Source organism: Nostoc sp. DSM 114161, from assembly GCF_052692665.1.
In genome coordinates, this window is the sequence record NZ_CP195141.1 from 4,675,915 (window position 1) to 4,906,600 (window position 230,686).

A 230,686-nucleotide genomic window follows, 5' to 3' on the forward strand; every position below is an offset into this window, starting at 1 on the left:
TACCAGATCATCGGTGAGAGGTTAAAGTAATGGCACATTTGTCAAGAGGGTGCAGCAAAAGGAGACAAATCCAGCGATTGAGGCTGGCTTTCACAGCGTTTTACCTGTCCCTTTCCTTATTCCGAACTCAGGTTATGTTAATAATACATCTTTAAAAGTCCGTTGGGAGTACGGTGTCCTCCAACAATTCACAATCATACCTTGAGCATTCAATATTCAATATTTAGATGCGTTCGCGCTGTTCTGCTTTTTGGGAGAAGGCTTGCTGGCGTTGTGCTAACACCATTTCTGCTTCTGAAAACGCAACTGCTTTGTAAATTAACTAAGTATTTTTGTATACAAATATGGTAACTGCCAATTACTACTTTTGTAGTATCAATTTATTGGAAACCTAAGACTCTTGAAAGAATATAAGTAATTTTTTTTTAACTATAACTCTAAGCAATAGAAGAGTTAGAACAAATCAATTTGTCCCAACTTTGATAATTAAAACACATATAGCAAGCACAAGAGGCAATGGTCATGAGTACGGTCATGAACCAACGGGTCATAGTTGAAAAGACTTTAACCATTAACAAACCAGTAGAGGAACTTTATCGCTTTTGGCGTAACTTTGATAACTTGCCACGCTTCATCAAGCATCTCAAACAGGTGAGGGTATACGACGAGAAGCGAGAGTCCTCCGGACACGCTACGCGAACGCACTGGATTAGCAAAGGATTCTTAAATGGAAGCGTTGAGTGGGATGTAGTCATTACCGAAGACCGAGAAAACGAATTGATTGCCTGGACTTCGGTTGAAGGCGCAGCAATTGAAACCTCTGGTCGCGTCCACTTCAAGCCAGCACCTGGGAATCGTGGCACTGAGGTAAAAACAGTCCGAGAATTTACCCCGCCTGGGGGTGCGATTGGGGCTGCGTTGGCGTTCGCGGAGCGTCTCGTAGAGAAGCCCGTCATAGACATCGCTAAATTATTTGGCGAAGACCCAGAACTGGAAATTAAAGAAGATTTACGCCGCTTCAAAATGCTGATGGAAGCAGGCGAGATTGCCACAATAGAAGGTCAACCGCGAGGTTAATAAATATTGCTATGAAAGCTGTTTGTTGGTACGGCACTAACGATGTGCGGGTGGAAACAGTGCCAGACCCAAAAATAATTAACCCCCGCGATGCCATCCTCAAAGTTACATCAGCAACCATCTGCGGTTCTGACTTGCATATCTACAATGGCTACATCCCGACGATGGAACCGGGTGACATTATTGGTCACGAGTTTATGGGAGAAATCGTTGATATTGGCAATGAAGTCAAGAAATTGAAAAAAGGCGATCGCGTCGTTGTCTCTTCGATGATCGGTTGCGGTCAATGCTGGTATTGCCAACAGCAGATGTGGTCGTTGTGCGATAACTCCAATCCCAAAGCTTCGATACAGGAGAAAGTATACGGTTATAACACGTCAGGTATCTATGGCTACTCCCATGCTTTTGGGGGCTATTCAGGTGCTTTTGCTGACTATGTGCGCCTACCCTTTGCTGATTATGGGGCAATCAAAGTTCCCAAAGATATTCCTGACGAAAAACTGCTACCGATTTCTGACGCTTTTCCCACGGGCTACATGGGAGCAGATTTATGTAATATTCAGCCCGGAGATATTGTCGCAGTTTGGGGTTGTGGCCCGGTTGGACAATTTGCCATGCGTAGCGCCTATTTGTTAGGTGCAGAACGTGTCATTGGCATCGACCGAGTTCCTGAACGGCTGCAATTAGCTAAAGACTTTGCCAAAGCGGATATTGTTAACTACGAAGAAGTTGATGTCAGCGAAGCCCTCAAAGAAATGACCGGAGGACGTGGCCCCGATGCTTGTATTGATGCAGTTGGGTTGGAAGCACACGGCACAGGTCTAGAAGGAGTATACGACCAAGCCAAGCAGGCGATACGCCTGGAAACCGATCGCCCCCAAGTGCTGCGACAAATGATGCTCGCTGGTCGCAAAGGTGGCACTCTATCAATCATGGGGGTTTATGCTGGCTTTGTGGACAAGCTACCTATGGGTGCTGCTATGAACAAAGCCATGACCTTCAGAATGGGACAGATGTTCGGTCAGAAGTATATGCCTATCTTGCTGGATCGCGTATTGAAGGGCGAAGTCGATCCATCTGCTGTGTTCACGCATCACTTACCCCTAACAGAAGCCAAGCATGGCTTCGAGCTGTTCAACCAAAGAAAAGACCACTGCATAAAAGTTAGGTTACAGCCTTGAGTTGGGGACTGAGAGGAGCAGAGGAGACAAGGAAAATAACTACTGACAACTGACCACTGACAACTGACCACTAACTACCGACAAAGGACTAATGGCTATGAAAGCAGTTTGCTGGAACGGTGCCAACGATGTACGGGTGGAAACAGTACCAGATCCAAAAATCATTAATCCGCGTGATGCTGTTATTAAAATCACGACAACAGCAATTTGCGGTTCTGATTTACACCTTTATAACGGCTACGTCCCCACAATGGAAAAGGGCGATATCCTGGGTCATGAAATGATGGGGGAAGTCGTTGAAATAGGCAGTGCCGTCAAAAATTTAAATATAGGCGATCGCGTGGTTGTACCATTCCCTATCGGCTGTGGTAACTGCTGGTACTGTCAACATGACTTCTGGTCATTGTGCGATAACTCTAACCCAAACGCTTGGTTAGCAGAAAAATTCATGGGTTATTCACCCTCTGGTATTTTTGGCTACTCTCATATGCTAGGTGGCTATGCTGGTGGTCAAGCTGAATATGCCCGCGTTCCCTTTGCCGATACTAATTTGTTTAAGATTCCTGATGGACTAACAGACGAACAAGTAGTGTTTCTAACAGACATCTTCCCCACCGGATATATGGCGGCAGATAACTGTAATATTCAGCCCGGTGATATTGTCGCAGTCTGGGGGTGTGGCCCAGTCGCACAATTCACAATAAGAAGTGCTTATCTACTTGGTGCTGAACGAGTCATCGCTATCGATCGAATTCCCGAACGCCTACAGATGGCTAAAGATCAAGGCAAGGCAGAAATCCTTAACTATGAGGAAGTAAATGTTGGTGAAGCCCTCAAAGAAATGACAGGTGGACGCGGCCCAGATGCTTGCATTGATGCTGTGGGGTTGGAAGCACACGGCACGGGTCTAGAAGGAGTATACGACGAAGTAAAGCAAGCAGTCCGTTTGGAAACAGACCGCCCCCATGTGCTGCGGCAAGTGATGATTGACTGTCGCAAAGGCGGTCACGTGTCAATTCCTGGTGTTTATGTCGGCGTTGTAGACAAAATACCTATGGGTGCTGCCATGAACAAAGCCTTAGTATTCAAAATGGGACAAACGCACGTTCATAAGTACTTAAACACGTTACTCGATCACATTCAAAATGGCAGGATCGATCCATCTTTCGTGATCACCCATCGTCTACCGTTAGATGAAGCACCCCGGGGTTACGAAATTTTCAAACACAAGAAGGAAAACTGTATCAAAGTTGTACTCAAACCATAAGGCAGGAGAAAAGACACGGAGAGTGGGAGACGCAAAGATGCAAAGAAAGAACTCTCCATGTCCCTCTATCCCCGCACGCAACTTCTCTCCGTGTCGTTCTAATCGATGATATCTCTATCGGATGATGGGCAATGAACGAATATCCCCAGGCACTCTCACTCTTGGTGTCCGTAATAATTTCCTGCTGTAAAAAAGTTAAAGGAGGTACATAGCCAAAACGTTGACCTCGGACTTCAATAATCGTCAAAGTGAGATTAGAAAAAGCACGTAATAATCGTTCAGCAGTGGGTCTATCAGTTTGTTTTTTAGGGTTCTCAGGATATAGCCCAGTAAGAGTTTTGCTCTGTGTGATAAGTTGTCGTCGGACAACAAACTCTATTATTGTTAGCAGTCGCAGCGCCAAACTCAATAAATGAATTAGCCCAGTCAGTTGGTCATCACGTTGCACAAACATTGGGGCAATCGAAAGTGACGCACCCTTGAGACGATGGAAGCCATGCTCGGCAATCCATTCGTCTCGATAAGTCAGTACGGCTTGTTCGATAGATAACCCTTTTTTATCACTCTCGACAAAGTATAATTAGGAGCGATCGCCAGTTTCCAAAAGTAAGAAAATCCCGCCGCGAATTTCTTAGTTTTATTTATCACAGCCGAGACCGATCGATGATTTTTCAAGCCAGTGTTGTGCATCTCTATTGTGTGGTTGAGGCTCAATAAAATGCTTAACGTAACTTTCTACATGAATACTACTTAAATGCTACATTCTGTTGTTTTAACTTTACAGTTTTCTTTAAACTATAAATTACCTATCATATACACTCATACTCATTCTTGGCTATATTCCATATAAATGTAATGCGGTAAATGCTTCCTTATGCTTTTGCCAACTTTCTTCATGAGTTGCCGACGATAAAAGCTCATCCTTGTCTTGTTCGCTAATTGGATATATATTTGACCCGATTAAGTACTTTGCTGCCCCAGAAAATCAAGACTTAGGAGTAGTCAAAGCCCTGCCAAAGCCAGTCTCCAAGCTTGATTTATCGCCTTTTCCTGCACCCTCGCAGACATTTGTGCAATTACCTTAACCTCTCACTGATGCCCCTGCCTTCTCTAGTTGATCCCACTGTTGTGCAACGCCAAATTTTTCACCTTCTCTGTCGTTTAACTGCATAACCGTAAGGCACAGGCCAATTAGGTTCTTCATCCAAGCTACAACGGGCATAAATCGACCAGTATGGATTGCGGAGTAATTCTCGACCGATGAGAACCAAATCTGCACACCCACGAGTAATTATTTGGTCGGCATACTCAGCCTCATTTATCAGCCCCACAGCTCCTGTCATGATCCCAGCCTCTTCTCGGATTTTGGCAGCAAAAGGGACTTGATAGCCTTTCTCCACAGGAATTCTGGCATGGGGTACTAAACCTCCTGTTGAAACATCGATCAAATCAACGCCTAGAGTCTTTAGTTCACGGGACAATATGATTGATTGCTGGAGATCCCAACCTCCTTCTACCCAGTCGGTAGCGGAGATGCGTACAAAAAGCGGCATCCCGTTGGGCAAAACATTTCTTACTCGCCTTACTACCTCCAGTAATAAACGCATTCGGTTCTCCAACGAACCGCCGTAACGATCTGTTCGGCGATTACTGAGTGGTGAAAGAAAAGAATGCAATAAGTATCCATGTGCTGCGTGGATTTCAATCATTTGAAAACCTACTTGCAGGGCACGCTGCGCTGCTGCAACGAACGCGAAGATCGCTTCTTGAATACCACGCTCATCGAGGGATATCGGTACAGGAGCGTTCTCTTGAAAAGGAATTGGGCTAGGTGCGACAGGCTGCCAACCTCCTTGTTCAGGTGTCAGTGGCGTACCGCCCAACCAAGGAACATTGCAACTTGCTTTCCTTCCAGCATGGGCTAATTGAATCCCTGTAACAGATCCCTGTTGGCGAAGGAAGCGCACAATGCGAGTTAGTGGCTCGATTTGCTTGTCGTCCCAAAGCCCAAGGTCACCAAGTGTAATCCGTCCTTGGGGTGTTACGGCTGTCGCTTCAACCATAATCAGACCAGTTCCTCCCACAGCCCGACTCCCTAAGTGGACGAAGTGCCAATCGTTAGCAAATCCATTCTCTGCTGAGTATTGACACATTGGTGACATCGCCACGCGACTTGGCAAGGTGATATCTCGAATTATTAGTGGAGTAAACAAATCCACTTCGGGTATTTCCGAGTCGTGCAGACTCCTTGATTGACAGCCTTGATAACCTGGGGTTTTTAATTCGGTCTGGGCTGGAGATGATGACAAAGTTGTTATGTTCTGTGTTGTCATGATTTGACTTTTCGGTGCTTTATGAACTCACACTTAACGTTTGACTTTCAACTTTTTTTGGCAGACTGATAGGTGGAAACTGGTATTTATGAATCTTGACGATCGTGTTCTCAAAGGAGTCTCTGCTGATTTGCGATCGCCTACGGCGGGGCGTAGCCCATCGCATCTTTGTGAGCATATTCTCCCAAAATTCCCGCTTGTCGTGAATCAAGCTCACTGAACGCAGCAAAGCGACCATATAAAATTAAAACATCACCGGGACGGACATAGGTAGAACCTTGCGGTGCGCCGATGTATGACCCAGCCTACATTAGAGTGGCATGTAGGCTCCCACCCAGTTCCATAACATAGACATTGTTTGCTGAACTTGAACACTAACGCTAGTTGGTAAATCTAAGGAAAATCTGAGGAGATGCTGGGAGGCAGAAGGTAGGAGTTAGTCCAGGGGAAACGCATCTTATTTCCTAATAAAAACTAAAGAAGATTCAAAAATGACATAGATAATTGTCAGTAGACCGAAAAGTTTGGCGATGCCTGCGGCGGGCGTAGCCATCGCTAAAAAATAGTAGTTTATGATACCGTTTTTTCAGGAATGTACAACAGCCGATTTCGAGATGTTGTTCTGCTGCTAGAGGTGATGAAAAAAATGGGGCTGCCGGAAATTTAGTTCGGCGAAGGCTTCTATAATTGCGATTTGAGACATGGGAGAGATGCATTAATGAGTAAACTTGAAAACCAATACCAACTCTTCGAGTACAGTATAGGAAGATATCACGTCTCATTAGGATTATGCCAACCGCCGTCGGGGGGAATCATACGATCCGCCAAAGGAGGTCCCCAGCTATGGGGTGCGTATTCGTAAACAGGGGTTGCTCGATCTAGGATAGGAGCGACAATTTGCCACTGTGCTTCCACCTCATCCTGGCGAGCAAACAACATGGAGTCGCCTTTCATAGCATCTTCAAAAAGCCGCTCGTAGGGATTCATCTCATTGCCATGCTCGACTTGAGCGACTAGTCCGACTTCGCTACCCACCATTCCGTCGCCTGGGGTTTTAGAGCGAATGCCGATCGCAGTCAGCACATTTGGACTAAGACGAAAGTAGAAATAATTTGCTAATCCAAAGGCACGCTCGCCAAAAACATCCTGCGGCGGACGCTTGAGCCTGACCACAACTTCAGTAGTTGTACTCGGTAAACATTTGCCTGCACGAATGTAAATCGGAACGCTAGCCCAGCGCCAAGTATCAATGTTGAGCTTAACCGCCGCGAAGGTTTCGACCTTGGAATCAGGAGCTACACCAGATTCCTGGCGATAGCCCTTGTACTGCCCGCACACTACATTTGAGGGATCGATTGGATCTATGGATTTGAGCAATCGCGCTCTTTCATCTCGGATGGCTTCATGCTGCTCGTTGATAGGCGGATCCATCATTAAACACGCCGTCACCTGAAGTAGATGATTTTGCACCACATCCCGAATAGCGCCTGTCTCTTCATAAAACTGTCCCCGTCCATCGATGCCAAATTTTTCAGCCATCGTGATTTGGATGCTGGCAATACTGACGCGATGCCAAATCGGTTCGAGTAATGAATTGGCGAAGCGAGTGTAGAGAAGGTTTTGGACTGGTTCTTTTCCCAAGTAATGGTCAATCCGAAAAATATGACTTTCGGGAAAGATAGAGTGCAGAATGCAGTTCAGTATTCTAGCCGATTCTAGATCGCGTCCAAAGGGTTTTTCTACCATAACGCGACCATTCTTTACACAACTTGATTGACCTAACCCTTCGACAACCGTCGCAAACAAACTGGGAGGAATGGCTAAGTAATACAGAGGAGCTTCAGCTATTTGGAGTACCTGGCATAATTTATCATAGGTGGCGCGATCGCTATAATCACCAAAAATATAGTAAAGTAATGAACACAGTTTCTGGAAAGCTGCCTCATCAACGCTGGCCTGTTCCTCCAGGCTCTTACGCACATAAGATTGTAATTGTTCGATGCTCCAATCTCGCCTACCCACTCCAATAATTGGAATGTCAAAATGACCGCGCTGAATCATCGCCTGTAAGGCAGGAAAGATTTTTTTGTAGGCTAAATCACTTGTGATCCCAAAAAATACCAGGGCATCGGAGAGTAAAGCTGCCATGATTAACCTCCATATCGACGCGGAGAGGGGAAGCAGGGGGGCAGGGGAGCAGAGGGGCAGGGGAGCAGAGGGGAAGAAAGCTGATTAAAATCCCTGCGTCATTGTTCCAGATGCCCACCGAACTCGTAGCGCAACGCAGAGATGAGTTTATTGGCAAAGTCTGATTGACCGCGAGAGCTAAATCGTGTGTAGAGGGCTGTACTAAGGACGGGAGTTGGAACTCCTTCTTCAATGGCTGCCATTAGTGTCCATCGACCTTCTCCAGAGTCAGATACGCGCCCCTCGAAGTTGGCTAAGTTGGGGTCTTTGAGAAGGGCGATCGCGATTAAATCAAGTAACCAAGAACTAATCACGCTCCCCCTGCGCCACACCTCTGCTATATCTGCGAGATTAAAGTCGTATTGGTAGAATTCCGGATTTCGCAAGGGAGCCGTTTCTGCATCGACTTGATGCAATTGTTTCCCAATATTAGCATGGTGAAGAATGTTCAACCCTTCGGCATAAGCTGCCATGATGCCGTATTCAATGCCGTTGTGAACCATTTTGACAAAGTGCCCTGCACCGTGAGAGCCACAATGCAAATAGCCCTGTTCAGCTGTTCCCCCCATTAACTCACGACCAGGGGTGCGCGGTGCAGCTGATACACCAGGAGCCAGCGCTGCAAAGATGGGGTCAAGATATTTCACCACCGCCAATGCACCACCAATCATGAGACAGTAGCCGCGTTCTGCCCCCCAAATGCCACCGCTAGTTCCACAATCAATGTATTCAATTCCTTTGACTTTTAATTGATCTGCACGACGAATGTCATCAATGTAGTAAGAATTGCCACCATCAATGATAATGTCGTCAGCGTCTAGAAACGGCATGAGAGTCTGTAGGGTAGCATCCACTGTCGCGGCGGGTAGCATCAGCCAGATGGTGCGGGGTGGCGTGAGTGCTTCGATGAGTTCAACGAATGATGTTACACCACGGGCGATCGCTCCTTCCTGAACCAGCACCTCTGCTTTTTGTGGCTGACGAGTGTAGCCAATGACGGTATGTCCAGCCTGGGTTAGACGGTGTGCCATGTTAGCTCCCATTCGTCCTAGTCCTATCATTCCCAGTTCCATAACGTGCCCTGTATGCAAGTGAGAAAAATTGGGAGTATCCATCCCGCAATAGCGCCAGTAGCGCAGACGGCTGTTAGAATTGAAAAAACTTCAGTTCGGCTAAACTCTATTAGCAACAAATGTTCGACGGACTGGTCTAATGCCATATCCAGGGTAAAAATGCCAATCCAGGATAGAGCGATCGCTATTGCCCAGCCCAATAATCCGCTTGATATCGATGCTCCAGTTAGAATCCATGCAGAACCGAATGTGAGAGATAACAATCCCGCCCAGACGGGAAAGCCAGTGAGTATGCAGCCACGGACTGCGGCAATTGCCAAAATTAACATCGGTATTGCAATCGTCGAGAAATGGCGATCGAGCCAGAGAGTCCATCCCAATCCTCCATATCCCAGCATTAGTACCGTCAGCCAAACTAGACTATAGAGAAAATGTTTCCAATAAAATTCTTTTGATTCTGGTCGGTTATAGTCTTGTTCAAATGTAGTTACAATTTTGTTAACCATAGGTCTTATACCTCTCTACAAAGACGAATCAGTTAACCAAGCCTGAATCTAGGATTTGTCCAATTTTTTCCATTTCCTTAGAGGTTGTTTGAAAAGTGGTTGGGTGTGATTTTAGGCACTTATCGATCCTCCCTAACCCACGCCAGTCGCTCATGGGGGAAACCCCCAAGACCGCGCTGGCTCCCCTTAAAAAGGGGGGAACAAGAATCAAAGTCCCTCTTTTTAAGAGAGATTTAGGGAGATCTAAAACGTTTTGCTACCGACAAAAGGACTTTTCAAACATCCTCTTATCTTCTTAACGAATCTGCCCTAACGTTAGTTGGCAAATCTAAGGAAAATCTGAGCAGATACTGATACTAAATTGCGTTTAGAAACAATTATCTCTGCTTTCACAAAAGCATTGCTCTTTAAACATCCTCATTTTTTGCTTAGATTATCTCGCTACAATTCCCAGGTAACAGCAAGGGATCGAGAAAATACTGCTGAAAAAAACGATTCATACAGATACAAAGTTCATACCACTTTCACCCTTACGGGTGACGCTCGCAAGCTCGCTAACGCTGCGCTAACGCCAGTCGCTTCAAGTCGGGGAACCCGCCCAACGCGCTGGCTCACCATATAGACTATCAGCTAATAATAAGTTGAATTTAAAACCCATCAACTGTAGCTTTCTTATTAGCATTGCTCCGATTTGAGGCTTAGTAAGATATTTATCTCCCAGCTTTAATTTTTCCCGTGGTTTGTACACTTCAAACAGTAGAGGGAATGTCATCCCACAGAACACACCATAGGCTGTGACTGCTACTACTCCATTCTCTACTTTGCCTAAATTGCCTATATATTGCCGCTTCACATAATCTGTAGTATTACCTTTCTTTTTATCTCCCCGAAGTTCTGATCGGAGGAAGCCTCCGCTCAGACTTCTCTCTGTTTCATCAATAATTAAAATGATTGGTCTACCTTTGATTACTTGTAGAATCAGATCTAATCTCATGGCTCTTAACTCTTTTACTTCCCAAGATGGTGTAGTTAAAAAATGATGTAGCCCTTGATAGTTATCTAATCCAACAATTTTCGCTATTTCTGGCAGGCTTTTCCGTTTTAATTCCGAAATACACCCTATATGCAGATACTTAAACGCTTCAAAGTTTCTAACATCTGAAAACAGCTTTTTATACCAAAGACAATATTCATCCACAAATTTGACAGTTTGTTTCGGTGGACGAGGCTCTACCATGCTCTGTGTCTTCGTTCTGGGCTTTGTACATCTTTATACTACCGCAATAGTGACACAACAGAGTTAAGCTAACTGGCTCAATGCGGCAAAGCGATTTCAAGAAGCCGCCCTTCATGCGTCTACAAGTCTCACCAGACAAAGTTTAATGGAAGATGCCGCTAAATGGTCGGCAACTGGTCTTGAAAACCAGGGTATAGGCAACTGTAGGGGTACCCTCCGGGAAGCAAGCTACGATTCTTCCACCTTTCACCTGAAGCCGAAAAGCGAGGCGCTGTGCGGATGCTAAATGTCGATCAACTTTCGTTTGGATCAACTTTTAGCATCAGCACAAGTATGAAGAGCAACAGTTTGACAATCCAATGACTGATAGCAACTCCCAAAATGATGCAGATCAGCCCGATGACTACTACTAAAACGCGCCACGCATCGTCAGAGATAGTTTTCAAGCCCCGGCAAGAGATGACTACACCAATCGTAACTAGAGCCAAGCTTATTATTGTCTCTCGCATCATCTCTTCCAGTTCTCGATAACTGAAGGCATAGAGACAATACCATTGGATGGATTGCAGAATGACCTCAGGCAGGAAGTGATACTAATTTATAATTCGTAACGACGCTCTCTACGAGACGCTAAAAGCGAACGCGGACTCGCTACCGCTACGAAGACAGTAATTCGTAATTAAGACATATCGAAAAAGGTTTGATAAAGGCTGTTTACTCATAGTCTTTAAGGATGGGAGACTTTCCTTTAACTTGAGGTAGGAGCCAGCCAGAGGGCTAAGTTTCGCACATAGGCTTTAATATGTTCAAGGGCTTGTGGGTTTTGCTTCATCCCATCTCCAGGGGGTTCGGTTACAAAGTTAGGTGCGCCCATATCAACATCCCAATTGTAGTCGGCGAAATGGTGGAAGCTTGATTCAGCGATCGCACGTCCTAAAATATTTCCTTGTTCATCCTGGGTACTTTCAAAAGCAACTACTAAGTTGAAGTCCCGACCGGAGACTGAGCTTGTACCCAAGGCAATTACTCGTGCATTCTTCTCGTTTGCAGGCACACCTACGGCTCCTTCATGGGGATGAGCCGGAAAGAATTCAATCTCCTCAGAAGGTGATGTAGGATTCTTGAGTAAGTCATGAATAGGTTCTATGGGAGTAATTTTCTCGTAGTCACCATTTAACCCAGAATGGAAGTTGGGCCAGGAAATATACTTAGTGTAGATATCATCAGGGTAGTGGTGCGAGGGATCGGGATCGGGATTCTTACTGTGAAAGTAATGGGCTGCGCCGACACCACCAAGATTGCAAACCGAACAACCTACATCCTGATGGTCACGGCTGACCAATAAACCGCCGCCGCGCTGACGGAAGGCACTGATGCTCTGACACTCCTTTGGAGTTATGCCATCCCCTACATCCACAGCAAACAGCCACAGTTCATCAAAATCTGAATTATCCAGCGTACTTAAAACTGGATCGTTTTTTTCAGCAGTATTTTCTCGATCCCTTGCTGTTACCTGGTACAGGGGTTCCCCAGTGTCACTTTTCAACGAAGCTAAATAGTCCTTTAGCAAAGAAAATCGCCCAATATACCAATCCTCTTCATTGGTGGGAATTGTTGTCTGTAAGAGAATTTGAATCGGTTTAGTCATGATCTCACTCCCTAGGGTTCCTCTTGCAGCATGAGCTAATTACTAGATCAATGTGGGAATTGTAGCGAGATAATCTAAGCAAAAAATGAGGACATTTAAAGAGCAATGCTTTTGTGAAAGCAGAGAGTCGAACTGAAGTTTTCTCAATTTTAGCAGCCGTTTGTATGACTGGTGCCATTGGGGGATGGATACTCCCGATTCTTATTAAAACTTAAACACAGGAATGGTTGACTATTCCATTAAGCACTTCAACAAAGGCTTAGAATAACTACTCGAAATCAACAAACGTACTTGGCTACAACGCGAACGTTTATTAGCAAAATCATCACAAATCATCTGATTTTACAGAAAATCTCGCTCATACAGAGTGGGATTTATTTTTTTGATTAATGCTGACGCAGCTAAAAGCGAAACACTCATCAAGGAAACAAATATGGCTGCTAATAAATCTACTAAAGCTCAAGCTGCTACAGTCGATGATTCAACAATGGAGCAATTCAAGATTGAATCATTCAACGTGCGTAAATACAACACAATTTTCTATTCAATTCGTGACCTTTACGGACACGAATCACAACGGCAACTGGGGTCTGACAATTTCGATTGGAAAGCTTTTAAGCTTCAGTTTGAAATCTGTTTTGGTCGTCCTGAAGATTGTCGTTACACCACAGAACAATTATTGAATTTCGCCAAATACAAATTCAACATGAGTTTGGAAAACTTGTTAGCTTATAACCGTAAATCATGGTAACTCCGTAAAAGACGAGAACAACAATATGCAGACATGAAGCAAATTAACTTTGTAATTCAACACATTCCAGAAATTACCAATTCTCGTGTTGATTGCTGCCAAATCCTACAGCAACAACCATACTAAAATCTCAAAGAATCAGTTAGAAAGTACTGTTATTATGCAGCACTTCATTCTAGCTGATTCTTTTTTTACTTCATTGATTTTTGTCTGAACCTATCAAACATTCTCGTTTACAGCAATAAAGGTACTAGGCCGCTCACAAGGCGTAAAGTTATACTTACGTTTGACTTCTTCACCTGCATTATTTGTATTACCTTCAACAGATTTAGTTAGCTGTACAACCTCAGAGCGTATATAACCAGTTAACTTATCAAACTGAATAATCATGTGCTGGTGGAAAGCCCAAACATCCGCCATCCGATTGCCCATACCAGAAGATATTTCATCAGGTATAAAAATATTACCGTACCAGGATACTTTAATCCCCTCTTTCTGGAAGTAAGCATCTATTTCAGGACGAATGTAATCCGCAGTTCCTCCGCAAAATACCAGTTCTTCAATATCCTCATCCATATTTGAGCGCAACCACCTAGCGATCGCACACCAGTATTCGTCTCTAACAAGTAATAAAGCTTTGGACATCGACTCTCCATCAAGTTGAATCTCATCACCTTTACGCTTGCGTGAGAGTTTTTGCATCACCTGGGGGTCACAACTGGCTCCAGCTTCTATCAGTACCTCAATAATATTGGAATTATCAGGGCTTAGTCCCGATGTTTTGGAACAATACCTTTGCCAAAAAAAGAGTATGAAGAGGGAGGGCTGATGTAGTAGAGTTATGGTCTTCCAAAACGACAACTCAAAAGCTATATACAGCCCATGTTCGACATACTAGCATTGTTGCAATGCCTACTACCACAGATAAAAGTGACAACGATGCGACAAATGAGTCAAATCATCATGGCGATGCTAGCCATGAGCGGTCGAGTCACGATGTTAGGAATATCAAGGTGGGGAGGCATCGGTGGTAGCTATCGGACAGTGCTGAGATTTTTTCATACAGTCATCCCGTGGGCAACGGTGTTTTGGGTATTTTTTCGACGGGAGACGCTGATTTTGTTAGATATTTTTAGTCTCAGCGTTTTTTTATGACTTTTTTCTCGACTCTCAATCAATCTTAGCGTAGGCGTAGCCCGCCGCAGGCATCGCTATATCCCTACCCTGTTTATCAGATTCCTATCTAGCAAGCTTTTTGCCTTTTTTCAACCGTCGAACTCACGTTAACTGAAGAATGGTCAGTAGTGGAAGTAACAGATGCTCAAACCATGACCCTCCGCCAAACCGATGGCAACCAAATGCAAGTTCGACTGTGTGGCATTGATGCGTCACAGTTAGGGAATAAAGCTAAGGAGAAATTGCGATTCCTTGTTGCAACTAACGATAGCCAAGTGATGGTCATTCCGGCGGGAAAGATGAACAGGGGCGTACTATTGCAGAGGTGATGGTTTACGGTCAAGGTGAGGCTGAGATTAGTTTTCAGGAAGAACTACTCAAAAGCGGCTTGGCTAGAACGCAGCAAGCTGGGGTGGAATGCCCGAATCAAATAGCTTTTGAAAATGCCCAGAGGTTGGCGATCGCATCAAAGGCAGGAATATGGGGGCAAATTAAGTGACATTTTTTCTAAGTGTGTTATGGGAGGTCTGCCGCGGTATCCGTATCTCGGCAGTCCCCTCGCGGGGTAATGGTGTGTGGAAACCTTGTTTCCTCCAGAGAATCGGAATATATTCTGCTGTTCAATCAATCAACTGCTACAACAGCAAGCTTTTTTGGCATTAATTTCACCTTATTTAATATTGATTATTCACTTTATTGCAATCGATTGCTCAGATGAAGATTATATTCTACTTCCTTTTTTAAGCCAGTTCCTCAGTAATAATCCGCCGCACAATTTCCGTAACTGCTGCGGCTAAATTAGTATCTCTATCACCAGAGGATGCTGGAGTAGGACAGCGTAATGCTAGAGCAAATGTTCTCAGTTTAGATGGAGTTGTCCGGCGATCGACAAACTTTACAAAAGCAGCATAAGTCATAGAACTATCACCCCAACCAACTTTAGAAATAATTACTGGTTCGCTAATTACATTCACTATCCCCAATGTTTCTAAAGCTACATCTACATAACGAGCAGTATCATTGCCCATTGCCCTAACTACACTTTCTAGGCTTGTCCATTGTGCTGATGGTAGTTTAGCAGTGCTTGGTAAATGTAAATGCCACCCTAGCATCGAGATTAAACGTACTAGGTCGTAAGCAGATATAGAATTATTACCAGTCTTGCCTGTAGAAGTTGACTTTAAAACAGGTTTTCCTGTAGTGGTATCTTGAATATTTGGGTTTGTGATTAATGAAGGGTCTCTATATGCACCACAAAATTTTATATTATTATTGCCTGTTTGGTCTTTAATCCATGACTCTAAATCTTCTCGTTTAGTAAAGCGTTTGAATAAACCACCAATAGCATTTGAACTAGCGAATTTATTTCGATAAGATACCATATCTTCAACTAAATTATTAAAGCGGTATCTTGGAGATTCGATAATACAGTTATCTACATCTGTTGTTAGAGACTGACTATTAATTTGACAAATAGCATTTAAAACTCCAATGAATTTAGTTGTACTCAAAAACTCTTGAGGTTCTAATGCTTTTTTTCCTAGCCAATGAGTTTTTATAAAACTGGTACTATCTTGAAAGCTTCCAACACAAACACAGGCGTGGCTAATATTACTAGAAAGAAAATTAAGTCCGGAAATATCTATATTTGGAACATCTCCTAGATTAGGATAATCGCTGAAAGAAATAGTAGCACCTGTACTGAGAATAAAACTATCCCCATAGGAAATAATAGAAATTCCATTAGGTTTAGATTCTAAATAAGTGGGATAGCTATTAATATAAGCCTTGACAGGCGAACTATTTGTGGTTCTTGTTAAAAAAGCAACTGTTACTCCAGGATCAAATAAAATTAATGTATCATCTTGAATGTTTTTAAGCTTTGACAAAATAAATGAATTATCTTTTGCTTGGTCTAAAACAAAGTTTACCTGTAATGTCTCGACTAGTTTTTTGGCGATATCTTGATTAATACCTACACTTTCTGAAGGTAAAGATATAATTCCTACAGTACTACAGAAATCTAGTAAACCTTTCCAGGTATAGCTATTAAGTCCTCCTAAATCACCATCAATCCATTGACCGCCAGGATAAAAGCCTAAATTACTGAGTTTAATTTGAATTTCTCTTACTAAACCTTTATCTACTTTAAGTTCGCTACGTGTGAATAATAAATTATTGTTAATAACTTCTTGAAGATTAGTCATAATTTTCCTTATCTGAGTGGGCCGTTTAGATTGAGGAACCAAATTTAATACCAATAATCCTTGATTTGGTTGGGTTCAGTGCAGCGAAACCCAACCTCTCAAGATTTTTGTTTTTTAGCTGAATAACAGATCGCTAAACTAGTATTTACTTAAACTGATTTTAAATAACTAGCAAATACGAAACCATCAATAACTCCATCGCCTTCTAGATCAACTTCAATCCATTCTCCTTGTCTTTTACCAACAGATACTCGACGACCTAAAGCAAGAAGATCGATAACATCAAAATTTGTCCCTGGTCCAGAACGGACTTTAAGTCCAGAGCGAGCATTAACTTCATACTGTTTAGGGATGACGCTAGGAATTACATTATTACTTTTTGTAAGTTGAAGGTATTCCCAAATGTATTCACCATAATACTTTTCTCCATCAAAATATCCCTGTTTAAAGCCACGATCCAAATCAGCACGACCTCTGTTATAGGCAATGGCAACATATACCATTTCTCTATCAGTTAAGCTAGATTTATTACTACCATAAGTTCTGACAAGTTTTTTATTTAACTCGTCAATACATACCTTTAAACACTCATCAAATTCGTACCAGCGTTTCTCTAGGAAAAAATTGGAATTCTCTAAAAAAAATTGAATATCATATTGAAAAATACCAAATCCATGACAAAATTTTTCAGGTTTTTTTGCTGCCTTCTTGAAATCGTTATTATATGGAGCGATTGATTCGAGAGCTTCACGAGCAATTTGAAACATCTCATCACCTTTTGGCTTCGACAAAAGTTCGCTTTTGTCTTTTGGAAATGCTGTTCTTCCAGAAACAGTATCACCAACGCAAAGTTCTAGTGTTTTTGCAACGGTTTCTTTTTTATAAATATTTCTCCAAAGATAACCCGTCTCTTGAAGGGCAATAGAAGTTATTAACTCGATGCTAAATGGTGTATCATCAATAGCAGCTTGAATATCCTGTTGGAATTGCTGTTTAAACCAACTAATATCGTCTTGAATTGACATAATTATTGACCCTAGAAAACTTTATTTGCTGTACTAATCATCTTGATTTATTAACATAAATATGGAAGAAGCGATTTTCTTGCTTAGATTCCATACTTAGTTGCTAAGGTAGTTAATTCCGTAGCAGTAAGAATTTTGGCAACCTCAAAATGCATTCCATCTTTACGAGTGTTAAAGTGACCTCCCCAATAAAAACCATAGTCATGGGCTGTTGGTACTAAAAGACGAACAGAACCTTTCTGACTAATAAAAGCGGGTGTATGTCCTAACGGATTAAAACCGGCATTGATATCAAATGCAGAGCCAAAAGCGTGATTGCTGAGTTTACGAAAGTCTTTAATCAACGGAGCGCCTCGGATCAGACGGGGGACAAAACTACCGTCGAAGATTAAGATAAATTTGATTAAATCCTGAGCTTTCCACGCTTTCCATAAACCTTGTAGCTGTGCAGATGCCTTACTATGAAACTCCATTCTCCCACTTGAAACAAGTGGTTTTAATTCTGGGATATCAACAGTAATGATATTATCTTTGATCCAATTACCCAAGATTTTAATGTGTTCGCGATTCCCTGGAATCGAATCAATTTCAAAGTCAAATGTTCCAAACACTGATTGGCGATCGCCTGTACTAACCAGAGGACTAAAGGTAGGTTTTGCTGGAAAGTCAGACTCAAATTCAATGGCATCTAGCCCTTCTAAAAGAGCTTTACCATAGGTTTGACCCCCTACAACTCCATCATCTTTAAGACCTTGAGAACGCTGGTAAGCTTTTGTGGCATCTTCAGTATCTTGACCAAAAATACTATCAGCTTGATTGAGCAAACCTTTACCGATCAAAAAGTTCTGCCAAAGAAAAACGGCATCACCTTTATTACCTCGTTTTAGAACTGGAAGTGCCATTTGCTAAACTCTCTCCAAGAATTAGATTGATGGAATATAAAAGCTTTTTTTCTTACTTTTGTAAGAACTAAATCATTAATTTTGCGTAGGTTTCTGGTCCAACTACACCATCTGGCGACAGTGAATTATCTCTCTGAAATTTCTCAACTGCTGATTTTGTTAGTGACCCAAAGTTACCATCTGTTTTACCAACCCCATATCCTTTATCTTTTAGTTTTTGCTGAATTTCTTGGACATCATCACCTATGTTGCCAGATTGGAGATAAACGAAATTGGCATAGTTTTTGTCTTTCAAGGAGGTCGCTAAAGCTTGATTATCGGCATTCAAACCTTCAAAAAAGAATAGTACCTCGCCACGAATACCGGAATGACGGTTATGGCGAATAGATTGCCACAAGGTATCAGGAGTAATTTGATAATCGCTAGAACGAATTAAAACGCCTGGTGATATTTTAGATAGATTTTTTTGTCCAAATCGATTCACAAGATCGTCAACTAATCCTTTATATTTATCTTTATCACTTCGATATAGCTGAGGATGGATTAAATCGACAATCCCACGATTTATCCAAGTAGGTACATCTTGTAAATATTCATTAAAACCAAAAGGATAAGGACTAGGAGACACAGAAACAATCAGATTTGGATTAATATTTTTGACTTCTCGATATAACCTTGCCAAAAAGTCACTCAAAATATTTGCCCGCCATTCAAGCCAAGAAGAAGTTTTGAAGTCTAGGGGCGGATCTTCTCCAAACTGATTGTGATACAATTTTTTGGTTTTCTGGTCATAGCCTCCTTCTGAAGGCATGGCTGGTAAGCGATCGTCTCCTTGCACTCCAGCTATCTGATAATTTCTTGCTACCTCTAAAAAAAGACCTAATACAAAATCTTGAACCTCTAGATCGAGAGAATTCATCCACACAAAATCATTTTTGGTGAGGAGTCGATCGTCTTTGTCCTTACCTGCCCATTCAGGTTTTTTGTTGATGATATGTCCGCCATCTTGTTTATAGGAAGCTATAAAACCATACTCAAACCAAGGAATTACATCTAGTTCTAATCGTGTAGCTTCTTCAATCACTTCAGCCAGAATATCTCGCCCTGTAAAAGGAGGGAAAATTTCTATTCCAAAGTTTTTGTTTAAAACAACGCTGGGATAAAGAGTATAGCCATTATTCCAAACCACTGGAAAGACTGTATTAAATCCAGCCTCTGCTAAAAGTTGCATAGCTTTTTTTATGTTGTCTTTTGATTCCAAGACATCACTAGCAGCAGTGGTTAACCAAACACCACGAATTTTTTTGATCATTTTTATCCTACTTTTGCTACTTCATCCCAAACTTCAGATTTAACATTTTTAGTTGCAGTATAAAAATGCAGACTAGCGACTCCTTGTTTTTGCGCCTCTAGTGCATACTCCTTGATTTGTACTGCGGTGGAAAATTCTAGTTCTCCTGCCATTGGTACAATCTTGTCTCTAGACGCACCTGTTACTTCCCATTCATCAAGGGATTGACGATAATTCTTTTCTGGGTCGCCACCATTAATCAGCCCACCAGCAGATTTCCAGTAAGCTTGAGGGAGAAAGACGTTGGAGTATTTAAAGAAAGAATTCCAAGGTAATTTATCAAAAACTTTCTTGGCACGAAAGTGTGAGGTTGTGCCAAAAGGTTTACCAGTAGATGCAGCAGCGATCGCTTTACAGAAATCTTCTGCTATTAACTCTAGATTCTTTTGATTCCAATCGTAGTGGCGGCCTGGTTCTCCTTCAGGATCTACATAATAGCCATCTAAACCTTTATTTAATAAATCAACGACGTTTTGAGCTTCTTTCAAAGCACGTACTCGTTCAGCAGATGGCCATCGCCAGCCATAGACTTTAATTCCTTTTGCATGAAAAGCAGGAATTGCTCGCTCTAAATCGTTATCCGTGCGAATTGCTACGGCTGTAGCTTTAACAAAAATCGCTCTGTCTACAAACCAATTCAATGCATCATAATTGACAACCCACAAAACTTTTTCTTGTAGCTGTAATATCGCAGATAGATAAGATTTACTCACAAATCCTTGTAAAGTACTTCCATTTAAAACAGTTTGTACTCGCCACCATTTTTCACTATCTGGCTCACTTCCTATTCGGGTAACAATTTGCCCTTGGGGAAGAACAGCAATAATATTATCAGGAGCAACTTCACCAAATGAACGTAAATTTAATCCTGATGGGATAACTCTAAAATTACTCATTACTAAACCTCGGCATTTTTATATTGTTGGTTTGGAATCTTACGGAGCTAAAATATCTACGTGGGCATGGTCGTTATGTCCTGATACTGCTTGACACAAGCCTGCTGCGATCAAAGTCATATCGTTAAAAAATATCCGGCGAATTTTATGCTTTGATTGTTTACGGAAAGCCTCTAGCATTGCTCTCATTGCAGCGCGATCGTACTCGCTATCTTGATAGGTAATTCCTCCTGATGTGCCATCTTTACGGGGTAATCTGATATCGCAACACATCCCAACTTGATGACTTGCATGGGGCGGAAACTTGCCTCCGCTAATTTTACTAATATCATTAGTAGCAATTAAAGCTGCATCCGGATGGGTTTTTAAATATTGGTCTTTGTAAATCAATGCCGCAGCTTGGACAGTTTCAACTATCCAATTTGTCCCAAAATCTCCATTATCTCCTTGCAAGTCATCATTATTTAAAAATCCTTCTAGAATTGAGCCAGAAGCCATTTCTTGCCATCTAGGAGCAGTGGATTTTTCTAAAGCTTTACGAGTTTTACCATTAACATCTATTCTGCCATCAACATTTCCACCAACATCTAATGTATCTTTTTCGTTAATAATGGCTTGGAAAAGTTTAATAGCTTGAATTGTGTCGGTATCAATAATAGAATTGCGGGATACTTGAAATCCTAAATCTGCCAATCTATTTTTAATTGCTAGTACGTCTGCTGGATTATTTACCCCACCTGCACCTACACTTCCGGTTAAAGTAATAGTAATAGCTGCTGGAGGTGGTGGAGTTATTTTAGGGGTGGTAATATCAATAAGTTTTTTGGCAAAACTAGCAGTGATGTTAGTAGAATTCACTCCAGCGATATTTTGGAATTTCTGAATTGCTGCTTCTGTATTCGTAGATAGTACGCCAAGAGTGACACTACTGAGATCGATAAAACCAATCTTGGCTAAATGTTCTTGGATATCTTGAACTAAGAGCGTATCAGCCACTAATGCAGATATGGAGATTGATAGTGCATTATCTCGAATTTCTTGAAGATTAGTCATTTTAAAACACTTCTAAAAACTTACAAAAATACGTCGATCGTTTATCACAGCCAAGATAATCTTTAAAGACCTAAGGAAAAATATCTTCCCCATCGAGTCTATATATATTAAGGCTGTACTTTTACAACACATTCAAGTGATTGTGGTGGGGGAGCAGTCACATTATTTGATTGTTTCCCTCTCCACGTTAATGGATAGAACTTATCTTCTATTAAAGGAAAAGGTTCATTTAGAACCACTGGAGCCTCGAAATCATCGTTAACAAGAATCAATTCAACATTGGTAGGAACTTTTTCATAAATGTAATAGCCACGCGGTATAAATTGCAGCCTTTTATCAGAAGTTACTTGAAAAACTGCTTGTTGACTTTCATCTGTAATAAGAGTTCCATTACTGTCACAGATACGTCGCAGTTGAAATTCTGTATCTGATGTTGTTTCTAATAACGCTAAATTTTTAGCCAGAATTTCAGTTGCTTTATACCATTGTCCACCTTTATCGGAGCTATCAATACTAATGGAATTACCAACTTTTTTATTACCCAAAAGCCGAGATAAATCAACAGAAATGAGTCCGGCAACATTGACATTTAAACCATTGTTTTCTTCAAGGATATTTGCCCCGGCTGATAGAGTAAATGCAGAAGCTCGTACACTTGGGCCAACATAAAGAGAAACAGGTGCATCACCAGCGATACCCACACCAAAGGCAACACCGGAGGAGATATTGTTTTGAGGATTAAATTCTTTGTTAATACCAACTAATCCGCCAATCCGATCTTTTCCAAAATCAATTAAGGCTCCAGTAATGATACTACTATCTTCTGTCCCACCTAGAAAACTGCTAGTAACTTCTTTCGTGATATCACCTAGATTTCCGATGATGGGAAAAACCGTATTCAAAATATTAGCTGCATTTTGTTTGGCTAATTCGTTAACAAATTTTTGATTTTGATTGTCTAAAATGACAGCAATATTATTTTGACCATCATCATTTTTCACTAAATACATTACTTCATCAACCAGTCCTGCTAATTGAGGACTTTTTTTCAAAAATGCTTCAACTGTTACTTTTAAGTTAACTTTTTGTTGGGTTTCACTGATTGTTTCAGCTTTATCGATATTTTCTTTAGGAATTTTATTCCTAGCGATCGCCACCTCAAAAGGTTCAGTGATAGCTTTAATATTATAGCGATAATATACAACTCGGTCTTGACAATTATTCCCTGGTTTCACTTCAAATTCATACACATCAATCTTCCAGTTAACTTTCTCATCAATCTCGCGAGTATCGCTAACTTGGTCGATTGTAAAATAGAATTTAACCCCTCGACTATCATTCAACAAGGTTTTGATTAAGTTATAATCTCGCAGCAGACTAAAATATTCAGTAGCACGAATAGATGGCCCAACAAATTGTCTCCAACCATCACCTTTGGAATTCCATATTCTTTCATAATATTCTTGGTTCGCAGGAGTTGGTAATGCTTTTTCTAGTATGGAACATCCATTAGAGTTTTTAGATGATTTAGCTGATTTTAGAGATTGTAGCCATTTTTCAGGATCTCCTAACTGATTATTAGGAATTACAATAATCGCTTTTCTAGCATCATAGCTAGCTTGTAGTCTTCTAAAACTAGGCTCATCACTAATCGGTAAAAATTGCCATTCTAATTGCACCTTGGTTTTGGCAACATTATTAACAAATTTAAGAATGTCCTCCATTAAAGACAAGCGAATCGCTCTTGCAGTCTTGTTCAAGTCAAGGGAACTATTATCTGGTTGAGCGGTACTCTCTGAAGAAGTTTCTGCTAGATTACTTTGAGCTAGTAAAGGTAAAGTGGGAGAAAACAACATCATCCCGACAACGCCGACAACTGACCACGAAAAAAAGCTATGCAATTTCATCTCTGAACTCTTTACACCACAAATTGATGTGTTATTTTATTAAATCAGCCGGATAAACTATGGCATTATTACCTTGACTACCAACCAGCATTCCTAATATTTTTTCAGTTTTACTATGTAAAACTCTTGCTCCGTGAACGCTATCAATATCTATTAATCTCTGCTCAAATTTCACCTCATAAGCCTCAACTTGAAAACTTGGTTGAATAAAAGGTAATTGTGTCGGAGCAGGATTCTGTACTTCGCCTATTATTCGCACGCCATTTACACTAAAAACTACTTTATCGCCTTTTTTGACTTGATTACGTTCAATTGGATCGAAGTCTTCTAGAGTCGGAGAAAGATTCAAATGAGGAGCGGGTGTAATTTTTACAATCGGATTGACAGGTAGAACTGAAGGTACAGAATATTCAGAGATGATTCCAATTTTCATATTTCCAGTTCCTCTGACCTCAACTCCTTTAAATTGTCCTGGTGTACTAGATTGAATAAACGTTGCTCCAGCGGCTGTTTGTTCAAAAACACAAATATCAATTGGTGCAAGTAAGTAATCATCTTTCTTACCAAACAGCAGTCGTTCGGCACTCTGTTTAAACTGTGCAGTTTTAGTTCGATAAATTCCCATTGGAGATACCTGACTAATTCAAAAAGTTTTTTTGACTTCAGTAATAATACTTTGTCCTAGAAATTACGCAAATAAGTGTTTATTAAAACATGTTTTATAGTAAAACTTACTGTAAAAATCCAAAAATAAAATATACAGCTAATAGTCTCAGTAAATAACCACAAGGGCGTAAACTTTTAAGGTTCATAGTTAATGTTCCTGTAATTTTTTGGGGATTAATTTTAGGCGTTGCTCCCTTTGCAGGGTGATTTTGCTGCTTTTGTAGGATGGCGCAAAAAGCCCATCTTTTATATTTCTAAGCACGCAGAATGCCCACAAGAATCATGCCTTGATTCAGCAACGCCGATTTTTACTGTACGTCAATGTTTACTGTTTGTATGTGAGAAAAAGTGAGAAGTTTCAAACAATACGCTTGGGTTAGGGAATTCCAAAAAATCACGCCCTTAGCAATGAAAATTCCCCAATCTGCCCCTGTTCAAAATCCACGCTTTCTCGGTACACGGCGATCGCCTAAAACAGCAGATTGTCCTAAAGTCCAGTGGTTATCTTCAATTACAATCTGTCCAAACTCAGCATCGTAGTAACTGCTTGTGGGTTTCATAATCTTCAGGCACTACCTTTATTTATCAAAATCATCATTTGGTCATATATCGAATAGCACTAAGAAAAGCTGAAACACTTGTGGTTTAAGCAGTTTGCAATTGTTGGCGTAATTCATGCCGGGTTTTTGTCATTAACCCTCTTCTAAGAAACCAGATTTTCTGAGGGCTGAGGAATAAGCTCAAAACCAAAAGCCTGGGCTCTTTTGTGGAGATTATTAACCATACGCTCACGATAACGCTGCTCATAATAATCCATACCAGGATCGGTGTAATCTCCTCCAGATGTCCAAAGTTTGTAAAAAAGCCGCGCAATCTTATGAGCAGTAGCAGTGATAGCTTTAGGAGAGCCAAGGCGAGAACGTAAACGACGGTAAAAAGCACCCAAAGCCGAATTACTTTTTCCAGCAGTTTGTGCTGCCATACGGAAAGCGTTGGCAGCGCGGTTGACTACTGGGCGAGTTTGAGAACTTTTAATCTTGCCACCAGTAATGCGACTGCCAGCGACATTGCACCAAGCCAGGAGGTAAAGTGCTTAACTGTAGGGAATCGACTGGGGTCTAAACCAACCTCACAAAGAATGATTTGCACAGTGAGTACACCAAGACCATCAACACGAGTAAAATCTACTCCACTCATGCGGTAAAGGTGAGTACGCAAATCAAAGTTAGGTTCATTACCTAATCTGCGAGCGCGTATAGGTCAGCAGTATAGCAACCGAAACGCCGAACGCATTCGTTAGCAGTTCCTGACGGTACACACACCCAATGATGTTGGGCACCAATATCAATACCCGCCGCATTTGGATGAATCGGATTAAGTTTAGATGCCTTGGCTACAGATTGACGATTTGGAACTGAAGACTTCTGTTTTTTCTTCATTTTAGTTCCCCTAGTCTCAAGCAGTATCAAAGTTGAAAGTCTGCCTTGACCCAGGTTGACGGAATTATACAGTCTTCTAAACGGGATAACGTGTACACGCTTCACCAATGTCATCGCCGTCACAACCCAGAACCACGCTTTTGTACGGGCGAAGATGCACCATTGAGGGAACGGTCTTAACTGTCAAGACACAATGCGAGTATAAACTTTTTCCCTACTTTTTATTCCGTTTCTTTCATCCATCGCGGACATATCGTCCATCAACCGCTTTTGTCACTCTCCGGATAGCCAATCTCTGAAAGCTTTATCAGTCAATCAATACAGGCTTTCCTATTAGAAAAAAATAGGTCTTGTATTTGTTATTAGGAAATAATGGAGCGTAGGCGTAGCCCGTCGTAGACATCGCTTGGTAGATAAAAGCTCTAGAATTCACAAATGACAAATATTTTCGGAGAGTGACACAAGAGGGTTAAAGTAGACATCGCTTTTTATTTAAGCGAACGCGCAGAGCGTCTTGTAGAAAGGAAGCAATAACCCAATTACTTCATCTCAAGGAGATCCAAAAAATAAAATGTCCAGCCCTATCAAATATATTTTCTGTAAAACCTAACGACTGTGGGCGTTCCCACCTGGTGGGAACGCTTTCTCTGGGCATTTTATTACTGGTAGGTGCCTCACCGTACCCGTACACCCAATTTTGTATCCCAGTGGAGGGGTTTATCTGCTTTTGGCAGGGGAGACTCTGGGATTTGACCTACTGAAACGCCATATTTCCAGTTTGGCGGACAGATAGCAATGTAACGTGCATAACCTCCTAAACCACCTTTGAATTTGGGATACCCGATAGAGAGCAACGCACCTATTTCTGGTACCCGGTCTAGATTTGCAACACCCTCTGCTTGGGTATATCCGTTTTTCAACAGCCAAGCTTCTCCTTCCAGCGTTGGGGTGCTATCTGTATCAAGGGGTTCGTGTCCGTGGAAAAGAATTTGGCGCTCAAGGTGCAGAAACTTTAAAGCTTCTAGCTTCACCCCAGGAAACTTTGTTCTTGTAGCTAGTTCGGGGTTTGGCCAAGATGAAGACCAGTCAGAGCGAACAAACACTACTGAGCCTTGTGGAATCCTGCCATGTTTGCGCTCCCAATCCTGAATATCTTTGACACTCAGATGATAATTGGGGTCTTTGGCAACTTTATCTTGGATTGGAATTATTACTAGAGGACGAACAGCAAAGGTTGCTGGCAACTCATCGATAGCTGCATACTCAGGGTTCCAGTGAGCAGGTGGATCTAATTGGGTTCCTAGCTGATCGGTAGATAAATCGTAATGAGTTGCTTCAAACCCATCCTTTTGATAAGTGTATGGTTCACCAGTTTTCGGGTTGATGGCAGGCGCAAACTTTGATGAACCAAAACCAGACCATACAGGAATTGCTGGAGCGATCGTATGAGTTAAGTCAACATATTTAGCTTTTTTGAGCGACTGCTCATAAACTTGCCACAGACGAGGCTCACGTCTGGGCTGTACCGCGTTTACAGACACCCAGCCAACACCAAACACAACTATTAAACAAACAATTCCCCAGAAAGTTTTTTGAAATGGTTGACACAAAAATCTATATAGTTTCTGCTTGAGATGTGTTTGGTAGAACTGCGGCAGTATTGTCATTTGTTCTTTGTTATTGCTTTGAAGACTGTAAAGGATCTAATTGTTTTACCACAATTTATTATTTAAAATCCTGTAGCTGTTGGTATTTCGTCTGGGAACAAGGCTGCTATCTCATAAGGCTACTATTTTAACAGTCATTCCTTTTTTATTTCCCCAACCTTTAAATCTAACCAAATACGTATATTCAAAGACTATGAAAACCACCGACACATTCGCCCAACCTGGTTGGGGCAGCCATCGCTGTTCTAATTCAAGCGAGAAAAAGACGAGCGTAAGCCCCTACCCAATTCAAGCAAGGGGAAAACCCAGCAGCGTAGGCGCAGCCCCTTAAAGTAGACATCGCATACAAAAAAGCCCAGTCATCATAACTGGGCTTTTACTATCTCAATCAATTATTGGAGGATTCGTAGTTGCATTACAACCAATTAGGCAGTAGGTTGTTCGAGATTAACCTTGACAACTTTGCTCTTTTCTTGCTCGGACTTGGGCAGTGTCAAATTCAAGATGCCATCTTTATAATCTGCGGTGACATTGGTATTTTGAATTCGAGCAGATAGAGAAATTACACGTTGGAATTTACCATAGCGAAATTCACTTCTTGTAGTGCCATTGTTTTCAGTTGTAGTTTCAGACTTGCGCTCACCGCTAACGTAAACGGCATTTTCAGTGACTTGAATATCTAGGTCTTTAGCGTCGATTCCTGGCAATTCTAGCTTCAAGTGCAGAGCATCATCAGTTTCGTGCAATTCAGCAGCCGGAACTTTGATAAAATCTCTGTCAAGCCGTGCAGATGGTACTCTAGTATCTCCAAGTAAGCCGTTGATGTGACTTAAGTGAGCGTTCAATTCTTGCCAAGGGTTGTAACGAACTAGTGCCATAACTCTTACTCTCTTTAAATAGTTCCTACTTAATAGTTTTTGCACTTCGTTTTGTGCTTATGTATTCATAATAAGTATGGTTATAAGTCCTATAAATTCGGTTGTTCTCACCAAATAATTGATGATTGCCGCACTAAATTAGGCAGTAAAAAATATTACGGTTTACTCTAATTTTTCAGTTCGGTAAACCCGAATAAAGACTATTGATACTAATAATAATTAACTAACTATCCCTCTCCTAAAAAAACAGAATGTTTTCTTAGGAGAGGGATAATCTGCTTTTGAAGAGGATAGTGCAGTTAGGGGTTACTTACTTCTCAAAACAACAACACCCAAGTTCTACTAGCTTAGTTATTTCCTCACATTCATCATTCGTCTAGGAGTGTACTGATTAAAATCTACTGACCAATCAGTTACAGCGTCCTCTGTTTACCACTAGGAGGAAATATCAGCGTTCGAGTTGGGTGTTGCTGTTAGTTGACGAGACAGATTGAGATACAACAGCTTTTTTACCTCTTAACTAAATTGAACAACAGGCTGTCAAATCTGCCAGGGAAGCTATCGGGCTTCAATTAATAAGTTAACACCAATAAATAGAAGGGGATTCTATTTGACAATAAACTTTACTTTTCCATAACTAACTAAATGGTTGCCCCCAATTCTCCTTATTAAATGGGCTGCACCATTTCAAAATTAAACTCAACTCCAACTCCTACGGTGAGCGTAGGTCAGTGGGTGCATCCCACCAAAAAGCAATATTGGTGGCTGTCTGCAAACTATATTTGTAGTGCAGGTCTTGGTAGCTAGCGATATAGTCTTTGCAGCCGTCAATCCCTTTCCACCGCTTGTTACAGCGGCAAAGTTCTGAGGGAAACTAAGAGATTGCACCCCAAGCACCACCAATTCTGTTAAAATCGCGTCTGCCAGTACCTACATTTTGAGGCAGTGCCATGTGTGCAAAGAGATTCGGGCAATCTCAACCCACAAAAATCGATAAATTTGTTGAATCTGCGGTGCGTTACTGCCACCAACGCAGTCCAGAAGCCCTAGACAGCATCGCGTAATAATCTACCTGTGAACCTCAACAAACAACTAGTGACAGGTATTGTGGCAGCGTTCCAGAAAGATCATTGATACCTTGAGTTGGTTTTGCGGTTACATAGCATCAGAAATCAACCGCACTGAGGACAACCAAAAGCCCCATCATCCCATCACGAAACTTAGCAAAACTCTGATTACATTGGGGATGGAACCATTTACTGAGCGGTTTAAGCGAAAAACAGGTGGTTCTACTCTAGTTCTCCCCGATTTGTTTGTATTCATGAAATTATCTCAACTTCAACTTACTAAAGAATTACCAGTTTTTGCCCAAACCTACGCTTGATTTGGCAAGGGTAAATTTTCCCACACGAATCTCGCTATCAATACAGCAAAGGAGTTAGAATGCCAACTGTAAAATTGAGCTTCAAAGAGTACAATCCTGTTATAGTAAACGATGCTCTAACACTAAAACAGTACTGGCATAACCACCTAGTACAGGAATGTCCACAGCAAAGTGCTACTACCAGAGACAGTATTGTTCGTTGGCTGTTAGCAAAAGATTTAAAACGGTTGGAATTACTTCAACCAAAAGAAATTGAGGTTGCCAAGCAAGCAATGGAGTATCGCTGGAAAATTTTACATCAACGCTACTTAGGCATTAGTCCAGAAGGTGCTTATCGCAACTTAATCACACGACTGGGCAGTTTAGTTTCTGCTCACAGCCAGATTCAAACTTGGGTAGTTTCCAGCCGCGCTCGCCAAAGTAGTTTTATAGATGTGTTACAACACCTCATCCAAGAACTACTGCAAAACGATACTTATATGCAACAGCAAATGGCTTGCATTGCCCAATTAACTAACGATAAACAACTGCAAAATACATTACTGTTTGCTTCTATAGAAGAGTATGCTTTGCGCTCAGTACGTAATCAACCTTTGCTAGTATATTGTTTCGTCAGTTACCTACGTAGGAATCGGTGTGGTGGCTCAACCCAAGTTTTCGGCAATAAATTACCTAGTGGAGTTAGTTTGGCTATAAATCCTCACTAATGGCAGATTCTTGAGGATGCCAGTTAGTTTGCCCTTCTCTGGTTCTATCGGGAGTAGTTGATTTCTTTGTTGGCTGGCGATCGGGCTATCGCTCTGGATTGAAATTCTGCTATATGGGCACTTGCGTTCATCACCGATATTTTACGACAAGCGGCGATTGCATTTACGCACTCATCACACTACGAGTATCCAGGTTTTCAATACTTGTATGCAGTTAGAAAATCATGATATTCGAGCAATTCACTATTGAAGTGTTGCTGCAACTCCCATTTTATGCCTGCTTATGCCAAAAAGCGTCTTTACTCGCTTTTTAGTAGCGATCGCTCTTTGTGGCATGATTTCTTACTCCTTCTAGTTGAGTTATTACGCTTTCTGCTTTGTGGGATCAACTAATTTATACGTTAATACGTTTGTTTATCTTTTTGATTTTTCATGGGAATTTCTATTCGCATATCCGTTTTACTCCAAATATATCCTCAAATTAACTAACAGAAGGCAACTGGCAATTATGTTGGTTTTGAAGAAAATTTCTGTAAGACGTATCTGTATATAGACTGCCTACCTGGGAACGAGTAATTTTCTGCTGGCAAAGCATTCGGTATAAGTTATTTACAGTTTTGAGCAAGTAAATGTGGTCGGCATCTACAGAATAGAAGTCAGATTTACGTTCTGCCAGCACTGCTCGATTACTTCTTCGTCCAGCCAGAAAGTTATACTGCCTCGAAGCTTTTGTGCTGCATCATAGGCGTTCCAATTCTTAACTTTGTACTGGGCTTTCGTCTTCATCTTGTGCTAAGTGCGGCGAGAGCCTCTATTTCGGTTTTTGCTCTGATCTCGGCTCTATGCCACCTAGACATTGACTCTCAATTTCGCCATGTTCCGCCAAAAGTGTCCTAGACTCTCCGTGCCGCCGAATAGTGTGGTGAAGATGGTCGAGTCGGCAAGCAAAATATCGCCGCCACGGTAACCGTTCGGCGGTACCCAAATGCACGTATTGAATTCCCGATTTCCCTCCGCTGTGAACGGATGCGGTCGGGAAAGATCGATTGGCTGCGTCGCCAGAACATGAATGGACTTCGTGTCCTCTGTCGTCAGCGCGTAGTGGGGCAGATGCAGATGGAAGTTGAACGTGGTCACTCCATTGAGCAAACCCAGTTTGTCGAGATCCTTGTTAACGATCGGGGGTGCGATCTGGTTGCTTCCTTGTATGACGGCAGGCCGGAGTCCAAACTGATTAAGTACGGGCACTTCGAGTTCTTTCATCAGCGATCGCGTGTACTGACCGAAGCGTTGCTGGCGCGGCACGAGTTCGTCGCCGTGATGCTTATACTCCATCTGGCGCTGCTGCATGTCGTTCGTGAAACCCACGTCATGGTGCGGCGCAAGGAGCAGGCATGTACCTTCTCGGTTCAGCCACTCCCGGATCGCGTCGATTTCTCCCTTTTCGGCCTCTTGCTCGGATAGGAGATGATCCAGACCGAACACCATCAATGTATCCGTGTCTGCCAGAATTCTTTCATCAATCAGGAGTTTGTACCTTCAAGGGGCGACAATTGCCCCTAAACCAAGCCAGATAAAGGTTTGAGAGGCACAGACCCCTTGAAAAATGTGGGTAATTATTGAGAATGAACTGTACAGTTATTAAGCAGCTACCTGTAGTGTACAGTTTAATGGTAAAAAAGAACGGTCTTGTAATTTGATTAAGACCGTCATAATAATGCTGGCATCATTCTACCAAAACTTCTTAGAAAAATACCTGAAATATTGCACAGTTAATCACCCTGAAGATGTTGGTGTCGTTTAATTTTTTTAATCGCTTTGGCTATGACCAGTGCTTGGTTACATGGACAAAGAACTAAATTTCAATCCCAAGAATCTTATATTTGCCGCACTAAAGAAAAAAATTGAAGTCAAAAACGTCACAGCAATTTCTGGATAGGTTTATATGGTCAAAATTGGATAGTAGCTTGGCATGAGTGTCAAACATGGGTTGAGGAACTGGTCGGTTCCATTCGCAATAAGCAGGCATTTTATCAGCGAGGTTTAAGGGCTATGAAGCTTATACAGCAAGCACTTTAACTCGCTTGTCGCCCCTTGAAGTGAAGAGGATAAATTCTGTGCCTTCTTGTATTCAACTGAATCTTTTTCCCAGAACCACACACTTAATACGTCTGCCAAGTGTTATTTTCACTTTCTTTATAGTTTAATTGTTGAGGGAGATTCCTTGTACTCTACAGTTTCGGTTGAAATTTCCCCAAAATACCCATAATGGTGATTTAGGCATCCAAAAAATACCAGATAATTAAACTATACGGCACAGCTAAGGCAGGTTTACTTTGATAACCGAAAAATACGAAGATGTGCTTCGGTTCTGGTTTCCAAGCCAACCAAGCCCCGATCGAGCAACGATGGTTCGTCGTTGGGAATGGTGGTTTCGCGGTGGGGCGAATGTTGAAGTAATCGGGCATTTTTCACCACTGCTAGAACAAGCCATACGAGGTGAACTAGATGCTTGGTCTGGTCAGCCGCGATCGCGGCTAGCACTAATTCTCGTCCTCGACCAATTCTCGCGCTCAATATATGCGGGCACGGCACAAGCATTCGCGCAGGACTTGAAAGCTTGTAAGCTGACGCTTGAAGGCATCAGTGTGGGACACTATGAAGCTCTTAAAACACCTTGGGAGAAGACGTTCTTCTTCCTGCCGTTAGGGCATTCTGAGGATCTTACTAACTTGGAACTAGCAGTTAAACTTGCGGACGACCTTGTGCAGGAGGCATCACAAGAGCATCGTGCATTACTAGAGTTCTCCGCAGCGCAAGCACGTCGGCATCGAGATATACTTACCCAATTCGGTCGCCATCCTCATCGTAATGAAGCTCTAGAACGTCAATCAACCCCTGAAGAACTTGAGTACCTCGCAAGTGGTCAGCTTGTACACACGCGATCGATGCCGTCTCACCTATCGCAATTTCTCTGTGAGACTTGAGCGATTTAATTTCGTTCGAGTCATCAATAAGTCTTTTATGATTTTTACGTAATAAACGCAAAATATCTTGTATAAAAAAACACTTGACTAATATCGTGTCCGGTTAAAGACTTATCATTTAGACGGCAGGGGAACAGGGAGCTTTCTAGCAGGGGGAAAGAGGGTTTCCTGGTTTTTGCACAGATGTGGAAATTATAACTAATTAGGCGGACATGATATAAAACAGCACAAACTTTTGTGAACCTATCCCACTAATAAAACTCTTTGAATCCAAATATGAATAGAGGCAAGATCAAGAAATGCATCAAAATATACTTTTCGACGTTCCCAGCGAACAACTAAACAACGATATTTACGTTGATACCAAGCAAAACAACGTTCTTGCTGGTATCTCGTGACAGATATCTTGATGGGTCTACCAATATGTTTTCTTAGTTTTCCAAACCCTTTTTGGTATTTGGGGTCGAATCCCGCGTTTGCGTAAACTCGCACGTTGTTGTTTCGAGTCAAACGAGTCTTTGAGTTCCACTCGTTCCACTCTTGCGCCTCTGTTCCCCTGCCTCTATTTTTTAGAGTTCTGTAATTGACTTCGTAAATCTGCCCATTTAACTCCTGCTAGACTGGGCAAAACAACATGAGCAGCTCCAACTCGTTCAACTGGGCCAATACCTACTGCCCACATCCCAGCAGCTAGAGCCGCTTCAACACCTGCTGCTGCATCTTCTACAACTACGGATTGCGCTGGTTCGATTCCTAGCTCCTTAGCTGCATAGAGAAACAAATCGGGTGCTGGTTTGGGTTGCTGTACGCTATAACCGTCAGCGATCGCATCTATCTTATCGGCAATACCCAACCGTTGGATGACTGTGCGGGCATTTTTACTCCCTGAGCCAATGGCTATTTTAATCCCGGCTTGCCGCAGCTCGTCTAAAAATGCGATCGCTCCTGGTAACAAATCCTTAGTGGTCATATTTTTCAGCAATTGGATATAGTAGCGGTTCTTGCGCTCCATCATTTCCTGGATTTGTTCTTCCGAATACGGTCTATGCCCAATAATCAGCATTAGCGAAGCACGACGGGATACACCCCGCAGCGCTTCATTAGCTACCCGATTAAACGGTATACCCTCTTCATCCGCTAGCTTCTGCCAAGCTAGATAATGAAGTTCTGCTGTATCTGTCAGTACACCATCTAAATCGAAGATGAATCCTTGGATGTTGGGATTGGGCATGGGGCATGGAGCATTGGGCATTGGGGATGGAGGATTGGTTATTTCCGTTGTCCCCTTGTCTCCTTGTCTTCCGAAGTTTGGAGCAAACGAAGCCTCCGCTCCAACTTCTCTGCTTGTCTCCTCGCCCCCATGCCCCATGCTCAATCCTTGATGTAAATCAAAGTCGTACCATGATCCTTGCCAGTGCAATTTAAACTTTAGGCGTGTCCAGTTAGCGGGCAAATGTGGTTTGGCTACGGGACGATTTTCATTCAATTGGATACCGCCAAAGCCAAAAATTACAGCTTGCCAAACGCCGCCAGCAGTGGCACCGTGAATTCCATCGCTGGTGTTTCCTCGGTTATCTTCCAGATCTACCATTGCTGCTTGCATAAACAGTTTGTAAGCTTCGGTGGAGATATGCAAATCTGAAGCTAAGATGGCGTGAACTGCGGGGCCGAGGGAGGAACCATAAGTGATGTCAGTGCGGGGTGCGTAGTAATCCCAGTTTGTCTGCAATGCTTTTTCGCTGTAGGGAAAATCTGCCGATCCTCGCATTAAATAAAGCAGCATTAAGACATCTGGCTGTTTGAGTACTTGATATTTGTTAGTTTTCTCGATACCCAAGATGGCTTGCATGGAGCGATCGCGTCCTTCGTAATCTGCTAAGTTAATATCTTCTAATTGAAAAAATCCCTCGAACTGCTCAATTAATTCTGTTGATGGGTCGTAAAACAACAAGATTTTGGCGATGATGTCTTGCCAGTGATTTCGCTGTTCGCAAGTCAGTTGCAGTTTCTTTTCTAATTCCCTGGCTCGTTGTGGATATTTCTGAGCCAACCAATCATAAACTTCGATCGCTTTTTCCAAATGCCATTGCGCCATCCGGTTTGTAAAAATATTGTTGTCAACGAATTCATGGTATTCATCCGTGCCGATGACTCCCCGAATTTCATACTTTTGACGTTCAAGATTGAATTCTACCCGGCTACCCCAAAAGATAGCGGCATCCAGAATTATCTCTGCACCGTATTTTTGCATCCATTCATTATCCCCAGTGGCTTGCCAGTAGTTCCAAACAGCGTAGGGGATATCTGCGTTGATATGAATTTCGCGATCGCGACACCAAATTCGCACGTCTTCACTATAAAAATCAGTCGGAAGCGACCAACGTGGTGTTACTTCATCTCCGGTGGCGGCACTTTCCCAAGAAAACATTGCTCCTTTATAGCCGTAATGAGTCGCTTTGCGTCTCGCTCCTGGTAAAGTGTGCCAGCGATAACTCAGTAAATTACGGGCGAGTGCTGGTTGGGTAAACAGAAAAAAGGGCAGCATAAAAATTTCTGTATCCCAAAAAATATGGCCGCGATAGCCAAATCCTGAAAGAGTTTTAGCAGGAATGCTTACTTTCTCATCATGCCGTGGGCTAGCAATCAGCAACTGAAACAGATTGTAACGAACAGCAAAAGCCGCTGTGCTATCCCCTTCAATCACGATATCGCTTTGTTGCCAAACTTCATCCCACGCCTGTTCGCTAGTTTTGAGTAATGTTGCGTAGTCTGGCAAGTACGCAAGTTTTTCTCGAGCTGCTGCAACGGGTGTTTCAACCTCCCGCGAAGTAAAAACTGTCACAAGTTTTTCTACCGTTATGGTTTGTTGCGCTTTAGCTAAGAAGGTCATGCTGAGGGTGGGATAACCAGGTGCGGTACTGACTTGCAACGGTGCTTGTGCCCCTGATAACGTCATCTTAGCTGCCATACCCAGTTCGATTTGGGAGTTGCGGGTGCGGCGTTGCAACCAAATTCCTTCATCAGTCTTGCCTTGGTCTAATCCTTCCCAGTGATTAAAACCCTGATTTTCTGTATAGCCGTTAATGCTTCCTTGAACTTCAATTAACCCATCGAAATCTACTGGTGTTAGCTGACAGCGCTGCACTAATATGTGCTGGTCTGCAAAACTGACAAAGCGTTCAAAGTAGATGTCTATGGTTTTCCCACTGGGAGAACGCCAACGCAAAGAACGGCATAGAAGTCCCTGACGCAGGTTAAGCTTTCGCTCATACTGCAATATCTCACCTTGGTCGAGACGAAAGCGATCGCCATTGACAATCGCTACCAAAGGTAACCAGTCAGGGCAATTAACTAGTTCAGTGTACATCACCGGCACATCGTCATAAACACCGTGGATAAAGGTAGCCGGTAATGCATGAGGATAACCTTCCTCAAAACTGCCCCTTGTTCCCAGGTATCCATTGCCGATTGTAAAGACAGTTTCTTTGGAGTGCAATTGGTCAGGGTCAAACTGGGTTTCGGTTAATATCCAGTCTGTGTAGATAAAATGGCGAGAATGACCTTTTGTTTCCATTGTGTGTTATTGAGGAGTGGGGGATGTGGTTCGACTCCGCTCACCAAACGGGGATGAGGGAGATAAACGAGTTAGGACTTACGCAAAAACTCTCTGAAACTCTTATTTCTTTGTGTCCTTCTCTGACGAGACGCTGCGCGAATGCGTTCTTTGCGGTTCGTTTTTCATAATTTTGCCTAAGTCCTGTGAGTATTAAAGGTGGATGAATCCAGTTCTGAGGTGGATGAATCCAGTTCCGAGGTGGATGAATCTAGTTCCGAAGTGGATGAATCCAGTTCCGAGGTGGATAAATGAGTCTTTGAACCTAATGCTTCAAGTTTTAACTCACCCTCATCTCCCTCATCTTTCCATTTCCCCACTCCCTCACCCGCCCATATGTTTTTCTAAAATCTTTTCGGCTCTAGGTTTATAGATAAGGTGAAATAAAGTTTCCATATAACGATCTCTGGCTTCATTATTTTCGGGAGCAATAAAGTTCCAAAAACTAAATATTTTCGTCAGCAGTAATAATTGATTAGTATGTGAGTGCCAGTTGTATCTGTTATGAATTCGCTGAGTCATCCATTCTGAAACTTCCTGCCAGTGTTGAGGATGAGTATCACATTCTTCAAGGAACTCTAGAATTTTATTTGCTGTTCCTTCTAAATCTGTTGGATTAATATTAAATCCATCTTCTTGATTTTCAATAATTTCTAAAGAAGCGCCAAATTGTGTTGCAAAAGTTGGTAAGCCAGAAATCATGGCTTCCAAAATACACCTCCCGAAGGATTCAAAGCGGGCAAATTGGACATAAATTCCCTGACAATCTGCTATTACTCGATAAGCTTCACCGAGGTTACGGCTGGGGAGACGCATCCCTAACCAACGAATTTTGCCTTGGAGATGATATTCATTAATAATGTCGTGGAGTTTTTGGATTTCTCCTGCCTCTTCTGGGTTTATGGCTTCATGTGGATACAGTTTACTAGCTAACAGAATCAGGTTGCAATGCTCTTGCAACGCCTGACTTTTACCGAAGCATTCAACCAAACCAGTAAGATTTTTAATTGGGGTGAAAGTAGCAATAGCAAAAATTGGTCGCTTGTGAAGATTATCTAGGCGACCAAATATTTGGGGGTCTTCGCTACTAAAGAGTAGTTCGCGCACTTGCTTAGAAAGTTCAGGATCTCGGTCTGATTTTTGGCTGTAGGGAAAGAAGATGTTTTCATTTACTCCCGGCGGTACAAAATTGAACTTAGGACTAAACAAATCAATTCCATCAACTACATGATACAGTTGTGGCATAGTAAACCACTTATATGACTCATACTGACCTATCGTGTCGGGTGTACCGACAATTTCTTGATAAGAGGATGTGATGATGAAGTCAGCTGCATTCATGCTAATTAAATCGGCAGTAAATTGTGCCGAGAAGTGATATTTATCTTCTAAGTCTTGCCAATATAAATTACTAAATAGATGTTTAGGTTTTTCTAGTGAATGAGCAATATTACATTGGGTAACTTTGAGACTATGGGATAAGAGAAAAGCCACTAAATTACCGTCGCTGTAGTTGCCAACTATCAGATTAGGTTTACCCTGAAATTCGGCTAGCAGTTCTCTTTGAGCATCGGCAGCAAATGTTTCTAAATACGGCCAAATATCAAATTTAGAAATCCAATTATTGGTAATTTCTGGATTGAATTCACCAAAAGGAACCCGCAATATCCAAGCGTTTTGGGTACCTTCAACTTTTTCTAGACGTAGGTTACAAAATGTTCCTTCACAGTTAGGAATTAGCCTGGTGAGAATAATTACATGGGGTTTAATTCCCAAAAATTCGAGGCCAGCGAGTTTGATTTCTTCACGAAGTTTGTTTTCTAAACTGCGGGCTTGTTCGAGAACATAAATAACTTGGCCGAGTGTTTCATCTCTTCCCAAGACATCTTCTTGTGCAACCCAGCCATGTATAGAAATCAGGACTACGCGAAATACGGCGGGGACGCGGGCGACAAATGTTTCTAAAATCGCGGGTTCTGGAGAGTAGATCAGTCGCTCAAAAAGTTCTAAGGTTTCGCGGACTCGGGCCGCAGTGTTACCCCAACCGGGTTCAAAGCCGAGTTGTTGGAAGCGAGAGCGAAATTTTTCGTAGGGTTCCTCAGGAGGTTGCTGACTCAGGAATTTGAGGGCTAACTTTATTTGTTTAGCTAACTGTATACCTGAGGGAATGCGATCGCCAATTAGCAGCTCAATTCCTTCGTAATTAATTTTGTGTAAAGCTAGATACAAAAGTTCTAGCCAATGTTGAGGTTCGGTCAACAATTGACTGGACAGGTAACGGTTGAGAAAGGCTAAACCTTGACCGATATTTCTCGGGTCGTCGATTCTGGGAGAACCTTCATAAAAAGGATGGAGGTCGATTTCCAAAATGCGATCTTGGTGGCGGTTTACCAAGCGATCGCTCACATCTAGCAACGCTTGGGGTGTCATCTGCTCAAAGCTAGTAAAGTCAGCTTTACATTGCCAAACTTCCTGGCTAGCAATCCTGGGTCGAACAACAAACCAACTATACTCGTCCTCCATAATTATTTCATGGGTATAGTGTATGAGTTTCCCCAAAGAAGAAGAGTGATAAAAGTAAGCTGGCTTTTGGGATTGCTGACAGTAATCTGCAAAAGTTTGCAAAATTTGATTCCTCAGGAAGTAACGCTTACCTGAGGTATTCAAAACATCTATCAACTGACGTAGAACAGTTTTTTCATCACTATTCCAGACAGCTTCAAATAATTCATACATGACAAATTCCAGAGTTTAACTAATCCAGAACCTCATTCTTTTCTCCCCAACAACTCTACTTTTCAATGACGAGTATTCTGTCAATGCACATTCTGACTTTGAGTTTAAATAAATGCGAAAACTCTTGCTTCTAGCTGTGGTATGAAATGATGAAGGCTGTTAAAACAAGTCGCAAGTCAGTTTTGTGACGGGGATTTAGCGCAAAGTCACGACTCGGAGGTTTGGGACCATCTGACGGCAGTTCCTTTAAGCGGGGGAACCCCGCCAACGGACTGCCTCAACTTTGTAAGACAGACCCCGACACAAAACTTGCCGATTATAGAACCCTTGGACAAAAAAGCGCCGAATTTGTTAACAAGAAGGGAACAGGAAAGAATGACCTGTTTCCTGTTCCCTTCTAAATAAAATCAGGGGGTTTAAGTCCCCCACCAATGTTCCTGCCCCCCTTTCAAGGGCAGGTTTTTCTCAATTCAGTCCTCAGATCTCAATTTTTGCCTTCAAAATTTTCTTTGCGTCCCCGTGTCCCCTTTTGCGTTTAAAATTCCTAAAACGATTCCGAATATTGTCTATCAAAGTCTACTCCCAGAACTAAATATTTTAGATTCTGGATTTTAAACAAAAGCTGTAGCAAAAGTATCCATCTCAAGATGAGTGATGCACTGCATAGTGATATTGAGCTTAATAAATCTTAGTTAAAGAGGAAGTCGAACTGTAAATGTACTGCCCAGTCCTGGCTGACTTTGAACGTGAATGCTGCCTTTGTGCGCTTGGGCGATGGCTCTTGCGATGGCTAATCCCAGTCCGGAACCGCCAGAAGTACGAGAGCGGTCGCGATCGACTCGGTAGAAGCGATCGAATATTCGCTTTTGATGTTCAACAGCAATGCCAATTCCTGTATCTTGAATTTTAATAATGGCGTAAAACTCACTATCTGACAAAAAAACCGTGACTTTTCCCCCGCTAGGTGTTGCTTGAATTGCATTGATAATTAAATTAGAAATTAAGCGATAAAGCTGTTCTTCATTTCCCATCGCATACAATTTTTCTGAAATTTGCACCTGCTGAGAGAGATTTACCTGATGCTCTACTGCCAAAAATGCTAATTCCTCAATTAAATCGCTAATTAAATCATTCAAACAACAAGGTTGATATTCTCCCGTTAATTCTTTTTGGTCTATCCTTGTTAACAGCAACAAATCTCCTACTAATTGCGATAAACGACGATTTTGGCGTTTAAGAACATCTAAAATTCCACTGCTTGATTTTGGTTCTTGCTGTAACTTAATAGCAGCTTCAATGGTAGAATACATTGCTGCTAAAGGTGTGCGAAACTCATGGGCAGCATCAGCAGTAAATTGTTGCATCTGTTGATAGGAAAGATACACAGGTTGCATTGCCCTTCCGGCTAACCACCAACTAGACAAAGCAACGAAAATCATTGAAATTGGCAATCCTAAAACCAAAGTTAATCTTAAAAAAGTAATATGTTGGTCTAAATCATTTAGACTTCGCGCTACTTGAAGATAACCTGAAAGCTGATTTTGAGTATATAAAGGTAAAGTAATTTGACGGTATCGAGTGCCAGAATAATCTGTGATAACTTGCCAACGTTGTGATGGTAAAGTAGTTTTTAACTTATCAGCTTGTATACCAGTAATTGCAAATATTTTTCCGGAATTATCCAATAAACGTATATAGTAATTAACTGGATTAGCTACCTCTACTAGAGGTTGTTTGATAGTAGCTTTATGCAAACACTTTGTTGAAGTTATACATAATTCTAAGGAAAGTTCCTTAGCAAGTTGCTGTAAATGTCCGGGTTGTTGCCAAGCGGGTTCAATACTCTTATAGAGTGCATTTGCTACTGATTGTAATCCCTGGTCAATAGTTTCATTGTAAGCATGGGCAACCACACTATAAACTCCTAAACCAGATAGTCCTAAAATACTACCCATGACGAGGGTATACCAAGCTGCTAACCGCAACTGAGTCTGGTGGAAAATAGGATTGCGTTCCATATTGCTAAAACCGGCTTAAAATATTACTGTCGAGTTAGCAAAAATCAGCAGCCTGAATTTTGAGGCGATAGCCGACACCATAAATAGTTTCAATTAAAGATTCGCTATCTTCTTCTCCTAATTTACGTCTTAATAAGCGAATTTGTGCGGCTACTACATTGCTCACCGGTTCTGCACCAATTTCCCAAAGCTGATTAATAATTTGGTCGCGGCTGAGAATTTGGTTAGGATGCCGCATGAAATATTCCAACAATTGGAATTCTTTGACAGTTAAAGCGAACACTTGCTTTTCACCATCACAATACTGACGAGTCAGTTCATGAGTGCTGTAATTGAGCATTAGACAACCTACTTGTAAGCGTCGAGCTTGGAGTTGGGGTGTAAGTGTTGTTCCTGTGTAGGAGGCTCGGCGTTGTAAGGCCCGCAATCTGGCCAGCAGTTCTGCCATATCAAAGGGTTTCACTAAATAATCATCTGCACCACTATCTAAACCAATAATCTTTTCTTCCATTCGGTCTTTAGCCGTTAGCATTAACACAGGTAGAGTTAAGTGGCGATCGCGCAACCATTTACACAACTCTACCCCCGAAATTCCTGGTAGCATCCAATCAAAAATCGCTAAGGTGTACTCAGTCCAGCCTGTTTCTAGATATTGCCATGCTTGAGTACCATCTAAAAACCAATCAACTATATATGCCTCATGACTCAGGACTTGTTTGATTGCTGCACCTAAATCCGCTTCATCCTCAACTAATATCAGCCGCATACTCAACCCAGTGCTAAAAGCCTTCTTTAATTACGTTTTCACCAAAAAATGATATAATTATGAAATTTTTATTCTACCTAAGATAGAAATGCTGATGTCTGCGTAGTTTATCGAGCCAGACAAAAATGAAATTTAAATGAAATTTTTTTGTTTCTGGAGATATGAATACTGGTTATCTCAATAGTAGGAAGCAACAATTATACCAATTCACGAAAAATATGATACAAATGCAAACCCTGAAACATCTGCTAAGTCTCACTTTCTTAATTTTTAATTGGTATTACAGGTGCATCTGTAATTTTTAAGCCAGTTTACTCAAAATAAAAGCCCCAAGAAATCCAAAGACGACTATTAACCCGGCAAAATCATGTGCTTGCTCAAAAGCTTCTGGAATCATTGTGTCTGTAATCATTGCTAAAATAGCGCCTGCGGCTAAAGCAGTAGTGGCAGCGATAACTTCTTGTGAGAAGTGACTGAACAAGGCATAGCCTAAAAGTCCTGTTATACCAGAGATAATGGCGATACCTCCCCAGACACCGAAGATGTAAGCAGTTGAACGTCCTGCTTTTTTCATCCCAGCAGCACTAGAAAGTCCTTCCGGAACGTTAGAGAGAAAAACAGCTGCCACAGTTACCCAACTCACAACTCCTCCACCAATCATGCTGACACCAATGACGATAGATTCGGGAATACCATCGAGTAATGCACCAACAGCGTAGACGCGAAGCGGCTTGTCGTTAGACATCGCCATTCCACTGCCACTATTTTCTTCCTCCGATGGTTGCTGTTCGCCAGAACGCTTGCGATGGTTTGCACCTTGATGCCACAAAAACCAGTTTGCAGCTGTATATACAACTGCACCACCGACAAATCCAATTGCTGTTGAGTCAAATCCACCGCGCTTATAAGCTTCATCCATCAGTTCAAATGCGAGTGCTGAAATTAATACCCCAGCACCAAAAGCCATAACTGCGGCAATGACCCGTTGCGGAATCTTAGCGTAGTAACCCACCGCAGAACCCAGTAGCAACGCTGAACCACCAACCAAACCCCAGAAACCTGCTTTTAACCAAAGTGGAAACATCATTAATTCGTAATGAAAATTCTTGGCTAATACCAAACAAACCTATTTTGAATTTTGACCCTTCGGCTACGCTCAGGGTAAAATTTTGAATTTTGAATTGATATCGCCTTGGGGTTTTGACAGTGCTTGTAATTCTTCCCAACTGTAGTGAGAAGGTAATTCAATTGGTTTGTCATTAGCTCCTAATCCCAATCCAATTGTTGGCTCAAGTTCCTCAATAAATTCCTCTGCGTACTCTATTAACTTATTACCTGCAACTCCACCCGTAATTGCCCCTGCAACTCCACCAATGGCAGCACCTACCTTACCACCAATTGAGCGACCTAAGGCGGCTCCAGCAATTCCACCTGCTGCTGCTCCCAATCCCGTTGTAATTGGATGAGGATTTGGGGCGGTTTGATTTTCATTTTCTGGGTTAGAAGTAGAATGTTCTTCATTCATAATTTAGACTCTCCTGGAAACTATTAAATTCTTGAGTGTTTACATAATATTTAGCTTGAAACTACTTATGGCTAAGATACCCCAGAAGCCACAGAGCAAAGCGTTCTAGTCCAATCAATAGGGCAGTAATACCTACAGCCAGACCGAACAAAACTAGGTTATTTTCATTGCCAGCTTTTAGTGCAAAGCTTAAGGATGTGGCAACGGCTGGAGGATGCATTACATCTAAGAGAATCATCAACACAATTGTGACGATCATTGCAGTTCCTCCAGACGCATAACCCGAACCCATCAGCATATAAGTTATAAAACCGATCGCAGCTGCCATCATTTGGGAGATGGTTAAAGTTCGCACGGTATTTGTACCATGCTGGGGATCGAGATAAATCAGAAAGGCGCTGGATGCCAAGGAAGCAAACAACAAACGCTGGCGGGTTACTACCTCCACTAAAGCAAACATAGTTAATATGACTACTGTCGGGGCAGTAGCTAATGCCAATTCACCCTTCCAATTCAGGCGCTTGCGGAGCGATCGATTCGCACCTTCCAGAGGCTTTAAGCTGGAACGGTGGGATTTCATCGCATACTCCTGTCAAGCTCCGGCTCTGGTAAACGGCGTTGTTCTCCCTGCTGAATCTCCCGTTCTAAGAAATAATTTAGCAAGGTTCGCAGCAAAACGATCGCTCCCAAATTCAAAATATCCTGACGAGTTGGTGCTACTGCTGTCCGCAAAATATCGCTGGCGACAGTGAATTCTAACCCCAATGCTAGAACTCGTCCCAATTGCAGACGTACTCCTTCTGTGGCATCAAAATGTTGTTTGGAGCGAGAGAACAATAAGCGCAAATAGGCAGCAATACCTCGAATCACTGCTCCACCAATCACAACTGCTGCGGCAATTTCTGTTCCTGCTGCCAAATAACCGACAATCACTTTGAGCCATGTCTCTAAAGGAGTTGTTTCCCTAGCTTCCCCCCTGGTTTGTACGTTCAAACTCAACAGCAGAACTAACCCTAAAATTAGTGCTAGGGGCAATAACAAACTAATCAATGAATCCCGTGATGAGTCTCTTTTCATGTTTACTTTATTCTTTGAGCTATGCTCTCAGCAACGCGCAAAGCATTGGCCATAATTGTTAATGTTGGGTTAACACCAGAATTTGAAGGAAAGAAACTACTATCTACAACATAAAGATTATCGACATCATGGGTACGGCAATTGAGATCGAGGACTGAGGTTTTGGGATCTGTGCCAAATCGACAACTACCGCATTGATGGGCTACTGCTTGTTCTGGTATGTGAGTCCGGGGATAAATGCTAAATGGTAGAACGTGTTTAGCAGAATGGGGAATTGATTTGAGTACAGATGTCCAACGATGGATTAGGCGATCGCTTGCTTCGATATTATTAGGGGTATAGTCAATATGAATCTTGTCACCCACCACACGAATTCGATTATTCGGGTCTGGTAAATCTTCTGTTTGCAACCACCAACCTACTGACCTTTGGGCTAACAAATGTCGCTCATAATGAGGAATTAGTTTCACAAATGGAGCCATTAATGGCGGTGCTTCTGCGGGAATCATATCAGCTAGAACATTACCCGTATTCTGTACCATGCCCATCGGATAAGGAAAATCTGGCTCTCCCCAATAAAAATCGTTGACGGCAATGGTTTTTTGAAATTTAGCGTGATTTACTTCTAGATGTATGGAAACAATCGCTGTCTCCGACTGCTTCATGAAATTCCGCCCTACTTGGTCGGAACTGTTTGCCAATCCATTGGGATGTTTATCGTTAGCAGAGCGTAAAAGTAAAGCAGCTGAATTGACAGAACCACAGGCTACCACCACAATATCGCCTGTAAACCAATGCTTTTCGCCGGCTATTTCTGTTTCTAACCTTGTAACTTCTCGTCCCGACTCGCTCGTATGCAGCCGCAACACCTTGGCATTAGTCAAGAGAGTAACATTGACATACTTTTCACGCGTGGGACGAATAGCGTTGACATCAGCATCGGCTTTTGCGTGAACTAGGCAGGGGTATCCATCAAAAGTATCGCAGCGAATACAAGGGCTATTTGTGCGTAGGCGTAGCCCATCGTAGATATCGCTCTCATTCAGCTTTAATCCTATAGGTAAATGGAATGGGTAATATCCCAGTTCCCGGATACCATCAACAAGCGATTGCATATCCGGTTCATGACTCACAGGCGGATAAGGATATGGCTGACTACGAGGCGGTTCCGTGGGGTCTTCTCCTTCTTTGCCATGCACGTCATACAACTTTTCTGCTTGGGTATAATACGGCTCAAAGTCTTGATATTTCAAAGGCCATTCTGGGGAAATCCCGTCTTTATGAATTACCTTTTCAAAGTCTCGCTCCCGTAATCTTACTAAGGCTGCACCGTAAAGTTTAGTATTGCCACCAACCCAGTAACCTGTCTGCGGTTTAAAGGCTTTACCATCCTTGTCATACCATTCTTCATCGGTATGATAACGATGCTTTTGATAAACTTCCTGTGGATTCCAGTTTTCTTTCTCCCTCGGTAAAAAGTCGCCTCTTTCTAAAAGTAAAATCTTCTTACCTGTAGGTGCAAGGCGGTGAGTTAGTGTACCTCCACCTGCTCCCGTGCCGATAATAATAATGTCGTAATGCTCTGTAATGCTCGTCACGTCGCTTCGCTCCGAATTAAAAATTAAAAATTAAAAATTAGAATCCCCATAAATTTAGCGGCTTGTACTATCAAGGAATAATTGGTCATAAGTTTATATTTATTACGACTAAAAAAGTATTACCCTGCCGTTTTATGTAAAGTAATTTGGCAATAGTTCATATTATTGGTAATTCTTCTTTTGTAAAATCTGCATAACTCTAGAGGTAGATTCATTCAATAAGACTAGAACTTTGGTGTTTATATTGCTTCCATCTTGGGTATTAATATTTTTTACAACCAAAGATAGGGAAAAATTTCATTTTAATTTCATTTTTTATCTATATAGTTTCAACTAGATACTTAATAATTTTAGCGATCGATTAATAAATACTTGTTAATGTAAATAAGTTTTTAGCAGAATTTATATCTAAAATTTGAGGTAAATATAAAATAATAAAATAATAATTAGCCTTAGAAAAATAACCAGTTATTTAGATAAAAGGTTACTGTGCTTTATATCAAATTTGTATTAAATTGAACGTGTTATTTATTATCGGCTACTAAGTTAAATAACAGGAGATTCTTATGGCTAAAGCCATAGAGATTTATGACGATCGCCTACTTGCTATCCTATCTCCAGATGCTTCACTGCAAAAGCTGGCTAACGGCGCAGTTCACAGTGAAGGCCCTGTTTATATCCAAGAAGATGATAGCGTTGTGTGGAGTGATGCTCATGGCAATCGTCTGCTGCGGTGGAGTCCTACTGATAACGTGAGCATCTTACGTGACCCATCTGATTATCAAAGTGGGAATTACCGCGACTTGGAGGGTCGTATTGTTGCCTGTTCCTCTGGTCTGCGTGCCATCATCCGCTGCGAACACAATGGCGAATGGAAGGTATTAGTCGATCGCTACCAAGGTAAACGCCTCAACAGTCCTAATGATTTAGTAGTTAAAAGGGACGGTACAATCTGGTTTACTGACCCGCCTTATGGAATTACTGAACCAAATCAAGGATACGGCGGCGAACAAGAACAACCTGGAAGTTATGTATATCGCTTCGACCCAGCAACAGGTCAGATTTATCCTGTAGTAACAGATATGGTACGCCCTAATGGACTAGCTTTCAGCCCAGATGAAAATTTGCTGTATGTTTCAGATACAGCTGCATTTAATATTCCAGGCGGGCCGCATCATATTCGTGTATACGAGATTGTAGATGGTCGATGGGCAAAGAACGGGCGGGTATTTGCAGTCATCGAACCAGGACAACCTGATGGATTTCGGGTTGATGAATATGGCAATCTTTTTATCAGTTCGGAAGATAGCGTACAGGTATACGCTGCTGATGGAACTCAGTTAGGGAAAATTTTTGTACCGGAAGTATGTGCCAATTTGACTTTCGGTGGTAAAAAACGCGATTCCCTGACGGGAACACTTCGCGATCGCTTATTTATCACAGCTGGCAAATCTTTATACTCTATCAACTTGAATACTCGTGGTGTACAGCTATGATTTACCAATTTGTGCTGGGTATAGCCATTGCTGTGTGGGTGCTACCAAAGGTAACGGTTTCTGTATTAGCTGTAGTTAATTATCCATTCCTGGGGCCGCATTTGGTAAGTTCTCTTGTTTATGCCTATCCTGGCGGACTCGCAGGATTAGCACTGCTACTGCTGAGAGTTAGCGTTGGTGGATTGTTTTTGATTCACGGCTACCCCAAGGTACTGCATATTCGGCGTTGGGCTGAGTCTATTAATACACCCGTGTTTCTTTGCATTATCTCTGCATGGACGATGTTGGGTGGTGGATTGTTCTTAATCATTGGCTTATTTACACTTTTGGCAACCTTGCCAATTCTGGCTTCTATGTTGTTTGCCATCTTGTTACATCTGATTCAAGGTCTGCCCTTTGTCGCCACAGATCCATACTTAATTCCTGAAGACGAGTATAAAGGCCCTCTAGGAAAAGGCGAACCGCCAAGTTGGGAAAAAGCCTTGATGTACTGCGTGATGCTGATTGCGATCGCAGTTTTAGGCCCCGGTGCTTATTCACTAGATGCAGCGATTTTTGGACGATAAAAAAATTCACAATCAAAAGATGGCACATAATCATAGCCACGGACTGTACGAAGATCAAACTGGCAACTACAACCGTGCTTTTGCAAAAAGTCTAAATATAATTCTCTTCTATAGATAAATTTTGTAAATTTATCTATTAAAAAACTCAATTTCAAAATTGTTTACTGCCCTTGGATGAACTCAATATTTGAATTACAGCGAACGGTGCGATCGTGCTGTTTCTGGAACTATTATCTGATTTTTTTTGATTAATTTATTCTTTGCAAGTCCCATAGACATTTCATAATGATTTCATCTATGTGTGAATGATTGTTATGGGCTGGAATTTAAGGAATTTGATAGGGACAACAATAATTTCACACACATCATTCTGCAATTAGCAGTACAGCGTGTCCATCAGGATCTTTTACTAAGCAAGCTTGGCGATAAGTAAATGAGCTATCCGCAAGCTCTATAATCTGTGGTGATACAAACTCAACGCCATTACGTCGTAGCTTAGCTACTAACTGCTCAAGATTATTTACAACAAGCTGAATTTGCACCGTTGCAATATCGCAACTTTTCCAATCGTTTGGGATGGGACGACCTTTCCCAGGTACAAGATAATCTAGCAATTCAATTCCGACACCGCCTTGAACTGGCCGCAGTGCTGTAATTTTGACTTCGGCTCCTGGTAAGTTATCTAAGCGAGTTTGAGTAGCACGCCAGTTGAGGCTACGGCTATCAACTTGCATTCCCAAAAGGTCGCGGTAAAAGTATAGACTTTGTTCAGTATTAGAAATAGCGATCGCACTATGATCGATTCCTAAAAATAAGCGATCCTGGCTTTGATGCCATTTATCTTGTCCTTTATCAGGGGGAAACCAAATTAACTCTAAATCATGTCCATCAGGGTCTTTAAATTTAAAAGCGCGGACACCAGCAGACGCTTCATTTCCAGATGGTATTGTTTGCGGTGCAGTAGATATCGGTTGAATGGGAAATGCACGCAGATGAGCATAAGCTTTATCCATATCACTCACCACAATCGCCAAATGTTGAAACCATAGGTCATTACTTTGGGAATCGCTGGGAATGGGTTGAGAGTGAATATTAAGATATTCTATCAATTCGATTATTTCATCACCTAAGCGCAAGGTGACAATGCGAATTTCTGCACCAGGAACACTTTCTAACTGGCTGTATTCTTCACCTGCAACTGTGATATCGGAAACTAATTTAAAACCAAGTGCTTGTGTATAGAAATCCAAAGAGCGATGTCTACGACGGGCTACGCCAACGCAGCTTATTACCGTTAAATCAATAGCCCTAATTCTTTGTACCTGTACATCAGTTTGACCAAGCATATTCATCGCCTCCGTAGTTACAATTAATGTTTTATTAAAATGCAGAGGTACGCGGAGTTTTACCATAAGCATTTCGCTACAAATTAATGAAATGCTGTCTTAAGTTTCTTTGTAAGGATTCAGGAGTCAGAATAGTTAAAGAAATAGAATCAAATTGATGGATAAATATCCAAATCATACTAAATTTATTACCCATTCTGGCTTCTGACTCTTGGGTGCTGAATTATTACGTTTCTTTTAGTCTTTTTTATGCTCATCACCTAACATTTTTAATAGTTTTCTTGTTACTAAAACACCAACAACTCCAGCACCAACTACTTCCACCGCCTGTACCACTTTTTTACCTACATCGCGAGGGTCGAGATGGTGATGAAATATCTCTTCATCCAGCCATTCTGTAGTGGCTTTAAAGTCATGAATTGGGGTTGGTAATAGTGTTAAATAAGTGCCTTGACGAATTAAGTGCGCGGGTTCACCTGCAACTTCAAAAATATTGAATAAGTTGGCAGCAGCATCATTTAATCCCAACTTCAATAGAGTTCCCCGGATATTAACCTTAGCGGATTTGAGGTCTTCTCCGAGAGCAATTGCTTTCAAATTTCGAGCTATGTTTGCCCCTTGTTGATAAGCTACTTGTGCTGTAGGTGGTAGTGAATTATCTTGAACTACTGCACAATCACCACCTGCAAAAACTTCGGGAAAATCAAGCAATTGCATCGTGGGAGTAACTAGGGGATGGTTGTGACGATCTCGATGTTCTTTGGGTATCGGTAACTCTTGAATGAGAGGATGGTTAGAAGTACCAGCAGTCCAGATTGTGGTGTGTGTCGCCAGTGTCTTAATTTGATCATTGCTTTTATATTCAATTGCATGGGGACGTACAGCAGTTGCTTCTGCTTCTGTAAGAATTTCTATTGCTATGCTGCGTTTTTGTAATTCTTTTTCAGCAATTGAACGCAACGGATCGTTAATATCGCCATCGAGAATTTTTTGACCGTGATTGAGAAGAACCACCTTAATTTCACTAGAATTACCACCTAAAGCATCATACCAATGTGGGAGAAAATCTGCTAAAGTTGCTGCCATTTCCACACCAGAAGCACCACCACCCACTACAACTACTGTTAATAGTTTGCGGCGTTGTTCTATATCATCTGTTTGGACAGCTTTTTGTAAGCAGTTACGTAAATGCTTGTCAAGTGCGATCGCATCTGCTTGTGTCCAAAAAGGAAAGGCATTCTCTTTAGCACCTGCAACATGATGATAACCAGTAACGCTCCCTAAAGCTAATACTAAGTTGCTGTAGTTATAGGAGGTACCCGAAGCTAATTTGACTTCCCGTTGATGTAAGTCAATTGCTTGTACAGTATCTTGAACAAAGACGATACCACTACCTTTGAGTAATTCCGAATAACGCGGTACTACTTGAACAGTATCCATCTCGCCATCAAAATATTCATAAAGCAATGGTTTAAAGCAAAATCGCTCGTTTTTATCAATCAATATTACAGAGCGAGGATAATGTTCGTGAGCTAAATGTAAAGCTGTAAATAGTCCGGTAAAACCACCACCGACAATTATAGTTTGATAAACTGGGTTGTTCATAAGGGAGAGATGGGGTGATGAGGGAAAATAAACTAAGGGCTATGGACTAATGACTAATGACCAATTAGCTATACAAATAAGAAAAAAGCAATAAGAATAGCACTAATAGCAATAGCAAATATTAGAGCGTATTCAAACCTACGAGTTTTAACTTTAAAAATTGCTCTCCACAAAAGTATTCTTAACTGTTACCTACTAAATCAAAAAATAAATACTATCGTTAGGGTGATTAAGACTAAAGATTTATTAATTCTTGTTAATAAATTTTTAGTGAATTTTAAAAGATAAAGATTTTCATGTAATCAAGATTCCATTTACTTAGGAAACAAGTGCTGCTTTTATGTTTTAAAGATTTCATACAATTATGAAAATTAAATGAAAATTTTCTCGGTCTTTGGAAAGAACTGTTTATTCCTCCACTAGCTGGAGGCGATCGGCATTGCAAACTTATAAATTAATGCCAGAATCAAAACAATACCTATCAATAACTTAAACAAGTACTCCTGTAATTTTTGTTACTGTATAGCAATAGTTGAGGTAAAAAATATACTTAATATTGAATTCTATATAAATAGCGATCGAAAAAAGTAATAGAAAGCATATTTCTTGAGCCTTAGTGACAATAAAACCCTAGATTTTAAGAAATGAAGGAAACATTATGAGCTATTCTCCTTACCTGCTCAAAGGTCAAAAAGCACTTGTAACTGGTGCTAGTTCTGGCATTGGTGAAGCTATAGCTCGTTATTTGGCTTTCTCAGGTGCAGCTGTCGCTATTAACTATCATTCGGAAGCTGAAGAAGCGCAAAAAATAGTCGATGATATTAAAGCAAATAATGGTGAAGCTTTTGCCATTCAAGCCAATGTGAGTAAAGAAGACGAAGTTAAAGCAATGTTTAGCCAGACACTTCAGCACTTCGGAACCATTGATATTTTAGTCAACAACGCAGGTCTGCAAAAAGATTCACCTTTTGTAGATATGACCCTCGACCAATGGAATACAGTTATTGGAGTCAACCTCACAGGACAATTTTTGTGTGCTAGAGAAGCTGCAAAAGAATTTCTCAACAGAGGAGTGCAACCGCAGATTTCATCTGCCGCAGGTAAGATTATCTGCATCAGTTCAGTGCATCAGGTGATTCCTTGGGCGGGTCATGTTAATTATGCTGCTAGTAAAGGCGGTATTCATATGATGATGCAGAGTATTGCCCAAGAACTAGCCCCCCATAAAATTCGTGTTAATAGTATTGCCCCTGGTGCAATCAAAACCCCTATTAATAAATCAGCTTGGGATACTCCACAAGCTGAAGCAAAGTTACTACAACTGATTCCAGCAAAACGTATTGGTGATGTAGAAGACATTGCCAAAGCCGCAGTTTGGTTAGCTTCTGATGACTCTGATTATGTCAACGGTACAACTTTGTTTGTAGATGGTGGCATGACTTTGTATCCAGGTTTTACAGAGAATGGCTAAAAACTAGGAAATAGTATACTTGCTCCTTGCTCCCTCTGCTCCCTTATCTCCCCACTCCCTCATGGCATCAGATTCATCTAAGAAAACAATATTTGCAGCGATGGGTGCTAATCTAGCGATCGCTATCACTAAATTTATCGCTGCTTACATTACCAATAGTTCAGCGATGATATCTGAGGGCATTCATTCATTTGTAGATACTATCGATCAATTATTACTGCTGCTAGGACTGCGGATGAGTCAAAAGCCAGCAGATGATAGCCATCCCTTTGGTTACGGGCAAGAACTTTACTTTTGGACTTTAATTGTCGCTATCTTTATTTTTGCCATTGGTGGAGGAATGTCTATTTATGAAGGAATCACTCATCTAATTAACCCTAGTCCCTTAGAAGACCCGATATGGAATTATATTGTGCTAGGCGTAGCAATTATATTTGAGTGTTTTTCTTGGACTGTAGCTTTAAAGGAATTTTTACCAACTAAAGGCAATCAAGGCTTTTGGGAAGCAATTAAAAACAGTAAAGATCCTACAATATTTACAGTCTTATTTGAAGATTCTGCGGCAATTTTAGGTTTGCTTGTAGCTTTATTAGGAGTTTTTTTAGGACATTTATTTAACAATGTTTATTTTGATGGTATAGCCTCAATTATTATTGGTGTTATTTTAGCTATAGTAGCAGTGTTACTAGCAACAGAAAGTAAAGGATTATTAGTTGGTGAAAGTGCCAATCCTCAAACTATAGCCAATATCCGTTCTTTATCCAAAACAGAACCGGGAGTCCAAGAGGTTATACGCGTACTTACAATGCAACTTGCTCCACAGGAAGTATTACTGAACTTAGAAATTCAATTTTCCAAAAAACTCACAGGTGAAGAAATAGCATCAACAGTCGATAATTTAGAAGCTAAAATCCGCCAAAAACATCCTGAAATTAAACAAATATTTATCGAAGCTAAATCCTTAGCTGCCACTCGCAAATCTTCTCGAACTGCTTAAGCAACTCTCATATTACTATCTGCAATTGTGCATAGCTACATAAACCATTCTATTAAAAAATCGTGATTCCCTAAAAAGTAGATTATGAATACGTCAAAACCGAAGTCGTAGTCATTACCAGAGCCTCCGCCGGCATAGGAAGAGCCACTGTCCGAGCATTTGCCAAGCGAGGGGCGCACATTGGACTAATCGCCCGTAGCCGGTAGCCGCAATGGACTACAGAGTGCGCGTCAAGAAATTGAGGAAGCTGGTGGGAAAGCCTTGGTATTACCAACTAATGTTTCCGATCCAAAGCAAACAGAATCTCACAATCACCAAAAAGCTACCCAAAGCTAAACCATGAAAATTCTTACTTTCCGACAGGCTTTTGGCTCACCCGGCATTGAGCCGCGATGGACTCATGCAAATAAAGATGGAGTAGGAACAGCTTACTCTACCTCTAGTCAAGTTTGGTTTACTATCTGGAATGGTGTTGTGACCGAAATCTACCATCCGACAGTAGACAGACCTCAAATTCGGGATTTGCAATACCTTATTTCTGATGGCAAAAGCTTTTTTCATGAAGAGAAACGCCATCTGCGATCGCAAGTGGAACCTCTGTGGACTCATGGTTTAGGATATCGCATTACTAATTCCGATCCCCAAGGACGTTATGCCACGATCAAGGAAGTGATTGCCGATCCGCATTTATCCTGTATTTTACAACACACAAAAATCACAGGAGAGCGCGAGTTTATTGACCAACTCCATTTATATGCTTTGTGTGCGCCGCATCTAGAAGTTGGCGGTAGAGATAATAATGGCTACACATTAGAAGTAGCTGGACATCATGTTCTTGTAGCAGAAAAAGCAGGAACTTGGCTGGCAATAGGCGCAACAATCCCGTTTACTCGTCTTTCCTGTGGCTATGTTGGTCAAAGTGATGGCTGGACAGATTTAGCAGACGATTTCCAAATGGACTGGGAGTTTGATAGTGCGGTAAATGGTAACTTAGCTTTGATTGGAAAACTCAATCTAGCCCAAAGTCAAGAGTTTACTTTAGGGTTAGCATTTGGTACATCTGTGCACAATGCAATTTCTACCCTGTTTCAGTCGCTTAATCTGCCTTTTGAACAGCAGAAGCAGCAATATAACGAACAGTGGAAGCGGTCGCGCAACCATATTAAATCATTAGAAAATGTTTCTTGCGATCGAGGGAAGTTGTATCACAGTAGCGTTAGTTTGTTATTAGCACATGAAGACAAAACTTATCCTGGTGCTTTAATTGCATCTATGGCTATCCCTTGGGGTGAAGCTAAGGACGACCAAGACCAAGGAGGATATCACCTTGTCTGGACGCGGGATTTAGTAAGCAGTGTAACAGGTTTGGTAGCGGCCGGGGAAACAGATACAGCAGTGCGATCGCTCATTTATCTCGCCACCAGTCAGCAAGAAGACGGCGGATTTGCTCAAAACTTCTGGGTTGATGGCAAACCTTACTGGCAAGGTATTCAACTAGATGAAGTCGCATTTCCGATTCTTCTAGCATGGCTGTTACACCAAGAAAAAGTACCACTGAACTTTGATATTTATCCAATGGTTCTCAGGGCTGCGGGTTATTTAATTCGTCATGGCCCTGTTACCCAACAAGAACGCTGGGAAGAAAACAGTGGTTATTCACCTTCCACATTCGCTTGTAACATTGCTGGCTTAATTTGTGCTGCCCAATTTGCCCGCGAACATGGCGATGAAGCAACAGCAACATTTATAGAAGAATACGCCGATTTTTTAGAATCACACATTGAAGATTGGACAGTAACTACCGAAGGAACCCTAGTTCCTGGCATCAAACGACACTATATCCGTATTACTCCTACAGATATCAATAATCCTCAACCAAACGAAAATCCCAACCAAGGAACTATTTTTATCAGCAATCATCCCCCTGGCGAATCAGCAGAATTTCCAGCAAAGGAAATTGTTGATGGCGGATTTTTACAATTAGTACGTTACGGAATTCGTAAACCTGATGACCCAATTATTGTTGATTCTGTCAAAGTAATTGATGCAATCTTGAAAGTAAATACACCTGTTGGCCCTTGTTGGCATCGTTACAATCATGACGGTTACGGTCAGCAAAAAGATGGAAGTCCCTACATGGGTTGGGGTAAGGGACGTGCTTGGCCTTTATTAACAGGGGAACGAGGACATTATGAATTAGTTATTGGCGGTAATGTTAAAACATATATCAAAGCAATGGAAGGATTTGCTTCAGACACTTGTTTATTACCGGAACAGGTTTGGGATGAAGCAGATAAATCTGATGTCCATATGTTTTTAGGAAAAGCTACAGGTTCAGCCATGCCTTTGATGTGGGCGCACGCAGAGTATATTAAGCTGCTGCGATCAACTCAGGATGGGCAAGTATTTGATTTTATTCCAGAAGTGGCAAATCGATATTTAGGCGAAAGAAAGCAATGTAAATCATTAGAAATTTGGAAATTTAATCGGCAAATAAACAAGGTTCAAAGAGGTTATACACTGCGAATTCAAGCTTTAATATCTTTTCAATTGCACTGGTCAGACGATAATTGGCAAACTGTCAAAGATACACCTTCTATTTCCACAAAATTAGGAGTTAATTTTGTCGATATTCCTGTTGTTAATCAACAAGCAATCAGTTTTACATTCTTTTGGATTGATAGTAGTAAATGGGAAGAAACTAATTACTCAGTTACAGTTTCATAGTTTGTGATTCCAAAATCGTCACATCAATTAACATCAGAATATAACTGCACAATTAAACAGAACAATTTTCTATGCAGAATAACTCATCACACAAGCCAACAATTGAATACTGGCACGTCTGGACTGACCGCGACGGTGTAAGCCACCAGTCCCGTTGCCAAATTCAAGACTTCATCCAAAAAGGCATAGCTCCGGATACCTCACCCCAGTGGCTTTCTCAATTGAAGCAATCTGGTGCTACCATTACTTTTACTGTGCTACCTGTGGAATGGATTGGAAACTGGCACGAGAACCCAAAACCCCAGTGGATCGTCCCTATATCAGGATGCTGGTTTGTAGAGACTATGGATGGTCAACGAGTAAAGATGGGGCCTGGTGAAATTTCCTTTGGAGGAGACCAGGGAACGAAAGAAGACGCACAAGGCCATAAAGGCCATTTGTCTGGAACAGTAGGTGATGAGCCAGCTGTTTTGATGATGGTGCAATTTGACGAGAAACCAAATATGGAATAGCTCTAAATACCATTGTCCAACGCTTGCCTAATCTGCGGTTAGATACAGATCGGATTGAATGGTATGAAAACCCTTCCTTGAGGGGGATGAAATCAATGCCTGTTGCTTTCAATTTTTAAAATACTCCCGTAGCGAGTGCAGTTTCTTTGTAGCTTCAACACTTGTTTCCCTTGCATTGATTCCACGCAGTCGAACTTGCAATTGATTGCCGTTAGTTTGAGGAACAAAGTGAACGAGTTTGAAAACACGCCCTAGAAACAGTCTTGATGGAATGTTATCTTAAACTGCCATCAATAGCGATCGCACTTAACTGTTACTTGGACAGTACACGATGTTTAACACACAAAGCGATCGCATCCGTCGAAACCAAAATTATTGATTCAGCTTTGTTATGGAGAGAGCGATCGCCAGAAATCATACTAGTCTAGTCTAAACAAGGGCGATCGCTTTTTGTTCGTGATAGTATGCCAGCAGGTAATCCTTGCCATGTCTAGTAATAGTTCTTCAGTTGTCTTACAACAAGCCGCTAAGAGCGTCTACGCTCTGCTCCTACTGGGTTATTCAGGTACTTCAGCAGCAGTTACTGTGACAGTCTCAAACTCATCGCTTATTGATATGATGCGGCTGCCCTGATGCTATGGGCATCTGAGAAATTAATTAATAATTTCTCCTTTGTTGTTGGCCAACTTTTCACGCCATTTTTGAAGTTCCTCAGGTGTTTGTCTCACCCAATCTGTTACCTCGCCAACGATTTTTAATGGTGCTTGGGAGCGATATGAGCGTGTCGGATTGCCCGGAAATTTTTTGTCTGTAACATTCGGGTCATTTTCAAACCCCCCTGTCGGTTCAACGATATAAACACGTTCGCGTCCATCGCCTTTTGCTAATGCAGCAGCTAGTCCCGCTCCACTAACAAGGGCTGTAAAATAAATGTGATTCATTTTGAGTTCAGATTTATAATTAGAATTATTCCCTGCTGTCAGCAAATCGCTAACCTGCAAATCTGCTTTCGTCCCATGATAAAAAGGGCCTTTGTCAGAAGGTTTATCCTTAAACGAAGTTGCTAATTCATAATTCTTTTTTGCCTTGTCAGGGTCGCTTAAGTCCTCATAGCATTTGGCAATGTTTGAATATAGAGAAGGGAAAGCACTCTTAACAGTGTCGTTATTGATTTTTAATGCGAACTGCAAAGCCGTTTCGAGCCATTTTAATTTGCCGGAAACATTTTTTTGATGTCGGGCTACATAATGAGCTGAAATAAATTTTTCAAAGTCGTATGTCGCTTCGTTCCAAGCTTGAAGAAATAGTTTACTTGCTTCTTCAGGTTTGCCTTTTTCTTCCATACCCATACCTTGAAGACAAAGTTTAACAACATTGTTGTTTGGGTTGAATTCCATAATTATTTTGTCTCCTAATTATCGTGATATCTATTTAGTTGCCTGTCTCTAGGCCGTTAAAGTCTATAGCAACTATCGATCTGCGAACTAAACCAAGGTGCTTCGGTTAAAAAGCGGAAAGTCTGAGCGGAGGCTTCCTCCGATGGCTACGCCAATGCCAAAGGCGAACGGAACTTTCCTTTGAGAGTGGTGTAATCGGTGGTAAGTCACCTCTACAGCGTTATCCACCATTTGAAAGAGGTTTTTTATGAGCGCTTTCACCCAATAACCCCCTTAAATAGTGTCTAAACTCTGTTTTTTAAGCTTTATGAGTAAAGACATCATCAAACGGTTGACACCATTTTTCAAAGCATGGCGGCATGGCTGGGGTGGTTGTTTCTTTCATAAGGTTCGTTCAACATGAAAGCTATGCTAATTAAGCATTATACTTTTTTTTATCTGAATTTTTGTTTAAGTCCCGTTAGGCATATGTTAAGGATTAACTAAAAATGGATAATAAACGTATTTATCTTAAAAATATTAAAATACAGCAAGATATTATATTAGGAGAAATTTTTCATTTAGCCTCAAATTTTGATAATAACTCATTTCACCTAAAAGAATTACATCAAACTTTAATTACAAAAGCAGCAATAATTGAACAAATATGTACTAAACAGCAAGCAACGCCAGCAAATCTGACTGAGCGATCGCGGAAAATATACTCATGGATAAAATTTTTAACAGATGAAGCATATCTAAAACTTCACTTAAAAAATACTTGCTATCTGTTGAAAACAGCTACACATATTCTAAGTAGAAGCGGTCAAGAAACACTACAACTAACGATCGCAATAACTAATTTATCTGGGCTATATCAGAGTAAAAAATCTGCTAACGCAGCTAGTATCATAATTAGTGAAGGATTTATAAATGCGCCAAATGCAGTGTTGCAAGCGTTAGTAGAATCTGCTCTTCTTGGTAAAAGCCAAAATAATACACGAATCATTAGAGCATTTGCCAGTACACAAGAATACAGTAATGTTTTGTTAGAGCTTGATTTGATTGCTGAGGTTCTGGCAGAAAATCCGCAAGGTAAGTTTTATAATCTTGATGAGTTATTTAATAAAGTTAATCATGAATATTTTGCCGCCAGCCTTGCTAAACCGCGTCTAGCATGGAGTCGCATTAACACTTACCGTAAATTAGGACACTATGAATCAGCTAGAGATAGGGTAGTCATAAGCTTGACTCTTGATGATGCTAAAGTACCTGAGTTTGTAGTTGAATTTGTGTTGTATCACGAATTGTTACATAAATACCACGGCACGGAGTGGATTGAGGGAAGAAGAATGGTTCATACTAAAGAGTTTCGTGCCAGTGAAAGCCAGTTTAAGTTTTACAACGAAGTATCGAGATGGTTAAAAAAGTCAGCATCTCAGTTGTAGGCGATCGCTGGGAAATTTAGCTGAATGTAATAGAGTAATACAATTTGATTAAGCATGAAGTGAAATCCAACAGATAAATAAAAGACCTCTTGCAAAAGTCCTTCTTTGCGTTCTCTCTCTGCGCCTCTGTCTTGAAAAGTTCAGATCGCCGGAAGCCGGCGCTCCGACTTTTCGCTGCGCCTCTGCGTGAGATAAAAAATTATTTATGCAAGAGGTCTAGCCTTGGATATAAGCTATTGTCTGCTACGTTCGTGCATTTCTTGTTGGCGCATAGGCATAGCGTCTATTTGCTCAAAAATTGCTGTTGCTTCGACTGGTGTAGTATCTTGGCGCTTAACACCACCATCTTTGCCCACCAAAATGACGCGAAAATTTTCTTTATCAATTCCAAAGCGATTTCGCAAATTGGCAGCAGAAGACTCATCTATTGGTAGTCCGTTGGCATAGCTTTTATCTGTTGCCAAAACCCGAACAAGAACTAAATCCCTATCTGTAAAACCGTTTTGGTGCCAATCAAATAACTTCATTTGTTGCTGATATTTATTGTTATCAACAGACGGTGCAAAGACTAATAATACGCGATTTTGCCATTTTTGAGAACTGAGATTAAATGAAAACATTTTGATGTCTTGATTGGTTGAACCTTGGACAGTGCCAGCAATGTTAACTGGCAGTAGCATAAAGGATGCTAATAAGGTAAGTACTATTAATAGTGAGTTATTCACTTGAGGAAATGTTAGGAATTTCATCATCTCGTCGATATTGACCGATTAGCTATGAATGTTTGTTCGCTAATAGTTGATAACAGTAATGGCGGGCGGAGGCAAAGATAAGCAAGAGAACCGAGTAAGGGAACAAAGACTACTGCTAAAAATACCTGGGCATTAGGGAAACGGCGACGAGCCATATCATCACCAACAACAGTAGGAAATAAAACATAAAATAGGCAAAATGCCAAGCTCATACCATTGATAAAGCGATCGCTTTGGAACTGCTGCACGTAATCTCCCCAATCACCGAAGGCAATGCCATAGACAAGCAAGACAATTGTACTTAGAGTCAAGACAATACCATAAAAGCGAGAATCTAACAGATCCAAAAAAGCATCCTTTTGTCCAGAAAATTGTTGATTTGGTTCGCGCAAAGCCAAATACGGCAAAAGCCCAAGTACGCCCGAACCGACTGATGCGATGGCAAAAGGCCAAAAACGGATTGATTGCATCCTGCCATCAATGAACAATAAACTACTGTAAATTAATAGCCAAATACCCACTAGAGAAAATAAAGAAAGGATAATTGGATTAATACTAGTCCAGTGAAGAGTAAATATATTTTTCAACAGCGTTAGCGTTTTATCTAAGTGAAAGGGCGGTGCTAACAATAAAATATAAGCGATAAATCCAGCCCACAGTAACCACAATACAAGTTTAAAATTCATAATCTTCATTTGGTTGCATAAAATTATTTGCCAGACTCAATTAATTGAGTATGTTAGTGTCTGTCAATTGATGTTATAAGGTAATACGGTTCAGTTGAAGATTTTTTGTAGTAGAGACGTTGCATTGCAACGTCTCTACATTGTTCGCAGGATAAAGATTTTAGTTTTATTTGAACCGTATTGTGCTATGAAGGTTGAGCAGTCAGGATTTAACTATCAATTAATTAAATCCTGGCTGCATTGTAAATTATGAATTCTCTGCTCGTTGTCGCTCAATGGGTAGAGCTTCTAAAGTTGAAAAAGGTAATAAGTAGAAGGCGGGGGGTAGGAGGCAGCACTTCGACTACGCTCAGTGACCAGGGGCAGGGGGCAGAAGGGAAAAGCCAGTCTCGATCGGGGTTTTAACTTTTGTATTTTATATTTAATTATCTCTACCTACTTATACCTGTTTAAGTACAATTTATTACTATCATATGCCATAGCGATCGCTCTATTACCAATGCTGAATACCCTTTGTTCGCAAGGGCTGTAACTCTCATTTTTACTTTCGTTTCCATACCTAAGTGTGATTTACTGAGAATTAACCCTATAACTAGGACTAAGATTTAAGGGTGGCAACTAGTCAGTAAGATTTAAATTGATACCAATTATTTGGAAATAATGATGAACCCCAAGACTTATAAAAAATTGGTTGTCAAGCAGTTGAGCCGAGATTTTAGAGCCGCTGTCGATATTGTTGAAGCTGATTTTCCTATACCTGCTCCCAATGAAGTTGTCGTGCGTAATCTGTATGCTGGAGTAAATGCTTCAGATGTCAATATTGCTGCCGGGGTATATTTTTTAAATACACTACCATTCGATGTAGGAGTTGAAGCTGCATCTGTTGTGGTTGCTCTTGGCAAAAATGTACAGCATCTCCACATAGGCGACCATGTTATTACTTTTCAAATAGGAGGTGGATACCGCGAGTATTTTGCGGTTGATGCTACTCAAGTTATTCCTATTAAAGAAGCGACAAGAGAAATACTGACTGTTGTGGCTAGTGGTATGGCTGCTGCAATTGGTTTAGAAGTTGTTGGGGAAATCAAAAGCAGCGATGTGGTATTGGTAACAGCCGCAGCAGGTGGCACAGGTAGTTATGCTGTCCAACTCGCCTTGCTTGCAGGCGCTCATGTGATTGGAACGTGCCGATCGCAATTCAAAGTTGAATTTCTCAAGCAGCTTGGCTGTCATCGAGCGATCGATTACTCCCAAGAAAATCTTGATGAAGTTCTCAAAAAAGAATATCCCCAAGGCATTGACTTAGTTTATGAATGCGTTGGCAGTGAGTTGTTTGATATATGTGTTGATAACCTGGCACGGCGCGGCAGACTAGTTATCGCTGGATATATTTCTGAATACTTATCGCCAGAACTAGAGTTGGTAAACCGTCCGAGAATATACAACAAATTACTATGGAAATCAGCCTCACTACGCGCGTTTCTCTTTATTGACTATTTAGAATATCTACAAGAGAAACAGTCTCGACTTATGGAATTAGTATCAACAGGCAAGATTAAACCTGCTGTCGATCCAACAGAATTCAGAGGAATAGAATCTATTGTTGATGCTGTGGAATATTTATATAGCGGTCAAAATTGCGGTAAAGTGATTGTTCGTTTTTAACAAAAATAATCAGATTGTTAGGCAAATACAGCAGATTTCAACTTCGTGAAGTACAGAAATACCCCACCCGCGAAGAGAGCGCACCCTCCCCTTACTAACTACGGTGTACACACAAGTTTTCTAAAGTTGCGCCGCAGCCTTTTCATCCCCCTAACCCCCCTTAAAAAGGGCTACGGTGTACACACAAGTCGTATCACCCCCCTTAATCCCCCTTATCAAGGGGGGAAACCGGAAAATCTAGTTCCCTCCCCTTGTTAAGGGGAGGGTTAGGGTGGGGTAATTCGAGGACTGGTAGTGATTCGATAACTTATGTGTACACCGTAGCTTAAAAAGGGTGGGGAAAAACCTCTTAAAGTCCCCCTTTTTAAGGGGGATTTAGGGGGATCTGCGACAATTCAGATTTTCTAAACAGATGTGTTTACACCGTAGCCCCTTACTAAAAGGAGGGTTGGGGAGGGGTGTACCTCATTTAGTCGCAAAACGCCGAAATTATTTGTAATTTGTTTAACGATTTGCGCTAGCAAAGGTATTACATTGTTGAGTATCACCAGTCTGAATACCTTGCTTAAACCAGCGAACCCGTTGAGCTGAACTACCGTGTGTAAAAGATTCTGGTACGGCATAACCTCTAGCTTGTTCTTGTAAGCGGTCGTCTCCAATACTGCTAGCAGCGTTCAATGCTTCTTCAATATCCCCTCTTTCTAGAATTTGACGCGAACGTTGTGCGTGATGCGCCCAAACTCCTGCAAAACAGTCTGCTTGTAATTCTAATGCCACAGAAAGCTGATTTGCTTGGGTCTGACTAGTTTGATTTTGTAATACTCTAACTTTGTCTGAAATTCCTAGTAAATTTTGGACGTGATGCCCAACTTCATGAGCAATTACATATGCTTGAGCAAAATCTCCGGGTGCTTGGTATCGAGTTTTCAAATCACGATAAAAACTTAAATCAATATATACTTTCTCATCTTGCGGGCAATAAAATGGCCCAACTACCGAACGCGTAAATCCACAAGCAGACTGCACAGCATTTGAATAAAGAACTAACTTCGGTTCTACATAAGTTCGTCCGTTTTGCCGAAACAGATCGCTCCATGTATCTTCTGTGTCAGCCAGCACTACAGATACAAAATCCGCCATTTGGTCTTGAGGATTAGAGCCTCTTGATTGCGGTGAATTAGTCACAGGTCTATCATTTGATGTAGGATTTTGTTCCCAAATCACGCTGGGATCGCCACCCAAAAGGAAAACTACTAGTGATATGAGTGCTGCTCCAATACCTCCGCCTACGAGAGGAGCAGAAACATTCGTCCCGCGCCGATCTTCAACATTTGTACTCCTGCGACCTAATTGCCAACGCATAATTTCTGCTTCCCAAATCGTTCGATAAAGATAGTTGCAATCAGATTGGATTAAATCCAAACCAAGGGCTTTAAGTATGCAAGAAAATGTTACCAATCTCAGCTATGAATTTCGTCTACCTACAGGCAAAGCGGCTATCAAGCAGAGTAAACCTTTAGGAAGATTATGAAGATACAATTCCCGATCGCTAAACAAAAAAGTTTTTTCTCAAGAGCGATCGCTTCAATTAAAAATGAAAAATTAAAAAAGCATACCAGCCACTGAATTTATTTATGCTGATAAATAAATTTATCACAATGTTAATTTTTTACGATCGATTATTAATTTTTAATTCACTATTCGCGTAGGGTCTTGGCACTAGGTTGAGGTACTACCCGACAAGACTCCAACTGTCTTAAACCAATACCAAGGCAAAATAAAGTTGTAAGCCCAGAGATAATGCATTTTCAATTTTTAATTTGTATTGGATTGTTTATCTTAAGGTATAATCAATGTCCTTCTTTGGAAACTCAGATTAAAGATTAACTAGCCGAAAAGACTAGTTTATTTAGTAGCATCATCCATCTTGAGTGAGATAGCTAGGTTTTTTATAGCAGCCTAAAATGCTTTTGATATATGAGATTTTTACTTATGAGTTTTTATTAACTTTGATAAAGAAGAAAAATGAATAAGTTTTTTGTTAACTCTTACAAACACAAGGATTGCTGTAACTGTGAAGTTTTATATTTTAAATATGTGTTTACCTCAAAACAGTACCCCAGCACTTACAGAAACAGAGGTTTTGATTACAGAGGCACTGGCTAGTCGTCCAACAAGACAGCCAGATTTAGCAGCTGAAAACAAAGCTTTTCATACTCTTTCTCAAAAACTCTGCGAGCGGCCGCGATCGCTACTCAAAACCCTGGTGCAGCTTGCACTCGATTTATGCCAAGCCGATACAGCCGGAGTCAGCTTACTGCAAACAGCGCCTAATGGCGAGTCAACATTTCGCTGGGTAGCGATCGCAGGTACATTGGAGTCTTTAGAACAAACCACCACTCCAGGTAATTTTAGTCCCTGTGGCACAACACTTGCCTCTAGACAGGCACAACTTTATACCTACCCAGAACGCTATTTTTCTTATTTACATCATCCACAGTTTCCAATAGCCGAAGGATTATTGATACCTCTGTGTGTAAATAATCAACCATTAGGCACTCTTTGGATTTTGTCGCATCGAGAAACGCGCCACTTTGATGCTGAAGATTATCGGCTGATGAACAGTTTGGCGGGTTTTTGTATCTCTGGTCTGCAAAATATCAATAGTTTGCTTCAAAAGCTAAATAATCCCGTACCTCATGAGCCAATCGCTGAGGCAAACCTCGATTTTACTCAAACTCAGTTCGAGGCACTAGCGGCGAACTTACCAGGTATAATCTATCGCTACTTCCCTAGCATGGATCGACCCTATCGATTTACTTTTATCAGTTCTGGGAGTAGCGATTTATTAGAAATGGAGCCGCAAACAATTATTGAAGATGGCAATTCTTTAATTAAATTAATTCATCCAGAAGATGTAGCTTCGTTTCAAATTTCAGTTACTTATGCGATCAAAAATTTTCTCCCTTGGCGGTGGGAAGGTCGGATTATTACGCCATCAGGTAAACTCAAATGGATTGGGGGCACTTCCCGCGCGGTGGAAACGACACAGGGAAATGTATGGGATGGGATACTAATTGACATCAGCGATCGCAAACTAGTAGAAGGAGCGTTGCACGAAAGCCAAGAATTCAATCGGCAGATTCTTGACAGTAGCGACGATTGCATCAAAGTATTAGATTTGTCAGGGCGGCTCTTATACATGAGTCCGGGAGGTCAGGCCTTATTAGGCATTCATGACATAAGTTTGTTCCTCAACCGTTCGTGGAGTGATTTCTGGGTTGGATCTGACCAAGAAGCGGCGTTGAGGGCGATGGATAGCGCCAAAGCAGGCAAAGTAGCCACTTTTCAAGGCTATTGTCCAACTCAAACAGGCGAGCCAAAATGGTGGGATAGCAAAGTTAGCCCAATTAAGGGAGCCGATGGGCAAATTGAACGTTTATTATGCATCTCCCGTGATATCACAGCTGGCAAGCAAGCCGAACTTGAGCGAGAACATCTGCTTGCCTCTGAACGACACTATGCCAAGCAATTGCAGGGATTGACAACAGCAGCACTGGCAATTAATTCTGCTCTTTCAGTGGAACAAGTTCTGCAAGTAATTACCCAACAGGCAGCATTGATTATTGGCGCTCACCAGTCTGTGACTAGCATAACCATTAACCAAAACTGGGCACAGGCAATTAACACCGTTTACATGTCTGATAAGTACGCTGCTTGGCGAGACTACGATGCAAAACCAGATGGCTCTGGAATTTACGCTTATGTCTGTCACCTCAATCGCCCAATGCGGATGACACAAGCTCAACTTGAAGCTCACGAAAGTTGCCGGGGTTTTGGCAAAGAGGCGAAGAATCACCCCCCGATGCGTGGTTGGCTGGCAGCACCCTTAGTTGGACGAGACGGAGACAACATTGGATTGATTCAGCTTTCAGACAAATATGAAGGTGAGTTTAACCAAGCTGATGAAGCCATACTCGTGCAGTTGGCGCAAATGGCGTCAGTCGCCGTTGAAAATGCGCGGTTGTACGAAGCACAGCAGCAAGCGCGAGAACAAGCCCAAGCTGCCAACCGAGTTAAAGATGAGTTTTTGGCGGTGCTGTCTCACGAGTTACGCTCGCCCCTAAATCCAATTTTGGGTTGGTCTAGTTTGCTTTTAAAACACAAGCTCTCGGAAGCGAAGATTGCTCAGGCGCTAGCAACCATCCAACGCAATGCCCAGTTGCAATCAGAACTGATTGAAGATTTGTTAGATGTCTCCCGAATTCTCCAAGGCAAACTCAGCCTTAATAACAGTCAAGTAGACCTGAAATTTATAATTAGGGGGGCAATTGAAACAGTACGGCTAGCAGCACAAGCCAAGTCCATCGCCCTCGAAGCAGTGCTGGAATCAAACGTAAGTCAGGTTCTGGGCGATCCAACTCGCTTACAGCAAGTAATTTGGAATCTGCTGTCCAACGCTGTCAAGTTCACACCCCAAGGCGGACAAGTTAACATTCATTTACAGCAGCTTGAGACTGTTGTTCAAATTACCGTCAGCGATACAGGTAAAGGTATTGCTGCTGATTTTCTTCCTTACATCTTTGACTACTTCCGCCAAGCCGATAGCACCACTACAAGAAAGTTTGGTGGACTAGGATTAGGTTTGGCGATCGCACGTCATTTAGTAGAACTGCATGGTGGGACAATTGAGGCAGAAAGTCCTGGTGTTGACCAAGGGGCAACCTTTACAGTCCGCCTACCACTAATATCTACAGCGCCAACAACAAATTGTGACAGCAAACAGCTTGATTCATCTATTGATTTGAGCGGTATTAAAATTTTAGTAGTGGATGATGATACCGACACGCGAGAATACACTGCGTTTGTACTAGAGCAGTATGGAGCCAGTGTAACTGCCGCTTGTTCAGCAAAAGAAGCATTCACCGTACTTAAACAGTCTAAATTTGATATTTTACTAAGTGATATTGGTATGCCCGATATTGATGGCTACATGTTGATACAGGAAGTTAGTACTTTGTTACCACAAGGCCAAAAGCTAAGAGCGATCGCTCTGACTGCTTATGCCGGTCAAATGAATCAGCAACAGGCACTAAAAGCAGGCTTCGATCGCCACATCTCCAAGCCAATCGAGCCAATAGCCTTAGTAAAAGCAATCTCTAGTTTAGTTGGTAAATAGACCCGCGCTGTAGGGGCTTTAGCAGTGCTCATTAGTGTCTACTTAACGTAAAACCCTGATAGAAAGGCGATCGGCGAGTTCTACTCATTTACCATCAAGATCCGCGTTACCCCACCCCGATTTTGTCTAAAGCCAAAATCGCCCCTCCCCTTGCTAAGGGGAGGGGTTGGGGGTGGGGTAAAACGATTGTGGGGCAACAGTTTGAGCTTAAGTTGACACGTATGAGCAGTGCTGTGCCCCTACGACAGATGTGGTTTTTTAAACATCCATATTTAATATTTTCTGTCAATGCGTAAGTCTTAATATAAATCAAGTTTATTTAACAGCAAACTCTCTGCGAATAGGTTTAGCATTATTTGTTTCTGGGGCAACAATTAACTCGTAGTTTCCGAGTGGAAAACCTCGATCGCCTGTGCTAATTGAATATGTAAAATAACCAACTTTACTGTTTAACTCCTGTACATCGCTGGCAATTTCTTTTTTGTTGTTAGTTACTTTACTCTGATTCCCCGAATTGTTTTTTTGGTTATCTGCTAGTAAATAATTCCAGGTAAATCTCAGTCCCACATCTTTGGCGGCAGAATCTACATCTACTTTAGTAGCAATTGTTTTGATTCCTGAAGGAAATACAGAGGAATCATTTTTGCAACCGCTATCTTTTTCCTTATTGCAAAGGATAATTTTAGCAACTTTTGTATTTGCTTGTTTTAGCGTTCCAGAATTACGGCGATCGGCTTCTGTCTGAGATTGCCAAACAGAAAATGCTTGTTTTTTAATCAAATTACCTATTGTGACTTTGACTTCGTAAGCTCCTACTGGCAAAGTTTTGGGAGCCAGTTCAAGCTGGGCATTACCATTTTGCAGTTTCAAATTAGTTTGAGTTTTGCTTACTACTTCTTCTTTTTTAGGTTCGGAAAAGTATTTTAGTTCAACTTCCACAGCACTATTTTCGGTAATATTTTTAGGAGTTGCTGTGAGATATAATTTCGAGGTATTTTCTACAAAGTGAGTGAGGTTTTTTGAACAAACTCCCTGTTGCAAGGACGTACAGAGACTGAAGTTATTCAATGTTTTTAGGTGAGGGCTACCCAAATTGAAACCAATGAAAAAGAGAATAAAAAACACAACAAATCTAATGACTGGTGAGTTTAACCCCGATGGTAGCTTTGCAGCGATCGCAGTTTGAAGCGGTGGTACTAGTATCAGGGCAGCGATCGCAATTATAATCGCCGGTAAAATTTGATTACTCAGTAACATACTCAGACACATCAAGGCCGCAAACCCTATAAGCAACCATTGAAGCAGTGTTAGAACTATTTTCATCAGCATATTTAAATTAAAATTTCAGCCTTTGTAGACAAAAAAGGAACCCTGTTTACAGATGAAAACGTACACATTGCGATTTCTGCGATGAAATCTTGTAATTAGCAGCCTAAGGCTGATTCATGGCGATGGCGTTTTCAGCACAAGGTCTAGTTTTAAGTTTTCCCTCAGCATTGGTTTTTCTAACAACTTGCCCGTAAGATCCAAAAGTAGCGATCGCTGTAGCTGGTATTGGCTAAACAATCCCTTGACCGATATCAAGCGCAAGCGAAGCAGCTAGAGGGGTAGTTGAGTTTTTAACAACGTGATATTATTACCTCGCAATTGCCTTCAAAATTGCGTAGCTTGCTTCCCGCCTTGCGGGTATTGCGAATCATTCGGTCAAATCTGGTTAAGAGTGCGGTATTGTTCCCAACTGAGTTTAAAAATATAAGGAGTGCAACTATGCCAACAATTCATTTGATAGATGGGGAAAAGGGAGGGGTAGGTAAGTCTATAGTCGCTAGAACAATGATTCAGTATTGTCTAGATAAGAATATGCCCTTTATACCAGTAGAAACAGATAGGTCAAATCCAGATGTAGCTGGGGTCTATAAGGGAATATGTCAGTATGCGGTTTTTACAGAAGATGAGAGACAAGCTGACAAGGCGGACAAAATCTTTGAAATCGCAATGAATAAGACAGTGATTGCTAATCTAGCGGCACAATCTCATAGGGCAGTCAAAGAATGGATTGAAAAGAATCAGTTAATTGAACTGGGAGAATCACAAGGAGTATATTTTTGTAAGTGGTTTGTATCAACAGGAGGGTATGACAGCTTAAATCTATTTAAGCAATCTCTAAATAGTTATGGTGGCAAAATTCCTCATGTATTAGTAAGAAATTTAGGCTTATGTGATGACTGGGAACACGTAAATTCTGATGTGACAATACAAGAGATAGTAAAAAAATATAATGTTAAGGCTATTGATTTTCCGAAACTTGCATATAAAGAAAGAAATATTATAGACCAGCACAGATTAACATTTGCGGATGCAAGACAGTATAAAGAATTTGGGATCATCAGCAAACAAAGAGTGGTGAATTTTCTCAAGCTTGCCTATGCTGCTTTTGAAACTGTTGGTATATGGTATGAAGAAGTTAAATAAGAAGGCAGGGGGCACGAGGTAGAAGGCAGGGGGCAGGGGGCAGGGGGTAGAAGTTAGAAACAGTCCTGGTTGTACCTCACTTACTTGCAATCTGGTGTAAAAACGAAACTATGGCCGGTAATTGCGGACTCACGTTAGGTAAATATGCTCCTCTCCACAGAGGACACCAGTTTGCGATCGAGACGGCCTTAGCAGAGATGGATGAAGTGTTAGCGATAATTTATGATTGTCCAGAAGTGACTGCCATTCCTTTAACAGTTAGGGCTAACTGGCTGCGAAAACTTTATCCCGCAATTGAGGTGATTGAGGCGTGGGATGGGCCAACAGAAATTGGTGATACGCCTGAGATTAAGAAAAAGCACGAAGAATATATCCTTAAAAAATTAGAATCAAAAAAAATTACACATTTTTACTCTAGTGAATTTTATGGCGAACACGTAAGCCAAGCATTGGGAGCAGTTAATCGACTTGTAGATAGCGATCGCAAAACTTTCTCTGTCTCAGGAACGCAAGTAAGACAAAACCCTTATGCTTTTCGGGATTATTTACATCCTGATGTTTACCGCGATCTAATTACTAATGTTGTTTTTCTAGGCGCTCCCTCGACTGGTAAAACAACTATTGCATCGCAATTAGCAAAAGAATACAAAACTGTATGGATGCCAGAATATGGACGTGAATATTGGGAACAACATCAAATAGAAAGACGGCTTTCGCTCTCTCAACTTGTCGAGATTGCCAAAGGGCATTTAGAACGTGAAGAAACTTTACTGTTGCAAGCAAACCAATACTTGTTTACAGATACTAACGCCCTAACAACCTATCAATTTTCTTTGTACTATCACAAAACCGTTGCTTTGGAGTTAACGCAACTAGCAAATCAAGCTGTATCGCGATATGATTTAGTATTCCTTTGTGATACAGATATACCCTATGATAATACTTGGGATCGCTCTGGAGAAGGAAATCGGAGTATATTTCAAAAGCAAATTAAAAACGATTTAATTCTGAGAAAAATTCCTTTTTTTACTCTGCAAGGAAACTTAAATATACGCATTAATTTTGTCAAAAACGTATTATCTAACTATCAAAAATATCATAATTTATTAGATTTATTTCTAAAAATATAGCAGTTACCAGCTAGCCTATTTCAAAACAAAGACTTTTCACCTAGTCCCCAGTCCCTTGTTGTAATATGCTTGAGTTTTGGAGCGTTAATAATATTGCCTTAAAAGTTGTGGGTTATCCCATGAGTTATGTTGAACTTTTGGGAACTATTTTTTATTTATGGTCAGTATGGCTAATTTCTAAAAAGAAAATTCTGACTTGGCCTATTGGGATAGTAAGCGTATTACTGTACATGGTACTTTTCTATCAAATCCGCTTGTATTCGGATGCGATCGAGCAAGTTTATTATTTAGGCGTTAGTATTTATGGCTGGTGGCGATGGAGTACGCCAGAATCAGCTAATGGCAAAATTTTAAATGTTAGGTATAGCTCTCCACGCAAAATCGTTTTGAGTGCTTCAATAACAATAGCCATTTCCTTTGCAATGGGAGCATTTATGAGTCAAATTCATACGATACTTCCAACACTATTTCCAGATAAAGCTTCTTTTCCCTACTTGGATGCACTCACAACAATTATGAGTTTTACTGCAATGTGGTTGATGGCACAAAAGCGTATTGAAAGTTGGTATTACTGGATAGTAGTTGATATTATTGGCATTTGGTTATATTACGTTAAAGAAGTTAAATTTATTGCTTTACTTTACGTAATTTTGCTTTTGATGGCAATCAACGGCTCAATATCTTGGCTTAAAACAACGTCCGCCTCCGTTGGAAGGTTGCCTTAACTAAAAAAGAGATTAGATCTAGCTTGAAAATAGGGAGTAGGGAATGGGTAGAGACGCGATTAATCGCGTCTCTCTTCAGAAAAATAAACTTATTACCTATTCCTCCTTCCCTATTCCCTTTAAAGCCAATATCATTTACGTTCTTCCATACCAAAGGTGTGTCGAAAAAGTGATTTCATCAGACCAGGAGATATGTTATAAATTGTTTGCCAAAGTTTTGTCGTACCTACAAGAACTTCAGAACGGCGATCGCTAACTGCACTCCAAATTGATTTGGCTACATCTTCCGGCTTTTCCAATACAGGAGTCTGAACAGCTTTGCTTACCAATTCCGAACGCGCATCAGCTGTTTCCTCATCTTGACCGCGAAAAATTGCCCGTTCCATGAGTTGAGTCCTAATGAAACTAGGATAAATACCGCTAACATGAATACCTTTAGGTGATAACTCTGCGTGTAGCGATTTTGTTAACCCAGTTATGGCATATTTGCTAGTTGTATAAGGAATTTGGTAAGGAATTGCTTCTATTCCGCCGATAGAACTAACATTGACAATTGTTCCTTTGCCACGCTCTAAAAAATGGGGCAGAATAGCGTGAATAGTATGGATATAACCCCACAAATTAGTATCAATTATTTGATGCCAATCATCTAAGCTAAAATCTTCAACAGGCCCTAAACCAAATATGCCTGCATTGTTAATTAATACATCTATATAATCGAAGCGATCTATTGCCTTTTGCATCAGATGATTTACTTGTAAAGGATCTCTCACATCAACAGAAATGCTGAGCGCTTCTTGTCCCATTTCGCGTATTTCGGCAGCGGTAGCTTCCAAGCGATCGAGTTGGCGAGCTGCCAACACAATATTATAATTGTGACGCGCAAATAATAATGCTGTCGCTTTGCCAATCCCTTGAGATGCGCCTGTGATTATTACTGTATTAGTCATAATGATTAGTTGACGGTTGACTGTGGAGCTTGAATTTTTAGCTAGTTACTGTTTTTTCTTAATTTCCTGAAGTAACTCTTCATCAGAGTAATTTTCTTCCCATTTGTCTTTTAGCTTTAGCCGTACAGACTGTGCGCCACCACTGGGAGTGCAAACAACCCAATAGGTATTTGGTTCGTCTTTGACTTGAGCTGCATTTTTAGCTTCTGCACTATCAGAAACGCCTGAAAATGCTTGAACGCAAGTCCATGTAATGCCATCTGAATCTTTAATTTCTCTTTCCATGTCTGTTTTAAAAAAGGGAGTGTGGAATAGTATTGTAGGGTGTGTTATCGCGCCAGCGTAACGCACCGCAAATTTTTTGTGGATAAGGGTTTTACTGAGTTTTATGTACGCAAACAGGATTCATCGAACTCACGTTATTCTATTAACGCGAACTCGGCAAAATCTCTGGCTCATCATCTAAACTCAGCAGGAATCGAATTAAATCTGTCTGTTCTTGAGTAGTAAAACCTGCTTTTTTATCTACCCAGTAAGCATGTCCGCTACCATCAACATTGGACTGTTGCAAATCTCGATGAGCTTGGTTAGCTGCAACTGTCGCTTGGCGAAGGTTGCGGTCAACTAGCACCCGCAGGCTGGCTTCTGGGTCGGGTAAAATATTTTGCTCTAATGTACCAGCCATTCCCAATTCTTGAGGATTTGCCACCACAAATTGTCCGTCCCGTTCGTGTTGCTTGAGTGCTGAAGCACTAGCAGCCACACCGCCATCGTGTAAATAAGGCGCAGTTAAATACAAGCCAATTAAACTTGGTACTTTATAACCGCCGGCAGGATTATTAATACCAAAAGCTAACTGTTGTGCTTTCTGTGGCGTGATATCTATAGGAACATCTAACACTGGCGGATTAGATGGTAAGGGAACAGAAACGCTGTTGGGGTAGGTTCGCGCTTTAGTGAAGTTCTTGGCGAATGCTGCTAATGTCGGAGCGCGTGATGGTTGAGTGCCAATCTCGTTTTGAGCAATGACATCATGATTAGTAAAGTAGCGTCCGCTATGACAGTCTATACAGCCAGCGCGAGTAAATACAGCCGCGCCTTTTTCTAAAGAAGCAACATCGCTAATTTGAATCGGTGGTGGTGCGAGGGTATTTTGCCAAGCAGACATACCATTTAATTGGTCGCCAACGGGATAACCTGGGGAAGATGCCATTAACCCATCTAACATAAACGGCGAACCTTTGGGATATCCAGGCATCCGAATCACTTGGTTAATTGCCGGTTCTCCTGGGGTGGGATCGATTTTGTCAAAAAATTCTGATGGTTTTGCGCCTTCGGGTAATCTAAACGCTGGATTGGCAGCATTTTGCAGAATCACGCCTAAATACGTTTCTTTGTCAATACCCAATGTGGCTTGACTGGCATCAGCGCCATTTGTGCCGTCTGAGTTTGTGGCGTGGACGTTGCTATTTAAGGTAGTCAAACCGTGAAACCAACCAACGGCGGAATGGCCACTCCAACCATAAGGCCAGGCATCAAAAGTATAAGAAGAGGGAATTTGTGAGGGATTATTTACTAGAGTGCCGCTAGAATCAAAGTTTCCTGGCGGCCAAGTCAGTAGTTTGGCGTCAACTGCATCTTCTACGGCTTTGGTATCTGGTAAGCGGGATTCTTCTCCATCAGCATTAATGTAAGTATGCTCTCCGGCTGAAATTTGCGTCGGGTTAACATCTGTTTGGCGAAACATGGCTGCGGAATTGGTAGCGAATGCCAGAACTAAACCCGTGTCAAGGTCGTTGTTGGGTGCGCCTTCTAAGATGCGTCCGGTTTCTCTGTCAAGTGTGGCATGACATAAAGCGCAGGTAATCCCAAATCTCAGCTTACCTTGAGTCAGGCTGGCACGCATACCCAAGGGGACAAGGGAATTGGCGGGTACGTCTAAGCCTGTATTTAACAATGTGCCTGCTTTGAAAGCGCGTCCGCCAATTGTCACATCCTCATTGATGGGGATTTGCAAATTAGTTGTGTGCTTACCTGCGAGTTTGGCGATCGCCTGACCCACAGTTATCATATTTATCGGGCCATTCAGCGCTCCCACTACATCGGTTTGGAAGATTTCATTGCCAAAAGTTTCTGAATAAAAAGCGTCTCGTCCCAATTTCAATGTTTCTTCTGTAACAGCAAAAGCGCCATTTTCTCGCGATAGTTGTTTGCTTCCTGTTTCTGTTTGCAATAACCGTGTAGCTTCTTCTTTATTAATTGCGTACCCCAACACATCATAAGACCCAATTTCTTGGGGTGCAGCTTGTGTTACGGGTGTAAAAGTTTTGTCTAGGCTGGGAGTTTTACCTAAAACTATTTCTAATCTGTAAGCCAAGAAAGCAACAATAATAATTAAAAATAAGAGTATACCAATAGTCCACCATTTATTTTTTTGAGGCTCAATTTTAGGCGGCTTAGTATCTATGGTAACACTTGGGTCAGTTTTCATAGTCCGAGTTTTACTCAATGCAGTTACATTGAAGCGGAGCATAAAAGTAAAAGCTTCATCCTTACAGATGATGTCAGGTTGAGTAAAGGAGTAGTTTTCTGGGGAAAAGGGTCAAAATCCCATACATCGAATTCACGTTGAATTCAGTACGAACTAACAGGAATCGCCGATAATGCTGAAAATTTTAGTGATGGGTGCAACTGGAAATGTCGGTCGAGAAGTTCTTCGGTTATTGCTATCCCATAATTGTAATGTCTGTGCCGCAGTGAGAAATCCAGACACTGCTAAAGACATCTTAGGCAGCAATATTGAGTGCGTCCGGTTCGACTTTACCAATCCTGACACCTTCGCAAATGCTTTTGTTCGAGTCAATAAACTTTTTTTAGTGCGTCCGCCCGCCCTTGCTAACATTCGTAAAGAAATTGCTCCAGCCCTAGATGCTGCGAAACTTGCAGGCGTTAAGCATATTGTATTCCTTTCAATACTCGGTGCTGAGAGCAACCCTTTTGTGCCACATTCTCAGATTGAAAACTATATTCAAAAATTGGGTATTAAAGCTACCTTTTTACGGTGTAGCTTCTTTATGCAAAATCTTAATACTACACACCGAGAAGATATTAAAACTCGCGGTGAATTGCTTCTTCCAGCAGGTAATGGGAAAACAAGTTTTATTGATATACGGGATATTGCTGCTGTTGCAGTTCGTACTTTAATTGAAGACAGACATCAGGGAAAAGCCTATACGCTTACAGGTAGCGAAGCCTTAACTTACTACGAAGTAGCAGACATCTTTACATCAGTTTTAGGTAAACCGATACGTTATAATCCCTCGTTGTTAAAGTTTATTCGAAAAATGCGCTCATCTGGGTTTGCAATAGACTTTATTTTAGTAATGGTAGCAATCTACACAACTGCTCGTTTAGGATTAGCAAGCAAAATCACATCTGATACAGAGCAGTTGCTCGATCGATTACCACTGACTATACGGCAGTATATTGAAGACTATCAGCAGTTCTGGTTATCATCATAAAATGGCTCGCTTTATTCATAACTAATTTGCTAAAGATTGATTATTTAGAGATGATTTATAAAGTAAACCTCTTCTGGTGTCACCTAATTCTGTTCTTTCTAGTTCTTGTGTAATCCATTGTTCCATATTTGACTTTGTTTTGCTTGCGGCTCTTGCTCTAGACACTACATTACTTCTGTGTTTTGTCAACTTCTTTGTTAAGAAAGATGTTTATAATGGATAGCAATTTATCGGGGGGTTGGGGGAATCAAAAGCGTGCGACACAACTTTAGAAGACTTGTGTGTACACGGTAGCCTAACTCGCGGGGAGGGTGCGCTGTCTTCGCGGGTGGGGTATTTCTGTACTTCACGAACTTGAAATCTGCTGTATTTCCTTCAGGAAGGGTAAACTCCCAATTCTGTCAATTTCCTCTTCCAGAGTTTTCAGCTAAATCTTCTAGAGTATACCCAGATTTAGGGCTTTACTATCCAGTGAGATAGTGTGCGCTTGCTGTTTGACTCCCTTGTCTCAAAAAATTATTATATTAAGTAAAATAGCAAAGCGGTTAAATTTTATTTAAGTACTTACTTTTGTGTTGAGATACATTCATACAATTTTTACGTTATATTCACGATTTATCTAGCTAAACCAGCGGAACTTCATAATATCAAATATAACTTACCTCTTCACTTCTACTTAGGAATACACGGCACATTCTTCACCATTGCTTCAATTTAATATCATTATTTATCTCATTGCAGTAACAGTTTAGATGATAGATATTAAGATAGTAGTTTCAAAACATAACTTGTCTAGTACGTGAATAAGAAATGGGCTGTTAAACGACTTACAATCAACCTGACATCAGGTGAAGCAGAAAAGCTAGAAAAATATTGCTCAATGTCAGGTAGACCAGCGACTGATGTAATTCGGGAGTTAATTCGCTCTTTGATAGTTGACGAATAAAAAAAGTCTGAATATTAGCAAATTGTTTAGTTACAAAAACAAACGTTTAAATTATAAAGTAAAGGTTTCAGAGATTTTTGTGTACATACTCCTAGAGGGAATTTAATTTTGAATATCAATATATCTTAGACATAAATAATAAAATTTTCTCAAAAATTTGCCAATCCAGAAAAAATAGACTGCGTATTATTACGGCATTTACAGCCTGCTTAATACAATTGAACTTCACCAACATTATTGGAATAAAAAAATGGATATTGACTTTCTTTCTGAGTATCAGATGCTTCTTACTGAAGCATCTCAGTTTCATTTAGGCTATCCCTACAATTTAAAACATGATAATACCTTCTTATTACCTTTCCTTAAATACTCAATTAATAATCTTGGCGGAGATTGCTTCACCAAATCACACTATCGAATTGATTCACGGGATTTTGAAAAAGAAGTTTTACAATTCTTTGCAAATTTATACCAACTTCAAGATTGGTGGGGATATGTAACTACCAGTGGCACTGAAGGTAACTTGTACGGAATACTCCTGGGAAGAGAAAATTATCCTGACGGTATTTTGTACGCTTCGGCTGCTTCACATTACTCTGTAAACAAAGCAGCTAAGTTTTTTAGAATTCCTTATCACCAGATTGGGATACAAACTCCTTCAGAAGAAATGAACTATAGTGATTTCTATAGGAAGCTTGTACCTAATTTGCCTGCCATCATCTGCCTTAACCTGGGTACTACTTTTACAGGCGCAATAGACGATATTGAGCAGATTCTTAATGCTCTGGAGATGAAAAAGATTAGGCAATTCTATATCCATGTTGATGGTGCTTTAGGCGGAATGCTTCTTCCCTATTTGCGTTCGCACTGGATTGATTTCCACAAACCCATTAGTTCGCTGTCAATCTCAGGACACAAATTCATTGGTTGCCCTTTCCCTTGTGGCATTGTTATTACTAAGAAACATTTGGTTGAAGCTCTTGCATCTGATATTGAGTATCTCGGCGCTCAGGATATGACTATCGGAGGTAGCCGTAACGGACATACTTCACTTTGCCTATGGTATGAAATCTGCAAAAGGCATTCCAACTTTGCATTAGAAGTAGCTGATTGTGTGGCCAAAGCAGAGCATTTGTACGCGCAACTGAAGTTACGAGACTTCAATCCATTGCTTAATCCTTATTCAAATACAGTTGTTTTTGATAAACCCTCAGATAGTCTTGTGAAAAAGTATCAACTTGCGGCAAGGGGAGATTATGCACACGCAGTTGTTATGCAGAATCACTACATTGAATTTCTAGATTATTTTGTTGAGGAACTTGCTAGAGAACAACTTAATTTAGCAAAAATAGGCAAAGGGTAAAAATAATTCGCTAGTAGCAAGAGTATAAGTAGCAGACAATGTTGTTGGCGAATTTGGCTTTTGATTTCAATTTTAGAAAAGCTGATATCGGCTAGACCTAAAAGATTATTTATCAAATCAATCTCAACAGCAAGTCAAATTTCTGTAAATTGCTCATAATTCCTCTTGGCTAATAGTCTGCGTTAATAACAATCTTCGGATGGAAACTCTACATAAGGTTAACTAAAAACCCTAGTCGCTCATGCCCAAACAAGACTATATACCTGTAAGCCAATCTTCATACCCTCGCTTAACTAGAACCCTGAGTGCTGTTGAAAGCTGGGGTTTCGGTTTGACAGCTCATATTTCCTGGGTAGCATTGGTTCCAGCGATTCATGCTGCTCTTGGTTCGCAAGCTATTTTTGTTTGGATACCTGCTGTCATTGTCGGGATGCTGATCAATTATCAGGTGAAGCGTTTGGGAATGTATTTTATTGATGTGGCAGGAGGAACGCCTAACTATGTCAGCCATTTGCTCAAACGTTACCCTGGATTAGGGCGCTATGCTGCAATTGGATACCTTCTTAACTGGGTTTCTTACCTATCAGTAAATACTCTCGTACTCACCGATTTAATTAAGGTGAATTTGGAATCGCTAGGCATTGCCTGTCCTAAATTATTCTTAGACATTGGCTTTACACTGCTGCCGTTTGTAGTGGCGTTTAGTGGTACTCGTGCGCTGAGTATTTTGCATTTGTTTTTTGCGATTCCGGCCTTTGGGCTACTAATTACCTTTTGCGTACATGGTCTGGGCTGGTTAGCTTTCTCTAGTGCTAGTCCTGGGTTTTTTCCTAACAGTTGGTCATCCTTAAGCTTTGTGGATTGGGCAAAGTGGTTCTTTTACGTTTCTTATGCTACTTACAGTTGTGAAACGGCTTCTTCCTTTGTCGCAGATAGTCGCCATCCCAGCCAAACGCTACGCTTTCTAGATATTGCTGCTTGGATGATGCCACCTATTTTTATAGGCGGGTCTTGGGTAATGATGCGGTTAGCAACAGCGCCAGGTCTGAATGATAATGCGTTCTTGAATCTTGTGGCGGCTTCTAGACCATTTTGGGGACAATGGGCCGAGATTAACGTCACGTTTTTATTGGTGTCTGCTTCTTTGTTAGGTTCTGCAACAGTAGTTTCTAATTGCCCTAGAATTCTGTATCAGCTTGCCTTAGATAACCATATTTCACCAGTATTTTCTGCTGTGTCACGTCGGGGCGTGTTTGTGCCTGCTTTGAGCTTAACTTTGCTGCTTTGCTCCCTTTATCTGATTTGGGCAGATATAGCGCGAATCGTAGCAGTGGGAAATATCGGTTGGTTTGCTGCCTTTATGTTATTGCATTTAGGGCTTTGGTTCGGGCGCAATCGTCCAGAAGTTTTGTTTCCCCGCATATCTTTGGGCATTCTGGTGGTAGAGATTGCAGTTCTACTGGTAGGAGGTCTTGCCTGGGGTTGGATAAATCTCCTGATTGGTCTAGTATTTCCCATTGGGATTCTAGGATTTGATGCACTAATCCGCCACGTTACCTTTGCACCTTTCCATTTAAGTTGGTGGAGACGACATTACCGCGCACGCCCTTCAGTAATCATTAAAGATTCAGTCATACTTCAGGTAAGCATCCTAATTATTCTCGTGTGCGGTGCAGTCGCAACAGGCTGGTTATTTGGTGCCAAACTGAACGCGGATTCCAAAGCTACAGATGAAAATCTATTTGTTGTGCTACTAATGGCAGTGGCATTTGTCGGAGTAGCTATAGCCTGTTGGACAACTTTACCCCAGGTAGTGGCCATTACTGAGGCGCGAGAAGCTGCCGAACACCTGTTTACTGTTGCCCAAGATGGTATTTTGGTCTTGGATGAGCAAGGGATTATCAAGCAAGCAAACCCAGCAACCGAATCTATCTTTGATATCAAACCATTTGAGTTGTTAGGAAATCACCCCAGCAAATGGATACCTGAATTACCTGAATATCCACAGCAATGGATAAAGCGAAGCGAACACACCCTATTCCACAAGGGTGGTGTCAGCACTTTGGAAGTTTCTATCTCCGACCGACCGCATCAAGATTTTCAAGAATATGTCGTTATTCTCCACGACATTACTAAACGCAAACAAGCACAAGAAAAATTGCGGCAATCACAAGCAGAATTACAACAAGAAGCAAAGCTGCTTGCTTCTCAATTGGTGCAGAGTGAAAAAATGTCTTCTTTGGGGCAGTTAGTGGCAGGTGTAGCTCACGAAATCAATAACCCCGTTAATTTTATCTATGGTAATTTAACCCCTGCTAATGAGTACACCCAAGATTTACTTAAACTACTGCAACTATACCAACAATATTACCCCAACCCAGCACCCCAAATTCAAAAGCAAGCAAAAGCTATAGATCTTGATTTCTTAATAGAAGATCTCCCAAAATTAATAAATTCTATGAGAGTTGGTGCTGAAAGAATTACAGAAATTGTACTATCGTTACGTAACTTTTCCCGTTTGGATGAGGCACAGATGAAGGCGGTAAACATTCATGAGGGTATTGATAGTACGTTAATGCTTCTAGAGCATCGTCTTAAAGCTAAACCTAATTATCCAGGAATTAAAATCATCAAAGAGTACGGCAATTTACCGCTAGTAGAATGTTATCCCGGACAACTAAATCAGGTATTTATGAATATTCTGGCAAATGCGATCGATGCTTTAGAAGAATCGATGGACAATGGAAAAATAACTAACGCACCTCATATTTGCATTTGTACTAACTTAATTGCTGACCAGCAGTTAGTTATCATTTCTATTGCTGATAATGGTTGTGGTATCCCAGAAAATATTCAAAAGCAACTGTTTGACCCCTTTTTCACTACTAAACCAGTTGGAAAAGGTACAGGCTTAGGCTTATCTATTAGCTATCAAATAATTACTCAAAAGCATCGAGGGAAGTTACAATGTATTTCCTCTCCAAATGAAGGTACAGAATTTATTATTAATCTTCCATTCAGAGATTTAAAAAAAATACATAAATAATTATTTTTTAGTTTTATTCATAAATATCAAAATGATTTTTTAGTATCTTATAAGACTCCGATTTGATTTATGAAAAAATCTAAGTATTTGTAGGGGAGCCAGTGCGTTGCGGAGGTTCCCTCCGTTGTAGCAACTGACGTTGTGTTATGGCGTAGCCTAGCGCACCTAAATCGTTAACTGTACAAAATTACTATAAATAATCGCGATCGCTCTTAGTTGTAGATTGGGTTAAGTGACAGCATCGCCTATTTTAAATGACGTTAACTGAGTAAGCGCGGATTTTTGCATCGACTGTTGTAATAGTTAAACTGTGATGCAAAGCTTGACAGATAAGCATTCTATCAAAAGGTTCATTATGCAATAATGGTAAATTTGTAAGTTGAGTAACGCTGCCTTCATCGAGGTTAAGATTAGTAATTTGATGGCGATCGCGTTGTTTGGGAAGATAAATTTCAGGAGACTCTGGTAATGGTAGTTTGCCTAATTTATATTTAACAATACACTCCCATATTGAGACAACACTAAGATAAATTTCGTTATCTGGATCGCGAAGAATATCTCGAATATTTGTTAATAGCTGATGATCGCCACTGATAAACCATAAAAATATATAGGGGTCTAAGAGAATTTTCATCCGCCCTCAAATGCATTTAGAATCTATTCAGGCAAAGCTGCATCAAAATCATCAGATACCGTAAATTCTCCTGCACACAAACCAAATGGGCGTTGCTGTTTATTGGTAGTTGTAATTGGTTTTAATTCAGTAATTAATTTATCTGCTTGGACAATAACAAAGCTTTCACCTGCCTCAACTTGATTCAGGTATTTCAAAGGATCTTGTTGGATCTCATGAACTGTGACTCTTTGCATCTGAGTATTTCAGCGTGGTAGTTTGGAGATAATACATTGTCTAATTTAATTTTAGTGCGATGTCTGATAACAAGCTGCTTTGCAGGAGGTTGAGTGAAGCGATCGCATAACTCAAGAATTGATGATTATACCAGCGATCTGTAAAAGTAATTTCGATATGCCTTTACTTTGTTGCATTTAACAACAGTTTGCTTGATGCCGCCTAATAATTACTTGCTGTAGTTCCGTATTTTATTGATGTAGTATATTTAGTTATTAGAGCAATTTGTGATTTTGCAGACGCGAGTAAAAATAGTGAATGGCATCCCTATGCTGCTTCAGTTGCGGCAGGCTATACTAAACATTTCCTTCTAGACCGACCTTTTGAACTAAGAAATCTAAACCGTTAGCTTTTTAATTTTCAATTTATTTGTAGATTCTTCACTTTGGTTGCTAGGAAAACGTTATGAGTAACGATAAACCACGAATGTTATACCAATTCTCGGCGTTGTTGCATGAATAGGTAAAATGGTAAATTTTACCTATCCTCTATAGTCTGTGTTCACCCTTAGCCCAGCGATGAAGACGAAAGCCCAGTACAAGGTTCGGAATTGGAACGCTTATGATGCAGCACTCAAGCAGCGAGGCAGCATAACCTTCTGGGTAAATGAAGAGACAATCGAGCAGTGGCGCAACCAAAAGAAAACGGGGAGAAAGGGAGCATCGAATTATTACAGTGATGTGGCGATGTCTGACGACAAGCCGCTAACGCGTCTACGCCACGATGGCAACGGTTCAATCGGTGTTTAATTTAGCAGGGCGGCAAGCAGAAGGGTTTTTAGAATCGCTGTTCACACTCATGGGGATTGAGCTAGTAGTGCCGGATCGCTCTACCGTGTCCCGTCGTTTAAGCAAGTTGTCAGTAGAACTGCCAGTGATTCCAAAGGACAAACCTGTTCATGTTGTAGTAGATTCAACTGGTGTAAAAGTTTATGGTGAGGGCGAATGGAAAGTTCGTACACATGGGGTTGGTAAACGACGGACATGGCGCAAGTTACATTTAGGAGTTGATGAGGACAGTGGCGAAATCCTGGGTGCGGTTGTCACCACTAATGATGTAGCTGATTGTGAGGTGCTACCAGACATATTGGAGCAGATTGAACAGCCCATAGAGCAAGTATCTGGTGATGGTGGCTATGACACATTTGGCTGTTATGACACTATTGCCGAACGAGGAGCAAAAGCGACAATTCCACCTCGGAGCAATGCCAAAATCCAACAACCATACGATTTAGCACAGCCACATCCTAGAAATGAAAATCTGTGCCGGGTGAACCAAGTTGGGCGTCAGCAATGGAAACAAGAAAGCGGCTATCATCGCCGTTCTTTGTCCGAAACTGCTATCTTTCGACTCAAAATCATCTTTGGCGGTAAGTTGAGAAGACGCTTTTTTGATAATCAGGCTGTCGAGTTATTCTTACAATGTGCCGCGCTGAATCGCATGATCCAATTAGGTAAACCCGACTCTTATAAAGTCGAAGACTAATTCCTATCCTTACTCCAGATTAGTGCGTCTTTTTTTCCTTTCATGCAACAAAGCCGCTGGGAATGCCTTGTCTAGTAATTTCTTGCTAGAGTAGCGGTTTTGCTTGGTTTCCTTGTTGAATACCTTATAAGCTCTTGTTTCAATGTGGTATAACGAGTTTCTAGACCCGTCCATCTTGCAGAACTTATGGTAATTTCTCCAACCTCTAACTACCGGGGCTAATTCAAGAGCCTTTGTGGTAGCACCATAATTCGAGTTGTTGACGATGTGTTTTACTTTCTTACGGAATGCTTTGAAGTTATCCACTGAGGGAATGCTTCTAAACTTTCCATTTTTCTGGACTTTGAAGTTCCAGCCGAGGAAATCAAACCCATCTGTCGCGGCGGTAACTTTGGTTTTCTTTTGGCTTACATTCATTCCGCGTTTGCGGAGGAACTCGCTGATTCTTTCAAGTATCTCTGTTGCATCATCTTCGGGTCGGAGTATTATAACCATGTCGTCTGCCTATCGGATTGATGGCTCGGTGATATCACTGGCTGAGGTTTTATCAGTGATTCTGTATCCCTGATTCTCATGGTACCTGTGTATACTCTCAATTCCGTTGAGCGCGATATTAGCTAGTAGCGGACTGACCACTCCAGCAAGACTTGAGCATTTCTGGAGTTACCCCACGGCATATTTCAATCCGCGATCGCTTATTTTCATACCCAGCCGCCGAAAATCAGCTGCTTTTGCTGGAGTGCGATGCCTGCGGCAACGTCAAAGACGAACGCGTAACCCTCCAAAATGCAGTACCAAAAATAATCAAGTATTTTCTTCAAATTGTGCAGATATCACCTGTACATAACTTATTCTTGGTATTTTATTGTGGCTCATGGTGAGGCGGCTTTCCACGCCCTGTACAATACAGCCGAAACCTTGGAGTTGTGGGAAATCAAGTTATCTACTTTGTTAACTTATCCTCCGGCGATCGCTCTCAATCAAAGATTCCTGGGTCAGCTACTTGTACCCGAAGGCGAAAAACTGATTGTTCTCAAAGCGCCAAAGGGAACAGGTAAAACAGAGTGGTTATCTCATGAAGTTGCCAAAGCCCACGACCAGGGGCGACGAGTGCTGATTATCACCCATCGCATTCAATTGGGTGAGGCACTGTGCGATCGCTTCGGAGTAGATTATGTGTCAGAAATCCGTACATCTGACACAGGCGGCTTGCTAGGGTATGGCGTGTGCGTAGACTCATTGCATAAAGATAGCCAAGCTCGATTTAACCCTGGTCATTGGTCTAACGATGTCATTATTATTGACGAATGCGACCAAGTTTTCTGGCATTTGCTCAACTCTACTACTGATGTGGCCAAGCGGCGGGTGTCTATTCTACGGAATTTCAAGCAGTTAGTTCAAAACGTTTTGGGTAGCGTAAGCGGTAAAATCTACCTGTCTTCTGCCGATGTCTCAGATACCGATGTGAAATACATTCTTTCTCTGGCTGGAGAATATCGAGTTAACCCCTTTGTCATCGTCAACAATTATCAGCACTATTGGGGCAAGTGCTACAACTACTCTGGGAACAACCCCAAGAATTTGATTGCTGCACTGGATAGAGCGATCGCAAAAGGGGGACATCATTTACTGTGCTGCTCTGCCCAAAAAGCCAAGTCCAAATGGGGAACCCAAGCTCTGGAACAACGATTTAAACAGAAATTTCCTCACCTAGTTTACTACACATAATTCAATGAATAATTCCGTATAATACCTGTATCGTCACCGTATATCCATTGAAATGACAGAAAATTCAGACATTTTCTTTCAAGCGATCGGTGTTATTTCTGGTCAGCTAATGCTACACAAAAAACCATATACCTTAACAGTTTTAGATAAAAACTATCAGGTATTTTTTAAAAATCCTACCAAAGCGTTACCAGCGATTGCAAAATAAATTAAAAAATCAGGTGAAACTTTAAGATTGTTAGTTTACCCTAATGTTATTTATTCTCCAGGCAAAGAAGATCCAAATATCTAATTCCAGATTGTTGCTTGGCCATCTACAGATGATGAGCCAATAAGTCTGTTTAAAGAACTGAAAGATTTAGATTTTTTACTTTCTGGATTTTGGCAATTTATCCCAGGTCGTAAAATTCCATGTTTGACCATTTTCAAAAACTATTTTGAAGAACAGGAGGAATATTCAAAGAAACCAAATGTCTTTAAACGTCAAAAAACTTTGAAGGCAATACACGTACCTCTGCTATGGAATGATTCTCTTGGTTCACCAAGCAATAATCCTATTACAACGCTTCAAGATATGACTAAGCCGCCTCACTTCAACATCAAAGCTAGGTTTTTACCAACGAAGGATTTATGGGAATTTGATAGTTTTAGGGTTTGTTGAAGAAGGCAGCTATGCTGAGGGCTTTTATGTTTTGTTCAGATCGGAGTAACACCCCTCCTGAACAAGAGCTACCTTTCTTGAAATTTGGTATTCTTGTCTTAAACCGCTTTTTTCGCCTCCGGTGACGGGCAGAGGCTCCGAATCAGAATTCCATCAAAGCCTTCAGCAAGAACTGCCCTCTGCCTTTCCCGATAATATTGCTATTGGCAGGAAGCAATTTCCTTGATTCGTATTCCACGAACATAAGAAAAGTAGACACCGTATACCAAAGATGCTCCCTAAAATTAGGCTAGATATGCCAATAGCACCAATAAATACAAGAATATATCCAGTATTTTTATTTTTGCTTATAAATCCCTTGCATCTGAAAAAATTATTTTTGAGTTGAAGTTACACTGCTAGAGCGCTCGTTCTCAAGGCAACACAATTAAGGCAGGCAATATGGTTACACTTCACCCTACTTATACTGGATAAACTGGTATTATGCCAAAAATCAAACAGTGCAATTACTGCCTGTTGTATGCTCACGATATTACAGCGATCGCATGATTTTGTACTGCTTCGATTAATACCAGTAAAGTAAAGGTATCAGCAGTATTTTAAGATGCTACTTTTTCTTTAAATTGCTTCCCAGCAGAAAACGCAGGCACTCTAGTTGCTGGAATCTTGATTTTCTCTTTAGTTTTTGGATTCAGCCCTTCACGCTCTGAGCGTTCCCGCCGCTCGAATGAGCCAAACCCAACCAGGGTTACCTTATCCCCATTCGCTACAGCCTCGGTAACAACTGACAAAAAAGCACTGATGATTTCCAATGCTTCCTTTTTTGTGATGTTGGCCTTTGCTGCTACAGCATCCACTAGTTCACCTTTGTTCATAAATTAACCTGAAGTATTGCAAGTATTGGAAATCTAGCATCAGTAAGTCTTGTTAGCAAAGGGGGAAAAGGAATAAAAATCAAAAATGTAATACTACTACAATACCTTAGCCAATTTACGAGGGTTCAATGCCTGTGGAAAGGGGATGGATACGTCCTAAAGAAGTGAGCTTGGCAAAAATTTGGGCTAATAAAATAGGCTCAGGCTTTTGAGGAAGTATTTTTAACATTTCACAAACAGATCGAAAACCACGGTAATCAGCTTTCAACTTATCACCGTATTTTTGCCGAAAGATGCTTTTTTATAAGAAGTTATGAGTTTTTATATTAGCTTTTAAAATGATTTTAATAAAAAATTATGTAAAAATAATTTAGATAGGCTAGAACCAACTAATCAAACTAAAATAATAAAAATTAACTACAAGGTAACTCTGCTAAAATGACAGTTGAATTAGTAAATAAATAATTAATAAAGCTCAATGCAACTTCAAATCAAATTCAACCCTTGTTATTCTGTTAAAACTATAGAAGTAGACAATGTATTTTTGTTGTCCGAAAGAGAAAAGGTCTGGTTAAGCGATCGCGTTTCTTGTAGTTTAGCTACTTTAATCGATGGCGATCGCAATATTGACGAAATTATTGATACCATTCAACAGTCGCTACTGCAAGACCCAAAATCTTTACAGTCAGCTACCACTTTTTTCCAAGAAGTTCTCAATGTGAGTATTCAAGCCCAATATGCTTTATTATAAATGCAACAAAAGGGCTATATTCTTCAAGAAGATAACTCTCTGGCATCGCACTTAGACATCTTCTGTCATCATCTTAATATTGCTCCCACAGTAGCCCATCAAAGATTGCGATCGACTAAAGTAGCAGTAAAAGCATTAGGTGCGGTTGCTGCTGAAGACCTGATTGCTGTGCTTGAGTCTCTGCAAATTCAAGTAGCAGACGAAGGTGATTGGGCAACTATACCTGAAAAATGCCCATCATTGTTATAGTCGCTGGGGTGCAAAAGCCAAAGTTAAAGCCCTAGAATTGGAGTACCCACAGTTTCTAATGGATATAAACAACCGAAAAGAAGATCAAAGCATTAATACAACTGAATCTACTGGTGGTACAAATCCTCAAGTACTCGATCTAATGACAGTTACCAAAGCCTCTCAAGTATTAGCTAGCGAAATTAAATTGGATCAACTGCTGGCTAAGTTAATGAAAACTGTAATTGAAAATGGCGGTGCTCAAAAAGGCTTTCTGATATTGGAAAAAGATAGTAAATGGGCGATCGCAGCTCAAAGTACAGTAGATTCTGATGATGTTACTTTACTCCAATCGCTTCCCATAGACTCTGTAGATGGCGATCGCCAGACACCTATCCTACCAGTTGCGATCGTGAACTATGTTGTCCGTACTCAAGAAAATGTAGTACTTAATAACGCAACCGTTGAAGAACAGTTTATCCGCGATCCCTACATCGTCGCCACTCAACCAAAATCGATTCTCTGTACTCCTTTGTTAAATCAAGGCAAACTAAGCGGTATTTTATATCTAGAAAACAATTTAACCACAGATGCATTTACCAGCGATCGCATTGAGGTTTTAAGAATTCTTTCGGCTCAAGCTGCTATCTCCATTGAAAATGCCCGTCTCTACGCACAGTTAGAAGATGATAACCGAAATCTAGAGATGAGAGTAGACGAGCGCACTCAAGAACTCTCAAAAACCCTAGAAATTCTCAAAGCTACCGAAGCCTATTTGAATATTAGGAATAGGCATAGATTTTTAAACTCACTAACCCTAGAAAATCTCAAAGCCACACAAGCCAAACTGCTCTTTGAAAACGAGTTACTCAAAAGTGGCGAACAACCCTCTACCTTTGACTATCAAGTGGGAGGAAGTTTGCCGATGGATGCCCCTACTTATGTTGTGCGTTCAGCAGACCGTTATCTCTATAAGGCATTGAAGCGCGGGGAATTTTGTTACATTCTCAATCCTCGGCAGATGGGCAAGTCAAGTCTGATGGTACGCATGATACATCACCTCCGGCATGAGGGATTTAGCTGCGGGGCGATCGATCTGACCCGCATTGGTAGCGAAAACGTCACGCCTGACCAATGGTACAAAGGCTTAACAGTAGAGCTATGGCGAAGTTTTGGTTTATTAAGAAAGGTTAATCTAAAAACTTGGTGGCAAGAGCAAGGAGATATTTCTCCAGTTCAGAGGTTGAGTCAATTTATTGAAGAAGTCTTGCTAGTTGAAGTTGCTCAAGAAAATGATACTATACCTAAAAAGTTGATAATTTTTATCGATGAAATTGATAGTTTCTTAAGTTTAAAATTCCCAGTTAATGACTTTTTTGCGCTAATTCGCTCTTGCTATAATCAGCGTAGTATTAATCCAGAGTATCGACGTTTAACCTTTGCTCTTTTTGGAGTAGCTACCCTTGGGGACTTAATTAATGACCACCAAAGAACGCCTTTTAACATCGGTCAGACCATTCAATTAGAAGGGTTTAAAGAGCATGAGGCGCAACCTCTACTTCAAGGATTGACCGAGAAAGTAAGCAATCCTCAAACAGTTTTAAAAGAAGTGTTAGCCTGGACTAATGGGCAGCCCTTTTTGACTCAAAAACTCTGTAGATTTATCCGCAATTCTTCATCTCCTATCCCTAACAATAGAGAAGCTGAATGGATTGAAAATTTAGTGCAAACTCAGGTAATAGACAATTGGGAATCACAGGATGAACCAGAGCATTTTAGAACCATCCGCGATCGCCTTCTCAAAAGTAAACAATCCGTTCGGCTACTAGAACTCTACCGTCAAATTTTGCATCAAAGAGAGATTATTGCAGTTGATAGTTCAGAGGAAAGAGAATTGCTTTTGTCAGGGCTAGTAGTCAAGCAACAGGGAAAATTGAGAGTTCAGAACCGTATTTATGAATCTATTTTTGTTTGATTTACGAAACTTTTGTTTAATCTGGAAAGTGAAAGAAGAGGTCTATACTTCTAGATAATTTAATTTGTCTAAACAATACTATTGTACTAATAAATGGCAGATATTGTGTTACTTGCGTAACTCCTGTTGTCTTTACTGTTATCTTTATTAGTTGCATTGTAATCTCTATGAACCTTGATAGTCTGTTTGAGATTGTCGATCGCCTGCTAATTGAGAGCCACAATCGCCCGCTTAATTCCACCGAAAATCTGATTCTGCGTGGGATTTGGCAGTATAAAACTTATAGCCAAATAGCTATAGAGGCAGGTTATAGCCCTGGTTACTTTACCAATGTTGTTGCCCCAGAGTTGTTTGGGCGACTCTCTGAGGTCATTGGCCAGCGCGTCACAAAGAAAAACTGTCAGGTGCTACTGGAATCTTATGCCATCATTGAAACAGCTCCAAATACAAAACTTTTGAAACAAGCCCTGACGCAATTCCTCCCCACAATTAATCAGGATACGTCACCTTGCTACCCCAGCGGCTCAGTTCCTCTCGCCTCTCCCTTTTACCTCAGACGTTCTTACCTTGAGGAGCAAATCTATCAAGAAATTAAGAAACCAGGAGCGTTAATCAGGATCAAAGCTCCCAGAGAAATGGGCAAAACTTCACTGCTGCTGAGGATTCTTGACTATGCCAAGCACCAGGGTTACTGCACCATCAGCTTGAATCTAGAACAAGTCGAGCAGACAATTCTGAGCGACTTGAATCAACTTTTGCGCTGGTTGTGTGCCAATATCGCCCGTCAGCTTCAGCTTCAACCAATGTTAGATGAGTATTGGGATGAAGATTTGGGAAGTAAAGTTAGCTGCACCGTCTACTTTCAAGAATATCTACTAGAGTCAATTAATACTCCCTTGATCTTGGCGTTGGATGAAGTGAACCATATTTTCGAGCATCCCCAAGTAGCGAAGGATTTTCTCCCTCTGTTGCGTTCCTGGTACGAAGAAGCAAAAAGACTGCCGATTTGGCAAAAGCTTCGTTTAGTCGTTGTTCACTCAACAGATATTTATGTTCCTCTTGAACTTAATCAGTCTCCTTTCAATGTAGGATTACCGATTCAGTTAGACAACTTTAGCCAAGAAGAGGTACAGCAGTTAGCCCAACGCTATGGACTCAATTGGACAGATGGAGAAGGAGCTAGACAATTAATGGCAATGGTCGGGGGACATCCGGCACTAGTAAATTTAGCTCTTTATTATCTGAGTCGAAACGAGGTAACTCTGTCGCAACTACTAGAAACTGCTCCCACTGCTAGCAAAATTTATTCAAATCACTTGCAGCGTCACTGGGCAACCTTGCAAAAACAGCCTGAGTTAGCACAAGCTTTTGATAACGTTCTAAATGCCAATGAAGCTATTCTCTTAGATCCCATCCTTACTCACAAGTTAAGCAGTATGGGGTTGATTAAACCTTCTGGATCTGAAGCGATGGCAAGTTGTGAATTGTATCGGCGATTTTTTAGGAAAAAAGAGCAGCATTTGGCGTTGCAGAATAAAAATATGAATTAGTGCAATGGCTATAAAATGTCTAAGATGTGCATTAATCCGCATTTGCAATTGTTGAGAGTACAAGTGCTTAGTACAACTTTGCGTAAAATCATGGCAAATTGAGGGTTAAAATTTAAATACAAAAGGGCGCAGAGGCACGCAGAGATTTCACCATGAACTAATGAGATATTGTATTTAGTTACAAGTTGTTTTAGTAACATTACTATTTAAGGATGTTATTTTTCATGAGTTTTTCTATGAGTTATGGAATGAGTTTTATGAGTTTCAGAGTTTATAAGACAACTAATATTAAAAGTAATTCACTGCAATTTTATATCTAATACGAATTTAGCTTACTTGCTCAAATAACTTATTACTTAGTCCATCAAAGGATATGGGAATTGAAGAACTGCGACCACCGGAACTTGAGGATAAGATTGTTTTAGCGAACAATCTTCAAATAGGAGTAGTCTCTAACAAACTACGTACCAAAAAAAGGCAGATTGCGCTCAATTATCTTTCATGGATCATCGAGAAAAAACAAATCCAAGCAGTATTATCACCGGAACGTTACCATATTGATGTCATCGGGAAAAACGCTAAGAAGTTCACTTTGCAATTATGTCAAAAAAATAATATTTTATCCGCTATTGCGAATTGCGTTAGCGAAGTGGTAGCGAGGAACGAGCGTCACTGCAAAATGCGAATTGTTTGATCAAGAGTCAACAGTCCAAAGCTAAAACCTATGGCTATAGACTTAAACCCCACCCAAGGGTTAAAAAAATGGCTTTGAATTATTTGGGTTATCGACTCAAGCGAGTAGCAAAAGTTTTACCTCAAAAAAAATCCCAGAAACAAACGCAATCTTTGAACAATTAGCACTCTTTTAATCAATCAGCTAGTAATGATAAGAGTGTTTTACGTTTGAATTGACCTCTTCGTGTCGATTCTACTTATTCGCCTAAAAGATATCAAATGGGTTCTATAGAATGAGCCTTCTAAGTTTCGCACCGGGAACTAGTCTAAACTCCAGTAGATAAATTTTACTCTGTTTAGTTTTCAGTCTTTTTTTATGTCGAACTCAGGTCACTGGCGGCGTCGGTGAAGATGCGCTCACACCCTGCCGATTTCAAAGCTTCGAGCTGCAAGGTGGGGTTTTGGTCTTCGGTCGAGACGCGGCAATATCCTATTTTCATGCCATATATTTGACACTAATTTATGACACTGGCAAGCCCTTGATATTCTTAGATGCGGTTACAGTATCAAAAATCTTGACTTACGGGTCTGTAAACATGTCTGGTATATCTTTACTCAGGTGAAGGAATTATCCACCTCTTGCCTTCCAGATGAGTTTTGCATTTGCACTAAGTTTTTTTGTTACCCCGTCAGCTAAAACACACGTTAAGTCTGTTAAGTTAACTTTCGGTTAATTTAGCAACTCTTGAAAACTGACAAAACTTTGGTAGTAGTTAAAATCAGGGAGAGTAAGTATGACTAATAACCAAGGTAATTTTTGGACAACAATACCAGGTATATTAGGTGGAATAGCAAGTATATTAGTACCTTTAGGAACAATATATGGAATATACGTAGCTCAGAAAAAACCGTCTCCTCCTACTTCGGTAGAAGCATCCTCACATCCTTCTTTACAAGCAGACTCCTGTAATAGTTATTCTAAATCAGGTACTCTTTTGCCAAATGAATGTTTAAAAGTAAATGAATCTTTACTTTCAAACAATGGTGAATATGAATTATCTTGCCAAGATGACGGAAATCTTGTATTTCAAACAACTTCAGATAAAGTAATGCGCTGGGAATCAGAAACTAGCGGCAAAGGCAAACCTGAAGATTGCTATATGCAAAATGATGGAAACTTAGTTGTCAGGGACTCAGGGAAAAATCTAATTTGGTCTTCCAATAAACGTTTCAAGACTGCTGGTAATAATGGAGCTTATCTGAAAGTGGGTAATGATGGACACATGTATATTTACAAACATGATGGCTCAGTTTACATTGAATTCCCTAATAGATATCTCAAATAACTATCAAAGCTTTGCTGTGGCTCCGGGATAAGCCTTATTACATTGATAACACAAAAGTCTTTTAATGCTGAAACCCTTGTTTTCTCGTTCAACAACAAGTTATTTTAGTAACATTGCTATTTAAAAATGTTATTTTTCATGAGTTTTACTATGAGTTATGGGATGAGTTTTATGAGTTTCAGAGCCGATGAGACAACTAATATTAAAAGTAATTCGCTGCAATGTTATATCTAATACGAATTTGGCTTACTTGCTCGAATAACTTATTACTGATATTAAAATTTATAATCTATCTTAATTTTTTTATTTAAAAGTTGACTATTTTGTCAATTTGTAGGTTTTAATTCTTAATCAGAGAACGAACAATGCCCATACAACCAACTTATCCAGGCGTTTACGTAGAAGAAATTCCGAGTGGAGTACGCACAATTACAGGCGTATCTACCTCTATTACTGCTTTTATTGGTCGCGCCTTACGAGGCCCTGTAGACGAGCCGATTACTATTAACAGTTATGGCGACTTTGAACGCATTTTTGGCGGATTGTGGCTGAATAGTACCCTTGGCTATGCTGTACGAGATTTTTATCTCAACGGTGGTAGCCAAGCAATTATTGTCCGACTCACTCACTCCAAGTTGAAACAGGCAGAAGGGCAAGCTCCAGCAGAAGGTCAAACTTCAGGGGAAACTGAACCCACAGCTAAGAGAGCACAACTAAATGTGAATGGTCTTAATTTAGAAGCAGCGAATGAAGGCAGTTGGGGAAATGCTTTAAAAGTGCGGATTGAATATGTAGATACTAATGTCAGACGTGACGCAGAGTCACAAAAACTATTCAACATTACAGTTCTGGATCAAAAGACAAGTCAATTAGAAATATTTCGCAACGTATCGGTGCTGCCAAATCATCCAAGACGAGTAGATAAAGTTTTGTTGAATGAATCTTATTTCGTTCGATTTAGAGATGAATCTCTGCCAACAGACAGACCAACTGCTCATGCTCAACCCGCACCTGATAAAAGATTGTGGGATGATAATAACGATACAAATACCAAAGCGGAACCAAACAGCGGTGCGGATGGTGACGATCTAGATGTCAACGACTTCACAGGGACAAATAAAGAAGCAAATAAACAGGGTCTTTACGCTTTAAATAAAGCCGACCTGTTTAATATGCTTTGTATTCCGCCTTATAAAAACGATGGCAATATAAATTATGACTCTTTAGTCGATCGAGCAGCAGAATTTTGTAAAGAGCGTCGCGCGTTTTTCATCATCGATCCGCCCAGTACTTGGACTGATAAGGATAAGGCCAAAGCTGGTATTCAGACCGATCTTGGTGAACCAACTAGTTATGCTGCTGTTTTCTTTCCTCGAATCAAGCAACCAAATCCTTTACGGGAAAATCAAATAGAAGAATTTGTTCCCTGTGGTGCGATCGCTGGCGTATTTGCTCGTACTGATGTTCAACGCGGTGTGTGGAAGGCTCCAGCAGGTACAGAAGCAACATTGACAGGTGTACCACAATTGAGTGTACCTCTAACAGATCCAGAAAATGGAGAATTGAATCCTCTGGGAATTAATTGTTTGCGAACTTTGCCAGCTTTTGGTCGTGTGATATGGGGATCGCGGACGCGGAATGGAGATGACCGTCTGACGGATGAATGGAAGTATATTCCGGTTCGCCGTTTCGCACTTTTCTTGGAAGAAAGTCTTTATCGCGGTACGCAATGGGTTGTCTTTGAGCCAAATGACGAGCCGTTGTGGGCGCAAATTCGCTTGAATCTTGGAGCTTTTATGCACACTCTCTTCCTTCAAGGAGCCTTTCAAGGTCGTAAGCCGGAAGATGCTTACTTTGTGAAGTGCGATCAGGAAACAACAATCCAAAACGATATTAACTTAGGAATTGTCAATATCATTGTTGGTTTTGCTCCTCTCAAACCTGCTGAATTTGTCGTTCTCAAGATTCAGCAAATAGCCGGACAAATAGCAGTTTAAGGAGAAATATATGCCTTCTATTTCAGGTAAACGTTTGGATCTCTACAAAAACTTTAAGTTTGTTGTGAAATTCGCTGGTAAGGATGTGGCTGGGGTAAGTAAAGTCAGTGGTTTAAAGCGAACCACTGAGGTCATAGAACACCGTACAGGTGGCGACCCTAGCACTGTCTATAAGTCTCCAGGACAAAGCAAGTACGATGCCATCACCTTAGAACGAGGTGTTAGCAAAGATCCTGATTTTGAACAATGGGCAAACAAAGTCTGGGCGCTTGGTGGTAGTCCAGAAGTGTCTCTGGCAGATTTCCGTAAAGATATCACTATTGAGGTTCGTGATGAAGCTGGTCAGAAAGCGACTTCATATAACATTTTTGGTTGCTGGGTTTCAGAATATCAAGCATTACCAGACCTGGATGCTAGTGCTAATGCTGTCGCTATCGAATATATAAAGATAGAAAACGAAGGTTGGGAACGTGCTTGATGATTAACTCGGCTGAGTTAATCAAGATGTGAACTATTCAACCAGTAAGAAATCAACTATAGAACTCCTATTTGATTTTTCAAACAGCTAAGTATACTTACCCGTATACTTAGCAAAATTTAAATAGGATTTTTATGGATTACTGAACTTAACTTGCTAACTTCTGCTAATCAATTTGGCTTGAAGCAAATCTTTGTTAATTGGGTCTTGCAGAAATTGCCTAGACAAGGCGGTTAGATTAATGAGGTACATCAGCTATGAATTTAGAAAATAAGCAGAACATTGATGAAATTATTAATCACTTCATTGTGAGTAATAATGGCAAAATTGATGATACTGTTTTGAATAATTTAATTGAAATTAAAAAACTAGCATTAGAAGAACAGAAAAATCAAAATGAGCAGGAAATCAAAAGAGAAGAAAATCTAATTAAAGCTAAACAGAATAGATTTCCCAACAGTATTTTGAGTAATCCAACAACTACGGCTGTTGTTGCTGCTTTAGCTGGATTTTTGACATCGAGTATTGTAGCATTTATTCAGGGAACTTCTAATCTTCAACTTGAAGAACTTAAGTTTCAATCCGAACTTATAACCAATGCAACTAAATCTGAAGATCAGAATAAAAGAATTGAATTACTTAAATTCAATATTAATGCTGGCTTAATCAAAGACCCATATATCATTTCCAAGTTGGAGAGTTTAATACAAAGTCGTGATGTTCCACAGTCCTATGTAATTCCACTTTTAGATCCTAATCAGTCTATTCTCCCTAACAATTTCTATTTACCAACAGTTAACGATTTTACTGGCTCTCCAGGTTGCTACATTGCTGCCTATTCACATCAAAGGGAAATGAGCGCTAGGTCAGTCGGGGGCGATATTTATGTTATGGGTCAAGTGAGAGTTCCTGGACATTATGAGGGAAGAATTTGTCAGCCAAAAGGTTATGAAGGAAAGGATATCAGTAGTTTAGATTACTTTAAAGAATTATTTGACCAAAAACTACCTAAAGTCTGTATAAACAAAAGTTGTTGGGCAGGTGGTGACACTGGTGGTTTTGTTGGTAGGTAATTAAATCAATGAAAGAATTAAACCTTTTATGGAACTCCGATTTTATTTTTGAAAATCCAAAAAATCTGCCATATAAAGGTTCAGTTCTTAATATACTCAGCAAGATTCAAGTAGGATTTCTATGCGATCGCTATCAGCCTCGGAACTGTTAAATATCTGGGAGTGGGGACTTAATCAGCCATCTTGGTCTAAAGCAATCAAGCTACTAGCTAGTGCTTGTCCTGAAACCTCCATAGATATGCTTACTCAACTCAGCCTCGGTCAGCGTGATGCCATGCTGCTGACATTGCGGGAGTGGACATTTGGTTCACAACTGGTTAGTCAAGTCACCTGTCCAAGCTGTGGTGAAGTCTTGGAACTCAATTTTGATATTGCAGATATGCGTGTAGCATCACTGTCACTTGAACCAGTTGAGAAATATTGTCTTGAGCTTGGTGATTATCAGGTGAGTTTTCGTCTACCAAACAGTTTAGATATGATAGCGATCGCTGAACACAAACAGCCAGAGATTGCTCAAGAGATTTTATTAGAACGCTGTATTTTGCAAGCAGTGTGTAACGGCGAATATCTGCCGTTTCAGCAATTACCATCTCATACTAGAGATGCAATTATTACCCAAATGGCTCAAGCTGATCCTCAAGCAAATGTGCCAATTGATATTTCCTGTTCCGCTTGCAACCACCAATGGCAATCATTATTTGACATTGTGTCGTTCTTCTGGGCTGAGATTAACGCTTGGGGATTTCGAGTGTTGCGAGAGGTACATACTTTGGCTGCTGCTTACAGTTGGCGTGAAGCTGATATTTTGGCGATGAGTCCCAGACGGCGACAATTGTACTTAGAGATGGTGACGGACTGATGAGCAATTATCTCTTTCATTTGGTAGCTAAAAGCTTTAATTTAATCGATACAGTTCAGCCTCTTGTCTTATCAGTCTTTGAACCGTTACCAGAGCCTACCCTTGACTGGGAGTCATCGACTTTTACCACAGAATCAACTGAGTTAGAAACAACATCAGAAGCGGAAAAATTTCCCAATTTTGACATTGTGCAGTTGTTGGAGAAGCGATGCCTGCGGCGAGCTTCTCTACGAGACGCTCCGCGAACGCTAACGCCTACAACAATAGGGCAAATATCTGAAGAGATAACTAACCCCCTCTTAAGTAATTTAACTTCAACACCTGTTCCATTTTCCCAACCAATACTAAAGCCAATTCCTAATTTGACACAAAAGCCTGACTTAGAATTATCCTCCAATTGGGCTTTTTCAGATTTATCTCTGACTCAAATCAGCACTGATAATCAGCAATTTACTTCAAACCCAGAGGAAAAACCAAGCACTACTCCACTAACTTTTGCTGCTGCTCAATTATTACAGAAACAACTAACTAAAATTAATCCTGTTGTTTCTTCTATCAAACCTTCAAATATAGTCAACTGGGAACGATTGATAACTCAACTTTTTGTAGAATCAGAAACACTTTCACAAACTAGAAATCAAATAGTACCTAATCCCAATACAGAGCTATTAAAGTCTGCACTTGTGCCACAAACAAAGACTTCCCTATCGAATCATCTCGTTTCTATACACAATACAGAATCAAATACTTCTCTCTCTAACCCCATCTTTGAACAGAGGCAGATTCCACTTAAATCTTTACCCCAGCAATTAATTACAATCAATCCTCTAGGTTTATCTTTGCAATCAGCTTTAAAGTCAGAATTGCAAACATATTTCACCGAAAACCCAACAAAGCCAGTAATATTTCCCTTTACTACCCAAGAAAAAACATTTTCTTTACAAAATCTAAATCCTACAATTTTAAGGACTGCGATCGCAAAGGAAAACAATACTCCTGTCTCAAATTTAGTTGGTAAAAAGTTAGGAGTAATTACAAGTCAATTATTAAAAAAATACTCGATTGAAAATAATCAAAAAGTTTCTCCTAATCTTTTACACAAGCTATTGTATTTGAAGCAATATCTTCCGCAAATTCAAGCAGAAACCAGCACTATTATACCAATTTATCAGGTTCTACAACAGGGAAAATCTGCAACTGAAAACTTACATAAGCAACCTATAAAAAATCATCCAGTCTTTATCCATTCTCAGTTACCACAAGTCGAAAGTTCTGAGGACTTTCTTCCTCAACTTCAATCACAATCAACAGCCATGTCTACGATGGTAAACTCTTGGAAAGGCTACACCAACGCTGACGCACCTGCTATTTCTCAAGTTTTGCCTTTAACACCTATGCCAGCAGTGGAAACTAGCACTCCCGCCTCAAGTTCTGTAATTCAACACCAGAAAAAAGCTGTAACTGAATTGTCATCAACGCAATTGCTACAAAGAAGTGGGAATGTTTCATCTGCTCAAGTGCAAAAGCTGATAAGTTTACAGCCATCTATTCCAGAAAAACCTGTAGACAGCGCACCTGTTGCTAATCAAATATTGCCCACAAATCAAAAATCATTAACACCTGGGTTGACGCTAGAAACTAGCACTTCCAGCTTCAGTCCTGTAATTCAACACCAAAAACAGTCTGCAAGTGAATTAGTACAACAGCAATTACCGCAAATAATTGGGAATGAAAATGTTTTATCTTTGCAAGTAAAAAAGCTCATTAATCCACAACTACATTCCAACCAGTTTTTAGAAGAACCTGTGGCGATGTCTACAACGGGTAACTCTTGGAGAGACTACGCCAACGCCTACACATCTGCAAGTGAGCGGGTACTATCTTTAACACCTGTGCCAACTATGGACACTAGCATTTCCGCCTTAAGTCCTGTAATTCAACCACAAGTAGAACATGAAGCGATACCTTCTCTACGAGACACTACGCCTAGCTTGCTTCCCCGTAGGGGTACGGTAAGCTCCGCTAACGCATCTACTATTGATAGTACGTTAGCGAATTCACACAAACAGAGCTTAACACCTACAATTGCTATAGAAACAATTGCCGAACCCCAGGAAAAACTTACGTCTAATGTGCCAGAAAATCAGCAGAGGTTTGTCCACAAAAATGTTTCATCAATACAGCCATTTGTCGCAGATGCTTCTGCTAAACTATCTTCGCTTGAGGCAAACAGTTCTACTGCACCATTCGTAAATAATTTATCATCATCTGTCGCTTCACAACTGATAACTCAGCTAACTGCTATTAATTCACATATAATACCAACTCCTGCTTTACATCCTTCAACCCCAGGGATTGACATACAATCACAAGTCAACTTTTCTGACTCTCACTTGTCTGATTTCCGTAGAGAAAAAGCTTCTGCTCAGGAAGTCGGCTTACAAAACTATAATAAGAGCGATCGCAAACATATTGCTATCCAGAAAATTGGCGTTGTCGAACAGTGGGATGAATTAGGGCAAGCTGGGGGAGAGATGAACATTAATCACGCCCATCATCCCGCAAATATACAACGCCAGCAAATTAATCGTAATCAAGGTATATTGACCAGCCCAGTTGAAAACTTAATATTACCCCAGAACCCATCCCCTAATTTATATATGTCTGCGGATAGATTTAAAAAGCGCCAACATATTGATATCCAGAAAATTGGCATTGTCGAACAGTGGGATGAATTGGGGCAAGCTGGGGGAGAGATGAAGGTTAATCACGCCCATCATCCTGCAAATATACAACGCCAGCAAATTAATCGTAATCAAGGTATATTGACCAGCCCAGTTGAAAACTTAATATTACCCCAGAACGCATCCCCTAATTTATCTATGTCTGCGGATAAAGGCAAAGATGGTTTGGGGTCTTCGTACTTTAGGCAACTAGAGGAATCTGATTTGAGACCGCTATCTGGGCCTATTAATGACCTCACTGTAAAAAATTTGTCAGTCATTGCAGCTAGTAACAAAAAAGTCCAAAAGCGATCCTCGGTAAATTTGGACACACCACCTGCTATTCAAGTCACAATTGGTCGGCTAGAAATTCGCAGCGCAGCTCCAGCAGCACCTCCGCCTCGACCAAAGCCCCGGACAGGAGCATCTGTGATGAGTTTGAATGAATACTTGCAGCGACGTGCCAGAAGGAGGTAAGCGATGAGCAACGCTTTAGCTATTGCGGCTGTCACAATTACATTGCGTCATTTGCTACAGCAAAGGTTTGATGTTGAGAGTTCGGGGGGAATCACTGTGACGACACGACCATTAGATAAGGTACGAGATAATACTGTTAGTAGTGGCGATCAAGTTAATTTATTTCTCTACGATACTCAGATAAACCCTGCTTGGCGGAATATGGATATTCCTTCTCAAGTGAAGCCAGGTGAAACAGGACAGCAGCTTTTGCCGTTGAACCTCTACTACTTACTGACTGCTTATGCTCAAAATGATGACTTCCCAGAACCTACTAGTCATCGTCTGTTGGGTGTGGCGATGAGTGTTTTTAATGACCATCCGATGATTACTTCTGCGGATATTAAGGCAGCTTTGCCTGCTACCGATCCTTCAGAGTACGACCTTGACTTACAAGAAGAACAGTTGCGAATTGATTATCAACCGCTATCTGTGGAAGAGGTGTTTAACCTCTGGTCAACTTTTCAAGTACCCTATCGAGTTTCAGCCGCTTATGAAGTGTCAGTAGTGTTGATTGAAAGCAGCTTGTCTGCAAAAACTCCGCTACCAATTATTAAACGTCAGTCTAGCGATCGCGGCCCAATTCTGCAATCAAACCTATCGTCACCCTTACCCACATTAGTTTCTCTGCAATTGCCTAACCAGCAAGCTAGCGCCAGATTGGGCGATATTTTGATTCTTAATGGTTTTCACCTAGATGCTGAAAATGTAATTATATCTTTTACAAATATTCGGTTAGAAATTTCTTTTGAAGTGCCACCTTTAGCAGAGAGAACAGCAACAGATATTAGAGTCCAATTACCTGATGAGCCTGGAAACTGGGCGGCGGGTTTTTATACCGTGGTAGTCAAAGTAACGCGGACTAATGAACCAAGTCGGACTACCAATGAATTATCTTTTGCCTTAGCACCAAAAATCTTGGATACTATACCACGACAGGCAACAGCAGACGCTAATGGCGAAGTAACCCTCACTCTGATTTTAAGCCCCCAAGTGCGACCAAGACAAAGGGTGGCGTTATTGTTAGGCGATCGCGAAGTGCTGGCTCAACCACATCCAAATCAAACAGATAGGCTGGAGTTTCGGATTGCAGGTGTTACACCGGGTGAGTATTTTGTACGAGTGCGGATTGATGGAGTAGATAGTTTGCTGGTGGATCGCACAGTGACACCGCCTGTTTTCGACCAGAACCAGAAGGTGGTGATTTTATGAACAACCTCGATTCTTGGAGAGCAAACAATGAAGAATACCTAGCAAATGAACTGGCTTGGCTACGCTGGCGTTTGTCTGAGTTTGCACAGTTACCTGATATTGAAAAGCCTAAAGTCACAGAAATGGCAATAGTGGAAGGGATGAATCCATCCACAGCACTAGTTCTATTAAGCCAAAAGTTAGATTTATCTGACTTTGAACAACAGGTCTTATTGTTATGCATTGCAATGGAATTAGATCCAGGTATAGCGCGTCTTTGCGCCAAAGCTTCAGATAATTCTCACCAGCCTTATCCTACCTTTGCCTTAGCTTTATCATTATTCGATGAACCTACTTGGGATGCCCTTTGTTGGGAACGACCTTTGCGTTACTGGCGATTAATTGAAATTCATCAGTCAGGAGTTCAACCGCTGACTACGAGTGGTTTACGGGTAGATGAACGGATATTAAATTATGTTAAAGGATTAAATTCTTTAGACGATCGCTTGGTATCACTACTGGTGTCGATGGAAACAGCAGAATGGAATGTAAAATTACCCCCATCTCAAAACGCTGTTGTCGAAACAATTATTCAGCAACTGCACCAAACGCACAGAGAACAACGTTTACCAATTATTCAGCTAGTGGGGGCAGATTCCCTCAGCAAGCAACTAATAGCCCAACATGTAGCAGCCCAATTTCATAAATATGTCTATCGTTTGTCAGTGGAATTATTGCCCACTCAGGCGGGAGAATTAGAGACTATTGCTCGTTTGTGGCATCGAGAAAGCTTGCTATTGCCGCTGGCGCTGTATTTAGATGCCCAAGAGGTTGACGGTAAACCGACTACAGAAGGACAAGCACTTCCCTTGCATCGGTTTCTTACCCGCAGTGGTGGTCTACTTTTCCTTAGCACTCGTGAAGTTAGGCAATTGGGTCAGCCGACAATTGTCGTAGATGTTGAAAAGCCAACACTTAGGGAACAAAAAGCAACTTGGACTGAGGCATTAGGAGGAGTAGCAGATAGTAGTCCGCAGGTTCTGGCGACTCAGTTTAACCTCAATTTAGTCAAGATTGAGCAGATTGCCCAGCAAGTGTTGGGGGAAATGCCGTCGCAGCAAGAAGACCTAACCCCCCCAGCCCCCCTTCCCTGCATTAGCGAAGCGGCACGAAGTGCGGGAAGGGGGGAGGAAGAGGAGGACTCCCCTCTCATTGTAGGAGAGGGGTTGGGGGAGAGGTTCAACGAATCGGCTTGGAGAAAAACCTTGCGTGGTAAGCTTTGGTCGGCTTGTCTTGCTAGTACTCGTCCGCAGTTGGATACTTTAGCTCAACGCCTCGACCCGAAAGCAACTTGGGATAATATCGTCCTACCAGCAGAAGAGACAAACTTGCTGCACCAAATTGCTGACCAAATCAGGCAGCGCAGCCTAGTTTATCAAAAGTGGGGTTTTCACAACCGGATGAATCGGGGTATGGGGATTAGTGCCTTGTTTGCCGGAGAAAGCGGCACAGGGAAGACGATGGCGGCGGAAGTGATAGCCAATGATTTGCAGCTAAATCTTTACCGCATTGACCTGTCATCTGTGGTCAACAAATATATCGGAGAAACGGAGAAAAATCTGCGGCGTTTGTTTGATGCGGCGGAAGATGGCGGGGCGATTCTATTTTTTGATGAAGCGGATGCATTGTTTGGCAAACGTTCTGAAGTGAAAGATAGCCATGACCGCTACGCCAATATTGAGGTGAATTACCTGTTGCAGCGATTGGAGGCTTATCGCGGTTTGGCAATTCTAGCAACGAATCTCAAGAGTTCGTTAGATCGTGCCTTTATGCGCCGCTTGCGGTTTATTGTAAATTTTCCTTTTCCGGGTGTGGCTGAACGTCAGGTGATGTGGCAAAAGGTGTTTCCACCAGAGACACCAATACAGGATTTAGATTTTAACCGTTTGGCACGTTTGAATTTGACGGGGGGCAGTATTCATAATATTGCTTTGAATGCGGCGTTTCTGGCTGCTGGGGCTGGTACGTCGGTGACGATGCAGTTGGTGTTAACCGCGGCGCGGACTGAGTTTCGCAAATTGGATCGACCAGTGAATGAGACAGATTTTCGGGTTTCAGTACTTACGGGTGTAACGGTATGAATATCAATATAGAGAAGCTGATTTTAGAGGGGATGCCGATTTCTCCCAGTCAGGCGCGGTTGTTGCAAGCAAAGGTGGAGAGTGAATTGGCGAAGTTGCTGGCTAATAAAGGTTTACCAGACAATTTGCTCTCAGGTGGGGTAGTGCCTGGTGGTGCGATTCAGCTAAAGCCTGGAACTAATCCCGCCCAAATGGGGCAACAAATTGCACAAGAAATAGTTATCAAAATGTTAGGAGAAAAATCATGAGTAGACCAGACGTAAAATGGATTCCTGCAAGCCCTCAAAATCAGACTGATTACCGCGAATCGACAATTGATTCTATTGTGTGTCACAACACCGACTGTTCATTGCAAGCTGCTATAGCCACATTCCAAGACCCTAAAGCGCAAGTTTCTGCACACTACATTGTTGCTCGTGACGGTACATGCATCCAGATGGTGTTAGAAGATCATACCGCTTGGCACGCAGGTGACAGAGCTATGAATCATCGTTCTATCGGAATCGAACACGTTGCTGACAAAAATAATTTAGGTATGACACAAGAGCAACAACAGTGTTCGTTGAACCTGATTGGATATTTGGTGGATAAATACAAAATTCAGAAATCTCACATTCATACGCACCGTACAGTAGATACAATGGCTGGCGGAACTGATTGTCCTAAATGGATTTGGGCTGATGAAGCATCGTTTGAAAAGTTTAAAGAGACAATAGCCTGACACTTGAGGAGACATTTCTTAAGCGACTAAGCAGCACAAAGAATGGCATGTTTAATATTGAGGAATGAAACCATGACTAGTAAAAAAATTGCCCAAACTAATCAGCAGCAAAAAAATGAGGCATCCCAGGCGAGTGGCATTTTACAGCGAACTGCTGTGCGATCGGTTTCGGATGCAGGGGTACAAATTGAAGAACAAGAAGCACAGCCATATAGTAAATCGGCTTTTTCCAAAGACTTTAGCCGAGTGCCTATAAGCACGACTCAACCACAGCCAATACAGGCAAAGTTGACGATTGCGGAACCAGGGGACAAGTATGAGCAGGAAGCAGATCGGGTGGCATCCCAGGTGGTACAACAGATAAATACACCATCTGCGGCACAGTCAACACAAGGAAAGTCGCTACAGCGTCAGGATGCAGCAGAAGAGGAAATCCAGACTAAACCGAGTATTTCTGTTCTCCAGAGGTCGCCAATACCTACCCAGGTACAGCTAGAAGCGATGCCCGAAGATGAGGAACTACAAGCTAAGTCAATTCTACAGGGTCGGGATGCCAGAGGAGCCGGGGAAGCTTCAACGGATGTCGAATCTGCCATAAATAGTGCCAGGGGCGGTGGAATGCCTTTAGATGGAGGGCTGCAACAGTCAATGGGGCAGGCGATGGGGGCGGATTTTAGTGGGGTGAAGGTACATACGGATTCTCAGGCAGACCAGTTAAATCAGTCGATACAGGCGAGGGCGTTTACCACGGGGCAGGATGTGTTCTTTCGGGAGGGGGAATATAAACCTGGGAGTCGCAGCGGGCAGGAGTTGATAGCCCATGAACTTACTCATGTGGTGCAGCAGAGTTATACGAGTGTAGTTCAAAGGATGGTACTTAATCTAGACGCAAGTGATCCCACTATTACGATGGCAGCAGATATAGAAAAAGATAGACAGCAAAGCTCAAGAGGAAGAAGCAAAAGCGTATCGAGTGAACCCACGGCTCAGATTGTGACTTCTGAAGTTCAAGTTACTAACCCCACTTTGTTTCGTCCAGAGCGCCCGTTGTGTTCATGTGCTCGCGATGAAGCGATAACGATTTTAGCTCATGGTTTACCGGCAATGGGACATCAACCAGCAAAGGTTGCAGGACTTACCGCAAATGAAATGTTTGAAAAGCTAATTAAGTTAGGCTGGGCATCAGATCATAAGGGGGATATAAATTTTTCAAATTGTACATCGGGTTGGTCAAGAACAGATGAAGGGTCTTTTGCTGAGCAATTTGTCCGTATCATTAGACAAAACAGTTTTAGCAACAAAGTAACAGGATTTAGGAGCTTTGTATCAAGCATCGACATCGACACAGAAATAGAGGCTAATTATTTAACGCGTGAATATAAGTTGCTTTCGTCTATTGCATCAAAGTATCTGAGTTGGATCGGAGGCATGGATGGACCTGAAACAAAAGATGCTATGTTTGACGAGATCACTAGCGCATCACAAATGTGCTTTAAAGAGTCAAGCCAATTTTCAAACACTCAGGCCCAGACACAAGAGGCAACAGAGTTGGCTGACCAGTGGCAGCGTGTTGCAATGCAATTAATACGTTATAAAGAAAAATTGGATGATGTAGACAACCTCCAAGCAATTGACGCTAGTGAGGAAATGGAAAATTTGCTGAATGTCCAAAAGGAATGCATAGATAAAATAAATGCTGGAGGGAAATCCGAAAGACCAGCATCCGCAGTAGAATTTGACAGAACAAGTTCAGGTAGACAACGACGATACTCCATGATTTGAGGGTGATCGCCGTTTTGTGGGTTATCTTAAGCTCATGTAGGGTGGGCAAATGCACATGATTTCTGAATAAATTGTCAAAGATGGGAATTTTGCCCACCCTACCCTGATGGTAGTGCGATGCCTGGGTTGGGTGTAGCGATCGCTGATATTGTAAACTATGTTAGTGGAAGAGTAGACTAGGGGCGATCGCTACTAATTGATTACCTCAAGATCAATGATGAACAACACTGGCAAATTACTACGATCGCTCTTGTAGGGAACCCAAGTGATAGCTTACCGCCACTTTTATAATTAACAGTTACGGCAATTGAAGAGTGCGATCGCCCCATCTTCCAAACTCTTATAGGGAGACTGTAAAAAGGTAATGCGATCGCTCATGTATGAAAGTTGATGAGCGTGCGATCGCCCCATCTAGTAACGACATTCTTAAAAGTTTAAAAGTCAACAGATGTGAGGGAAAGTCCACAATAATGCTCATTAAAAAACCTAGCTAAGGACTCAGCTTCAGATTGACTAATTTTCCGTTCACCATTAACTACTTCCCTAACAATATCAACAGAGCCAAAAACCCCGACTAAAGAAGTTGGCTCCACATCAAATTCATGCATCAGGGATTCCAAAGTAGCCACAGGTTTTGATTCACCCATAGGATAATGACATGACTCATAATTCTCAATCAGAAGAACCAACAATTCAAAAAGTGCAGTTTCAGCCTCTGTCAACTCGCCAGACATCATACCCTCTACTACTGTTAAGGCTCTGTTATACTCCTGTTCTGTTTTAATTGGCTTAGGCTGATACTGGATCAGTAACTCAGTGTAGGTTTGTTTACTAGAAGTGGGGGGCATCTTTCCACCTTTCTTTATCGTATTCAGGATGGGTAAGAACGTATTTAATAAAAACTGTCTGGCTGGAGTATCTAATGTCTACAATCAAACGATAGTTATTACCTTTGATGTTAAACACTGTAAAGTTACCAACCGCTTCTGCCTTTGGATATCTTTTCTGAACATCCACTAAATTAGACCAGTTTGCTTTAGACGTAAACTTGTACCAATCATTAAGAGCATCTTCAGAATCAGCGTGTTGAACCCAGAATTCCCGCAATTTAACTTTGCTGATTACGTGCATCCCTAAAGTTAGAAATTTATGATAATCATAGCACTGATTGAGAGTCACGCCAGGGAAATAGGGCGATCGCAGTAGTTCTACAAAGTGCGTAACAGATTCTACAAAGACTTTTATTTTCTCACCAAAAACCCATGTTAGACTTTATTCTGATTAGTGGCGATCGCGCCATATTCAACCCCATCTTTGGCAAAGCAATAGTTGCAGTACGTCCTGGGATCTTAAAAGGTACTGGTATACCAACAGTTAACAAAAATAAAATTTGCCTTGTTGGTGACGAGAAACAAGTTATTGTTCCTGGTTGTTCTTATACAAGTCCGCCAAATGTTACCCCCGGTACAGGAACACTTTCCATTCAATCCTTAGCCCCCAATCAAAAAGCTAGAAAAGTTAAATCTAAGCGAACAGCAGTATTGCTCAAAGGTACTACCTTCACAGCGAAATTTCAAGTTCTCGTGCCAGCTCAGACACCAACAATACCACCGACACCAGACCCAATTCCGATATATCTTGGCACTGGATTTTTCACTACTACAAATATGCAAGTAAAAGGGACTTGATGAATAGAAGCCGGAAGTTGGAAGTCGGAAGTATAAATGCCTGTTACTGAAATGATTTAGGAATAATTTTATGTTCCACTTTCCTGGTACGCCAAAGACATTAAAAGCAACGATCGCTGTCCTTGATGCTGTTAGTTTTTTGCCCAAAGGATTGATTATACTGCAATACAATCCCGAAACACTCAGACGCACTTTACAGGTAAGAGGTGCGGGTTCTGAAGGAAGCGATCGCCTAGAAGCTTTGCGTCTAGTTGCACCACCTATGGAAACAATTCAACTAGAGGCAGAAATTGATGCTACAGATCAACTGGAGTTTCCTGCAAAAAATCCAGATACAGTGTTATTTGGCATATACCCCCAATTAGCAGCCCTAGAAACCCTGATCTATCCTAAAAGTAGCCAAATTCAGACAAACAATCAACTTGCCCGTACAGGTGTTTTAGAAATCTTACCAAATGAGGCGGATTTAAGTGTATTTATATGGAGCTTCAATCGTGTAATGCCAGTACGTCTCTCTGAGTTCAGCATTACCGAAGAAGCATTCGATTCTAAACTAAATCCCATTCGTGCCAAAGTCAGTTTAGGTATGCAAGTATTAAGCACAAATGATTTGAGATTTGACCATAAAGGCAGCAGCTTGTTCAGAGTCTATCACAAGCAAAAAGAGCTTTTAGCTAAGGTAAACACGGCTGCGAGTGTTATCAAGACAGTTGCTTCTTTCTTATAAACTTGGCTATCTTTGATCGTGAATTATTTCATCTGTAAGTTTCTCAAAAATATCTCGGTAAATATAGGTTTTTAGTTGTAAAATAAAAAATAGTAAAATGTTTACTGAAAGCAGTCGTTACTACGATATAGAAATTGCCAAGTGGCAAACAACATCAAATCAAACTATCAGTTACCTCAGACGCAGATTTTTACCTTCATCACAAAGGTTTGAAATTCTTCAAGAACATCAAGTCAGCGAAGGCGATCGCCTAGATAATATCACTGCAAATTATCTACATGACCCGGAAGTTTTCTGGCATCTATGCGATGCTAACAACGCTATGCACCCTAATGAATTGACTGCCCAAATTGGTCGGCGACTGCGTATTCCCCTCATCTAAAAAGGTTAACTTATGCCTGACTCAGATATTCGCCTAAAACTCTTGATTGGTAGCAGCATACCAACACCTGCGCCTTATGAAGTAATAGACGCGCTGATAGACTTAGAAGTGACTCAGCAAGACCGCGATCGCAGTGCCTTTCAAATGACCTTTAGTCTTAGTAAAGAATTAAAAAACTTTTCAGATTATTGGTTACTTCAAAAAGATATTTTGAATCCTCCCAATCGAATTGTTATTCAAATCATAGTTAATGTAAAAGTCGGTGTAAGCCGCAGTATTCAAAGCCCTATATTAATCGACGGTATTATTACCGATCATCAAATTGCACCGAGTAATCAACCAGGGGAATCAAGGCTAATAGTTACTGGTGAAGATATTAGTCTTATGCTCGATCTGGAAGATAAAAATGAAACTTACCTAAACTTATCTGATTCTAGAATAGTTAAGCAAATTTTACAAAAATATAAAGTTAAATATGGGCTGACATTAGATATACAAGATACTACTAAAGATTTTGCACCCAAAAAAGAAGAACAAATTACCACTCAGCAAAGTTCAGACTTACAGTTTATTCAGAAACTAGCTCTACGTAATAGTTTTATTTTTGAAATCAAGCCCGATAAAACTCCTGGTAAAAACATTGCTTACTGGGGTGAGGAAAAAAAGAAAGTTACTCCTTATCAACCAGCATTGTCAATGAATATGGGGGCGTTTACCAATGTAGATTCATCTATAAACTTCAATTTTAATGCTTTAGAATCTATTAAACCTCAAGCATCAATTAGTGATGAGAAGAGTGGAGCATCAATTTCGATTCAGGTTCCTAAATCGCCCGGTCAAGCTTTAGCTAATAAGCCTGCTAAATCATTACGAACAGAAGTGCTACGTAGCACCAATAAACTTGAAAAAATCCTCGCTCAAAAGGAAACCGAATTATTGGCCAGCCGTTCGCAGGAGAATGCCGTAACTGCTAGTGGGGAAGTAGATACTGTTCGCTATGGTTATGTCTTAGAAGTGCGTCAATTGGTGGGAGTACGGGGTGTGGGAAAAACTTACGGTGGTTATTACTACGTCAAACAAGTAACGCATCGCATCAAGCGTGGCGAATATAAACAAAGTTTTACCTTGAAACGTGAGGGACAAGGTGCAACAATTCAGATGTTAAAAGTATGAACCAATCAAAACTTGATACTTATGGAAGTATAAATCAACAAAGACCTTCTTTTTACGGCAAATACCGAGGCGTAGTATTTAACAATGATGACCCGTGGAAGATTGGTCGCGTACAGGCAAAAGTGGAAGAAATTTTTGGCAACGATCCTAGCGGTTGGGCATTACCTTGCGTTCCCTATGCTGGGCAAGGAGTTGGGTTATTCCTCATTCCACCCAAAGGTGCTTTAGTATGGATTGAGTTTGAAAACGGAGATCCAGATTACCCAATTTGGAGTGGCTGCTTTTGGGCAGATGAAAAGGTTCCCAATATAGTACCAGCTAATCCTTATGACCCAGAAACCAAGGTACTTAAAACCGATATTGGCAAGATTGAAATTAATGATAAACAAGGTAAGCAAAGCATAACTATCGAAGCCAAAATCGGGAAGCAAACTATGAAAATAGTGATGAATAGTTCGGGAATTGAAATCAACAACGGAAAGAGTGCGACCGTGAATCTAAATGGTAATAAGGTATCGATTAACAACTTTGATTTGGAAGTAACTTAATGCCAGAATATCTCGTAAATCTACCCAGGCAAAAGAATGTCATCAACATCTATTTTCCCTTCCATTTCGATATAAACTATCACACCGCCAGCACCAGCGATGAAAATCAACATATCCGCGACTTAATTGAACAACTACTGTTTACTACTCCCGGCGAACGAGTCAACCGCCCAGATTTCGGCAGTGGTGTATTGTCTTTAATTTTTGCACCCAATAGCCCGGAACTAGCAAAAGCTATGGAAATTACTATTCAAGCATCTATTGAGCAATGGTTGGGTGATTTAATCGATCTGCAAACTTTGGAAGTAACAAGCGTTGATTCCAGCCTTTACATAGTGGTGGAGTATTTCGTGCAAAGTTCTGGGGAGACACAAACAGCTACTTTTAGGACGACAGTGCCATGAATAGCCACACCTTAACTTACCAAAACGAACAGCGCCGCCAAGAAATCCGTAGGCAAAGAAAAAACGGGCTAGATTATGTAGAAGTTAGCGATGATTTGCGATCGCGTAGCGGCTCCTTCGGAGCATCGCTATATGTCTACTTTTTAGGTTCGGTACCAGAAGACTTAAAAAAAGAGAATCTCCAGATTAAAGGCGGCCAGCGCATCCGCCATCTTCATGTGACTAATATACAGATAGAAAGTCCTCAAAATTGTGAGAGTTACTTAAGAGTTAATCTTGACCAAACTGGCGATTTCTCTGTGTATACTTTGCGCTTGGTGTCATTAGATGAACAGGGCAAGCCTACAGATCAACCATATCCCAATTTTGACCCGCGCTACTCCCAAGTAGAATTTAAATTCCGAGATGGTATCTGTAACACTGACATAGATTGCAAGCAAGAGCAAACTTGTCCGCCAACACAACTAGTTGAACCAGCTATCAACTATTTGGCCAAAGATTATGCTAGTTTTCGCCAGTTGATTTTAGACCGCCTGTCCCTGATAATGCCGGATTGGGAAGAACGTCATGTTCCCGATTTAGGAATTACTTTAGTGGAAATCCTCGCTTATGTTGGCGATTATCTCAGCTACTATCAGGATGCTGTAGCCACCGAAGCTTATCTAGAAACTGCCCGTCAACGCATTTCTGTTCGCCGTCATGCCCGTCTAATTGATTATCCCATGCATGAGGGCTGTAATTCACGTACTTGGTTGTGGCTGGAGACAAGTGATGATATTTCCCTGAAACCAAAAAGTTTCTACTTTATTACTAATTATAAAAACGCGCCTCCCTTTGGCACTATATTAGAAGATATTCCCCACCTAGATGATGTTCCTCCTAACAGTTATGAAGTTTTTGAACCGCTAACACCCTTACCGATTGATCTGTACAGCGCTCATAACAAAATCCTATTTTATACTTGGGGCGATGTCTGCGACGGGCTTCGCCAACGCTCCTGTTGTCTTCCTCCTGGTTCCACAACCGCTACATTATTGGATGAATTTATACAACATACACAACCAGAGAAGCCTAATTCCGCCAATACTCAATCGCCCGAACAGCAGCGAAAATTGTACCTGAAAATTGGTGACATCCTAATTTTTGAAGAAATTAGAAGTCCGAAAACAGGTATCCCAGAAGATGCAAATATGAAGCATCGCCATGCTGTACGCTTAACAAATGTCAAGGCAAGTGTAGACGAACTTTACAATCAGCCAATTGTAGAAATCGAATGGGCAGAAGAAGACGCATTACCATTTCCCCTTTGTATTTCGGCAATAGTACCACCAGATTGTCAGCTAGTTGATATTAGTGTTGCCAGAGGCAATGTGATTCTAGTCGATCATGGACGCACTATTAAACTGGAAGATTTAGGAACTGTACGAGGAAAAGAGATAATCCAAGGATGCCAAGAAGAAGGCGAACCTAGAGAAATTTTAGTAGTTGGCGATCGCTTCCGTCCTACCTTACAAAAAACGCCTTTAACTTTCAGCCAACCTCTGTCCACAAAAAACCTCACCCAAGATGCTAAAAGTCTCCTAATTCAAGACCCCCAGCAAGCATTACCCCGAATCCAACTTAGAAGTACTGGAAATCACTCTACTTGGACTCCCCAATACGACCTCATAGACAGCAACAACGAAGATCAACATTTTGTTGTGGAAATGGACAACGATGGACAAGCTCACTTGCGTTTTGGAGACGGTGAATTAGGAATCAAACCAGCAGCCAATACTCACTTTCAAGCAACTTACCGGGTAGGTAATGGACTTGCAGGTAATATTAGTGCTGAAGCGATTTCTTATATTGTTTTTCACAATGAACTTCACAATGAACTAATTAGTGGTTCGACATTGCAGCCACACCAGCCCTTCCCCGCTCAAGGTGGGACAGCACCCGAAACTCTATCTCAGGTGAAATTATATGCACCGCACCTATCTCACAAAAAATTAGAGCGTGCCATTACTGCTGATGACTACGCACAATTAGTAATGCAACATTTCCCAACAAAAGTTCAACAAGCAACAGCCACCTTACGTTGGACGGGCAGTGGGTATGAAGTCTGGGTGACAGTAGATCCCTTCAACAAAGAAACGGTAGATCGCAAATTACTGCAAAATATTACCACAGACCTAGAAAAATATCGTCGCATTGGTCATGATGTCATCGTTCAACGAGCAGCATACGTCTGTTTAGATATAGCGATGAGAGTTGATGTCAAATTTGACTATTTGCGCGGTCATGTCAAAGCTGCTTTACTGGATATTTTCAGTAAGCGGATTTTACCTGATGGTCAGCGTGGTTTTTTCCATCCCGATAACTTGACTTTTGGGCAAGGAATTGCATTAAGTCAGATTGTAGCTCAAGCTTATAGTGTCCCAGGCGTTGAAAGCGTCTCTATAACTAAGCTAGAACGTCTTTTTGCAGGTGACAATCAGGAGATTGAAGCAGGTTTTTTACCCATTGGTTCTTCGGAAATTGCCCGACTCGACAACAACCCCAACTTTCCCGAAAACGGTAAATTTACACTCGATTTGCGAGGTGGCAGATGAAATTGAGTTGTAGCTGTAACTGTCATAACTATAAACTAAGCGATCGCTCTAGTTGTGGTTGCTGTGAAGGTGTCGAAATTCTCACTCCCACATCGGTAGCAAATCAACCTGGTTTTTCTACCCTAGCTTATCGAGTCGGAACCCATGCTAGCTTTTTAGAGACAATGAAAGCGCGTTTGGGTGAGAGCAAGTTTCCCTCACTCAAACATCTAAAAACCCGCGATTCTCAAGACACGTCTTTAGCTCTACTAGATGCTTGGGCTACTGTCGCAGACGTTCTAACATTTTATCAGGAACGCATAGCCAATGAAGGTTACTTACGTACTGCGATTGAGCGACGTTCCTTAGTAGAATTAGCTCGATTAGTAGACTATGCACATAGTCCCGGTGTTAGCGCCAGCGTTTATTTAGCTTTTACCCTAGAAGATGGTTACAATTTGGAAATTCCTGTTGGTTTGAGTAGCCAGAGTATACCTAATTCTGACGAATCGCCGGAATTTTTTGAAACATCCGAAAAACTGCAAGCTTATGCCCAGTTGAATCAACTCAAGCCCCGGATAAGTCAACCACAACAAGTTAATTCAACAACTGTTACCGAAATTGATAAGATTTATTTAGATGGTATAAATGCAAATCTCAAACCTAACGATCCACTTTTACTGATCTTTGGTGATGCTAAACAATTTATTCGCAAAATTCAAATTATTGAGCCTCAAGTAGAGGAAAACCGGACAAAAATTACATTACAATTACCACCAAAATTTACACAAAAATTAACTAATAAAAATTCAGTAAATACAATAGAAGAAAAAATAAAACAATTAATCAAACTGCCATCCTTACAACCTGCCAATGCTCTAGAACTTGAGCGGACAAAACAACAGATTTTCTCTCCCGAAAATATTGATATGAATTTTCGGTTAATTAATAATACTTTAAATCCCGCTTCAAACACAGCAATATATCAAATTTTAACCAACAATCAAGTTAATTCTGCTAATCAGTTAAACCGAATTGAATTTTTAGGAATCAAAGCTGCACCTTTCGGACATGACGTAGCTTTGAAGCCGATTTTTGACCAGCAAGGGCGAATTGAAAAATATGAAGAATGGCAAATTGCAGATGTAAATGAGTCAATGTCAAGCTCCTCTAGCACACTACCATCAGAATTACGAAATATCTTAGCCTTAGATGCTCAATATGATGGAATTACACCTGGAAGTTACCTAGCGATTGAACGTGTAGATATTAATGAAATTGAGATTTATCAAGTAATAAAAGTTGAAAATATCTCTAAAATTGCCTATAACATAGTAGGAAGAATTACCCAACTCACTTTAGATAAGCCTTGGTTAAAAGAACAGGATATATCTTTAGATGTCATGCGTAAAACCACAGTGTATCTCAAGAGTGAAGATTTGAATTTGGTGGAAAAACCAATTGACCTGAAAGATGCACCAAGCGCTCAAAATTATATATCCGATCGGATGGAAATTGAACTAGACAATCTCTACGAAAATCTCCAACCTGGACGTTGGTTAATTATCTCCGGCGAACGCAGTGATATATCTGATGTCAACGGTGTCTGGGCTAGCGAAGTTGTTATGTTAGCTGGGGTGAGACAAGATATATGTGCAAATTTATCCAATGACAAACCCCATACATTCCTGAAATTTGCTAGACCTTTAACTTATTCTTACAAACGAGAGACTGTTATTATCTATGGCAACGTAGTCAAAGCCACTCATGGCGAGACTCATACTGAAATACTGGGCAGTGGTGACGGTACTAAAGCAAATCAACAATTTACCCTATCACTATCGCCCCTTACTTATCTACCAGCACCTATCCCTAGTGGTGTTGCTAGCACTTTAGAAGTATATGTTAATGATGTCCGTTGGCAAGAAGTAGAAAATTTGATTGAGTTAAGTCCAACAGACCGCGCTTATGTCACCCAAACTGATAGTGATGGCAATACAACTATTATCTTTGGCAATGGCGAACATGGAGCTAGGTTGCCTAGTGGGATTGAAAATGTCAGAGCAGTTTACCGCGCTGGCACTGGCAAAAGTGGTAATGTTGCAGCAGAAAAAATTACGCAACTGGCAATGCAACCTCTAGGTTTGAGTGGCGTACTCAACCCCATAGCAGCGACAGGAGGCGCAGACCCAGAAAGCGATTATGAAATACGCCGCAATGCACCCGTTGGCATAACATCTCTCAACCGTGCAGTTTCCGTACAGGATTATGCCAATTTTGCGCGTACTTTTACTGGAATTGGCAAATCAAATGCTCAACGTCTTTCAAATGGTTCGGAGCAAATTCTGCACATTACCATTGCTGGGGCTGATGATATCTATATTGATAGAAATTCAGATTTATATCGTAGTTTTGTGCAAGCATTATACCAGTTTGGCGACCCCTATCAGTCACTAAAAATAGATATGCGGGAACTAATGCTGTTAATTATCAGTGCCAATGTGCGAATTTTAGCAAATTATCAATGGGAATCTGTAGCATTGATAATTCGCACTGCGTTGTTTGATAAATTTAGCTTTGAACGTCAGGAATTAGGAGAAAATATTGTCCTCAGTGGAGTTATCAGCACGATTCAACAAGTACCTGGCGTAGACTACGTGGATGTAGATATTTTAGATAGCGTTTCCGAAACTGAAGCCCAAAATCCAGGCATTTTAAATACCAAACTTCAAGAACTGGCAAAAGTAGGCAGTACTCGTGGAAATGGACAACCAAAACAATGGATTCCTGTAAACTTGGCTGTTTTTGATTCAACAACAAACCAACTTTTCCCGGCTCAATTAGCTATTCTCAGCCCGAAAGTGCCAGATACACTAATTCTGAAGGAGTTGAAATCATGAGCAATTCCCCAGACCGTCTTTATGAACTGTTGCCAGCCGTTTACCGCATACGTGATGCAGAACTTGGCTATCCCCTACGGGATTTATTACGTGTCATTGCTGAACAAGTAGATATTGTTGAAGCAGATATTACTCAACTCTATGAGAACTGGTTTATTGAAACTTGCCAAGATTGGGTAGTACCATACATTGGTGATTTAATTGGTTATCAAAGCGTTCGTAGTTCTGGTACAAAACAGCAAGATGACAAGATTTTGAATCCTCGTCGGGAAGTAGCAAATACTATTCGCTATCGACGGCGCAAAGGGACGCTAGCTTTGTTGGAATTGCTAGCTGATAAAATAGCTGGTTGGCCGATACGAGTTGTAGAATTCGATCGGCTAGTGAGCAAAACACAGCATATCAATCACCTGCGTTCGTCAACCTCAACAACAGTAAATCTGCGTCAGGTGGATGGAATCACAAAGTTAAATAGCCCATTCGATGAATTAGCTCATACAGTAGATATCCACCATATTTCTTCACAAGAGCAACCTGGAAAGTATAATACTCCAAATATTGGTATTTTTGTTTGGCGATTAAAAGCTTATTCTATGACTGTCACACCAGCTTTTTGTTTGGAAGAAGTTAGCTCTAACTGCTACACATTTAGTATTACGGGTAACGACACTCCGCTTTACACTCGTCCCCAATTAGCAAGAGATGCAACCCAAATTGATTGCGAATTAAATTTACCTATTCCCATTCAACGGCAAGTTTTGCAATCTCACAAAAGCGATTATTTTGATTCAAACCCAAATCCAGAAGAATTTACCAAAAGTTTGCAAGTCTGGAAAGGTGTTGGCTCAAAACTGCATCTAATCTCTCCAGAGCAAATTATTATTGCCGATCTGGGCGATTGGAATTATCAACCAGAGCAAGACCATATAGCAGTTGACCCAGAATTAGGGCGGATGATTTTTCCGATCCGCCAGTTACCAAAAAATGGTGTTTGGGTTTCTTATCATTATGGTTTCAGTGCTGATATTGGTGGTGGCGAATATGACCGAACTTTGTTAGATTCTACAGCACATTTCTTACTTGATGTTGGTGATATTCAAGAGCCAGCAATTTTTAGCTCACAACAAGATGCTTCTGCATTATCCGAGTTTTTGCGATCGCAATTGTCTAGTGATACCCAAAGGCTTTTGGATGCCTACACCAGTCCTCCTCCCGAACCAGCTTTAATTGCAGCTTTGCTTTCAGAGCTAAATCAATTACTTTTAGGTAAAAGCCTTTATGATGAACAACGTTTTGCATCTATCACCTTGAGTGCCAAAACTAAACGTTTGGTTCAGCAAAATCTCCAAGGTAAAGAACTGATTCGCTGTAATCGTTTGCTATTAGAAGAAGCTTTTCCATCTCAAATCAGAAAGCATTATGCTCATTACAGCGTCAGTCAAACTTCACGAGGGTATTATCAAACTATTACTGAAGCAATCTCACAGTGGCAGCGAGACAAACCCCATAATGCTGTGATTGAAATTATTGATAGTGGTGTTTATGTAGAACGAATTAATATTGAACTGGAAAACAATCAAAGTCTGCAATTACGTGCAGCTAACCACAAGCGTCCGGTGATACGCATTCTCGATTGGAGAACTTCTTTAGGTGATGCTTTAAATGTTACAGTAGAGTCAGGAAGTTGCTTTGTTCTCGATGGTTTATTGATTACTGGTCGGGGAGTGCATATAGAAGGTAATCCTACTCAATTTGGAGATTATTCTACCTCTATTGTGCAAAAACCAGCTGCGATTATTATCCGTCATTCTACATTAGTGCCCGGTTGGTCATTACATTGTGACTGTGAACCCCGACGTTCTAGTGAGCCAAGTTTGGAGTTATTTAATATCAATGCGTGCGTAACGATAGCACACAGTATTATTGGCTCCATTCAGGTTAACCAAGATGAGCTAAAGACTGACCCTTTACCCATAAATATTAGCGATAGCATTATAGATGCTATCAGTATAGAAGGTGAAGCGATCGGTGCAGTAGGTTACTCCATAGCCCATGTGCGTTTGACTATTGCACGTTGCACAGTCATTGGTCAGATGCAAATACATACAATTGATTTGGCAGAAAACAGTATTTTTAACGGCATTATATTCGTTGCTCGTCGTCAACAAGGTTGTATCCGTTTCTGCTACGTGATGCCTACCTCACGCACACCACGTCGGTATAATTGTCAACCAGATTTAGGGGAGCAGATGGTTAGGCAAAAAACAGAACTACAGCCAGAACAAATAGAGGCGGAACAACTTATCGTTAGATACCGCGTACAACCTCAATTCAACAGTATACGTTATGGCACACCTACTTATTGTCAGTTAGCGTCAACCTGTGCTGAAGAAATCAAACGTGGCGCTGATGATGAATCAGAAATGGGTGCTTTTCACAATCTATATCAGCCTCAAAAAGAGGCTAACCTACGCATCCGTTTAGATGAATATACACCTGCTAATACTGAAATTGGCATTATTTACGCTAGCTAAAGAGGATTTTATGCAAGGAGAATTTAGAGGCGATTTTACTCGTGATACCTACGACAAAAGCAAACACTTCCTTCGAGTATTAATGCAACAAGGTAGAGTGCAATTAGATGCAGACTTCAACGAACAGACATCAATTTTACTAAATCGCCTGCAAAGTTTGGCCAAAGATATATTTGGACTACAAGGTGGCCCAGAGCAGAATTGTGGCTTTGAATTTATCGCCACGGAGGAGCAAATTAATAATATTAACAATCTCAGTGAGAAAGAAAAACAGAAACTAAAGCAATTACTGCAATCTGAAAAGTATTTAATTGGCAAAGGCAACTATTATGTAGATGGTATACTTTGTGAAAATGAGGAAATTGTATCTTATTTTAAGCAGCCAGATTTTACGCCGGAAGCCACAGATACTTGTAAAGTTCAATTAAATGGAGCAACATATCTTGCTTATCTTGATGTTTGGGAACGACAGATAACCCCGATTGAAGATCGTGACGACTTCAAAATTAATATTCGTGAAGTTGCTTTAGGGGGAGCAGATACAGCAATTCGCTCTAAGTTAGTTTGGCAAGTCAAGCTCAAACAATTAAAAGATAATCAAGATATTGAAACGGTTGCCAAGCAAGTTAGTAAGGATCGTGACTATTTTCAGAGTGTGCTAGGTCAAGAATTATTGAAGCCTGGAAAAGGCGAAATTATTGCCAGAATTACAAAGCCTAGTTCTACAGGAATAAACGATCCATGTGTTATTCCGTTTAATTCCAAATTTCGTGGTGCTGAAAACCATCTTTATCGTGCGGAAATTTTTAGAGTTTCTACTACTAATCAACTGTCATTTGTTTGGTCACGCGAAAATAGCTCAATTGTTTTTCCTATTGTGACATCTCCTGAGAAAAATTCTTCAGTAATTGTATTCAAGCTAGAACATTTAGGAAAGGACAAAAATTCTAGTTTATCAGCAGGTGATTGGGTTGAAATCATCAATGATGATTATATACTTGGAGATAGCGATCGCCAACTACTAAAAGTTGAGCAAGTGGATCGCATTGAGAATCAAGTAATTCTCTCAGGAGATAGCAAGAGCAACACATTGCTTCCAGAAAAGCACCCTCTATTACGCCGTTGGGACTCTAAAGAAGTCGAAGTAAATTTATCTGAAGCGAAGAATAAATGGTTTTCCCTTGAGGATGGAATTGAGATTCAATTTCCAGCAGATACTCAGAATAACTTTTATCAAGTAGGTGATTATTGGTTAATTCCTGTGCGGACAGCTACAGGCAATGTAGAATGGCCTAAACAAAAAAACAAAGAAGGAAAATTAGAGCCTCAACCTCAACTACCGCATGGTATAGCGCATTATTATGCACCTCTGGCAGTATTTTTAGGTAATCCTAATAATGTAACAGTTTATGATTGCCGAAGAAAGATTGGTAGTCAAGAAAGCACTATATCACCTATAAATAATAAAAATAATAATCCTGTACTAGCGAATTATCAAGAAAATCCTGCAACACCTATTAATCAGAAAGAAACCACTACAGAAGCCATAACAGAATTCAATCGCATAATTAATGCTAGTTGGCATCACGATCAAGTTTTAGAAGCTACTATTGCAGAAGCACAGGAAAATTATAACAATGTCCCAGAGGATCAATTATTTAATTTAAAATCTCAGGATTTGAGAAATTTATTTACTAAACTAGGTTTAGTAATTCAATTTCAAAAACCAGTAAGAATTGATAGTTTACATAAGAGTAGTATATCTGTTTTAGCTCATACGGATAATGTGTTGAAAGGTGAAGTATTTTATATATTGCCAATGAAAGTTGAGCCAGTTAAAGTTACAAAAACTGAAATAAAATCTATCCGTTGGGCAATGGGCAATGATATATTAGATAGTAATATCAATCTAATTACAGAAGTTGAACCTTTGACAAGTGAAAATACTGCTTACACAGAAGCTGTTAGATTAATTACGCCTGATGATTGGTCGCAAAAAGCTGTCTTTCACCAAAGTAATATCTATCAGTTTACTGTCTCATTGCATGGCGACTGGATTATGAATGAGGAACCATTATTTGATAGCGAAAAATTTAATTTACAAGGAGATTTAAATAAAGGGATGATTCCTGGTGGATTACGTCAGCAATTTCAAGAAAAAGGAATTTACCTTTCCCCAAATATTATTTTGTTTACGGAAAAAGAAAATTTAAAATGGCGGTTAGTCGATGGAGGTAAAATTTACATTCTTAAACTAGATAACAATAAATTAACAGTTAGCAAGATTCAGGCATTGGATGGTAACAATATTTGGCCTGGTGTTCCTGAGCGATTTAGTGGAAATGGCTCTGAAGGAGGTGACTGGGTAAGTATTATTCATATCAAAACTTGACTTGCAGAAATTGGCGCGAATGCAGGAATAAGACGGGATATTCAGAGAGTTGGGGCGCTCATCTGATGCTATTCTAGCCCAATACGGTTCAGTTAAGGCTAAAAAGCGGATTAGTAATGTGAAATTTCGGAGCTTCTACTCGCTGTCCAGTACCTCTGTGTTTTGGCTTTTTAGAACGAAACTTTGATACAGGTTTTTTCACGACTCTAGGATTAATACGGTGGACGCGTTCAGGTAACAACGTATCTAAAATCTCGACAATTAACCAATCGAAAAAAACTAGAACAGCAAAGTTTGCTAGACAAGTAGTTTCTCAAGAGTTGCCAAATAAGCTTCAGGATTGCGACGGAATCGAAGCTGTTCAATGCGAGTAAGTTGATGTTGGCGTAAATTAGAGCGTAATTGTTGCCAAGTCTGAACACAAACTTGTGCCAAATCTTGGGCTGTAAAAGAATGAAGTGCAGTAGCAATGGCCGAAGCTAGCTGGACTGTTCCTCGAATGACTTGTGATGAAGGAGCGACTTTACGACCAGTACAACGACGTTGATGATGTCGCAAAACACCAAAAGCTTGTTCAAGATCATTATTAGTTCGAGGTAAACCTTCAATCTCATAACAATGAAAAAGTCCAGACCAATAACTACGAGTAATTTTTAAGAAATGAGAAATACCCGGCTCTAAAGAAAGAGCTTCATGTTTCGCCTCTGACATAAAATCAATTAAAGTTTGGAAACTTCGTTGAACTTCAATTGCATCAAGACCTGTTTCGTTGTCAAGAATTTCAGCAGCTTGATGAACCCATTGATAAGCAACAGTAATTGGAGTGAATAAAGATGCTGTTTGTTCAAGCGCTTCTTGGTAGCGCAACGCTCCCACCAGTGCAATCACATCTAACCCGAATTCTTGTTGTGGTAATGCCCACGAACCCTCCTGTTCTGTTCGATACTTAATTTTGTAACGCTCACAAGATCTATTTTGACAACGGCGAATTTTCAACAGTAGTTGTATCACTCCTTCCTTGAGTTCTCACACGTCGCAGATTGTTGTACTCATTCCACATGGGTTTCCCGCAACTGGGACAATTCTGTTGCACGCATTCTAGTACTTCAGATGATGTCGCTTTTGGGTGAGGGCTTTTTCTTGCCATTCATGCACCACATATTCTCTGTGTTCCCTAGTTTACTTGAATATCTGACCCTCTCTAGCAAACTTTGCTGTTCTAGTTTTTTTCCGTTTTATGCTTTACAATGGCGTACCCGCCCGCCGGAGGCGATCGCACTCTTGCAAAACGGGTATTTGACCACAAAACCAGCCAGGCGATAGGTTCGGCAAGCTTATCCTTTAATTTCCGGCAATATGTACCTTTAAGTCACACTGAAAACCGCTGTAAGTGACAACGCACGTCAATTTATGGGTAAAAGCACACCAAATGATGCTTGTTGGTAAATCACGTCAATTTACAATGCATATTTCTGCAATATGAGATACATAATGATGCACTAAATGTTGAGAAATCCTGCATTCAAGCAAGCATAAAAAATGAATGCATAATATATACACTTGCTTTAATCTGTACTTTGTAAGTAAAAAGTGTCAAACAAAAGTAATAACTACAAGTAAACAAAGCTTAGCTAAAGTTTGATAGTTTAATTATCAAGTTATGCATCAAAAGCAAGTGAAAGATGGCATTCTCGCCTCAAACATTTCCAGTGGTAAATTGTTAACACCGTTTCAACGTCAACTACTGTCAAAAAATTTAGAGAAAGATTTACCTGAGTTATATCACCAACGCATCCAAATAATGTTAATGGCAGACGAAGGGAAATCACAAACAGTAATATGTCGCACCTTGGGATGCTGTCCTGCTACAGCTAGACATTGGATACATATTGCCCGTAGTGGAATGGCGCATCAATGGCAATCATCACCAATCGGTAGACCTAAGGCTGTCAATGAAGAATATTTAGAACGTTTGCAAGAATTAGTTACTCATAGTCCTCGCGACTATGGTTATGGTTTTCAGCGGTGGACAGCGAATTGGTTAAGTAAACATTTGGCGCAAGAATTTGGGGTAAAAGTGAGCGAATGTCATATTAAACGCTTACTCAAACAAATGGGATTATCTACAAAAACTAAGCCCAATAATTACACAGACAACACACCTCAACAAACCCACAGTTCGCAAATTTCTATTACTGACCTCAACAGTGAAAACTTATTGACTGGTAGTGAAATTTTATCAACTCATTTCCTAAAATTTGAACCAAAAGCATAAAATCATGGTACAAAATTCATCTAGGATCGGACTTTCTTTGGAATTACTCAACAATACTATTGGCTATTCACTTTCAACAGAAGAATTCCAAAGCTGTCAAGAAAAATTCAAATATTTGCAACCCAAAGTAGGAAAATTTTGGCAAGGAACTAATGTTGAGGCTGGGATTTATATCGTACTTACTGGTAAAGTTAGATTGCTAGATGAAGCCGGGGAATTAATCAGCACACTAGAAGCAGGAGCATCATTTGGGCATTTTACCTTATTTCCAGATGCCAACTTTAAACTATATTCCACCAGAGCCAGTGAAAATCTGCAACTGTGCTTTCTTCCAGGTGAATTTCTCAAAACCTTGATGGCTAAATATCCAAAAATCAAGCAGCATTTGAGAACCAAAGCCCAAACTTTCAATTCTCTATTAATTAGGTCTGATGAAGAAGACCAAAAGGAGATATCATCCACACCAGTTGCAATCGCCACTGCTGCTATCTCTGCAATCGCAACCAAACCAGAGAAAAAGATTAATAAAGCTTACTTTCCTACACCTACCCAAAAAGTTCGTCATCTATTACAGCGAGTCACTCGGCGCTATCCTTTTTTTGCTCAACAAAGTGCATCTGATTGTGGTGCTGCTTGTCTTGTAATGGTATCTCTTTACTGGGGAAAACAATTTAGCCTTAACCGCCTGCGCGATATCACTAATGTTGACCGCAATGGTGCATCTTTGCGTGGATTAACAGCAGCCGCAGAAAGCTTGGGGTTGAATACTCGTCCAGTTAAAGCTAGTTTGAAGCAATTAGCAAAACAACAATTACCCGCCATTGTCCATTGGGAAGGTAAGCACTACATTGTTGTTTATGAAATTACTGCAAAACAGGTAATTGTCGCCGATCCCGCCATCGGTCAACGCACTTTATCTCATCAAGAATTTCAAGCTGGTTGGACTGGTTATGCACTATTACTAAAACCGACAGCTTTGTTCAAGAATGGGAAAGAAAGTACCACTCCTTTTTGGCAATTTTTTGAATTAATCAAGCCTCATTGGTTAGTGATGTTGGAAGTCTTTATAGCTTCCATATTTATCCAAATATTTGGACTCATCACCCCATTATTCACGCAATTAATTTTAGACCGAGTAGTCGTGCAGCGTTCTGGTCTAACGTTAATGGCGGTGGGGTTGGGATTGATGATTTTTAGCCTTTTCCGTGTAGCAATGACAGGGTTACGACAATATCTCATAGACCACACGGCGAATAAAATAGATGTAGCATTAGTAGTAGCATTTATTCGTCATACATTGCGGCTTCCTTTGAGTTACTTTGAAACCCGTTATGTAGGAGATATTATCTCTCGCTTGCAGGAAAACAATAAAATTCAAAGGTTTATTTCTGGTGAAGCATTATCAATCATCCTAGATTTAATTACTGTATTTATCTATCTAGGTTTAATGTTTTGGTACAGTTGGAAAATGGCATTACTATCCTTAGTCATTGTCCCGCCATTTTTCTTGCTGGCCTTGATTGCGACACCGTTTTTACAAAGAATATCCAGAGAAATATTTAATGCCGTTGCTAAAGAAAGTAGTTATCTTATTGAAGCGCTGACTGGTGTCAGGACGATAAAATCAATGGCTGTAGAACAAATAGTCCGTTGGCATTGGGAAGAGTTATTACACAAAGAGATCAAAACTAATTTTTCTGGACAAGTCATTGGCAATCGTCTCCAAATTTTTAGCAATACTATTGAAGCAGTGGTATCTACTGCATTATTGTGGTTTGGAGCTAGCTTAGTAATTCAAAATCAACTAACAATTGGACAATTAGTAGCATTTAATATGTTACTAGGTCATATTATTACACCATTCCAAAGATTAACTGTACTGTGGAATCAATTACAGGAACTAATCATTGCCGTAGAACGCATTAATGATGTGTTAGATGCGGAGGCTGAAGAAGATTTACAACAACAAACTCGGCAATCTCTACCACATATTAAAGGTAATATTAGCTTTGATAATGTGACATTTCGTTACCATCCAGACAGTGATATCAATATTCTGGAAAATCTCAGTTTTACAATTCAATCGGGACAAATCGTCGCCTTAGTGGGACGTAGTGGTTCTGGTAAAACTACGATTTCTAAGTTAGTTTTAGGTTTATATCCTGTTACTGACGGCAAAATATTGATTGATAGACATGATATTACGAGTATCTCTTTACATTCTTTACGTCAGCAGGTAGGAGTAGTCGATCAAGATAGTTTTTTGTTTGGTAGTACAATTCGAGAAAATATCAGTTTGGGACATCCTGATGCTAGTTTAACTGAAATTATGGACGCAGCAAGATTAGCCGGGGCTGATGAGTTTATTAAGAAATTACCTATGGGTTATGAAACCCAAATTGGTGAAGGTGGCGGGTTGTTATCGGGAGGACAAAGGCAAAGAATTGCTATTGCCAGGGCTTTATTAGGTAATCCTCAATTATTAATTTTAGACGAGGCTACTTCCCATCTGGATACAGAATCTGAACGAATAATTCAGCAGAATTTGAAAACAATTCTTCGAGGGAGAACTGCTTTAATAATTGCTCATCGCCTTTCTACTATTAAGAATGCAGATTTAATTTTAGTTTTAGATAAAGGTGTATTGGTTGAAAGTGGAAATCATGAAGAATTAATGGCGAAACGCGGACATTACTTTTATCTTAATCAACAGCAATTAGGTGGGAATGAATGAGGACTATGACAAATATATTGAATGGAAAACTCAAGGCAGAAATTGATAAAGATGAGCAGGTTCAAGTAAATTTAATATCTCAACCAATAGTTGAAGCTAATACAGATTGGTCTTTTGCTACTAAAGAATTATTAGATAGTTTACCGCAAGTTTGGACTAGGGGATTACTGTATTTTTTAGTGATGTTTTTTTCTGCTATCTTACCTTGGGCAATGTTATCTAAAGTTGATGAAACGGGTACAGCTAGAGGAAAAATTGAGCCTAAAGGTAAGACAATTAGATTAGATAGTTTAGTGTCTGGTACTGTAACAGAAATTCGAGTTAGAGAAGGTGAAACAGTAAAGGCTGGACAACGTTTATTAGTGTTAGATACAGACTTAATTAAAGCAGAAATACGACAGATACAAGATAAATTAGAGGGTCAGTTAAACAGGCGATCGCAGTTAAATTCTACCAAAAATCAGTTAGTAGTTGCTTTTACGACTCAGCAACAACAAAACCAATCTCAAGCTTTAGAAAAACAAGTACAAATCGACCAAGCAAAACAAAGTTTGCTGTCATTAAATAATACTTATGAGTTGCAAAAAGAAGAAAAAAAAGCTCAATTAAATCAGGCTCAACAAAATTTTGAGCATAGTAAAACGGCGAGTAAGTTAATTGAGAGTAGTTTGGCGATCGCCCAACAAGAAGAAGTCAGATATCATAAACTTTATAAACAGGGAGTCACGCCAGAAATTAATCTTGTAGAAAAGCAAGAGCTAGTTAAAGAAAAGCAAAAATTATACGAACAAGGTCAATCAGATATTCAACAAGCCAAGTTACAGCTATCAGAACAGCAGAGTAGTTATGAACGAGTTGTGAAACAAGGAAAAGCGGATATTACTCAAGCACAACTACGCCTCAATGAACAAGAACGTAGTTATCAAACCCTAACTCGTTCTACTCAGTTAGCTTTGTTGCGAATCGAAGAACAACAAAAGAACCTGCAAACTGAAATTACAACACTAGATGCCGAAATTGCTCAGACTAAAAGGCAGATTGAATCATTAAATATTCAATTAGCTCAAAGGGAGCTAAAAGCACCTGTAAGTGGGACTATATTTCGATTACCCATTCCAAAAGCTGGGGCTGTAGTCCAATCAGGAACAATGGTAGCAGAGATTGCTCCTGTTGATTCATCTTTGATAGTTCGGGCGCAAATAGCAACAACAGAAAGCGGTTCTTTAAAGGAAAGTTTACCAGTAAAGCTCAAATTTGATGCTTATCCTTTTCAAGATTATGGAGTAATAGAAGGAGAGCTAACTAATATTTCTCCTACCACTATAGAAGTAGATACATTTAATGGTAAAATTGCGGCTTATAATCTCGAAATTACTTTAAAACAAAATTGTATAAAGAATAGTGATAAGTGTAATCCTTTACGTCCAGGAGATACAGTAACGGCTGAGATAATTGTACGTCAGCAGCGAATTATTGATTTTCTGCTTGACCCATTCAAGCAGTTACAATCAGGTGGATTAAAGCTGTAATACCATTAGCTAGAGATGCGATTGTTGTTAATAAAGTTAAAGGAAAATATCATGTCACAACTTATCACTATTACTAAGGAAGATATTATCCATCAAATTAAGTTATCCGGCAAAATACCTGAGATAATTGAGCAGATTGTTCAACGTAAAATTATCCAAAATATTGCAATAGAAGTCGGTATTAAAGTCGAGGTAGGAGAATTACAAAAAACAGCAGACCAAATGCGATTAGTGAAACAACTCACCAATGCTGAAGATACGTTGGTATGGTTAAAAAAACATAGTTTGTCTCTAGATGATTTTGAAGAGATTGTTTACACAACTCTGCTTTCAGCTAAATTAGCTAATCATTTGTTTGCTGATAAAGTTGAATCATACTTTTATGAACATCAACTAGATTACCTTAATGTGGTGATGCATGAAGTGATGTTAGATGATGAAGATTTAGCATGGGAACTCTTTTATGCAGTGAAGGAAGGTGAAAAAAGTTTTTATGATATAGCTCATAAATATATTCAAGATGTAGAACTACGGCGCAAAGGTGGATATCGAGGGGTAATACGTCGTAAAACTTTGAATCCAGATATTTCTGCTGCTGTGTTTGCAGCTAAACCACCGCAGCTTTTAAAGCCTATTGTGACTGGTGAAGGAGTATATTTGATTTTTGTCGAAGAGATTATTCAAAGACAATTAGATGAGAAACTGCATCTAGAAATTGCTGCACATTTATATTATGAATGGCTGAAAGCACAAAGCGAAGAAATTGAATCTCATGTTCAGCTTGACTAAATAATTAGTAATTCGTAATTTAAGATATACAAGTCTCCATTGTTAGCAACTACGAATTACTTTGACTCAAGTAACCACTGTCGATTTTGACTTATATTGAAACGAAGTTAAATTATTCGGGTCAATACCCTGAGATTGTAAATAAGCAATCAGTAGTTATTTTTGCTAAGTTTCTTGTTCTCTGCATTGGTGTTCATGTTCAGTACGTTGACATTATTGTTTAGTATGTTTCACAGCCCATAGTAACAAATTATAAGCTTTATTTCACCAGTACAACCAATAACTAGTGGCAGCTTCTTTTCTGCCTTACTAAATTATCAAAAACAAACTCATTACATTAATAGAATAATGACCATTTTCGTCTGGTTACTTTAAACTATAGCGTTAATTTATAGTTAATGATATTTAAATAAATTATCGTCTGGTTCAAAAATTATGTAGATGAGACTTCTTGCAGAAGTCGGGAAAAAGGGAAGGGGAAAGGGGGAAGGGTTTGGTATTTTCCGTTTCCCCAATAAAGATGAGTCCCTTTTCCCACAAGAGTACAAAAAATACTTTTGCAAGAGGTCTATGGAATCTGCTAAATTTGCTCGTAATTAAAAAAACTGTGGTAATGTTGAGCATGTAAAGCTGCAACTAAATACCACAGGATTAAATCTTTGATAAGGCGTTAAGCGATAGTGATGCTACCGATAGTTTAGCCTCTTAGCCTGACTTAATGTGTCTATTATACTTATACCTTGGGAGCATCACCCCCCAATATAATCAGAATCAGAGCCACCTGTTTGCCACGGTAATCCCTCGCCTGAGTAAATTACATTACCCCACACTTCATAACCGTCAGAATTTTGAAAATTCTGTGTATAATCTGAAATTAATAGTCCTCCTCGAATATTTTGCATTTCCCCCTGTGATAGTTTTTGGTAACAGTCTGAGAGGTCTTCAATTGGAAGTTGATTATTAGATTCAACATTGGTCTTTTTGTGGTTTTTCATTTTTTTCCTTTTATCTTGTAATGTTCTGGGTCTTGTGTATGATTGCTACCTTTGGCTCCATGTACCATCACGTGTGCATACAAACTCACCACTCGTCGTTGTGATTACAGAACCAGTAGAATATGCTTGACCTGCGTAATAACATAGGCCCCCAATGATCCTTTGCTGTTGCTCATCAGAAAGAGTGAATAATTCATCTTCTGAATTTGGTAAATGCAATTCACGGATTAGAAGTTTATGCATTTGTAAATCACCTCATAATTTGATTATTCCTGATCTGAGATAGTTTAATATCCCATCTTGACTTTTATAATCTCAGGCTTATTGATTTTTATCAATAATTTATTCAATAAAAACGTACATAAATAATTCATATTATACCCATATTGAACTCAATTTTTTATTTTAATTCAGTTCAATACTATATTTTATTAAGGAATTACAAAACACAATTCTAATTTTTAGTGCATAATATCTGCATTTTTTATCTCTTTTAGTTTTTCTTGGTTCACGAACTTACTTATACAGCATTTTGCAAGTAATTGAGATACAAAATGTAAGACTCACGCATCAGATATAAATAGTTTCTACCTCCTACCTCAAAACCCGTAACTTTGTACATCATGCAAAGGAAACTGCTGTAGACATAATAAAAATCAACCCAATATAGAAATTTGGTTGATATAAAAATATTATTACTACTGAACTTTTTCTGATTTAGCTAATTAAATTAACTAAATGTGTTTAGGTGTTGCTACCTCATGTATTAATTCAGACGCATTATAGTTATCCGTAATTACTTGTGGACAACGCATACAAGCAGCTTTACCTTCCTGTTGCCACCACCGACAATCTCGGCGTATAGAACAAGGTGGTAATCTCTCTACTACTACAGGTAATTTATCTACAATTCGCTGTGCTAAACGACAATCTGTGCCATCAAAATGTTGGCAATTAGAAGTGACGCAGGACGATGCAATCCGAAAAACTTCTGTGGGTGTAATTGGGCTAATTTTTGCTAATAATTCCTCTGTGACAAACTCTGGTTGCTTAAGATAAGCTATGCGAGGTTCTGCTATTGTCCCAGTCACTACACCGTAGACAATAGCTTTGTCTAATTCTGGTTTAGAACTGGGGCAAAGTGGAGTCTTTTTAGTAGTAATCTCTTCCATTAATGTTCACTCCAGAGAAGAGTTTATTTTAGATGTTGGAAGAGAGGGGTTTTCATATATCAAGCCTATAGTTGGTACTGGCAAGGGAAATGATGATAATCTCACAGAAATGGGAGATGAAGATATCCCACCAAGTACATGTCTTATCTCTTCATCAGATAAATCTAACAAAGAATTTTCTGGATTCATTGCCTGATATCTTCGAGCGATCGCACTATTTACAGCATCATCAATCAGGTCGTTCAGTTCAAAAGAACTTTGGTTGTTTCTGTATTTTTCTGACATTTTGATTTTCCTTTGAATAACTAACTCTTGGCTACACCTGCTTCTTGCTCAACTAAATCTAAAGCTTTTTTCACTCTAAATACGGCTCTCAAATAAACTACTTGACTATTCCAAGGCGATCGCGGTAACAAAGGCTCTTGAGATATGCTTTGATTTTGAGAACTAATAGCTACATTTTCTACTGAATACTCAAGCACAAACTATTCCTCCTATTTGCTAACTGACAGTTGCTAAAGAAGAATTCAGCGTTACTTCTTCTTGCCAATGCGACCATTGAATGCGGTTAGCAGCAAACTGAAGTGATTCGTCAGCTGGTAAAGGTGCATTAATCGGTTCCTCCACCAAAACAAACTTTCCATTATCAAATGGCAAGCCTTCGGCTGGTTGTTCTAGATAAAATCGCTCTCGAATGCCTCGTTTTGCTTGCGTTAAAGCGCGATGATGGCAGTATGGGTTATTTCCTCGTTTATCAAAGAAAACATGAGCAGTCCAACTGCAACCACCACGGCAGAGTTCAGCAAATTCACAAGTTTTGCAGAAACCCCACAGATGTTCTGTTCCTTTAGGAGTACCAGCCCCCAAATTAAACCGCAGTTCCTCTGTCTCTTCAATAATTGTGCGTAAATTATAATCGCGAATATTTCCTCCCGTGTATGCAGATGTAGGTAACGAGGGACAACCTTTGATAGCACCATCAGCTTCAATACCCAAGGCTGAAAGTCCAGCAGTGCAGCCTTGCCAAAATGACCAAGCATCTCCTCCCCGGAAAAGCCGCTCGTAAGGGCCGTAGTAACCAATATTATTCCCTGGTTGTACTTGCACTCCTTCTTTAGCTGCTCTTTGGATAACACGAGCAATCATTGGATAAATATCTAACAATTCATAGGGTTGCAATAGAATTTCGCTATTATCAGCTGCATTCCCCATCGGTACAGTTAATTGCACTTGCCAAGCGAAGATTCCAGCATCACGGACGTGTTCGTAAATAAGGGGAAACTCTGGTGCGGAGAGACGATTGATTTGGGTATTGCAACCAAAGGAAATTCCCACTTCTTTCAGGTGACTCATGGTTTTAAACGCCCATTGCCAAGAGCCTTTTTTACCGCGTAGACGGTCATGAGTTGCTTCTAAACCATCAACTGAGACAGAAACTACGCCAATTCCAGCTTCTTTCATCCTTTGGGCAGTTTCTAGCGTGATACCAAAGCCACCAGTTGTCATACCGCAGAGCATCCCCGCATCTGTAACAGCTTTAGCAATTTCTAACCAGTCAGGACGTAAGAAAGCTTCTCCTCCAATAAGAGTGACTTCGGTAATTCCTACTTCTGCTAATTGTTTAACTAAATCCAGTGCTTCTGCTGTAGATAATTCTTTTGCTCTTGCATGACCGGCACGAGAACCACAATGTTGACAAGCAAGGTTGCATTTGAGGGTAATTTCCCAAACGGCGTAACTAATGCGACGATATGTCATGAGAATATCCTGGTTTGTTTCTCTAGAAAGGGACAGATAGGGATATATCCTTTTCGATGAATTGATAATGTTGAACCTGCATGTACTTGACTTAGTTTTTAACAGTAAATGTTGCAACTTTAGTAAAAGTCTAAATCTCTTCTTGGCCCTCCATAAATGAGAATTTTATCCCACAGAGAGAATTGGATAAATGCTGATGTAGCACCACCAATAACCGCTTCTAATTCTCGCTCATCTAAATCCTGAAGCTCACTATCGGGAATAGACTCTAATAACTGACCAGTATATTCTTCAAACTCTTCTTGGGTAAAATCATAACCAGCAGCTTTGACAAATTGGCTACATTCATCTTTACTTTTTACATTTTGTATTTGAGTACGAAAAGACTCATCATTAGCTAGTCTCTCGTAGTAAAGTTTGACGTTTTCTAGAGACATAGTTTGTTCCTTTAAGTTAAGATAGTTTTGTGAGAGCGGAACGTCTAACGCACCACTTATGAGAATAAAGACGATGCGTGTTCAAAAATTAGGTTAGTTTATGTATCTAACTCAACTACTCCTGCTTTAGAGTGTATTTTGCAATAAGTAGTAGAATTTCTACTGATAAATCCGATAGTTGTAGAACATCGACTGCATCAACTCGAATGCCAATATCACGTTACCTTGCAATTGTTGATGCTGAATCAGGCTATGGCATAATCACCTGCTGCCAGCGATCTGTTTGAGCAGGTGATTATGCCATCGCACTAAGCAAAGCTACAAAAAACTGTTACACAACTTTACTAACTAATTATCATTTTGAACCAAACAGTTAACAAGCAAATAAGAGGTTAGATAATAGGTATTCATATATTTTATTATGAGCCTATGTAAAAATCTAACCATTAGTTAAAAGGCTTGATACATAATGGTTGTTATTTGTGCAGTAGTAACAGTCCGAATGTAGTTACACCAATTTTTTGATGATAATTTTAATGATAATAGTAATTAAACCACCACCAAAAATCTTATCATTATCTTCTTCTTGTATTTCTTGAATGAAGTTTTCATCATCTGTTGTAGCTGAAAGGTTAGAAATTGTGATTCTAGACATTATTCAATGTGCTCCTAATTCAAAATATGCCAAATTTCTAAAATCTTGCTAGTAGACGTGTAAGCTCATTAAAAAACAACAGGTTTACAAAATTGCAAACTTTGTTTTTCAATTAGCATCTGAGGTATAGGTTAGTATTTCGGCAACAACTGCCCTAACTAGCCATTTGACAATAAAACCTATTCCACCATAAACTAAATCAAGTTCTTGATTTGTTAATTCTTGAAAGCAATCTTGAGTATTTTCAAGATTAGATATGTTGATTTTAGCCATTTGCAATATCCTACTAAGAAAAGTTGATTGAGATGAAAGTTTTAATTAACTCATCTTGCTAATAGCATCTCTAATTTATTGCCTAAAATCAAGACATTCGTACTTGTAAAACGTACATAAATAATACATTTTTGAGATTTTTTTTTCCACTTATTGCACTATCAGCGGTTGTTTAATTTATATAAAATAAGTTTTTAATGGAATTTTTAAATTTTTGAGAGCATAATTACTGCTTTTAAGCTCTCGTTTGTTATTAAGAGGGTGTTTGAAAAGTTGTTAGAGGTAAAATATCATGCTAATCGCCTTAACATAATGCGGATCATGGCAAGATAAATAAAAGCCTCGGCTGTTTCGGGTAATAACTCATAGCCTCTGACCAATCGTTGGCATCCCATCAGAACCATGCACCACTGGGAATGAGGTTATGGCGCAGATTTTCAACGAATGCGAGAAGTGCGGGTTGGAACTGCTGGAGGACGGGATTTATCGGGATGACGTTAAGTTAGGCTCAGTTGGCTGTACAGATGGCAACTGGTGGGTCATCCGCGCTTCTTCAGGGCAGCACAAGAGGGCGTGTGGTTCGGTGGATCGGGCAGTGCGTAGGCTTTGCCCGTCGCAGACATCGCTCTTGGAAGTAAAAGAGTCAACCGATGCACAAGTAACTGACTGCGAACAATTGCTAGACCTGCCGTTTGAGGAGTTAACCGCCCAAGATTGGCAACGGCTACGGGCTTATAAGCCAGTATCAGAATTAGTTGCAGCGTAAGGGAAACAGTGGGCTTTGATGCCCACTACTTAAATAAAAAGGATATCTCAGTTTCAAATATAACTATCTGTATGGAGACAAGCCTCAGTAATTTTCTCCTAATGCCTCACCAATCCCTTCATTCATAGTCAAAACAATGAACTGTGCAATCACCGCTTTTGAAAAATGCTGGTATCTCTCGCCACCTTGGGGTCAGCAAATGCCCTCGCTTGAAGTTCATTTGTCGGAGAAAGTGTACCTCACGACTAATCACACATTTGGTTATTGCTGTGGGGTGCAGTGGCAGCAGGACGAGTGGGTTTATGCCATCGCAGTCGAACGCTCAATATCCTACGTCACTAAACGCGAAATCATCGGTACGGGACGATTACAGTCCACTTACTTGAGAAAACCTGCTTTTGTATATTGGCTGCACAATTACAAACTTTGAGCCGAATTCAGTTTGAGGAAAATTTATGAAAGTTATCGTTCAAGTAGTCGAAAAAGTCATTAGTGAAGCACACATTTATCTACCTGATGGACTGACAGAAGCAGCCATCAGACAAGTCATTACAGACCGATATAATTCCGGCAAAATGACTCCAGATTTGAACATTTTTCAGGTTGATTTTGAATCCATTAGTGCAACGATTATTAACAATCAAGACTCTTTTAACGTTGAAGAGGAAGCAGCATGACTGTTACACCACTATTAACACCGCAGACAGTTGTTACTGAAACTATTACCCGTCACCGTCTCAACTTCTACGAGTCGCCCTCATGGTTCACAACTGAACTACTGCGCCATGTTCGATTGTCTGGTGTGATTGGTGAGCCTTGTGTTGGGCATCAGGCGATCGCATCATTACTAGGAGTGTGGCCACACACCACAAATATCTGGACAAATGACCTTGACCCGAACAAACAAGCCCACTTTCACTACGACGCAACATTAACCGACTCCTGGGCTAAATTCCCCGAATGCGACTGGATCTGCAATCCGCCATACGCCGAATTTGCTGCACCAATCATCAAGAATGCCTACCACAAAGCGCGTGTGGGCGTTGCGGCTTTTCTCCTGACCAGCTTTCTCGAACCCTGCGATGACCGGGCTGATTTCTTACAGCAGCACCCGCCGTCACTTGTACTGACCCTGCCGCGCTTTTGTTTTCGCAAGGACAAACGTGGTACTCGTTGGGCTACGGACAACATTACCATCTCGTGTTTCGTTTGGGACAAACGTGCAACCACACAGCGCATTATCGTGCGTCCCAAATCTCAAATTATCGGGTTTTACAAGAATCCCGAACAGGCTATTTCACAAGAACGGGCAGAAGAAATTGTTTTGGCGTTAGCGAAGCTTAACGTTCGCGTAGCGTCTCGCAGAGAAGTTATCGCAAGAGGGGAATTATGAAACAGATGTCGCTTTTTGATGAACCAACTGCTGTTTTACCAGTCACTTACTACCCAGAGTTTCTTTCCAAGCAGGAAGCCGACGAACTTTACCAACATTGCCAAGAATTGCAATGGCAGCAGAATCAAATACGTATGGTTGGTAAAACAATGCCCGTTCCGCGCCTTGAATGTATTTACGGCGACGAAGGCTGTGATTACCTCTACTCTAAGAGTGTATTACTCAAACCCCTGCTCGTACAACCGACGTACCAAAGCCAGCTTCTGTTGCTTACGTTGTAACCTATCGCTCTTGGTTTGCATTGCTGCCAAATGAGCCATTACTACTGTAGCGAAAGGATTACGGCTGGCTTCTAACTCCGATATCTGTTGTTGATAATCTAACAACTTGATGACAGGAAACTGAAAATCAACCGTACAGCCAAACAATTCGTAACCAAACTGATTCGGTCGCCACTTTATATTCTCATCTCCCAGTACCGCCAATGAAGCAACTGAACGATTGTAACGGTCGAAAATTCGATAGTTGTAGACAAACATACGTCTGGGGAAATCTGTTTCTTCTTGGCTTTGAACTTCTACGTGAATCAACAGCCAAGATTCTTCGCCGCCGATGCGGTAAATTTTCACCAATTTATCTATCAATCGCTTTCCTAACTCGGCATCCCGGACTACCTGCTGTAACTCCTGAATCTTCGTCTTTGTTGTTAAAAAAATCCGAGACTTCGCATCAAACCCAAGATCCTGCATCTAGGCCAACAGTGCCCGCCTTGTTCGATAATCCCGAACAAATGAATAAAGCTAAAAAACCAAAATTCCAATCGATTGAAGACTTGCTTAATCAGGTTTTACTCGACCCCAGCATTATGGCATCTGACCCGTTGCCCGCCGTTTAACGAAGCGAAATCAAGTTGCGTGGCTGGCGGTTCCCCTGGCGCACTGCTACCAGAGACAAGATTTACCAAACCTGCGATCGCGGTTTAGTGGAGTTAATCGCAAAGGAGAGAGCTAAGTGGAGTAAATGCGAGTGGACTGAAAAAATTCCCACAGTCATCAAGTCCATCGGCAATCTGGAAGCAACCAAAGGCGGGTTAGAAGAACTGCTGGGTTATTGGTCAAAAGTTTTGGAGTCGGTTACACCTCAAACTGAAGAATCAAAAGCCACTGACCAACCCATTAGCTACTACTCGAATCGCTCCCTTGAGTGGCACAAAGCAACATTCTGCGAACTACTTGACCTTGGGGATAAAGTCGGCACAGATCCGGCGATCGCTCAATTCAGTATCCGCTATGACCAACAATACACAGGTGCTACTGATGCTTGGTTGAACTGGTTAGATGCGAATTATCCCCAAATTTATGCACATCTGAATCAAGCCGCAGCATAAAAACAATTCGCTGCTTAGAGCAATACCCAATGCCCCATACCCAATGCCCAATACCCAATGCCCAATACCCAATGCCTAATGCCCCATGCCCAATGCCCCATGCCCAATACCCAATGCCCCATACCCAAATACCCCATACCCAATGCCTAACGCCCAATGCCTAATGCCCAATGCCTAATGCCCAATGCCCAATAACCAGTCCCCAACCCTGACCAGAGGTTTTTATGACAAAAGATTTGGATTTCACAACCAGTAAAGACCGCTTGCCCCCGCAAAGCATTGAGGCTGAAGAAGCAATAGTTGGTGGTATCATGCTTGACCCATCTGCTATGAGCCGAATCAGCGATCGCTTGGTTGCAGATGCCTTTTACATCAGCGCCCACAAGGACATATACCAAGCAGCGCAACGACTGTACAGCCAAGGACTACCAACGGATTTGCTCTATGTCACCGGCTGGTTGTCTGACAACGGTCTATTGTTTCGCGTTGGTGGGCGCAATAAACTCGCAACTCTGGTTGACCGTACTGTGTCAGCTATCAACATCGATGCTTTCGCCGATTTGGTGATGGAAAAATACCAACGGCGGCAGTTGATAAAAGCGGGAACTGAAATTGTCCAGCTGGGCTATGCAACCGAAACCGAACTACCGATTGTCCTTGACCAAGCCGAACAAAAAGTCTACGGCATTGCGTCAGAGCATTCTGCCACAGATTTAGTTCACATTTCCGATTCCCTGGCTGATGCCTTCACCGAAATCGAAGCACGTCACGCTGGAACCGCTAGCCCTGCTGTGTCCACTGGATTCTACGACTTAGACAGTTTACTCGGTGGTGGCTTCAAGAAAGGGCGGCTGTATGTTCTGGCTGCTCGTCCGTCTGTTGGGAAATCCGCTTTGGCTGGTAATCTCGCTCTGGCGATCGCGAGTAGGAGTCGGTTGCCCATGTGTGTCTTCAGCCTAGAGATGTCCACTGATGAATATGTACAGCGTTTCTTGAGCAGTGAATCGGGTATTGAAAACAATTTTCTTGAAACTGGGTGCGTGTCGAATAACCAGTGGCAACCGTTAAGTCAGGCGATCGCATCCTTGAGCGAACTGCCGATTTTCATCAACGATAACTCTTGCCCCAGCTTGACCGAAATCCGCAGCCAAGTTCGCCGGATATCGTCTCATTACGGCGGTGTTGGGCTTGTGGTTGTGGATTATCTGCAATTGATGGCTGAAGGTGCTGACTCCAGGGCTAATATGACCGAGCGTGTTGGGGAAATCAGCCGGGGGTTAAAATCGGGCACCGCCATCCACTTCTATGACGCTACCAGTAAAGTAATCACATTCAATAATAAAACGCATGGCCTGCCAGATTTCGTAAGGTTCAGCTATGCGCCCCATAGGTATTTTGGCAGTCATCTTTGCCAAGGCTTCGGGAGATACCCGACTGAGGATTGGGGTATTCGTCAATCCAGGTGCTATGCCAGCCACCCTAAATCCGAAGGATGCTAATTCTAAAGCCCATGTACGTGTGTCTGCATCTAGTCCCGCCTTGGAAGCACTATAATTTGACTGACCAGGATTGCCTGACCTGGTTACAGAAGAGATATTTACTATTAAAGCTGGGGAAATATTCTTCTCAATCGCTACAGATGCAAATTCCCGCGACATGAAAAAAGCACCGGTCAAATTCACATCAATTACCCGCTTCCATTGTGCCGTCGGCAGCTTACGTAACCAACCCTCTTCGTCACGTGTAACTAGTAACCCATCACGGAGAATACCCGCATTATTAACCAAGGTATTAACATGTCCAATCTTTTCAAAAGCGAGGAGAACAAATTCTTTAACAATTGATTCATTCGCTACATCAAGCTGTAAACCGTAGATATTTCCTGGTAAACCAATACCCTCTGCCTCCAAGGCTTTCAGCCCATCAATATCCAAATCCCCGCCAACCACTTGAGCACCTGCACGAGCCAACTCTAAAGTGATGCAACGTCCGATTCCACTGGCAGCCCCGGTCACTATTGCTTTAACATTTTTTAACTGCATAGTATTTTACAGAACATGATATGATGAGCAACTGAAATGTCATTAGACGTTTTGCAAAAGTCCAAAAATCAAAAATGGCATTTGGAGCCAGATATAAGTTAACAAAGAAAATCGCAAGATTATTTCACATTTTGCACGAATCTGAGTTAAGTTCCACGCTCTAAATAAACATTCCAGCTTTTTGAGCATTTTTCCAAAAAGTCTATAAAAATATATATAAACAAAATCAAGGAACAAGATACTGCAAAATGTTTTTTGAATCAAATCAGTTTGCATTTATCGCATTTTTAGAAGCCAACTGGCTACTAATCCGAAAAGAATTAGAGCAGCTAAAGCCAAAAAACTTTATTGATTGGCCAGAAAAAAATATTTATAACCAAGGATGGGAAGTTTTTGGACTATATGCTTTTAGCAATAAGATTGAGGAAAATTGCCGATTGTGCCCTGAGACAACTAAGTTGGTTGAGATGATACCAGGGATGACAACGGCGGGGTTTTCTTCTTTAGCTCCAGGAACTTATATCGGTCCACATTTTGGCGCAACTAAAGCCGTTTTGCGCTGTCACTTGGGCTTAGTTGTGCCCGATGAATGTGCGATTCGGGTAGACAGTGAAACTAGAAGTTGGCAAGAAGGGAAGTGTTTAGTTTTTGACGATACATTTGAGCATGAAGCTTGGAATAAATCTGACAAAACTAGAATTGTCTTACTTATTGACTTTAATCGTCCAGAGTCAACTTTAACCGAGCAATTGGAACTTAACCAAACTATTGATGAAGAGTATTGGTTAAAAATTTTATCCCAAACTAAAACCTCCGCTAATTCTTAATATTAGTTCTGTTCTTCAGAAACGAATTTGATTTATGGAAGTTTATGTATTGCCTCTATCTCTCTCTCAAAGGCAACTCTGGTATCAGGAAATAGTTTCTTCTGGTAACATTGCATATAATATTCCGATCGCTTTGCGTTTACTGGGTAATCTTGAGCGAGTAGCGCTGGAAGATTCTTTCCGAAAGATTATCAACCGCCATGAAACTCTCCGAACAACGTTTGCTTTAGAAAATGGGGAACCTGTTCAATTAATTCATCCAGAACAGGAATTTTATCTCGAATATAAAATAATAGAATCATTTTTAGACAAACAAGCAGACAACTTCAAAATAATCTTAAAAACAGAATCTCGTCGCCCCTTCAATCTCGTCAAAGGGCCATTGATGAGAGCGACTTTGTATGAGATATCACCACAAGAGTATATTCTCTTGATGAATCTACATCATATTATCAGTGATGGCTGGTCTTTAGGAATATTTGTTAAGGAACTGACCGAATTTTATAGTGCAGCTGTTCAAGGTTCACAAGTTTCTTTGCCAGCATTACCAATTCAATACGGCGATTATGCTGAATGGCAACAAAACTGGCTGCAAGCAGAGTCAATTCAACAACAATTAGCTTACTGGGAACAAGCACTAAAATCACCTCTGCCGGTGCTTGATTTACCCCTAGACAAATTACGTCCAGCATCACAAACTTTTAATGGCGCAGTGTTGCGTGAACCTCTGTCAGCATTTCTCACTGCCTCTGTAGAGGCATTAGCAAAATCAGAAGGTGCTACCTTTTTTATGGTGGCATTGGCAGTTTATCAAGTTTTACTATTTCGTTATTCTGGTCAAACCGATATTATAGTCGGTACTGCGATCGCTAATCGCAAACGTAGTGAAATTGATTGCCTCATTGGTTGTTTTGTTAATACTTTACCTCTACGCGGCGATCTTTCTGGACAACCTTCATTTCGCCAATTTCTGCGCCAAATATCCCAAACCTGCGTTGAAGCTTACGCTCATCAAGATGTCCCCTTAGAACTCCTGGTAGAGAAACTGAAAATTAAGCGTGACCCTAGTCGTTCACCCATTTTTCAAACCCTTTTCGCCTTGCAAAATGCACCCATCGGCGAAATTCAGCTACCAGGGATCATCGTTCAACCCATCTATATAGATAATGGTGGTGCGAAATTCGACCTCAGTTTGATGTTAGAACCTGCTGCTGAGGGATGGCTAGTAGCACTGGAATATAATACCGACTTGTTTACACTGGAAACAGCCCAGCGGATACTAACTCATTATCAACAAATATTAATCGCTGCTGTTAGTGCCCCCGATCTTAGCATTAATGCTTTACCTCTGTTAACAACCAGCGAACGACAGGAACTTTTAGCCTTAGGTTATACATCAGAATATACAAAATTCGAGCCAACAAATTTAGTTGAACTTTTTATTAAAAGCGCCCGCACTCATGGCGATAGAATTGCTCTGATTACATTAGACAAAAAATTAACTTATCAAGAATTAGACCAACGCTCCAACCAACTAGCTGCTGTTTTACAACAAAAAGGAGTAACTACCGAAACACGGGTAGGCATTTTTCTAGAACGGAGTGCAGAGTTAGTAATTTCCTTACTTGCAGTCCTCAAAGCAGGTGGTACTTATGTACCGCTAGACCCTCAATATCCGAGCGATCGCCTACGTTTTATTGCGGAAGATAGTGGTATTATTTTGTTGTTAACAGCAGAAGTTTTGGTATCTGCAATTCCGGTGGTGGGAACGGAATTATTGGTGATTGACAAGCTAGAATTCTCACCAAATGTAAACTTTGCTTCCCAAATTCTCCCTAATCAAGCAGCCTACATTATTTATACCAGCGGTTCCACAGGAGAGCCAAAAGGTTGTGTAGTCACTCACAACAACGTTGTCAGACTCATGCAAAATACAGCAGCATGGTTTGACTTTAATGAAAATGATGTGTGGACACTGGTTCACTCCTTCGCTTTTGACTTTTCAGTTTGGGAAATTTGGGGAGCCTTGGTATATGGTGGCAAACTAGTTGTAGTTCCTTATTTAGAAAGTCGCTCTCCCGAAGCCTTTCGCACCCTTTTACAACAAGAAGGCGTTACTATCCTCAATCAAACTCCTTCCGCCTTTCGCCAACTTATTCGAGCTGATAGAGAATTTGCAGACACACTGGCTTTACGAGCAATTATTTTTGGTGGGGAAGCATTAGAATTACAAAGCCTCAAACCTTGGATAGAACGTTACGGCGATGGCTATCCGCGTTTAATCAATATGTATGGGATTACAGAAACCACCGTTCACGTTACTTATCGTCCCATTCTAGAAGAGGATATTTCACAAAATCGCGGTAGCGTCATTGGTGTACCCATCCCAGACTTATCTCTCTATATACTAGATGATGCCCTAGAACCCTCACCGTTTGGTATCCCAGGAGAAATCTATGTGGGTGGTATGGGTGTCTCTAGAGGATATCTCAACCGCACAACATTGACAGCAGAAAGGTTTATTCCCGATCCATACAGCCAACAACCGGGAGCTAGACTCTATCGTACAGGGGATTTGGCCCGACGCTTGCCCAATGGCGATATTGAATATCTGGGACGCTGCGATTTGCAAGTGAAAGTACGCGGTTTTCGCATTGAATTAGGGGAAGTTGAAGCCGCTTTAGCCGTACTTCCACAAGTAACAGAAGCGGTAGTTATTGTCCACTCAGAAGCTGAAAAAGATCGGCGTTTGGTAGCTTATGTTGTACCGAATGGTCAAATCGATCAAAATCAGTTGCGGACAGCCCTAAAAGAGCGTTTACCCGATTATATGATTCCGGCAGCCTTTATGTTGTTGGATGCTATGCCTTTGACTGCCCAAGGGAAGATTAACCGCAAAGCTTTACCTGCACCAGATTGGAATCAAGCTACTGCTAGACGCAGTTTAATACCACCACAAACTGATGCTCAAAAGGTAATTTGTCGCGTTTGGGAGCAAGTTTTAGGTTTGGATTCTATAGGGATTGAGGATAATTTCTTCGATTTAGGTGGTGATTCTATCTTGGCGTTGCGAGTCGTCACCGAAATGCGTCGCCAAGGGTGGATATTAACGCCAAAAGAAATATTTCAGGAACAAACAGTCCAACGGTTGGCTATTGTAGCGCAAATGATGCGATGGCTTCTCTCCGAGACGCTAGGCGAACGCCCGCCGCAGGCATCGCCAGCATTACCTACTACTATAGTTGCAGGTGAAGTTCCCCTCAGTCCCATCCAAAAATGGTTTTTTAACCTCAATCTTCCCAATCCTCATCATTGGAATCAAGCCATACTTTTGGAAGTCCATCAATCCCTAGAAGCGCCAACAGTTGCAGCCGCGATTAAAGTTATTTCTTCACATCACGATAGTTTGAGATTAAGATTTCAAGAAAACAAAGGAGTTTGGCGACAGTTTTATACAGAAAACGAAGCCGCCTTTTCTTGGGAAATAGTTGATTTAGCTCTCGAAACAGAGTCTGAACAAAATGCTACCATGCGGGAAGTTGGGGAACGAGTACAGGGATCGCTTGATTTGACTAACGGCCCCCTGGCTCGTGCTGTTTGGTTTAATCTAGGAGAAAATCGCCTATCTCGGCTCTTAATAGTTATTCATCACTTGATTGTTGATGGCGTTTCTTGGCGGATTTTGCTTCAGGATTTAGTAGAAGCAATTAGTGGTAGCCAAATTTCATCACCTCCAACATCTTTCCAGCAATGGAGTCAATTTCTCCACACCTTTGCCAACTCAACAGATATCCAAGCAGAAACACAGTTTTGGCTAGATACTATTAAAGGAGAAACGGCGAAATTACCTCTAGATTTTGCCAAGTCTTTAACAGACAACCAAGAGTCATCTGTTAAAACAGTTTCCTTGAAATTAACCAAAGAACAAACTCAGATATTTCTTACTAAAGCCAATAAAGCTTACCGCACCCAACCCCAAGAATTATTAATTGCCGCTTTAGGTAAAACTTTGAGGAATATTACCCAAAGGCAAACATTGCAAATTCTCATGGAAGGGCATGGTAGAGAAGAACTATCCTCAGATTTAGATATTACTCGCACCCTTGGCTGGTTTACTACTCTTTATCCTCTGCGTTTAGAATTGCCAGCTAGTAGTCTAGAGGCAGATATGATTAAAACTGTCAAAGAACAACTGCGTTCCATTCCCCAACGAGGGTTTGGTTATGGTCTTTTAAGATATCTCAATAACGAAACAGCTAATAGTTTTGCTGAAGCGTTCCCAGCACCCATTAGCTTTAATTATCTTGGTCAAGTGCGAAGCGAAAGTGGCAAAAATAAGTTATTCCAGTTACTGAATGAAGAGATAAAAGTAACACGAAATCCTGAAGGTTTGCGCCCCCACATCATTGATATTAACAGTATTGTCATTGAAGGAGAATTGCGCGTTGATTGGTTGTATAGTTCCAGCTTGCATAACCAAGAAACAATTGTTAAATGGGCTGGCGAGTTTCAACAAAATCTGCTAAATATCCTCAACCATTGTACAAATATAGGTATAGGTAGATATACACCTTCAGATTTCGCTTTAGTTAGGATTCCCCAATCTTATATAGACATTCTACAAGAAAAATATTCCAAGTTAGAAGATATTTATCCCCTATCTCCTTTGCAGGAAGGGATGCTATTTCACACTATATATAACCCAGAAGAGGGAATTTACTTTGAACAAGTAACAGGCAAAATTATCGGTAAACTCGATGTTGACAAGTTTAATTTTGCTTGGCAAACCGTCGTAGATAGACATCCAATTTTACGTAGCGCCTTTGTTTGGGACAATCAAGATTCGTCTCTGCAAATTGTTAGTAAATCTATCCAATTCTCTATTTTACAACAAGACTGGCGCGATTTATCACCTGCACAGCAAGAGGATAAACTTCAGCAATATCTGATAGAAGATCGTCAAAATGGATTTTTATTGGATAGATGCCCATTGATGCGGTTTAGCGTCGTTCAGTTAGATAATTTTACCTGGCAATGGATTTGGAGTCATCACCATATCATTCTTGATGGTTGGTCATTACCAGTAATATTTAAAGAAGTTCTGGCTATTTATGAATCAACCTGTCAACGAGTTCCCCATTCTCTACCTCCCATTCCACCTTATCGTAATTATATTCAGTGGCTAGCAACTCGAAATCGTGAAGAAGCCAAGCAGTTTTGGCAGGAGACTCTGCATGATATCACCACATCAACTCGCCTATCTTGGCAACTACCAGAAGAGGAATTAGTAACTAATTTAACTGCCTATGCAGAAGTAGAATTACGCCTAAGTCAAGTAGAATTTGCCAAATTACAAAAGATGGTGCAAAAGCATCGACTAACACTGAATACTGTAGCTCAAGGTGCTTGGGGACTTTGTTTACAAAAACATGGTGCGGGAGAAGATGTACTATTCGGTGTTACCGTTTCTGGACGACCGCCGGAACTTGCCGAAATTGAAAATATGGTAGGGTTATTTATCAACACCCTACCGATGCGAGTTCATCTCAATCCAACAGTAACCGTCACCGCTTGGCTAGAAAACATTCAACAGCATCATGTACAGATGCGAGAATACGAATATAGTAAATTGACGGATATTCAAAAGGAAATTCCCTTGGCAGCGGGAGAATCATTATTTGAGAGTATTTTAGTCTTTGAAAATTATCCAGTTGACCAAAGTTTAAAAGAGCAGGGGCAGCATTTTCGAGTTGATAATATCCAGTTTTATGAACGAACTAATTACCCATTGACAGTCGGTGTAATTCCAGATAATGGATTGCTGTTAAAGCTGAATTACCAAACAAAATTCCTGTCTGCAACAGCCGCGGAAGTTCTCCTGTCACGACTGCGAAATATTATGGTCAATCTGGCTGAAAAACCGGATTTTGTGTTGGGAAAAATCCAGGCTTTATCAGCACAAGAGCAGATGAGCAATGAAAGAAATACTAATGCTATTATTTGGGGAGATTTCCGCACGGCTCATCAGTTGTTTGAAGACTCGGCAGATTTACATCCTAATTCTGTGGCGTTAGTTTGTGGCGATGATGCAATTACCTATAGTGAATTAGAAAAACGTGCCAATCAATTAGCCGCTACCTTAATATCAATTGGCATTGGCTATGAATCAATTGTAGGTTTATATTTTCACCCCGATCTTGACTTTATTATTGCCCTGCTGGCCGTATTGAAAGCGGGAGCAGCATTTCTTCCCCTGGATCGCAGCTATCCCGAAACGCGTCTGCAATTCATTGTAGAAGATAGCCAAACTCATCTGATTATCACAAAAGAAGCCCCGCCACCAGGGTTATTTCCAGGTGATATTAAAGTGATAATTATTGGAGATCGGGGTGGAATTTCAATACCTCATGCTCCTAATCGTCCTAATTTAAAATTTAGAGCAGAGAATCTCGCCTACATTATTTACACCTCTGGTTCTACAGGTAAACCGAAAGGCGTTTTAGTGTCTCATGCAGGTATTCAAAATCTGGTATGCAATCAAACTGCGAGTTTTGGTGTCACAGCCGAGAGTCGCATTTATCAATTTGCTTCTCTGAATTTTGATGCTGCAATTTCTGAGATTTTTATGGCCTTGGGTGGCGGCGCAACTCTATATCTGCAAGAAAAAGCAAATCGTTCTCCTAGTTCTGCTCTTTGGGAAGCATTAACCAATTGGCAAATTACTCATGTCACCCTTCCCCCGTCGCTGCTAGCCGCCATTGAACCTACAAATTTACCGCAATTGCAAACCCTGATTGTGGCTGGGGAAGCAGCTTCTGGTGATTTACTCCGGCGCTGGGGTGGAGAGAAACGTGCTTGTTTTAACGCCTATGGCCCCACAGAAGCAACAGTCTGCGCCAGCTTGATGAATTGTTCCCATTTACTCGGTGAACCCAGCATTGGGAAAGCGATCGCTAATGTCGAAATTTACCTCCTGGACTCCTTTTTAGAACCAGTGGCTTTGGGTGTAACTGGGGAAATCTATATTGGAGGAATCAGTTTAGCACGAGGCTACTTACATCGCCCCAGCTTAACAGCAGAGGCATTTATACCCCATCCCTTAGCTAAAACACCGGGAGCTAGACTTTACAAAACAGGCGATCGCGGCGTTTACGACTTGCAAGGAAACATCCGGTTTATGGGTCGGCAAGATGCTCAGGTAAAATTTAACGGTTATCGGATTGAATTAGGGGAAATTGAAGCTGCTTTAACCAGATACGCTACGGTAGACAGTGCAGTGGCGATCCTGCGCCAAGATATGCCAGGACGCAAGCGGATAGTAGCTTATGCTCTCACACCCAAGGAAAACCCACCTACCACCAACGAATTACGGGATTATTTAGCAGAGGTTTTACCAGCTTATATGATTCCCAGTGCAGTGGTGTTAGTCACACAATGGCCCCTCACCCCCAACGGCAAAATCGATCGTCAAGCCCTTCCCGCACCCGAAATACCAATAACCCCAACCATACCAAAAACTCAAACAGAGGAGATATTAGCCCAAATCTGGGCAGAAGTGTTGGGGCTAGAAACCGTCAATCCCGATGATAATTTCTTCGAGTTGGGGGGAGACTCGATCGTGAGCTTGCAAATCGTTTCTCGTACCCGTGCTGCTGGCTGGGAGATTAGCCCCAAAGACATATTTGAAGCTCAAACCCTGTCCCGACTAGCGGCGAGAGCCAAACCATTAGCGCTAGGTGAGTCTCGCCGCCCTGATGAGCCATTAACTGGTACTGTTGCTCTGTCACCCATCCAGCATTGGTTTTTTGCTAAAAATTGGACTCATCCGCATCATTGGAACCAAGCGATCGCTTTGAATATTAAAGAACCATTGAAAATCGATGCATTAGCGATCGCATTAGATGCTTTGGTTGCTCACCATGATGTTTTGCGATTAAAATTCTCTGAACATCAAGGACGATGGGAGCAATCTTACTCTGGGCTGGCTGAAAGTCCCCCGTTGCGGCTCGAAGACTTTAGCAACTATCCGCCCCAAATACAGCAAAATACTTTAACTGCGATCGTGGAAGCAGAACACGGGAGTTTCCAACTTGACCATCCGCCGTTGTTACGAGTGCTATATGCCACAAATATCACCGGATATGGAAACGTTCTGTTTCTCTTCGGACATCATTTAATTGTAGACGGCGTATCCTGGCGGATTCTGCTGGAAGACTTAAACCAAGCTTACCAACAAGCTATAGATAACCAGCCTATTTCCTTACCTCCCAAAACATCCTCTTATCGAGAGTGGACTACATCTTTGCAAATTCTGGCTGACTCAAACGAATTCATCAAAGACATTCCATTTTGGCAAAATATTCTCTCTACTCCTGTCACCGCATTACCTGTTGATTATCCAGTCATCCCTGGAAGCAACACAGTAGGCAGTACAGCCATAATATCTTGCCAACTTTCCCCACAAGAAACAAATACTCTTCTCAAACAAGCAACCGCCATCTATCATGCTGGCGTGCAAGAAATCATGCTAGCTGCATTACTAAAAACCCTAACTGACACTTACAAATCGGATAGTTGGCCGATCGATTTAGAAGGACATGGACGAGAAGAACTAGCTAGTGAATTGGATCTTTCCAGGACAGTTGGCTGGTTTACATCCCTCTATCCAATTATTCTGAAACAACCAATCAAAAATGCAGATCGGGATGTGTTGCTTAAAGAAATTAAAACCCAATTACGAGGAATTCCCCATCATGGTATTAGCTTCGGGTTGCTGTGTTACATCAGCCAAAATCAAGTTTTACAGGAAATGCTAGACACTGTACAACCAACTGGCATTAGTTTCAATTATTTAGGGCCAACTGACAACCTATCAAAAAGCAATAACCTATTCAATATCAGCAATGCTCCCACAGGAACAGGATTATTTGCTGAACAAGAACGTCCCCACCTATTAGCAATTAATGCTCGCATCCAAAATGAATGCTTGCAAGTAGACTGGTCTTACAGCCAGCAGATTCATCATCGACAGACTATCGATAACCTTGCAGCAACTTATCTGAATAACCTCCGCTTATACCTAACAGATTCAATATCCACTAATTCATCATTTTATAGTGCTACCGACTTTCACTTAGTTGATTTATCGGAAAATGAACTAGATTCAATTTTAGAAGATTTAGAATAACCGTTATCCAATCTTTATTTTTTATTCGTGTACTTTGTTTCCTTTGAAGTAATCTGCGACAAGTCTCCCTGCATCTAGTTGAGTTAAGCATTCTTTCCTTTTCTTCCTTTGCGGTAGCCTGCGGAAAGCCACTCCGTGTCTAGGTTTTAAAAATTGACTTTGACAGACAAAAAATTAAGCCATAACTGAACTGCATCTACATTTAAACAGGATTATTATATGAGCCTAAAAGATAAAATCGAAGATATTTTTCCCCTCACACCCTTACAAAAAGGATTATTATTTCATTCCTTATATGAACCAGAATCTGGCATTTACTTTGAGCAATTCCATTGCCGTTTAGAAGGAAATATTTCTGTAATTGCAGTCCGTCAAGCATGGCAAACTTTAGTTGACCGCCATCCAATTTTACGGACTGCCATTATCACCAAAGGGCAAACTGAACCCGTACAAGTTGTATTCCGCAATCTCGTATTTAAGATAGCAGAAGAAGATTGGCGTGGTTTAAGTAACTCCGCACAAAAAAGCCGCCTGAGAGAATTTCTCGAATCAGATAGACGACAGGGATTTATTTTTAATCGTCCACCTTTGATGCGAGTAACCTTAATTCGCCTAGGCGAAGACTGCTGGGATTTAGTGTGGAGTCACCACCATCTAATTTTGGATGGTTGGTCTTGGCCGATACTACTACGTGAATTCTTGATGTTGCACAAAGCAGCTAAAGAAAATGTAGAAATTTCCCTGCCAAATGTGCGCCCTTACGGTGATTTTATTGCTTGGTTAAAACAGAAGAACCCCCAAGAAGGTGAATCCTTTTGGCGTGAATATATGAGTGGCTTTGAAAGTGCTACTCCCTTATTAATCTTGTCCAAAGCAAAGCTAGGTAGTGCTTTTGAAACTGGAGAAATAAAGCACCAATTATCGCCCGAAAATACTGCTTTGTTGCAGAAATTAGCCCGTAATTGTAACGTCACCCTCAACACCGTGATTCAAGGAGCTTGGGCGATATTACTTAACCGTTATACCCGCAACACAGACATAGTTTACGGAATTACAGTAGCGGGACGCCCCCCAGAACTTCCAGAAGTAGAAGGGATGATTGGCCCTTTTATTAACACTTTGCCATTTCGCGTCTTAATATCTGGAGAACAAACCCTTGATTCTTGGTTGCAAAACCTGCAAGCACGCACAGCCTTAATGCGTCAGTTTGAACATTCGAGTCTATCAGATATCCAAAGATGGAGTGATGTTCCACGAGGACAACCACTGTTTAAAACTTTGCTGGCTTTTGAAAATTTTCCGGTTGATAAATCCCTAAAAACAGCAGATTTTGGGTTGAATGTTCCTGAGTCGTCTTTCTTTGAAACTACCCATTATCCCTTGACTTTAGTGGTTGTTCCGGGGGATGGACTCTCACTCAAATTAAGTTACAATGCGAGTTGCTTTGATGCGGTGGCTATGGAATTATTGCTAGAGCAATTTTGCCATCTACTGTTTAACATGGCAAATAATGCTCAAGCACCTTTGCAGTCTTTATCGCTAATTGGTCATAAAGAATCGGTAATTGAGAACAGGCTAATTACCAATTACGAATCACCAATTACCATCAGGGAAATGTTTGCAGAAACTGTAAACAAATATCCAGACCGTATTGCTCTAACATTTGAGAATGAAAGCTTTACATATAAAGAACTAGACCGCCGTTCTCAGCATCTTGCTCAATATCTCCAAAAGCAAGGTATTGGTGCAGATAAACGCGTGGTGATTTGTCTGGAGCGCTCTCCAGAACTGATTATAGCTATGTTGAGTGTAGTTAAGGCAGGGGGTGTTTATGTTCCTCTCGATCCGGCTTATCCTCGCGATCGCATCGAGTTTACCATTTCTGACTGTGAAGCGGAATTAATTCTCACCACAACTACCATCAGTTCCCAACTTCCAGAATCCACAGCTAAAATTTGTCTGGATGGGGAAGATGCGCCCTATTTAACTGAAAGCAATGAACCTTTGACAGGAGATACTCTTGACCCTAATTCAGGGGCTTACATTATCTACACATCTGGTTCGACAGGGAAACCCAAAGGTGTATTAGTCACCCAGCACAATGTTACCCGACTATTCCGCAGCACCCAGCAATGGTTTGAATTTAACGAGCAGGATGTTTGGACATTCTTCCATTCCTTTGCCTTCGATTTTTCCGTTTGGGAGATTTGGGGAGCTTTGCTTTATGGCGGGCGACTGGTAATCGTTCCTTATTGTGTCAGCCGTAACCCCCAAAGCTTCCTTGAGCTGCTTCACAATGAGCAAGTTACTGTCTTGAATCAAACTCCCTCTGCTTTTGTTCAATTACTAGCAGCAGAATCAAGTGTGAGAGAGATTGCCTCTCCCCTACGATACATCATTTTTGGCGGCGAAGCCCTGAATTTACCAAGTTTGCGTCCCTGGTTTGAACGTCATGAAGAAAATCAGACGTGCTTGGTGAATATGTACGGAATTACAGAGACAACAGTCCACGTCACCTATAGAGTTATTAGCAAAAAAGATATAGACGAATCATCTGGTAGCTTAATTGGTCAACCAATCCCCGATTTACGTCTCCATATCCTGGATTCTGATGGTAATCTCCTACCAACTGGAGTGATTGGTGAAATTTTTGTTGGGGGTGCTGGAGTGGCGCGTGGTTATCTTAACCGACCAGAACTCACCGCAGAACGGTTTGTTGAAGATGCTTTTTCAGTAGATTCACTATCGCGTTTGTATCGCACTGGTGATTTAGGACGTTTTCTCCCTAACGGCGATTTGGAATATCTAGGACGCATAGATTATCAAGTGAAAATTCGCGGCTTCCGCATTGAAATTGGCGAAATTGAAGCCGTTATTTCCCAGTTCCCTGAGGTGCAGGAAACTATTGTTTTAGTTCATTCTGAAGCCCAAAGTAATCAACAACGCTTAATTGCTTATGTAGTTTGTACTCCTGGAAAGCAACCAACCATCGAAACACTGCGAAATTATTTGCAGCGGCATTTGCCAGATTATATGATACCGTCGCAGATTGTTTATCTGGAGCGATTACCACTGACAGCTAATGGTAAAATCGATCGCAAAGCGCTACCCGCACCAGAAATTAAACGGGAAAATCTTGAAGTTACCTTTGTTCCTCCCGCTACACCCATCGAGGAAATTTTAGCTGACATCTGGCAACAAGTTTTAGGTATAAATCGCATCGGAAGATTTGATAATTATTTTGTTTTAGGTGGCGATTCTATCCGCAGTATCCGCGTTGTTTCGCTCGCACAAACTCAAGGATTGAACTTAAAATTAGAGCAAATTTTTGCTCATCCTGTGCTGTTGGATTTAGCCAACTTGTTGGCAGAATCAGAAGTAGTAGACAGCGATAATATTGATGAAGAACCCTTCGCCTTAATTTCACTTGCAGATAAAGAAAAGTTACAAAATTGGGCTGAAGATGCCTATCCTTTGGCACAACTGCAAGCAGGAATGCTCTTTCATGGTGAATATTCACAAAGTTCTAGAACTTACCATGATGTTTTTAGCTTCCGAATTCGTATACCTTTCGATCTCAAAGTTTGGGAAGCAGCTTATACCCAAATGTTTGCCAGACATCAGATATTACGGACGGCATTTTATTTAGCTGAATTTAGTCAACCGATTCAGGCAGTTGTTAAAGAAGTAACTGCTAAAGTTGTTTTTGAGGATTTAACTAATTTATCGCCCTCAGCACAAGATGATTATGTAAAAACATTTATTGCCAAAGAACGGGAGAATCGCTTCGAGTACAAGAGTGCGCCGTTAATGCGTTTTCATATTCACCTACTCGATGATAATGTGATGCAAGCATCTTTTACTTTGCATCATGCCATCATGGATGGATGGAGTTTAGCTAACTTTTTATCAGAATTAACAGGCTTATACCTATATCTACTCGATCGGGGTGTACCTGCGCCACCAACTCCACCAGCTTTGAAATACTCTAGGTTTATTACTTTAGAAAAACAAGCTTTGGTTGACAGTAATCAGCGAGAGTTTTGGCAAAATAAACTGGCGGAAATTCCCTTCACTAGACTACCAAGGTGGACGGGTATGCTTCCCCTAGAAACGAAAATGGGAAAATTTGATCTCACTTTATCAGAAACAATTTCCCACAACTTAAAAGATTTATCTAAGCAATTGGGCGTTCCTCTAAAAACGTTATTACTAGCAGTTCATCTCCAAATTATTGGTTTTTGCTCTGGCGACACAGAAGTGGTTACTGGATTGGTGAGCAATGGTAGACCGACAGAAACTGATAGCGATCGCGTTTTAGGACTATTCTTAAATACATTGCCATTACGCTTGTCTTTACCGAGAGGTTCTTGGGTTGATTTAATTGCAGAAACTTGGCGGGCTGAACAAGAGTTAATGCCAAATCGTCGGTTTCCTTTGGCAGAATTGCAAAGGTTAAATGGGAATCAACCTTTATATGAAACATCTTTTAATTTTGTTCATTTCCACGTTTATCAAGGACTGCTCAATTGGCGAGAAGTAGAATTAATCCAGGCGGAATCTTTAGATGAAACAAATATTCCTTTTGCTGTCAGTTGGAGTGAGGAAGTAGGTGCAGGACTTCTTTCATTTAATATCACTTACGATCGTCAACAATTTAATGATGAGCAAATCAAGAATATTGTTAACTATTACCAAAGAAGTTTGAAGTCCCTAATTGCAAATCCACAAGCTCATCGTGAATTAGGCATAGATAGTTTAATTCAAAATTTGCAATTACCAATCCCCAATTTCCAATCACTAATACATGAAAATTTCGCCCAACAAGCAGCAAAAAATCCTGATTCTATCGCTGTTATTTGTGAGGGAGAAAGTTGGACTTATGCCCAATTGAATCAAAAAGCCAATCAGTTGGCGCGATTTTTGGGTGAGTTTGGTATTAGTGTAGAACAGCCTGTGGGTATTTATTTGGAACGTTCTTTAGACATGGTTTGCGCTATGTTGGCGGTTCTGAAGGCAGGTGGTTGCTATGTGCCAATTGACCCTCATTATCCAGCTGTGCGTATTCAGTCGATGTTGGAGGATGCTCATGTTAGTTTGCTGCTGTCTCGTTCTGATTTAGAAATGTGGGATGGGAAAAACGAACCGCAAAGTAACGAGAGTAAAACAAATTTTTTGGATAATTTTTGTCAAGTTATCTGTGTTGATATTTATAGGGAAGAAATTGCAGTTCAATCTGTTGAAGATTTACAAATTCAGGTTTTGGCTGACAATATCGCCTATATCATATTTACATCTGGTTCTACTGGACGACCGAAAGGTATTGCGATTTCCCATCGGGCTTTAGCCCAGCATCAAGCTTGGTTTTTGGAGACTTTTGGGGTGAATTGTGAGGATGTAGTCTTGCAAAAGACACCATTTAGCTTTGATGCTTCAGTGTGGGAATTCTGGACACCTTTGATGGTGGGAGCTAAACTCGTGATGGCGAAGCCGGGAGGTCATCAAAATCCGGCGTATCTAGTCAAAACTATTCAGCAAGAAAATGTGACTTTGCTGCAATTGGTACCGAGTCTTTTAGAAATACTCCTTGGTGAACCGGGATTTTCTGAATGTTCATGTCTGCGTTTAGTTTTTAGCGGTGGTGAAGCGCTGAAAAGACGGGTGTGGGATGAGTTTAGAGATGTTGCATCTAACTTCTCTACATTAGTGAATCTTTATGGGCCGGCGGAAACAACTATTGATGTTGCTTTTCATTGTTGTGGAGAAAAGGAAATTACCGAAGTTATTCCCATCGGCAAACCAGTCAGCAACACTCGTTTATATATCCTAAATTCTCATCTGCAACCTGTGCCTATTGGTACACCGGGTGAATTATTTGTGGCTGGCTCCCAATTAGCTCGTGGTTACTGGAATTCCCCAAGCATGACCGCTGCAAGCTTTTTACCCGATCCTTTTGTTGAAAATGCAGGCAGTCGGATGTATCGCACAGGCGATCGCGCCCGGTATTTACCTGATGGTAGGATTGAGTTTCTAGGACGTGCAGATCGACAAGTCAAAATTCGAGGTTTCCGCATCGAAACTGGCGAGATTGTGGCAGCTTTAGAAAAACAAGCTTGGGTAGTTCGGGCTGTCACCAAAGCTATTGCTACTCCTGGTAAACCCAATCGACTAGTTGCTTATCTGGAATTGAAAATACCACCGACATCCTGGCAAACAGTTTTGCGATCGCAATTATCTGCCCTGCTCCCTGATTATATGATTCCTTCGGTGTTTGTCAGTCTCGATGCTTGGCCGTTACTGCCTAATGGGAAAATTAACCTTAACGCTTTACCCGCTCCTGATGAAGAGAATATCATAGCCCGTGAGGAATATATCGCCCCACAAACCAAAACTGAAGAGATTTTAACTAAACTTTGGCAGCAAGTACTACAAGTATCCCGTGTGGGAATTAAAGATGACTTCTTTGAACTGGGAGGAGATTCGATTCTTGCCCTGCAAATTATTGCTAAAGCACGGGATGCTGGACTTTATTTCACGCCACAAGATTTGTTTAAAAATCCCCAAGTTGCAGCACTTACACCTCATATTAAAACAACAGCAAAATTACCCAATGCTTTATCAATTCCTGTAGGTAGTGAAGTAGCGCTAACTCCTATTCAGCAATGGTTTTTCCAGCAATCTTTACAACATCCTGAATACTGGAATCAGACGGTTTTATTGGATATAAAACCGGGATTTAATGCGTCACATTTTCAAACAGTTTTAAGTCATATTGCCGCAAGTCATCCAGCTTTTCGCCTGCGATTCCGCCAAACCGAAGCTGGATGGATACAATGGTTAGATGATGATAGTCATGTTTTAAATTTTGATATTGTAAACCAAACTGCTATTTCTCAAACAGAATTACAAAAAATTGCCAGTCAATTTCAAGCACAACTTAATTTAGCTACTGGCCCTCTATTTCGCGCCGTCTACTTCCATAATGATGAGAATAAATCCGATAAATTACTGCTAATTATCCATCACCTTATAGTTGATGGTATTTCGTGGCGCGTTATTTTGCAAGATTTAGCGATCGCTTGTGATGCTTTACAAAAGGAACAGGAAATTTCCTTATCTGCTCATAGTGTCGGTTTCCCACAGTGGACTCAACATCTACATACCCTAACTGAAAATTCTGATTGGCAAGAAGAAGTAGCTTTCTGGAAAACCCAACAAGTTTCTAATTCAGAATTACCCCTTGATTTTCCTGATGGCATAGCAGAAAATACAGAAATTTCTGCTACTCAAATAGAATGCAATTTCAGCGAATATGAAACTGATAGTCTGCTGTATGAACTACCGCGCACTCACAAAGTTAGGATTCAGGAAGTTTTGCTAGCAGTTCTTTTAGAAGTGGTAACAGAATGGACAGGTGAATCAAAAATATTAATTGCCCTAGAAAGTCACGGACGAGAAAGCGATTTTACTGCCATTGATGTCTCTGATGCTGTGGGATGGTTTACATCTCTTTTTCCTTGCAAACTAGAGAAAACTCAAAAGAGCAATTTAAAAGGCGTTAAAGAACAGTTGCGGAACTTGCCAAATAATGGCTTTGCTTATGGTATCCTTTCTCAAAAACCAGAATTCGCGTCTATCTTACCGCCAATTACCCAAGGCATCCTCTTTAACTACTTGGGGCAATTTGATGAAAATCTTTCCCAAGCAGCACCCTTTACCCCAGCCACCGAAGATGTCGGACTATCTCGACACCCAAAAAATAGGCGGGCTTTTCAACTAGAAATTACTAGTTTAATTGCTAACGGCAAACTCCAAATACGGTTTGGTTTTAGCAAAGCTTTGCACCGAGAAGAAACGATTCGCCGTTTAGCAGATAGTTTTTCTAAACATTTACAGACTTTGTTAGCAACTAGCCGCCAGCAAGAATACAGTTTAACATCTACTGATTTTCCCCTCGCTAACCTTAATTCAGAACAATTAGTTATTGCTTTGGCGCGAACTACTGATGTAGAAGATATTTATCCTCTATCCCCTGTTCAGGAAGGAATACTTTTCCATGCAAATTATGAATCAGAAAAAGATATTTATCTGCAACAGGTAAGTGGTGAAATTGAAGGGTTTCTAGACGTAGAAACTTTTAAAAAGGCTTGGGAATCTTGTATTAACCGCCATCCTAGTTTACGCGCTTCCTTTATCTGGCAAGATTTACCCCGACCGTTGCAACGCATTCACCGCCGGGTCAATTTGCCCTTTGTCTACGAAGACTGGCGCGGATGCGATATTAATGAAGTAGCAATGAAATGGTCAATTCTGTTAACAGCAGACCGTCACCAAAGTTTTTCAACGGAAAGGGCCCCACTGATGCGGATGACGTTAGTGAGAACCCAAGAACAGAAATGGCAATTTCTCTGGACTCACCATCATTTACTTTTGGATGGTTGGTCATTACCTCTAGTTTTCCGGGATGCGATCGCATTTTACCAAGCTAAAACAGAACGTCCAAATTTACCACAACCACCCATCTACCGAGACTTTATTGCTTGGTTGCACAAACAAGAATCTGGTTTGGCAGAATCTTTCTGGCGCAAACAATTAAACGGTTTCCGGGAAGCAACTACTTTTGGTATTAAAAAACACTATTCTGAAAATTACCAAACTTTACAAACTACTATCCCAAAAGAAATTTACACCCAACTCAAAATATTTGCTCAAAATAATCAAGTAACATTAAATACTTTAGTGCAAGCTGCTTGGGGCATTCTGTTGAGCCGATATAGTGGTTCTGAAGATGTAGTTTTTGGTGTCACTGTATCGGGACGTACTACCGAATTATCAGGTTTTGCAGAGATGGTGGGTCTATTTATTAACACCTTGCCCTTGCGTCTGAAATTAGATGCAGCTACACCATTGAAACCGTGGTTAATAGAATTGCGCGATCGCATCTCGGCAATTAATCAATATTCCTTCACTCGTTTAGTAGATATTCAAGAATGGAGTGACATTAAGAGAGGAGAACCGTTGTTTGAATCCATTGTGGTTTACGAAAATTACCCAGTGGAAGAAAGTCTGCGTCAAAATCCAGGAGAACTGGCGATCCATTCTGTTGAATCTTTGGAGAAAAATCATTACCCCATCAGTCTATATGCCTTGCCAGGAGATGATTTAACGCTGAAAATCGCTTTTGGGCAGCAGATTGGGAGTGCAAAAACACGAGGAGATATCTTACATCATCTAACCCAAATATTGACTAGTTTTGTTACCGAAAAACCGCAATTCATTGGTGAAATTAGTTTGTTATCGAAAGCGGAATTAGGTAAGATAAATTACCCATTACCCATTACCCATTACTCCAATACTCCAATACATGAATTATTCAGTCAGCAAGCCGCTCAAACTCCCGAAGCGATCGCTGTTTTCCCCTCCCTAACCTACGCAGACTTAGAACGCAAATCTAATCAAGTTGCTCGCGCACTACTACAACTTGGTGTAACGCCAGAAACCTTAGTGGCGGTTTGTTTAGAACGTCATGCAGGTTTGCCGATTGCACTGTTAGGAATCATGAAAGCAGGTGCGGCCTATGTACCACTAGATCCTACCTTCCCGCGCGATCGCCTGGAGTGGATGCTTGCAGACAGCGCGGCGGCTGTAATCATCACCGAAGATCAACTTGTGCCAGCGCTTCCAGCATCATCCGCAAAAGTTCTATTGCTAGATTCGGTTTCGACCCAACCAGCAACCGCAGCACCTGCGGTTGCTGGTAACAACCACTTAGCTTACGTTATCTATACATCCGGTTCCACTGGACGACCCAAGGGAGTACAAATTCAGCATGAATCTCTGGTAAATTTCCTCCTCAGTTTCCAAGAAAAACTGCGACTGACTGCTGCTGATACCCTGGTTGCAGTAACTACAGTGTCTTTTGATATTGCTGGACTAGAACTTTTCTTACCATTAATTAGCGGTGCAAAATTAGTCCTAGCTGACAAAGAAACTACCAGAGATGGATTTAAGTTAGCTCAACTAATGCAAACATCCCAAGCCACGGTGATGCAAGCCACTCCAACTACCTGGAGATTGCTCTTGGCTGCTGCTTGGCAACCAAATGATGGTTTTCGCATTCTCTGCGGTGGAGAAGCTTTGCCAGTTGATTTAGCCGCCTCTCTTCTCAACTCTCAGGTGAATCTGTGGAATGTTTACGGGCCAACGGAAACCACTATTTGGTCTACCATCAAAGAAATTAAGCTACAACAGGATGCACATTCTATAGGTAGGGGAATTGCTAACACATCAATTTATATTTGGGATAATGCTGGTAATCCAGTTCCAGAAGGGATTGTAGGTGAGTTGTTGATTGGGGGAGTAGGATTAGCACGGGGTTATCGCCAAAGACCAGATTTGACAGCCCAAAGATTTGTTCCCAATCCCTTAGCCACAAATCCTGGTGAGCGATTATACCGGACTGGTGATTTGGCGCGTTGGCTACCCAATGGTGAAATTGAATTTTTGGGACGCATCGATTATCAAGTTAAAATCCGTGGTTTCCGCATCGAACTAGGGGAAATTGAAACAGTTTTAGAAACTCATCCTGCGATCGCACAAGCTATTGTCCAAGCTATTGACGATACTGTAGCAGGTAAAAAGCTTGTTGCATATCTAGTTGTCAAATCTGAGGCTGAAAAACCCACTATTGAAACTTTGCAATCATATATGTTGGCAAAACTACCGGATTATATGCTGCCTGACTCTTGGGTGTTTCTAGATGCGATACCTCTAACACCTAATAATAAAGTCGATCGCCTTGCTCTACCGTTACCAAATCAGTCCGATCGTCAAGTTGATTATACAGCGCCGAGAAATGCGATCGAAGAAGCATTAACCTACATTTGGCAAGAAATTCTGCAAGTTGAGAGGGTGGGAGTTATGGACAACTTTTTCCAACTTGGCGGACATTCTCTATTAGCTGCCCAAGTTCATGCTCGCATTAGAAAAGTATTCTTGATTGATTTAGAATTGCGGGAACTTTTTGATACCGTAACAATTGAAAAAATGGCACAACTTTTATTTGTGCGAGAGCCTCAAGTAGGGCGCACTGAAAAAATAGCAAAAGCATTTTTACGCCTCAAAAAAATGACACCAGAAGAAAAAGCTAAACTTCTAGAAACAAAGCGAAAAATAAATTAAATATCAGAATGTGTAGAAAATAGTAATGGATTATTTTTCAAATTTTCAATTCCCCATTCACTCAAATGAAGAAATTACTTGTAACTGGTTCATCGGGATTAATTGGCTCTGAAGTTTGTCTATATTTTGCCCATCAAGGTTGGGCAATTCACGGCATTGATAATAACCAAAGAGCTATTTTCTTTGGCCCTCAAGGAGATACTCGTTGGAATCAAAAACGTTTAGCATCTGAACTTAAAGGCTTTGTCCATCACGAGATAGATATTCGCGATCGCACTGCTATTTTAGACTTAATTGATAGTCTCCGACCAGATGCGATCGTTCATACAGCAGCCCAACCCAGCCACGATTTAGCGGCGTCAATTCCCTTTGATGATTTTGAGACCAATGCTGTAGGAACACTGAATCTTTTAGAAGCAACTCGTCAATTTGTCCCAGATGCGCCTTTTGTGCATATGTCTACCAATAAAGTATATGGGGATGCGCCCAATGAAATCCCAATGGTAGAGTTAGCAACCCGTTGGGATTATGCTGATTCTGCCTATTGACTAACAAAAAAATAATTTTTGTCTATATACGAAAAAATCGAGAAGGGGATCACATATGTTACTATAGTGACTTACAAAAAATCAAAAAGCATTATCCTAATTGGTCTATAACTAAGCCATTGGAATTGATATTTTCAGAAATGGTTGCTGCTTGGTCTGATAAATTTATGTTAAATCAGAGATAACAGCAACTTTCATGTTATTTCCCCAGTCTGCCTAATTCCAGGAAAAATCTACAAATAGGAATTTTTTGATGAGCAAGCATGATTTAACCGCAGTGAGGCACATTGAACGGGTTGAACAACCGACAAGAGAGGAATTTGAAAGGAATTTTCTCTCTCCTAGAAGACCCGTCATCATCACTGGTGCTATTAATGATTGGAAGGCTCTATCTTTATGGACTGCTAATTATCTCACTACTTTATTCAGTGATAAAGAGGTTGATATAAGTGTTTCTCAAAATAGTATTTTTACAGGAAACTTGGAAAATGGATTTGCTAATTTGAGACAGAAAATGCAATTTAGGGACTTCATCAACATCCTGGGTTCAAAAAATAAATTTGATAAATTCTATTATCTGCAACAACAGTCAATCCCCAGAGAGTTTCCAGAACTACTGCAAGATATTAAGTTTCCAGAATATTTTGATGAAAAGTTATTTGTCGATCCAACTATTTGGATTGGTTCTGGCGGCAACACATCCCCATTGCACTATGACGCAATGGATAACTTATTTACTCAAGTTAGCGATCGCAAGCGTTTCCTGTTGTTTGACCCCCAACAAACATCTTCATTATATCCTTTCCCTGCTGGTTCAAAAATTCCCCACATGAGCCAAATAAATATTGAAGAACCAGATTTAGAAAAATTTCCCAATTTCCAAAAAGCCAAATATTTTGAGTGTATTGTCGAACTAGGGGAAATTTTATTTATTCCTGCTTTTTGGTGGCATCAAGTATACTCACTAAGCAATTCAAATCACGAGCTAAACATTTCTGTAAATTTCTGGTCTAAGCCACCTATGAGTCAATTTTTAACCCCTCCTGGTCGAAGATTGGCAGCACAGATACCCGCTATTTTAAAGAGAGCTTTGAGTCGATGATTCTATATTAGAATAGTATAATCTGTGATTTTTTTTAACCTCTGAACATTTGTTATTTACCTCATATTCTACCAATCACAAAATATACAACTAATTTATGAAAGATGTATGTAACTAAACTAATTGAACTAATTCGTGAATTGCGTAATTTTACTCTCTTCTGGCTGGGGCAATCTCTGTCTGAAATCGGAAATCGCTTGACAGGATTTGGCTTAGGTATCTGGGTTTATCATAACACTCATGCTGTTACACAATTAAGCTTAGTTATATTTTTTACAACTTTGCCAGGTGTATTAATCACTCCCTTTGCTGGTGCATTAGTAGATAGGTGGAATCGAAAATGGACAATTATTTTTAGTGAAATAGCTGCGGCTTCAATCACACTCACACTTGCTATATTGCTACTGACTGGCAATCTACAACTCTGGCATACTTATGTTTCTGCGTTTTTTACTTCAGTCTGCGGTTCTTTTCAAATGACTGCGAAGGGAGCTGCTTTACCATTGATGGTTCCTAGCAATCAGATGGGGAGGGCTAATGGCTTGATTCAGTTCAGTACAGCATTAGGACAACTGGTTGCACCAATCCTAGCGGCTATACTCATCGCCAATATACAACTTCAGGGCTTGCTACTGATTGATTTGTCTACCTATTTAATTGGATTATTAACCCTAATATTTATTAATATTCCTCAGCCAGAATCGAGTATTGTGCCAACTATGGGAATGTCTACCATCATCAATGATATTGTTTATGGCTGGGAAAACATTTACTCTCGCTTTTTCTTGCTGATTCTACTGTCATTCATGACAATTTATTTTTTTGTGAATGGCATGACTTCTGTCTTAATTAATCCCTTAATATTATCCTTTTCCTCGGCTACGACATTTGGGAGTGTAATGTCAATTGCCGGCGGTGGAATGGTTGCTGGCAGCATCCTTATGAGTATCTGGGGAGGAGGGAAAAAATCGCTCTCTCCTCTGTTTCTATTTTCGGCATTAAATGGAATAGGTTTAATAATCACTGGTATTAAACCCTTTATTCCTACCATAGCCTTAGGCATTTTTATTTCATTTTTTACCTTGCCGATTATTCTAGGTATTAATAGTACAATTTTGCAAACTAGCATCCCGCCAAATATTCAGGGACGTGTTCTTTCATTGTTCTACACTTTGGCGGGCTTGGCTGGGGCTTTTGGTAATCTTAGCGCCAGCCCTCTAACTGATGGTTTTTTGGAACCTATGCTATCTACTGATGGGGTACTTGCTAGTACTGTTGGGCGGTTGATTGAAACTGGTTCAGGGCGTGGAATCGGTTTTTTAATGGTTCTTGAAGGGCTACTTGTTTTAATTATCTCAGTCATTTTGTACAATTACTTTGCATTAAAACAAATGGATGAAGAATTGTTAAATACTAATGAGCTAATAGTAAAGAATAAGATAATAAATACGTTGGATCAAGAACATTAAAAAGTTATTCAACTGCTTCAAAACTGCAATATCTGTCACTAGAACATGGTAAGCAAATTTTTTTTAGCCTCATTGAGGTATCTTTGAAATGGAGAAAATTACTGCTACTGTCTACGATACAATTGACCCATACCAATGGGTTACAGATGTGGCTCATGAAGCTTGGAAAGCTAGAGATAAGGAAGTTTGGACTAATAACATTCAGGATTTGATCACGCCTGATGCAGTCATTCTTGATGCTGGATGTGGGCTAGGAAGATTACTTCCTCGTTTATGGTCAGCTAAAAAGATTGTTATGGTCGAACCAGACCTCAGGAGATTTTTGCACGCTTCATTGGTAGCAAAATGTCTAATTAACCAAGACCAAGAAGTATTAAAAAAATTACAACATGATGGCTTTGTACAAACCAATGAATATGAACGATTGCTTCAAGAAATTTATTCATTACCACTAAAAAATGAGAAAGTCCCTAAAAGACCTTCCAAGCGGCGTTCACAACAACTTTCTCTGTAATGATACATATGCAATAAATGGACAAACCGCAATTATTAGCAGAAGCAAATCCCCCGACTTGGTTAAAAATCTTACTAATAATCCTCATTGGGTTAGGTATTTTCTTTCGCTTTGCCCATCTAGGACATAAAACATACTGCTGTGATGAATCTTGGACATCCGTAGCAATTTCTGGTCACACTGTGGCCGAGCTAAAACAGGAAGTTTATAATCATCAAGGCACAATTCCCATTAGCACCTTCGACAAATATCAGCACATTAATCCAGATCGTGGTGTAGCTGATACAGTGAATTACTTAATCACCTCAGACCCACAGCATCCCCCCTTATATTACGTAATGGTGAGATTCTGGGTGCAAGTATTTGGAGATTCACCTACTGGGATCAGGAGTTTATCAGCACTCATCAGTCTGTTCATATTTCCCAGCGTCTATTGGTTGTGTTTAGAGTTGTTTGAGTCTCCACTTGTGGCATGGGTAGCGATGGCATTAATTGCCGTTTCTCCTTTGCAGTTATTTTTTGCTCAAGAAGCACGTCAATACAGTTTGTGGATGGTAGAGATTTTGCTATCGAGTGCTGCTTTATTGCGAGCTATTAGACAAGAAAAAAAAGAAAATTGGGCTTTGTATACCCTCACCTTAGTTTTAGGATTATATACCCATTTATTCACAGTTCTGGTAATTATAGCTCATGGTATTTATGTAGTTATTCAACAACAGTTTCACTTCAGTAAAACCTTACTCAATTATCTGCTTGTTAGTATTGCTGCCTTCTTAATACTTTTGCCTTGGTTGATTGCGATCATCCCCCACACTAGCACAGCACTAGAGCTAACTTCAGGGTCGGGAGTAAAGTGGATAAATAATCCCTTCGAGCTAATCGCTATTTTTTTGATTCGAGTTACTCGAATATTTTTCGATCTTAATTTAACATCAGATATATTTGCGTTTAATAGGTTTACTCTTGAAGGCTCTTTATTTTATAGTATTCCTGCGTTAATATTCAGTTTAAGCTTGATTATTTACTTGGGATTTTTCCTCAGAAAATTTCCAATAAATAAAACCAGTCTATTGATTTTTATCTTGGGAGGTTTTCCCAGTCTATTGTTAGTGATATATGACCTATTTTTTGGAGGTATTCGCTCCATTCAAGTTCGTTACCAACTGCCTTTATATCTTAGTCTAGAAATTATTGTAGCCTATATTTTAGCTTTTAATATTTTGCAACAACATAATTGGCAGGCAAAAATCTCTCAATTCCTAATAGTCGGATTGTTCATAGCAGGTTTAGTTTCTGATGCCAGATTTTTTCAAGCGGAGAATTGGTGGCTGCAATCCGATGGTCAATATATTAGAGAAACAGGTCAAGTTCTCAATCAATCAGAAAAGCCTTTACTGATAATTAATGACTCTCCTGTTAATTTGGGAGGAATTCTAACCTTAAGTCATTATTTACCAAAAGTTTGTCTACTACCTGTAGCAGATAATTTTCTGCTGCCGATTTCTCCGAAATATAGTCATATTTTATTTATGCAAAATAGTAGTAGTTTATTTCATCAAATGGAGCAAGATATAACCTATTCTTTGAAAGTGATTAAAATACTTAATTTACCCCCTGGAGGTTTATGGGAATTTGAGAAAATTGAGCGAACTTAAACAGTAGTACTTGAGATTATATAAGTGCTAGAGATGGAGTAAAAATATGATAAGTATGAAACTGAATGAATTACGATCTTCAGATTAACGATCGCACAAATCGACTATACTTAACTTGGCTGTTTATGAGTCGGTTGATTCGTTTCGCCATAGTAGGTTTAAGTGGTGTATTTGTAGACTTGGGAGGATTCTATGTTCTGCATACCCTGTTGGGTTGGTTGTTAACTCCGAGTGCAATACTTTCAACAGAGATAGCAATCATTAATAATTTTCTCTGGAATGATGTATGGACTTTTGGTGATGTGTCTGTTCGGCAACAATTAGTCCAGCGTTTGCAACGTTTTTTCAAGTTCAACCTAATTTGTTTTTTTGGACTTATTTTCAATGCTTTAATTGTGAATTGGCTGTTTTATCGATTTAGAGTGAATGAATATTTGGCAAAATTGGTAGCAATCCTTTGTGTGACTTTTTGGAATTTTTCGCTTAACTGGAAGGTTAACTGGCAAACAAAGGAGACAAAAGTAGATGGTTTGAGAGATGGTGATAAGGCAAATCTCTCAATTTTTATGCTGATGATACAGTGAATTTAGTATTTTACAAATATGGAAAAACTGGAAAGAGAAAAACCGATATTCGCTAATAAGTTGAATATAAAGAAAATTTATGTAATATTTAATACAAACAATAGTAATATGCAAGGATGATTTCTAGAAGAAAATTTTGATTTATGAATCGGGAAGTCCATTACCTGAGATAAATTGTTTGCCAACTCCCCATCTTTAATTCGTAGGAATGCTATATGCGCTATTTTGACGAATACTGTGAAGTACATCTCGACCCTAGCACAGCACCATATACTTGGGTGTTTAGGAGTGATGAAAAAATCTCCCTCAGATTTGGTGTTCACTTATCTAAAAATCCAGATTATGGTCAGATAGCGTATGAATTGAATGATGGACAAGGATATTGCGATTCAGATCGAATTACGGCACAAACTGAAAGCATTATAGAAAATGGCTTCCAAATGTTCTCACTCATCCTACCACCTATCAGTAATGGGGGAGGATATCGCTACAGTTTAGGTTATGTGGATACATTTGGTAATGAACATACAAGCACGCGATCGCATTTTTTGTTAGTCTGTGATGAAGCACCCCGCTCAATGGCTGAAATTCCATCTGTATTCCTGGGCTATGTAGATAATCAGCCTTTATATGGACTAAAACCAAAGGTTGCAATGACATCTAGTCCTAATGATTGGGATGCACGTCTATTTTACTCAATCATGATCGATCGATTTGCTCGCAGTGCAGACAGCAACTACACTGGTCTAAGTGCAGTCAAATACGATCCGACTTCCCCCTATACAAGTCATGGTGGGACTATTCGGGGCGTAATTGAGCAGATAACATACTTGAAGTCATTGGGAATTAGAGCCATTATCCTCAGCCCTGTCTATGTCAACGCTGCTGATGGCTATCATGGCTATCATCCCATCCACTTGTTGATGGTTGATCCGCGTCTGGGTACACTTATGTGTCTGCGTGAGTTGGTGAAAACTGCTCATGAAGCTGATATTGCAGTCGTTTTAGACGTAGTTAACAACCATATTGCAGATAGTATTAACTGGGAAGAGTATGGGGGACCACCAGGGGGAAAGTTTAAGTATGTGCAAGGTGATGACTTTGCAGTCATGCCTTTTCCTATAGAAGCACGTAACACATTACTCTTCCACGGGCCTGAATACACTGATATGGTAAATCAAAGACTCTTTGGCTTTCTGGAAGATTGGCGAACAGAGACAAGTTATGTTCGAGAATTGCTGATTCAACACCTAAAATACTGGATTGCAGAAACAGACATTGATGGCTTCCGATATGATTCAGCACGTCATGTTGGTCTTGATTTCTGGGAGCCTTGCGTTGAAGAAATATCAAGGTATGCTGCCTATCTTGGGAAAAAGCAGTTTCTACAAATAGCCGAACACGCTGGCAGTACCCATGAAGAAGTAATTGCCTACAATGGGGCTAAATTTTCAAATCTGATTGACTACCCTACTTATTATGCTGTCAAGCATTCTTTGACTGATGGTAATTGGCTAGGGGGTTTGGCAGATTATTTTTGTGGTTTTCTAGAGCCATCACACTCATATCATGCTGGTTGGCGGAATAATATTATGTTCCTCGATAACCAAGATACAAGTAGAATTTTCCATCAATTCTTAAGTTGTCTAGGAAGCCAAAATGAAGCGCGAGTCCGTTTATATTTTGCACTTGCTTGCTTGATTTTAGGGCCACAAATACCTTCTATTTATCAAGGAACAGAGCAAGAATTTTCCGGCGCTTTAGGGATGCATCAACATCAGGATACAGGTGAGTGCATTGGTCATGATTGCTATGTGCGGGAAGATATGTTTGATAACCCTGGGTGTGTGTGGGAGTTTGGGCCGATTAACCGCAAAATTTTTGAACCATATAATAAAAACCACCCAAGTTTTTTACTAATTCGACAGCTTGCCGAAATTAGGTTTCAAAACAGACTAATTCAGAGTGGAAACCGCACTCTCTTATGCTCTAGGAATAATGGTCTCTGGTGTGTACTCATTCATGGTGCAGAGTATGAACAGCCGCTTTTTATTGCGATGAACCTGGGAGCCATACCAGTATTGGAGGAGGCTTTCAAAATTCCTAATTGGTACGGGGAGTTCTGCGGAGTCGATATGCTGATTGCTACATCAGGTGGAGTATTCCATCTTGTGGAAGGTGGTATGCGAATTAAACTTCCACCATTCACATTTGTCTTAGGACGACTATTACAGGCGACAAGTAAAGCTCAAGAATAGGAGCAAGTTTTATTGCCTCTCTAATCTCTACATGGGGGACACCTTGCTTGCTGAAGATTCAAAATCAGGCACATTAACTTCTAAGTCTCGGATGGCAGGGTATTGGGAGCCGATAAATGCTGTTACTAATATAAAACACCCGATAATTACGAACAATAGTCCAATACCACGACCAGGCCCAGAGCCAATTATTTGGCCAACCAGTACTTGAGACCAAAGTCCATCAAAAGCCATCAGTGGCTCGAAAACATAGTCAGCTAGTGGGCCTGCAACGATCGCAGCTAGCGGTACAGCGACCCCCCACATCGCTCCGGTTAATGCAAATACTCTTCCCTGTACCGACTCAGCAACTTTTGTCTGTAAGATAACTTGCACTGAGCCATTGATGAAAGGTGCAGTCAGGAAGAAAAGTAAAGTAGCGATCGCAATTTGAATGATAGAAGGCCGTAAACCAGCAATGGCAATGCACGCCCCACTCAATGACATAGTGATTAGAACAGGGCCGATCGAGTTCTGCCAACTATTCTTCCATGTACTCATCACTATAGCCCCTACGAACATACCAAGACCGCTAGCAAATGCAATCTGTCCTAATTTAGCTGGCGTAGTTAAAGAAAGAATTAGGGGAAAGCTTAGTACACTGACAAAGCCAACCAGGAATTGGTAAATCGTGAACAGAATCACAAAGCTGAGTAGTCCAGGACGCTCTGTTAGATAAGTCCAGCCATACAGTGTTTCTTGCAAAAGTGAGGTATGCGGAGTGTCCTCATTGGCATCAGTAGCTTGGCTTAACTCCGGGAATCGCACCAACAGAAGGGGAACAAGGGCAACTAGTAAAGTTGCGAAGTCGACGATCAAAATGCCTCTTTGCTTAACAATACCCAGCAGAATACCTGCTAGTAAAGGCGAGATGATTTGCTGAATGCCCATTCCCAATTGAATCATACCGCTCACCCGTGCTAAATCTTCTTGAGGCACCAAAGAGGTAATGGAAGCTTTATAAGCGGGCGTATGGAAAGCACCGATGATGGAAGTGATGATATTTCTGAGATAGATGTGCCAAATCTCTAGTTGACCAATACTGATTAGCAATATCAGAATTAGTGTAGATAGTCCTTTAAAGACATGACTAATAATCATTATCCAGCGACGATCCCAACGATCGACTAATGTGCCTGCTATTGGCGAAATGACGATGAGTGGTATTGTACAAGTCAGGGTCAGGAAAGCAAATTGGGTAGCAGAGCCAGTTTGCTGGAATACCGAGATATCCAGAGCAAACCCAGTCATAGAGACGCCAATCAGAGAAATTAATTGTCCTAACCAAATAAATGTGAAAATACGCATTTTTATGTATAAAATTATGATTTGGTTGTCGTTCTGTATTATATGTATACTTGGTCAAATTGAGATGAAAGTACTACTTATTGTAACTAAGAGGAAGTGCGTAAACTCTAGATTGCGGAGTAGATATACAGGAATAAAGTTAGCGATCGGTAGTAGGGGGTAAATTGCGATCGTCAAGGACACTCTCTTTTGAACCTGTGCGTGATTAATCCCTACCGCAGTAACTAAAAGGCATAGTTATGAAAATCCTCAGAACTAGAAAAATTTATATAGTCTACAAATGAATCGATTCAGCTTGAAAGCGGTTAAACGGTTTTGGGCGATCGCTCAACTCTATTGGTTAGGTGATGAAAAACGAGGTGCTATAGGTTTACTTGTGCTTCTCGGAGTTTTATTGTTAGCTACTACCCAAGTCAAGGTATTGTTAAATAGTAAACAAGGAGATTTAATTTCTGCCCTTTCCGATCATAATAGTACTAAATTCTGGCAAGGTATACTGGTTGCGTTCGGGGGAATAATTGTCTTTGGTTTTCTAAATTCTGCCTATGGTTATCTGCGAGAGACAATCGGCATTTATTGGCGACGATGGTTGACCCATCATTTACTTAATCAATATTTCACAAATCGCGCTTTTTATGAGCTGAGTAACTTCCACAAAGAGATTGATAACCCAGACCAACGTATTTCTGAAGATGTTGCCAATTTCTGCCAGCAATCTATTCAATTTTTGGTCAACTGTCTGGAATCTGTTTTTGTAGTAATTGCTTTTAGTGTCATTCTCTGGTCTATTTCAAAAAATCTAGTTATTGTTCTGGTAATTTACTCCATTTTAGCCTACGCCATAACAATTGGGTTCTATGGCAAAAAATTAACGCAACTAAATTTTGAACAACTCAAAAAAGAAGCTGATTTTCGCTTTGGTTTAGTTCGTATAAGAGAGAATGCCGAGTCTATTGCTTTTTATAACGGTATCCTTCAAGAAACCAATAAAATTAAACTTATATTTAATGAGGTTTTTAATAATTTTAAGCGATTGATATTATGGTCAGAGGTGTATTTAAATATATTTAAATATCAGTTTGGTTATCTACCCTGGATCATACCAGTATTGATTTTAGGAAACCAAATTCTATCAGGTGAAACAGAGGTAGGAAAAGTTACAGAAGCGGGTGGTGCCTTTGGGCAGGTCGCTTTTTCTGTGAATCTGATTATGTATCAGTTTGAAAAATTCACTAATTTTGCTGCTTCAATTAATCGCCTATACATCTTTTCTGAGTATCTCAAACAGCCAAGCAAAGCAATAGCTAATGCTAAAACTATTGATATAGTCATAGACAGCCGTTTAGCGTTGGAAAACCTGACTGTCCAAACCCCCAATTATCAAAAAACTTTATTTAGTAACCTTTCTGTAGCATTGCCAACAGGGCAGGGATTACTAATTATGGGAGATAGCGGTTGTGGTAAAAGTTCTTTGTTGCGTGCCTTAGCTGGTTTATGGAATTCGGGAACAGGTGTAATTGTTCGTCCAGAATTAGAAGAAATACTATTTTTACCGCAGCGCCCTTATATGATTTTAGGGACTCTTCGGGAGCAGTTAATCTATCCTAACACCAAGGTCGATCTCAGTGATGAAGAACTTCATCAAGTTCTCCACAGAGTAAATTTGTCAGACTTAGCAGAACGGTTTGGTGGTTTTGAGGTCGAGCAAGATTGGAGCGATCTTCTTTCTTTAGGGGAACAACAAAGATTAGCTTTTGCTCGGCTTTTAATTACGAAACCCAAATATGCAATTTTAGATGAAGCAACCAGTGCTTTAGATATTAACAACGAAGAACATCTTTATAGTCTTTTAGTAGAAACAGGGATAACCTTTATTAGTGTTGGTCATCGCCCTACTCTCAAGAAATATCATCAGGTTATTGTTAATCTTTGAATTTTTCAAACTAGCAGGGTATTTTCTATGAACCGTGTAATATTTATGAACGTTTCAGCTGCCGGGCACGTAATTCCCACCTTTGGATTAGTGACGGAGTTGATGAAGAGAGGTGAAGAGGTAATTTACTACGAGGTTCCCCGTTTTCAACAAGAAATCGAGTCTTTTGGAGCTGCTTTTCGTTGCTATCCTCAACTCAATCCTGAGACAGCGCCACCATCTGAAAATGAAATGTCTCTAGTGCCCTCTCTAACTTGGTGTACTCGTGAGATGCTACCAGCACTCTTAGAATCAGTGCGTGCAGAAAAGCCAGATTATATTATTCACGACTCTCTCTGTCTCTGGGGAAGACTAGTGGCGCAGTTGCTCAATATTCCCGCTATTAATTCCATTGCTACAGCCGCTTTTACTCCCGAAAGTTTCTATGAATGTCCTTGGCTAAGGAAGAAACTACCACGATTGTTAAAAGAGGCGGCTGTCGGGATGAAGCACTATCGTCAACATCAACGTGAGTTACGAGCAACTTATGGTGTACCTCCAATTAAATTTGTTGACAGTTTTACTAATATTGAACCTCTCAACATTTGTTATTTACCTATAGAACTCCAACCTTATAGCGATAAATTTGATAAACGCTTTCATTTTGTTGGCCCTTGTAATCCAGTGCGGGCAGTAGAATATGATTTCCCAATGGAGAAATTGCATTCATCCAAGCTCATCCTGATTTCATTTGGGAACATTCACGACCCAGGTTTGGGATTTTACCAGAAATGCATTGAGGCTTTTGCTAACACCGATGCTCAGGTAGTAATGGTGTTGAGTCCAGCTTTAGATGTCACACTTCTAGGAGATATTCCAGAAAACTTTATCATTCGATCTATGGGTACTGTTCCCCAATTACAAATATTAGAACGTGCCAGTCTATTCATTATGCACGGAGCAGGCGGTGGAACACGGGAAGCTGTCTGGTATTCGGTACCAATGATTGCAGTACCACAAACTTATGAGCAAGAAATCATTTCCCGCCGCATTCAGGAGCAGGGTGCAGGAATTATGATGATGTTAGAAGATATAACTTCAGAAGGCTTGCAGCAGACGGCACAACGAATTTTTGATAATAACTCTTTCCGAGTAAATAGTGGTCGTTTGGGTGATGCTTGTCGTGCGGCTGGCGGAGTAAAGCGAGCGGTAGATGAAATTCTGCGATATGTTTATGAACAGAAATCTTCACAGCCATTACAATATATATCTTAATTGCTGCTAGAGAAGTTAGAAAAAATTTGTAAATAAAGTTATACCAATTCTCCATGAAGATGCACTTAAATTCACAGAAAATTGGTATTACATAAGTAGTACTGTTTTGATTTTTTTGAAGTGAGCTTCTTTTATAAACAAGCTCACGCGAAAGAATCACACAGTACCTTTGAGAAAAGAGCGAAAGAACCAGTATGGTTCTAAAAGCATACCGAATAAAACTCTGGTTATCTGGTGTTTTGCAGGCAACCAAGAAGTAGTCATGTGGTGTATGGTATAAGTCTCTGAGCTAGGCTGACTCTTGAAGATTTTGCCGTTTAGTTCCATTGGAGCACCTGGTTCAAAAATATATCCTGGGCATATACGAACTGTGGGACTTTCATGGAATTTACTTGCTACTACGGAATCATTTAACATGATAGGCCCGGTGCTGTAGCCCACATAATAAGGCATGGTATTTTGGGCTGAATTATCTTTGCGTTTTTGTAATTCATCGAAGACTTTTAGCCAGAGGGGATGCCCTGGAACACTTCCCATAATGGCATTACTAAAGCAAACTAATTTTGAAAGCACAAGCTCAAAATCTGCTAATAAATCATCAAGTGGTTTGAGGCATTCAATATCCATATCGATATAGAAGCCTCCATAATGGTGAAGGATGAAATAGCGTATGGCATCAAAACGTTGAATTTTATGGGGATAAGCATCAAATATTGGCAGAAACCAGGAATAATTATCTGCCATAAATTTCCTTGCTCTGGCTTCATCCCAAAATTGGTGTTCCCAATCAGGGTGATGATGCAAAACTGTTTGATGATAACGACGATATTTTTCTGGTATGGCTGCTTCTCCCAGAAAAAAAATCTGATGGATTATTTTGGGAATTTTAGTCATGGGGTATGTTGAGGAATGGGCCGGGGAAATAGAGAAGAATTAGAGCGTTTTATTGAATAAATAGAATAAATTCCAGCGAATTAACAAAATTATCTTATTTACCCAATAATTAACTTCAATTTTTCTTTACATGCTTCTTTTCTCTCCCCCTGCCTCTTCTAACTCCCCTGCTCCCCCTGCTCTCTTATTCCTGCATCGCCTGACGTAAACTTAAAGGACGCATATCTGTCCATACTTCTTCGATATAGGCTAAACATTCAGCTTTAGGGCCTTCTTTGCCTACTGATTTCCATCCTAATGGCAGTTCCTGTTTCCATTTCGGCCAAATTGAATATTGTTCTTCATGATTGACTACTACAAGATAAATAATTTCGTCGTTGTGTTCGTTGTTACTCATGATTTTTTAGGCTCCTTTATTTTGGTGATTGGTCTATTACCCATTACCTTTAACTAATATGCCGTCATCGCTTAAGTTTACGGAACGGCGTTGACGCGATGCTTTGGGAATATCGGCGGTTGTTTGCACAGATGGAGAAGCTGCTAGTAAAAGAGCGATCGCTTCTGGGGTGCGATGGGTGAATAATTGAGGTAGGGGAAACTCGGTTTGATAGCTTTGGCGCAAACGGATGGCTAATTGGGTAACTAGCAGGGAATCTCCGCCAATTTCAAAGAAATCATCGGTAATTCCTACCCGTTCTATTTGTAATAAACTAGCCATCAGGGAACAGATAGTTGCTTCTTGGTCATTTCTGGGTGCAATGTAAGGTTTATTTGTCCCACTCCAATCGGTTGCGGGTAAGGCTTTGTAGTCTACTTTGCCGTTAACTGTTAAGGGAATTGCTTCTAGTGGCACATAGACCACTGGAATCATATAGTCTGGTAATTTGCTCTTTAAAAACTCTGGTAAGACGGTTTTCAAGTCTGAATCGGTATTAGAGATAAAGTAAGCAATTAGCCGATTATCTCCATTTGCAGCTTTCCTTACAGTGACTAAGGCTTCTTTTACTTGGGAGTGAGTGCTGATAACAGCGGCAATTTCACCTAGTTCAATACGAAAACCGCGTATTTTAACCTGCTGGTCGGCGCGTCCGAGATATTCTAGTTCGCCATTCGGTAGACGACGCGCTAAATCTCCACTGCGATATAGACGACTACCAAGAGTTTTGGCGTAGGGGTCGGGAATAAATCTCTCTGCACTTAAACGAGGCTGATGCAGATAACCCCGCGTCACTCCCGCACCGCCAATGTAGATTTCCCCAGGAACCCCTATCGGCATTGGTTCCAGGTTCTCATCTAAGATATAGAGATTTAAATCGGGAATCGATTGACCAATAACGCTACCTTGATTGGCGTTTATATCTGCTTGGGTAATCGGTCTATAGGTGACATGAACGGTGGTTTCGGTAATACCGTACATATTAATTAATCTCGGTTTTTCGTCGCCATATAACTCAAACCACGGTTGTAGGCTTGGTAGTTCTAAGGCTTCTCCCCCGAAAATGACGTAACGCAAAGGTAGCTTTTGTGTCTCTGATGTGGCTAATTGGATTAATTGCTTAAAGGCTGATGGAGTTTGATTTAATACCGTAACTTTGTGGTTTTGGAGCAGTTGGAAAAAGTCTTTTGGTGAGCGACTTGTCCAATAGGGGACTACGACTAGTTGACCGCCATATAGCAAAGCTCCCCACAGTTCCCAAACAGAGAAGTCGAAGGCGTAGGAGTGAAACAACGTCCAAACATCTGCGCTGTTAAATTCAAACCAGGATTGAGTAGCTTTGAGCAGGCGGATAACGTTGGCATGGGTAACGACACAACCTTTAGGTTTGCCTGTGGAACCACTTGTATAAATTATATAAGCTGGATGCTCTGGTAATATCTGGACTGCTAAGGACTTATGGCTTTGATTTTCTAGTTGGGTGGCTATATCTTCTAGAATGATAATTTCGGTATCACCTGCGGGAATTTGGGGAACGACTGAACGCTGGGTGATGAGTAGAGAAACGCCACTATCTTGTAATAGAAATTCTATGCGATCGCTTGGATAACTAGTATCAACAGGAACATAAGCACCACCAGCTTTGACAATTGCTAGGATGGCTATTACTAAATGTTCCGAACGTTCTAAACAAAGCCCTACAAGGGTTTCTGGTTTAACGCCTTTGCTTTTGAGGTAATGTGCAAGGCGATTGGAACAAGTATTTAATTCCGCAAAACTGAGAGCAGTTTCTTGGAAACAGAGAGCGGTTTTGTCTGCATATTGGGACACCGCTTGAGCAAAGGCAAAAACCAGGGTTTTGTCAGATAGATAACTGGCTGAGTCGAGATTGGAAGCTTGCAGTAGGCTTTGGCGTTCTTCAGAAGAGAGGAGCGATCGCTTGTGGTATGGTGTTTGTGGTTGAGTGGCAAGTTCAGTCAAGGCAGTTTGATAATACTTGCTATATTGCTCAACTTGTACATCGCCAAACTGCTGCACGTCATAGATTAAATTTAATTGCAGGGCTGCACTTCCTGGAACCAGACAAAACTCTACTAAAAAGGGAAAGTCTGTCTCTTCAAAAATATCAACGTTGTTAACTTCAACTTGAGGTAGATTTAGCAGTCCTTCATATACGTGAAAATGGACGTAGTTGAATCCCACTTCAAATAAAGGACGCCGATCGATCAGGCGTTGCATCTCAGCTAATGGGAAATTCCGATAAGGGAGGATATCCTGTTCAGCACGGAAAACGGTTTGGATTAACTCTAACCAACTACCGGATGTTAATTCCATCCTCAACGGTATCGTATTGACGAACAAACCTAACAGATTTTCACTGTCAAGGGTTTCGGGTCGTCCATTGATGACATTACCAGTCACAACTTCATTTTGTCCAGTTAAAAAGGAGAGAACGCGCAGATGCACGGCTAAAAGCGCAGTTTTCAGAGGGACTCCAGCATTTTTGGCAAGTTTGTGGAGGCTATTAGCTAACTGCTCGTCAATAGGGATTGATAAGCGTTGCAGATGGCGTTGTAAAGACATGGAATGCTCTACATTCAGACGCGGGAGGGTGCTAACTTCCAAGTTGCTGAGATGTTTTTGCCAAAATTCTTGCAGTTGCTTGTCAGCGATCGCTTGTTGTTCTTGAGCGATAAAATCTCTGTAAGCAATCTCTGGAACTGTCAAGGCTGGAACATTTCCGGTTTCTAAATACTGAACATAACGTTGTAATAATTGCGTGAGTAATGTTGCGACACTCCAACCATCCAGAATGACGTGGTGAAAACTGAAGCTGAAGCTGAGTTGGTCATCTGAGAGTCGGTGAATCTGGAAGCGGAATAAGGGAGGTTTCGCGATATTAAAGGAGCGGGTTTTTTCAGACTCAATCCATTTGGCGACTTGCCCAGGTGCATTCGCTCCCAAATTACGCAAATCGACAACCGTTAAAGGTAATTCAACTTGAGCGTGAACAATTTGAATCGGCGTGCTGTATCCTGTCCAGTGGAAAGAAGTCCGCAATACTGAATGTGCGCGGCAAATATCAGCGATCGCATTTTTCCAAGCTGCTTCTGAATAAGTAAGGCGTAAATCAAAGGTGAAAATTTGGTGGAAAATTGCCGAGTCAGGATGCATCTCACTGTGATAGAGCATTCCCCCCTGTAAACTAGAGAGGGGATAAGCATCTTCGGCATCTTTTGGTAAGCGCTGGCGATCGCTTTCAGACAAAAGGTCAATTACCGTATTTTTACTTAACTCAGTTGTAGTTAATGCTGATTTTCTTACAGCCAACTGACGCACAGTTGCAAATTCATAAAGTTCTCTAGCGGAAATTGCAAAACCTGCTTTTTTAGCTTTAGCGATAACTTGCAAAGCCAGAATTGAATCTCCGCCAATTTCAAAGAAATTATCGTCAATCCCGACTTTTTCCAGACCAAGAACTGCGGCTACAATTGCACAGAAGCTTTCTTCATCAGCATTGCGGGGAGCGACATAATCTTCTTCTACCCTTAAAAGGTTCCAATCGGTCGCGGGTAATGCTTGGGTGTCAATTTTACCATTAACAGTCAACGGGAAGGCTTCTAAACTCACATAAGCTGCTGGTACCATATACTCAGGCAGCTTGGTTTTGAGATACTGACGCAGTTCATTAATATTAGGATGGGATTCTCCTGGAACATAATAAGCAACCAGCCTATTTTCTTCTTCCCATTCATCAGTCAAAATCAAAGCTTCACGAACTTGAGAATGGGACGTTAACGCTGTTTGGATTTCTCCCAACTCAATCCGAAAACCGCGAATTTTGACTTGTCTATCTATCCTTCCCAAATATTCTAAATCTCCGTTAGGCAATCTCCGCGCTAAATCGCCACTGCGGTAAAGTCGTCCTTCTGCAAAAGGATTCGGTAAAAATCGTTCTGCTGTAAGTGCGGGACGATTTAAGTAACCGCCAGTCACCCCTGCACCGGCTACATAAATTTCTCCTGGTAATCCATCAACAACGGGTTCTAGCTTTTCATTGAGCAGGTATATTTGCAAGTCGGGAATCTCTGTACCGATTACACTAGCACGATTTTTGCTAAGGTCAGACTGGGAAATGGGGCGATAGGTGACGTGAACGGTGGTTTCTGTAATGCCGTACATATTAATTAAACGCGGGGTTTTATCCCCGTACCTTTCCAGCCAGGGACGCAGACTTGGCAAATCCAAAGCTTCACCGCCAAAGATAACATAGCGCAACGCCAGTTTTCCCACACTGGCTTCGTCGGCACGAATCAGTTGGTTGAAGGCGGAAGGAGTTTGATTCAGGACAGTTACTTTTTCTGTGGTGAGAAATTCGCGGAATGATTCTGGGGATCTACTCAACCAGAACGGAATAATAATCACTTTTCCCCCGTAGAGTAAAGCTCCCCACAATTCCCAAACGGAAAAATCAAAGGCGAAGGAGTGAAACAGCGTCCAAATATCTTGTTCGTTAAAGCCAAACCAAGCTTCTGTGGAACGCATTAACCGGATGGCGTTAGCATGGGTTACAACACAACCTTTGGGCGTACCCGTGGAACCACTCGTGTAAATTATATAAGCTGGAAATTCTGGTTTTAAGTAGATTGCTGGCGATGTATCTGGTTGATTGCTAAGTTCCTTTTCTATAGATTTGAGGGTAAATGCTACTACTTTTTTGTGAGTCAATTCTGATAAAATTGAGTCTTCAGAAATGAGTGCGAAAATCCCGCTATCTTGCAGAATTAGTTGCAGACGTGCAGAGGGAGAATTAGGATCTAGAGGAACATAGGCTGCACCAGCTTTCAGGATTCCTAGTATGGCAATAATTGTGTTTTCAGAACGTTCTAAACATAATCCTACTCGTGTTCCTGGCTGCACTCCTTGGCTTTGTAAATAATGAGCTAGGCGATTCGCCTTTGCATTGAGTTCGGCGTAGGTGAGCGTGATTTTGTTAAATTGAACTGCTGGATTTTCAGAATATTTGTTGGCCGTGCTATCAAAAGCGGAAATGAGTGTTTCTATGGTTGACGCGAAACCTAACCCCCTAATTTCCTTACCTTGTAGGAAAGGGGGAAGATTCAAAGCCTCTCCCATTTTAGGGGAGAGGTTTTCCAAATCCCCTGAAATGCTTACTTCCGGTAATACAATAGAAATGCTAGAAATGGTTTGTTCTAAATTTTCTCCAGCCTTATTAAACAGGTTTTGAAAGTCGGTAACTATCTGTTCTACTATCTCAGAATCTAGATAAGAAAGGTTGTAGTCAAAATCAATTTTGATGTCACTATGTTCCTCATATTCTCGCACATAGATAATCAGTGGAACTTTTTGTTGACGACTGTAGAGAGGAACACAGCTTGTTTTAGTATCAGCAAAACATTCGTTGTAATCGTGCCTTTCGTAGGAAAGATAAACTTCAAATAAATGGTCTTTGCTGCTTGGTTGTAAGCCAGAGATTCGCTTTATTTCTCCTAAGGAGAAGCGTTGATGGCGATAGTCTTGCCGCAATAGAGAGCGGATTTGATCTAGAAGTTCATGGACTGTTTTATTGCCATCGATCTCCACCCAGAACGGAATAGTGCTGACAAATAAACCAATGGCATCCTTGAAGCTTTTTTTATTGCGATTTAAAAGAGACAATCCAACAACTAAATCACTTTTATTATAGCGTTTAGTTAAATAAATTGTAACTAAACTTAAAATTAGATGAAAGACATTCGATTGAATATTTTGGCAAAGAGTATTAACCCGGTTATATTGCTCGCGAGAAATATAAATAGATTGACGGTTTCCCATCAATTGTTGGGGCTTAATTTGAGGAAAAATCTTAGATGAAACCTGTTTGAGGCGTTCCTGCCAATATTCGCGATCGCGCTGAAAATTCTTGGATTCTAAATACTCTGATTCTTCCTGAAGATATTCAATTAAAGACCAATTTCTTTCTGTTTGATTATCCGCACCTTTGTTGATAATTTGATTGTAAGTCTTGATAACTTCCCTGAAGAAAATAGAGGTTCCCCAACCATCAGTAATGGCATGATGATATTTAGCAAAAATAATATGTTTTTGGCTGTTGGTACGAATTAGTTGAAAAGCCACAAGTGGGGAATTTTTCGCAAAGCTAAAAGGCATGGAAAATTGCCTGTTTATATACTCTTCGGCATCTCGTTCACTATTTTCATGACTTGAAAAATCAACCAAAGTCACTTTTACATCTTGGTGGAGTGCAATTGTCTGCAAAGGCTTGCCTTCAGATTCATAAATTCGCGTTCGTAAACCTGGATGGCAGCGAATTACTTTGTTAATGGCATAATTAAAAACTTCAATATCAAAAGTACCCTGAACCGTGACAACTGCACCGATATTCAGATGGGAACCTTCCGGCCACATCATTTGGTCAATATAAATTTCTCTTTGATTAATTGATAATGGAAATATTTTATTCACAGTGTCTGTCATAATTCCTTAAATAAATTAACCTTTCTTAGGGGCAAAAGCTACAGCATAATTGGCTTTGCTCCCAAGTTAATATTTACTAAGCACACACGGAGTGAAAAATCTACTGTTTCTACAGAATATATACAACTGAGTTAATTATTTAACGCTTACCCTCAACTTGACACAAAACAGTAAAGTATCAAAATTAACTATGTAAGCCCCGTCATTCATAAATATGGATTAGCTCATTTTAGTTAGAATGTTTTCATTTTGATAATTTTCTCACAAAAGCTATAACTACAACTTATTACTAGTCAAAATGTGGTTGACAAGAAGATGATTATATGAAATATATGATCGTGTCAACACGATGATGTAAAAAATTTATCTTGCTCTGCAATTGAGGCAGGCTGTTTTATGCTGACGCCCAAGTCTTGAGAGGTAAAATTTTGCCAAAAATATTGTGAGTCTACAAGTGCAAAGGGCTGGAACTTCTAGTAATACAGACTATAAACGCTGGATGTATGTCTGCTTTGAGCGCAACGAGTAAATCGGTTTCAAGATTTTTAACCCAGAAATTTTAAGTAAAGACTATGCCTAAAAGAGTCATTTCTAAAGAACCCCTGTTTAACTTTCTTGACATTCATGTATCGGAAATAGAGAAACATCCCAGCGCTCTCCAAGATATGTTGTACAACCGCAGTTTCGAGGGTATGATTATCCGCGAGGTGTTGCCTCAAAATGTCGTCGAGCAGGTCGTCAATCGCCTAGAGAACAATGAAGGAGGCATGAGTTCGATCCTAGACTCTAAGTTTGCCGATATGGCTAAAGGGCCTTATAGTTTCGGTGAAAACATTATCTTTTGCGATCCTAACTTGCAGCAGTACTTTGATTATGCAGCAATCTTCCGGCAGAAGTGTCGCATATTATTCCAAGGGACGGTTGACTTTGAGAACCGAGTGGAGTCAGTGTTTAAATTTCTTTCCAGCGTCAAGAAAGTGCAAGTTCCCACTGGATCTGAAGGGCAGACTTACATTCCAGCTACTATCAGGAAGTTGCCCAAGGGACACGAGTTTACGATCCACGTTGGCAACGATTTCTTGAACAAGCCTCAAAGTGACCATTTAAGAACCCTGGTCGATATCACCGATCAGTTGAGCTTCTACATCCCCCTTGCTCTCCCCGAAGGTGGCGGCGATCTGATCGTCTACGGACTGGAATGGGACGGCGAACCCTTACCCTTTCAAGACGCAAGCTCAGAAAGCGGGTATAGTTCTTGGACATATCAACAATCACATCAGCCATTTGTTGAGCAGTATGGAAGCATGACCTTTGCACCCGGTCTTGGAGATATGATGCTATTCGATGGTGGTCGATTTTACCACTGTATCGCTCCGACAGTTGGCGATCGCGCCAGGATAACCATTGGTGGATTTCTCACCTTTTCTAAGGAGCATGATGCTATTTACTACTGGAGCTAATCCCGTATGACTAAAGTGAGTATTATTACTCCTTGTTACAACGCAGAAAAATACGTCGGAAAGGCAATAGAAAGTGTGCGTGCCCAAAGCTTCAACAACTGGGAGCATATTGTAATAGATGATGGCAGTACTGATAATTCTGCCCAAGTCATTGCATCCTATACCAAAATAGAGCCACGCCTGCGGTTAATCAGACAACCTAATGGTGGTGTTTGTAATGCCCGTAACAATGGCTTTAAAGAGTGTTTTCCCCAGACGCAATACTTACTATTTTTTGATGCCGATGACTACTTAGAACCGCAGATGCTAGAGGTAATAGTTAAATACCTTGACCAACATCCTCATGTTGGTGTTGCCTACAGCGATTACTGGCATATTGACGAAGATGATAGGATTTTGCCCAGAAATTCTTATTCTCGGTATATTCCTTCTGGTTTTGGAATAAAAGAGCTGCCTTATGAAACACCTGAGACACCTTTGGTAGCTGTTGGTTCAGGAGCGGCAATTGTCATGGAAAGCGGTTCTGTGCTGCGGCGATATATTTATGAAAAAACATCGGGATGGGATGAGTCGTTGGGACAGGGTGGAGAAGGAATCGATCTATTTCTTCAATTTGCGCTGTTTAGCGAGATCCATTTTGTACCGAAAAATCTGTATAAATATCGTCAATATCCGGCTCAATCCCATCGATTAGTAGACGATCGAGCTCAAGCTCGAAAGCTCATTGCTAAGTGGAAAGAAGGAAAATGGTTGACTCAAGAGCAAAAAGCCAAAGTAGCTCAAGTCCTGTGGTTTTATGAAAAAAGATTAATGGCTTTATTCGAGATGCAATCTGGAACAGACTTGATGCGGCGCGGACAATTTATTACAGCATTAAGGTTATACCTGGAAGCTGGGAAAAAGTATTTTATGTCATTTTTTCCAGCGTCACTTTAAAATAGACTTAATATTATGATGAATTATTCAGAAATCAACGATATTGAAATTTTACAATTCCTTCTAGAAGAGGAAGGAATTGAACTAGAAAAAGACCAGCTTTTAATTCTGCGCCGCAGCCTTACCCAAGCACCTGCTTCTTTTCAACAAAGACGCTTGTGGTTTCTTTATGAATTAGAACCTACATCTTCTGCTTATAATATTTGTTCTGTATTCAGTCTAAATGGAGATTTGCGGGTAGAGGCTTTGCAGCAAGCCTTTAAACAATTGCAGCAGCGACATGAAAGCCTGCGAACCACATTTATAGCAATTGATGGAGAACCCTGGCAACGGATTCATCCACATCCTTTAGCTGAAATTGTATTAGAAGATTGGAGTAAAAATACAAAAGAAACTGAAAAAATAATCTTAACAATAGCACATTCTGAAGCTGAATATACCTTTGATTTAGAAACAGGGCCATTGGTGCGATCGCGCCTTTTTCAGCTAGCATCAAAACAATACATACTCACCCTCACTCTTCATCATACCATTGCTGATGCTTGGTCAATTGGCGTTTTTTTACAAGAAATTGCTGTTCTTTACCAATTGGCTACTCAAAAAGATGAAACAGCACTCCCAGATTTAAAAATTCAATACGCCGATTATGCCTTATGGCAACAAGAAACATTTAATTATTTAGCTTTGCAAGATAGTCTTGCTTATTGGGAAAAACAACTAGCAGAATTACCAATTTTGCAATTTCCCATTGATTTTACTAGACCCCGCCTCCAATCATTTCGGGGAGATTTGGTGAAATTTTCTTTACCAATTTCTCTCACAAATGCTATTCGTACCTTCAGCCAAAAAGAAGGTATCACTTTATTTATGACCCTGATGGGTGCTTTCCAGGTTCTTTTAGCGCGTTACACCGGACAAGAGGATATACCAGTCGGTACTTCCATCGCTAATCGTCCGGGAATCGATGCTGAAAAACTCATTGGTTTTTTCGTCAATATGTTGGTGATTCGCACCGATTTATCAGACGAACCTAGTTTTCGCAAGCTGCTAAATAGAGTCAGAGAAACGGTACTAGAGGCTTTTGAACATACAGAAGTACCATTTGAAACCTTAGTAGACCGCTTGCATCTTGAACGGGATACTAGCCGCAACCCTTTATTTCAAATTGCGTTTACTTTATTAAATGCACCTAAGCCGCAATTTAGTACAGGTGATTTAGAAGTTTCCATATTAGCAACTCAAGAAGCGGCTCGTTTTGATTTAGAGTTGTTTATCACCGAAAGCGAAGAACAGCTAAATGGGGTTTTATCCTACAACGTAGATTTATTTAAAAGAGAAACTGTAGAAAGATTTGCACGTCATTTTTGCCAACTTCTAGAAAATTTAATAGCGCAACCGGATACACCCGTAAGCCGCTTACCTTTTCTGCTGACTGAAGAATTATCTCAATTAATTCCAGCTATACCTCGCCAAACTTTTCCCGTGCAATCTTGTTTACATGAAATATTTAGTCAACAAGCAAAGTTGCGTCCCCAACAAACAGCGTTAATATTTGAAAATGAAACTCTTACTTATGCACAATTAAATCATCGCGCTAACCAATTAGCACATCATTTAATTAATCTTGGTGTCAAACCAGAATCACGAGTGGGACTGTGGCTATCTCGTTCCTTGGATTTGGTCGCTTCTATTTTGGCGATTCTGAAAGTGGGTGGGGTTTATGTTCCCTTCGATCCCGATTATCCGAGCGATCGCATCGCTTATATGATTGAAGATAGTCAAGTTGCAGTTTTGCTTACCCACACCCAATTTAAAGAGCAAATTCCAACTCACCAAGCTACTGTTATATTTATTGATAATTGCGAAGCTGAACTAGCAAAATTACAAACAACAGAACCAAAAGTTTTAGTTCAGCCAGATAACGCAGCTTATATTATTTACACCTCCGGTTCCACAGGAAAACCCAAAGGAGTCGTTGTCGCCCATTGTCATGTTGTGCGTTTAATGTTGGCTACTGAAAAATGGTTCAACTTTAACGCCAAAGATGTGTGGACACTCTTTCATTCCTGCGCCTTTGATTTCTCCGTTTGGGAAATTTGGGGCGCTCTTTTCTTTGGTGGTCGTTTAGTAATTGTACCTTATTTAGTAAGTCGTTCTCCCGAAGAATTTTATAACTTGCTGTGCGATGCTAAAGTCACAGTTTTAAACCAAACCCCTTCAGCATTTAGACAATTAATGCAAGCGGAAGAAATACTTTGTCGGGAAGGAGAGCTAGAATTACGCTATGTAATTTTTGGTGGAGAAGCGCTTGATTTACCAAGTCTAGAACCTTGGTTTGAACGCCATGACGATCGGCTTCCGTTACTAGTAAATATGTACGGAATTACGGAAACCACCGTTCACGTTACCTACCGTCCGATTCGCTTAAGGGATGTAAAACAACGTCTTGGTAGTTTAATTGGCAAACCAATTCCCGATCTTTATTTATATATTTTAGATCGTCAATGCCAACCCGTTCCCATTGGGGTAGTTGGTGAAATGTATGTTGGTGGTGCGGGTGTGACTCGCGGTTATTTTAACCGTCCACAATTAACTGCAGAACGGATGATACCCAATCCATTTAACAATTCAAAACCAGAACGTCTCTACAAAACTGGTGATTTAGCTCGCTTCCTTGATAACGGCGAAATTGAATATATAGGACGCAACGATCGTCAAGTTAAAATTCGTGGCTTTCGCATCGAATTGGGAGAAATTGAAGGAGTTATCAAACGTCATCCAGGGGTGCGCGATGCTTTAGTAATTGTCCGGGAAGAAAGCAAAGAAAATGTGAGAATAGCCGCTTACATCGTTCCCAAAGATCAAATTTTAGACTATGAAACTTTGAAGCAGGAACAAACCCAAGAATGGCAATATACCTTTAACGAAACCTATCGTCATAATGAAACTGAAGCCAACGAAGCCTTTAACATCACTGGTTGGAATAGTAGTTACGATAATCAACCCATTGCCGCCGCTGATATGCGTCAATGGCTAAATAATACCCTGGCGCGAATCCAAGCACTCAAACCCCAACGGGTTCTAGAAATTGGCTGCGGTACGGGGATGATTTTATTGAATATTGCTACTCAGGTAAAATCGTATTGGGGAACTGATTTTTCCCAGGAAGCAATTAGCCGATTGACAAATATTATTCAAAATCGCTCGTGGAATCATGTAAATTTATTGACGCGAGAAGCCAGTGATTTTTCTCAAATTACTGATTTTGAATTCGATACTATTATTATTAATTCTGTAGCTCAATATTTCCCATCTATCGAGTATTTACAGCAGGTAATTGCAGGCGCTTTGGAAATATTAGCACCGGGAGGGAGTCTGTTTATTGGCGATAATCGTAATTTCTCACTTTTAAATTATTTTCATACCAGCGTTGCTTTTTATCAAGCTGATGACGAGACAAATAGGGAAAGTTTTAAAACCCAAGTTCGGCGGCTAGTAGAAACAGAAAATGAATTAGTAGTCGATCCAACTTTCTTCGTCAATCTGACCAAATTTTTCCCCAATTTAGAAGCGGTAGAAGTTCACTTAAAAGAGGAAAATAGCCACAATGAACTGACTAAATATCGTTATGATGTCGTCTTACACAAGTTAGGTGCGTCACCCAATGATGTTATAGAACCTGTTTGGAAAAATTGGGAAGCAGTTTTGCAATTAGACGATTTACGTCAGGAAATTATTAAATTAGGTGCAATTGGTTGGCGTGGAATTCCCAATGCACGTTTAATTAAAGATGAAGCAGTTTTACAGTGGATGGAGGGAAATGATACAAAAAATACAATTGGAAATTTACGCGAATCCATCGATAAAATTAACTTAAACCAAACAATCGATCCAGCAGATTTATCTGCTCTAGCTAAAGAGATAGGTTGTCAGTTAAGTATTAGCTACTCTCAAGATTTGAGTCCGAGTTATTTTGACGTTTGCTTCTATCCAACAACAGATGGAAAACGCCGCTCTCCAGTAATGCCAATTACTAGTATAGTCCCTACTCAAGCTACTAATTCTTACTGGATCGATCCGCTCAAAGGACGTTTTGCAAAAATGCTAATTTCCCAGTTAAAAGAAGAGGTACGGGAAGAATTACCAGAATATATGCGTCCGTCTTCCTTTGTTCTTCTAGAAAGCTTCCCGATGACTCCCAGTGGTAAACTGGATTGGCGTGCTTTACCTGCACCAGAGCGAGATCTAGCGCTTAGTAAACAAGCCTTTGTTCAAGCCACAACTCCCACCCAAGCAAGACTATGCACCCTCTGGCTTGATGTGCTAGACATTGATACCATCGGCGTAACAGACGATTTCTTCCATTTAGGAGGACATTCTCTTTTAGCAACTAAATTAGTTTCTCGAATTCGTGAAGAATTTAATTTAGCCTTACCGTTAAGAAAAGTTTTTGAACATTCAACGATCGCAGGTTTAGCTGCGGAAATTGAGCGCTTGACTGTGGTGAGCGATTCTACAAGTACGCTTCAAGACATTATTCCACAAATTACCCACCGAGAAAACTTACCGCTTTCTTTTTCTCAAGCACGACTCTGGTTTTTAGATTGGTTGGAACCGAATAATCCTGCTTACAATATTGCGATCGCATTTCGTTTGCATGGAGATTTAAATCAAAAGGCATTACACCGCAGTTTACAAGAAATAATTCAACGTCATGAAGTATTACGCACAACTTTTGAGACTAAGGACGGAGTTGCTATACAAGTTATTCATGAATCCGATGAAGTGCCGTTGACGCCGATAAATCTGAGCCATTTAGAACCGGAAAAGCAGGAAGAAGCAGTTAAAAAATTAATTAGAGAAGCAATTATTTCTCCCTTCAATCTTCGCACACTGCCTTTACTGCGCGTCCATCTCTATCAGTTAAATGAGGACGTTCATGTTTTTGTCTTAGTAATACACCATATTATTTCTGATGGTTGGTCATTGGGTTTAATGATTAAGGAATTATCCTTATCTTATGCAGCATTTTGCCAGGGTAATGCATCGCCTTTATCAGCTTTATCTCTACAATATGGAGAATTTGCCCATTGGCAACGAACAACTTTTGAGCAAACCCAACTACCTGCACAACTGGCTTATTGGAAAGCAAAACTTGGTGGAAAAATCCAAACTTTAGAGCTACCGACTGATTTTCCTCGTCCTGCGATCGCAGGTTATCAAGGCGCTACTGTATCTTTTACGATTAACAGAGAAGTGAGCGATCGCTTGCAGAAGTTATGCGAATCTCAAGGTGCTACCCTATTTATGGGATTGTTAGGGGTATTTAGCACCCTGTTAATGCGTTATTCGGGACAGCAGGATTTATTAATTGGTACGCCCATTGCTAACCGGAATCACAAACAAATTGAAGAACTAATTGGCTTTTTTGTCAATACTTTAGTCATCAGAACTGATTTAACTGGCAATCCTGATTTTAATACATTACTGTTGCGAATCAAAGAAGAAACGCTGCAAGCTTATGCCCATCAGGATGTACCCCTAGAAAAAATTGTTGAAGAACTACATCCAGAAAGAAATCTCAGCCATCATCCCTTATTCCAGGTGATGTTTGTTTTACAAAATGCCCCAATGGGCAACTTGGAATTACCTAATTTGAGCCTTATTCCCTTGGAATTGGAACAGGTGACCGCTAAGTTTGATTTAACTCTATTAATGATAGAGACAGAAGCAGGAATTCAGGGAACATGGGAATATAGAACTGATTTATTTAATGTAACAACAATTAACCGGATGGTGGGTCATTTTAAAACATTGCTAGAAAGTATTGTTGTTAATCCCAAACAGCGAATTACAGAGTTACCTATACTAACAGCAACTGAGCAAAATCAATTATTAATAAATTGGAATCAGACTCAAGTTGAGTATCCCCAAGATAAGTGCCTTCACCAATTATTTGAATTGCAGGTAGAGAAGACACCAGATGCAATAGCTGTGGTGTTTGAAAACGAAAATATGACTTATGAGGAGTTGAATAGACGGGCGAATAAATTGGCGCATTATCTGCATTCAGTAGGGGTAAAATCAGACGTACTGGTTGGTATTTGTGTTGAGCGATCGCTAGAAATGATAATTGCGTTGTTGGGTATTCTTAAAGCTGGTGGTGCTTATGTCCCAATCGATTCAGCTTATCCTCAAGAGCGGATAAATTTCATACTAGAAGATGCTCAAACACCAGTCTTATTAACTCAACAAAAACTACTAAAAAAAGTTGGTGTTCAAGACAATATACAGATTATTTGTTTAGATACTGGCTGGGAAATAATTACCCAAGAAAGTGCAGAAAATCCAGTTAATGAAATAGTAGCAGAAAACTTAGCCTATACCATTTACACATCTGGTTCCACAGGTAAGCCCAAGGGAGTAATGATCTCTCACCGCGCTATTTGCAATCATATGTTCTGGATCCAAGCAACATTTCCCATGACGGAAGCAGACAAACTGCTCCAGAAAACTCCCCTCAGTTTCGATCCTTCTGTCTGGGAAGTGTACGCACCATTGTTAGTAGGCGCACAGTTGGTTATAGCTCGGTCAGGAGGTCATCAGGATAGTGCTTATCTAATTAAACTTATTAACGAACAGAAAATTACTTTTGTTCAATTTGTTCCATCCTTACTACAAATGATTTTAGAACAAGGAGGAATTGAAACTTGTAATTCTCTAAAACACGTTTTCTGTGGGGGCGAAACTTTGCCAGTTTCTCTGCAAGAAGGTTTGTTTAGTAAACTAAAGGTCAACTTTCACAATCTCTATGGCCCAACTGAAGTTTGTATCAATACAACCTTCTCAACTTGTCAGCCTGGAATTAAGCAAAAAATTGTTCCAATTGGTCGCCCAATTTCTAACAACCAGATTTATATTCTCGATCAGAATTTGCAACCCGTTCCTATTGGTTTTCCTGGTGAACTGCACATTGGTGGCGCTGGACTGGCGCGGGGTTATTTAAACCGTTCAGAGTTAACCGCCGAAAAATTTATTCCCAATCCTTTTAATAATTCAAAATCAGAACACCTCTATAAAACAGGTGACTTAGCCCGTTATCTCCCTGATGGCAATATTGAATTTTTGGGGCGTATTGATAACCAAGTAAAAATTCGGGGTTTACGCATCGAATTAGGAGAAATTGAAGGGGTATTAAATCAACATCCAGATGTCCTCAATGCAGTGGTGATTACTTGTGCAGATTCAGTAGGAAGCCAATGCCTAGTTGCATACATTGTCCCCTCAACCGAGCAACTTACTTCTGTAAATCAGCTACGTACTTTCCTGAAAGAAAAATTACCTGATTACATGGTGCCTGCACACTTTTTTATCTTAGATTCTCTACCTTTAACACCTAATGGCAAAGTTGACCGAAAGGCACTATGTGCACTTAATTTTGAAAGAAATATCGACTCCAGCCAACAAATTCTGCCTCGGACAGCCTTAGAGCATAAATTAGTTCAAATCTGGGAAGAAATACTACAAGTTAACCCTATTGGCGTTACTGAAAACTTCTTTGACTTAGGTGGACATTCGCTATTAGCTATTCGGTTAATAGCAACAATTGAACAGCGGTTAGGATGTAATCTATCTGTTATTACTTTATTCCGGGAAGGTACAATAGAGAAGATGGCGGCTTTACTAGAGCAAGAGCGTTCAAGCAGTGATTTAGATGTTATAGTTCCTTTACAAACTAAGGGCTATTTACCCCCCTTATTTCTCGTACATCAAGCAGGTGGTTATGCCCTTTCCTACTCCATACTTGCTCAAGCTTTGGGTCAAGAACGTCCAGTTTATGCACTTCAGGCAAAAGGTTTAAATGGGAAACAACTGCCTTTAGATACTATCGAAGCAATGGCTGCTAGTTACTTAAAGGCAATTCGAGAAATCCTGCCTTTTGGCCCATATTTGCTAGGTGGTCACTCTTTGGGAGGACTGATTGCTTTCGACATGGCTTCCCAATTAGAAGCTAGGGGAGAACAGGTTGAGCATCTGTTAATTATCGATACCCATCCACCATTACCTACTTCAAAAATTAAGGCTTCTCTTGAAGATGATGCTGCTATTCTTTGCTTCATTGTTGAGCAAATCGGGCTGCATTTTTATAAAAATATAAGTGTTACTTGTGAGGAACTTTCGTCTTTAGGTAAAGCGGCTCAATTTAATTATGTACTGCAAATTTTGCAACACCACAAACTAATTCCTGCTGATTCGGGACGCAATATAATTTTCGGCTTACTCAACGTTTACAAAGCTAATTTGCACGCAAGTCTGCGTTATCAGCCACAACCCATTAAAGCTGCTATCTCACTGTTCAAAACTGCATCGTTAGCAGAACAGTTTCCAGATGACCCTACTGTGGCTTGGGGGCAATTAACCAAAGATCGAGTGCGCGTTTGTTTTGTAGCTGGTGAACATCAAACAGTTTTGAAAGAACCTCATGTCAGGAAACTTGCAGCAGAAATTGCAGAGATATTATCGCCGATTTCTCACAAAATCTGAAAAAAAGAGAACTCTTGCATAAATATTTTTTGATATGAAGGGTTATTTATTTCGCTACCAAAGTAAGTTCAAATAGCCAGAAAATGCTAAATTTTTCATATTAACTGAGGCTAAAGAATACAAAATCAAAAACTTGATATAGTGAATTGATTCAGCAATTAGTTAGCTGCTGAATTTTATTATTAGTTTTGTTTGATTTTAGGCTTTTAAAGCTAATTCATAATTGTAAATGTCGGCAATTAAATTAACGTGAGTTCGACGGATATAAAAGCCCAAAAAGCTTGCTAGGTATGAATTTGCTTAACTGGGCAGGCGAAGTGCGATCGCTAAGATTCATTGAGAATGGTGGTATTTCCTTGAGCATCCTGAAGTCCCCCCTGATAACAATCAGGCCGAACGAGCGCTGCGTTTAGCTGTGACAAAACGTAAAGTTAGTGGTGGTTCCCGTTCGATGGAACGGTTTCAACACACTGCTAATTTATTGACGGTGGTGCAGACTTGGCGCCGTCAAGGTAGATCTGTCATTAATTTTTTTGCACAGGCTCTAATTGCTGACTCTAATAATAGTCTGTCTCGCCCTTCTTTACTTCCCCAATATTAGACCTGAATCCTTACGTATTACAAAGCTTAAAAATCAGTATGAGCAAAACCAAAAGTCTTTGCAATCGGATCTCTCTTGAGTAACTAGCTTTATAAACTGACCTTGAATTTTCTTCCCTTGCCTCTTTCCAGATAGGATTTAGTGATGCTAGATTTCCCTTATTCGTAATGCATCGAGATAATTTATGAACAAGGGTGAATTAGTAGATAGTGTGGCAGCAAAAGCCAATATTACAAAGAAACAAGCCGATGAGGTGATATCAGCTTTTTTAGAAATTGTGACCGAAGCTGTAGCCAATGGAGAGAAGGTAATACCAATTCTGTATGAAGATGCGCCAAACTAGGTCAAACTTATAGATGGGTGCATTGAGTAACTTTGTGATGAGTCGTCCATTCCAAATTGAGATTTCAGAAAGCCAAGAAGAATTGGAGAAAGCTGTCAAACATGCCACCACGGCAAGCAGTAAAGAAAGATTACAAATGCTCTATTGGCTCAAGAGTGGTCAAGTTAGCAGCAGGCGATCGCTTGCAGAACGTTTAGGACGCTCTGGTAGCAACCATAACTCGTTGGGTAAGGAAGTATAAAGATCAAGGAACAAGGGGCTTGCTTGAAGTCAAACATGCACCCGGAAAAGCTCCGAGCATTATTGGTTCAGACTTAGAACGCTTGGAACAGCGGTTACAGGAGCCATCTGGGTTTACTAGCTATGGCCAAATTCAACAATGGCTCAAGAGCGAATTAGGGGTTTCACTTGCCTACAAAACAGTCTATGAAATTGTTCGCCAGCGTTTGGGTGCGAAGTTAAAAGTGCCTCGTCCTCAAAGTACCAAACAACACCCACAAAGTCTATCTCACTTTAAAAAAAACTGCCTTTAGCATTCAAATTCTTGCAGGAGGAATTTGGAGCGGGGAAACGATTGAGGTACTTGTGCGGAGCCGGAGACGCTCCGCCTCCGGTCAGGATGAAACACGTTTAGGATTAAAGACAATTGCAGGACGTTTGATTACAGCTAGAGGAGTTAAACCTGTAGGCTTAAGTCAATGGCAACGTGAAAATTTTTATTTATACGGAGTTGTAGAACCTCTAAGTGGATACAGCTTTTTCTATGAGTTCCCCTACCTGAATGCTGATTGTTTTCAACACTTTTTGAAGTTGCTATCTGCTGATCTTGGTGATGATATTGCGGTTATCCAGTTCGACCAAGGATCTTTCCACAAAGCTAAAGCTCTCGATATCCCAGATAACATTATCCCGATTTTTCAACCTCCTCACTCTCCTGAACTCAACCCAATTGAGCGGTTTTGGGAATTTCTCAAATCTCAACTCCAATGGGAAAATTGTAAAACTCTCACACAACTACAGCACAAGTTAACTGATGTCCTCAAAGAAATTACACCTTCGATGATTGCCTCTCTCACTTCTTACGACTTTATTCTTGAAGCCTTATTTAGCGCAGCTTCATAAAGAATTGGTATAACACTGGTTGGTTTTGGCTCGTTCGAGCGACGTGAACGTGCCGAGCGCGAAGGGCGTAATCCAAAAACCAAGGAGACAATCACAATTCCAGCGACTAGAGTACCTGCGTTTTCTGCTGGAAAGCTGTTTCGGGAAAAAGTAGCGCCTTAAGTTTCATCTATTCACGAAGAGTTGAAATCGTGTTAGTTCAATAATTGTTGTAGCTTTTGAGCAAACGTTGTCATAACCCCACTGGTATACAGTGGGTGGGTTAAGCGTGAAGTCAGAGTGGAGATGAAAAAAAAAGCGATCGCTCTTTGTCTATGGAAGCGCGTAGGCTAGCAAGCATCGAAAGTATCCCGGTCATTGTCTAAGCCATGAATGAAGATTAGCTGTATATGGTATGGAGCCGAGATACGACTAAAAACTTGCATTCCGGGTCTGGAAACCCTTGCCTTGTCTGGAATCGCGATCAAAAAATTTAAGGTCTGCAATAACCCTCTTGTGTCACTTTCCGAGTATTCTAAATAAAAGGAATAAAAGAAAAAGCTCTGGAAGGTAAGTAGAGCAATGGATGTAGAATTACAAATCCTCAAACATTTGGCAAGAGATCCTCACCCAACAGTTGCGATCGCTTGCCGCCCTTGGCATTGCTATTACCAAAACCTTTATCTTGCATACAGGGAGATAGTTTGAGCAGTTTAGCTTTCCTTTATGTTATTTTTTGGGCGTTTTTGGAACGTAAAGTTGGACATCCATTTTTAGAAGGTAAAGGTGGACAACCTGTCCAAAATCTTCTTCAAGTCACACCATAATCAAGCGATCGCGGTTGAATGTACTACTTGAATGACGCGGCTCTGACGAAACACATCGCCACAACGCCCTCTAAAGACCAACGCACCACAAACGCTGCTCTACAGAGTCTTGAGGCTATCTTAGTGCAGTTGACGAAAAATCGTTCTTGAGGTGCGATCGCGCGATCGCACCACTCACCGTTCATCTCTGAGCCACTCCAGCCCAGTCCTCCGTGCTGCTTCTGCGCTATAGTACAATTTTTGCTCCCCAAATACGCTAAGAGTGCGGCTAATCACGCGAAATTGCCAACACCCAGACAATTCGCAATTCGCTGCTTTTCGCAATTCGCAGTTATTAATTCATACTTACATAGCTTAGAGATTGACGTTTGTTGTGTGTTTTTTCTAGAAATAAATAAATTGAATGAGCAATTAATAGGACAGGTCTTGTAACTGAATAAAAGTATAGACTAGACTTATATTCAAAATAATTTAATTATTCAATTAATTGATACTAATGGTTTTTTAATTGCGAAAAGCAGCGAAAAGCAGCGAATTGCGAATTGGTATTAATGTTCTAATTCAATAATCCTTTGAAAAAGATAGCCCGAACCTCTAGCGGTCAAAATTAATTCTGGATTGTTCGGGTCATCTTCTAGCTTTCCCCTCAATCGGGAAATATGCACATCCACCACACGAGTATCTGCATGTTGTTCTGAGGTATAACCCCAGACGAAGTGCAAAATTTCTCTACGATCAAAGGACTTTCCTGAGTGGCTCACCAACAACTCTAGCAGGCTATATTCTATACCAGTTAGTCGAATTCGCTCACTTTCTTTGTAGACTTGCCGCTTATTTGTATCAATTTTCAGAAAGCCTACTTCAATCACTCCTGAATTGAGAACGCCAGCAGCACTTGTTTTGCTACCCCGTCGCCGCAATATCGAGCGAATTCGAGATTCTAGCTCTTTGGGGGAAAATGGTTTAGCTATGTAGTCATCTGCACCTAACTCCAGCCCAGTGATTCGGTCAGCAACGTCTGCCAGAGCTGTAAGCATGATAATTGGGACATCAGTCTGTTTGCGTAATTCCTGGCACACACCGTAACCGTCTAGCTTTGGCATCATCACATCCAAAACAATTAAGTCCGGGCTATGGGAGCGAAATACTACTAATGCCTCTTCGCCATCACCAGCCGTGACCACATCATAACCAATCATGGAAAGACGCGTTTCCAAAATCCGGCGAATACTTGTTTCGTCATCTACTACCAGGATTTTTTGTTTATGGCTTTCCAAATTGTTCAATGCTTCTGTGGGGCGATTGCTGTGTTTTTTATTCTGGTATTTATCCTATCAGAGCCTCTGTTGGAGAAAGCCTAACAAGAAAAGATTAACTTACCCCATCAACCCCAAATACCGATGAAAAGCCTCAACCGCATTTGCCACCCCATCCTCACCCCGAATCTTCTCACCTAACTCCTGGGCTTTAAACTGCATCCCCTCATTACCCAGTACAGCTTCAATCGCTGCCGCTAGAGTTTTCTCTGATACTTCCTTGTACGGTATCGGCGCAGGGCTGACTCCGAGTTGAGCTAACTTTTTTCCCCAAACTGGTTGGTCTGCAAAAAAGGGTAGGACGATTGAGGGTATCCCTGCTTTTAACACCGCCGCCGTTGTACCAGCACCGCCATGATGCACCATTGCTTTTACTTGCGGCAGCAGCCAGTCATGGGGAACATCGCTCATGGCAAACACTCGTAGCGAATCTTTGATATTGACTATCTTACCTACGTTCCCCCAGCCTGACAGTATGATGCCGCCTTGTCGCGTTTTCTTTAGAGCTTCTACGATGTAGTACGTTAAATATTCTGGGTTAGGCATGGTCATGCTGCTGAATCCAAAACACAAAGGAGCTTGTTTTCGCCCCAGAAAATCCAGCAGTTCATCAGGAGCTTCGTCTTCGTATTCGTCGGCACGGTCGATAAACCAGAACCCGGTCACCGAAGCCCACGCTGGCCAATCCCTTGGTCTTGGGATAACGTGCGAACTAAACCCATACAACACAGGGATTCGTGCTACGTTCGCCGGGGTTTTGGGTCTGAAGCGACTTCCAAAATATGGCAAGGGCGGCAATTTCAAAGTCTTGGTTCTAAACTCATTGAGCAGTTTTCGATACCTTTGCCAGTACAGGAACTCTGCAACAAAATAGCTGGCATAATTGATGACTTTCTTGAGCGGGTTTTTTGTTGTTCGAGCGAATCTCAAAAATCCAAACATCCCTGTGGGGGTCAGCGGCACAACTGATGCCATGAAGCAGGGGGCTTCTAATTTCTCCGCGATGTGGTATCCCCAGTTCGAGGGCGGCGTGTAGATGATTACTTCTGTTCCTTGACACGCAGCGATCGCTGAGTGCAACTGTTGACGCAATAGTTTTTCTTCATCTTCTAGCCTGAGTTTTTCCCCGGCAATCAATCGCTGTCCTTTTTTCGATTGCAGAAACTCTTCCATATTTGGGGCGATCGCTGCAAACTCTAAATCAAACTGTCTCACGAATGAGGAGAAGTTTTCGTTTGCTGCTACTGTTACTTCATGCCCCGCACGTTTCAAGCCAATGCCCAAAGCACAGTATGGTTGCACGTCGCCCACCGAACCTACTGTTAGGATCGTAATCTTCAGTTTTCGGTTGGGTGAGGTTGGTGAACTCTGGCTCAATTACTTTCCTTGGGGTGCAACTTCAGTTCTACTGATGAATTTTATCGGATTGGGGATGGCTGTGGGCGATCGCCCTTGCTTTGGTTTGTTGCCAATGTGTATTAATCTTCAGCAAATGTAAATTAGAATTTATTTAAGGTTTTAGCGATATACTCCTGACGCTGCCTAAAAAGACAGTGCAGGCAAGCAATGAGCATGATTCTTCCAGCATGGTAATGTTCCTTAATTTTTTCCCATCACAAGTTAAACTACTCAAAGACTTAGAGGCGATTCTACTTTATGAGCGTCATAATTCCTGATGACATCCTCGGAGCCTCAAACATGACTGAGGATGAACTAAAATTAGAAATTGCCATCTTACTTTACCAGCAAGGTAAAATTAGCAGTGGTAAAGTCCGAGCCTGGACAGGTATCACGGTAGTTGAATTTCAGCATGAACTAGCCAAACGTGGTTTATACACCAACTATGATGTTGAAGACTTCCAGTCCGATGTGCGGACACTGCAATCAATGGGTTTGCTGTGATTATAGTTAGCGATACATCACCGATTACAAACTTAGCAGCCATTGGTCAATTAGATTTACTGCACCAGTTGTACGGTAAGATTACCATTCCCAAAGCTGTTTATGATGAGATGGTAGGTGTAGATAAGATTGTTCCTGGTGCAGCCGAAGTACAACAGCTAGCTTGGATTCAAGCCATAGCTGTTGTTAATTCCCAACAAGTTATAAATATTCAGCAAAATCACAACAATATTGACTTGGGAGAAGCCGAAGCGATTATTTTATCGACAGAACTTAAAGCTGACTTATTATTAATGGATGAACGTCGAGGACGAGCGGTTGCTACTAGTTTAGGGCTAAATGTAATAGGTTTACTTGGAGTCTTATTACAAGCGAAAAAACAGAAACTAATTCCAGCTATTAAACCATTGATTGATCGGTTGATTGTTACTGCTGATTTCCGCATTAGCCTACAGTTGTACGAAATTGTTTTACAATCTGCTGATGAGAGTTAAGGTGCAAATGGTACATAGTCCCCTCGTAAACTGCTGCTCCTCCTTCTTCACCCTCGGCTTACACCCCGTTGATCCCTCGACTTTGGCAGAAGACAGCAGCTACCAACCGCCGCTTCCTCCAGTGCCTTGAGGTGCTGTAGCAAAGACGAGCGATCGCCTTTACCAATTTCCCCGCTTGCCAAAATCTTTTTGACAGGCTACTACTCCTGTCCCAAAACCGTTCAATTAAGCTTTTTTCTCCCTTTGCCTCCTCTGCTCCCCCTGCCTGCCTTAACAGATCAATTTCTTAACCCAAGTGTATCGACTCCTGTCCAACTTTTTTCTTTAAACGAATAGTTTTTGTTGTGCATAAAACTGTTAAGCAAAACCAAGACAGCATTACTAGGTTGTGTGCAAGGTTTTTTTAAATGCCTCTACTTTAGTTTTTGATTGTTCAAAGCTTTTGGGGCGTGGTACTTTTGGCGATGACTCCAAACGGTAATAAACCAGTTTGTGAACTGTCTTGTAGCAAGAATTTATTCCCAAGGACTGTTCTAGCCACTCGACAATTTCTTGATAACCATTAAATCCAAATGGTTCTTGCAATCTTTTATCTAATGCTTTTTCTGCCCAGTTTGGGATAGTTCTTGGTCTTCCTGGCGAAGATTTTCGTTTTAATAGTCCTTCAATGCCGCCTGTTTTGTACTGTTGAATCCACTTGTGTACTGTGACTCGATTGCGACCAATCATTTCTGCTGCTTGAGAAATTGTCTGACTATGCCTGGTTTTGAGTAAATACAATAACTGCACTCTTTCTTTAGCAATTGCTGTTTTTTGTATTGCCAGTAACTCTTTGAGTTCTGCGACAGTCTCAATAATATCTAGCTGATATACCCCTGACATTTTTCTTCCTTCATCTGCTTTTATCTGATTCTCTCATCTGTTGCCAACTTTTAGAGAATTGGTATTAGAAGTTTATCTTCAAGAATATGAAAAACTCAAGGATGAGCAAACTCAACGCATTGGCTTTCGCGACAACTTGCTTTACGTAACACTTGGGGTTTTTGGTGCAGTTATCTCTTTCGCAGTCTCTAATAAAGCTAACTATTATGCACTTCTTGTTATCCCTTGGGTTTGTCTAATTCTTGGTTGGAATTATCTAGTTAATGATGAAAAAATTACTGCTATTGGTAAGTATATTCGCCTGACTTTGGTTGAAAAAATCAAACAAGAGACTGGTAATGATGATATCGAGTCTATTTTTGGTTGGGAAATTACTCATAGAAACGACCAGCGGCGGAAACGACGCAAAATAGCACAGCTAATTATCGATCAAATAACATTTGTTTTTTCTGGAATAGTGGGATTAATAGCGTTTTGGATTTTGATACCACAACCCCTTGGGATTATTCAAGTCCTTTGTTGGATTGAACTAGTACTATTAATAGTTTTAGGTGTAGAAATTGTAATTTATGCCGATTTAGCAAAGGGTAGATGATTTTTCATTACTTAAATTTACTGTAGATACTAATGGAGAAGGGAGAAAAGATAGCTAAAAATTTCTCCCTTCCTTCAATAAAAAGAAAGTTAGGCTAACGCGGATTTTAACTCACTTTGTGCCTGTGCCAACGCCTCTGGCAACTTACTCGCATCTCTACCGCCGGCTTGGGCTAAGTTTGGTCTGCCGCCGCCGCCGCCACCGCAGATTTTAGCGATCGCTCCCACAAATTTACCAGCTTGCAGTCCTTTTTTGTTAACTTCTGGACTAAAGGCCGCAACTATACTGACTTTTCCAGCTTCGGGAACAGAACCCAGCACCACCGCACCATTACCGATTTTTTGCAATAAGCGTTCGGCTGCGGTTTTCAATGATTCTGCGTCAACGTCTTCTAATTGGGCGATGATAACTTTAAAATCGCCGACATTTTCAGCTGTTTGTAGCAAGCTGTCAGATTTTGCGATCGCCAACTGTCCTTTCAAAGATTCTAGCTGCTTTTCGGCTGTTCGCAGTTCGGTTTGCAGACTTGTGATTCTATCCGGTAATTCTTCGGGTTTGACTTTAAAGCGATCGCTCAAATCTTTAACTACTTTATCCCGCACGTTGAGATAATCCAACACCGCAGGCCCCGAAACAGCTTCAATGCGTCGCACTCCAGAAGCAACTCCCGCTTCGGAAATAATCTTAAAGACGCCAATTTCAGCAGTATTACTGACGTGTGTACCACCACACAGTTCCATTGATACGCTAGGAAAGTCGATTACTCGCACTTCTTCTCCGTATTTTTCCCCAAACATGGCAACGGCACCCCTAGCTTTGGCTTCGGCTAAAGGTAATACTTCCACTTTGGCGCTGTGGGCTTCAGCAATCCAAGTATTTACCTGTTCTTCAATTTGTTGGACTTCCTCTGCTGTCAACGCACGGGGACAGTTGAAGTCAAAGCGCAATCTGTCAAAGGAAACGAGGGAACCTGCTTGCGATATGCCATCATCGACAATTTTCTTTAACGCCGCTTGTAGTAAGTGGGTTGCGGTATGGTTAGCTTGGGCGCGACGGCGACAAGCTGCGTCAATTTGGGCAGTTACAGCATCTCCTACACGGAGTGTACCGCGTTCGATGCGTCCGAAGTGAACGAAGAAATCTGACTCTTTCTTCACATCTTCTACGCGAATCACGATGCCTGTGTTGAGCGAAGCCGAAACACCATCGCCGGAGATATAACCGCGATCGCCAATTTGTCCCCCTGACTCTGCATAAAATGGCGTTTTGTCAAGCACAATTTGTACTTCTGTTCCGGCTTCTGCTTCTTCTTGGGAAACGCCTTCTACCAAAATCGCTTCGACTTTTGCCGTCGTCGTCGGTTGGGTGTACCCCAAGAACTCGGTAGCGTGGACGTGTTCTGCTAATTTGTCGAGGGAACCTTGGACAGTTAAATCGATGGTTTCGTGTGCTGCTTTAGCGCGTTCCACCTGCTTTTGCATTTCGGCATCAAAACCCACTTCATCCACCGTCAGATGATTTTCTTCAGCGATTTCTTGGGTGAGTTCTAAGGGAAAACCGTAGGTGTCATATAAAGTAAAGGCACTTTCACCGCTAATAGAGGTTTTGCCTAGCTGTTTCACTTCTTGGATAATTTCTTCTAAAAGTTTTTCCCCTCTATCCAGAGTTTTCAGGAAATTAGATTCTTCGCGTTGCAACTCAGCTTTAATTGCTGCTTCTCGTTGCCGCACGTTGGGGTAAGCTGATTCTGTAAGAGCGATCGCAGTTTCGGCAACTTGGGTAATAAATTCACCACTAATCCCAATTAATCGCCCATGACGCACTACACGCCGAATTAATCGCCGCAACACGTAACCCCGTCCGACGTTGGAGGCGCGGATTTCATCGGCAATCATGTGGACGACGGAACGAACGTGATCTCCGATAACTTTTAGGGAAACTTTGGTTTTCTCATCACTGGTGTGGTAATCAATGCCAGCAATTCGGGCTGCTGTTTCGATAATTGGGAAAATCAGGTCAGTTTCGTAGTTATTCGGCACCTTTTGGAGAATTTGCGCTATTCTTTCCAAACCCATGCCGGTGTCGATGTTCTTGTTTTGCAGTGGCGTTAAATTGCCGCTAGCATCCCGGTTATATTGCATGAACACGAGATTATAGAACTCGATAAACCGCGTATCGTCTTCTAAATCTATATTTTCGTCGCCGCGTTCTGGGTGGAAGTCGTAATAAATCTCAGAACAAGGGCCGCAAGGGCCTGTGGGGCCGGATACCCAAAAGTTATCATCTTCGCCCAAGCGCTTAATTCTCGCTTCTGGCACACCGATTCGATCCCGCCAGATAGCAAAGGCTTCATCATCATCTTTAAAAACGCTGACGACGAGGTTTTTTGGGGATAAGCCAAAGACTTGCGTACTAATTTCCCAACCCCAAGCGATCGCTTGTTCTTTAAAATAATCACCAAAGCTGAAATTACCCAGCATTTCAAAGAACGTGTGATGGCGTTTGGTGCGGCCGACGTTTTCGATATCGTTGGTGCGGATACACTTTTGGGAAGTCGTAGCCCGCTTAAATTCTGGCGTGCGCTGTCCCAGGAATATTGGCTTAAATGGTAGCATCCCCGCGATCGTCAGCAGCACGGTTGGATCTTCAGGCACGAGGGAGGCACTTGGCAGGATTTGGTGACCCCGTTGGGCATAGAAGTCTAGAAATGTTTTGCGAATTTCGTTACCGCTGAAGTGTTGGGGATTTGAAGACATGGGAGTTTTTAACTTTTGACTGATGACGGTTGATTGATGACAGTTGACTGATGACGACGAACAGCCAACAGTTAACTATTATCTGCCTTTTGACTTTTGCTTTGGCATTAAGTGTATTTCCATAAGCAGCTTTATATATTCTTGCATTTTGTTTCATATTGCTGCCAGCCATCTGTGTGAGCTAGGAAGATTAATGCAGCGATTGTGATGCTTTTAGGCGATTTCCTGACTCTAGTAGGATGTGCGATCGCTAGGCGCTGGTTTATTCTAATCCTTAAGAAATAATTTAAAAATCCCATATTAAGGTAACAAATGGCACTAAAACTGAAAGTATCAAATATTGCTTGTGAAGGATGTGCAGAAACAATTACTGAATCAATTCATGTAATGGAACCCGATGCCAAGGTGGATGTTGATGTTAACGCTAAAACCGTTACCGTGGAATCCGCAGCATCTGAAGAATCAATCAAGCAGGTAATTGTTGCTGCTGGTTATAACGTTGAAGGTTACTAAATTTAATCTTCGTTTGTTACAAAAGTTGACATTTTAATATTTTAGGCTACGCTAACAAAATCTTTTTCTTTAATTTCCGCTCCTAATTCAGGGGTGGAATTCAACTAATTTCCCCACATTAGGGGTACATTTTGACATCTCGTTTTTTATTTAGTCTTTTTGTACATCGATAGTATTTCTCGCAAATCAAAAAAATGTGAATTAAGTAAACCAACACGAAAAATCTAAGTAGAAAAATTTTTCTGCTATTAACACGAGCAAAATACTGAATTTATTGCCTTACGAGTCCGCTCAGTAATTTTAGGGTACATCACCATGTGCAAAACTTCTTCCTACCGGAGGTAGTTTTGTAGTATTTGATTTACCTTTTTTCCTAATGGGCGATCGAAAGCTAGTCTCTAAAGGAAAAGACTCAGATGGTGGATAAGTAAATAGGTCAAATCGAACAAATATAAAGCAAATGTATGTAACCTCCGAACCCGCTTACTGAAGCTTCAGGGCGGCTAAAAGCCTCTTTTCTTTGAAGAGTCGGGTTTACACAGAGGAATGACATTCAATCGGCTTAAGTTAGTATTTTTCATATTTACAAAACTTCGGTTTTTACGGTTAAATGAAAACTTCATAAATTTTTTATTTTTGAAATTTTCAGCAATTTTGCTGGCATGGTTACTGATGATTAAAAGTTCTTTCTTATGGTAATTACCACAGAAAAATAACATCCAAGAAACTACAGCAATGGTTTATATACGGCCGTAAAATATTCAGTATTTATACTGTTTTAAAAATATTCTGTAAATAAGACATTAGTCTTTATAAATGTAAGTTTAAGCAATCGTACTAATAACGAGAAAGTCTTAAGAGGAGATTAAAAATGAGAGCTATTTTTAAATTTAGGGTTAAAAAATCATATAGCAAGAAATATAAGTGAGCCGAAAGAATTATTAAAAGTAAAAACCTCAAATAAAAAACAAAATTACCTGAAATAAAGTTATGGTCGAGGAACCATTGTTACTTCTTATTTTTTGGTTTGCGAGTTTTTACTTTCGTGCAATTCGGTAAATTTATTTTTAGATAACAAAAGCAAGCAAGTTTTACTTTAATTAATTTTCTGAGAGTTGAAATCCTGTAAAAAAGCAATGAATATTTCCATTTTGGTTTTTGGAAATAATAACTTTCGCAACACACTTCCAGATCAGATACGTTATGCGATCGCTTTTAATGTAGAAGTTATTGATAATCTAAATCAGGCGGTGTCGTACATTCAAATGACACCCCCAGATATCATACTTGTGCAGGCTAGCCTAGATGGCAGTATGGAATTGTGCAATTGGTTGAAAGATCGGACGAAGCTATCGTGGATCTACTGTATTTTGTTTGAAGATCGTCACCAACAGCTAACTGATAGAAAAAAATATGGTTGGCACAGGGAATTAGAAATGACTGCTGCGATGTTAAAGCAAGGAGCCGATGCTTATATTTGGCATCTGATTGATGAAACAGCAGAGCATAACTTGGCAGAATTGACCGCCAATCATGGGCTAATACTTGCTCAATTGACCGTTGGTTTGCGGAAGGCGCACAAATACCGAGATTTGCTTCGGACTAATGATTTATTATCAGCGATCGCCTTAGCCGATTCATTAACAGAATTAAGTAATCGCCGTGCTTTAGAATGGGATTTACCCAGGCAGATTAAAAAAGCGAGAAGTCAGAAAAGTTCCCTAAGTTTGATTATTTTGGATGTAGATCATTTCAAAAAAGTTAACGATACTCATGGGCATTTACTTGGCGATCGCCTTTTGCAGCTATTGTGTCAGCGTCTACGACACAATCTGCGTTTTCAAGACACTGCATTTCGCTATGGTGGTGAAGAATTTGTAATTCTTCTAGCTAACACTAACGGTGACGAAGCACTAATTGTAGCCCGTCGTCTCAATCGTATAGTCAGCGAAGAACCATTTGCACTCAGTAATAAACTTACAATTAATATCACCATTAGTTTAGGCACAGCCTGTTTAGAAGCCGACGATGACGAGCAAGGAGAAAGTCTGCTCAATCGTGCCGATCAATGCTTACTACAGGCTAAAACTACTGGACGTAATCGGGTTATTGGCTCCAAGTATTTATCTCATGTTCCACATTTGAAGGCTGTTTCTTCGTAAAAGTGGGAATGAGGCATTGGCCAAACAGGGCATTGGGCATGGCGCATTGGGCAAGCAGCAGGTGTGGGAGGAAGGGGAAGAGGGGGAAGCATAAATTCTCTTTCCCCCCACACTCCCCACACTCCCCACACTCCCCACACTTCTCTATCTCCCACTTGCCCTATGCCCCATGCCCTACTCCCAACTTTTCCCGACAATCTTCTACCGAACTGCGTTGTCGCATGGCATTAACTAAAGCTTCATAGTTAGACCAATTTTCTTGTAGTAGGGTTTTTGCTTGCAGGGCATGAAACCGCATTTTTTGTTGATAAACTGATTCAGAAAAACCTAAAACTGTCAAGACTTTTATTAACTTATTTTTATCATCAGCTCCACCCTCAGCATTGTTAAAAACTAAGGTTTCCGCAGCAATACCCGCCATCCAAACAGTGCAGTAGCGGTCTAGCATCTGGGCAGTGATTTTACCTACTTCTAGTTGAGATGCTAATTCACTATCATCAAACGTAACGCCGCCTTGTCCGCCTTGCCCTTGCTTCCAGGCTTCCCAAGCACTGAGGGTGTAGCCGGTCACAGGAATACCCAACAGGTGAGCAACTAAGAAATGTCCTGCTTCGTGGTGGATAATGCGATCGCGGTGTTCGCTCGAAAAACCAGCAATCCAATCCAAAAAGATAGTACCGCCCCTACCTTGTAAGCTAAAGCTGTCAAAAGTCGCTATCCCCAAAATAGCGAAGGTAGCAAGCGCCGGTACTGTTGGCGATAAGTTAAAGAATGGCCCCAACAGTGCCGATAGTGTCATGAGAAAGATAGATATTGCAACTAAATTTAGGCTAGTCTGGCTCATCGACGGTTTTCTGAGATGTGCTTAATCTTTCTTCATTATGCGCCATATCTACCACGGGCTATAGCTTTGCTTTGGGACTAGGAGGCAGGGGAGGCAGGGGGGCAGGGGAGGCAGGGGGAGCAGGGGGGCGAATAATAAATCAGTCTTCAGTCCCTTTTCTTTTTCAGACTGGGATTTGAATATTACAGCAATTTTCAGGTAAATAGACCGCGTTGTAGGGGCTTTACAGCTGTGCATTAGTGTCAACTTAAGCTCAAACGCTTGTTCCACAGGCATTTACCCCACCCCGGTTTTGCGCCAGCAAAACCGGGGTGGGGTAACGCGGATCTTGATGGTAAGTGAGTAGAACTCGCTCATCACGTTTTCACCAGGGTTTGACGTTAAGTTGACACGTATGACAGCTGTAAAGCCCCTACCAATATATGAAAAACGCTATAAGTAAAGAATTTTTACAAAAAATAGATACTCTGCATAAAGACAATTAATAACTCTGATTAGTCATCAGCAGTTTCAAACTATAAATTTTATAGAGTCATATTTATTTGTATGAAAAAACTCTCTTTAAACTTAATTCAATAACAAGCTTCCTAAGTTAGTTAACTATGTTTTAGCTAGTTAACTAACTTATTATTTTGCTTACTCAAACTTCATCAAAGCTTATGAAACCATACCTTCCTCAAAATGACCCCGACCCAACAAAACGCAAATCTTTCTTAGAGCGTAAGCAAGAAGAATACGAATTCGATTACGATTTTTTACCGCCGATGGCAATGCTTAAAGATGTACCTGCCGTCGAAAATTTTTCTACCAGATATATTGCTGAACGTGCAGTAGAAACGGCAGAGCTTCCTATCAATATGTTGGCTGTCAAAACTCATTCTTTATGGGACCCTTTGGATGAATTGCAAGACTATGAAGACTATTTTCCAGTCTTGCCTAAACCTAGTGTCATCAAAACATACCAAACTGATGACTCGTTTTGCGAACAAAGGCTGTGTGGGGCAAATCCTATGGCTTTACGCCAAATTAAAGAGATGCCTTCGGACTTCGAGTTTACTATTCAAGAATTACAACGAAAATTTGGCGAATCTATCAATTTGGCAGAAAAACTTGACAATGGAAATTTATATATAACCGATTACAGGCCGCTTTCCTTTGTTAAAGGAGGCACTTACGAAAGAGGTAGAAAGTATTTACCAACACCCTTAGCTTTTTTCTGTTGGCGTAGTTCTGGCTTTAGCGATCGCGGTCAACTTGTACCTATTGCCATTCAACTCAATCCCGCAGCCGGTAAACAAAGCCAACTAATCACACCTTTTGACGATCCTTTAGCTTGGTTTCATGCCAAACTATGCGTTCAAATCGCTGATGCTAACCATCATGAAATGAGTAGCCATCTTTGTCGAACTCACTTTGTTATGGAACCTTTCGCCATTGTCACAGCCCGTCAATTAGCTGATAATCACCCTCTTAATTTATTACTAAAACCCCACTTCCGTTTCATGTTGGCTAATAATGATTTGGGTCGCAAGCGCTTAGTTAATAGAGGCGGCCCTGTTGATGAATTGCTAGCTGGAACTCTGAAAGAATCACTACAGATTGTTGTTAATGCTTATAAAGAATGGAGCTTAGATGAGTTTGCCTTACCCACAGAAATCAAAAACCGTGGTGTAGATGATGCACAAAAATTACCTCACTATCCCTATCGAGATGATGGGATGCTATTGTGGAATGCCATTAAAAAGTTTGTGTCTGAATACTTGAATTTATACTACAAAACTCCCGAAGATTTGACAGCAGACTTTGAATTACAAGCTTGGGCGCAGGAACTAGTTTCTCAATCAGGCGGACGAGTTAAAGGCGTTCCCGATCGCATTGAAAAATTAGAACAATTAATTGATATTGCTACTGCGGTAATTTTCACTTGCGGCCCGCAACACGCTGCTGTGAACTATCCACAATATGAATATATGACCTTCATGCCGAATATGCCGCTTGCTGGTTATAAACAAATGACATCAGAAGGCACTATTCCTGACCGCAAAAGTCTATTATCATTTCTGCCACCACCGAAGCAAACTGCCGATCAATTATCAATTTTATTCATCCTCTCAGCTTACCGTTATGACAGATTAGGCTACTATGACGATAAGTTTGCAGACCCAGAAGCTCAGGATATTGTAGCTACATTTCAGCAAGATTTGAATGAGGTAGAACGAAAAATTGAGTTGAATAATAAGAGCCGTTTAATAAAGTATAACTATCTCAAACCAAGGCTTGTTACCAATAGCATCGGCATCTAATTTAACCCAATAAGCTTGGGTTCAGAAAGTTACTCTGTGTCAACAAAGGAAAGGGAAAATACCAAACTTTTCCCTTCACCTTTTCCCGACTTATACAAGAAGTCTATTCTTTATGTATTGTTTATTGTCTGACTGTAGAAGTAAATTCTATTTGTTTGCTAGCCAAAAGATATAAATTAATAACAGATGTTTTATCTATCACTAGAATGATGGCTGCTTTGGAAATTACAGACAAAATGTAACGAGAGTAAGTATAAAACTTCAAACAAGAGATGATTATGGCTGAGGAATTTAAAAAGGGCGATCGCGTTGAATGGAAAACTTCACAAGGCGAGACAACTGGCGAAGTAGTGAAGAAAGTCACCTCACCAACAGATATTAAAAAACACCATGTTGCAGCTAGTGAAGATAACCCCCAGTACATAGTCGAAAGCGATAAGACAGGAAAAGAGGCTGCCCACAAGCCTGATGCTCTTGAAAAGTTAGAGGACTAATTCTTAGCCATGAGTAAAGATACCAAATCAGTCGTTGACGAGTTTCATCAAGCTGTCAATATGACACCCAAAGAACTAGAAGCTTGGCTAGACACAGATGAGTCACAAAGTGTAGGACAAAAGGATGGCGATGACGAGTCAATTGGTCATAAATCCGGGCGGCGTATTATCGAATTGTTAGAGAAAAAAGATGACTACAGCGACGATGACCTCTCGCACATGAAGAAAGTTGTTAGTTACGTTCACCGTCATAGCGCACAGCAACCTTCGGGCGATTTGAAAGACACGCGCTGGTATTATTCTTTAAAGAATTGGGGACACGACCCGCTTAAGTGAAGTATAGCAGGGAACATAGGTTTTAAAGTTAGGCACGGGGCTATTATAATTGTGAATTCTGCTGTATTGATTTAAGGATTGTGCAATTGATAGCATATATGGTTGTTAAATTTAACTACCTTGAATGATGCATCTAGGTTAATTGTTGTTTCACCACTACCAAGAAACAAGTAGCCATCCGGCCTTAATTGTTGCTTTACCTTTTTTAGTAAATCTTTCTTGGTGACAACATCAAAGTAGATTAAAACATTGCGTAAAAAGATAACATCAAATTGTGGTAGACACGGCCAAGTTTGCACGAGATTAAATTGATGAAAATCAACCATTTGACGAATTTCTGGATTGATTTGCCAGTTATTTTCTAGCCTTTGAAAGTATCTGTCACGAATATTTTTTGGTAGTCCACGATTAATTTCCAACTGGTTATAATGCCCTTGGCGGGCACGGGCTAAAACTTTGGTAGAAAAATCACTAGCAATTAGGTTTAAAGACCAATTGACAAGCACAGGAAAATGTTCATGAATTAATATGGCTATGCTATAAGGTTCTTGTCCGTTGGAGCAGGCAGCACACCAAATATTAAGCGATCGCTCAATCGCTCTTTGTTTAATTAACTCTGGTAGCACGTATTGTTTGAGTGCTTCAAAAGGATGTTTATCCCGAAAAAATGAAGTTTCGGTGGTGACTAAAGCCTCGATTGTCTGGACGTGAAGATTATTAAACGGATGATTTCGTAAGTGAGTAATTAATTCGGCGATAGAAGCGAATCCTGATGATTCCACAATTGGCTGTAAATGTAACTCTGCCAGATAGGTTTTATCGGCAAATAATACAATCCCAGAATGCTCGCGAACTAATTGACGAAGATACTCAAAATTAGCAGTGCTGACAGCCATAGTCTGTTTCATTACAGACCTGAAATAGAAATTTGATTGTAACCAATTCTGTGCATAATTTCATCGGCAATTCGGTTAAGCGGCAAAATTTGATTGGCAAGTCCGGCATTAATCACAAAACCTGGCATTCCCCACACCACGCTAGTAGCTTTGTCTTGTGCAAGTACCTGTCCGCCAGCCTCGCGAATGCACTTACAGCCTTGTAATCCATCTTGCCCCATACCCGTAAGGATAACTGCGATCGCCCCCGCACCATAAACCTCTGCAACCGAACGGAAGAGAACATCCACGGAAGGACGACAGGAATTTTCCGGGGATGCTTGATGAGTAGCAAGGCGAACCGCAGTTTTGTCGCGTTCCACAATTAGATGATAATCTCCTGGTGCAATCCAAGCATGTCCAGGTTCTAATATCTGTCCGGGAACCGCTTCATGGATTGGAATTTGACACTTGGAGGATAATTGCTCTGCTAGTAGTTTCGTAAACATTGGCGGCATGTGTTGGACTATTAAAATCGGCACTGATAAATCAGCTGGAAGTTTTCCCAACACTACAGTTAGAGCATTAGGGCCTCCGGTAGAAACACCAATTGCCACAACTTCCACTGGCTGGTGGCTTTTAACGGGAAAAATAACAGGCTCGGCAATGGCGCTTGGTGTCCAAAATCCACCAAATACCTTAATTTTAGGAATTAGATCTTCCTGAATATATTTATTAGTTGCTTCTACACTTCCTAAGTTACTGGGTTTTGTTGCATAATCTGAAGCACCTAAAGAAAGAGCTTCAATAGTAGCGATCGCTCCAGTACGCGTAGAAGTGCTGAACATAATCACTGGCAAGTGCGGATAGATCTGTCGAATAGCAGATAGAGTTTGTAAACCATCCATTTCCGGCATTTCGATATCCAGGATGACGACATCAGGATTAACTCTGGGTATCTTAGCCAAAGCAATCCGACCATTAGCCGCAACTCCCACCACTTCTAGTTCCGGATCGCTGGACAATATTTTACTAACTCGACTCCTAACAACTACTGCATCATCAACAATTAGTACGCGGATTTTTGGCATTGGGGGCTGGGGTTGGGGGGCAGAGGGGCAGGGGGGCAGGGGGGCAGGGGGGCAGGGGGCAGAGGGGCAGAGGGGCAGGGGAGGCAGGGGAGGCAGGGGAGTAAAGTTCTGAGGTTTATTAATGAATATCAAACACTCATTAATGGAGTTCTAAGGTTCATTAATGAATATCAAACACTCATTAATGGAGTTCTGAGGTTTATTAATGAATATCAAAGACTCATTAATGGAGTTCTAAGGTTCATTAATGAATATCAAAGACTCATTAATGGAGTTCTGAGGTTCATTAATGAGTATCAAACACTCATTAATGGAGTTCTGAGGTTCATTAATGAGTATTAAACACTCATTAACGCAGTTCTGAGGTTCATTAATGAGTATCAAACGCTCATTCTTACTTCCCCTGCCTCCCCTGCTCCCCCTGCCCCCCTGCCCCCCTGCCCCTCTGCCCCTCTGCCCCTCTGCCTCCCACTAATATTTAAACTGGTTGATGACTTTGTGCAAATCTACTGCCATACGGGATAGTTCTGTGGCTGCCTCTAATGTATTGCTGGTGCCAGCTGTGGTAGTTTGAGTATTGAGCGCCACAATTGCGATACTTTTGGCAATATCTGATGTTCCTTTGGCTGCCTCGGCGATATTTCGACTAATTTCATTTGTTGTTGCTGTTTGCTCCTCAATAGCGCTGGCGATGGTGTTTTGTAAGTCGTTGATTTGGTTGATAATGTCGGTAATCTGAGTAATGGCTGCAACGGCATCCTTTGTATCTGTCTGAATCGCTTCAATTCGCTGGCTAATATCTTCGGTGGCATTGGCGGTTTGTTTGGCTAATTCTTTTACCTCGTTTGCGACTACTGCAAATCCTCTGCCTGCATCTCCGGCTCTTGCGGCTTCGATGGTAGCGTTGAGTGCTAGCAAGTTTGTTTGTCCGGCGATCGCAGTAATTACTTTGATGACTTTACCAATTTCAGTACTGCTTTGAGCGAGTTTGTTAATTGTCTGGTTAGTGCGATCGGTTGTTTTAACTGCCTCAATGGTAACTTTTGCGCCTTCGGTAACAGTCTTAGCAATTTCTCGAATGCTGGCATTCATTTCTTCCACCGCCGTCACAACTGTATTGGTATTTTGACTTACCTGTTCGGCAGAGGCGGAGGCTAAAGTCGCCTGTTCGGCTGTTTGTTCGGCGTTGTGAGTCATTTCTTTGCTAACTGCGGTTAGTTCTTCTGAAGAAGAAGCCACTGCTGTTGCGACTTCTGTCATCTGTCTAATGGATGACTTCAGGCTGGTAATCATCTGATTTGCATTACTGGTAAGCTGCTTAAACTCTCCTGTATTGCTAGCCTCGATTTGCTTGGACAAATTTCCTTGGGCAACGGCAAGTGTTACCTGATTAATTTCTGTTATTTGCTCTTTTAAATTCAGAGACATTTGATTCAAGTTGTCTAGCAATTCTTTCCAACTTCCCGTTGCTGCTTTCACAACTGCTTGAGAACCGAGCTTGCCTTGAATGCTAATCTCTGATGCCATGCGAGTAACTTCGCTAGCAAAGTTTTGATTGAAACTCACCAATTCATTAAAAACTGAGGCAATTTCACTCAATTCATTATTTTCTACTGATAACCGAACGCTAAAATCACCATTTTTTGCTGCTTTTAATCCTACTAATAAAGCTTGCAATTGGGCTTTTGAGATTTCATTCTCGGTCGCTTGCGGCTCTGTATTTTCCACAGAACTAGATTTAGAGGTTTCTGTTTTTCTAGCCCGATTTGTAGTCATTGTTCAACGCTCCTCAATTATTCAATAACCTGACTTGTAAAATTAACATTTAGAATTTTTTGTGCGTCTAAAACTAGCAAAAATCCCTCTGGAAGTGGGTAAGCTCCTGCTAGCATTCGCCGCATTTTACCTTTTAATGTTGCGGGTGGGGGTTGAAAGGTGTTTTGGGGAAACTCTAAGACATCTCCAACATCATCCACCAGCAGACTAACTATTTCATCGTCAGAACATACAATGATATTAAATCCCTGGGCTACATCGACAAGTTTTGTAATTGATTGTGTCTCTGGCTGGCTGATTTCTAACCGATATTGCAAATCGATAACAGTAATAATTTGTCCGCGTAAATTAATCAACCCACAGATATCTGGCGGTGCTAAAGGTACAGGAGTGATTGCTTGGGTGCGAATCACTTCTTGAACATGTTGTACATCAATACCAAAGTAAACTCCTTTAAGAAAAAAGGTGCAAATTTTTTGTTCAACCATGAGTAGGAAAGGGCAGGGGGGCAGGGGAGGCAGGGGAGGCAGGGGGGCAGGGGGAGATGAGATTAATGATTCATCAACCAAGGTGATGGATGATTAATCATATTTACTAGACCAGATAAAACTTGGTTGTAACTTGCGTAAAGTTCTCGTCCTGTCTGCACATCTATATAGTTGCATTTGACGGCAAATTCGATCCAAGTGTGAGTTTCAGATGCTTCAGCTTGTCTACGACACGCTTCGCGAACACAATCATTCAATTTAGCTACAAATGCTGCTTCATAACGGCGTTTCCGCCAAGCTTCGGCCATATTGGCACATACTGAACGAGAAGAACGACGAATTTGGTCGGTTAAAGAATATCGTTCCTCTACAGGAAACTTTTTTGTTAGCTCAAAAATTTTCATTGCTGTTTCAAAAGCAATTTTATAAATTCCCAAGTCTTTATGGTCTTTAATAGCTTGTTTACTCATTATCTTCCCCCACTGCTTCCTCTACTCCCCATACTCCTTGCCTCCCCTGCCTCCCCTGCTCCCCCTGCTCCCCCTGCTCCTAAGTAAGGGTTAGCGATGCGAATTACAGCCTCAATGTCGAGAATCTCTGTAATTTGTCCCTGAATGACAGCGCACAAAAGCACGCCAGGCCTGCTAGGAACGCCTTTTATTATTAGTGGTTCTTCTACAATGTCGAGAATGCGGTCAACCACTAGCGCAACACTAAGTTCTGAATTGCTAGAGACAATGACTATCTGGATTTCGCCCATATCTTGATGCTCAAGTAAATGGCGATCGCTATGCAAGAATATTTGATGGAGGTCGATGAGTGGCAGAATTTGACCGAAAGATTGTAAGACATACTGGTTACCCACTTTCTCGACAGCAGAAGCTAAAATTTCTTCGATTCGCAAGGCATTTGCTAGAAGAATGCCCATACGTGCGCCTTGGGGGCCTTCAAATAGTAAGATGAGTTGGCGATCGCTCTGTTGCTCTTGGCTATTTCCGGCGTTTTGGCTGAGTAATTGCTTTTTGGCAGTTACACCAGAGTGGTTTGCCAAACCAACAACATCAATAATTAATGCTACTGAACCATCCCCTAAAATTGTCGCTCCGGAAAATACCGATAGCGCCTTTAACTGTTTTCCTAAAGGTTTGACAACAATATCCTGGATGTCTTCAATTGTGTCTACGAGTAATCCAAATTGAAAGTTGTCAACTTGAATAATTACAATACTCACAGTTTCTGAGTTGGTCGCACTATTAGGCAACTGTAATACTCGATTGAGATCGACTAATGGCACGAGATGACCCCGCAAGGGATACACAGGCACATCGTAAAACATCTCAATTTTATCAAGTGCCGCCTGTGTTTCTAGGCGTACTAACTCTTGTAAACTCTCTTGCCCAATAGCATAGCTATTGCCGCCACTTCTAACAAGCAATGCCGGAATAATTGCCAATGTCAAGGGAATTTTGATTTTAAATGTTGTTCCTTGTCCCTGCTGGCTATGAATTTCGATGGTTCCATTAATTTTTTCAATATTGCTCTTGACAATATCCATTCCCATCCCTCGCCCGGAAAGGTTAGTCACTTGTTGAGCAGTGGAGAAGCCGGGTAAGAAAATTAAGTTTATCGCTTCTAACTCGCTCATGGAGTTAGCCTGCACAGCATTGATTAAACCAAGTTCTTGCGCTCGTTGTTTGAGTTGTTTGGCATTGAGACCGCGACCATCATCGCCGATTTCAATATTTACTTTGCCGTTTTCATGAAAGGCTCTGAGAAATAGCTTGCCACAAGCTGGCTTTCCACAAGCAACTCGCTGGGATGGTAACTCAATTCCATGATCGATGCAGTTACGTACTAAGTGAGTTAACGGATCTTTAATTGTTTCAATAATATTTTTGTCTAGTTCGGTATCTCCCCCCTGCATTTCCACCTCAACTTCTTTACCGTCAGCGATGGCTAAATCGCGTGTGACGCGAGGGAACTTTTGCCAAATAATACTAATTGCTTGCAGCCGAGTTTTCATCACCCCTTCCTGCAATTGCCCTGTAAGTAGGCTCAATTGCTGGCAGGTAGCACTAAAACTAGGATCTTGAAACTGGTTACTAAATTTAAGGATTTGATTGCGGGTTAAAACGAGTTCGCCTACCAGGTTCATAACCCGGTCTAATAAATTAACGTTGACTCGAATATGAGAAGATTCTGATGCGATGATGGTTGATTCAGCTTCATCATTGAGATCGACAGACTCAGGATTTGTTGTATCTGTTTGTGTTGACACTTGGGTGTTAACAGGCAATTGAGAGATTTCCGGTGTTTGTTCAGTTTCCTGCAATTGCGTTATAGTTGCGATTAGGGCTGAATAATCGCGATCGCCTTCATGCTTAGTAGCTGCGATTTGAGAAAGAATTTGCCTAATACTGTCAACTGTTTGTAGTAAAGTACTAATAATCTCAGGGGTTATTGCTAATCGGCGATCGCGCAGACACGAAAGCAAATTCTCGCCAGCGTGGGCAAGCGACTCCAAATGAGGGAATGGTAAAAAGCCACAGTTTCCTTTGAGGGTGTGGAGCGATCGATAAATCCGAACTAATGCTTCTCCATTGACAGAGGCTTTCTCTAGCTCAATAATATCTCGTTCAATTTGATTTAGATTTTCATAGCTCTCAACGAGAAATGCTTCTATATCATCATCGTCAATCTCATTTGACTCCATTGCACTAATAAACTCAAAATCTATATATCTTATGTTAATACTGATTTGATTTTAATTTTAAACAATATCTTCCCTTGGATAGATGTTTAGTTTTATAATTCATTTGTAGTAGAAAGTTAACTGAAATTGTAAAATTATATTTATTCGTTATTTGATAATCAAATTGATGGCATTAGTTTTAATTATCGATGATGCATCCTTTTCTCGCAGAATGATCCGCAAGTATTTGCAAGTGGATGGTTATGAGATCCTAGAAGCAAGCAACGGGCGGGAGGGATTAGAAATGGTTCATAACTATCAGCCAAATTGTGTGTTAGCGGATCTTCTCATGCCAGACATGAATGGGTTTGAATTTCTGGAAGCCATGAAAGCAGAAGAATTAAAAATTCCCATAATTATCATCTCAGCTGATATCCAAGAAGGATCGCGCAACCAAAGCTATAACTTGGGAGCGGCGAATTTTATTAATAAACCGGTGAAAGAAAATGAATTGCGAAAGGCAGTCCAAGCAGTTGTTAATACTAAGGAATAAACTTTGATGAATGTCACAGCAGAAGAACTGGATGCCTTACAAGAATTAATTAATATTGGAGTTGGTAGAGCAGCAAGTCTACTGAATGAGATGGTAGATTCTCATATTCAACTAGAAATTCCATTGTTGAAAGTGTTAACTGTTTCAGATGCCTATCAAGAATTAGCACCGCGATTTCATGATGAAAGCTTGGCAACTGTAAGACTAGGCTTTACAGGTTCTTTCTATGGCACTGCTGGCTTGATTTTTCCAACTGATAGCGCCTCAACATTGGTTTCAGTGCTTACAGGCGAAGAACCAGGGTCAGCAGATTTAGATGCAGTGAAAATTAGCACCCTCAGCGAAATCGGTAACATTGTCATCAATGGAGTAATGGGTTCGCTCACTAATGTGCTAAAGCAACATGTGAACTATACATTGCCCATATATTTAGAAGATACAATTGAAAATTTATTGTTATCTACCGATGAAAACAATTCAAAAATTTTAGTGGCACAAGCTAGATTCGCAATTGAACAATTAGAAATTCTTGGAGATATTCTTTTAATCTTTTTGGTAGGTACTTTCGATGTGTTGATTAATGCAATAAACGAGGAGTTACAAATAATATGATAGAAAGTAGTCAGAATTTGAATTCAGAATTCTGAATTCGTGAAGAATCTGGCGTGAAGGCAATATTCAAAACCTCACAGACTTGCTAAGTAGGTAGAGGTTTAAAACTCCCATAAAACTGCCTCCTGCCTGGTTGTTGAGCGTAGTCGAAACACTACCTTCTGCCTGGTTGTTGAGCGTAGTCGAAACACTGCCTCCTGCCTCCTGCCTTATACTTATCAGAGTCTGTGACTTTGCCCTTGAATTGTGAATTATTTTTGATAAAATACCAGTAAAATTTGCTACATACATAAAAATATTTAAACTTGCGATCGCACAATGAACATCATCGAACAAGCTCAGGAAAAATTTAGCCTTTTAGATAAAATTCCTTTAGGAGCTTTTGTTCTACAGTCAAATTATATTGTTTTATTCTGGAACAGTTGTTTAGAGGAATGGACGAAAATTTCTAGAGGCAAGATTTTGGGAAATTCTATTCATGAATATTTTCCTCATTTGAATCAGCCTCGTTATACTAGCCGTTTGTGCCAAATTTTTGAAGGCGGGCCGCCAGCAATTTTTTCTTCTCAACTGCATAAATATATTATTCCTGTAACATTATCAGAAGATAGATATCGCATTCAACACACAACTGTTACCACTGTGCCTGCATTCGATGGAGATGGATTTTATGCTTTATTTTCCATTGAAGATTTCACAGATTTAACCTTCAGAGTTCAGGAATATAAAAACCTCAGAGACCAAGCTCTAGCGATCGCAGAAGAACGCCAACGCGCCAAAGAAGTTGCCGAGACAGCAAACCGGATTAAAGATGAATTTTTGGCAATTGTTTCTCACGAACTCCGTTCTCCTTTGAGTCCGATTTTGGGTTGGTCAAAGTTACTGAGAAATCGCTCATTAAATGCAGCTGCGACTGCTCGTGCGCTTGAAACCATCGAACGAAATGCTCAATTACAAGCTCAGTTAATTGAAGACTTGTTAGATATCTCCCGCATTCTCCGGGGTAAACTAGCACTTAATTTAGAAACCGTTAATCTGATTTCTACTATTGAAGCTGCCTTAGAGACAGTGGAATTGGCAGCAGAAGCAAAATCAATTCAAATTAATCTTCATTTAGATAAACAAATTGGACAGATAAAGGGTGATAGTAGTCGCATTCAACAAATTATTTGGAATCTGCTTTCTAATGCGATTAAATTTACACCAGTTGGCGGACAAATCAAAGTTTATTTACAACAAATTAATTCTCAAGTACAACTGAAAATTAGCGATAGTGGTAAAGGTATTAGTCCTGATTTTCTGCCACACGTATTTGAGTATTTTCGCCAAGCAGATAGTGGTACAAACCGAAGCTATGGTGGATTAGGACTTGGTTTAGCAATTGTGCGCCAATTAGTTGAGTTACATGGCGGTACAGTGTCCGCAGAAAGCCTTGGAGAAGGACAAGGTGCGACATTTACAGTTTGCCTTCCGCTACTTCAACCAAGTCTGCAATTAGGAAGCAAAGATAGCAATGCATCACACAATCCTTATCCATTGTCTATACTTTATGATTCGCTAAAAGGAATACATTTGTTAGTTGTGGATGATGATGCTGATACCCGTGAGTTTTTAGCCTTTCTATTAGAACAACAGGGAGCGGTGGTTACGGTAGCCGCATCAGCAAATGAAGCTCTGAATGCAATTATGAAATCAAAGCCAGATTTACTGTTGAGCGATTTAGGAATGCCAGAAGTTGATGGATATACGTTGATTCGGAAAATAAGAGCAATGCCCAACAAATTAGGAGCAGAAATTCCGGCGATCGCTCTAACTGCTTACGCCGCAGAAACCACACAAAAACAGGTGTTTGCAGCCGGATTTCAACTCTATATCTCTAAACCTGTCGAGCCTTCAAAATTGATCGCAGCGATCGCATCACTCGTTAAAATATAACCTGAAATAAGGCGATTAAACAATTTTTATATAGTTGCGAATTAGTTTTGCTCAGATGCAAAATCATTCAAATACTACTGTCCGATTACCATAGACTAAGACACGATTTTGCAAATGCGATCGCACTGCTCTAGCTAATACAACTCGCTCTAAATCTTTGCCCTTTCTCACCAAATCTTCTACTTCATCTCGGTGGCTAACTCGCACTACATCCTGTTCAATAATTGGCCCCGCATCTAAATCGGCAGTGGCATAATGAGCAGTTGCACCAATAATTTTGACACCCCGTTCAAAAGCTCGGTGATACGGATTTGCTCCGATAAAAGCTGGTAAAAATGAGTGATGAATATTGATAATTTGCGGAAATTTTTTAATAAAATCTGCGCTCACAATCTGCATATACTTGGCTAATACAACTAAATCGATTTTGTATTGGCGGAGTAATTCTAATTGTTGAATTTCTTGTTCGAGTTTATTTTCTTTAGTAATCGGAATATGCTTATAATCAATACCAAATTGCTCTGCTACAACCTTTAAACTAGAATGGTTGCTGATAATTAAAGGAATTTCAGCGATAAATTCTTTAGCACGTTGTCGCCAAATCAAGTCAAATAAACAATGGTCTTGGCGACTTACCCAAATAGCAATTCGGGGTACAGTATCAGAAAAATGCAGTTCCCATTTAGCACCTAAAGGTTGAGCGATCGCATTAAAAGCCGGTGCAATAAACTCTCGCGGTAAATTGAATCCATCTAACTGCCATTCAATGCGGGTAAGGAATAACCCAGCAGCAAAATCTGTATGCTGATCTGCATGGATAATATTACCACCATTAGAATAGATAAAATTCGCAAATTTCGCCACTAGCCCCCGGCGATCGGGGCACGAAATTAGCAATGTTGCTGTTGGATTGGTCATAGAATTTTAGATTTTAGATTAAAAATAGAAAAAATAGCCATATTTGAAGTAGGGGCTAACAGATGTTAGCCCCTATTGAAGGTTATATTAACAGACAGGAGAACTCTATGATTGCCTATTTGGCTTTTGTGGGAGTCGGTAGAGGCAGATTGCTTGGCAAAGGTGTTGATTTAACATTATCTACGGGTTGTTTCCACTCAGATAATTCCCGATTTACGGCATTTTCAAAATCTATAGGTACTAATAGCACATTTTCATTACCATCGGGTTTTGTAGTCGTGTCAGTTTGAGCATATAAAAAAACCCCATTAAAGTTTTGTTTTCCTAAAATTAATTGATGTTTTTGCTGATTTTTCAGGGTAATATTAATAGTTGCTTGTGGTGGATCTAAAGCGAATTGTCCAAGTTGATTTGCTGGAGTTGGCAAAGTGCGATCGCTCTTACCTTTGACCAACAAATCTGTCAAATAAGAAACAATAGCGTCATTTGCTGGTTCCGATATTGGAGATTTAATTAACCATTTGGGATTATCAGATTGATTGCTACGTTCCAAATTCAGAGTGAGTTTTTTTGTCTTTACTGTTAAAGCTTGCACATCATCTTCGGCAAAAGAGAAAATTCGCTGCTTTTCCTCTTTAATTTCTTGTCGCTGAGTGGCACCTTTAATTTCATAGAAATAAACAAAACTCCCTAAACCCAGCGCTAGTAGTACCAAAATTAAAGTTGTTCGTGGCAATTTCATTTTTTCGTCATTAGTCATTAGTCATTAGTCATTGGTCATTGGGCATGAGGTATGGGGAAAGGGAAAGGGGTAAGGGGAAAAGGTGAAAGATTAAATTTATTCCTTTTCCCTTTAACCTTTAACCTCTCCCCCTGCCCCCCTCTCTCCCCACACTCCCCACACTTCTCTATCTCCCCATCTCCCCACTCCTTTTTTACCTTCGTTTCCACCAGAGAATAAGTGCTGCTGCAAATCCGCTGAGGGGTAAAAGTAATAAAGATGACAGTGTTAAAACATTGCCTTCGTTACTTGTTAGAGTTAGTCGGCGATTGTTCGGTTCTTTGGGGCGAATAGAAAGGGGTTGCTTATCTTGTTGATTGAGCCAAGTAACTGAGTTGAGAAATACATCTCCATTTAGTTGCCTATCAAACAACCCATCGGTGGCAAAGTTAGAGTTTCCGAAAACGACCAGCCTTGACTCAGTAGGTGTTTGAGATGAGGGAGAGAGGGGAGATGCGGAGGATGCGGGGGTGGAGGAAGTTTTGTTTTGGGTGGTTGGTGATGGTAGCGGTGTAGGTGTCGGTGTCGGCGAAGTTTTGTTTTGGGTAGTTGGTGATGGTAGCGATGTAGGTGTCGGCGTAGGCGAAGTTTTGTTGGTAGTTGGTGATGGTAGCGATGTAGGTGTCGGCGAAGTTTTGTTTTGGGTGGTTGGCGATGGTAGGGGCGTAGGCGTCGGTGTCGGTGTAGCGGAAGTAGATTTGGGTGTTTGTTTTCTTGTTAAGGCAACACCTAAGGTGAGAGGCCCTTTGAGGTCTTTATCTGGATTAAATTCCAATTTTTCGCTTTCTAGATCGCTTTCTGCCCAGCTAAGGGGATACTGTTTGGTTCGCAGTAAAGGAGTAGCTTCAACACCGGGTACAGGTGTAATTTCCAGAGGTCGGGCAATGGGATAAAAAGAAATATCGTTGCGGAAATCTTTGGTAATCGGATGTTGTCCGTATTCTGTCACCAAGGGCGCAGCAGGGCCAAGTCCCACGACGTTTTCACTTGAAACATCCACTGCTAAACGAGTATCCAAACGAACGCCCCACTCTTTTAACAAGCTGTCAAGTTTGGGATCGGTATTAGGATCTATCATTAACAGTAAGCTACCGCCTCGATTTAGATATTCTTGCAAGGCTTTGACTTCGGCTTCAAATAGCCCTCGTTTGGGGCTAGCTACTATAACAACAGCTGCATCTTGAGGAACTTTTGGGTTTTCTACTAGACTCAGCGGTTCTGTTATGTAGTTTTTATCCTTTAATCCCTCAATTGCTTGTGATATTGCACCTTTAGCTGCTGAAAGTTGGCTTTCGCCATGACCTTGGAGTAAGTAAATTTTGGTTGTTATTGAACTTGTGAGTTTTTGTAGCCGACTAGTTAATCTGATTTCTGAAAGGCGTTCATTTTGATTGAGTGTTTGTATTAATTCTCTTTTATTCCCATATTCTAGGTAAACTTCGCCATAATCTTTGGCACCAATTTTTTCTGCCAGCCCTGGTTTAAGCTGAGGATCGACATATTCAAAATTAAACTTTGAGCTTTGTCGGCGATAATTTTCTAATAATTGCAGGTCTTGGGGATTTTGGTTAATATCAAACACCCAGATTTTAACTGGCTGTGGCAGGGCTTTCACCAATTCCTGCGACTGAGGTGCAAGGGTGAATAATTGAGTTTCTGTTAAATCTGCCCGGAAGTTATAGCGAGTTCCCAAAAAATTAATTAATCCCAAAATTGTTAATACTGCTAGAGTTGCCACTAAGGCATTTGTCCCAGCTTGGGTAGAACGGCGCTTCCATAAATTAGTTTGGTAGCTTTGCCATATTATCCACGACCCAATAATGACAATTCCCGCAATCAAGAATGCTAGTGAAATTAATCCCCACTGTTCAGAGACTAACCCTACTGTTAACCCCACGGTAATTAAGAACGGGCCTAGCCAAAACAGATATTTCCACAGTTTTTTATTTGCAACTATCTTCATAATGATTTGTCATTGGTCATTGGTCATTGGTCATTTGTCATTTGTCATTGGTCATTGGTCATTGGTGATTTGTCATTGGTCATTTGTCATTTGTTGTTTGGTATATGGCCAATTGAGTTTAGGTAGGAGTTTAATTTTGGTGCTAGTTCGTGAATGATTGTTTTTATTGCATTTATCTGTTCGCTTGTTAAAAGTTTACGAGTGTAAGCCCTTCTTAACCAATGTTGAGTTTCATTCAAAGAACCTCTCGCTATCTTGATAAAACGTCTATTTTCTGGAAAACTTCCTCTTCCTGCACCTTCCGCTATATTGGCACCTATACTATCTGCTGAACGGACAATTTGTTTACCAATCGTATCTTTGGCAAAAAAATCCCACCCTTCAACAATTTTCCAAATGTCATCTGCTAATTTTTCTGATAGTTGATACACCTGCAATTCTTGGAAACGCTTTGTTGCCATTTGTTCATTTGTCTTGCTAATTTTTCGTCCATCAATTCTCCTTTATATATTTTTAACTGTCACTATTTTTACCAAATCTCCAAGGGCAAATGACAAATGACAAATGACAAATGACAAATGACTACTGTCTTTGAAAGCGCAGTGCATCAATTGATTGAGCTGTGAGAAAGATACCCAAAAAAATGTAACTGGCAAATAAAATAAAAGCGCTGGTATCGAAAATTCCTTGAATAAAGGTGTTGTAATGTTTTAGCAATGACAGATAACCTAAGGCTTCACCTACAGGGCCAGGAATATTTTTAGCGATCGCATCAAAAAATAACAGTAATAATATTACTGCAAAGGTGAGAACAGCAGACAGAATTGTGCTGTCTGTTAATGAGGAAATAAACATTCCTAAAGATAAAATTGCCGCTGCTAGCAAGATTAAGCCAAAATGACCCACTAAGGGAATTGAGGGCGTCATTGGTGGATTTGCTTTACTGATGACGATCGCTTCTAACACTAGCACGGGCACAATCATTGTGATAAAAAATGTTACCACGCCTAATAACTTACCTACAGCTACCGCCCAATTGGTGATTGGTGACGTGGCTAATAGTTCTAAAGTGCCCCGCTTACGTTCTTCGGCATAAAGTCCCATTGAGAGAATTGGCAAGACAAATAACAGCAACCCACCCATTGAATCCAAAAATGCTCGCACAAATTCGTAGGCAAAATCGATTGTTGGTATTGGTGCCCCTTGTTGCGCTTGTGCATCTATTGTGGCTGCTGCTGCAAAAATACCATTTGGCCCGACTAAAATCATCACGAAAAATAACCCGGCGATGAACCAAAATACACTGGCGATCGCATAGGCCAAAGGTGATACAAAATAACTTTGTAACTCTCGGCGATAAATGGCAATAATATTGCCCAGTACTACACCCATTTATGCGGCTTCTCCTTGTGTGGCTGCTTCTAAATTCTTTTCTTCTGTGGTCAGCTGCAAGAACACATCTTCTAAGGTAGCGTTAACTCGCCGCAATTCATGTAAACCGAATCCTGCGCGTACTAAGGTTGTGGCAATATCCCGCCCTGGTTCTTTCCCTGGTTGGGATATCACCCGCAGGTAAGCCCGATTTGCCTGGAGTTGATGACCTCCCGCTGTCGGAATTGATTCTACTAAACTCACGCCCGCAATATTTTGCAATACCTGTTTCGCTAGGGCGGCTTCTCCTTCTATTTCAATTTCATAGCCTGACCCGCCTGTCAACTGGGTCATCAAATTTTCTGGTGTATTAGTTGCCACAACTTTACCGCGATTAATGATGGCAACGCGGCTGCAAGTCATACTCACTTCTGGGAGAATGTGTGTAGAGAGAATAATTGTGTGTGTTCCAGCAAGACTTTTAATTAAATTCCGCACCTCAATTATTTGCCTTGGATCGAGTCCGACAGTAGGTTCATCGAGGATGATTGCGGGAGGATCGTGGACGATCGCTTGAGCAATTCCCACCCGTTGGCGATATCCTTTAGAAAGTTTGCGAATAATTACCCGCCGCTTATCTTCTAAATTACAACGCTCGATGGCCGCTGTGACTTTCTGATGGCGATCGCCCGCTGCAACTCCTTTAATTTGGGCGACAAAATGCAAAAATGCCTCCACCGTCATTTCTGGATATAACGGTGGCGTTTCCGGTAAATAACCAATTTTTTGGCGCACAGCCAGGGAATTTTCATGGACATCATAACCAGCAATCCGGGCATTGCCATTGGTTGCCGGTAAATAACCAGCCAGAATCCGCATGGTTGTGGTTTTTCCTGCGCCATTCGGCCCCAGCAACCCTAAAATTTCCCCTGGTTCCACATTAAAAGTGACATCAGTAATCGCTGGCGTAGAACCGTATATTTTACTCAGATGCTCAACTTCAATCATCAGTTTAGTGGCCTTAGTGGCGATCTAAGATTATAGGATACCTAATAATCTTAAATAGCGATATTGGGTATGGGAGATTGGCCAAACAGGGCATTAGGCTAAGGACAGTTTTTGCGCGAAAGTATTTCTAAAGGACTTCCAAATAAAAAAATATACAACTTTTCTTGTGGGGTGGGCGTCTCGCCATTCGTGTCAACTTCAGCTCAAACACTTATTCCACAGACGTTTTACCCCACCCCCAACCCCTCCCCTTGGCAAGGGGAGGGGCGGTTTTGCCTTTAGGCAAAACCGGGGTGGGGTAACGCGGATCTTGATGGTAAGTGAGATAGCTGAATATTACATCTCTACAAGGGTTTGAGGTTAAGTTGACACCAATGCCACCCCACAAGATTGTATAGTTTATTTCTTGGAAATCCGTAACCCTCTTGTGTCACTCTCCGAAAATATTTGCCATTTGTGAATTCTAGAGCTTTTATCTACCAGGCGATGTCTACGACGGGCTACGCCTACGCTCTCTTATTTCCTAATAACAAATACAAGACCTATTTTTTTCTAATAGGAAAGCCTGTATTGAGTGACTGATAAAGCTTTCAGAGATTGGCTATCCGGAGAGTGACAAAAGAGGGGTAAATACAAATTACGAATTACTAATTAAATTAACGATCGCATTTGCTAAATCCAGCGGTTCCACGGGTTTCGGTAGGTGTTTTTGAAACCCGGCTGCTAGTGCTTGATTATAATTAATTTCTCCAGCATAAGCAGTCAAAGCGATGGCCGGAATCTCTCCACCTTGTTCTGGCGGCAATTTTCTCACTTGGCGCAGCAGCATGTAGCCATCCATCAAGGGCATTCCAATATCGCTTAACAAGATATCTGGCTTTGACTGGGCTAGGGCTTCTAATGCTTGGGCTGCCGATGCAACTGCGGTTACAGTTGCTCCATACTGTTCTAAGGCAAAGCTAAAAAAGTCACGTACATCTTCTTGGTCGTCCACAAGCAAAATTTGGACTCCCAAAAGCAATGATTCTTCAGTATCTAGTTCCAAGTCAGAAGGTTCTGGGCTAGGAACTCGTAAATCAGAACTTTTGAGCAAAGGTAGTTTCACTGTAAAGGTTGCCCCTTGTCCTTCTCCTAGACTATCTGCCTCAATTGTACCCCCGTGAAGTTCGACTAAATGATGCACAATTGCTAGTCCTAATCCCAGTCCGCCAAAGATTCTGGTTGTCTTAGCATCCGCTTGGCGGAAGTAGTCAAAGACGTGGGGTAAAAATTCTCGACTGATTCCCTTACCTGTATCAATTACTTGGATTTGAGCATCCCAGTTGACTTGTTCTAAACGTACTTCTACTCGTCCTCCTACTGGTGTAAATTTAACAGCATTGGAGAGTAAATTCCACATAATTTGTTGCAAGCGATCGCCATCCCCTAAAACTTTGCCGACATCATTTAGCACCGTTTGAATTTGAATTGATTTGGCTTCTGCGGCTAAACGCACCGTTTCTTGGGCGGCGGCGATCGCAACTTTTAAATCCACTGCATGGAGATTTAAATTCAGTTTCCCTTGTAAAATCCGCGACACGTCTAGCAAGTCTTCAATCAATTGGGTTTGTAACTTGGCGTTGCGTTCAATTGTTTCTAAGGCACGGATTTTAGTTGCTTCGTCGAAGTTGCGGGTTCTGAGTAACTTTGACCAACCTAAAATCGGATTTAGGGGAGTTCTCAATTCATGAGAAAGAACCGCCAGGAATTCATCTTTAATCCGGTTGGCAGTTTCAGCTTGTGCCCGTGCTGTTTTTTCTGCTTCGTAAAGTTGAGCGCGGGCGACGGCTTGTCCGCATTGCTGCCCCAATGTCAACATAAACCCCCGGTCTTCTTCGTTAAATGCTTGGGCAGTAGCAAAGCTAAATCCCAGTGCGCCAATGGCTTTACCCTCTGCTATCAATGGTATGGAAGCCCAGGCATTATTAAGAGTCGAAGCTACAGCGTCAATTAAGTTAGGATAATTTGCCTCCAAAGCTGCTAGATTTTCTAAAAAAATCGGCTTCTTAGTTCTGACTGTTTCTGCAATTGGAGTAGGAGCAGTAATGGGAAAACTTTCCCAGGTTTCTATAACTGATTGGGGATAGCCAGTTGCTTGCAGAAGTTTTAAAGTAGTATTTCCCTGAGTCAGTAAAACAACGGAACCAGCAGCGGCTCCCAAGGCAGGAATTCCTCGGTTCGTCACCACGTCAGCTACTTCTTGGGGGGTGAGGGCTTCCGAGAGGGCGGCGGTGATGCTTTGTAAAAGTACGGTACGATTGACTGAGCGTTCAGCGGCTTGTTTTGCCTGTTGAGTTTCTTGGTAGAGTCTGGCATTGTCAATGGCTGTAGCAGCACGACGAGCAATATCTTCTGCTAAAGCTAAGTCTGCGTGTTGGTAATGCCGACATGACTCGGCTGTAAAAAAAGAGATTGCGCCAAATAATTGCCCGCGGGAACGCAGTGGAATCACCATTAAAGAATGCATACCCAGGCTTTGT

General features: G+C 40.9%; 179 protein-coding genes and 13 pseudogenes (2 of these 192 running past the window's edge). 104 read left to right on the plus strand and 88 right to left on the minus strand.

The window, feature by feature from the left end; genetic code table 11:
* The 4 genes and pseudogenes from NSTC745_RS20125 to NSTC745_RS20140 all read left to right on the plus strand — a co-directional run.
* Positions 1-5, plus strand: a pseudogene (locus tag NSTC745_RS20125) (hypothetical protein) (its annotated part extends 400 nt beyond the left edge of the window); the annotation flags it as partial.
* 529 nt (positions 6-534) lie between these two features.
* Entirely contained in the window at positions 535-1,077 is a 543-nt protein-coding gene (locus NSTC745_RS20130; protein ID WP_445632513.1) for an SRPBCC family protein, read from the plus strand.
* Between the two features lie 11 nt (positions 1,078-1,088).
* Positions 1,089-2,258 (plus strand): zinc-dependent alcohol dehydrogenase, encoded by a 1,170-nt coding sequence (locus NSTC745_RS20135; RefSeq protein WP_445632514.1) that lies wholly within the window; start codon positions 1,089-1,091, stop codon positions 2,256-2,258.
* Between the two features lie 97 nt (positions 2,259-2,355).
* Positions 2,356-3,525: a zinc-dependent alcohol dehydrogenase gene (locus NSTC745_RS20140; RefSeq protein WP_445632515.1), complete on the plus strand. Its 1,170-nt coding sequence runs from the start codon at positions 2,356-2,358 to the stop codon at positions 3,523-3,525.
* 169 nt (positions 3,526-3,694) lie between these two features.
* Here NSTC745_RS20140 and NSTC745_RS20145 read toward each other — a convergent pair.
* Both NSTC745_RS20145 and NSTC745_RS20150 read right to left on the minus strand, forming a co-directional pair.
* A pseudogene (locus NSTC745_RS20145) lies at positions 3,695-4,084 on the minus strand (IS1634 family transposase); the annotation flags it as partial.
* Between the two features lie 586 nt (positions 4,085-4,670).
* The gene (locus NSTC745_RS20150; protein ID WP_445632516.1) at positions 4,671-5,858 is read right to left on the minus strand and encodes an NADH:flavin oxidoreductase/NADH oxidase; all 1,188 of its coding nucleotides are present in this window, start codon (positions 5,856-5,858) and stop codon (positions 4,671-4,673) included.
* Positions 5,859-5,946: 88 nt separating this feature from the next.
* Here NSTC745_RS20150 and NSTC745_RS20155 point away from each other — a divergent pair, with 88 nt between their 5' ends.
* The gene (locus NSTC745_RS20155) at positions 5,947-6,078 is read left to right on the plus strand and encodes a hypothetical protein (protein ID WP_269208884.1); all 132 of its coding nucleotides are present in this window, start codon (positions 5,947-5,949) and stop codon (positions 6,076-6,078) included.
* 551 nt (positions 6,079-6,629) lie between these two features.
* Here NSTC745_RS20155 and zwf read toward each other — a convergent pair.
* The 5 genes and pseudogenes from zwf to NSTC745_RS20180 all read right to left on the minus strand — a co-directional run bounded on the left by zwf (position 6,630) and on the right by NSTC745_RS20180 (position 12,509).
* Positions 6,630-8,006 (minus strand): glucose-6-phosphate dehydrogenase, encoded by a 1,377-nt coding sequence (gene zwf / locus NSTC745_RS20160; RefSeq protein ID WP_445632517.1) that lies wholly within the window; start codon positions 8,004-8,006, stop codon positions 6,630-6,632.
* Between the two features lie 98 nt (positions 8,007-8,104).
* Positions 8,105-9,076, minus strand: a complete 972-nt coding sequence (gnd, locus tag NSTC745_RS20165) for a phosphogluconate dehydrogenase (NAD(+)-dependent, decarboxylating) (RefSeq protein ID WP_445632518.1) — start codon at positions 9,074-9,076, stop codon at positions 8,105-8,107.
* Positions 9,077-9,102: 26 nt separating this feature from the next.
* Complete coding sequence (locus tag NSTC745_RS20170; RefSeq protein ID WP_445632519.1) at positions 9,103-9,624, minus strand: hypothetical protein; 522 nt, start codon at positions 9,622-9,624, stop codon at positions 9,103-9,105.
* 610 nt (positions 9,625-10,234) lie between these two features.
* A pseudogene (locus NSTC745_RS20175) lies at positions 10,235-10,861 on the minus strand (transposase); the annotation flags it as partial.
* A 748-nt stretch (positions 10,862-11,609) separates the two neighbouring features.
* The gene (locus NSTC745_RS20180; RefSeq protein ID WP_445632520.1) at positions 11,610-12,509 is read right to left on the minus strand and encodes a hypothetical protein; all 900 of its coding nucleotides are present in this window, start codon (positions 12,507-12,509) and stop codon (positions 11,610-11,612) included.
* Between the two features lie 382 nt (positions 12,510-12,891).
* Here NSTC745_RS20180 and NSTC745_RS20185 point away from each other — a divergent pair, with 382 nt between their 5' ends.
* Positions 12,892-13,260, plus strand: coding sequence for a hypothetical protein (locus tag NSTC745_RS20185; protein ID WP_445632521.1), 369 nt, complete (start codon positions 12,892-12,894; stop codon positions 13,258-13,260).
* A gap of 219 nt (positions 13,261-13,479) precedes the next feature.
* Here the strand turns inward: NSTC745_RS20185 and NSTC745_RS20190 are convergent, their stop codons facing one another.
* Positions 13,480-13,962: a hypothetical protein gene (locus NSTC745_RS20190; RefSeq protein WP_445632522.1), complete on the minus strand. Its 483-nt coding sequence runs from the start codon at positions 13,960-13,962 to the stop codon at positions 13,480-13,482.
* 180 nt (positions 13,963-14,142) lie between these two features.
* Between NSTC745_RS20190 and NSTC745_RS20195 the strand changes: the two are divergent.
* From NSTC745_RS20195 to NSTC745_RS20205, 3 genes and pseudogenes are all read left to right on the plus strand, one after another.
* Positions 14,143-14,403, plus strand: a pseudogene (locus NSTC745_RS20195) (transposase); the annotation flags it as partial.
* A 161-nt stretch (positions 14,404-14,564) separates the two neighbouring features.
* Positions 14,565-14,765 carry a hypothetical protein gene (locus NSTC745_RS20200; protein ID WP_445632523.1) on the plus strand — a complete coding sequence of 67 codons (201 nt, stop codon included), beginning with the start codon at positions 14,565-14,567 and terminating at the stop codon, positions 14,763-14,765.
* Complete coding sequence (locus tag NSTC745_RS20205) at positions 14,765-14,935, plus strand: thermonuclease family protein (protein WP_445632524.1); 171 nt, start codon at positions 14,765-14,767, stop codon at positions 14,933-14,935. Before NSTC745_RS20200 ends, NSTC745_RS20205 begins: the two co-directional genes overlap by 1 nt.
* A gap of 241 nt (positions 14,936-15,176) precedes the next feature.
* On the opposite strand, the gene NSTC745_RS20210 is transcribed toward NSTC745_RS20205, so the two are convergent.
* The 14 genes from NSTC745_RS20210 to NSTC745_RS20275 form a co-directional block, all read right to left on the minus strand.
* The gene (locus tag NSTC745_RS20210) at positions 15,177-16,643 is read right to left on the minus strand and encodes a hypothetical protein (RefSeq protein ID WP_445632525.1); all 1,467 of its coding nucleotides are present in this window, start codon (positions 16,641-16,643) and stop codon (positions 15,177-15,179) included.
* A 149-nt stretch (positions 16,644-16,792) separates the two neighbouring features.
* Positions 16,793-17,668 (minus strand): SH3 domain-containing protein, encoded by an 876-nt coding sequence (locus tag NSTC745_RS20215; RefSeq protein WP_445632526.1) that lies wholly within the window; start codon positions 17,666-17,668, stop codon positions 16,793-16,795.
* Positions 17,669-17,751: 83 nt separating this feature from the next.
* Positions 17,752-18,570 carry a M15 family metallopeptidase gene (locus tag NSTC745_RS20220; RefSeq protein ID WP_445632527.1) on the minus strand — a complete coding sequence of 273 codons (819 nt, stop codon included), beginning with the start codon at positions 18,568-18,570 and terminating at the stop codon, positions 17,752-17,754.
* A 67-nt stretch (positions 18,571-18,637) separates the two neighbouring features.
* Positions 18,638-19,882 carry a family 10 glycosylhydrolase gene (locus NSTC745_RS20225; protein WP_445632528.1) on the minus strand — a complete coding sequence of 415 codons (1,245 nt, stop codon included), beginning with the start codon at positions 19,880-19,882 and terminating at the stop codon, positions 18,638-18,640.
* Positions 19,883-19,884: 2 nt separating this feature from the next.
* A complete protein-coding gene (locus tag NSTC745_RS20230) occupies positions 19,885-20,817 on the minus strand; it encodes a hypothetical protein (RefSeq protein WP_445632529.1) in 933 nt (310 codons plus the stop codon).
* 39 nt (positions 20,818-20,856) lie between these two features.
* Positions 20,857-21,870 (minus strand): peptidoglycan-binding domain-containing protein, encoded by a 1,014-nt coding sequence (locus tag NSTC745_RS20235; protein ID WP_445632530.1) that lies wholly within the window; start codon positions 21,868-21,870, stop codon positions 20,857-20,859.
* 107 nt (positions 21,871-21,977) lie between these two features.
* Entirely contained in the window at positions 21,978-23,630 is a 1,653-nt protein-coding gene (locus NSTC745_RS20240) for a hypothetical protein (RefSeq protein WP_445632531.1), read from the minus strand.
* Between the two features lie 178 nt (positions 23,631-23,808).
* Entirely contained in the window at positions 23,809-24,402 is a 594-nt protein-coding gene (locus NSTC745_RS20245; protein WP_445632532.1) for a hypothetical protein, read from the minus strand.
* 475 nt (positions 24,403-24,877) lie between these two features.
* Positions 24,878-25,003, minus strand: a complete 126-nt coding sequence (locus tag NSTC745_RS20250) for a hypothetical protein (protein ID WP_445632533.1) — start codon at positions 25,001-25,003, stop codon at positions 24,878-24,880.
* A 143-nt stretch (positions 25,004-25,146) separates the two neighbouring features.
* Positions 25,147-25,425 carry a hypothetical protein gene (locus tag NSTC745_RS20255; RefSeq protein ID WP_445632534.1) on the minus strand — a complete coding sequence of 93 codons (279 nt, stop codon included), beginning with the start codon at positions 25,423-25,425 and terminating at the stop codon, positions 25,147-25,149.
* Positions 25,426-25,451: 26 nt separating this feature from the next.
* Positions 25,452-25,640, minus strand: coding sequence for a transposase (locus NSTC745_RS20260; protein ID WP_445632535.1), 189 nt, complete (start codon positions 25,638-25,640; stop codon positions 25,452-25,454).
* Between the two features lie 41 nt (positions 25,641-25,681).
* Positions 25,682-25,987: a hypothetical protein gene (locus NSTC745_RS20265; RefSeq protein WP_445632536.1), complete on the minus strand. Its 306-nt coding sequence runs from the start codon at positions 25,985-25,987 to the stop codon at positions 25,682-25,684.
* Positions 25,988-26,556: 569 nt separating this feature from the next.
* Positions 26,557-27,549, minus strand: a complete 993-nt coding sequence (locus NSTC745_RS20270) for a cyclase family protein (protein WP_445632537.1) — start codon at positions 27,547-27,549, stop codon at positions 26,557-26,559.
* 425 nt (positions 27,550-27,974) lie between these two features.
* Positions 27,975-28,427: an Hsp20/alpha crystallin family protein gene (locus NSTC745_RS20275; protein ID WP_445632538.1), complete on the minus strand. Its 453-nt coding sequence runs from the start codon at positions 28,425-28,427 to the stop codon at positions 27,975-27,977.
* Positions 28,428-29,532: 1,105 nt separating this feature from the next.
* On the opposite strand from NSTC745_RS20275, the gene NSTC745_RS20280 reads away from it, so the two are divergent.
* Positions 29,533-29,811, plus strand: coding sequence for a hypothetical protein (locus NSTC745_RS20280; RefSeq protein WP_445632539.1), 279 nt, complete (start codon positions 29,533-29,535; stop codon positions 29,809-29,811).
* A 59-nt stretch (positions 29,812-29,870) separates the two neighbouring features.
* Positions 29,871-30,518, plus strand: a complete 648-nt coding sequence (locus NSTC745_RS20285; protein WP_445632540.1) for a hypothetical protein — start codon at positions 29,871-29,873, stop codon at positions 30,516-30,518.
* A gap of 849 nt (positions 30,519-31,367) precedes the next feature.
* Here the strand turns inward: NSTC745_RS20285 and NSTC745_RS20290 are convergent.
* Positions 31,368-32,006 (minus strand): hypothetical protein, encoded by a 639-nt coding sequence (locus tag NSTC745_RS20290; protein WP_445632541.1) that lies wholly within the window; start codon positions 32,004-32,006, stop codon positions 31,368-31,370.
* 848 nt (positions 32,007-32,854) lie between these two features.
* Here NSTC745_RS20290 and NSTC745_RS20295 point away from each other — a divergent pair.
* Positions 32,855-33,505 (plus strand): DUF924 family protein, encoded by a 651-nt coding sequence (locus NSTC745_RS20295; RefSeq protein ID WP_445632542.1) that lies wholly within the window; start codon positions 32,855-32,857, stop codon positions 33,503-33,505.
* Between the two features lie 562 nt (positions 33,506-34,067).
* Here NSTC745_RS20295 and pgmB read toward each other — a convergent pair.
* The 9 genes from pgmB to NSTC745_RS20340 all read right to left on the minus strand — a co-directional run bounded on the left by pgmB (position 34,068) and on the right by NSTC745_RS20340 (position 46,838).
* Positions 34,068-37,079, minus strand: coding sequence for a beta-phosphoglucomutase (pgmB, locus tag NSTC745_RS20300; protein WP_445632543.1), 3,012 nt, complete (start codon positions 37,077-37,079; stop codon positions 34,068-34,070).
* Positions 37,080-37,442: 363 nt separating this feature from the next.
* Entirely contained in the window at positions 37,443-39,854 is a 2,412-nt protein-coding gene (locus tag NSTC745_RS20305; RefSeq protein ID WP_445632544.1) for a sucrose synthase, read from the minus strand.
* A gap of 692 nt (positions 39,855-40,546) precedes the next feature.
* Positions 40,547-41,872, minus strand: coding sequence for a two-component system sensor histidine kinase RppB (rppB, locus tag NSTC745_RS20310; protein WP_445632545.1), 1,326 nt, complete (start codon positions 41,870-41,872; stop codon positions 40,547-40,549).
* A gap of 34 nt (positions 41,873-41,906) precedes the next feature.
* Positions 41,907-42,638, minus strand: coding sequence for a two-component system response regulator RppA (gene rppA / locus NSTC745_RS20315; protein WP_445632546.1), 732 nt, complete (start codon positions 42,636-42,638; stop codon positions 41,907-41,909).
* A gap of 301 nt (positions 42,639-42,939) precedes the next feature.
* Entirely contained in the window at positions 42,940-43,725 is a 786-nt protein-coding gene (locus NSTC745_RS20320) for a ZIP family metal transporter (RefSeq protein ID WP_445632547.1), read from the minus strand.
* A gap of 69 nt (positions 43,726-43,794) precedes the next feature.
* On the minus strand, positions 43,795-44,163 hold the full coding sequence (locus tag NSTC745_RS20325; protein WP_445632548.1) for a colicin V family bacteriocin: 369 nt from the start codon (positions 44,161-44,163) through the stop codon (positions 43,795-43,797).
* Positions 44,164-44,224: 61 nt separating this feature from the next.
* The gene (locus NSTC745_RS20330) at positions 44,225-44,743 is read right to left on the minus strand and encodes an HPP family protein (protein WP_445632549.1); all 519 of its coding nucleotides are present in this window, start codon (positions 44,741-44,743) and stop codon (positions 44,225-44,227) included.
* Positions 44,740-45,240 carry a DUF1622 domain-containing protein gene (locus NSTC745_RS20335; RefSeq protein ID WP_445632550.1) on the minus strand — a complete coding sequence of 167 codons (501 nt, stop codon included), beginning with the start codon at positions 45,238-45,240 and terminating at the stop codon, positions 44,740-44,742. The genes NSTC745_RS20330 and NSTC745_RS20335 overlap by 4 nt, the downstream gene beginning before the upstream one ends.
* 2 nt (positions 45,241-45,242) lie before the next feature.
* A complete protein-coding gene (locus NSTC745_RS20340) occupies positions 45,243-46,838 on the minus strand; it encodes a GMC oxidoreductase (protein WP_445632551.1) in 1,596 nt (531 codons plus the stop codon).
* Positions 46,839-47,404: 566 nt separating this feature from the next.
* On the opposite strand from NSTC745_RS20340, the gene NSTC745_RS20345 reads away from it, so the two are divergent.
* Both NSTC745_RS20345 and NSTC745_RS20350 read left to right on the plus strand, forming a co-directional pair.
* On the plus strand, positions 47,405-48,334 hold the full coding sequence (locus tag NSTC745_RS20345) for an SMP-30/gluconolactonase/LRE family protein (RefSeq protein ID WP_445632552.1): 930 nt from the start codon (positions 47,405-47,407) through the stop codon (positions 48,332-48,334).
* On the plus strand, positions 48,331-48,900 hold the full coding sequence (locus NSTC745_RS20350) for a DoxX family protein (RefSeq protein WP_445632553.1): 570 nt from the start codon (positions 48,331-48,333) through the stop codon (positions 48,898-48,900). The genes NSTC745_RS20345 and NSTC745_RS20350 overlap by 4 nt, the downstream gene beginning before the upstream one ends.
* 365 nt (positions 48,901-49,265) lie before the next feature.
* Here the strand turns inward: NSTC745_RS20350 and NSTC745_RS20355 are convergent, their stop codons facing one another.
* A complete protein-coding gene (locus NSTC745_RS20355) occupies positions 49,266-50,312 on the minus strand; it encodes a VOC family protein (protein WP_445632554.1) in 1,047 nt (348 codons plus the stop codon).
* A gap of 171 nt (positions 50,313-50,483) precedes the next feature.
* Positions 50,484-51,851 carry an NAD(P)/FAD-dependent oxidoreductase gene (locus NSTC745_RS20360; RefSeq protein WP_445632555.1) on the minus strand — a complete coding sequence of 456 codons (1,368 nt, stop codon included), beginning with the start codon at positions 51,849-51,851 and terminating at the stop codon, positions 50,484-50,486.
* A gap of 658 nt (positions 51,852-52,509) precedes the next feature.
* On the opposite strand from NSTC745_RS20360, the gene NSTC745_RS20365 reads away from it, so the two are divergent.
* The 5 genes from NSTC745_RS20365 to NSTC745_RS20385 all read left to right on the plus strand — a co-directional run bounded on the left by NSTC745_RS20365 (position 52,510) and on the right by NSTC745_RS20385 (position 57,986).
* Positions 52,510-53,322, plus strand: coding sequence for an SDR family oxidoreductase (locus tag NSTC745_RS20365; protein ID WP_445632556.1), 813 nt, complete (start codon positions 52,510-52,512; stop codon positions 53,320-53,322).
* 61 nt (positions 53,323-53,383) lie between these two features.
* Positions 53,384-54,319, plus strand: coding sequence for a cation diffusion facilitator family transporter (locus tag NSTC745_RS20370; protein ID WP_445632557.1), 936 nt, complete (start codon positions 53,384-53,386; stop codon positions 54,317-54,319).
* Between the two features lie 339 nt (positions 54,320-54,658).
* Positions 54,659-57,046, plus strand: coding sequence for a glycoside hydrolase family 15 protein (locus NSTC745_RS20375; RefSeq protein ID WP_445632558.1), 2,388 nt, complete (start codon positions 54,659-54,661; stop codon positions 57,044-57,046).
* Between the two features lie 71 nt (positions 57,047-57,117).
* On the plus strand, positions 57,118-57,558 hold the full coding sequence (locus NSTC745_RS20380) for a cupin domain-containing protein (protein ID WP_445632559.1): 441 nt from the start codon (positions 57,118-57,120) through the stop codon (positions 57,556-57,558).
* A gap of 266 nt (positions 57,559-57,824) precedes the next feature.
* Positions 57,825-57,986, plus strand: coding sequence for a hypothetical protein (locus NSTC745_RS20385; protein ID WP_445632560.1), 162 nt, complete (start codon positions 57,825-57,827; stop codon positions 57,984-57,986).
* 225 nt (positions 57,987-58,211) lie between these two features.
* Here the strand turns inward: NSTC745_RS20385 and arr are convergent, their stop codons facing one another.
* Positions 58,212-58,682 (minus strand): NAD(+)--rifampin ADP-ribosyltransferase, encoded by a 471-nt coding sequence (gene arr / locus NSTC745_RS20390; RefSeq protein ID WP_445638650.1) that lies wholly within the window; start codon positions 58,680-58,682, stop codon positions 58,212-58,214.
* Between the two features lie 435 nt (positions 58,683-59,117).
* Positions 59,118-59,340 (minus strand): annotated as a pseudogene (locus NSTC745_RS20395) (IS701 family transposase); the annotation flags it as partial.
* A 103-nt stretch (positions 59,341-59,443) separates the two neighbouring features.
* Here NSTC745_RS20395 and NSTC745_RS20400 point away from each other — a divergent pair.
* Positions 59,444-60,382: a M48 family peptidase gene (locus tag NSTC745_RS20400; RefSeq protein ID WP_445632561.1), complete on the plus strand. Its 939-nt coding sequence runs from the start codon at positions 59,444-59,446 to the stop codon at positions 60,380-60,382.
* 233 nt (positions 60,383-60,615) lie between these two features.
* Here NSTC745_RS20400 and NSTC745_RS20405 read toward each other — a convergent pair whose 3' ends face one another.
* The gene (locus NSTC745_RS20405; protein WP_445632562.1) at positions 60,616-61,062 is read right to left on the minus strand and encodes a DUF4174 domain-containing protein; all 447 of its coding nucleotides are present in this window, start codon (positions 61,060-61,062) and stop codon (positions 60,616-60,618) included.
* A 68-nt stretch (positions 61,063-61,130) separates the two neighbouring features.
* Positions 61,131-61,820, minus strand: a complete 690-nt coding sequence (locus NSTC745_RS20410; protein WP_445632563.1) for a hypothetical protein — start codon at positions 61,818-61,820, stop codon at positions 61,131-61,133.
* Between the two features lie 660 nt (positions 61,821-62,480).
* Here NSTC745_RS20410 and NSTC745_RS20415 point away from each other — a divergent pair.
* Positions 62,481-63,485, plus strand: coding sequence for a zinc-binding dehydrogenase (locus tag NSTC745_RS20415; protein ID WP_445632564.1), 1,005 nt, complete (start codon positions 62,481-62,483; stop codon positions 63,483-63,485).
* A 504-nt stretch (positions 63,486-63,989) separates the two neighbouring features.
* Here the strand turns inward: NSTC745_RS20415 and ypfJ are convergent.
* A complete protein-coding gene (gene ypfJ / locus NSTC745_RS20420; protein WP_445632565.1) occupies positions 63,990-64,847 on the minus strand; it encodes a KPN_02809 family neutral zinc metallopeptidase in 858 nt (285 codons plus the stop codon).
* Positions 64,848-65,580: 733 nt separating this feature from the next.
* Between ypfJ and NSTC745_RS20425 the strand changes: the two genes are divergently transcribed.
* Positions 65,581-68,664, plus strand: coding sequence for an ATP-binding protein (locus NSTC745_RS20425; RefSeq protein WP_445632566.1), 3,084 nt, complete (start codon positions 65,581-65,583; stop codon positions 68,662-68,664).
* A 315-nt stretch (positions 68,665-68,979) separates the two neighbouring features.
* Here NSTC745_RS20425 and NSTC745_RS20430 read toward each other — a convergent pair whose 3' ends face one another.
* Entirely contained in the window at positions 68,980-69,921 is a 942-nt protein-coding gene (locus NSTC745_RS20430) for a hypothetical protein (RefSeq protein WP_445632567.1), read from the minus strand.
* A 510-nt stretch (positions 69,922-70,431) separates the two neighbouring features.
* Here NSTC745_RS20430 and NSTC745_RS20435 point away from each other — a divergent pair.
* From NSTC745_RS20435 to pnuC, 3 genes are all read left to right on the plus strand, one after another.
* Positions 70,432-71,136 (plus strand): mobilization protein, encoded by a 705-nt coding sequence (locus NSTC745_RS20435; RefSeq protein ID WP_445632568.1) that lies wholly within the window; start codon positions 70,432-70,434, stop codon positions 71,134-71,136.
* Positions 71,137-71,246: 110 nt separating this feature from the next.
* On the plus strand, positions 71,247-72,266 hold the full coding sequence (locus NSTC745_RS20440) for an AAA family ATPase (RefSeq protein WP_445632569.1): 1,020 nt from the start codon (positions 71,247-71,249) through the stop codon (positions 72,264-72,266).
* 65 nt (positions 72,267-72,331) lie between these two features.
* Positions 72,332-72,991, plus strand: coding sequence for a nicotinamide riboside transporter PnuC (gene pnuC / locus NSTC745_RS20445; RefSeq protein WP_445632570.1), 660 nt, complete (start codon positions 72,332-72,334; stop codon positions 72,989-72,991).
* 131 nt (positions 72,992-73,122) lie between these two features.
* On the opposite strand, the gene NSTC745_RS20450 is transcribed toward pnuC, so the two are convergent.
* From NSTC745_RS20450 to NSTC745_RS20460, 3 genes are all read right to left on the minus strand, one after another.
* Positions 73,123-73,941 (minus strand): SDR family NAD(P)-dependent oxidoreductase, encoded by an 819-nt coding sequence (locus NSTC745_RS20450; RefSeq protein WP_445632571.1) that lies wholly within the window; start codon positions 73,939-73,941, stop codon positions 73,123-73,125.
* Positions 73,942-73,986: 45 nt separating this feature from the next.
* A complete protein-coding gene (locus NSTC745_RS20455) occupies positions 73,987-74,226 on the minus strand; it encodes a hypothetical protein (RefSeq protein WP_445632572.1) in 240 nt (79 codons plus the stop codon).
* Positions 74,227-74,368: 142 nt separating this feature from the next.
* The gene (locus NSTC745_RS20460) at positions 74,369-76,432 is read right to left on the minus strand and encodes a hypothetical protein (RefSeq protein WP_445632573.1); all 2,064 of its coding nucleotides are present in this window, start codon (positions 76,430-76,432) and stop codon (positions 74,369-74,371) included.
* 172 nt (positions 76,433-76,604) lie between these two features.
* Between NSTC745_RS20460 and NSTC745_RS20465 the strand changes: the two genes are divergently transcribed.
* The 4 genes from NSTC745_RS20465 to NSTC745_RS20480 all read left to right on the plus strand — a co-directional run bounded on the left by NSTC745_RS20465 (position 76,605) and on the right by NSTC745_RS20480 (position 82,817).
* Positions 76,605-77,462, plus strand: a complete 858-nt coding sequence (locus tag NSTC745_RS20465; RefSeq protein ID WP_445632574.1) for an SDR family oxidoreductase — start codon at positions 76,605-76,607, stop codon at positions 77,460-77,462.
* 799 nt (positions 77,463-78,261) lie between these two features.
* Positions 78,262-78,408, plus strand: coding sequence for a ribbon-helix-helix protein, CopG family (locus tag NSTC745_RS20470; RefSeq protein ID WP_445632575.1), 147 nt, complete (start codon positions 78,262-78,264; stop codon positions 78,406-78,408).
* A gap of 250 nt (positions 78,409-78,658) precedes the next feature.
* The gene (locus tag NSTC745_RS20475) at positions 78,659-79,771 is read left to right on the plus strand and encodes a histidine decarboxylase (RefSeq protein WP_445632576.1); all 1,113 of its coding nucleotides are present in this window, start codon (positions 78,659-78,661) and stop codon (positions 79,769-79,771) included.
* Positions 79,772-80,012: 241 nt separating this feature from the next.
* Positions 80,013-82,817 carry an ATP-binding protein gene (locus NSTC745_RS20480; RefSeq protein ID WP_445632577.1) on the plus strand — a complete coding sequence of 935 codons (2,805 nt, stop codon included), beginning with the start codon at positions 80,013-80,015 and terminating at the stop codon, positions 82,815-82,817.
* 250 nt (positions 82,818-83,067) lie between these two features.
* Here the strand turns inward: NSTC745_RS20480 and NSTC745_RS20485 are convergent, their stop codons facing one another.
* Together NSTC745_RS20485 and NSTC745_RS20490 are read right to left on the minus strand one after the other, a co-directional pair.
* On the minus strand, positions 83,068-83,451 hold the full coding sequence (locus tag NSTC745_RS20485) for a type II toxin-antitoxin system VapC family toxin (protein ID WP_445632578.1): 384 nt from the start codon (positions 83,449-83,451) through the stop codon (positions 83,068-83,070).
* 23 nt (positions 83,452-83,474) lie between these two features.
* Positions 83,475-83,687 (minus strand): type II toxin-antitoxin system Phd/YefM family antitoxin, encoded by a 213-nt coding sequence (locus NSTC745_RS20490; protein ID WP_445632579.1) that lies wholly within the window; start codon positions 83,685-83,687, stop codon positions 83,475-83,477.
* Between the two features lie 558 nt (positions 83,688-84,245).
* Here NSTC745_RS20490 and NSTC745_RS20495 point away from each other — a divergent pair.
* A pseudogene (locus NSTC745_RS20495) lies at positions 84,246-85,212 on the plus strand (IS5 family transposase).
* Between the two features lie 33 nt (positions 85,213-85,245).
* Here the strand turns inward: NSTC745_RS20495 and NSTC745_RS20500 are convergent.
* A pseudogene (locus NSTC745_RS20500) lies at positions 85,246-85,851 on the minus strand (reverse transcriptase domain-containing protein); the annotation flags it as partial.
* An 8-nt stretch (positions 85,852-85,859) separates the two neighbouring features.
* Between NSTC745_RS20500 and NSTC745_RS20505 the strand changes: the two are divergent.
* Genes NSTC745_RS20505 through NSTC745_RS20515 form a run of 3 tightly spaced genes read left to right on the plus strand, consistent with a single transcriptional unit; the run spans position 85,860 to position 87,148 of the window.
* The gene (locus tag NSTC745_RS20505; RefSeq protein ID WP_445632580.1) at positions 85,860-86,093 is read left to right on the plus strand and encodes a hypothetical protein; all 234 of its coding nucleotides are present in this window, start codon (positions 85,860-85,862) and stop codon (positions 86,091-86,093) included.
* A complete protein-coding gene (locus NSTC745_RS20510) occupies positions 86,080-86,940 on the plus strand; it encodes a DEAD/DEAH box helicase family protein (RefSeq protein ID WP_445632581.1) in 861 nt (286 codons plus the stop codon). Before NSTC745_RS20505 ends, NSTC745_RS20510 begins: the two co-directional genes overlap by 14 nt.
* 52 nt (positions 86,941-86,992) lie before the next feature.
* The gene (locus tag NSTC745_RS20515; RefSeq protein ID WP_445632582.1) at positions 86,993-87,148 is read left to right on the plus strand and encodes a hypothetical protein; all 156 of its coding nucleotides are present in this window, start codon (positions 86,993-86,995) and stop codon (positions 87,146-87,148) included.
* 1,052 nt (positions 87,149-88,200) lie between these two features.
* On the opposite strand, the gene NSTC745_RS20520 is transcribed toward NSTC745_RS20515, so the two are convergent.
* Together NSTC745_RS20520 and NSTC745_RS20525 are read right to left on the minus strand one after the other, a co-directional pair.
* Positions 88,201-88,476: an HU family DNA-binding protein gene (locus NSTC745_RS20520; RefSeq protein WP_445632583.1), complete on the minus strand. Its 276-nt coding sequence runs from the start codon at positions 88,474-88,476 to the stop codon at positions 88,201-88,203.
* Positions 88,477-88,591: 115 nt separating this feature from the next.
* Positions 88,592-88,744 (minus strand): annotated as a pseudogene (locus tag NSTC745_RS20525) (IS4 family transposase); the annotation flags it as partial.
* 210 nt (positions 88,745-88,954) lie between these two features.
* Here NSTC745_RS20525 and NSTC745_RS20530 point away from each other — a divergent pair.
* From NSTC745_RS20530 to NSTC745_RS20550, 5 genes are all read left to right on the plus strand, one after another.
* Positions 88,955-89,227, plus strand: coding sequence for a hypothetical protein (locus NSTC745_RS20530; protein ID WP_445632584.1), 273 nt, complete (start codon positions 88,955-88,957; stop codon positions 89,225-89,227).
* Entirely contained in the window at positions 89,228-89,476 is a 249-nt protein-coding gene (locus tag NSTC745_RS20535) for a hypothetical protein (RefSeq protein ID WP_445632585.1), read from the plus strand. It abuts the gene before it with no gap.
* Positions 89,477-89,534: 58 nt separating this feature from the next.
* On the plus strand, positions 89,535-91,430 hold the full coding sequence (locus NSTC745_RS20540) for an AAA-like domain-containing protein (protein WP_445632586.1): 1,896 nt from the start codon (positions 89,535-89,537) through the stop codon (positions 91,428-91,430).
* A 167-nt stretch (positions 91,431-91,597) separates the two neighbouring features.
* The gene (locus NSTC745_RS20545) at positions 91,598-92,980 is read left to right on the plus strand and encodes an AAA-like domain-containing protein (RefSeq protein ID WP_445632587.1); all 1,383 of its coding nucleotides are present in this window, start codon (positions 91,598-91,600) and stop codon (positions 92,978-92,980) included.
* Between the two features lie 373 nt (positions 92,981-93,353).
* Positions 93,354-93,674: a hypothetical protein gene (locus NSTC745_RS20550; RefSeq protein ID WP_445632588.1), complete on the plus strand. Its 321-nt coding sequence runs from the start codon at positions 93,354-93,356 to the stop codon at positions 93,672-93,674.
* A 355-nt stretch (positions 93,675-94,029) separates the two neighbouring features.
* Here NSTC745_RS20550 and NSTC745_RS20555 read toward each other — a convergent pair whose 3' ends face one another.
* The gene (locus tag NSTC745_RS20555; RefSeq protein WP_445632589.1) at positions 94,030-94,155 is read right to left on the minus strand and encodes a recombinase family protein; all 126 of its coding nucleotides are present in this window, start codon (positions 94,153-94,155) and stop codon (positions 94,030-94,032) included.
* A gap of 294 nt (positions 94,156-94,449) precedes the next feature.
* On the opposite strand from NSTC745_RS20555, the gene NSTC745_RS20560 reads away from it, so the two are divergent.
* The 11 genes from NSTC745_RS20560 (at position 94,450) to NSTC745_RS20610 (ending at position 108,482) form a co-directional block, all read left to right on the plus strand.
* Positions 94,450-95,001: a hypothetical protein gene (locus NSTC745_RS20560; protein ID WP_445632590.1), complete on the plus strand. Its 552-nt coding sequence runs from the start codon at positions 94,450-94,452 to the stop codon at positions 94,999-95,001.
* Between the two features lie 365 nt (positions 95,002-95,366).
* Entirely contained in the window at positions 95,367-96,998 is a 1,632-nt protein-coding gene (locus NSTC745_RS20565; protein WP_445632591.1) for a phage tail sheath family protein, read from the plus strand.
* 10 nt (positions 96,999-97,008) lie between these two features.
* Positions 97,009-97,476, plus strand: a complete 468-nt coding sequence (locus NSTC745_RS20570) for a phage tail protein (RefSeq protein WP_334732402.1) — start codon at positions 97,009-97,011, stop codon at positions 97,474-97,476.
* 257 nt (positions 97,477-97,733) lie between these two features.
* Entirely contained in the window at positions 97,734-98,549 is an 816-nt protein-coding gene (locus NSTC745_RS20575; RefSeq protein WP_445632592.1) for a hypothetical protein, read from the plus strand.
* Positions 98,550-98,670: 121 nt separating this feature from the next.
* On the plus strand, positions 98,671-99,408 hold the full coding sequence (locus NSTC745_RS20580) for a T4 family baseplate hub assembly chaperone (protein WP_445632593.1): 738 nt from the start codon (positions 98,671-98,673) through the stop codon (positions 99,406-99,408).
* Complete coding sequence (locus NSTC745_RS20585) at positions 99,408-102,608, plus strand: hypothetical protein (RefSeq protein ID WP_445632594.1); 3,201 nt, start codon at positions 99,408-99,410, stop codon at positions 102,606-102,608. Before NSTC745_RS20580 ends, NSTC745_RS20585 begins: the two co-directional genes overlap by 1 nt.
* A 3-nt stretch (positions 102,609-102,611) precedes the next feature.
* Positions 102,612-103,859 carry a DUF4255 domain-containing protein gene (locus NSTC745_RS20590; RefSeq protein WP_445632595.1) on the plus strand — a complete coding sequence of 416 codons (1,248 nt, stop codon included), beginning with the start codon at positions 102,612-102,614 and terminating at the stop codon, positions 103,857-103,859.
* A complete protein-coding gene (locus NSTC745_RS20595) occupies positions 103,856-105,979 on the plus strand; it encodes an ATP-binding protein (protein WP_445632596.1) in 2,124 nt (707 codons plus the stop codon). Before NSTC745_RS20590 ends, NSTC745_RS20595 begins: the two co-directional genes overlap by 4 nt.
* Positions 105,976-106,227: a hypothetical protein gene (locus NSTC745_RS20600; RefSeq protein WP_445632597.1), complete on the plus strand. Its 252-nt coding sequence runs from the start codon at positions 105,976-105,978 to the stop codon at positions 106,225-106,227. The genes NSTC745_RS20595 and NSTC745_RS20600 overlap by 4 nt, the downstream gene beginning before the upstream one ends.
* Complete coding sequence (locus NSTC745_RS20605; RefSeq protein ID WP_445632598.1) at positions 106,224-106,700, plus strand: N-acetylmuramoyl-L-alanine amidase; 477 nt, start codon at positions 106,224-106,226, stop codon at positions 106,698-106,700. Before NSTC745_RS20600 ends, NSTC745_RS20605 begins: the two co-directional genes overlap by 4 nt.
* Before the next feature lie 72 nt (positions 106,701-106,772).
* Positions 106,773-108,482: an eCIS core domain-containing protein gene (locus tag NSTC745_RS20610; protein ID WP_445632599.1), complete on the plus strand. Its 1,710-nt coding sequence runs from the start codon at positions 106,773-106,775 to the stop codon at positions 108,480-108,482.
* Positions 108,483-108,916: 434 nt separating this feature from the next.
* On the opposite strand, the gene NSTC745_RS20615 is transcribed toward NSTC745_RS20610, so the two are convergent.
* Complete coding sequence (locus NSTC745_RS20615; protein WP_445632600.1) at positions 108,917-109,330, minus strand: helix-turn-helix domain-containing protein; 414 nt, start codon at positions 109,328-109,330, stop codon at positions 108,917-108,919.
* Positions 109,314-109,613: a type II toxin-antitoxin system HigB family toxin gene (locus NSTC745_RS20620; protein WP_445632601.1), complete on the minus strand. Its 300-nt coding sequence runs from the start codon at positions 109,611-109,613 to the stop codon at positions 109,314-109,316. Before NSTC745_RS20620 ends, NSTC745_RS20615 begins: the two co-directional genes overlap by 17 nt.
* A gap of 131 nt (positions 109,614-109,744) precedes the next feature.
* Between NSTC745_RS20620 and NSTC745_RS20625 the strand changes: the two genes are divergently transcribed.
* The 10 genes from NSTC745_RS20625 (at position 109,745) to NSTC745_RS20670 (ending at position 123,803) form a co-directional block, all read left to right on the plus strand.
* Positions 109,745-110,170, plus strand: a complete 426-nt coding sequence (locus tag NSTC745_RS20625) for a hypothetical protein (RefSeq protein ID WP_445632602.1) — start codon at positions 109,745-109,747, stop codon at positions 110,168-110,170.
* Positions 110,171-110,240: 70 nt separating this feature from the next.
* Positions 110,241-110,897 carry a hypothetical protein gene (locus tag NSTC745_RS20630; RefSeq protein ID WP_445632603.1) on the plus strand — a complete coding sequence of 219 codons (657 nt, stop codon included), beginning with the start codon at positions 110,241-110,243 and terminating at the stop codon, positions 110,895-110,897.
* Between the two features lie 97 nt (positions 110,898-110,994).
* Positions 110,995-111,279: a LysM domain-containing protein gene (locus NSTC745_RS20635; protein WP_445632604.1), complete on the plus strand. Its 285-nt coding sequence runs from the start codon at positions 110,995-110,997 to the stop codon at positions 111,277-111,279.
* 12 nt (positions 111,280-111,291) lie between these two features.
* Positions 111,292-112,452 carry a hypothetical protein gene (locus NSTC745_RS20640; RefSeq protein ID WP_445632605.1) on the plus strand — a complete coding sequence of 387 codons (1,161 nt, stop codon included), beginning with the start codon at positions 111,292-111,294 and terminating at the stop codon, positions 112,450-112,452.
* Entirely contained in the window at positions 112,449-113,000 is a 552-nt protein-coding gene (locus NSTC745_RS20645) for a phage baseplate assembly protein V (protein ID WP_445632606.1), read from the plus strand. The genes NSTC745_RS20640 and NSTC745_RS20645 overlap by 4 nt, the downstream gene beginning before the upstream one ends.
* On the plus strand, positions 113,000-113,404 hold the full coding sequence (locus NSTC745_RS20650; RefSeq protein WP_445632607.1) for a GPW/gp25 family protein: 405 nt from the start codon (positions 113,000-113,002) through the stop codon (positions 113,402-113,404). Before NSTC745_RS20645 ends, NSTC745_RS20650 begins: the two co-directional genes overlap by 1 nt.
* The gene (locus NSTC745_RS20655) at positions 113,401-115,998 is read left to right on the plus strand and encodes a putative baseplate assembly protein (protein WP_445632608.1); all 2,598 of its coding nucleotides are present in this window, start codon (positions 113,401-113,403) and stop codon (positions 115,996-115,998) included. The genes NSTC745_RS20650 and NSTC745_RS20655 overlap by 4 nt, the downstream gene beginning before the upstream one ends.
* Positions 115,995-118,877 (plus strand): putative baseplate assembly protein, encoded by a 2,883-nt coding sequence (locus NSTC745_RS20660; protein ID WP_445632609.1) that lies wholly within the window; start codon positions 115,995-115,997, stop codon positions 118,875-118,877. The genes NSTC745_RS20655 and NSTC745_RS20660 overlap by 4 nt, the downstream gene beginning before the upstream one ends.
* A complete protein-coding gene (locus NSTC745_RS20665; RefSeq protein ID WP_445632610.1) occupies positions 118,874-121,411 on the plus strand; it encodes a hypothetical protein in 2,538 nt (845 codons plus the stop codon). The genes NSTC745_RS20660 and NSTC745_RS20665 overlap by 4 nt, the downstream gene beginning before the upstream one ends.
* Before the next feature lie 10 nt (positions 121,412-121,421).
* Complete coding sequence (locus tag NSTC745_RS20670) at positions 121,422-123,803, plus strand: DUF6519 domain-containing protein (RefSeq protein WP_445632611.1); 2,382 nt, start codon at positions 121,422-121,424, stop codon at positions 123,801-123,803.
* A 297-nt stretch (positions 123,804-124,100) separates the two neighbouring features.
* On the opposite strand, the gene NSTC745_RS20675 is transcribed toward NSTC745_RS20670, so the two are convergent.
* Positions 124,101-124,814 carry a hypothetical protein gene (locus NSTC745_RS20675; protein WP_445632612.1) on the minus strand — a complete coding sequence of 238 codons (714 nt, stop codon included), beginning with the start codon at positions 124,812-124,814 and terminating at the stop codon, positions 124,101-124,103.
* Between the two features lie 649 nt (positions 124,815-125,463).
* Between NSTC745_RS20675 and NSTC745_RS20680 the strand changes: the two genes are divergently transcribed.
* Genes NSTC745_RS20680 through NSTC745_RS20695 form a run of 4 tightly spaced genes read left to right on the plus strand, consistent with a single transcriptional unit; the run spans position 125,464 to position 131,130 of the window.
* The gene (locus tag NSTC745_RS20680; protein WP_445632613.1) at positions 125,464-126,078 is read left to right on the plus strand and encodes a helix-turn-helix domain-containing protein; all 615 of its coding nucleotides are present in this window, start codon (positions 125,464-125,466) and stop codon (positions 126,076-126,078) included.
* 4 nt (positions 126,079-126,082) lie between these two features.
* Positions 126,083-128,812, plus strand: coding sequence for a peptidase domain-containing ABC transporter (locus NSTC745_RS20685; RefSeq protein WP_445632614.1), 2,730 nt, complete (start codon positions 126,083-126,085; stop codon positions 128,810-128,812).
* Positions 128,813-128,817: 5 nt separating this feature from the next.
* Positions 128,818-130,341 carry an HlyD family efflux transporter periplasmic adaptor subunit gene (locus tag NSTC745_RS20690; protein WP_445632615.1) on the plus strand — a complete coding sequence of 508 codons (1,524 nt, stop codon included), beginning with the start codon at positions 128,818-128,820 and terminating at the stop codon, positions 130,339-130,341.
* 51 nt (positions 130,342-130,392) lie between these two features.
* Positions 130,393-131,130, plus strand: coding sequence for a foldase protein PrsA (locus NSTC745_RS20695; protein ID WP_445632616.1), 738 nt, complete (start codon positions 130,393-130,395; stop codon positions 131,128-131,130).
* Positions 131,131-131,879: 749 nt separating this feature from the next.
* On the opposite strand, the gene NSTC745_RS20700 is transcribed toward NSTC745_RS20695, so the two are convergent.
* From NSTC745_RS20700 to NSTC745_RS20745, 10 genes and pseudogenes are all read right to left on the minus strand, one after another.
* Positions 131,880-132,125, minus strand: coding sequence for a hypothetical protein (locus NSTC745_RS20700; protein WP_445632617.1), 246 nt, complete (start codon positions 132,123-132,125; stop codon positions 131,880-131,882).
* A gap of 45 nt (positions 132,126-132,170) precedes the next feature.
* Positions 132,171-132,368, minus strand: a complete 198-nt coding sequence (locus NSTC745_RS20705; protein WP_445632618.1) for a DUF1496 domain-containing protein — start codon at positions 132,366-132,368, stop codon at positions 132,171-132,173.
* 491 nt (positions 132,369-132,859) lie between these two features.
* The gene (locus NSTC745_RS20710; protein WP_445632619.1) at positions 132,860-133,297 is read right to left on the minus strand and encodes a nitrogen fixation protein; all 438 of its coding nucleotides are present in this window, start codon (positions 133,295-133,297) and stop codon (positions 132,860-132,862) included.
* 6 nt (positions 133,298-133,303) lie between these two features.
* Complete coding sequence (locus tag NSTC745_RS20715) at positions 133,304-133,582, minus strand: hypothetical protein (protein WP_445632620.1); 279 nt, start codon at positions 133,580-133,582, stop codon at positions 133,304-133,306.
* 20 nt (positions 133,583-133,602) lie between these two features.
* Entirely contained in the window at positions 133,603-133,779 is a 177-nt protein-coding gene (locus NSTC745_RS20720) for a hypothetical protein (protein ID WP_445632621.1), read from the minus strand.
* 19 nt (positions 133,780-133,798) lie between these two features.
* Positions 133,799-135,055, minus strand: coding sequence for a nif11-class peptide radical SAM maturase 3 (locus NSTC745_RS20725; RefSeq protein ID WP_445632622.1), 1,257 nt, complete (start codon positions 135,053-135,055; stop codon positions 133,799-133,801).
* 119 nt (positions 135,056-135,174) lie between these two features.
* A complete protein-coding gene (locus NSTC745_RS20730; protein ID WP_445632623.1) occupies positions 135,175-135,492 on the minus strand; it encodes a Nif11-like leader peptide family natural product precursor in 318 nt (105 codons plus the stop codon).
* A gap of 508 nt (positions 135,493-136,000) precedes the next feature.
* The gene (locus NSTC745_RS20735) at positions 136,001-136,147 is read right to left on the minus strand and encodes a hypothetical protein (RefSeq protein WP_445632624.1); all 147 of its coding nucleotides are present in this window, start codon (positions 136,145-136,147) and stop codon (positions 136,001-136,003) included.
* A 108-nt stretch (positions 136,148-136,255) separates the two neighbouring features.
* Positions 136,256-136,420 carry a bacteriocin gene (locus NSTC745_RS20740; RefSeq protein WP_445632625.1) on the minus strand — a complete coding sequence of 55 codons (165 nt, stop codon included), beginning with the start codon at positions 136,418-136,420 and terminating at the stop codon, positions 136,256-136,258.
* A gap of 290 nt (positions 136,421-136,710) precedes the next feature.
* A pseudogene (locus tag NSTC745_RS20745) lies at positions 136,711-136,818 on the minus strand (IS5/IS1182 family transposase); the annotation flags it as partial.
* A gap of 62 nt (positions 136,819-136,880) precedes the next feature.
* Between NSTC745_RS20745 and NSTC745_RS20750 the strand changes: the two are divergent.
* The 5 genes from NSTC745_RS20750 to NSTC745_RS20770 all read left to right on the plus strand — a co-directional run bounded on the left by NSTC745_RS20750 (position 136,881) and on the right by NSTC745_RS20770 (position 138,860).
* Positions 136,881-137,186: a hypothetical protein gene (locus NSTC745_RS20750; protein ID WP_445632626.1), complete on the plus strand. Its 306-nt coding sequence runs from the start codon at positions 136,881-136,883 to the stop codon at positions 137,184-137,186.
* A 136-nt stretch (positions 137,187-137,322) separates the two neighbouring features.
* Positions 137,323-137,616, plus strand: coding sequence for a DUF1392 family protein (locus tag NSTC745_RS20755; RefSeq protein WP_445632627.1), 294 nt, complete (start codon positions 137,323-137,325; stop codon positions 137,614-137,616).
* A 25-nt stretch (positions 137,617-137,641) separates the two neighbouring features.
* Positions 137,642-137,863 (plus strand): hypothetical protein, encoded by a 222-nt coding sequence (locus NSTC745_RS20760; RefSeq protein ID WP_445632628.1) that lies wholly within the window; start codon positions 137,642-137,644, stop codon positions 137,861-137,863.
* Positions 137,860-138,579, plus strand: a complete 720-nt coding sequence (locus NSTC745_RS20765; RefSeq protein ID WP_445632629.1) for a hypothetical protein — start codon at positions 137,860-137,862, stop codon at positions 138,577-138,579. Before NSTC745_RS20760 ends, NSTC745_RS20765 begins: the two co-directional genes overlap by 4 nt.
* The gene (locus NSTC745_RS20770; protein ID WP_445632630.1) at positions 138,576-138,860 is read left to right on the plus strand and encodes a hypothetical protein; all 285 of its coding nucleotides are present in this window, start codon (positions 138,576-138,578) and stop codon (positions 138,858-138,860) included. Before NSTC745_RS20765 ends, NSTC745_RS20770 begins: the two co-directional genes overlap by 4 nt.
* On the opposite strand, the pseudogene NSTC745_RS20775 reads toward NSTC745_RS20770, so the two are convergent.
* Positions 138,801-139,268, minus strand: a pseudogene (locus NSTC745_RS20775) (cytosolic protein); the annotation flags it as partial. The gene NSTC745_RS20770 and the pseudogene NSTC745_RS20775 overlap by 60 nt on opposite strands.
* 221 nt (positions 139,269-139,489) lie before the next feature.
* Here NSTC745_RS20775 and NSTC745_RS20780 point away from each other — a divergent pair.
* The gene (locus tag NSTC745_RS20780) at positions 139,490-139,966 is read left to right on the plus strand and encodes a hypothetical protein (RefSeq protein ID WP_445632631.1); all 477 of its coding nucleotides are present in this window, start codon (positions 139,490-139,492) and stop codon (positions 139,964-139,966) included.
* Between the two features lie 146 nt (positions 139,967-140,112).
* Here NSTC745_RS20780 and NSTC745_RS20785 read toward each other — a convergent pair whose 3' ends face one another.
* Positions 140,113-140,349: a hypothetical protein gene (locus tag NSTC745_RS20785; protein ID WP_445638778.1), complete on the minus strand. Its 237-nt coding sequence runs from the start codon at positions 140,347-140,349 to the stop codon at positions 140,113-140,115.
* On the opposite strand from NSTC745_RS20785, the pseudogene NSTC745_RS20790 reads away from it, so the two are divergent.
* Positions 140,278-141,192 (plus strand): annotated as a pseudogene (locus NSTC745_RS20790) (DnaB-like helicase C-terminal domain-containing protein); the annotation flags it as partial. The gene NSTC745_RS20785 and the pseudogene NSTC745_RS20790 overlap by 72 nt on opposite strands.
* A 51-nt stretch (positions 141,193-141,243) precedes the next feature.
* Here NSTC745_RS20790 and NSTC745_RS20795 read toward each other — a convergent pair.
* A complete protein-coding gene (locus NSTC745_RS20795) occupies positions 141,244-142,008 on the minus strand; it encodes an SDR family oxidoreductase (protein ID WP_414569465.1) in 765 nt (254 codons plus the stop codon).
* A gap of 248 nt (positions 142,009-142,256) precedes the next feature.
* Here NSTC745_RS20795 and NSTC745_RS20800 point away from each other — a divergent pair, with 248 nt between their 5' ends.
* From NSTC745_RS20800 to NSTC745_RS20845, 10 genes are all read left to right on the plus strand, one after another.
* On the plus strand, positions 142,257-142,835 hold the full coding sequence (locus tag NSTC745_RS20800; protein ID WP_445632632.1) for an aspartyl/asparaginyl beta-hydroxylase domain-containing protein: 579 nt from the start codon (positions 142,257-142,259) through the stop codon (positions 142,833-142,835).
* A gap of 34 nt (positions 142,836-142,869) precedes the next feature.
* Entirely contained in the window at positions 142,870-152,022 is a 9,153-nt protein-coding gene (locus NSTC745_RS20805; protein ID WP_445632633.1) for an amino acid adenylation domain-containing protein, read from the plus strand.
* 219 nt (positions 152,023-152,241) lie between these two features.
* A complete protein-coding gene (locus tag NSTC745_RS20810; protein ID WP_445632634.1) occupies positions 152,242-163,203 on the plus strand; it encodes an amino acid adenylation domain-containing protein in 10,962 nt (3,653 codons plus the stop codon).
* A 65-nt stretch (positions 163,204-163,268) separates the two neighbouring features.
* Complete coding sequence (locus tag NSTC745_RS20815; RefSeq protein ID WP_445632635.1) at positions 163,269-163,751, plus strand: NAD-dependent epimerase/dehydratase family protein; 483 nt, start codon at positions 163,269-163,271, stop codon at positions 163,749-163,751.
* Between the two features lie 253 nt (positions 163,752-164,004).
* Entirely contained in the window at positions 164,005-164,853 is an 849-nt protein-coding gene (locus tag NSTC745_RS20820; RefSeq protein ID WP_445632636.1) for a cupin-like domain-containing protein, read from the plus strand.
* A gap of 104 nt (positions 164,854-164,957) precedes the next feature.
* Complete coding sequence (locus NSTC745_RS20825) at positions 164,958-166,322, plus strand: MFS transporter (RefSeq protein ID WP_445632637.1); 1,365 nt, start codon at positions 164,958-164,960, stop codon at positions 166,320-166,322.
* 88 nt (positions 166,323-166,410) lie between these two features.
* Positions 166,411-166,836, plus strand: a complete 426-nt coding sequence (locus NSTC745_RS20830; protein WP_445632638.1) for a hypothetical protein — start codon at positions 166,411-166,413, stop codon at positions 166,834-166,836.
* Between the two features lie 17 nt (positions 166,837-166,853).
* Positions 166,854-168,491, plus strand: coding sequence for a glycosyltransferase family 39 protein (locus NSTC745_RS20835; RefSeq protein ID WP_445632639.1), 1,638 nt, complete (start codon positions 166,854-166,856; stop codon positions 168,489-168,491).
* A gap of 65 nt (positions 168,492-168,556) precedes the next feature.
* Positions 168,557-169,075 carry a GtrA family protein gene (locus NSTC745_RS20840; RefSeq protein ID WP_445632640.1) on the plus strand — a complete coding sequence of 173 codons (519 nt, stop codon included), beginning with the start codon at positions 168,557-168,559 and terminating at the stop codon, positions 169,073-169,075.
* Positions 169,076-169,290: 215 nt separating this feature from the next.
* A complete protein-coding gene (locus NSTC745_RS20845; RefSeq protein ID WP_445632641.1) occupies positions 169,291-171,333 on the plus strand; it encodes an alpha-amylase family glycosyl hydrolase in 2,043 nt (680 codons plus the stop codon).
* A gap of 27 nt (positions 171,334-171,360) precedes the next feature.
* Here NSTC745_RS20845 and NSTC745_RS20850 read toward each other — a convergent pair whose 3' ends face one another.
* Positions 171,361-172,680, minus strand: a complete 1,320-nt coding sequence (locus tag NSTC745_RS20850; protein WP_445632642.1) for an MFS transporter — start codon at positions 172,678-172,680, stop codon at positions 171,361-171,363.
* A 280-nt stretch (positions 172,681-172,960) separates the two neighbouring features.
* Between NSTC745_RS20850 and NSTC745_RS20855 the strand changes: the two genes are divergently transcribed.
* Both NSTC745_RS20855 and NSTC745_RS20860 read left to right on the plus strand, forming a co-directional pair.
* Positions 172,961-174,613 carry an ABC transporter ATP-binding protein/permease gene (locus NSTC745_RS20855; protein WP_445632643.1) on the plus strand — a complete coding sequence of 551 codons (1,653 nt, stop codon included), beginning with the start codon at positions 172,961-172,963 and terminating at the stop codon, positions 174,611-174,613.
* A gap of 27 nt (positions 174,614-174,640) precedes the next feature.
* The gene (locus NSTC745_RS20860) at positions 174,641-175,867 is read left to right on the plus strand and encodes a macrolide family glycosyltransferase (protein ID WP_445632644.1); all 1,227 of its coding nucleotides are present in this window, start codon (positions 174,641-174,643) and stop codon (positions 175,865-175,867) included.
* Positions 175,868-176,023: 156 nt separating this feature from the next.
* On the opposite strand, the gene NSTC745_RS20865 is transcribed toward NSTC745_RS20860, so the two are convergent.
* The 3 genes from NSTC745_RS20865 to NSTC745_RS20875 all read right to left on the minus strand — a co-directional run bounded on the left by NSTC745_RS20865 (position 176,024) and on the right by NSTC745_RS20875 (position 183,695).
* Positions 176,024-176,761, minus strand: coding sequence for a glycosyltransferase family 32 protein (locus tag NSTC745_RS20865; RefSeq protein WP_414569478.1), 738 nt, complete (start codon positions 176,759-176,761; stop codon positions 176,024-176,026).
* Positions 176,762-176,945: 184 nt separating this feature from the next.
* Positions 176,946-177,158, minus strand: a complete 213-nt coding sequence (locus NSTC745_RS20870; protein ID WP_335033007.1) for an MbtH family protein — start codon at positions 177,156-177,158, stop codon at positions 176,946-176,948.
* A gap of 36 nt (positions 177,159-177,194) precedes the next feature.
* The gene (locus NSTC745_RS20875; protein ID WP_445632645.1) at positions 177,195-183,695 is read right to left on the minus strand and encodes an amino acid adenylation domain-containing protein; all 6,501 of its coding nucleotides are present in this window, start codon (positions 183,693-183,695) and stop codon (positions 177,195-177,197) included.
* 572 nt (positions 183,696-184,267) lie between these two features.
* Here NSTC745_RS20875 and NSTC745_RS20880 point away from each other — a divergent pair.
* From NSTC745_RS20880 to NSTC745_RS20925, 10 genes and pseudogenes are all read left to right on the plus strand, one after another.
* Positions 184,268-185,155, plus strand: a complete 888-nt coding sequence (locus tag NSTC745_RS20880; RefSeq protein WP_445632646.1) for a 2OG-Fe(II)-dependent halogenase WelO5 family protein — start codon at positions 184,268-184,270, stop codon at positions 185,153-185,155.
* 6 nt (positions 185,156-185,161) lie between these two features.
* Entirely contained in the window at positions 185,162-186,091 is a 930-nt protein-coding gene (locus NSTC745_RS20885) for a glycosyltransferase family 2 protein (RefSeq protein WP_445632647.1), read from the plus strand.
* 15 nt (positions 186,092-186,106) lie between these two features.
* Positions 186,107-194,635 (plus strand): amino acid adenylation domain-containing protein, encoded by an 8,529-nt coding sequence (locus NSTC745_RS20890; RefSeq protein WP_445632648.1) that lies wholly within the window; start codon positions 186,107-186,109, stop codon positions 194,633-194,635.
* A gap of 340 nt (positions 194,636-194,975) precedes the next feature.
* Positions 194,976-195,236: pseudogene (locus NSTC745_RS20895) on the plus strand (IS66 family transposase); the annotation flags it as partial.
* 184 nt (positions 195,237-195,420) lie between these two features.
* Positions 195,421-195,579 (plus strand): HU family DNA-binding protein, encoded by a 159-nt coding sequence (locus tag NSTC745_RS20900; RefSeq protein ID WP_445632649.1) that lies wholly within the window; start codon positions 195,421-195,423, stop codon positions 195,577-195,579.
* Positions 195,580-195,616: 37 nt separating this feature from the next.
* On the plus strand, positions 195,617-195,820 hold the full coding sequence (locus tag NSTC745_RS20905) for a hypothetical protein (RefSeq protein WP_445632650.1): 204 nt from the start codon (positions 195,617-195,619) through the stop codon (positions 195,818-195,820).
* A 19-nt stretch (positions 195,821-195,839) separates the two neighbouring features.
* Positions 195,840-196,112 (plus strand): winged helix-turn-helix domain-containing protein, encoded by a 273-nt coding sequence (locus NSTC745_RS20910; protein ID WP_445632651.1) that lies wholly within the window; start codon positions 195,840-195,842, stop codon positions 196,110-196,112.
* A 52-nt stretch (positions 196,113-196,164) separates the two neighbouring features.
* A complete protein-coding gene (locus NSTC745_RS20915) occupies positions 196,165-196,701 on the plus strand; it encodes an IS630 family transposase (RefSeq protein WP_445632652.1) in 537 nt (178 codons plus the stop codon).
* A 9-nt stretch (positions 196,702-196,710) separates the two neighbouring features.
* Positions 196,711-196,863, plus strand: a pseudogene (locus NSTC745_RS20920) (HU family DNA-binding protein); the annotation flags it as partial.
* 399 nt (positions 196,864-197,262) lie between these two features.
* Positions 197,263-197,388 (plus strand): hypothetical protein, encoded by a 126-nt coding sequence (locus NSTC745_RS20925; protein WP_445638779.1) that lies wholly within the window; start codon positions 197,263-197,265, stop codon positions 197,386-197,388.
* 142 nt (positions 197,389-197,530) lie between these two features.
* Here the strand turns inward: NSTC745_RS20925 and NSTC745_RS20930 are convergent, their stop codons facing one another.
* The 3 genes from NSTC745_RS20930 to NSTC745_RS20940 all read right to left on the minus strand — a co-directional run bounded on the left by NSTC745_RS20930 (position 197,531) and on the right by NSTC745_RS20940 (position 200,125).
* Positions 197,531-197,692: a hypothetical protein gene (locus tag NSTC745_RS20930; protein ID WP_445632653.1), complete on the minus strand. Its 162-nt coding sequence runs from the start codon at positions 197,690-197,692 to the stop codon at positions 197,531-197,533.
* Between the two features lie 363 nt (positions 197,693-198,055).
* On the minus strand, positions 198,056-198,784 hold the full coding sequence (gene rpaB / locus NSTC745_RS20935) for a response regulator transcription factor RpaB (protein ID WP_445632654.1): 729 nt from the start codon (positions 198,782-198,784) through the stop codon (positions 198,056-198,058).
* 99 nt (positions 198,785-198,883) lie between these two features.
* The gene (locus NSTC745_RS20940) at positions 198,884-200,125 is read right to left on the minus strand and encodes a glycosyltransferase (protein WP_445632655.1); all 1,242 of its coding nucleotides are present in this window, start codon (positions 200,123-200,125) and stop codon (positions 198,884-198,886) included.
* Between NSTC745_RS20940 and NSTC745_RS20945 the strand changes: the two genes are divergently transcribed.
* The 3 genes from NSTC745_RS20945 (at position 200,100) to NSTC745_RS20955 (ending at position 201,219) form a co-directional block, all read left to right on the plus strand.
* The gene (locus NSTC745_RS20945) at positions 200,100-200,321 is read left to right on the plus strand and encodes a hypothetical protein (protein WP_445632656.1); all 222 of its coding nucleotides are present in this window, start codon (positions 200,100-200,102) and stop codon (positions 200,319-200,321) included. The genes NSTC745_RS20940 and NSTC745_RS20945 overlap by 26 nt on opposite strands.
* Positions 200,322-200,479: 158 nt before the next feature.
* Positions 200,480-200,725: a UPF0175 family protein gene (locus tag NSTC745_RS20950; RefSeq protein WP_445632657.1), complete on the plus strand. Its 246-nt coding sequence runs from the start codon at positions 200,480-200,482 to the stop codon at positions 200,723-200,725.
* Entirely contained in the window at positions 200,722-201,219 is a 498-nt protein-coding gene (locus tag NSTC745_RS20955; protein ID WP_445632658.1) for a DUF3368 domain-containing protein, read from the plus strand. The genes NSTC745_RS20950 and NSTC745_RS20955 overlap by 4 nt, the downstream gene beginning before the upstream one ends.
* A 381-nt stretch (positions 201,220-201,600) precedes the next feature.
* Here the strand turns inward: NSTC745_RS20955 and NSTC745_RS20960 are convergent, their stop codons facing one another.
* Positions 201,601-202,101 (minus strand): helix-turn-helix domain-containing protein, encoded by a 501-nt coding sequence (locus NSTC745_RS20960; protein WP_445632659.1) that lies wholly within the window; start codon positions 202,099-202,101, stop codon positions 201,601-201,603.
* A gap of 40 nt (positions 202,102-202,141) precedes the next feature.
* Here NSTC745_RS20960 and NSTC745_RS20965 point away from each other — a divergent pair, with 40 nt between their 5' ends.
* Positions 202,142-202,696 (plus strand): hypothetical protein, encoded by a 555-nt coding sequence (locus NSTC745_RS20965; protein ID WP_445632660.1) that lies wholly within the window; start codon positions 202,142-202,144, stop codon positions 202,694-202,696.
* 89 nt (positions 202,697-202,785) lie between these two features.
* On the opposite strand, the gene alaS is transcribed toward NSTC745_RS20965, so the two are convergent.
* On the minus strand, positions 202,786-205,452 hold the full coding sequence (alaS, locus tag NSTC745_RS20970) for an alanine--tRNA ligase (protein WP_445632661.1): 2,667 nt from the start codon (positions 205,450-205,452) through the stop codon (positions 202,786-202,788).
* A 312-nt stretch (positions 205,453-205,764) separates the two neighbouring features.
* On the opposite strand from alaS, the gene NSTC745_RS20975 reads away from it, so the two are divergent.
* Positions 205,765-205,965 (plus strand): heavy-metal-associated domain-containing protein, encoded by a 201-nt coding sequence (locus NSTC745_RS20975; RefSeq protein ID WP_096538771.1) that lies wholly within the window; start codon positions 205,765-205,767, stop codon positions 205,963-205,965.
* Positions 205,966-207,101: 1,136 nt separating this feature from the next.
* Entirely contained in the window at positions 207,102-208,127 is a 1,026-nt protein-coding gene (locus tag NSTC745_RS20980) for a diguanylate cyclase (protein WP_445632662.1), read from the plus strand.
* Positions 208,128-208,287: 160 nt separating this feature from the next.
* Here the strand turns inward: NSTC745_RS20980 and NSTC745_RS20985 are convergent, their stop codons facing one another.
* On the minus strand, positions 208,288-208,971 hold the full coding sequence (locus tag NSTC745_RS20985) for an ATP-dependent Zn protease (protein WP_445632663.1): 684 nt from the start codon (positions 208,969-208,971) through the stop codon (positions 208,288-208,290).
* Positions 208,972-209,630: 659 nt separating this feature from the next.
* Here NSTC745_RS20985 and NSTC745_RS20990 point away from each other — a divergent pair.
* The 3 genes from NSTC745_RS20990 to NSTC745_RS21000 all read left to right on the plus strand — a co-directional run bounded on the left by NSTC745_RS20990 (position 209,631) and on the right by NSTC745_RS21000 (position 212,104).
* A complete protein-coding gene (locus NSTC745_RS20990) occupies positions 209,631-211,274 on the plus strand; it encodes a lipoxygenase family protein (RefSeq protein ID WP_445632664.1) in 1,644 nt (547 codons plus the stop codon).
* A 278-nt stretch (positions 211,275-211,552) separates the two neighbouring features.
* Positions 211,553-211,768 (plus strand): hypervirulence associated TUDOR domain-containing protein, encoded by a 216-nt coding sequence (locus NSTC745_RS20995; RefSeq protein WP_445632665.1) that lies wholly within the window; start codon positions 211,553-211,555, stop codon positions 211,766-211,768.
* Between the two features lie 9 nt (positions 211,769-211,777).
* Positions 211,778-212,104: a DUF3140 domain-containing protein gene (locus NSTC745_RS21000; protein WP_445632666.1), complete on the plus strand. Its 327-nt coding sequence runs from the start codon at positions 211,778-211,780 to the stop codon at positions 212,102-212,104.
* Between the two features lie 71 nt (positions 212,105-212,175).
* On the opposite strand, the gene NSTC745_RS21005 is transcribed toward NSTC745_RS21000, so the two are convergent.
* From NSTC745_RS21005 to NSTC745_RS21030, 6 genes are all read right to left on the minus strand, one after another.
* Positions 212,176-213,012 carry a CheR family methyltransferase gene (locus NSTC745_RS21005; RefSeq protein WP_445632667.1) on the minus strand — a complete coding sequence of 279 codons (837 nt, stop codon included), beginning with the start codon at positions 213,010-213,012 and terminating at the stop codon, positions 212,176-212,178.
* On the minus strand, positions 213,012-214,070 hold the full coding sequence (locus tag NSTC745_RS21010) for a protein-glutamate methylesterase/protein-glutamine glutaminase (protein WP_445632668.1): 1,059 nt from the start codon (positions 214,068-214,070) through the stop codon (positions 213,012-213,014). The genes NSTC745_RS21005 and NSTC745_RS21010 overlap by 1 nt, the downstream gene beginning before the upstream one ends.
* A 471-nt stretch (positions 214,071-214,541) precedes the next feature.
* Entirely contained in the window at positions 214,542-215,846 is a 1,305-nt protein-coding gene (locus tag NSTC745_RS21015) for a methyl-accepting chemotaxis protein (protein WP_445632669.1), read from the minus strand.
* 17 nt (positions 215,847-215,863) lie between these two features.
* Positions 215,864-216,334: a chemotaxis protein CheW gene (locus NSTC745_RS21020; protein ID WP_445632670.1), complete on the minus strand. Its 471-nt coding sequence runs from the start codon at positions 216,332-216,334 to the stop codon at positions 215,864-215,866.
* 62 nt (positions 216,335-216,396) lie between these two features.
* Positions 216,397-216,804 carry a four helix bundle protein gene (locus NSTC745_RS21025; protein ID WP_445632671.1) on the minus strand — a complete coding sequence of 136 codons (408 nt, stop codon included), beginning with the start codon at positions 216,802-216,804 and terminating at the stop codon, positions 216,397-216,399.
* Positions 216,804-219,047, minus strand: a complete 2,244-nt coding sequence (locus NSTC745_RS21030) for a chemotaxis protein CheW (RefSeq protein WP_445632672.1) — start codon at positions 219,045-219,047, stop codon at positions 216,804-216,806. Before NSTC745_RS21030 ends, NSTC745_RS21025 begins: the two co-directional genes overlap by 1 nt.
* A 166-nt stretch (positions 219,048-219,213) precedes the next feature.
* On the opposite strand from NSTC745_RS21030, the gene NSTC745_RS21035 reads away from it, so the two are divergent.
* The 3 genes from NSTC745_RS21035 (at position 219,214) to NSTC745_RS21045 (ending at position 222,126) form a co-directional block, all read left to right on the plus strand.
* Complete coding sequence (locus NSTC745_RS21035) at positions 219,214-219,579, plus strand: response regulator (RefSeq protein ID WP_445632673.1); 366 nt, start codon at positions 219,214-219,216, stop codon at positions 219,577-219,579.
* A 6-nt stretch (positions 219,580-219,585) separates the two neighbouring features.
* Complete coding sequence (locus NSTC745_RS21040; RefSeq protein WP_445632674.1) at positions 219,586-220,191, plus strand: chemotaxis protein CheX; 606 nt, start codon at positions 219,586-219,588, stop codon at positions 220,189-220,191.
* Between the two features lie 318 nt (positions 220,192-220,509).
* Positions 220,510-222,126, plus strand: a complete 1,617-nt coding sequence (locus NSTC745_RS21045; RefSeq protein WP_445632675.1) for an ATP-binding protein — start codon at positions 220,510-220,512, stop codon at positions 222,124-222,126.
* A gap of 63 nt (positions 222,127-222,189) precedes the next feature.
* Here the strand turns inward: NSTC745_RS21045 and purU are convergent, their stop codons facing one another.
* From purU to NSTC745_RS21080, 7 genes are all read right to left on the minus strand, one after another.
* Entirely contained in the window at positions 222,190-223,044 is an 855-nt protein-coding gene (purU, locus tag NSTC745_RS21050) for a formyltetrahydrofolate deformylase (protein WP_445632676.1), read from the minus strand.
* A 115-nt stretch (positions 223,045-223,159) separates the two neighbouring features.
* Positions 223,160-223,786: a DUF4340 domain-containing protein gene (locus NSTC745_RS21055; RefSeq protein WP_445638651.1), complete on the minus strand. Its 627-nt coding sequence runs from the start codon at positions 223,784-223,786 to the stop codon at positions 223,160-223,162.
* Between the two features lie 193 nt (positions 223,787-223,979).
* Positions 223,980-225,788, minus strand: a complete 1,809-nt coding sequence (locus tag NSTC745_RS21060) for a GldG family protein (protein ID WP_445632677.1) — start codon at positions 225,786-225,788, stop codon at positions 223,980-223,982.
* 86 nt (positions 225,789-225,874) lie between these two features.
* Entirely contained in the window at positions 225,875-226,249 is a 375-nt protein-coding gene (locus NSTC745_RS21065; RefSeq protein ID WP_445632678.1) for a four helix bundle protein, read from the minus strand.
* A 121-nt stretch (positions 226,250-226,370) separates the two neighbouring features.
* Positions 226,371-227,180, minus strand: a complete 810-nt coding sequence (locus NSTC745_RS21070; RefSeq protein WP_445632679.1) for an ABC transporter permease — start codon at positions 227,178-227,180, stop codon at positions 226,371-226,373.
* A complete protein-coding gene (locus NSTC745_RS21075) occupies positions 227,181-228,167 on the minus strand; it encodes an ABC transporter ATP-binding protein (RefSeq protein ID WP_445632680.1) in 987 nt (328 codons plus the stop codon).
* 637 nt (positions 228,168-228,804) lie between these two features.
* Positions 228,805-230,686, minus strand: the 3' portion of a protein-coding gene (locus NSTC745_RS21080) for a PAS domain S-box protein (RefSeq protein ID WP_445632681.1). The gene runs 3,164 nt beyond the window's last position; only the last 1,882 of its 5,046 coding nucleotides appear in the window; its start codon lies off the right edge, out of view; the stop codon is at positions 228,805-228,807.

Coding starts and splice junctions, on each gene's coding strand:
- NSTC745_RS20130 (WP_445632513.1), top strand. CDS start 535: ATGAACCAACGGGTCATAGTTGAAAAGACTTTAACCATTAACAAACCA.
- NSTC745_RS20135 (WP_445632514.1), top strand. CDS start 1,089: ATGAAAGCTGTTTGTTGGTACGGCACTAACGATGTGCGGGTGGAAACA.
- NSTC745_RS20140 (WP_445632515.1), top strand. CDS start 2,356: ATGAAAGCAGTTTGCTGGAACGGTGCCAACGATGTACGGGTGGAAACA.
- NSTC745_RS20150 (WP_445632516.1), bottom strand. CDS start 5,858: ATGACAACACAGAACATAACAACTTTGTCATCATCTCCAGCCCAGACC.
- NSTC745_RS20155 (WP_269208884.1), top strand. CDS start 5,947: ATGAATCTTGACGATCGTGTTCTCAAAGGAGTCTCTGCTGATTTGCGA.
- zwf (WP_445632517.1), bottom strand. CDS start 8,006: ATGGCAGCTTTACTCTCCGATGCCCTGGTATTTTTTGGGATCACAAGT.
- gnd (WP_445632518.1), bottom strand. CDS start 9,076: ATGGCACACCGTCTAACCCAGGCTGGACATACCGTCATTGGCTACACT.
- NSTC745_RS20170 (WP_445632519.1), bottom strand. CDS start 9,624: ATGGTTAACAAAATTGTAACTACATTTGAACAAGACTATAACCGACCA.
- NSTC745_RS20180 (WP_445632520.1), bottom strand. CDS start 12,509: ATGACTAAACCGATTCAAATTCTCTTACAGACAACAATTCCCACCAAT.
- NSTC745_RS20190 (WP_445632522.1), bottom strand. CDS start 13,962: ATGCAAAAACTCTCACGCAAGCGTAAAGGTGATGAGATTCAACTTGAT.
- NSTC745_RS20205 (WP_445632524.1), top strand. CDS start 14,765: ATGGTTTACGGTCAAGGTGAGGCTGAGATTAGTTTTCAGGAAGAACTA.
- NSTC745_RS20210 (WP_445632525.1), bottom strand. CDS start 16,643: ATGACTAATCTTCAAGAAGTTATTAACAATAATTTATTATTCACACGT.
- NSTC745_RS20215 (WP_445632526.1), bottom strand. CDS start 17,668: ATGTCAATTCAAGACGATATTAGTTGGTTTAAACAGCAATTCCAACAG.
- NSTC745_RS20220 (WP_445632527.1), bottom strand. CDS start 18,570: ATGGCACTTCCAGTTCTAAAACGAGGTAATAAAGGTGATGCCGTTTTT.
- NSTC745_RS20225 (WP_445632528.1), bottom strand. CDS start 19,882: ATGATCAAAAAAATTCGTGGTGTTTGGTTAACCACTGCTGCTAGTGAT.
- NSTC745_RS20230 (WP_445632529.1), bottom strand. CDS start 20,817: ATGAGTAATTTTAGAGTTATCCCATCAGGATTAAATTTACGTTCATTT.
- NSTC745_RS20235 (WP_445632530.1), bottom strand. CDS start 21,870: ATGACTAATCTTCAAGAAATTCGAGATAATGCACTATCAATCTCCATA.
- NSTC745_RS20245 (WP_445632532.1), bottom strand. CDS start 24,402: ATGGGAATTTATCGAACTAAAACTGCACAGTTTAAACAGAGTGCCGAA.
- NSTC745_RS20250 (WP_445632533.1), bottom strand. CDS start 25,003: ATGAAACCCACAAGCAGTTACTACGATGCTGAGTTTGGACAGATTGTA.
- NSTC745_RS20255 (WP_445632534.1), bottom strand. CDS start 25,425: ATGGCAGCACAAACTGCTGGAAAAAGTAATTCGGCTTTGGGTGCTTTT.
- NSTC745_RS20260 (WP_445632535.1), bottom strand. CDS start 25,640: ATGAGTGGAGTAGATTTTACTCGTGTTGATGGTCTTGGTGTACTCACT.
- NSTC745_RS20270 (WP_445632537.1), bottom strand. CDS start 27,549: ATGACAATACTGCCGCAGTTCTACCAAACACATCTCAAGCAGAAACTA.
- NSTC745_RS20275 (WP_445632538.1), bottom strand. CDS start 28,427: ATGGCACTAGTTCGTTACAACCCTTGGCAAGAATTGAACGCTCACTTA.
- NSTC745_RS20285 (WP_445632540.1), top strand. CDS start 29,871: ATGCCAACTGTAAAATTGAGCTTCAAAGAGTACAATCCTGTTATAGTA.
- NSTC745_RS20290 (WP_445632541.1), bottom strand. CDS start 32,006: ATGGTGTTCGGTCTGGATCATCTCCTATCCGAGCAAGAGGCCGAAAAG.
- pgmB (WP_445632543.1), bottom strand. CDS start 37,079: ATGGAAACAAAAGGTCATTCTCGCCATTTTATCTACACAGACTGGATA.
- NSTC745_RS20305 (WP_445632544.1), bottom strand. CDS start 39,854: ATGTATGAATTATTTGAAGCTGTCTGGAATAGTGATGAAAAAACTGTT.
- rppB (WP_445632545.1), bottom strand. CDS start 41,872: ATGGAACGCAATCCTATTTTCCACCAGACTCAGTTGCGGTTAGCAGCT.
- rppA (WP_445632546.1), bottom strand. CDS start 42,638: ATGCGGCTGATATTAGTTGAGGATGAAGCGGATTTAGGTGCAGCAATC.
- NSTC745_RS20320 (WP_445632547.1), bottom strand. CDS start 43,725: ATGATGTTTCCACTTTGGTTAAAAGCAGGTTTCTGGGGTTTGGTTGGT.
- NSTC745_RS20325 (WP_445632548.1), bottom strand. CDS start 44,163: ATGAATGAAGAACATTCTACTTCTAACCCAGAAAATGAAAATCAAACC.
- NSTC745_RS20330 (WP_445632549.1), bottom strand. CDS start 44,743: ATGAAATCCCACCGTTCCAGCTTAAAGCCTCTGGAAGGTGCGAATCGA.
- NSTC745_RS20335 (WP_445632550.1), bottom strand. CDS start 45,240: ATGAAAAGAGACTCATCACGGGATTCATTGATTAGTTTGTTATTGCCC.
- NSTC745_RS20345 (WP_445632552.1), top strand. CDS start 47,405: ATGGCTAAAGCCATAGAGATTTATGACGATCGCCTACTTGCTATCCTA.
- NSTC745_RS20350 (WP_445632553.1), top strand. CDS start 48,331: ATGATTTACCAATTTGTGCTGGGTATAGCCATTGCTGTGTGGGTGCTA.
- NSTC745_RS20355 (WP_445632554.1), bottom strand. CDS start 50,312: ATGGTAAAACTCCGCGTACCTCTGCATTTTAATAAAACATTAATTGTA.
- NSTC745_RS20360 (WP_445632555.1), bottom strand. CDS start 51,851: ATGAACAACCCAGTTTATCAAACTATAATTGTCGGTGGTGGTTTTACC.
- NSTC745_RS20365 (WP_445632556.1), top strand. CDS start 52,510: ATGAGCTATTCTCCTTACCTGCTCAAAGGTCAAAAAGCACTTGTAACT.
- NSTC745_RS20370 (WP_445632557.1), top strand. CDS start 53,384: ATGGCATCAGATTCATCTAAGAAAACAATATTTGCAGCGATGGGTGCT.
- NSTC745_RS20375 (WP_445632558.1), top strand. CDS start 54,659: ATGAAAATTCTTACTTTCCGACAGGCTTTTGGCTCACCCGGCATTGAG.
- NSTC745_RS20380 (WP_445632559.1), top strand. CDS start 57,118: ATGCAGAATAACTCATCACACAAGCCAACAATTGAATACTGGCACGTC.
- NSTC745_RS20385 (WP_445632560.1), top strand. CDS start 57,825: ATGGAATGTTATCTTAAACTGCCATCAATAGCGATCGCACTTAACTGT.
- NSTC745_RS20400 (WP_445632561.1), top strand. CDS start 59,444: ATGGATAATAAACGTATTTATCTTAAAAATATTAAAATACAGCAAGAT.
- NSTC745_RS20405 (WP_445632562.1), bottom strand. CDS start 61,062: ATGCTACTGCCAGTTAACATTGCTGGCACTGTCCAAGGTTCAACCAAT.
- NSTC745_RS20410 (WP_445632563.1), bottom strand. CDS start 61,820: ATGAATTTTAAACTTGTATTGTGGTTACTGTGGGCTGGATTTATCGCT.
- NSTC745_RS20415 (WP_445632564.1), top strand. CDS start 62,481: ATGATGAACCCCAAGACTTATAAAAAATTGGTTGTCAAGCAGTTGAGC.
- ypfJ (WP_445632565.1), bottom strand. CDS start 64,847: ATGCGTTGGCAATTAGGTCGCAGGAGTACAAATGTTGAAGATCGGCGC.
- NSTC745_RS20425 (WP_445632566.1), top strand. CDS start 65,581: ATGTGTTTACCTCAAAACAGTACCCCAGCACTTACAGAAACAGAGGTT.
- NSTC745_RS20430 (WP_445632567.1), bottom strand. CDS start 69,921: ATGTTACTGAGTAATCAAATTTTACCGGCGATTATAATTGCGATCGCT.
- NSTC745_RS20435 (WP_445632568.1), top strand. CDS start 70,432: ATGCCAACAATTCATTTGATAGATGGGGAAAAGGGAGGGGTAGGTAAG.
- NSTC745_RS20440 (WP_445632569.1), top strand. CDS start 71,247: ATGGCCGGTAATTGCGGACTCACGTTAGGTAAATATGCTCCTCTCCAC.
- pnuC (WP_445632570.1), top strand. CDS start 72,332: ATGCTTGAGTTTTGGAGCGTTAATAATATTGCCTTAAAAGTTGTGGGT.
- NSTC745_RS20450 (WP_445632571.1), bottom strand. CDS start 73,941: ATGACTAATACAGTAATAATCACAGGCGCATCTCAAGGGATTGGCAAA.
- NSTC745_RS20455 (WP_445632572.1), bottom strand. CDS start 74,226: ATGGAAAGAGAAATTAAAGATTCAGATGGCATTACATGGACTTGCGTT.
- NSTC745_RS20460 (WP_445632573.1), bottom strand. CDS start 76,432: ATGAAAACTGACCCAAGTGTTACCATAGATACTAAGCCGCCTAAAATT.
- NSTC745_RS20465 (WP_445632574.1), top strand. CDS start 76,605: ATGCTGAAAATTTTAGTGATGGGTGCAACTGGAAATGTCGGTCGAGAA.
- NSTC745_RS20475 (WP_445632576.1), top strand. CDS start 78,659: ATGGATATTGACTTTCTTTCTGAGTATCAGATGCTTCTTACTGAAGCA.
- NSTC745_RS20480 (WP_445632577.1), top strand. CDS start 80,013: ATGCCCAAACAAGACTATATACCTGTAAGCCAATCTTCATACCCTCGC.
- NSTC745_RS20485 (WP_445632578.1), bottom strand. CDS start 83,451: ATGAAAATTCTCTTAGACCCCTATATATTTTTATGGTTTATCAGTGGC.
- NSTC745_RS20490 (WP_445632579.1), bottom strand. CDS start 83,687: ATGCAAAGAGTCACAGTTCATGAGATCCAACAAGATCCTTTGAAATAC.
- NSTC745_RS20515 (WP_445632582.1), top strand. CDS start 86,993: ATGACAGAAAATTCAGACATTTTCTTTCAAGCGATCGGTGTTATTTCT.
- NSTC745_RS20520 (WP_445632583.1), bottom strand. CDS start 88,476: ATGAACAAAGGTGAACTAGTGGATGCTGTAGCAGCAAAGGCCAACATC.
- NSTC745_RS20530 (WP_445632584.1), top strand. CDS start 88,955: ATGCAACTTCAAATCAAATTCAACCCTTGTTATTCTGTTAAAACTATA.
- NSTC745_RS20535 (WP_445632585.1), top strand. CDS start 89,228: ATGCAACAAAAGGGCTATATTCTTCAAGAAGATAACTCTCTGGCATCG.
- NSTC745_RS20540 (WP_445632586.1), top strand. CDS start 89,535: ATGGATATAAACAACCGAAAAGAAGATCAAAGCATTAATACAACTGAA.
- NSTC745_RS20545 (WP_445632587.1), top strand. CDS start 91,598: ATGAACCTTGATAGTCTGTTTGAGATTGTCGATCGCCTGCTAATTGAG.
- NSTC745_RS20550 (WP_445632588.1), top strand. CDS start 93,354: ATGGGAATTGAAGAACTGCGACCACCGGAACTTGAGGATAAGATTGTT.
- NSTC745_RS20555 (WP_445632589.1), bottom strand. CDS start 94,155: ATGAAAATAGGATATTGCCGCGTCTCGACCGAAGACCAAAACCCCACC.
- NSTC745_RS20560 (WP_445632590.1), top strand. CDS start 94,450: ATGACTAATAACCAAGGTAATTTTTGGACAACAATACCAGGTATATTA.
- NSTC745_RS20565 (WP_445632591.1), top strand. CDS start 95,367: ATGCCCATACAACCAACTTATCCAGGCGTTTACGTAGAAGAAATTCCG.
- NSTC745_RS20570 (WP_334732402.1), top strand. CDS start 97,009: ATGCCTTCTATTTCAGGTAAACGTTTGGATCTCTACAAAAACTTTAAG.
- NSTC745_RS20575 (WP_445632592.1), top strand. CDS start 97,734: ATGAATTTAGAAAATAAGCAGAACATTGATGAAATTATTAATCACTTC.
- NSTC745_RS20580 (WP_445632593.1), top strand. CDS start 98,671: ATGCGATCGCTATCAGCCTCGGAACTGTTAAATATCTGGGAGTGGGGA.
- NSTC745_RS20585 (WP_445632594.1), top strand. CDS start 99,408: ATGAGCAATTATCTCTTTCATTTGGTAGCTAAAAGCTTTAATTTAATC.
- NSTC745_RS20590 (WP_445632595.1), top strand. CDS start 102,612: ATGAGCAACGCTTTAGCTATTGCGGCTGTCACAATTACATTGCGTCAT.
- NSTC745_RS20595 (WP_445632596.1), top strand. CDS start 103,856: ATGAACAACCTCGATTCTTGGAGAGCAAACAATGAAGAATACCTAGCA.
- NSTC745_RS20600 (WP_445632597.1), top strand. CDS start 105,976: ATGAATATCAATATAGAGAAGCTGATTTTAGAGGGGATGCCGATTTCT.
- NSTC745_RS20605 (WP_445632598.1), top strand. CDS start 106,224: ATGAGTAGACCAGACGTAAAATGGATTCCTGCAAGCCCTCAAAATCAG.
- NSTC745_RS20610 (WP_445632599.1), top strand. CDS start 106,773: ATGACTAGTAAAAAAATTGCCCAAACTAATCAGCAGCAAAAAAATGAG.
- NSTC745_RS20615 (WP_445632600.1), bottom strand. CDS start 109,330: ATGCCCCCCACTTCTAGTAAACAAACCTACACTGAGTTACTGATCCAG.
- NSTC745_RS20620 (WP_445632601.1), bottom strand. CDS start 109,613: ATGCACGTAATCAGCAAAGTTAAATTGCGGGAATTCTGGGTTCAACAC.
- NSTC745_RS20625 (WP_445632602.1), top strand. CDS start 109,745: ATGTTAGACTTTATTCTGATTAGTGGCGATCGCGCCATATTCAACCCC.
- NSTC745_RS20630 (WP_445632603.1), top strand. CDS start 110,241: ATGTTCCACTTTCCTGGTACGCCAAAGACATTAAAAGCAACGATCGCT.
- NSTC745_RS20635 (WP_445632604.1), top strand. CDS start 110,995: ATGTTTACTGAAAGCAGTCGTTACTACGATATAGAAATTGCCAAGTGG.
- NSTC745_RS20640 (WP_445632605.1), top strand. CDS start 111,292: ATGCCTGACTCAGATATTCGCCTAAAACTCTTGATTGGTAGCAGCATA.
- NSTC745_RS20645 (WP_445632606.1), top strand. CDS start 112,449: ATGAACCAATCAAAACTTGATACTTATGGAAGTATAAATCAACAAAGA.
- NSTC745_RS20650 (WP_445632607.1), top strand. CDS start 113,000: ATGCCAGAATATCTCGTAAATCTACCCAGGCAAAAGAATGTCATCAAC.
- NSTC745_RS20655 (WP_445632608.1), top strand. CDS start 113,401: ATGAATAGCCACACCTTAACTTACCAAAACGAACAGCGCCGCCAAGAA.
- NSTC745_RS20660 (WP_445632609.1), top strand. CDS start 115,995: ATGAAATTGAGTTGTAGCTGTAACTGTCATAACTATAAACTAAGCGAT.
- NSTC745_RS20665 (WP_445632610.1), top strand. CDS start 118,874: ATGAGCAATTCCCCAGACCGTCTTTATGAACTGTTGCCAGCCGTTTAC.
- NSTC745_RS20670 (WP_445632611.1), top strand. CDS start 121,422: ATGCAAGGAGAATTTAGAGGCGATTTTACTCGTGATACCTACGACAAA.
- NSTC745_RS20680 (WP_445632613.1), top strand. CDS start 125,464: ATGCATCAAAAGCAAGTGAAAGATGGCATTCTCGCCTCAAACATTTCC.
- NSTC745_RS20685 (WP_445632614.1), top strand. CDS start 126,083: ATGGTACAAAATTCATCTAGGATCGGACTTTCTTTGGAATTACTCAAC.
- NSTC745_RS20690 (WP_445632615.1), top strand. CDS start 128,818: ATGACAAATATATTGAATGGAAAACTCAAGGCAGAAATTGATAAAGAT.
- NSTC745_RS20695 (WP_445632616.1), top strand. CDS start 130,393: ATGTCACAACTTATCACTATTACTAAGGAAGATATTATCCATCAAATT.
- NSTC745_RS20700 (WP_445632617.1), bottom strand. CDS start 132,125: ATGAAAAACCACAAAAAGACCAATGTTGAATCTAATAATCAACTTCCA.
- NSTC745_RS20705 (WP_445632618.1), bottom strand. CDS start 132,368: ATGCATAAACTTCTAATCCGTGAATTGCATTTACCAAATTCAGAAGAT.
- NSTC745_RS20710 (WP_445632619.1), bottom strand. CDS start 133,297: ATGGAAGAGATTACTACTAAAAAGACTCCACTTTGCCCCAGTTCTAAA.
- NSTC745_RS20715 (WP_445632620.1), bottom strand. CDS start 133,582: ATGTCAGAAAAATACAGAAACAACCAAAGTTCTTTTGAACTGAACGAC.
- NSTC745_RS20725 (WP_445632622.1), bottom strand. CDS start 135,055: ATGACATATCGTCGCATTAGTTACGCCGTTTGGGAAATTACCCTCAAA.
- NSTC745_RS20730 (WP_445632623.1), bottom strand. CDS start 135,492: ATGTCTCTAGAAAACGTCAAACTTTACTACGAGAGACTAGCTAATGAT.
- NSTC745_RS20735 (WP_445632624.1), bottom strand. CDS start 136,147: ATGTCTAGAATCACAATTTCTAACCTTTCAGCTACAACAGATGATGAA.
- NSTC745_RS20740 (WP_445632625.1), bottom strand. CDS start 136,420: ATGGCTAAAATCAACATATCTAATCTTGAAAATACTCAAGATTGCTTT.
- NSTC745_RS20755 (WP_445632627.1), top strand. CDS start 137,323: ATGAACTGTGCAATCACCGCTTTTGAAAAATGCTGGTATCTCTCGCCA.
- NSTC745_RS20760 (WP_445632628.1), top strand. CDS start 137,642: ATGAAAGTTATCGTTCAAGTAGTCGAAAAAGTCATTAGTGAAGCACAC.
- NSTC745_RS20765 (WP_445632629.1), top strand. CDS start 137,860: ATGACTGTTACACCACTATTAACACCGCAGACAGTTGTTACTGAAACT.
- NSTC745_RS20770 (WP_445632630.1), top strand. CDS start 138,576: ATGAAACAGATGTCGCTTTTTGATGAACCAACTGCTGTTTTACCAGTC.
- NSTC745_RS20795 (WP_414569465.1), bottom strand. CDS start 142,008: ATGCAGTTAAAAAATGTTAAAGCAATAGTGACCGGGGCTGCCAGTGGA.
- NSTC745_RS20800 (WP_445632632.1), top strand. CDS start 142,257: ATGTTTTTTGAATCAAATCAGTTTGCATTTATCGCATTTTTAGAAGCC.
- NSTC745_RS20805 (WP_445632633.1), top strand. CDS start 142,870: ATGGAAGTTTATGTATTGCCTCTATCTCTCTCTCAAAGGCAACTCTGG.
- NSTC745_RS20810 (WP_445632634.1), top strand. CDS start 152,242: ATGAGCCTAAAAGATAAAATCGAAGATATTTTTCCCCTCACACCCTTA.
- NSTC745_RS20815 (WP_445632635.1), top strand. CDS start 163,269: ATGAAGAAATTACTTGTAACTGGTTCATCGGGATTAATTGGCTCTGAA.
- NSTC745_RS20820 (WP_445632636.1), top strand. CDS start 164,005: ATGAGCAAGCATGATTTAACCGCAGTGAGGCACATTGAACGGGTTGAA.
- NSTC745_RS20825 (WP_445632637.1), top strand. CDS start 164,958: ATGTATGTAACTAAACTAATTGAACTAATTCGTGAATTGCGTAATTTT.
- NSTC745_RS20830 (WP_445632638.1), top strand. CDS start 166,411: ATGGAGAAAATTACTGCTACTGTCTACGATACAATTGACCCATACCAA.
- NSTC745_RS20835 (WP_445632639.1), top strand. CDS start 166,854: ATGGACAAACCGCAATTATTAGCAGAAGCAAATCCCCCGACTTGGTTA.
- NSTC745_RS20840 (WP_445632640.1), top strand. CDS start 168,557: ATGAATTACGATCTTCAGATTAACGATCGCACAAATCGACTATACTTA.
- NSTC745_RS20845 (WP_445632641.1), top strand. CDS start 169,291: ATGCGCTATTTTGACGAATACTGTGAAGTACATCTCGACCCTAGCACA.
- NSTC745_RS20850 (WP_445632642.1), bottom strand. CDS start 172,680: ATGCGTATTTTCACATTTATTTGGTTAGGACAATTAATTTCTCTGATT.
- NSTC745_RS20855 (WP_445632643.1), top strand. CDS start 172,961: ATGAATCGATTCAGCTTGAAAGCGGTTAAACGGTTTTGGGCGATCGCT.
- NSTC745_RS20860 (WP_445632644.1), top strand. CDS start 174,641: ATGAACCGTGTAATATTTATGAACGTTTCAGCTGCCGGGCACGTAATT.
- NSTC745_RS20865 (WP_414569478.1), bottom strand. CDS start 176,761: ATGACTAAAATTCCCAAAATAATCCATCAGATTTTTTTTCTGGGAGAA.
- NSTC745_RS20870 (WP_335033007.1), bottom strand. CDS start 177,158: ATGAGTAACAACGAACACAACGACGAAATTATTTATCTTGTAGTAGTC.
- NSTC745_RS20875 (WP_445632645.1), bottom strand. CDS start 183,695: ATGACAGACACTGTGAATAAAATATTTCCATTATCAATTAATCAAAGA.
- NSTC745_RS20880 (WP_445632646.1), top strand. CDS start 184,268: ATGCCTAAAAGAGTCATTTCTAAAGAACCCCTGTTTAACTTTCTTGAC.
- NSTC745_RS20885 (WP_445632647.1), top strand. CDS start 185,162: ATGACTAAAGTGAGTATTATTACTCCTTGTTACAACGCAGAAAAATAC.
- NSTC745_RS20890 (WP_445632648.1), top strand. CDS start 186,107: ATGATGAATTATTCAGAAATCAACGATATTGAAATTTTACAATTCCTT.
- NSTC745_RS20900 (WP_445632649.1), top strand. CDS start 195,421: ATGAACAAGGGTGAATTAGTAGATAGTGTGGCAGCAAAAGCCAATATT.
- NSTC745_RS20905 (WP_445632650.1), top strand. CDS start 195,617: ATGAGTCGTCCATTCCAAATTGAGATTTCAGAAAGCCAAGAAGAATTG.
- NSTC745_RS20925 (WP_445638779.1), top strand. CDS start 197,263: ATGGATGTAGAATTACAAATCCTCAAACATTTGGCAAGAGATCCTCAC.
- NSTC745_RS20930 (WP_445632653.1), bottom strand. CDS start 197,692: ATGAACGGTGAGTGGTGCGATCGCGCGATCGCACCTCAAGAACGATTT.
- NSTC745_RS20945 (WP_445632656.1), top strand. CDS start 200,100: ATGCCCAAAGCACAGTATGGTTGCACGTCGCCCACCGAACCTACTGTT.
- NSTC745_RS20950 (WP_445632657.1), top strand. CDS start 200,480: ATGAGCGTCATAATTCCTGATGACATCCTCGGAGCCTCAAACATGACT.
- NSTC745_RS20960 (WP_445632659.1), bottom strand. CDS start 202,101: ATGTCAGGGGTATATCAGCTAGATATTATTGAGACTGTCGCAGAACTC.
- alaS (WP_445632661.1), bottom strand. CDS start 205,452: ATGTCTTCAAATCCCCAACACTTCAGCGGTAACGAAATTCGCAAAACA.
- NSTC745_RS20975 (WP_096538771.1), top strand. CDS start 205,765: ATGGCACTAAAACTGAAAGTATCAAATATTGCTTGTGAAGGATGTGCA.
- NSTC745_RS20980 (WP_445632662.1), top strand. CDS start 207,102: ATGAATATTTCCATTTTGGTTTTTGGAAATAATAACTTTCGCAACACA.
- NSTC745_RS20985 (WP_445632663.1), bottom strand. CDS start 208,971: ATGAGCCAGACTAGCCTAAATTTAGTTGCAATATCTATCTTTCTCATG.
- NSTC745_RS20990 (WP_445632664.1), top strand. CDS start 209,631: ATGAAACCATACCTTCCTCAAAATGACCCCGACCCAACAAAACGCAAA.
- NSTC745_RS20995 (WP_445632665.1), top strand. CDS start 211,553: ATGGCTGAGGAATTTAAAAAGGGCGATCGCGTTGAATGGAAAACTTCA.
- NSTC745_RS21000 (WP_445632666.1), top strand. CDS start 211,778: ATGAGTAAAGATACCAAATCAGTCGTTGACGAGTTTCATCAAGCTGTC.
- NSTC745_RS21005 (WP_445632667.1), bottom strand. CDS start 213,012: ATGAAACAGACTATGGCTGTCAGCACTGCTAATTTTGAGTATCTTCGT.
- NSTC745_RS21010 (WP_445632668.1), bottom strand. CDS start 214,070: ATGCCAAAAATCCGCGTACTAATTGTTGATGATGCAGTAGTTGTTAGG.
- NSTC745_RS21015 (WP_445632669.1), bottom strand. CDS start 215,846: ATGACTACAAATCGGGCTAGAAAAACAGAAACCTCTAAATCTAGTTCT.
- NSTC745_RS21020 (WP_445632670.1), bottom strand. CDS start 216,334: ATGGTTGAACAAAAAATTTGCACCTTTTTTCTTAAAGGAGTTTACTTT.
- NSTC745_RS21025 (WP_445632671.1), bottom strand. CDS start 216,804: ATGAGTAAACAAGCTATTAAAGACCATAAAGACTTGGGAATTTATAAA.
- NSTC745_RS21030 (WP_445632672.1), bottom strand. CDS start 219,047: ATGGAGTCAAATGAGATTGACGATGATGATATAGAAGCATTTCTCGTT.
- NSTC745_RS21035 (WP_445632673.1), top strand. CDS start 219,214: ATGGCATTAGTTTTAATTATCGATGATGCATCCTTTTCTCGCAGAATG.
- NSTC745_RS21040 (WP_445632674.1), top strand. CDS start 219,586: ATGAATGTCACAGCAGAAGAACTGGATGCCTTACAAGAATTAATTAAT.
- NSTC745_RS21045 (WP_445632675.1), top strand. CDS start 220,510: ATGAACATCATCGAACAAGCTCAGGAAAAATTTAGCCTTTTAGATAAA.
- purU (WP_445632676.1), bottom strand. CDS start 223,044: ATGACCAATCCAACAGCAACATTGCTAATTTCGTGCCCCGATCGCCGG.
- NSTC745_RS21055 (WP_445638651.1), bottom strand. CDS start 223,786: ATGAAATTGCCACGAACAACTTTAATTTTGGTACTACTAGCGCTGGGT.
- NSTC745_RS21060 (WP_445632677.1), bottom strand. CDS start 225,788: ATGAAGATAGTTGCAAATAAAAAACTGTGGAAATATCTGTTTTGGCTA.
- NSTC745_RS21065 (WP_445632678.1), bottom strand. CDS start 226,249: ATGGCAACAAAGCGTTTCCAAGAATTGCAGGTGTATCAACTATCAGAA.
- NSTC745_RS21070 (WP_445632679.1), bottom strand. CDS start 227,180: ATGGGTGTAGTACTGGGCAATATTATTGCCATTTATCGCCGAGAGTTA.
- NSTC745_RS21075 (WP_445632680.1), bottom strand. CDS start 228,167: ATGATTGAAGTTGAGCATCTGAGTAAAATATACGGTTCTACGCCAGCG.